General features: G+C 73.2%; 172 protein-coding genes, 3 tRNA genes, 1 pseudogene and 1 riboswitch (1 of these 177 running past the window's edge). Of the genes and pseudogenes, 71 read left to right on the plus strand and 105 right to left on the minus strand.

All coding sequences use genetic code 11. The features are described 5' to 3' along the window. The 3 genes from ACF08D_RS12135 to ACF08D_RS12145 all read left to right on the plus strand — a co-directional run. Positions 1-368, plus strand: the final stretch of a protein-coding gene (locus ACF08D_RS12135; RefSeq protein WP_392222502.1) for a sensor histidine kinase. 913 nt of this gene lie to the left of the window's left edge; only the last 368 of its 1,281 coding nucleotides appear in the window; its start codon lies beyond the left edge, outside the window; its stop codon occupies positions 366-368. Beyond that, positions 365-1,030, plus strand: a complete 666-nt coding sequence (locus ACF08D_RS12140) for a response regulator (protein WP_392222503.1) — start codon at positions 365-367, stop codon at positions 1,028-1,030. Before ACF08D_RS12135 ends, ACF08D_RS12140 begins: the two co-directional genes overlap by 4 nt. Positions 1,031-1,178: 148 nt before the next feature. Then, positions 1,179-3,038, plus strand: a complete 1,860-nt coding sequence (locus ACF08D_RS12145; protein ID WP_392222504.1) for a glycosyl hydrolase family 18 protein — start codon at positions 1,179-1,181, stop codon at positions 3,036-3,038. A 3-nt stretch (positions 3,039-3,041) separates the two neighbouring features. Here the strand turns inward: ACF08D_RS12145 and ACF08D_RS12150 are convergent, their stop codons facing one another. From ACF08D_RS12150 to ACF08D_RS12275, 26 genes are all read right to left on the minus strand, one after another. After that, positions 3,042-3,803 carry a 4'-phosphopantetheinyl transferase family protein gene (locus ACF08D_RS12150; RefSeq protein WP_392222505.1) on the minus strand — a complete coding sequence of 254 codons (762 nt, stop codon included), beginning with the start codon at positions 3,801-3,803 and terminating at the stop codon, positions 3,042-3,044. Continuing rightward, positions 3,800-4,246 carry a DUF2550 domain-containing protein gene (locus tag ACF08D_RS12155; protein WP_392222506.1) on the minus strand — a complete coding sequence of 149 codons (447 nt, stop codon included), beginning with the start codon at positions 4,244-4,246 and terminating at the stop codon, positions 3,800-3,802. The genes ACF08D_RS12150 and ACF08D_RS12155 overlap by 4 nt, the downstream gene beginning before the upstream one ends. Positions 4,247-4,373: 127 nt before the next feature. Further along, a complete protein-coding gene (locus ACF08D_RS12160; protein ID WP_392222507.1) occupies positions 4,374-4,748 on the minus strand; it encodes a F0F1 ATP synthase subunit epsilon in 375 nt (124 codons plus the stop codon). Between the two features lie 153 nt (positions 4,749-4,901). Next, a complete protein-coding gene (gene atpD, locus ACF08D_RS12165; RefSeq protein ID WP_392222508.1) occupies positions 4,902-6,356 on the minus strand; it encodes a F0F1 ATP synthase subunit beta in 1,455 nt (484 codons plus the stop codon). After that, entirely contained in the window at positions 6,356-7,273 is a 918-nt protein-coding gene (locus tag ACF08D_RS12170) for a F0F1 ATP synthase subunit gamma (protein ID WP_392222509.1), read from the minus strand. The genes atpD and ACF08D_RS12170 overlap by 1 nt, the downstream gene beginning before the upstream one ends. A 20-nt stretch (positions 7,274-7,293) precedes the next feature. Beyond that, positions 7,294-8,892: a F0F1 ATP synthase subunit alpha gene (atpA, locus tag ACF08D_RS12175; protein ID WP_392222510.1), complete on the minus strand. Its 1,599-nt coding sequence runs from the start codon at positions 8,890-8,892 to the stop codon at positions 7,294-7,296. Between the two features lie 157 nt (positions 8,893-9,049). Beyond that, positions 9,050-9,865, minus strand: coding sequence for a F0F1 ATP synthase subunit delta (locus ACF08D_RS12180; RefSeq protein ID WP_392222511.1), 816 nt, complete (start codon positions 9,863-9,865; stop codon positions 9,050-9,052). Continuing rightward, the gene (locus ACF08D_RS12185) at positions 9,862-10,404 is read right to left on the minus strand and encodes a F0F1 ATP synthase subunit B (RefSeq protein ID WP_392222512.1); all 543 of its coding nucleotides are present in this window, start codon (positions 10,402-10,404) and stop codon (positions 9,862-9,864) included. Before ACF08D_RS12185 ends, ACF08D_RS12180 begins: the two co-directional genes overlap by 4 nt. Positions 10,405-10,445: 41 nt before the next feature. After that, complete coding sequence (gene atpE / locus ACF08D_RS12190; RefSeq protein ID WP_392222513.1) at positions 10,446-10,688, minus strand: ATP synthase F0 subunit C; 243 nt, start codon at positions 10,686-10,688, stop codon at positions 10,446-10,448. A 79-nt stretch (positions 10,689-10,767) separates the two neighbouring features. Continuing rightward, positions 10,768-11,580: a F0F1 ATP synthase subunit A gene (atpB, locus tag ACF08D_RS12195; RefSeq protein WP_392222514.1), complete on the minus strand. Its 813-nt coding sequence runs from the start codon at positions 11,578-11,580 to the stop codon at positions 10,768-10,770. Positions 11,581-11,805: 225 nt separating this feature from the next. Next, on the minus strand, positions 11,806-12,243 hold the full coding sequence (locus ACF08D_RS12200) for a hypothetical protein (protein ID WP_392222515.1): 438 nt from the start codon (positions 12,241-12,243) through the stop codon (positions 11,806-11,808). A gap of 263 nt (positions 12,244-12,506) precedes the next feature. Next, positions 12,507-13,850 (minus strand): MraY family glycosyltransferase, encoded by a 1,344-nt coding sequence (locus ACF08D_RS12205; RefSeq protein ID WP_392222516.1) that lies wholly within the window; start codon positions 13,848-13,850, stop codon positions 12,507-12,509. 212 nt (positions 13,851-14,062) lie between these two features. Then, positions 14,063-14,701, minus strand: coding sequence for a protein-tyrosine-phosphatase (locus ACF08D_RS12210; protein ID WP_392222517.1), 639 nt, complete (start codon positions 14,699-14,701; stop codon positions 14,063-14,065). Then, positions 14,698-15,345: an L-threonylcarbamoyladenylate synthase gene (locus ACF08D_RS12215; RefSeq protein ID WP_392222518.1), complete on the minus strand. Its 648-nt coding sequence runs from the start codon at positions 15,343-15,345 to the stop codon at positions 14,698-14,700. Before ACF08D_RS12215 ends, ACF08D_RS12210 begins: the two co-directional genes overlap by 4 nt. 28 nt (positions 15,346-15,373) lie before the next feature. Next, positions 15,374-16,255, minus strand: coding sequence for a peptide chain release factor N(5)-glutamine methyltransferase (prmC, locus tag ACF08D_RS12220; protein ID WP_392222519.1), 882 nt, complete (start codon positions 16,253-16,255; stop codon positions 15,374-15,376). Between the two features lie 33 nt (positions 16,256-16,288). Beyond that, positions 16,289-17,368, minus strand: a complete 1,080-nt coding sequence (gene prfA, locus ACF08D_RS12225; protein ID WP_392222520.1) for a peptide chain release factor 1 — start codon at positions 17,366-17,368, stop codon at positions 16,289-16,291. A 103-nt stretch (positions 17,369-17,471) separates the two neighbouring features. Continuing rightward, positions 17,472-17,696, minus strand: coding sequence for a 50S ribosomal protein L31 (rpmE, locus tag ACF08D_RS12230; protein ID WP_392222521.1), 225 nt, complete (start codon positions 17,694-17,696; stop codon positions 17,472-17,474). 142 nt (positions 17,697-17,838) lie between these two features. Then, complete coding sequence (locus ACF08D_RS12235) at positions 17,839-18,936, minus strand: LCP family protein (RefSeq protein ID WP_392222522.1); 1,098 nt, start codon at positions 18,934-18,936, stop codon at positions 17,839-17,841. A gap of 266 nt (positions 18,937-19,202) precedes the next feature. Continuing rightward, a complete protein-coding gene (locus ACF08D_RS12240) occupies positions 19,203-20,921 on the minus strand; it encodes a trypsin-like serine protease (protein ID WP_392222523.1) in 1,719 nt (572 codons plus the stop codon). Between the two features lie 310 nt (positions 20,922-21,231). Then, positions 21,232-23,325, minus strand: a complete 2,094-nt coding sequence (rho, locus tag ACF08D_RS12245) for a transcription termination factor Rho (RefSeq protein WP_392222524.1) — start codon at positions 23,323-23,325, stop codon at positions 21,232-21,234. A gap of 419 nt (positions 23,326-23,744) precedes the next feature. After that, entirely contained in the window at positions 23,745-24,662 is a 918-nt protein-coding gene (gene thrB / locus ACF08D_RS12250) for a homoserine kinase (protein WP_392222525.1), read from the minus strand. Positions 24,663-25,077: 415 nt separating this feature from the next. Further along, a complete protein-coding gene (gene thrC, locus ACF08D_RS12255; protein ID WP_392222526.1) occupies positions 25,078-26,136 on the minus strand; it encodes a threonine synthase in 1,059 nt (352 codons plus the stop codon). Positions 26,137-26,142: 6 nt separating this feature from the next. Further along, positions 26,143-27,435, minus strand: coding sequence for a homoserine dehydrogenase (locus tag ACF08D_RS12260; RefSeq protein WP_392222527.1), 1,293 nt, complete (start codon positions 27,433-27,435; stop codon positions 26,143-26,145). 95 nt (positions 27,436-27,530) lie between these two features. Next, complete coding sequence (gene lysA, locus ACF08D_RS12265) at positions 27,531-28,922, minus strand: diaminopimelate decarboxylase (protein WP_392222528.1); 1,392 nt, start codon at positions 28,920-28,922, stop codon at positions 27,531-27,533. A gap of 7 nt (positions 28,923-28,929) precedes the next feature. Further along, positions 28,930-29,910, minus strand: a complete 981-nt coding sequence (nrtL, locus tag ACF08D_RS12270; RefSeq protein WP_392222529.1) for an ArgS-related anticodon-binding protein NrtL — start codon at positions 29,908-29,910, stop codon at positions 28,930-28,932. 77 nt (positions 29,911-29,987) lie between these two features. Further along, on the minus strand, positions 29,988-30,467 hold the full coding sequence (locus tag ACF08D_RS12275) for a PleD family two-component system response regulator (RefSeq protein WP_392222530.1): 480 nt from the start codon (positions 30,465-30,467) through the stop codon (positions 29,988-29,990). A 120-nt stretch (positions 30,468-30,587) separates the two neighbouring features. Here ACF08D_RS12275 and ACF08D_RS12280 point away from each other — a divergent pair. The 5 genes and pseudogenes from ACF08D_RS12280 (at position 30,588) to ACF08D_RS12300 (ending at position 33,969) form a co-directional block, all read left to right on the plus strand. Further along, positions 30,588-30,659: transfer RNA gene (locus ACF08D_RS12280), tRNA-Arg, on the plus strand. 177 nt (positions 30,660-30,836) lie between these two features. Next, a pseudogene (locus ACF08D_RS12285) lies at positions 30,837-30,952 on the plus strand (IS5/IS1182 family transposase); the annotation flags it as partial. Between the two features lie 422 nt (positions 30,953-31,374). Further along, a complete protein-coding gene (locus ACF08D_RS12290) occupies positions 31,375-31,803 on the plus strand; it encodes a hypothetical protein (protein ID WP_392222531.1) in 429 nt (142 codons plus the stop codon). Beyond that, complete coding sequence (locus ACF08D_RS12295; protein ID WP_392222532.1) at positions 31,803-33,155, plus strand: hypothetical protein; 1,353 nt, start codon at positions 31,803-31,805, stop codon at positions 33,153-33,155. Before ACF08D_RS12290 ends, ACF08D_RS12295 begins: the two co-directional genes overlap by 1 nt. A 4-nt stretch (positions 33,156-33,159) precedes the next feature. Further along, complete coding sequence (locus tag ACF08D_RS12300) at positions 33,160-33,969, plus strand: lipoprotein (protein ID WP_392222533.1); 810 nt, start codon at positions 33,160-33,162, stop codon at positions 33,967-33,969. Positions 33,970-34,087: 118 nt separating this feature from the next. Here ACF08D_RS12300 and metC read toward each other — a convergent pair whose 3' ends face one another. The 7 genes from metC to ACF08D_RS12335 all read right to left on the minus strand — a co-directional run bounded on the left by metC (position 34,088) and on the right by ACF08D_RS12335 (position 42,804). Further along, entirely contained in the window at positions 34,088-35,269 is a 1,182-nt protein-coding gene (gene metC / locus ACF08D_RS12305; RefSeq protein WP_392222534.1) for a cystathionine beta-lyase, read from the minus strand. Then, positions 35,266-36,570 carry an MFS transporter gene (locus tag ACF08D_RS12310; protein WP_392222535.1) on the minus strand — a complete coding sequence of 435 codons (1,305 nt, stop codon included), beginning with the start codon at positions 36,568-36,570 and terminating at the stop codon, positions 35,266-35,268. The genes metC and ACF08D_RS12310 overlap by 4 nt, the downstream gene beginning before the upstream one ends. Next, positions 36,567-37,457, minus strand: a complete 891-nt coding sequence (locus tag ACF08D_RS12315) for a sulfurtransferase (RefSeq protein WP_392222536.1) — start codon at positions 37,455-37,457, stop codon at positions 36,567-36,569. Before ACF08D_RS12315 ends, ACF08D_RS12310 begins: the two co-directional genes overlap by 4 nt. Beyond that, positions 37,454-38,674, minus strand: coding sequence for an acetyl-CoA carboxylase biotin carboxylase subunit family protein (locus ACF08D_RS12320; RefSeq protein ID WP_392222537.1), 1,221 nt, complete (start codon positions 38,672-38,674; stop codon positions 37,454-37,456). Before ACF08D_RS12320 ends, ACF08D_RS12315 begins: the two co-directional genes overlap by 4 nt. 55 nt (positions 38,675-38,729) lie before the next feature. After that, complete coding sequence (locus tag ACF08D_RS12325; RefSeq protein WP_392222538.1) at positions 38,730-39,986, minus strand: radical SAM protein; 1,257 nt, start codon at positions 39,984-39,986, stop codon at positions 38,730-38,732. Between the two features lie 203 nt (positions 39,987-40,189). Beyond that, the gene (locus ACF08D_RS12330) at positions 40,190-41,356 is read right to left on the minus strand and encodes an ATP-grasp domain-containing protein (protein ID WP_392222539.1); all 1,167 of its coding nucleotides are present in this window, start codon (positions 41,354-41,356) and stop codon (positions 40,190-40,192) included. A gap of 317 nt (positions 41,357-41,673) precedes the next feature. Further along, positions 41,674-42,804 carry a Ku protein gene (locus ACF08D_RS12335; protein ID WP_392222540.1) on the minus strand — a complete coding sequence of 377 codons (1,131 nt, stop codon included), beginning with the start codon at positions 42,802-42,804 and terminating at the stop codon, positions 41,674-41,676. A 40-nt stretch (positions 42,805-42,844) separates the two neighbouring features. Here ACF08D_RS12335 and ligD point away from each other — a divergent pair, with 40 nt between their 5' ends. Both ligD and ACF08D_RS12345 read left to right on the plus strand, forming a co-directional pair. Next, positions 42,845-43,729 (plus strand): non-homologous end-joining DNA ligase, encoded by an 885-nt coding sequence (gene ligD / locus ACF08D_RS12340; protein WP_392222541.1) that lies wholly within the window; start codon positions 42,845-42,847, stop codon positions 43,727-43,729. Continuing rightward, a complete protein-coding gene (locus ACF08D_RS12345) occupies positions 43,729-44,619 on the plus strand; it encodes an RNA ligase family protein (RefSeq protein ID WP_392222542.1) in 891 nt (296 codons plus the stop codon). The genes ligD and ACF08D_RS12345 overlap by 1 nt, the downstream gene beginning before the upstream one ends. Before the next feature lie 7 nt (positions 44,620-44,626). Here the strand turns inward: ACF08D_RS12345 and ACF08D_RS12350 are convergent, their stop codons facing one another. Next, entirely contained in the window at positions 44,627-45,439 is an 813-nt protein-coding gene (locus tag ACF08D_RS12350) for a nuclease-related domain-containing protein (protein WP_392222543.1), read from the minus strand. 156 nt (positions 45,440-45,595) lie between these two features. Between ACF08D_RS12350 and ACF08D_RS12355 the strand changes: the two genes are divergently transcribed. The 6 genes from ACF08D_RS12355 (at position 45,596) to ACF08D_RS12380 (ending at position 53,410) form a co-directional block, all read left to right on the plus strand. Next, complete coding sequence (locus ACF08D_RS12355) at positions 45,596-47,785, plus strand: PBS lyase (RefSeq protein ID WP_392222544.1); 2,190 nt, start codon at positions 45,596-45,598, stop codon at positions 47,783-47,785. Continuing rightward, the gene (locus ACF08D_RS12360; protein ID WP_392222545.1) at positions 47,782-48,027 is read left to right on the plus strand and encodes a zinc-ribbon domain-containing protein; all 246 of its coding nucleotides are present in this window, start codon (positions 47,782-47,784) and stop codon (positions 48,025-48,027) included. The genes ACF08D_RS12355 and ACF08D_RS12360 overlap by 4 nt, the downstream gene beginning before the upstream one ends. 91 nt (positions 48,028-48,118) lie before the next feature. Continuing rightward, positions 48,119-48,823, plus strand: a complete 705-nt coding sequence (locus ACF08D_RS12365) for a hypothetical protein (protein WP_392222546.1) — start codon at positions 48,119-48,121, stop codon at positions 48,821-48,823. Then, the gene (locus ACF08D_RS12370) at positions 48,823-50,082 is read left to right on the plus strand and encodes an ATP-binding protein (RefSeq protein ID WP_392222547.1); all 1,260 of its coding nucleotides are present in this window, start codon (positions 48,823-48,825) and stop codon (positions 50,080-50,082) included. The genes ACF08D_RS12365 and ACF08D_RS12370 overlap by 1 nt, the downstream gene beginning before the upstream one ends. Before the next feature lie 488 nt (positions 50,083-50,570). Further along, the gene (locus ACF08D_RS12375; protein WP_392222548.1) at positions 50,571-51,923 is read left to right on the plus strand and encodes an FtsW/RodA/SpoVE family cell cycle protein; all 1,353 of its coding nucleotides are present in this window, start codon (positions 50,571-50,573) and stop codon (positions 51,921-51,923) included. Further along, positions 51,920-53,410 (plus strand): penicillin-binding transpeptidase domain-containing protein, encoded by a 1,491-nt coding sequence (locus ACF08D_RS12380; protein ID WP_392222549.1) that lies wholly within the window; start codon positions 51,920-51,922, stop codon positions 53,408-53,410. The genes ACF08D_RS12375 and ACF08D_RS12380 overlap by 4 nt, the downstream gene beginning before the upstream one ends. Positions 53,411-53,455: 45 nt before the next feature. Here ACF08D_RS12380 and ACF08D_RS12385 read toward each other — a convergent pair whose 3' ends face one another. After that, a complete protein-coding gene (locus ACF08D_RS12385) occupies positions 53,456-54,361 on the minus strand; it encodes a hypothetical protein (RefSeq protein ID WP_392222550.1) in 906 nt (301 codons plus the stop codon). An 80-nt stretch (positions 54,362-54,441) separates the two neighbouring features. Continuing rightward, positions 54,442-55,596, minus strand: a complete 1,155-nt coding sequence (locus tag ACF08D_RS12390; protein WP_392222551.1) for a ferritin-like domain-containing protein — start codon at positions 55,594-55,596, stop codon at positions 54,442-54,444. Positions 55,597-55,756: 160 nt separating this feature from the next. On the opposite strand from ACF08D_RS12390, the gene ACF08D_RS12395 reads away from it, so the two are divergent. The 5 genes from ACF08D_RS12395 to ACF08D_RS12415 all read left to right on the plus strand — a co-directional run bounded on the left by ACF08D_RS12395 (position 55,757) and on the right by ACF08D_RS12415 (position 61,666). Continuing rightward, on the plus strand, positions 55,757-56,698 hold the full coding sequence (locus ACF08D_RS12395) for a diiron oxygenase (RefSeq protein ID WP_392222552.1): 942 nt from the start codon (positions 55,757-55,759) through the stop codon (positions 56,696-56,698). A 42-nt stretch (positions 56,699-56,740) separates the two neighbouring features. Beyond that, positions 56,741-57,469, plus strand: coding sequence for a TetR/AcrR family transcriptional regulator (locus ACF08D_RS12400; protein ID WP_392222553.1), 729 nt, complete (start codon positions 56,741-56,743; stop codon positions 57,467-57,469). 10 nt (positions 57,470-57,479) lie between these two features. Beyond that, positions 57,480-57,746 carry a hypothetical protein gene (locus ACF08D_RS12405; RefSeq protein WP_392222554.1) on the plus strand — a complete coding sequence of 89 codons (267 nt, stop codon included), beginning with the start codon at positions 57,480-57,482 and terminating at the stop codon, positions 57,744-57,746. A gap of 42 nt (positions 57,747-57,788) precedes the next feature. Beyond that, entirely contained in the window at positions 57,789-60,266 is a 2,478-nt protein-coding gene (locus ACF08D_RS12410; protein WP_392222555.1) for a PQQ-binding-like beta-propeller repeat protein, read from the plus strand. A 137-nt stretch (positions 60,267-60,403) separates the two neighbouring features. Then, positions 60,404-61,666: an NlpC/P60 family protein gene (locus tag ACF08D_RS12415; RefSeq protein ID WP_392222556.1), complete on the plus strand. Its 1,263-nt coding sequence runs from the start codon at positions 60,404-60,406 to the stop codon at positions 61,664-61,666. Between the two features lie 12 nt (positions 61,667-61,678). Here ACF08D_RS12415 and ACF08D_RS12420 read toward each other — a convergent pair whose 3' ends face one another. Further along, positions 61,679-63,097 (minus strand): PLP-dependent aminotransferase family protein, encoded by a 1,419-nt coding sequence (locus tag ACF08D_RS12420; protein WP_392222557.1) that lies wholly within the window; start codon positions 63,095-63,097, stop codon positions 61,679-61,681. Positions 63,098-63,134: 37 nt separating this feature from the next. Here ACF08D_RS12420 and ACF08D_RS12425 point away from each other — a divergent pair, with 37 nt between their 5' ends. Continuing rightward, positions 63,135-64,151, plus strand: coding sequence for a DMT family transporter (locus ACF08D_RS12425; RefSeq protein WP_392222558.1), 1,017 nt, complete (start codon positions 63,135-63,137; stop codon positions 64,149-64,151). Here the strand turns inward: ACF08D_RS12425 and ACF08D_RS12430 are convergent. The 5 genes from ACF08D_RS12430 to ACF08D_RS12450 are packed head-to-tail and all read right to left on the minus strand — an operon-like array spanning position 64,124 to position 69,757. Next, complete coding sequence (locus tag ACF08D_RS12430) at positions 64,124-65,359, minus strand: styrene monooxygenase/indole monooxygenase family protein (RefSeq protein ID WP_392222559.1); 1,236 nt, start codon at positions 65,357-65,359, stop codon at positions 64,124-64,126. The two genes, ACF08D_RS12425 and ACF08D_RS12430, sit on opposite strands and share 28 nt — an antisense overlap. A gap of 16 nt (positions 65,360-65,375) precedes the next feature. Continuing rightward, positions 65,376-65,978: an ATP/GTP-binding protein gene (locus tag ACF08D_RS12435; protein ID WP_392222560.1), complete on the minus strand. Its 603-nt coding sequence runs from the start codon at positions 65,976-65,978 to the stop codon at positions 65,376-65,378. 1 nt (position 65,979) lies between these two features. Next, positions 65,980-66,390, minus strand: coding sequence for a DUF742 domain-containing protein (locus tag ACF08D_RS12440; protein WP_392222561.1), 411 nt, complete (start codon positions 66,388-66,390; stop codon positions 65,980-65,982). Then, complete coding sequence (locus ACF08D_RS12445; RefSeq protein WP_392222562.1) at positions 66,387-66,896, minus strand: roadblock/LC7 domain-containing protein; 510 nt, start codon at positions 66,894-66,896, stop codon at positions 66,387-66,389. The genes ACF08D_RS12440 and ACF08D_RS12445 overlap by 4 nt, the downstream gene beginning before the upstream one ends. Then, positions 66,893-69,757: a nitrate- and nitrite sensing domain-containing protein gene (locus ACF08D_RS12450; protein WP_392222563.1), complete on the minus strand. Its 2,865-nt coding sequence runs from the start codon at positions 69,755-69,757 to the stop codon at positions 66,893-66,895. The genes ACF08D_RS12445 and ACF08D_RS12450 overlap by 4 nt, the downstream gene beginning before the upstream one ends. Before the next feature lie 368 nt (positions 69,758-70,125). Here ACF08D_RS12450 and ACF08D_RS12455 point away from each other — a divergent pair, with 368 nt between their 5' ends. Further along, a complete protein-coding gene (locus ACF08D_RS12455; protein WP_392222564.1) occupies positions 70,126-70,902 on the plus strand; it encodes a hypothetical protein in 777 nt (258 codons plus the stop codon). A 64-nt stretch (positions 70,903-70,966) separates the two neighbouring features. Here the strand turns inward: ACF08D_RS12455 and ACF08D_RS12460 are convergent, their stop codons facing one another. The 3 genes from ACF08D_RS12460 to ACF08D_RS12470 form a co-directional block, all read right to left on the minus strand. After that, entirely contained in the window at positions 70,967-71,878 is a 912-nt protein-coding gene (locus ACF08D_RS12460) for a hypothetical protein (protein WP_392222565.1), read from the minus strand. Between the two features lie 105 nt (positions 71,879-71,983). Further along, on the minus strand, positions 71,984-72,478 hold the full coding sequence (locus ACF08D_RS12465; protein ID WP_392222566.1) for a MarR family winged helix-turn-helix transcriptional regulator: 495 nt from the start codon (positions 72,476-72,478) through the stop codon (positions 71,984-71,986). Positions 72,479-72,606: 128 nt separating this feature from the next. Beyond that, entirely contained in the window at positions 72,607-75,393 is a 2,787-nt protein-coding gene (locus ACF08D_RS12470) for a M4 family metallopeptidase (protein WP_392222567.1), read from the minus strand. Positions 75,394-75,575: 182 nt separating this feature from the next. Here ACF08D_RS12470 and ACF08D_RS12475 point away from each other — a divergent pair, with 182 nt between their 5' ends. After that, complete coding sequence (locus ACF08D_RS12475; protein ID WP_392222568.1) at positions 75,576-76,571, plus strand: helix-turn-helix domain-containing protein; 996 nt, start codon at positions 75,576-75,578, stop codon at positions 76,569-76,571. 46 nt (positions 76,572-76,617) lie between these two features. Next, positions 76,618-77,412 carry a trypsin-like serine peptidase gene (locus ACF08D_RS12480; protein ID WP_392222569.1) on the plus strand — a complete coding sequence of 265 codons (795 nt, stop codon included), beginning with the start codon at positions 76,618-76,620 and terminating at the stop codon, positions 77,410-77,412. An 88-nt stretch (positions 77,413-77,500) separates the two neighbouring features. On the opposite strand, the gene lon is transcribed toward ACF08D_RS12480, so the two are convergent. Beyond that, a complete protein-coding gene (gene lon, locus ACF08D_RS12485; protein WP_392222570.1) occupies positions 77,501-79,909 on the minus strand; it encodes an endopeptidase La in 2,409 nt (802 codons plus the stop codon). Positions 79,910-80,034: 125 nt separating this feature from the next. Between lon and ACF08D_RS12490 the strand changes: the two genes are divergently transcribed. Continuing rightward, positions 80,035-80,832 carry a nucleotidyltransferase gene (locus ACF08D_RS12490; RefSeq protein ID WP_392222571.1) on the plus strand — a complete coding sequence of 266 codons (798 nt, stop codon included), beginning with the start codon at positions 80,035-80,037 and terminating at the stop codon, positions 80,830-80,832. A gap of 138 nt (positions 80,833-80,970) precedes the next feature. Here the strand turns inward: ACF08D_RS12490 and ACF08D_RS12495 are convergent, their stop codons facing one another. Together ACF08D_RS12495 and ACF08D_RS12500 are read right to left on the minus strand one after the other, a co-directional pair. Beyond that, the gene (locus tag ACF08D_RS12495) at positions 80,971-81,510 is read right to left on the minus strand and encodes a hypothetical protein (RefSeq protein ID WP_392222572.1); all 540 of its coding nucleotides are present in this window, start codon (positions 81,508-81,510) and stop codon (positions 80,971-80,973) included. Between the two features lie 202 nt (positions 81,511-81,712). Next, positions 81,713-82,456: a rhomboid-like protein gene (locus ACF08D_RS12500; protein WP_392222573.1), complete on the minus strand. Its 744-nt coding sequence runs from the start codon at positions 82,454-82,456 to the stop codon at positions 81,713-81,715. Between the two features lie 184 nt (positions 82,457-82,640). On the opposite strand from ACF08D_RS12500, the gene ACF08D_RS12505 reads away from it, so the two are divergent. The 5 genes from ACF08D_RS12505 (at position 82,641) to ACF08D_RS12525 (ending at position 89,754) form a co-directional block, all read left to right on the plus strand. After that, positions 82,641-83,390, plus strand: a complete 750-nt coding sequence (locus ACF08D_RS12505) for a spermidine synthase (protein WP_392222574.1) — start codon at positions 82,641-82,643, stop codon at positions 83,388-83,390. 82 nt (positions 83,391-83,472) lie between these two features. After that, positions 83,473-84,210 carry a response regulator transcription factor gene (locus ACF08D_RS12510; protein WP_392222575.1) on the plus strand — a complete coding sequence of 246 codons (738 nt, stop codon included), beginning with the start codon at positions 83,473-83,475 and terminating at the stop codon, positions 84,208-84,210. After that, positions 84,207-85,295, plus strand: a complete 1,089-nt coding sequence (locus ACF08D_RS12515; RefSeq protein ID WP_392222576.1) for an ATP-binding protein — start codon at positions 84,207-84,209, stop codon at positions 85,293-85,295. The genes ACF08D_RS12510 and ACF08D_RS12515 overlap by 4 nt, the downstream gene beginning before the upstream one ends. Positions 85,296-85,607: 312 nt before the next feature. Continuing rightward, a complete protein-coding gene (locus ACF08D_RS12520) occupies positions 85,608-89,459 on the plus strand; it encodes a multifunctional oxoglutarate decarboxylase/oxoglutarate dehydrogenase thiamine pyrophosphate-binding subunit/dihydrolipoyllysine-residue succinyltransferase subunit (RefSeq protein ID WP_392222577.1) in 3,852 nt (1,283 codons plus the stop codon). A gap of 112 nt (positions 89,460-89,571) precedes the next feature. Then, positions 89,572-89,754, plus strand: coding sequence for a DUF6104 family protein (locus ACF08D_RS12525; RefSeq protein WP_003961784.1), 183 nt, complete (start codon positions 89,572-89,574; stop codon positions 89,752-89,754). Here the strand turns inward: ACF08D_RS12525 and ACF08D_RS12530 are convergent, their stop codons facing one another. Continuing rightward, positions 89,755-90,564, minus strand: coding sequence for a hypothetical protein (locus ACF08D_RS12530; protein WP_392222578.1), 810 nt, complete (start codon positions 90,562-90,564; stop codon positions 89,755-89,757). Positions 90,565-90,698: 134 nt separating this feature from the next. On the opposite strand from ACF08D_RS12530, the gene ACF08D_RS12535 reads away from it, so the two are divergent. Then, the gene (locus ACF08D_RS12535) at positions 90,699-91,535 is read left to right on the plus strand and encodes a DUF4097 domain-containing protein (RefSeq protein WP_392222579.1); all 837 of its coding nucleotides are present in this window, start codon (positions 90,699-90,701) and stop codon (positions 91,533-91,535) included. Position 91,536: 1 nt separating this feature from the next. Further along, the gene (locus tag ACF08D_RS12540) at positions 91,537-92,481 is read left to right on the plus strand and encodes a PadR family transcriptional regulator (protein WP_392222580.1); all 945 of its coding nucleotides are present in this window, start codon (positions 91,537-91,539) and stop codon (positions 92,479-92,481) included. Between the two features lie 45 nt (positions 92,482-92,526). On the opposite strand, the gene ACF08D_RS12545 is transcribed toward ACF08D_RS12540, so the two are convergent. The 6 genes from ACF08D_RS12545 to ACF08D_RS12570 form a co-directional block, all read right to left on the minus strand. Continuing rightward, positions 92,527-93,102 carry a Clp protease N-terminal domain-containing protein gene (locus ACF08D_RS12545; RefSeq protein WP_392222581.1) on the minus strand — a complete coding sequence of 192 codons (576 nt, stop codon included), beginning with the start codon at positions 93,100-93,102 and terminating at the stop codon, positions 92,527-92,529. Continuing rightward, the gene (locus tag ACF08D_RS12550; RefSeq protein WP_056794174.1) at positions 93,102-93,311 is read right to left on the minus strand and encodes a helix-turn-helix domain-containing protein; all 210 of its coding nucleotides are present in this window, start codon (positions 93,309-93,311) and stop codon (positions 93,102-93,104) included. Before ACF08D_RS12550 ends, ACF08D_RS12545 begins: the two co-directional genes overlap by 1 nt. Before the next feature lie 31 nt (positions 93,312-93,342). Beyond that, entirely contained in the window at positions 93,343-94,743 is a 1,401-nt protein-coding gene (locus ACF08D_RS12555) for a glycoside hydrolase family 5 protein (protein ID WP_392222582.1), read from the minus strand. A gap of 149 nt (positions 94,744-94,892) precedes the next feature. Beyond that, the gene (locus tag ACF08D_RS12560; RefSeq protein ID WP_392222583.1) at positions 94,893-96,446 is read right to left on the minus strand and encodes an alkaline phosphatase D family protein; all 1,554 of its coding nucleotides are present in this window, start codon (positions 96,444-96,446) and stop codon (positions 94,893-94,895) included. Beyond that, positions 96,443-97,015 (minus strand): phosphoesterase, encoded by a 573-nt coding sequence (locus tag ACF08D_RS12565; protein ID WP_392222584.1) that lies wholly within the window; start codon positions 97,013-97,015, stop codon positions 96,443-96,445. The genes ACF08D_RS12560 and ACF08D_RS12565 overlap by 4 nt, the downstream gene beginning before the upstream one ends. A 295-nt stretch (positions 97,016-97,310) precedes the next feature. Next, on the minus strand, positions 97,311-98,525 hold the full coding sequence (locus ACF08D_RS12570; RefSeq protein WP_392222585.1) for an NADP-dependent malic enzyme: 1,215 nt from the start codon (positions 98,523-98,525) through the stop codon (positions 97,311-97,313). Between the two features lie 561 nt (positions 98,526-99,086). Here ACF08D_RS12570 and ACF08D_RS12575 point away from each other — a divergent pair. The 3 genes from ACF08D_RS12575 to ACF08D_RS12585 all read left to right on the plus strand — a co-directional run bounded on the left by ACF08D_RS12575 (position 99,087) and on the right by ACF08D_RS12585 (position 102,350). Continuing rightward, on the plus strand, positions 99,087-100,061 hold the full coding sequence (locus ACF08D_RS12575) for an ABC transporter substrate-binding protein (protein ID WP_392222586.1): 975 nt from the start codon (positions 99,087-99,089) through the stop codon (positions 100,059-100,061). A gap of 655 nt (positions 100,062-100,716) precedes the next feature. Continuing rightward, positions 100,717-101,589 (plus strand): amino acid ABC transporter permease, encoded by an 873-nt coding sequence (locus ACF08D_RS12580; protein WP_392223178.1) that lies wholly within the window; start codon positions 100,717-100,719, stop codon positions 101,587-101,589. Continuing rightward, positions 101,586-102,350 carry an amino acid ABC transporter ATP-binding protein gene (locus ACF08D_RS12585; protein ID WP_392222587.1) on the plus strand — a complete coding sequence of 255 codons (765 nt, stop codon included), beginning with the start codon at positions 101,586-101,588 and terminating at the stop codon, positions 102,348-102,350. Before ACF08D_RS12580 ends, ACF08D_RS12585 begins: the two co-directional genes overlap by 4 nt. 56 nt (positions 102,351-102,406) lie before the next feature. Here ACF08D_RS12585 and ACF08D_RS12590 read toward each other — a convergent pair whose 3' ends face one another. Next, positions 102,407-103,174 (minus strand): class I SAM-dependent methyltransferase, encoded by a 768-nt coding sequence (locus ACF08D_RS12590; protein ID WP_392222588.1) that lies wholly within the window; start codon positions 103,172-103,174, stop codon positions 102,407-102,409. A gap of 87 nt (positions 103,175-103,261) precedes the next feature. Between ACF08D_RS12590 and ACF08D_RS12595 the strand changes: the two genes are divergently transcribed. After that, positions 103,262-103,891: a CGNR zinc finger domain-containing protein gene (locus tag ACF08D_RS12595; protein WP_392222589.1), complete on the plus strand. Its 630-nt coding sequence runs from the start codon at positions 103,262-103,264 to the stop codon at positions 103,889-103,891. On the opposite strand, the gene sodX is transcribed toward ACF08D_RS12595, so the two are convergent. Further along, a complete protein-coding gene (gene sodX / locus ACF08D_RS12600) occupies positions 103,795-104,235 on the minus strand; it encodes a nickel-type superoxide dismutase maturation protease (protein ID WP_392222590.1) in 441 nt (146 codons plus the stop codon). The two genes, ACF08D_RS12595 and sodX, sit on opposite strands and share 97 nt — an antisense overlap. A 177-nt stretch (positions 104,236-104,412) precedes the next feature. Between sodX and sodN the strand changes: the two genes are divergently transcribed. Continuing rightward, positions 104,413-104,808: a superoxide dismutase, Ni gene (gene sodN / locus ACF08D_RS12605; RefSeq protein WP_392222591.1), complete on the plus strand. Its 396-nt coding sequence runs from the start codon at positions 104,413-104,415 to the stop codon at positions 104,806-104,808. Positions 104,809-104,990: 182 nt separating this feature from the next. After that, positions 104,991-105,791 carry a hypothetical protein gene (locus tag ACF08D_RS12610; RefSeq protein ID WP_392222592.1) on the plus strand — a complete coding sequence of 267 codons (801 nt, stop codon included), beginning with the start codon at positions 104,991-104,993 and terminating at the stop codon, positions 105,789-105,791. 33 nt (positions 105,792-105,824) lie between these two features. On the opposite strand, the gene ACF08D_RS12615 is transcribed toward ACF08D_RS12610, so the two are convergent. Further along, positions 105,825-106,790: a LysR family transcriptional regulator gene (locus tag ACF08D_RS12615; RefSeq protein ID WP_392222593.1), complete on the minus strand. Its 966-nt coding sequence runs from the start codon at positions 106,788-106,790 to the stop codon at positions 105,825-105,827. Positions 106,791-106,963: 173 nt separating this feature from the next. On the opposite strand from ACF08D_RS12615, the gene snpA reads away from it, so the two are divergent. After that, positions 106,964-107,617, plus strand: coding sequence for a snapalysin (gene snpA, locus ACF08D_RS12620; RefSeq protein ID WP_392222594.1), 654 nt, complete (start codon positions 106,964-106,966; stop codon positions 107,615-107,617). Positions 107,618-107,708: 91 nt separating this feature from the next. On the opposite strand, the gene ACF08D_RS12625 is transcribed toward snpA, so the two are convergent. After that, entirely contained in the window at positions 107,709-108,170 is a 462-nt protein-coding gene (locus tag ACF08D_RS12625; RefSeq protein ID WP_392222595.1) for a DUF6304 family protein, read from the minus strand. Between the two features lie 101 nt (positions 108,171-108,271). Next, positions 108,272-108,856 (minus strand): dihydrofolate reductase family protein, encoded by a 585-nt coding sequence (locus ACF08D_RS12630; RefSeq protein WP_392222596.1) that lies wholly within the window; start codon positions 108,854-108,856, stop codon positions 108,272-108,274. 125 nt (positions 108,857-108,981) lie between these two features. On the opposite strand from ACF08D_RS12630, the gene ACF08D_RS12635 reads away from it, so the two are divergent. After that, the gene (locus ACF08D_RS12635; RefSeq protein ID WP_392222597.1) at positions 108,982-109,557 is read left to right on the plus strand and encodes a TetR/AcrR family transcriptional regulator; all 576 of its coding nucleotides are present in this window, start codon (positions 108,982-108,984) and stop codon (positions 109,555-109,557) included. A 79-nt stretch (positions 109,558-109,636) separates the two neighbouring features. On the opposite strand, the gene ACF08D_RS12640 is transcribed toward ACF08D_RS12635, so the two are convergent. Next, a complete protein-coding gene (locus ACF08D_RS12640) occupies positions 109,637-110,686 on the minus strand; it encodes a family 2 encapsulin nanocompartment cargo protein polyprenyl transferase (protein WP_392222598.1) in 1,050 nt (349 codons plus the stop codon). Positions 110,687-110,845: 159 nt separating this feature from the next. After that, the gene (locus ACF08D_RS12645) at positions 110,846-112,264 is read right to left on the minus strand and encodes a family 2B encapsulin nanocompartment shell protein (protein ID WP_392222599.1); all 1,419 of its coding nucleotides are present in this window, start codon (positions 112,262-112,264) and stop codon (positions 110,846-110,848) included. A 272-nt stretch (positions 112,265-112,536) separates the two neighbouring features. On the opposite strand from ACF08D_RS12645, the gene ACF08D_RS12650 reads away from it, so the two are divergent. Both ACF08D_RS12650 and ACF08D_RS12655 read left to right on the plus strand, forming a co-directional pair. After that, positions 112,537-113,127, plus strand: a complete 591-nt coding sequence (locus tag ACF08D_RS12650; RefSeq protein WP_392222600.1) for an N-acetylmuramoyl-L-alanine amidase — start codon at positions 112,537-112,539, stop codon at positions 113,125-113,127. 11 nt (positions 113,128-113,138) lie between these two features. Then, positions 113,139-114,053: a 1-aminocyclopropane-1-carboxylate deaminase/D-cysteine desulfhydrase gene (locus ACF08D_RS12655; RefSeq protein ID WP_392222601.1), complete on the plus strand. Its 915-nt coding sequence runs from the start codon at positions 113,139-113,141 to the stop codon at positions 114,051-114,053. Between the two features lie 59 nt (positions 114,054-114,112). Here the strand turns inward: ACF08D_RS12655 and ACF08D_RS12660 are convergent, their stop codons facing one another. Beyond that, positions 114,113-115,711 (minus strand): Na+/H+ antiporter, encoded by a 1,599-nt coding sequence (locus ACF08D_RS12660; protein ID WP_392222602.1) that lies wholly within the window; start codon positions 115,709-115,711, stop codon positions 114,113-114,115. Between the two features lie 45 nt (positions 115,712-115,756). On the opposite strand from ACF08D_RS12660, the gene ACF08D_RS12665 reads away from it, so the two are divergent. The 3 genes from ACF08D_RS12665 (at position 115,757) to ACF08D_RS12675 (ending at position 117,575) form a co-directional block, all read left to right on the plus strand. Further along, positions 115,757-116,017, plus strand: a complete 261-nt coding sequence (locus tag ACF08D_RS12665) for a UBP-type zinc finger domain-containing protein (RefSeq protein WP_392222603.1) — start codon at positions 115,757-115,759, stop codon at positions 116,015-116,017. A 239-nt stretch (positions 116,018-116,256) separates the two neighbouring features. Next, positions 116,257-116,670, plus strand: coding sequence for a hypothetical protein (locus ACF08D_RS12670; RefSeq protein WP_064068524.1), 414 nt, complete (start codon positions 116,257-116,259; stop codon positions 116,668-116,670). Beyond that, entirely contained in the window at positions 116,667-117,575 is a 909-nt protein-coding gene (locus tag ACF08D_RS12675; protein WP_392222604.1) for an RNA polymerase sigma factor SigF, read from the plus strand. Before ACF08D_RS12670 ends, ACF08D_RS12675 begins: the two co-directional genes overlap by 4 nt. Positions 117,576-117,756: 181 nt before the next feature. Here ACF08D_RS12675 and ACF08D_RS12680 read toward each other — a convergent pair whose 3' ends face one another. Further along, a complete protein-coding gene (locus ACF08D_RS12680; RefSeq protein ID WP_392222605.1) occupies positions 117,757-118,188 on the minus strand; it encodes a hypothetical protein in 432 nt (143 codons plus the stop codon). 91 nt (positions 118,189-118,279) lie between these two features. Here ACF08D_RS12680 and ACF08D_RS12685 point away from each other — a divergent pair, with 91 nt between their 5' ends. Beyond that, positions 118,280-119,248: a diacylglycerol/lipid kinase family protein gene (locus ACF08D_RS12685; protein WP_392222606.1), complete on the plus strand. Its 969-nt coding sequence runs from the start codon at positions 118,280-118,282 to the stop codon at positions 119,246-119,248. A 318-nt stretch (positions 119,249-119,566) separates the two neighbouring features. Beyond that, a complete protein-coding gene (locus tag ACF08D_RS12690) occupies positions 119,567-119,824 on the plus strand; it encodes a WhiB family transcriptional regulator (RefSeq protein ID WP_003953983.1) in 258 nt (85 codons plus the stop codon). Positions 119,825-119,994: 170 nt separating this feature from the next. Here the strand turns inward: ACF08D_RS12690 and ACF08D_RS12695 are convergent, their stop codons facing one another. Then, entirely contained in the window at positions 119,995-121,464 is a 1,470-nt protein-coding gene (locus tag ACF08D_RS12695; RefSeq protein ID WP_392222607.1) for a sensor histidine kinase, read from the minus strand. A gap of 528 nt (positions 121,465-121,992) precedes the next feature. Between ACF08D_RS12695 and nagB the strand changes: the two genes are divergently transcribed. Further along, entirely contained in the window at positions 121,993-122,778 is a 786-nt protein-coding gene (nagB, locus tag ACF08D_RS12700; protein ID WP_392222608.1) for a glucosamine-6-phosphate deaminase, read from the plus strand. Positions 122,779-122,864: 86 nt separating this feature from the next. Here nagB and ACF08D_RS12705 read toward each other — a convergent pair whose 3' ends face one another. The 4 genes from ACF08D_RS12705 to ACF08D_RS12720 form a co-directional block, all read right to left on the minus strand. Next, complete coding sequence (locus tag ACF08D_RS12705) at positions 122,865-124,379, minus strand: glycoside hydrolase family 3 protein (RefSeq protein WP_392222609.1); 1,515 nt, start codon at positions 124,377-124,379, stop codon at positions 122,865-122,867. A 9-nt stretch (positions 124,380-124,388) separates the two neighbouring features. Continuing rightward, positions 124,389-125,225, minus strand: coding sequence for a carbohydrate ABC transporter permease (locus ACF08D_RS12710; protein WP_392223179.1), 837 nt, complete (start codon positions 125,223-125,225; stop codon positions 124,389-124,391). 86 nt (positions 125,226-125,311) lie between these two features. After that, on the minus strand, positions 125,312-126,334 hold the full coding sequence (locus ACF08D_RS12715) for a carbohydrate ABC transporter permease (RefSeq protein ID WP_392222610.1): 1,023 nt from the start codon (positions 126,332-126,334) through the stop codon (positions 125,312-125,314). 139 nt (positions 126,335-126,473) lie between these two features. Next, positions 126,474-127,760, minus strand: a complete 1,287-nt coding sequence (locus ACF08D_RS12720) for an extracellular solute-binding protein (RefSeq protein ID WP_392222611.1) — start codon at positions 127,758-127,760, stop codon at positions 126,474-126,476. Between the two features lie 295 nt (positions 127,761-128,055). Between ACF08D_RS12720 and ACF08D_RS12725 the strand changes: the two genes are divergently transcribed. The 6 genes from ACF08D_RS12725 to ACF08D_RS12750 all read left to right on the plus strand — a co-directional run bounded on the left by ACF08D_RS12725 (position 128,056) and on the right by ACF08D_RS12750 (position 135,790). After that, positions 128,056-128,820 carry a GntR family transcriptional regulator gene (locus ACF08D_RS12725; RefSeq protein ID WP_064068516.1) on the plus strand — a complete coding sequence of 255 codons (765 nt, stop codon included), beginning with the start codon at positions 128,056-128,058 and terminating at the stop codon, positions 128,818-128,820. Positions 128,821-128,949: 129 nt separating this feature from the next. Continuing rightward, the gene (locus tag ACF08D_RS12730; RefSeq protein ID WP_392222612.1) at positions 128,950-131,196 is read left to right on the plus strand and encodes a carbon starvation CstA family protein; all 2,247 of its coding nucleotides are present in this window, start codon (positions 128,950-128,952) and stop codon (positions 131,194-131,196) included. Further along, a complete protein-coding gene (locus ACF08D_RS12735) occupies positions 131,193-131,420 on the plus strand; it encodes a YbdD/YjiX family protein (protein WP_392222613.1) in 228 nt (75 codons plus the stop codon). Before ACF08D_RS12730 ends, ACF08D_RS12735 begins: the two co-directional genes overlap by 4 nt. Before the next feature lie 127 nt (positions 131,421-131,547). Beyond that, a complete protein-coding gene (locus ACF08D_RS12740) occupies positions 131,548-132,108 on the plus strand; it encodes a GNAT family N-acetyltransferase (RefSeq protein ID WP_392222614.1) in 561 nt (186 codons plus the stop codon). A 79-nt stretch (positions 132,109-132,187) separates the two neighbouring features. After that, a riboswitch (cobalamin riboswitch) is annotated at positions 132,188-132,265 on the plus strand. A 160-nt stretch (positions 132,266-132,425) separates the two neighbouring features. After that, entirely contained in the window at positions 132,426-134,777 is a 2,352-nt protein-coding gene (locus tag ACF08D_RS12745; RefSeq protein WP_392222615.1) for a ribonucleoside-diphosphate reductase subunit alpha, read from the plus strand. After that, a complete protein-coding gene (locus ACF08D_RS12750) occupies positions 134,768-135,790 on the plus strand; it encodes a ribonucleotide-diphosphate reductase subunit beta (protein ID WP_392222616.1) in 1,023 nt (340 codons plus the stop codon). The genes ACF08D_RS12745 and ACF08D_RS12750 overlap by 10 nt, the downstream gene beginning before the upstream one ends. A 77-nt stretch (positions 135,791-135,867) precedes the next feature. Here the strand turns inward: ACF08D_RS12750 and ACF08D_RS12755 are convergent, their stop codons facing one another. From ACF08D_RS12755 to ACF08D_RS12785, 7 genes are all read right to left on the minus strand, one after another. Next, entirely contained in the window at positions 135,868-136,605 is a 738-nt protein-coding gene (locus ACF08D_RS12755; protein ID WP_392222617.1) for a D-Ala-D-Ala carboxypeptidase family metallohydrolase, read from the minus strand. 155 nt (positions 136,606-136,760) lie between these two features. Next, entirely contained in the window at positions 136,761-137,393 is a 633-nt protein-coding gene (gene def, locus ACF08D_RS12760) for a peptide deformylase (protein ID WP_392222618.1), read from the minus strand. A gap of 88 nt (positions 137,394-137,481) precedes the next feature. Further along, complete coding sequence (locus tag ACF08D_RS12765; RefSeq protein WP_392222619.1) at positions 137,482-138,462, minus strand: tetratricopeptide repeat protein; 981 nt, start codon at positions 138,460-138,462, stop codon at positions 137,482-137,484. 386 nt (positions 138,463-138,848) lie between these two features. Beyond that, positions 138,849-139,148, minus strand: a complete 300-nt coding sequence (gene rsrA / locus ACF08D_RS12770) for a mycothiol system anti-sigma-R factor (RefSeq protein WP_392222620.1) — start codon at positions 139,146-139,148, stop codon at positions 138,849-138,851. Then, entirely contained in the window at positions 139,145-139,801 is a 657-nt protein-coding gene (locus ACF08D_RS12775; RefSeq protein ID WP_392223180.1) for a sigma-70 family RNA polymerase sigma factor, read from the minus strand. Before ACF08D_RS12775 ends, rsrA begins: the two co-directional genes overlap by 4 nt. 317 nt (positions 139,802-140,118) lie before the next feature. Beyond that, entirely contained in the window at positions 140,119-140,760 is a 642-nt protein-coding gene (locus tag ACF08D_RS12780) for an alpha/beta family hydrolase (protein WP_392222621.1), read from the minus strand. A 25-nt stretch (positions 140,761-140,785) separates the two neighbouring features. Continuing rightward, positions 140,786-141,607 (minus strand): SOS response-associated peptidase, encoded by an 822-nt coding sequence (locus ACF08D_RS12785; RefSeq protein WP_392222622.1) that lies wholly within the window; start codon positions 141,605-141,607, stop codon positions 140,786-140,788. A 51-nt stretch (positions 141,608-141,658) separates the two neighbouring features. Between ACF08D_RS12785 and ACF08D_RS12790 the strand changes: the two genes are divergently transcribed. The 4 genes from ACF08D_RS12790 (at position 141,659) to ACF08D_RS12805 (ending at position 145,224) form a co-directional block, all read left to right on the plus strand. Beyond that, positions 141,659-142,351, plus strand: a complete 693-nt coding sequence (locus ACF08D_RS12790) for a M50 family metallopeptidase (RefSeq protein WP_392222623.1) — start codon at positions 141,659-141,661, stop codon at positions 142,349-142,351. 37 nt (positions 142,352-142,388) lie between these two features. After that, positions 142,389-143,705 (plus strand): 3-phosphoshikimate 1-carboxyvinyltransferase, encoded by a 1,317-nt coding sequence (gene aroA / locus ACF08D_RS12795; RefSeq protein ID WP_392222624.1) that lies wholly within the window; start codon positions 142,389-142,391, stop codon positions 143,703-143,705. 4 nt (positions 143,706-143,709) lie between these two features. Further along, on the plus strand, positions 143,710-144,723 hold the full coding sequence (gene rsgA / locus ACF08D_RS12800) for a ribosome small subunit-dependent GTPase A (RefSeq protein ID WP_392222625.1): 1,014 nt from the start codon (positions 143,710-143,712) through the stop codon (positions 144,721-144,723). Positions 144,724-144,900: 177 nt separating this feature from the next. Continuing rightward, positions 144,901-145,224: a DMT family transporter gene (locus tag ACF08D_RS12805; RefSeq protein ID WP_392222626.1), complete on the plus strand. Its 324-nt coding sequence runs from the start codon at positions 144,901-144,903 to the stop codon at positions 145,222-145,224. Here ACF08D_RS12805 and ACF08D_RS12810 read toward each other — a convergent pair. Then, a complete protein-coding gene (locus tag ACF08D_RS12810; protein WP_392222627.1) occupies positions 145,190-145,822 on the minus strand; it encodes a TetR/AcrR family transcriptional regulator in 633 nt (210 codons plus the stop codon). The two genes, ACF08D_RS12805 and ACF08D_RS12810, sit on opposite strands and share 35 nt — an antisense overlap. Before the next feature lie 110 nt (positions 145,823-145,932). Here ACF08D_RS12810 and hisN point away from each other — a divergent pair, with 110 nt between their 5' ends. Next, positions 145,933-146,730, plus strand: coding sequence for a histidinol-phosphatase (hisN, locus tag ACF08D_RS12815; RefSeq protein WP_392222628.1), 798 nt, complete (start codon positions 145,933-145,935; stop codon positions 146,728-146,730). Positions 146,731-146,870: 140 nt separating this feature from the next. Continuing rightward, positions 146,871-147,275, plus strand: coding sequence for a cyclic nucleotide-binding/CBS domain-containing protein (locus ACF08D_RS12820; protein ID WP_392222629.1), 405 nt, complete (start codon positions 146,871-146,873; stop codon positions 147,273-147,275). Between the two features lie 133 nt (positions 147,276-147,408). Here ACF08D_RS12820 and ACF08D_RS12825 read toward each other — a convergent pair whose 3' ends face one another. Further along, complete coding sequence (locus tag ACF08D_RS12825; RefSeq protein WP_392222630.1) at positions 147,409-148,860, minus strand: catalase; 1,452 nt, start codon at positions 148,858-148,860, stop codon at positions 147,409-147,411. A gap of 153 nt (positions 148,861-149,013) precedes the next feature. Here ACF08D_RS12825 and ACF08D_RS12830 point away from each other — a divergent pair, with 153 nt between their 5' ends. Continuing rightward, positions 149,014-149,430, plus strand: coding sequence for a Fur family transcriptional regulator (locus ACF08D_RS12830; protein ID WP_392222631.1), 417 nt, complete (start codon positions 149,014-149,016; stop codon positions 149,428-149,430). 122 nt (positions 149,431-149,552) lie between these two features. Here the strand turns inward: ACF08D_RS12830 and ACF08D_RS12835 are convergent. The 4 genes from ACF08D_RS12835 to ACF08D_RS12850 form a co-directional block, all read right to left on the minus strand. Then, positions 149,553-149,626 (minus strand) — tRNA-Met (locus ACF08D_RS12835). 129 nt (positions 149,627-149,755) lie between these two features. Continuing rightward, positions 149,756-151,717, minus strand: coding sequence for a tetratricopeptide repeat protein (locus ACF08D_RS12840; protein WP_392222632.1), 1,962 nt, complete (start codon positions 151,715-151,717; stop codon positions 149,756-149,758). 219 nt (positions 151,718-151,936) lie between these two features. After that, positions 151,937-152,010 (minus strand) — tRNA-Met (locus ACF08D_RS12845). A gap of 76 nt (positions 152,011-152,086) precedes the next feature. After that, positions 152,087-155,041, minus strand: a complete 2,955-nt coding sequence (locus tag ACF08D_RS12850) for a UPF0182 family protein (protein WP_392223181.1) — start codon at positions 155,039-155,041, stop codon at positions 152,087-152,089. Between the two features lie 138 nt (positions 155,042-155,179). Here ACF08D_RS12850 and ACF08D_RS12855 point away from each other — a divergent pair, with 138 nt between their 5' ends. Next, positions 155,180-155,737: a PPA1309 family protein gene (locus ACF08D_RS12855; protein WP_392222633.1), complete on the plus strand. Its 558-nt coding sequence runs from the start codon at positions 155,180-155,182 to the stop codon at positions 155,735-155,737. 33 nt (positions 155,738-155,770) lie between these two features. On the opposite strand, the gene ACF08D_RS12860 is transcribed toward ACF08D_RS12855, so the two are convergent. From ACF08D_RS12860 to ACF08D_RS12875, 4 genes are all read right to left on the minus strand, one after another. Continuing rightward, positions 155,771-156,862 (minus strand): PDZ domain-containing protein, encoded by a 1,092-nt coding sequence (locus ACF08D_RS12860; RefSeq protein WP_392222634.1) that lies wholly within the window; start codon positions 156,860-156,862, stop codon positions 155,771-155,773. A 67-nt stretch (positions 156,863-156,929) separates the two neighbouring features. Further along, entirely contained in the window at positions 156,930-157,100 is a 171-nt protein-coding gene (locus ACF08D_RS12865; protein WP_392222635.1) for a hypothetical protein, read from the minus strand. 145 nt (positions 157,101-157,245) lie between these two features. Next, entirely contained in the window at positions 157,246-157,707 is a 462-nt protein-coding gene (locus tag ACF08D_RS12870; RefSeq protein WP_392222636.1) for a molybdenum cofactor biosynthesis protein MoaE, read from the minus strand. Between the two features lie 93 nt (positions 157,708-157,800). Continuing rightward, positions 157,801-158,934 carry an SDR family oxidoreductase gene (locus ACF08D_RS12875; RefSeq protein ID WP_392222637.1) on the minus strand — a complete coding sequence of 378 codons (1,134 nt, stop codon included), beginning with the start codon at positions 158,932-158,934 and terminating at the stop codon, positions 157,801-157,803. 190 nt (positions 158,935-159,124) lie between these two features. On the opposite strand from ACF08D_RS12875, the gene ACF08D_RS12880 reads away from it, so the two are divergent. Further along, positions 159,125-160,591, plus strand: a complete 1,467-nt coding sequence (locus tag ACF08D_RS12880; RefSeq protein WP_392222638.1) for a zinc-dependent metalloprotease — start codon at positions 159,125-159,127, stop codon at positions 160,589-160,591. Then, positions 160,588-161,118 (plus strand): NUDIX hydrolase, encoded by a 531-nt coding sequence (locus ACF08D_RS12885; protein ID WP_392222639.1) that lies wholly within the window; start codon positions 160,588-160,590, stop codon positions 161,116-161,118. Before ACF08D_RS12880 ends, ACF08D_RS12885 begins: the two co-directional genes overlap by 4 nt. A gap of 75 nt (positions 161,119-161,193) precedes the next feature. Here the strand turns inward: ACF08D_RS12885 and ACF08D_RS12890 are convergent, their stop codons facing one another. The 4 genes from ACF08D_RS12890 to ACF08D_RS12905 form a co-directional block, all read right to left on the minus strand. Continuing rightward, entirely contained in the window at positions 161,194-161,949 is a 756-nt protein-coding gene (locus ACF08D_RS12890; protein ID WP_392222640.1) for an AIM24 family protein, read from the minus strand. Positions 161,950-161,968: 19 nt separating this feature from the next. After that, entirely contained in the window at positions 161,969-162,649 is a 681-nt protein-coding gene (locus tag ACF08D_RS12895; RefSeq protein ID WP_392222641.1) for an AIM24 family protein, read from the minus strand. Between the two features lie 13 nt (positions 162,650-162,662). Then, complete coding sequence (locus ACF08D_RS12900) at positions 162,663-164,342, minus strand: TerD family protein (protein WP_392222642.1); 1,680 nt, start codon at positions 164,340-164,342, stop codon at positions 162,663-162,665. A gap of 171 nt (positions 164,343-164,513) precedes the next feature. Beyond that, positions 164,514-165,089 (minus strand): M48 family metallopeptidase, encoded by a 576-nt coding sequence (locus ACF08D_RS12905; RefSeq protein WP_392222643.1) that lies wholly within the window; start codon positions 165,087-165,089, stop codon positions 164,514-164,516. 369 nt (positions 165,090-165,458) lie between these two features. On the opposite strand from ACF08D_RS12905, the gene ACF08D_RS12910 reads away from it, so the two are divergent. Beyond that, positions 165,459-166,607 (plus strand): ThiF family adenylyltransferase, encoded by a 1,149-nt coding sequence (locus ACF08D_RS12910; protein WP_392222644.1) that lies wholly within the window; start codon positions 165,459-165,461, stop codon positions 166,605-166,607. Between the two features lie 64 nt (positions 166,608-166,671). Next, positions 166,672-168,087 carry an ABC1 kinase family protein gene (locus ACF08D_RS12915; protein WP_392222645.1) on the plus strand — a complete coding sequence of 472 codons (1,416 nt, stop codon included), beginning with the start codon at positions 166,672-166,674 and terminating at the stop codon, positions 168,085-168,087. Between the two features lie 57 nt (positions 168,088-168,144). Here the strand turns inward: ACF08D_RS12915 and ACF08D_RS12920 are convergent, their stop codons facing one another. From ACF08D_RS12920 to ACF08D_RS12940, 5 genes are all read right to left on the minus strand, one after another. Beyond that, a complete protein-coding gene (locus tag ACF08D_RS12920; RefSeq protein ID WP_392222646.1) occupies positions 168,145-168,342 on the minus strand; it encodes a hypothetical protein in 198 nt (65 codons plus the stop codon). Positions 168,343-168,448: 106 nt separating this feature from the next. Beyond that, positions 168,449-168,775, minus strand: a complete 327-nt coding sequence (locus tag ACF08D_RS12925; RefSeq protein ID WP_392222647.1) for a hypothetical protein — start codon at positions 168,773-168,775, stop codon at positions 168,449-168,451. Further along, positions 168,772-169,140, minus strand: coding sequence for a WhiB family transcriptional regulator (locus ACF08D_RS12930; protein ID WP_392222648.1), 369 nt, complete (start codon positions 169,138-169,140; stop codon positions 168,772-168,774). The genes ACF08D_RS12925 and ACF08D_RS12930 overlap by 4 nt, the downstream gene beginning before the upstream one ends. A gap of 171 nt (positions 169,141-169,311) precedes the next feature. Then, complete coding sequence (locus ACF08D_RS12935) at positions 169,312-169,644, minus strand: hypothetical protein (protein WP_392222649.1); 333 nt, start codon at positions 169,642-169,644, stop codon at positions 169,312-169,314. A gap of 172 nt (positions 169,645-169,816) precedes the next feature. Beyond that, complete coding sequence (locus ACF08D_RS12940) at positions 169,817-172,039, minus strand: ATP-dependent DNA helicase UvrD2 (RefSeq protein WP_392222650.1); 2,223 nt, start codon at positions 172,037-172,039, stop codon at positions 169,817-169,819. Positions 172,040-172,224: 185 nt separating this feature from the next. On the opposite strand from ACF08D_RS12940, the gene ACF08D_RS12945 reads away from it, so the two are divergent. Then, positions 172,225-172,467, plus strand: a complete 243-nt coding sequence (locus tag ACF08D_RS12945; protein ID WP_156692484.1) for a mycoredoxin — start codon at positions 172,225-172,227, stop codon at positions 172,465-172,467. A 15-nt stretch (positions 172,468-172,482) separates the two neighbouring features. On the opposite strand, the gene nudC is transcribed toward ACF08D_RS12945, so the two are convergent. From nudC to ACF08D_RS12970, 5 genes are all read right to left on the minus strand, one after another. After that, entirely contained in the window at positions 172,483-173,394 is a 912-nt protein-coding gene (gene nudC, locus ACF08D_RS12950) for an NAD(+) diphosphatase (protein ID WP_392223182.1), read from the minus strand. 196 nt (positions 173,395-173,590) lie between these two features. Further along, entirely contained in the window at positions 173,591-174,997 is a 1,407-nt protein-coding gene (locus tag ACF08D_RS12955; protein ID WP_392222651.1) for a dipeptidase, read from the minus strand. A gap of 10 nt (positions 174,998-175,007) precedes the next feature. Continuing rightward, positions 175,008-178,520, minus strand: coding sequence for a UvrD-helicase domain-containing protein (locus ACF08D_RS12960; RefSeq protein ID WP_392222652.1), 3,513 nt, complete (start codon positions 178,518-178,520; stop codon positions 175,008-175,010). Between the two features lie 96 nt (positions 178,521-178,616). Beyond that, on the minus strand, positions 178,617-181,988 hold the full coding sequence (locus tag ACF08D_RS12965; RefSeq protein ID WP_392222653.1) for an ATP-dependent helicase: 3,372 nt from the start codon (positions 181,986-181,988) through the stop codon (positions 178,617-178,619). A gap of 164 nt (positions 181,989-182,152) precedes the next feature. Beyond that, positions 182,153-182,551 carry an MGMT family protein gene (locus ACF08D_RS12970; protein WP_392222654.1) on the minus strand — a complete coding sequence of 133 codons (399 nt, stop codon included), beginning with the start codon at positions 182,549-182,551 and terminating at the stop codon, positions 182,153-182,155. 188 nt (positions 182,552-182,739) lie between these two features. Here ACF08D_RS12970 and ACF08D_RS12975 point away from each other — a divergent pair, with 188 nt between their 5' ends. The 3 genes from ACF08D_RS12975 (at position 182,740) to ACF08D_RS12985 (ending at position 188,760) form a co-directional block, all read left to right on the plus strand. Further along, positions 182,740-185,391 (plus strand): lysylphosphatidylglycerol synthase domain-containing protein, encoded by a 2,652-nt coding sequence (locus tag ACF08D_RS12975; RefSeq protein WP_392222655.1) that lies wholly within the window; start codon positions 182,740-182,742, stop codon positions 185,389-185,391. A gap of 98 nt (positions 185,392-185,489) precedes the next feature. Then, a complete protein-coding gene (locus ACF08D_RS12980; RefSeq protein ID WP_392222656.1) occupies positions 185,490-187,127 on the plus strand; it encodes an alpha/beta hydrolase in 1,638 nt (545 codons plus the stop codon). Between the two features lie 82 nt (positions 187,128-187,209). Next, positions 187,210-188,760, plus strand: coding sequence for an alpha/beta hydrolase (locus ACF08D_RS12985; RefSeq protein ID WP_392222657.1), 1,551 nt, complete (start codon positions 187,210-187,212; stop codon positions 188,758-188,760). Positions 188,761-188,835: 75 nt separating this feature from the next. Here the strand turns inward: ACF08D_RS12985 and moeZ are convergent, their stop codons facing one another. From moeZ to ACF08D_RS13010, 5 genes are all read right to left on the minus strand, one after another. After that, positions 188,836-190,014, minus strand: a complete 1,179-nt coding sequence (gene moeZ, locus ACF08D_RS12990) for an adenylyltransferase/sulfurtransferase MoeZ (RefSeq protein WP_392222658.1) — start codon at positions 190,012-190,014, stop codon at positions 188,836-188,838. A gap of 70 nt (positions 190,015-190,084) precedes the next feature. After that, positions 190,085-190,849 carry a spherulation-specific family 4 protein gene (locus tag ACF08D_RS12995; protein ID WP_392222659.1) on the minus strand — a complete coding sequence of 255 codons (765 nt, stop codon included), beginning with the start codon at positions 190,847-190,849 and terminating at the stop codon, positions 190,085-190,087. Next, entirely contained in the window at positions 190,837-191,820 is a 984-nt protein-coding gene (locus tag ACF08D_RS13000; RefSeq protein ID WP_392222660.1) for an NAD-dependent epimerase/dehydratase family protein, read from the minus strand. The genes ACF08D_RS12995 and ACF08D_RS13000 overlap by 13 nt, the downstream gene beginning before the upstream one ends. A 151-nt stretch (positions 191,821-191,971) precedes the next feature. Continuing rightward, positions 191,972-193,042: a hypothetical protein gene (locus ACF08D_RS13005; RefSeq protein ID WP_392222661.1), complete on the minus strand. Its 1,071-nt coding sequence runs from the start codon at positions 193,040-193,042 to the stop codon at positions 191,972-191,974. Between the two features lie 241 nt (positions 193,043-193,283). Beyond that, positions 193,284-195,065, minus strand: coding sequence for a DUF3492 domain-containing protein (locus ACF08D_RS13010; RefSeq protein WP_392222662.1), 1,782 nt, complete (start codon positions 195,063-195,065; stop codon positions 193,284-193,286). Positions 195,066-195,274: the final 209 nt, after the last annotated feature.

The raw sequence follows: 195,274 nt of genomic DNA on the forward strand, positions 1-195,274 counted from the left end.
CCGGGCCCGCCGCGGTTCCGGCGCCGGTGGAGCTGGCCGCGTACCGGATCGTGCAGGAGTCGCTGACGAACACGCTGAAGCACGCGGACCCGGGCGAGGTCACCGTGGTGCTGCGGTCGGCCGGGGGCGAGGGCGGGAACAAGAGCATGGGCCTCACCGTGGAGGTGACCAGCCCGTTCGGGGAGCGGCCGGGACCGCGGGCGCCGGGCTCGGGGGCGGGGCTGGTGGGGATGCGGGAGCGGGTGGCGCTGCTGGGCGGGGTGTTCGAGGCGGGTCCGGTCCCGGGGCCGCCGGGCGGGCCGGGGAAGATCTGGCGGGTACGGGCGGAGCTGCCCGTGGCGGAGGACGACAAGGAGCCGTCGGCATGACTGAGAACCTCCCCGTGCGCGTGCTCGTGGCCGAGGACCAGGCCGCGGTCCGGGCCGGGCTGGTGCTGATCCTGCGCAGCGCGCCCGGCGTCGAGGTGGTGGGCGAGGCGGCGGACGGCGAGGAGGCGGTGCGGCTGGCCCGGGACCTGCGGCCGGACGTGGTGCTGATGGATGTGCAGATGCCGCGGCTGGACGGGGTGTCGGCGACCCGGCAGGTGGTCGGGGAGGGGCTCGCCGACGTCCTGGTGCTGACGACGTTCGATCTGGACGAGTACGTGTTCGGGTCGCTGCGCGCCGGGGCGGCGGGGTTCCTGCTGAAGAACACGGACGCCCGGGACCTGGTCGAGGCGGTGCGGACGGTGGCGCGCGGTGAGGGGCTGATCGCCCCGGCCGTGACGCGCCGGCTGATCGCGGAGTTCGCGTCGCCCGCGCGGCCGGTGCGCGCGGCGGACGCGCCCGATCCCTCGGTGCTGGAGGTGCTGACCCGGCGGGAGCGCGAGGTGCTGTCGTGCCTGGGGCAGGGGTTGTCGAACGCGGAGGTCGCGGTACGGCTCGACATGGCGGAGGCGACGGTGAAGACGCACGTCAGCCGTCTGCTGGGGAAGCTGGAGCTGCGCAGCAGGGTGCAAGCGGCGGTGCTGGCGCAGGAGTTGGGCGTCTGAACGAACCGCCCCACCTATGGTCTGGACCTATTGACGATTGGTCCAGACCTTCTTACGCTCTCGGCGCGCACCTTTTCTCGGAATACGCGATTCACGGACTCACGGACGACGACCCCCACTTCCTCCGTCCGCAACACGAGGAGCACCGTTGAGCACACACGCACTCCCGCGCAGAACCAGGTTCAGGGCCAGAGCCACGGCCGGACTGACCGCCCTTCTGCTGCCGCTGGCCGCCATGGTCGGCCTCGCCTCCCCCGCCCAGGCCGCGACCTCGGCGACCGCCACCTTCACCAAGACCTCCGACTGGGGCTCCGGCTTCGGCGGCTCCTGGACGGTCAAGAACACCGGCACCACCGCGCTGTCCTCCTGGACCGTCGAGTGGGACTTCCCCGCCGGTACCAAGGTCACCTCCGCCTGGGACGCCACCGTCACCAACAACGGCGACCACTGGACCGCCAAGAACGTCGGCTGGAACGGGACCATAGCCCCCGGCGCCTCCGTCTCCTTCGGCTTCAACGGCTCCGGGCCCGGCAGCCCGAGCGGGTGCAAGCTCAACGGCGGCTCCTGCGACGGCGGCAGCGTCCCCGGGGACACCCCGCCCACCGCTCCCGGCAAACCGGCCGCCTCGGGCATCACCGACACCTCGGTGAAGCTGACCTGGACGGCCGCAACCGACGACAAGGGCGTCAAGAACTACGACGTGCTGCGCGACGGGGCGAAGGTCGCCACGGTCACCGGCCTGACGTACACGGACTCCCAGCTGACCGCCGGGACCGACTACTCGTACAGCGTGCAGGCGCGCGACACCGCCGACCAGACCGGCCCGGCCAGCGGCTCCGTCGCCGTCCGCACCACCGGCGGCGGCACCGACCCCGGCCCGGGCCCCGGCCCCGGCAGCAAGGTCAACCTGGGTTACTTCACCAACTGGGGCGTCTACGGGCGCAACTACCACGTCAAGAACCTGGTGACCTCCGGCTCCGCGCAGAAGATCACGCACATCAACTACGCCTTCGGCAACGTCCAGAACGGCAAGTGCACCATCGGTGACGCCTACGCCGACTACGACAAGGCGTACACCGCCGACCAGTCCGTCGACGGCAAGGCCGACACCTGGGACCAGCCGCTGCGCGGCAACTTCAACCAGCTGCGCAAGCTGAAGGCGCAGTACCCGCACATCAAGGTGCTGTGGTCGTTCGGCGGCTGGACCTGGTCCGGCGGCTTCGGGCAGGCCGTGCAGAACCCGGCCGCCTTCGCCCAGTCCTGCTACGACCTGGTCGAGGACCCGCGCTGGGCCGACGTCTTCGACGGCATCGACCTGGACTGGGAGTACCCCAACGCCTGCGGTCTCACCTGCGACACCAGCGGCCCGGCGTCCTTCAAGACCATGATGCAGGCCATGCGGGCCAAGTTCGGCGCCAACAACCTGGTCACCGCGGCCGTCACGGCCGACGCCTCCGCCGGCGGCAAGATCGACGCCGCCGACTACGCGGGCGCCGCGCCGTACTACGACTGGCTGAACGTGATGACGTACGACTTCTTCGGCGCCTGGGCGGCGAAGGGTCCGACGGCCCCGCACTCCCCGCTGACCTCGTACCCGGGCATCCCGCAGGCGGGCTTCAACTCCGCCGAGGCGATCGCCAAGTTCAAGGCGAAGGGCGTCCCGGCCGAGAAGCTGCTCCTCGGCATCGGCTTCTACGGCCGCGGCTGGACCGGCGTCACGCAGAAGGAGCCGGGCGGCACCGCCACGGGTCCGGCGCAGGGCACCTACGAGCAGGGCATCGAGGACTACAAGGTCCTGAAGAACTCCTGCCCCGCCAACGGCACGATCGCCGGCACGGCGTACGCGCACTGCGGCACCAACTGGTGGAGCTACGACACCCCGGCGACGGTCACGTCCAAGATGGCCTGGGCGAAGAATCAGGGCCTGGGCGGCGCGTTCTTCTGGGAGTTCAGCGGTGACACCGCGAACGGCGAGCTGGTCGGCGCGATCAGCAACGGCCTGAAGTAACGGTCACCGAGGGCGGGGGCGGTACAGCGTGCCGTCCCCGTCGTACCCCACCTCGTGCCGCACCACGCGGCACGCGTCACCGAGTACGGCGACCGCTGCCCGGTAGCCGGCACCCGCGTCGACGTCCTGGAGCCGCACCGGAAGGTGCGGCTCCTCCCGCTTCTCCCAGGCCAGCAGCGCCGCCGGGGCGTCCGGGGCGCTCACCGTCAGCCGGGCGGGCTCCACCATCAGCCCGTCCCCGGTGGCCTTCAGCACCGCTTCCTTCCGCGCCCAGTAGCGGGTGAACCCGGCCGCCCGCTCCCCCACCGGCAGCGCCTCCAGCGCGGTGCGCTCCGCCGCGGACAGCACCACCGGCGCCAGCTCCGCCGCCCGGCCGTCGCCGGCGGCCTCCTCCAGGTCCACGCCCACCGGCCCGGCGAGCGACACCGCGACCGCCACCCGGTCGCCCGAGTGCGACAGCGAGACCTCCAGGGCCGACCCGGCGACCGCGGGCTTCCCGTGCGGCTCCGGCCGGTCGCAGTGCCGGCACTCCAGGGTGAACCGCACCTCGCCCGCACCGGTCCCGAGCTGCGCGGCGACGGCCTGGCGCAGCAGTGCGTGCGCGGTCAGATACAGGGCACGGTCCCGGTCCCGTACGAAGGCGTCGTGCCGGGCCCGCTCACGGTCGTCGAGCAGCGCCGACAGCGCCGGCACGGGTACGCGTACGGCGTCGGCGAACCAGACGTGGCACTCCCCCTCCCCCACCCGGGGTATGGCGACGCTCACGCCACGTTGACCCTCTGCCCGGGAGGCGCGGCCTCCAGCCAGGCGAGGAAGCCGGTGAGCGCGTCCTCGCTCATGGCCAGCTCCACCCGGCGGCCGTGGTGCAGGCAGCCCAGCACCACCGAGTCGGAGAGCAGCGCCAGCTCCTCCTCGCCCTCGGGCATCCGGCGGGCCAGCACCTCGATGCCGGCGCGCTCCAGGACGCGGCGCGGGCGGGGGGCGTAGGAGAAGACGCGGAACCAGCCGACGCGGTCACCGCTGTAGCGGGCGACGCCGTACACCCAGCCCTTGCCGGAGACGTCGCCGTCGTCGGGGACGTTCCAGCGGAGGCTGCAGTCGAAGGTGCCGCCGGAGCGCTGGATCAGCCGCCGGCGCAGTCCGAACACGAACAGCCCGATCACCACCAGTGCGACGACCAGTGCGCTGACAAGCAGAGCGAGGAACATCTCCACCGACCTCCTCGCATCGTTCGTTCAACCGAATACCACGTGCACCTGCATCGACCTCAGCCGCGGCACGGTCTGGATGATTCCAGACCGGCCGCGGCTGAGGGCACATCTGTCGATGGCAGTGCTAGCGCACCGCCACCGCGCGCAGCCGGACACCGGCGCGCCGCTCGGCGGCGGCGTCCGACTCGGCCTTCGCGCGCTCCAGCGCACGCTCGGCGCGCTGGGGGTCGATCTCGTCGGCGAGCTCGGCGATCTCGGCGAGCAGCGACAGCTTGTTGTCCGCGAAGGTGATGAAACCGCCGTGGACGGCGGCGACGACGGTCCCGCCCTCACTCGTACGGATGGTCACCGGGCCCGACTCCAGCACACCGAGCAGCGGCTGGTGGCCGGGCATGACGCCGATGTCGCCGGACGTGGTGCGCGCGATGACCAGGGTGGCCTCGCCGGACCAGACACTCCGGTCCGCGGCGACCAGCTCGACGTGCAGCTCAGCAGCCAAGGGTGGCTCCTCGGGTCACCACCCGGCGTGTGCCGGGTGTTGGGTCATAAGTCTAGTGGGGTGCCCGGCGCCGGAACGCCGGGCCCCTGGGTAGAACGGAGGCGTACGAAAGGGGGCGGGACGCGACCCGCCCCCTTTCACGAGTCCTGGGACTCAGGAGACGCCGAGCTCCTTGGCGTTGTTCTTGAGGTCCTCAAGACCACCGCACATGAAGAACGCCTGCTCGGGGAAGTGGTCGTACTCACCGTCGCAGATCGCGTTGAACGCGGCGATCGACTCGTCGAGCGGCACGTCCGAGCCGTCCACGCCGGTGAACTGCTTGGCGGCGTGGGTGTTCTGGGACAGGAAGCGCTCGACGCGACGGGCACGGTGGACAACGAGCTTGTCCTCCTCGCCCAGCTCGTCGATACCGAGGATCGCGATGATGTCCTGGAGGTCCTTGTACTTCTGGAGGATCCCCTTGACGCGGGTCGCCGCGGCGTAGTGGTCCTCGGAGATGTAGCGCGGGTCCAGGATCCGGGACGTGGAGTCCAGCGGGTCCACGGCCGGGTAGATGCCCTTCTCCGAGATCGGACGGGAGAGAACCGTCGTCGCGTCGAGGTGGGCGAAGGTGGTGGCCGGGGCCGGGTCGGTCAGGTCGTCCGCGGGGACGTAGATCGCCTGCATCGAGGTGATCGAGTGACCGCGGGTCGAGGTGATGCGCTCCTGGAGGAGACCCATCTCGTCCGCCAGGTTCGGCTGGTAACCCACCGCGGACGGCATACGGCCGAGCAGGGTGGACACCTCGGAGCCGGCCTGGGTGAACCGGAAGATGTTGTCGATGAAGAAGAGCACGTCCTGCTTCTGCACATCGCGGAAGTACTCCGCCATGGTCAGACCGGCCAGGGCGACGCGCAGACGGGTGCCCGGGGGCTCGTCCATCTGGCCGAAGACCAGGGCGGTCTTGTCCAGAACGCCGGACTCTTCCATCTCCGCGATGAGGTCGTTGCCCTCACGGGTGCGCTCGCCGACGCCCGCGAAGACGGAGACGCCCTCGTGGAGGTTGGCGACACGCATGATCATTTCCTGGATCAGCACGGTCTTGCCGACACCGGCACCACCGAACAGACCGATCTTTCCACCCTTGACGTACGGGGTGAGAAGGTCGACGACCTTCAGGCCGGTCTCGAACATCTCGGTCTTGGACTCGAGCTGGTCGAAGTCGGGGGCCTTGCGGTGGATCGGCCAGCGCTCACCGACGTTGGCGTTCTCCTCGGGGACGTTCAGCACCTCACCGAGGGTGTTGAACACCTTGCCCTTGGTGAAGTCGCCGACCGGGACGGTGATGCCGTTGCCCGTGTCGGTCACCGGGGCCTGGCGGACCAGGCCGTCGGTGGGCTGCATCGAGATGGTGCGGACCAGGCCGTCACCCAGGTGCTGGGCGACCTCCAGGGTCAGCGTCTTCTTCTTGCCGTCCTCGGCCGGGTCGGCGACCTCGACGTGCAGCGCGTTGTAGATCTCCGGCATCGCGTCGACGGGGAACTCCACGTCGACGACCGGGCCGATGACCCGCGCGACGCGGCCAGTGGCCACGCCAGCAGGAGCGGTCGGCTCAACAGTGGTGGTCATTACTTGTCACTCCCCGCGGTCGCGTCGGCGAGGGCGCTCGCGCCACCGACGATCTCGCTGATTTCCTGGGTGATTTCGGCCTGGCGGGCCGCGTTGGCAAGCCGGGAGAGGCTGTTGATCAGGTCTCCGGCGTTGTCGGTCGCCGACTTCATCGCACGGCGCCGGGCGGCGTGCTCGGAAGCGGCGGCCTGAAGCAGCGCGTTGTAGACACGGCTCTCGACGTACCGCGGCAGCAGGGCGTCGAGGACGTCCTCGGCCGACGGCTCGAAGTCGAACAGCGGAAGGATCTCGCCCTTCGTCCCCGTCTCCTCCGCCGCCTTCTCCAGGCTGAGCGGGAGCATCCGGTTCTGCGTGGGCGTCTGCGTCATCATCGACACGAACTCCGTGAAGACGATGTGCAGCTCGTCGACCCCGCCCTCGGCCGTCTCCGTGGTGACGGCCTCGATGAGCGGAGCGGCGACCCTCTTGGCGTCCGCGTAGCTCGGGCTGTCGGTGAAGCCGGTCCACGACTCCGCGACCTTGCGCTCGCGGAAGCCGTAGTAGGCGACACCCTTGCGGCCGACGATGTACGTGTCGACCTCCTTGCCCTCGCCGCGCAGCCGCTCGGTGAGCTGGTCCGCGGCCTTGATGGCGTTGGACGAGTAGCCGCCGGCCAGACCGCGGTCGCTCGTGATGAGCAGGACGGCGGCCCGGGTCGGGTTGTCCGTCTCGGTGGTCAGCGGGTGCTTGGTGTTCGACCCGGTGGCCACCGCGGTGACCGCGCGGGTGAGCTCGGTCGCGTACGGCGTGGAGGCCGCCACCTTGCGCTGCGCCTTGACGATGCGCGAGGCGGCGATCATCTCCATCGCCTTGGTGATCTTCTTGGTCGCCGTGACGGATTTGATGCGACGCTTGTAGACCCGGAGCTGCGCTCCCATGAGTCAGGTCCCTTCCGTCGTCACTTCGAGACGTTGGCGGCGGCCGGGGCGTCCTCGGCCAGCAGCTTCCCGTCCGAGGTCTCGAACTGCTTCTTGAACGCGGCGATGGCGTCGGCGACGGCGGTGAGAGTGTCGTCCGACATCTTCGCGCCCTCGCGGATCGAGGTCATCAGCGGCTTGTGCTCCCGGTGCAGGAAGTCCAGCAGCTCGGTCTCGAAGCGGCGGATGTCGCCGACCGGGACGTCGTCCATCTTGCCGGTGGTGCCGGCCCAGACGGAGACGACCTGGTTCTCGGTGGCCATCGGCTGGTACTGCGGCTGCTTCAGCAGCTCGACCATGCGCTTGCCGCGCTCCAGCGACGCCTTCGACGCGGCGTCCAGGTCGGAACCGAAGGCGGCGAACGCCTCCAGCTCACGGAACTGGGCGAGGTCCACGCGGAGACGGCCGGAGACCTGGCGCATCGCCTTGTGCTGGGCGGAGCCACCGACTCGGGAGACCGAGATACCGACGTTCAGGGCCGGACGCTGGCCGGCGTTGAACAGGTCGGACTCCAGGAAGCACTGGCCGTCGGTGATGGAGATGACGTTGGTCGGGATGAACGCCGAGACGTCGTTGGCCTTGGTCTCGACGATCGGCAGACCGGTCATCGAACCGGCACCCATGTCGTCGGAGAGCTTGGCGCAGCGCTCCAGCAGGCGGGAGTGCAGGTAGAAGACGTCACCCGGGTAGGCCTCGCGGCCCGGCGGGCGGCGCAGCAGCAGGGAGACGGCACGGTAGGCGTCGGCCTGCTTCGACAGGTCGTCGAAGATGATCAGGACGTGCTTGCCCTGGTACATCCAGTGCTGGCCGATGGCGGAGCCGGTGTAGGGCGCCAGGTACTTGAAGCCGGCCGGGTCGGACGCCGGGGCGGCGACGATGGTCGTGTACTCCAGGGCACCGGCCTCCTCCAGCGCGCCGCGCACGGACGCGATGGTGGAGCCCTTCTGGCCGATGGCGACGTAGATGCAGCGGACCTGCTTGTTCACGTCGCCCGAGCGCCAGTTGTCGCGCTGGTTGATGATCGTGTCGACGGCCAGGGCGGTCTTGCCGGTCTGGCGGTCGCCGATGATCAGCTGACGCTGGCCGCGGCCGATCGGGGTCATGGCGTCGACGGCCTTGTAGCCGGTCTCCATCGGCTCGTGCACCGACTTGCGCTGCATGACCGTGGGTGCCTGCAGTTCGAGGGCGCGGCGGCCCTCGGTCGCGATCTCGCCGAGACCGTCGATCGGGTTGCCGAGCGGGTCGACGACCCGGCCCAGGTAGCCCTCACCGACCGCGACGGACAGGACCTCGCCGGTGCGGGTGACCGGCTGGCCCTCCTCGATGCCGCTGAACTCACCGAGGACAATGGCACCGATCTCGCGCTCCTCGAGGTTGAGGGCGAGACCGAGGGTGCCGTCCTCGAACTTCAGCAGCTCGTTCGCCATGGTCGAGGGCAGACCCTCGACCTTCGCGATGCCGTCGCCGGCGAGGCTGACCGTACCGACCTCCTCGCGCGAGGCCGCGTCCGGCTTGTACGACTGGACAAAGTTCTCCAGCGCGTCCCGGATCTCCTCCGGCCGGATCGTGAGCTCCGCCATCTGGGTTCCCTGCTCTCCTTGTTGGGCCCGAAGTTTCTTTGGGGGATCTGGGGCTGTGCTGCCCGGTGCGGCGTGTGCCGCGGGCCCCCAGAACTTCTGCATTCTCTGCACGGCCCAACCGGGCCGTAGGTGACGCTTGTTGTTGTGGTGCTGCTGGTCAGCCGGCCAGTCGCCGGGCCGCCTCGTCGAGACGGCTGGCAACGGTGCCGTTGACGACCTCGTCGCCGACCCGCACCGAGATCCCGCCGAGGACCGTGGGGTCCACGTCCAGGTTCAGGTGCATCTGGCGGCCGTAGAGCCTGGCCAGCACACCGCCGAGGCGCTGCTTCTGCTGGTCGCTCAGCGGTACCGCCGAGGTGACGACCGCGACCATCCGGTCCCGGCGCGCCGCGGCGAGCTTGGACAGGGACTCGAGTCCCGCTTCCAGGCTACGTCCCCGCGGCTGGGTGACCAGCCGGGTGATCAGCCGCTCGGTGGCCGGGGCGGCCCTGCCGCCGAGCAGGCTGCGCAGCAGCTCGCCCTTGGCGGACGCGGTGGCGCCCTTGTCGGTCAGCGCGGCCCGCAGCTCGGTGCTCGACGTGACGATGCGGCCGAAGCGGAACAGCTCGTCCTCGACGTCGTCCAGCGCGCCGGACTGCTGCGCCGCGGTGAGGTCCGCGGTGTTCGCCAGCTCCTCCAGGGAGTCGACGAGGTCACGCGAGGCCGACCAGCGGGACCGGACCATGCCGGAGACCAGGTCGACGGCTTCCCCGCCCACCTGACCGCTCAGCAGTCGCGCGGCCAGCTCGGCCTTGGCCTCGCCGGCCTGCGCCGGGTCGGTCAGGACCCGACGCAGCGACACCTCGCGGTCGAGCAGCGCGGTGACGGCGGCCAGGTCGCCCGCGAGCTTCGTCACGTCGACCGACGTGTTGTCGGTCAGCGTGTCGAGACGCTCGCGCGCGGCGGCCAGTGCCTCGCGGCTCGCTCCGTTCATCGGGCGGCCTCGGCCTTCTCCTCGAGCTCGTCGAGGAAGCGGTCGATGGTGCGGCTCTGGCGGGCGTGGTCCTCGAGGGACTCGCCGACCAGCTTGCCGGCCAGGTCGGTGGCGAGCTTGCCCACGTCCTGGCGCAGCGCGGTCGCCGCGGCCTTGCGGTCGGCCTCGATCTGGGCGTGGCCGGCCGCGATGATCTCCTCGCGCTGGCGCTGGCCTTCCGCCTTCATCTCCTGGATGATCGCGGTGCCCTGCTCCTGCGCCTCCTGACGCAGCCGCGCGGCCTCGTGGCGGGCCTCGGCGAGCTGGGCCTTGTACTGCTCCAGCACACTCTGGGCTTCGATCTTGGCCGCCTCGGCCTCCTCGATACCGCCCTCGATGGCCTCGCGGCGCTGCTCCAGAACCTTGTTGATGTTCGGGAGGAGCTTCTTGGCGAGGAAGCCGAAGACGATGGCGAAGGCGATCAGGCCGATGACCAGCTCGTCGAGATGCGGGACGATAGGAGGCTGCTCCTCCGCCGCCGCAAGAAGCAGAGCGTTCACATCAGTGCCTTCCGTGAAAGGGGTTGGGCTGTCGGTCCGGCTTACTGGAAGACGAAGCCCATGACGATGCCGATGAGGGCGAGCGCCTCACAGAAGGCGAAACCCATGATCTGGTTGGTACGGATCAGACCGGCCGCCTCGGGCTGGCGGGCGAGGGCCTGGGTGCCGTTACCGAAGATGATGCCGACGCCGATGCCGGGGCCGATGGCCGCGAGACCGTAGGCGACAGCGTTGACGTTGCCGGAGACGGTGTTCTCGGCGGCGAGGGTCTGGAGAGCGGACATGCCGGATCTTCCTTCTCTTTCAATGACCCGGTGGGGGTTGGCCACCGGATGACTGGGGGTCTTGAGGGGAGGGGCTGGCTCAGTGGTGCTCGGAGAGCGCGCCCTGTACGTAGCTGCAGGCCAGGAGGACGAAGACGTACGCCTGGACGGCCTGGATGAAGAGCTCGAAGGCGGTCATCACGAGGACCATCACGAAGGACGCGCCGGCGTAGACGAAGCCGAGGCCGTTCATGAGGTACCAGGTGGCCAGCGTGAACATCACGAGCAGCATGTGGCCGGCGAACATGTTCGCGAAGAGCCGGACCGCGTGCGTGAAGGGCCGGATGATCAGGTTGGAGAGGGCCTCCAGCACCATGACCATCGGCAGGATCGGGCCGAGGCTCTTGTCGTAGCCGAGGATGTTCTTCCAGCCGCCCACGAAGCCGTGCTTCTTGAAGGTCAGGCCGACCCACAGGACGTAGACGATCAGGGCGAGACCGGCCGGGAAGGCGATCAGCGAGGTGACCGGGAACTGGGCGAGCGGGATGATCGACCAGAGGTTCATGATCCACACGAAGAAGAACAGCGACACCATGAAGGGGACGTACTTCTCGCCGTCCTTCTTGCCGATGATCTCGTAGACGATGCCGCGGCGGACGAAGTCGTACCCCGCCTCACCGACCATCTGGACCTTCCCGGGGACCAGCTTCGGCTTGGCGAAGGCGGCCCAGAAGAAGGCAACGATCAGGATCGAGCCCAGGAACGCCAACAGCATCGGCTTCGTGACCTCGAGGCCGGCCACGGTGGCGATCGGCTCGAACATGAACGAGTGGAGGCCCGGTGCCGGGAAGCCACATCCCTCGATGAAGAGGTGACAGCTCGGGTCGAAGGCAAGCGTCTGGTCAGCACTCACCGCGGGCTCCTTCAGCGTGGCGCATAGGTACGGCAACCTCGTTGTGTCGGCGCGGCACGCAGCCGCGGGTCGGCACTGGACTGGTCTTACGGATGGGGGGGCGGCGGTTCGGCGTCGAGCCTCGCGCTGGGACGGGCGCCGGCTCGGAGGGCCGCGCCCGCAGTGCCGCAGTTGGCACCGGACGATAGCAGCAACGAGAACGCGCGTTTATCCCGGCCCTACTCCTCATGCCGACGGCCCCGTCTTCTCGGGCTTCGAGCCCTTTTCGGAAGCGGGGTCCACGTAGAGGATCCTGGCCTTCATGTAGGCGCGGGCCTGGGCCGCGACCCAGACGATGGTCGCCGCGAGCAGCGTGAAGGCGAAGGCCTTGAAGTCGAACAGCGTGGTGTTCTTCAACATGGCCATGAACATGAACAGCACCAGCAGCTGGGCCATGTAGAGCATCAGCCCCATGGCCTGGAACAGCTGGGGCAGTGACTTGGCGGTCCGCTGGAGCACCACGAGCCCGATCCCCATGAAGAGGACGACCACCAGGGTGCCGACGACGGCGCCGACCGCCCCCGCCCCGCCTGCGACCACGCCGCTCACCACGGTGGCGACAGCGCCGGTGGCGAGGGTGGGTACGGCGGCGTACAGGAGGGTGCGTGCGTCGTTGGACGGCATGGCGGCATCTCCGCTTGCTGGTGGGGGCAGTGGTGTCGTCATGGACGAGCGTAGGCCCGGTCCGAGGCGTGCTCTCGGTGTCCGGAAAACCGTCGCACTACGGCTCTCCGGCTCTGTCGCCGGGTCTCGTGAACCGTATCACAAACTATTTGATGAGGTCTTTACCCGAACGTGTGCTGACTCTCACACATGAGAGTGACCCCGCGCGTGTGTGCAGGACAGCGCGTCGGTTTGTCTGCTAAGGGCCGCGCCTGAGGCTTTCGTCAACCTCGCGTTCCGGCCTTCCGCCGGTCGTGGAGCTCGGGAAGGGCACTGAGCGCGGTCGCCCCGTTGACCCCCGCCGGGACGGGGACGCGCTCCCCGGCGCCGTCCTCCCCGTCCTCCCCGGGCGCCGCGGACGGCGCCCCCGGTGTCGGCTCCGCGGCCGCCGGCCGGGCCGCCCGGCGGCGGTAGCGGGGCGGCACGAAGGACTCCGCCCAGCGCGGGGCGCGCGGGGTGAAGCGCGGCAGCAGCAGGAGCACCAGCCCGATGGCGCTCAGCGCCACGATCACCAGCACGATCCACATGGACGCCGAGTGCACCGAGTACGCCAGGGTGCCGAACGCGATGAGCGCCGACCAGAAGTACATGATCAGCACCGCCCGGCTGTGCGAGTGGCCGATCTCCAGCAGCCGGTGGTGCAGGTGCCCGCGGTCGGCCGCGAACGGCGACTGGCCGTTCCAGGTGCGGCGGACGATCGCCAGCACCAGGTCCGCCACCGGGATCGCGATGATGGTCAGCGGCAGCAGCAGCGGGATGAAGACCGGCAGCGCCGCGTGCGTGGCCTGACGGGTCGACCCCTCGAAGATCCTCAGCGCGTCCGGGTCGACCTGGCCGGTGATGGAGATCGCGGAGGCGGCCAGCACCAGGCCGATCAGCATCGAGCCGGAGTCCCCCATGAAGATCCGCGCCGGGTGCATGTTGTGCGGCAGGAAGCCCAGGCACATGCCCATCAGGATCACCGCGAACAGCGTCGCCGGGGCGGCGGCCTCGATGGCGTAGCCGTACCAGATGCGGTACGCGTACAGGAAGAACGCGGCGGCGGCGATGCACACCATGCCCGCCGCCAGCCCGTCCAGACCGTCGACGAAGTTCACCGCGTTGATGGTGATGACCACCAGGGCCACCGTCAGCAGGGTGCCCTGCCACTGGGTGAGCGCGACCGTGCCGACACCGGGGATCGGCAGCCACAGGATCGTCAGACCCTGCATGACCATCACGCCCGCGGCGATCATCTGGCCGCCCAGCTTGATAAGGGCGTCGATCTCGAACTTGTCGTCCAGCACCCCGATCAGCCAGATCAGGGCCGCGCCGGACAGCAGCGCGCGGGGCTCGTTGGACAGCTCGAAGACGCTGTTGAGGTTGGCCAGGTGGTCCGCGACCAGCAGCCCCGCGCACAGCCCGAAGAACATGGCGATGCCGCCGAGCCGCGGCGTCGGTTCTCGGTGCACGTCCCGGGCGCGGATCTCCGGCATCGCGCCGGCCGCGATGGCGAACTTCCGCACCGGACCGGTCAGCAGATAGGTCACCGCGGCCGTGACACAGAGCGTCAGCAGGTAATCACGCACGGGCTGCCCCACAGGAATCGCTGGCCATCTCAGCCCCACACCCTAGTCGCGCCGCCCCCATGGTTGAGGACACCAGGGGCGCGCGGACGGTTGCACGGGGCTCTTTCTCCCCTCGATACGGTGGAAATCGGTCGGCCGGTTCACGTACCCCAGCCCGAACCTTCCCGCCCCGGGGCGGCAGCCGGTCAGCGCCGGGTCGGGACGCCCGTTGCTCAGCGCCGGGTCGGGACGCCCGTCAGGGCCGTGACCACCGGGTCCAGCGCCTGCTGGATCTCGTCGCCGATGGAGCGGAAGAACGTGATCGGCGCGCCGTACGGGTCGTTGACCTCGTCCGCCTCCGCGCTGGGGGCCAGCAGCCAGCCGCGCAGGGCGGCGGCGGCGCGGACCAGGGCGCGGGCGCGTTCGACCATGCCGTCGCTGAGGGGGTCCGGCAGCGTGGCCGGATCTATCGCCCGTACGAGCCGGGTGAACTCCTTCAGCGTGAAGGTGCGCAGCCCCGCCGAGTGGCCCATCGAGATGACCTGGGCCCGGTGGTCGCGGGTCGCCGTCAGCACCAGGTCGGCCCGGATGACGTGCTCGTCGAGCAGCTCGCGGCCGACGAAGCCGGTCGCGTCCGCGCCGAAGTCGGCGAGCACGATCTCGGCGTTGGCCTCCATGGGGGCGCCCTCGTGCCCCCAGGTGCCGGCGCTCTCCACGATCAGGCCGCCGCCCATCGGGTCGCCCAGGCGGTCGCACAGGGCATGCCGCGTCAGCCGCTCGGTGATGGGCGAGCGGCAGACGTTGCCGGTGCTGACGTGGAGGATGCGGAACGAGTGGTCCGTGCCTATGCCACGCCCCTCAGGGGCGGTCAATTGGCCACCTCGAGGTCGGGTACCACCTTGCGCAGCTCCTCGACCGACAGGGCACCCGCGCGCAGCAGCACCGGGACCTCGCCGGTGACGTCGACGATCGACGACGGGACGATGCCCGGCGTCGGCCCACCGTCCAGGTACACGGACACCGAGTCGCCGAGCATGCCCTGGGCGGCGTCGCAGTCCTCGGGCGACGGGTGGCCGGTGAGGTTCGCCGATGACACGGCCATCGGGCCGACCTCGGTGAGCAGCTCGATGGCGACCGGGTGCAGCGGCATCCGGATGGCGACGGTGCCGCGGGTGTCGCCGAGGTCCCACTGGAGGGACGGCTGGTGCCGGGCGACCAGCGTCAGGGCGCCGGGCCAGAAGGCGTCGACCAGCTCCCACGCCTGCTCGGAGAAGTCCGTGACGAGCCCGTGCAGGGTGTTCGGGGAGCCGATCAGGACGGGCGTGGGCATGTTGCGGCCGCGCCCCTTGGCCTCCAGCAGGTCCGCGACGGCCTCCGCGCTGAAGGCGTCCGCGCCGATGCCGTACACCGTGTCGGTGGGCAGCACGACGAGTTCGCCGCGGCGGACGGCGGACGCTGCCTCGCGCAGGCCGGTCGTGCGGTCGGTCGCGTCGTTGCAGTCGTATCGCCGAGCCATTAGCGGGCCTCCTCGTACACGTGCTTCGTCACGGCATCGCCTTGCGCGCGGTCGCGAAGCGGGGGCGGTTGTTCAGGTCGGGGTGGTCGGCGGCGTCCGCCCAGCCGGCCTCCTCGTTGAAGATCCACGGCACCTGGCCGCCCTGGGTGTCGGCGTGCTCGACGACGACGAGGCCGCCGGGGCGCAGCAGCCGGTGGGCGGTGCGTTCGATGCCGCGGATGGTGTCGAGGCCGTCCTCGCCGGAGAAGAGCGCCATCTCCGGGTCGTGGTCGCGGGCCTCGGGCGCGACGTACTCCCACTCGGTGAGCGGGATGTACGGGGGGTTGGAGATCACCAGGTCGACCTGGCCGTCGAGCTCGGGGAGGGCCGTCAGGGCGTCGCCCCGGTGGACGGTGACCCTCGACCCCTCGGCGTTCTTCCGCGTCCACACCAGGGCGTCCTCGGACAGCTCCACGGCGTGCACACGGGAGCGCGGCACCTCCTGGGCCATGGCGAGCGCGATGGCGCCGGAGCCGGAGCACAGGTCGACGATGAGCGGCTCGACGACGTCCATGGCGCGTACGGCGTCTATGGCCCAGCCGACGACCGACTCGGTCTCGGGGCGGGGCACGAAGACACCGGGGCCGACCTGGAGCTCCAGGTAGCGGAAGAACGCCCGGCCGGTGATGTGCTGGAGCGGCTCGCGGGCCTCGCGGCGGGCGACGGCCTCCCAGTAGCGGGCGTCGAAGTCCGCGTCCTTGACGTGGTGCAGCTCTCCCCGCTTGCAGCCGTGCACGTACGCGGCGAGCTCCTCGGCGTCGAAGCGCGGGGAGGGCACGCCGGCGTCGGCCAGCCGCTGGGTGGCCTGAGCCACCTCGGCAAGCAGCACACTGCGGGGGCTTGGGGGTCGCCCCCCAAAATGTTGCTGCACGCTGGTCCTCCGGGATGGGCTGGTGGCGGGTGGTTACTGGGCGGCGGCGAGCTTGGCGGCGGAGTCGGCGTCGACACACGCCTGGATCACCGCGTCGAGCTCCCCGTCGAGCACCTGGTCCAGGTTGTACGCCTTGAAGCCGACGCGGTGGTCCGAGATGCGGTTCTCCGGGAAGTTGTACGTCCGGATCTTCTCGGACCGGTCGACGGTGCGCACCTGGCTGCGGCGCGCGTCGGCGGCGTTCTTCTCCGCCTCCTCCTGCGCGGCGGCCAGCAGCCGGGAGCGCAGGATGCGCAGGGCCTGCTCCTTGTTCTGGAGCTGGCTCTTCTCGTTCTGGCAGGAGGCGACGATGCCGGTCGGCAGGTGGGTGATGCGCACGGCGGAGTCGGTGGTGTTGACCGACTGGCCGCCGGGGCCGGAGGACCGGTAGACGTCCACGCGCAGGTCGTTGGCGTGGATCTCGACGTCGATCTCCTCGGCCTCGGGCGTCACCAGGACGCCGGCGGCGGAGGTGTGGATACGGCCCTGGGACTCGGTGGCGGGCACGCGCTGCACCCGGTGCACACCGCCCTCGTACTTGAGCCGGGCCCAGACGCCCTGGCCGGGCTCGGTGGCGCCCTGGCCGCCCTTGGTCTTCACGGCGACCTGGACGTCCTTGTAGCCGCCCAGCTCGGACTCGGTGGCGTCGATGATCTCGGTCTTCCAGCCGATGCGCTCGGCGTAGCGCAGGTACATCCGCAGCAGGTCGCCGGCGAACAGGGCGGACTCGTCGCCGCCCGCGCCCGCCTTGATCTCCAGGATGACGTCCTTGTCGTCGCTGGGGTCGCGGGGGACGAGCAGCAGCCGCAGCCTGTCGGTCAGCTCCTCGCGCTGCTTCTCCAGCTCCTTGACCTCGGCGGCGAAGTCGGGGTCGGAGGCGGCGAACTCGCGGGCCGTCTCGATGTCGTCGCCGGTCTGCTTCCAGGAGCGGTACGTGGCGACGATCGGGGTCAGCTCGGCGTAGCGCTTGTTCAGCTTGCGGGCGTTGGCCTGGTCGCTGTGGACCGACGGGTCGGCAAGCTTCTTCTCGAGATCGGCGTGCTCGCCGATCAGTTCCTCGACCGCCTCGAACATCTCCGGGCTCCTGGGTTCGCGAAAGGGCTGCTGTGGAAGACGGCAAAGCGCCGGTCCCGGCCATCCCGCGGACGGGACGGCCGGAGACCGGCGCAGTGGCTCGCTACTTGGCGGAGCCGGCAGCCTTCTTGCCGAAGCGGGCCTCGAAGCGGGCCACGCGGCCACCGGTGTCGAGGATCTTCTGCTTGCCCGTGTAGAACGGGTGGCACTCGGAGCAGACCTCGGCACGGATGGCGCCGCCGTCGATCGTGCTGCGGGTGGTGAACGACGCGCCACAGGTGCAGCTGACCTGCGTCTCGACGTACTGGGGGTGGATGTCGCGCTTCAAGGGATTCTCCTAGGTTCCGGGAGGGCGCCGGGTCGCACGGGCGGGATACGCGTGCGTGAACCGGGGCCGACGTACCAGTCTGCCAGGACCGGCCGTATCTCCCAAAACCGGGGGGTGGCTGAATCTATTCCGGGCGCCCGGACTACTTCACGACTCCGCCGGCCCGGCCCTCGGCGGTGTCCTTGGTCGCGGAGGCGGGGATGGGCCGGTCGGCCTTGAGCGCGGCCCACACCTGGCGGCCCTGGGCCTCCAGCGGGACGACGCGGTTGAGGTCGGCGGGGTCGTACTGGACCGGCAGCGTGATCATGTGGACGTCGTCGGCGCCGAGCTGCTTCAGGCCGCCGGCGAAGTCGGACAGCTCCTTGACGGAGTCCAGCTCGGAGTCGGGCCGGATGGCCTTGGTGGCGGTGTCGGCGAGGTTCCAGAGCTTCTTGGGGCTGGAGAAGACCCCGACACTCTTGGCCTGCTCGATGAACGCCTTCATGAACGCCTGCTGGAGCTGGATGCGCCCGAGGTCGCTGCCGTCCCCGACGCCCTTGCGGGTGCGGACGAGGCCGAGGGCCTGCTCGCCGCCGAGGGTGTGGGTGCCGGCCGCCAGGTCGAGGTGGCTGCTCTTGTCCTTGATCGGCTCGGTGGTGGTGATCTCCACGCCGCCGAGTTCGTCGATGAGCTTCTTGAAGCCGGTGAAGTCGACCTCGATGTAGTGGTCCATGCGGATGCCGGACATCTTCTCGACGGTCTTCACCGCGCAGGCCGGGCCGCCGACCTCGTACGCGGTGTTGAACATCGCCTTGCGCTGCCCGGGCACGGCCGCTCCGGCCCGGTCGGTGCAGTCGGGCCGCTCGACGATCGTGTCGCGCGGTACGGAGACGACGCTGGCCTTCTTGTGGCCCTCGTACACGTGCAGGACCATCGCGGTGTCGGAGCGGGCGGCGCCCTCGTCCCTGCCGTACTCGCCGTTGGCGCCGGACCGGGTGTCGGAGCCGAGGACCAGGATGTCCATGGAGCCGTTGTCGACGTTCTGCGGCCGCTCGTCGTCGCGGAGCTGGCTGTTGATGTCGACGCTGTCGATGTTGCCGTTGAGCGTGTAGTAGACGTAGCCGAACCCGCACCCGCCGACCAGGACCAGCCCTGCGGCGGACCAGGCCGCGACGGTGAGCGCCTTGCGGCCCTTGCCCGCCGGCCGGCGGCGGCGTCCGGTGGCGCGTATTCGGCTGGTTTTGCTGCCCTGCTCGGCCATGTTCTCCTCAGTCCTCGCTGGTTCCGCTACCCCCAGCTGTGGTGATCAGGCGCTTCCGGCCTGTCAGACGGGGAAGCGGCCCACAGGGTTGCACGGCCCGTTAAGAGGTCCCTAAGAACGCACCGTGCCCACCACGCCGGGGCGCGATGGGCACACAGGGCGTCTCACCTGCGGTTTTCCACGGGGTACGAAACCGGGGCGGCTCCTTGCGGAACCGCCCCGGACGTGGCGAACATCGCATGCGCGCCGGGTGCGGCGCGGGGCTGTCAGCCGAGGAGGTTGTACGCCTGCCAGCCGGAACCGAAGTCCTTGCGGGCGAGGAAGCCGCCCTTGCCGTTGCCCGGGTACAGCCACATCTTGCCGGCGGTGTCGCGGGCCAGGACGTCGGCGACGCCGTCGCTGTTGACGTCACCGGTGGTGGCCAGGGCGTTCATCGAACCGAAGGCGGCGACCAGGACGGGCGCGGACCACGGCTTGGCGGCGACGCCGGTGCCCTTGTAGAGGTAGGTCTTGCCCGCGGTGTCACGGGCGAAGATGTCGGCCTTGCCGTCGTTGGTGAAGTCGCCGTGGCCGCGGACCATCGTGAACTTGCTCCAGCCGGAACCGGCGGAGACGGGGGCGGAGAAGCCGCCGTTGCCCTTGCCCGGGTAGACGCGCATCACGCCGGCGGAGTCGACCGCGACGATGTCGGGCAGCTCGTCGCCGGTGACGTCACCGGGGGTGAGGATCGCCTTGTGCTTGCCCCAGCCCTTGGCGACGAGCTTCGACTGCCACTCGCCGGCCGCGATCGAGTAGTGGTCCCAGTAGACGTCACCGTTGTAGCGGTTCACCAGGTCGGGGATGGAGTCCCGGTCGAGGTCCGTCTGGAGCGCGAGGGTGTAGCCGCCGAAGTAGCCGAGGTTCTCGGTGCGGCTCAGCGAGGTGACCTTGGAGGTCCAGCCGAACAGCGTGGAGTCCGAGGTGCGGCGGGCCAGCAGGTCGGCGGTGTGGTCGCCGTTCCAGTTGGTGTCGTCGACCCGGGACTGGATGGGCGCGGAGTACGTGGAGACCTTCGCGTACACGCCGTACTTGCCGGCCGCGGAGCAGTCCTCGTCGCCCCACGAGACGACACCGACGAGCTTGCCGCCGACGACCAGCGGGCCGCCCGAGTCGCCGTTGCAGGTGGTCTCGCTGGTCTCGTCGCTGCCCGTCGGGGCGGCGCCGGCGCACAGCATGTGCCCCTTGACGAAGCCTCCGGGGTACGCGGCGGCGCAGGAGGTGTCCGACACGGTGTCCGCGTCGGCGACCTTCAGCGTCTGGGAGCCGCTGTTGGGCTCGGTGGAGCTGGTGCGGCCCCAGCCGTAGACCTTGCCGTCGAGCCCGGCCCCGTACAGCGCGGAGTCCGTCGGCTGCGCCAGCGGCAGCGGCTTGGCGGTGGTGGGCGCGGCCAGCGTCAGCACGGCCACGTCATTGTCGAGGGTGTAGTCGTTGTACTGCGGGTGGTGCCACTGGCGGTCGACGGCGAACGCATCGCCCTCGTCGCCGGTGGTGGGGATCTGGTCGGTGCCGGTGACGACCACGCCGTCGGTCGCCCACTTGATGCCCTTGACGCAGTGGGCGGCGGTGAGGACCTTCGTCGGGGCGATCACGGCGCCGCCGCAGAAGTAGCCGGCGCCGGTGCTGTCCCAGAAGTGGAGCTGCGCCATCCAGGGGGCGGCGGAGATGGTCGTCTCCTTGCCCCCGATGATGCGGGCGCTGGGAGCGCTGCTCGGGCTGCTGCTCGCCTCCGGCTCCTTGCCGAGGGTGCGGGCGCTCTTGGCGTCCGCCTTCACGGCCCTGGCCACCCGCTGGTACAGCTCGTCCTGCGAGACCGTCTGCTTCGCCTGGGCGGGCTCGGCGCTGATGCGGGGCAGTTCGCCGGCCTCGGCGGAGTCCGATCCGGAGACCGCGATGCCCGCCCCCACCAGGGCGACGACCGCCGCGGCGGCGGGCAGCGCCAGTGTCATACGGCGCCGGTGACGGCCGCCGCGCGTGCGTATCTGCACTGAGTTAACCCCTTGGGTCGACCCGGCGAGGCGCGACCGCCACACCGGAAGAGTCCATGACGGTGGCGGGTAACGGCCGGTCAAACGGGCAGCGAGCCGGAAAACCCCCCTGGCCTCGGCTCTGGCTGCGCGGCGGAATCCCCCCACGTCGATGTGCAGATGTTACGCCTGTCAAGTACCGGTTGACCAGCGGATGGTGAGGAAACCGTGAAAACGAGACCACCCCGTCACCGGAGTGACGGGGTGGCCTGTGCTGCCTGGTGAGACGACGTCAGTCGTTGCCGTTGCCGGCCGACGGGGTCGTCTTCTGGATCTGCAGCAGGAACTCGGCGTTCGACTTCGTCTGCTTCATCTTGTCGAGCAGCAGCTCGATCGCCTGCTGCTGGTCGAGCGCGTGCAGCACCCGGCGCAGCTTCCAGACGATGGCGAGCTCGTCGCTGCCGAGCAGGATCTCCTCCTTGCGGGTGCCGGACGCGTCGACGTCCACCGCCGGGAAGATGCGCTTGTCGGCGAGCTTCCGGTCGAGCTTGAGCTCCATGTTGCCGGTGCCCTTGAACTCCTCGAAGATCACCTCGTCCATGCGCGAGCCGGTGTCGACCAGCGCGGTGGCCAGGATGGTCAGCGAGCCGCCGTCCTCGATGTTGCGCGCGGCGCCGAAGAAGCGCTTCGGCGGGTACAGCGCGGTCGAGTCGACACCACCGGACAGGATGCGGCCGGAGGCGGGCGCCGCGAGGTTGTACGCGCGGCCCAGGCGGGTGATGGAGTCCAGCAGGACGACCACGTCGTGACCCAGCTCCACCAGGCGCTTGGCGCGCTCGATGGCCAGCTCGGCGACGGTGGTGTGGTCCTCGGCCGGGCGGTCGAAGGTCGAGGAGATGACCTCGCCCTTGACCGACCGCTGCATGTCGGTGACCTCTTCCGGACGCTCGTCGACCAGGACGACCATCAGGTGGCACTCGGGGTTGTTGGTGGTGATCGCGTTGGCGATCGCCTGCATGATCATGGTCTTGCCGGTCTTCGGCGGGGCCACGATCAGACCGCGCTGGCCCTTGCCGATCGGCGACACCAGGTCGATGATCCGCGTGGTCAGCACACCCGGGTCGCTCTCCAGGCGGAGGCGGTCCTGCGGGTAGAGCGGGGTCAGCTTGTTGAACTCGGGACGGCCCCGGCCGGAGTCGGCGGCCATGCCGTTGGCGGAGTCCAGACGGACCAGCGCGTTGAACTTCTCGCGGCGCTCGCCCTCCTTCGGCTGGCGTACGGCGCCGGTGATGTGGTCGCCCTTGCGCAGGCCGTTCTTGCGGACCTGGGCGAGGGAGACGTACACGTCGTTGGGGCCGGGCAGGTAGCCGGAGGTCCGGATGAACGCGTAGTTGTCGAGGATGTCCAGGATGCCCGCGACGGGGATCAGGACGTCGTCCTCGGAGACCTGCGGCTCGCCGCCGCCGGCGAAGTCGTCACGGCCACGGCGGCCCCGGCGGTCGCGGTAGCGCCCGCGGCGGCCGCGGCGGCCGCCCGCCTCGTCGTCGAAGTCGTCCTGCGGGCCGGACTGGCCGCCCTGCTGGCCGCCCTGGCGCTGCTGGCGCTGGCCGCCACCGCCCTGCTGGTCGTCGCCGCCCTTGCCACCGCGGTCGCGGCGGCCGTCCCGCTGGCGGTCCCGGCGGTCGCCGCGGTCGCCGCGGTCGCGCTGGCGGTCCCGGCGGCTGCCCTCGGCGCCGTCACCGGCCGCGTCGCCCTTGGTCTCGGGCTGGGCGTCGGTCCTGGTGTCCGTACGGGCCTCCGTGCGGACGTCCGCGCGGACATCGGTCCGGACGTCGCCCTCGGGGCTGCCGGCGGGCGCGGTGGCACGGCGGCGGCGGCGCTCGCCGGCCGGCTGGTCGTCGCCGGCGCCCTGCTGCTCGGTCGGAGCGAGCTTGGGGGAAGGCTGGCCGGGAATCTCGATCTGCTGCTGCGCGACGGCCTTCTCGGCCTTCTCCGCGGGCTTGTCGGCGGCCTTCGCGGCCCTGTCCCCGGCGGGGGCGCCGGCCTTGTCGGCGGCGTCCTCGCCCGTACGGGCCTTGGAGGTGGCGCGGCGCTTCGGCTTGGTCTCGGCGGAGCCGGCCGTGTCGGCGGCCTTGGGGGCGGAGGAGCCGCCTCCGGCCTGCGCCTCCTTGATGACCTCGATCAGCTGGCTCTTGCGCATCCGCGCGGTGCCCCTGATGCCGAGGCCGGACGCGACCTGCTGAAGCTCGGCCAGGACCATGCCCTCGAGGCCGGTGCCGGAGCGGCGGCGCCGTGACGTGGTGCCAGTGGCAGCACCTGCGGCGGGCGCGGCGGTGTCGACACTGTTGTCGGCAGTCACGCCCATCAGATCGGTGGTGTCGCTCACGAAGGGTCCTTCCCTGGAGCGGACGTCGGCCTTCTGGCTCGGCGACCGGTTGTGCTGTCCGACGGCGGTCCTTGATCGGTGGACCGGGTCGGGGCGGTGGTCCCGCCGGGTACGGCGGAGAGAAAAGACGTGCTTGGGTCCGGCCCGAGGCCCCCTGCTCGGCCCGCTCCTGGGAAAAGCGAGGGGTGTCGCGCGCCGGTTCCGGAGCGTGCTCGAAACTGCTCAGGCAGGCTGCTCAGGCAGTGGAGGAGGCTCCCGGAAGAATGGTGGTCCCGGAAGGGGACACTCAGCACCGCGCCACAAAGACGTCGGGTGCAGATTCGAGGTTAACACTACCGGCTCCAACAAACATTCCCCCTCTCCCACACCGGCAACCGTGTTCCGCGGAGCGTTCGGGGCGCCCCGCGCGTCCGTCGGGCCTACGGCGCGAGCGGCAGGACGCTCGCGCCGGGGACGTCGAGGGCCAGCCGGTTGGCCGCCCACCCGTCGCCCGCCAGTCGCGCGACCTTCTCCGCCGTACCGTCGTCGGCCAGGGCGAGCACCGTGGGGCCCGCGCCGGAGATGACCGCGGGGACGCCGTCCGCGCGCAGCCGGTTCACCAGGGCGACGCTCTCCGGCATCGCGGGGGCCCGGTACTCCTGGTGGAGCCGGTCCTCGGTGGCGGCCAGCAGCAGCTCGGGGCGCCTGGTCAGGGCCTCGACGAGCAGCGCGGCACGGCCCGCGTTGACCGCGGCGTCCACGTGGGGCACGGTGCGCGGGAGCAGTCCCCGCGCGGTCTCGGTGAGGACGGGCTTCCCGGGGACGAAAACCACCGGAACGATGGAATCGGCGGGGTCCATCCTGATCGCCCGGGCGGCGCCGCCCTCGGTCCAGGCGAGCGTGAAGCCGCCGAGCAGGCAGGCCGCGACGTTGTCGGGGTGGCCCTCGATCTCGGTGGCGAGTTCCAGCAGCGCGGCGTCGTCGAGGCGGGCGTCGCCGCCTATGGTCACCGCGCGGGCGGCGACGATGCCGGCGCAGATGGCCGCGGAGGAGGAGCCGAGGCCCCGGCCGTGCGGGATGCGGTTGGCACAGACGACCTCCAGGCCGCGCGGCTGTCCGCCGAGCAGGTCGAAGGCCGTGCGCAGGGAGCGTACGAGCAGGTGGCTCTCGTCGCGCGGGAGGCTGTCGGCGCCCTCTCCCGCGATGTCGATGTGCAGCCCGGAGTCGGCGACCCGGACGACGACGTCGTCGTACAGCCCCAGCGACAGGCCGAGGGCGTCGAAGCCCGGGCCGAGGTTGGCGCTGGTGGCGGGAACGCGCACCCGGACGGCGGCGGCGCGGAACGCGGGACCGGCCATCGCTCGATGACTCTCCTTGGATCTGTCGTCCCCGGGGGCGGGCGACGGGGTGTTCGGGGGATCCGCACCCTGGGCCGCATGGCGTCAACGGCAACAGCACCGCGGCATATGCGGCGGGGTGGGTTGGGTACAGCCTATCGAAGGAAGGTTCTGTGGCGACACAGGGCGCACGGGAGGCGCACGGTGCGTGTCGCCGGCCCGTCCGTGTGCCCTTCCGTGCTTCCGGGCGGTGCCGTACGGCCTGCGTTTTCCGGCCATTTTTCGCCGCGGCGGAGCGCTCGGGCGGGCGGGTGCTCCGGCTACGCGGCCGGAGCGGCCGTGCGGCTTTCCGGTACGCGGCCGTCGGCGCACCCTGGCAGGCGGCCGGTACCGGCCGGGGCCGCCCCGCGTGGGGACGCCCCGGCCGGGTCGCGGGTCAGACCAGGCCGAGCCGCTCGGCGGCGGTGGCCGCGTCGACCGGCACCGTGACGGGCTGGGGCGCTCCGGCGACCGCCCAGTCGGGGTCCTTCAGGCCGTTTCCGGTCACGGTGCACACGATGCGCTGCCCGGGGTCGACCTTGCCCTGCTCGGCGGCCTTCAGCAGGCCGGCCACCGACGCCGCGGAGGCGGGCTCCACGAAGACGCCCTCCTGGGAGGCCAACAGCCGGTAGGCGCGCAGGATCTCACGGTCCGTCACCTCGTCGATGAAGCCGCCCGACTCGTCCCGCGCGGCCAGCGCGTTGTCCCACGAGGCCGGGTTGCCGATCCGGATGGCGGTGGCGATGGTCGACGGGTCCTTGACCACCTCGCCGCGCACCAGGGGCGCGGAGCCGGACGCCTGGAAGCCCCACATGCGCGGCGTACGGGTGGACACGCCGTCCGCCGCGTACTCCTTGTAGCCCTTCCAGTAGGCGGTGATGTTGCCGGCGTTGCCGACGGGGAGGACGTGGAGGTCGGGGGCGTCGCCCAGCATGTCCACGATCTCGAAGGCGGCGGTCTTCTGGCCCTCGATGCGGACCGGGTTGACCGAATTGACCAGCGCCACCGGGTAGTTGTCGGACAGGGCGCGGGCCAGCGTCAGGCAGTCGTCGAAGTTGCCGTCGACCTGGAGGATCTTCGCGCCGTGCACCAGGGCCTGGCCCATCTTGCCGAGCGCGATCTTGCCCTGGGGCACCAGGACGGCGGACACCATGCCCGCCCGGACGGCGTAGGCCGCGGCCGAGGCGGAGGTGTTGCCGGTGGAGGCGCAGATGACGGCCTGCGCGCCCTCCTCCTTGGCCCGGGTGATGGCCATGGTCATGCCGCGGTCCTTGAAGGAGCCGGTGGGGTTGGCGCCCTCGACCTTCAGGTGGACCTCGCACCCCGTGCGCTCGGAGAGCACCTGCGCGGGCACGAGCGGCGTGCCACCCTCGCGGAGGGTGACGACCGGGGTCGTGTCCGTGACCGGCAGCCGGTCGCGGTATTCCTCGATGATTCCGCGCCACTGGTGAGTCATTGCTGGTTACTCTCCTTCGACCCGCATGATGCTGGCGACACCACGCACGGTGTCGAGCTTGCGCAGCGCCTCGACGGTCCCGGAGAGGGCGGCGTCGGGCGCGCTGTGGGTGACGACGACGAGGTCGGCCTCGCCGTCCTTGCCCTGCTGGCGCACCGTATCGATGGATACGCCGTGCTCGGCGAAGACCGTCGCCACCTGGGCGAGGACGCCCGGCTTGTCGGCCACGTCGAGACTGATGTGGTACCGCGTCACCACGTCGCCCATGGGGCTGACGGGGAGCTGGGTGTACGCGGACTCGCCGGGGCCCGTCGCGTCATTAAGGCGGTTGCGGCAGACGGCGACCAGGTCGCCGAGGACGGCGGACGCGGTCGGCGAGCCGCCGGCGCCCGGCCCGTAGAACATGAGCTGCCCGGCGGCGTCGGCCTCGACGAACACGGCGTTGTACGCGCCGCGCACCGAGGCCAGCGGGTGGCTGAGCGGGATCATCGCGGGGTGCACGCGCGCGGTGACGGACCCGCCGTCGGCGGCGCGCTCGCAGATGGCGAGCAGCTTGATGGTGCAGCCCATGCGCTTGGCGGAGGCGAAGTCGGCGGCGGTGACCTCGGTCATGCCCTCGCGGTACACGTCGTCGAGGCGTACGCGCGTGTGGAAGGCGATTCCGGCGAGGATGGCGGCCTTGGCGGCGGCGTCGAAGCCCTCGACGTCGGCGGTCGGGTCGGCCTCGGCGTACCCGAGGGCGGTGGCCTCGTCGAGCGCCTCGGAGTAGCCGGCGCCGGAGGTGTCCATCTTGTCGAGGATGAAGTTGGTGGTGCCGTTGACGATGCCGAGCACCCGGTTGACCTTGTCGCCGGCGAGGGACTCGCGCAGCGGGCGGATCAGCGGGATGGCGCCGGCGACGGCCGCCTCGTAGTAGAGGTCCTGGCCGTGCCGCTCGGCGGCGGCGTACAGGCTCTGGCCCTCCTGGGCGAGCAGCGCCTTGTTCGCGGACACCACGGAGGCGCCGTGCTCGAAGGCCGTGGTGATGAGCGTGCGCGCGGGCTCGATGCCCCCGATGACCTCGACGACGACGTCGATGTCCCCGCGTTTGACGAGGGCGGTCGCGTCGGTGGTGATGAGCTCCTGGGGGATGCCCTCGCGCACCTTGGAGGGCCGGCGGACGGCGACACCGGCGAGCTCGACCGGGGCGCCGATGCGCGCGGCGAGGTCGCCGGCGTGCGTCGTCATGATGCGCGCCACCTCTGAGCCGACCACTCCACAGCCCAGCAGCGCCACCTTCAGCGGACGCGTACGCATCATCCGACCTCGTTTCTCATACTTCTACGGTGTGGACCAGTCTCACTCACCGGACGGAAGTTTCTCCCTTCCGTCCGGATTATGAGATATCTATTTCATCAGCCGACATCGAGACGCAGAAGATCTTCCTCCGTCTCGCGCCGGACGATCACCCGTGCCTCTCCGTCCCTCACCGCGATCACGGGAGGCCGGAGGACGTGGTTGTAGTTGCTGGCCATGGAGCGGCAGTACGCCCCGGTGGCCGGTACGGCGATCAGGTCGCCCGGCGCCAGGTCGGCCGGCAGGAACGCGTCCTTGACCACGATGTCGCCGCTCTCGCAGTGCTTGCCGACGACCCGGCTGAGCATGGGCGCGGCGTCGCTGGTGCGCGACACCAGCGCGACCGAGTACGCGGCGTCGTAGAGCGCGGTACGGATGTTGTCGGACATGCCGCCGTCGACACTGACGTACGTCCGCAGCCCCGCGAGCGGCTTCACGGTGCCGACCTCGTACAGCGTGAACGCGGTGGGACCGACGACGGCGCGGCCGGGCTCCACGGAGATCCGCGGCGTGCGCAGCCCCGCGGCCTCGCACTCCCTCGTCACGATGTCGCGCAGCGCCTTGGCGATCTCGTGCGGCTCGCGGGGGTCGTCGTCGGAGGTGTACGCGATGCCGAGGCCGCCGCCCAGGTCGATCTCCGGCAGCTCGACGCCGTGCTCGTCGCGGACCTGCTTCAGCAGCCCGACGACCCGGTGCGCGGCCACCTCGAAGCCGGAGGTGTCGAAGATCTGCGAGCCGATGTGCGAGTGGATGCCGATGAGCTCCAGCCCGTCGAGCTTCAGCGCCCGCCGTACGGCCTCGGCGGCCTCTCCCCCGGCCAGCGCGATGCCGAACTTCTGGTCCTCGTGGGCGGTGGCGATGAACTCGTGGGTGTGCGCCTCGACGCCGACCGTCACCCGGATCTGCACCTTCTGGCGGGTGCCGAGCGACTGGGCGATGTGCGCGACGCGCACGATCTCCTGGAAGGAGTCGAGCACGATCCGGCCGACGCCGGCCCGCACCGCCCGCTCGATCTCCTGGGGGCTCTTGTTGTTGCCGTGGAAGGCGATGCGCTCGGCGGGCATGCCCGCGTCGAGGGCGGTGGCCAGCTCCCCGCCGGAGCAGACGTCGAGGTTGAGCCCCTCCTCCGTCAGCCAGCGGACGACGGCCTTGGACAGGAACGCCTTGCCGGCGTAGAAGACGTCGGCCTCGGTGCCGAAGGCGTCGGCCCAGGCGCGGCAGCGGGCGCGGAAGTCGTCCTCGTCGAGGATGTACGCGGGGGTGCCGAACTCCTCGGCGAGCGTGGTGACCGGGATGCCGGCGACGGTGACGACCCCGTCCTCGCCGCGGGTGACGGTACGCGACCAGACCTTGGCGTCGAGCCGGTTGAGGTCGGCGGGCGGCGCGGAGTAGTGCCCCTCGGGCAGGACGTCGGCGTGGCGGGGCCCGGCGGGGTGGGCGGAACGGCTCATGTCTCTCTCACAAGTAGTCAGGGGCGCTGATGCCGAGCAGGGCCAGGCCGCCGGCGAGCACCGTCCCGGCGGCCTCGGCGAGGGCGAGCCGGGAGCGGTGGGCGGCCGAGGGTTTCTCGTCGCCGAGGGGCAGCACGGTGTGCTGGAACCCCAGGAACGCGTCGGCGGTGGCCTCCAGGTGCCGGGCGACCCGGTCGGGGGCGCGGTGGCGGGCGGCTGCCTCCAGGACGGCGGGGTGGTCGCCGAGGGCGGGCAGCAGGCGCGGCGCGTCGACGTCCTCGTCGTACGAGGGCGCGAAGCCGAGCGCGGCGGCGTTGCGCAGCAGGGCGCGGACGCGGGAGTGGGCGTAGCGCACGGTGAACAGCGGGTTGGCCTCGCCCTGCACCAGCAGCGCGGCGGGGTCGAGGACCCGGTCGTGCCCGGCGGGCCGGAGCATGGCCCACCGGACGGCGTCGTCCCCGAAGACGCGGGGGTCGCAGGAGGGCGGCGCGGGGAGGGGCCGGAGCGTGAGGGTGTCGGTCTCGGCACCGTGGAGGGCGGCGCCCTGGGCGGCGAGGAGGCGCCGGAGGACGTCGGCGAGGACGGTGGCGCGCGGCTCGCCGGGGTGGTCCAGCCGGAAGACGCGGCCCGCGAGGGCGGTGCCGTGGCCGTAGCGCGGGCCCTCGGTGAGGACGCGGCGGACGAGGGTGCGGCCACCGTGGTCGGCCAGCGTGATGTTGAGGAACCCGGGGCCGGTGATCTCGACGTGCGCGACGCCCTCGGCCTCGGCGATGCGGGGCCTCAGCACCTCGGCGACCCCGAGCGGCGGCATCCCGGCCCCGCGGGCGAGCTGGAGCGCGGCGTTGGTGGCCCAGTCCCCGCGCCCGCCGGGCCGCGGGCGCTCGACCGTGACCCGTTCGGGCAGGCCCGCGGGGGCCCGCAGGGCACCTTCGCCGACCGCGCGGCGCACGGCGCGCAGCACGGTGAGGGAGAGGTCCGCGGGGGTCACGGCACAAGCCTAGGGGAGGAGGCGCACTGGGGCGGAACCGGTTTCGCCATGCGGGCAGCGGCGCGCCGCCGGGCGGCTCAGCAGGGACTTCCGGCCTGGCCCACCCCACGCCGCCCGTCGAGGGGCGGCCGCTCCTCCCGGCACCGGAGCTGCCGCACGAGCCGCACGAGGTCGGCCGGCTCGAAGGGCTTGGCCAGGTACGCGTCGGCCCCGGCGGCGAACCCGCGCTCCACCTCGTACGCCGAGCAGGCGCTGACGATCGCGACAGGCAGGTGCCGGGTGGCGGGGTCCTCCCGCAACCGCTCGACGGTCAGCAACCCGTCGAGCCGGGGCATGACCACATCCAGGGTGACGACGTCGGGCCGGACGCTGTGCACGACGTCCAGACACTCGGCACCGTCGGCCGCGGTCACGACCTCGAAGCCCTCCAGCTCGAGGTTGACCCTGATCAACTGCCGGATGACCCTGTTGTCGTCGACGACGAGCACCCGGCCGGACACGCCTGACACAACTCGAGAGTAGGTCGCCCCGGGCCCCTGCGTCCGGGTTTTCCCCACTTCCGCCCCACACGAGGGACAGCGCTTGCTCCGCCTCCCGGAAATACCTGTTCACGGGCACCGCCCGGGAGCTGGTAGTGTTCTACCCGTCGCCGCGAGCAACACCACCGCGACCGACACGCCCCCGTAGCTCAGGGGATAGAGCAACGGCCTCCGGAGCCGTGTGCGCAGGTTCGAATCCTGCCGGGGGCACTTCCGGAAAGAGGGTCTGAACCGCAGAGATGCGGGTCAGGCCCTTTCTCGTGCATGCCAAGAAGCAACCGGCCTTCGGGGCGTTGCTCTTCAGGGTGGCTGCGCCGTCCGCATCTGCCACCTCTGATGGCCGGGGTGGGGGTGGAACGACCACCGGGTCGCGGTTCACGGAAGACCGTCCTCAGCGGCGACAAGGCTGACCGCTCCCGCCGAACCGCCGCTGGCTGCGAAGGCGCCACATCCGGCGCCGCATGATCCCGGAACCGGAGGACCCGCAGGCCAACCGCCGCCGCACAGGCATCATCAGCCGGTTCGAAAACTCCCGCTCTTCCACGGCACCGTCACCGCCGCAGCGATCCGACCCCGGCTCCGCCAGTGATCCGCCGGGCACGCCGGGGTCTGCAGCGGAAAAGGCCGACCGGCCCTCGGAGTTGCCGTCGGTACGCATACACCGAGCCATGAACCGGCCCCGCACACGAACGGCCCTCAGATAGGAGGCGCGATTTCACTTTCAACCCGCGTAGAGGTCTGATCAGCCATATTCGTACGGGAGACGGCGGCGAAGCGTGTGGAAAATGGTCTTGGCCTCCCACTGCGAGGCGGTTGTCACTCGTGGAACCAGCGAGAACAAGCCGCAGCTACGGATGATCGTCGATATGCCACTTGTATGCTCGGCGCACGTCGTTGACCACGGCGCACGTGCAAAGGGGGATGCATGTCCACGTTCGAAGAGGAATGGGGCCAGCTCAAGGCGGACGCGCTCCGCAGGCGGGCCGCGAGTACGGAGCTCGCCTCGGTGGGGGCCGGCGGGGGTCCGGCTCTCGGGCTGGAGAACGCGAACCTTGGTCTGCGTGACGCGCCCATACGCGCCAAGGCCCCGGGTTTACGGACCGCGAACGGTGAAGCTCGTAAGAAGGCCAAGCTCGATGTCGTAGTGGCGGCCGGGAAGACCCATGCGGGATGGGACGCGGGCGCCGCGAGCACCGACTGTGTGAGTGCCTGGCAGAAACGCCTCCGCACGCTTGGTGATCTGGTTGAGGACGCCGCCGACGCGCTCACCAAGGGCATGGACCAGCAGATCAGCGAAGACATCTCCATCGCGGCACAGCTCAGGGCCTCGGGCAACTGGCTGGAAGGTGCCTGATGGTCTCCGTGCCCGAACTCGACAAGGCACGGCCCCAGCAGTGGCGGGATGCTGCGGATGACGCCATCGGTGCCGCGAAGCAGTGCGAGGCGCTGGCCGGGTACGCGCGTGACGAGATCGCCGCGACTCTCCGCCAGTGCTGGGTGGGCGATGCCGGCCGCACGGCCCGGACCACCTTCGTCAAGCACGCGGGCGACTACGAGGCAGCCGCCATCGCCCTCCGCGCGATGGCACGGACGTACGACGATCTCGCCGACGACATCACATCCGCTCAGCGCGACCTCCACAGCGCACTCGACTACGCGCACCGCAACGGCCTCAAGGTGGACGACAGTGGTCGGGTCGATTTCGCCAGACCTACCGCCGAAGCACCGGACGGCGAAGGGGTCGAGAAGATCAAGCACGCTCATGAGATCATTTCCGATGCCCTCGCCAAGGCAAGCCGGGCCGATACCGACGCGGCCCGTTCCCTGCGTACCGTCGAAGCTCTGACTGACATCAGCGATCCGGACCTCGCCAAGAAGGCACTCGACAAGAACAGCCCGCTGGGCATTGCCCTGCGCCTGTCCGGCGGACTGGACGGCCTTCACCCCGTCAACGTCCCGATGGACGTCCTTAAGTCCGTCAACCTGGCCTCCGCCGAAACGGGTATCAGCCGGAAACTGCTCCTGGCCATCCTCTGGCAGGAACAGCAGTGGTACCAGAACCACAACCCGAGCCTCCGCGGGCCACTGGCCGAATTCGGCCGCTTCTTCGGCTGGAGCCTCACGCTCGGTCCGAAGCCGGACAAGTCCCTGGGCATCACCCACATGAAGACCGACACCGCCAGAAGCGTCGTCGAGAAGAACCGCGAGGCGTTCCGGCTGGAAGACGGCAGGTACCTGGCCGACCTGAGCGATGTCGAACTCGCGGCGCTCATCGAGCACAACCCGGACCTGGATGTACGGCTGAGCGCCCACCACTTGGCCGATCTCCGCGACCAGCCATACGGCGCCCGCACGGACAAGCAATTGTTCACGCTCTACGCCGCCGAGACCCCGGATGTGCGCGAGAAGAACGAGCAGTACGGTGACGAATCCGATCAGCGTGGCGGCGACATCAAGACGCGGGGCCGGAACTGGGACAAGATCGAGCCGCATCTCGACGACGCGATGGCCTGGGACGCCCTCAGCGACAAGGAGCAAGCGGAAGCACTAAGGCAGTTGGAGGCGCAGACCCCCGCAGGACATCACGTATCTCTCGACCCTCTGTACCGCGCGGGCCAGGCCACGGGCACCGGTACCGGCGAACCGGAGCCCGGAACGCCGTCGCCCAGCCCCGGTCCCTCTCCCGTACCGCCAGGAACCCACTGACCTGATGAAAAGGACCGTGTCCCTCCTGACCACGCTCTTCGCGCTGGTCGCGCTCACCGGGTGCGACCGGTTCGAGCCGCGCGGTGGAAAACCCCTCGACCCCATGCCGGCCCATGTGCCCACGACACCGCAGTACACGACACCCGACGAGGTCGTGGCCGCCCTGGCACGGGCGGGCTTGCCCTGCAAAGTACTGCGGCGCAGGACCGGCGCCCTGGACTGTGAAGCCCGGATCTCGGAAACGACAGTGGAGAATCAGATCCAGGTCCTGAACCCTGAGGAGTTCAGCCGTGACGAGGTCGGCGACTCCATCGCCGCCTGGCGCAACAGCGGTACCACCATCGTCGCGGCGGGCAACTGGTTCGTCCGCGTCCTGCCCAACGACATCCCGGCCTACTCGATCAAGGTCGCCCACGCGATCGACGGCGTCGTCCTCCCTCCCCCCTACCCTCTCCCCGACATCCCGGGCACACCCGCGTACGCGACCACCGAAGCGCTGGCCGACGCACTGGACAAGGCTGACGCCTGCTCCGACCGGGAACGACGGTCGGCGCGGGAACTGCTGTGCGGATCACGCTCCCCGGAGAAGACATCCTGCGACGCGTCATGGGCGAACCACCACGCTCTGTTGTCCCTGCACAAGGATCGCGCGACCCGCGACGACTACGTCCGTCTCCTCCTCAGCAACGACCACGCACCCGCCGCCATCCTCACCGCCGCGAACTGGACCATCCAGTTCTGCGACCCCGCCAAAGCGCGCGCAACAGCTGACGCTGTGGGAGGAGTCCTGATCCAGCACAAACCCACCACGTAGGACGCAAGGCGTGGACGGGGCCTTGAAGCATCGCCCAGGGTGCAGCCCTCCAGCATTCCCCCGCAGATCGTCGGCATCCGCGGCTCGGTGAGACCGATCGAACGACCGGACATGAGGGCTAGGTGGCTCGTGATCCGCCTCCGACACCCGCCCCAGCAGCGGTTCCCGGGGCCGGGGGCAGCGTGGAGAGGGCTGTGGTGAGGTCTGCCTTCAGGGTCTCGATGTCCTCGAAGCCGACATGGACGCGGAGCAGCGGGCCCCTGTGGGGCCAGGTTTCCGGGAGGCGGTGCGTGACCGGGTCCGTGGGGACGATCAGGCTTTCGTAGCCGCCGTAGCTGTGGCCCAGGCCGAAGACGCGGAGGCGGTCCAGCAGGGTCGTCACCTCCTCCGGCGTGACGTGCGGGTGGAGTTCCAGGCCGAAGGGGCCCGCCGCGCCCGTGAAGTCGCGGCGCCAGAGGGCGTGGCCGGGGTCCTCGGGGAGGGCCGGGTGGAGGACGCGGGCGACGGCGGGGTGGCGGGTGGCCCAGCGGGCGAGGGCCAGGGCCTGGCGCTGGTGCTCGCGCATGCGGACGTGCAGGGTGCGCAGGCCCCGCAGGGCCAGGTAGGCGTCGTCGGCGCCCGCGCACTGGCCGAGGCGGATCGCTGCCTGGCGTACCGGGGTGTAGCTGTCCTCGGTGCACACCACCGCGCCCAGGATGCTGTCGGCGTGGCCGGTCAGGTACTTGGTGGCGGAGTGCACCACTACGTCGGCGCCGAGGGCCAGCGGGCGGTGGAAGGCGGGCGTGGCCCAGGTGTTGTCGATGAGCGTGACCACGCCCCGGGCCCGGCACGCCGCGGTGACGGCGGGGACGTCCTGCACCTCGAAGGTCGTGGAGCCCGGGGACTCCAGCAGGGCCAGGCGGGTACGGGGACGGATCAGGCCGGCGAGGGCGGCGCCGCTCACCCGGGGGTCGTAGTACTCGGTCTCCACGCCCAGCGCGGCCAGCGAGTCGCAGAACCTGCGGGTGGGGAGGTAGACGGAGTCGCTGACCAGCAGGTGGTCGCCGGCCCGGGCGTACGCGAGGACCGCCGTGGTGATCGCCGCCAGGCCCGAACAGGTGGTGACGGCGGCGTACCCGCCCTCCAGCGCGGCGAGGGCCTCCTCGAAGGCGCGGGTGGTGGGCGTGCCGAAGCGGCCGTACACCGGGCCCGAGCGCTTGAGGGGGTCGGCCTGGGAGGCGTCCATCTCGGCGACGTCCTCGTAGAGCACGGTCGACGCCCGGTGGACGGGCGGGTTGACGTAGCCGCTCTGCCGCTTCACCGTACGGCCTCCTTCTCGGGCTCCCGGGTACGGGCGGGGCCGCCGAGCACCGCGGCGGCGAGCGCGGCGAGCGCGCACTGGGCGGCCACGACCAGCCAGAAGGTCCCGGGGCTGCCGCCCTCCTCGTAGTGGGCGAACACGAAACCGCCGACGACGCCCGCGAGGAGCCCCCCGACGCCGGCGGTGAGCCGCTGGACCCCGAAGGCGAACGCCGGGTTGCCGGGGACGCGGTCGACCAGCTCCAGGTCGCAGCGCAGGAACAGGAACACCTCGCCCAGGGTGAACAGGACCGTGCCGAGCAGCAGGGCCGGCAGGTCGCCCCCGTACATCACGGCCATGCCGGCGGCCATCAGCGCGAACGAGACGACCAGCAGCGGCCGGAACGCGGCCCGGGCGATCCGGTCGGCGAGCGGCGGCTGGAGGAGGACGACCAGGGCGCAGTTGGTGAGCATGATCCAGCCGAGCGCGTGGATGCCGGACACCGACGCGGCGTACAGGCCGACGAAGCTCTGGAAGAAGAAGTACAGGTAGAACGCGAGGGCGGTGAAGAGCACCGGGCGCAGGGCGCCGCGCAGCGCCTGCCGCCGGCCGGTGCCGTCCCGGCCCGCGAGGGCGCCGGCGGCACTGGTCGCGGGGACCGCCGGGGCGCCGGTGACGGGCTTCAGGGCGATCTGGTGGGCCGCGGTGATCAGGGCGAACAGCCCGGCGGCGCTCAGCAGCAGGACGACCGGGTCGGCGTCCATCAGCAGCGCGGCGAGCAGGGGCCCGAGTCCCATGCCGGCGTTGAGCGCGGCGCTGCTGACGGCGAGGAACAGCGGGCGCAGGTCCGCGGAGACGCTGGTGACGATGTACGCCTTGTTCGCCGGGAGGTACAGCGCGGGGCCGGCGGCGACGAGCACGACCGCCGGGTAGGCGACCCACGGGACGCGGACGGCCACCCCGAGGAGGAGCAGTCCGGCGGTGCGCAGGGCGAGGGAGGCGACCATCGTCCGCTTGAGCCCGAGCCGGTCGACGGCGAAGCCGCCGAGGATGCTGCCGCCGAACTGGATGAAGGTGGCCACCGCGACCAGGACGCCGGCCAGGCGGATGTCCAGGCCGACGCCCTCGACCATGAGCACCCCGATGAACGGGGTGACCATGTAGCTGCCGAGGGCGACGACGAAGGACAGGACGATCAGGGCCTTCAGGCTGGGCGTCAGCCCCTGGAAGGTCCGCCACTTCGCGGACAGGGAGCCGGGCGCCTTTGTGGCCCGGGGCTCACTCGGCGCCGGGGACCCCTGCACGGGCGGGGACGCCGTCACGGCCGTGGGCTCCCGTCCGGGCGGGGTTCCGGGCCGGTGACGACCGGGAGCGGGGACGGCAGGCCCCACTCGCTCCACGACCCGTCGTACACGGCCGTCTCCTCGTACCCGGCCAGCGCGGCGCCGAGCGCCAGGACGCAGGCGGTGACGCCGGAGCCGCAGCTGAGGACCAGCCGCCGCCGGTCGCCCGCGACCGCCCCGATCCGCTCGCGCAGGTCGGCGGGCGGGCGCATCAGGCCGTGGTCCTGGAGGTCGCCGAAGGGCAGGTTCACCGCGCCGGGCATGTGGCCGCCGCGCAGGCCGGGGCGGGGCTCGGGGGCCTCGCCGGCGTACCGTTCCCGGGTGCGGGCGTCGAGGACGGCGGCGCCCGGGTCGGCGAGGGCGGCCGTCACCTCGGCGCTGCCGACCAGCAGGCCGGGCCGGGGCCGGGCGGTGAAGTCGCCGGGCGGGCCGGTGAAGGCGGCCGGGGCGGGCCGGACGTCCAGTCCGGCGGCGGCCCAGGCGGGGAGCCCGCCGTCCAGGACGGCGGCCCGGTCGAAGCCCATGGCCCGCAGCATCCACCAGGCGCGCGCGCTGGAGTAGACGCCCGCGCCGTCGTAGACGACGACCGTGCTGGTGTCGTCGACGCCGAGGGCGCGTACCTCCCGGGTGAGGGTGCCGGCGTCCGGCATGGTGTGCGGCAGCGGCCCGGTGTGGTCGGACAGCGCCCCGTCGATGTCGAAGGGCCGGGCGCCCGGGATGCTCCGGGGGGCCGCCCGGTGGGCGCCGACGGAGGCGTCGAGGACGACCAGGCCGGGAGCGCCGAGCCGCCGGGCGAGCCAGTCGGCCGGCACCAGGGGGCCGGGCAGGTCGAGGGAGGGGGGTGCGGGGGGCTGGACGGGGTTCACCGTGCGTTCTCCTCGGGTGCGGTCGGGCGCCACCGGACGTGGGCGGAGTACCAGTCGGCCACGGTCCGCATCCGCCGCTCCACCTCGTCCTCCGTGTCACCGTCGATGACGTAACCGACCAGGTAGAGGCCGGACTTGACGCCTCCTTGGTACTCCCGCCCGACGGCTCCGGTGAAGGACATCTCCCGGACGCCGTCCGGTTCCCCGCCGGTGGGCAGGTGCTCGAGAACGCCCTTGCCCGGGGGGATGTTGAGGCATCCGGCGGGCCGGTAGACGGGGTCGCCGAGGGTGGAGGGCAGGCCGCACTCGGCGTACAGCCACTCCTTGTCCAGGTCGACCCCGAAGGCGTGCCGGACCATGGCGCTGATCATGCCGCCGCCGGTGCGGCTGGCGATCTCGCAGAACACGACCCGGTCGTCCGGGGTGATCCACAGCTCGGCGTGGAAGGCGGTCTGCGGGGGCGTCGGCAGCTCGGCGAGCACCGCCCCGGCGGCCTTGACCAGCCGGTCGTACGCCGGGTCGCCGGGAGAGAGCGGGAGGCAGCCGACCCAGTCGTCGTCCCGGAAGGACAGGCAGTCGTTGACGTACCGGAAGGGGTGGACGAACACCACCTCGCCGCCCGCCACCAGCCCGTCGACGTGGTACATCTGCCCCTCGACGAACGTCTCGACCTGGCTGGTCCCCCGCCACGGGCGGGCGAGGTAGGCGTCCAGGTCGGCCTCGTCGCGGATGACGCGGGCGCCCAGCGAGCCGGACTCGGACACCGGCTTGACGACGACCGGGTAACCGTGTTCGGCGGTGAACTCCACAAGGGCGTAGGCGGAGTCGGCCCGGCGGTAGACCGGGGTGTCGACGGGCCCGCCGGCGAGGTGGTCCTTCATGACCACCTTGTCGCGGAACGCGAGGGCGCTCGCGGTGTGCTGCCCGGGCAGGCCCAGCAGCTCCCGCAGCTGGGCCGCCCGGACCACGTCCGCCTCCGCGCGGGCGAAGACGGCCTCGACGGCGTACTCGCGGGCGAGCCGCAGGGCCGTCTTCTCGACGAGCTGGTTGGTGTCGTAGTCGTCGAACGCGTGCACCCGGCCCGGGGGCAGATGGGCGTACCCCGGGGCGAACTCGGTGGTGGTCAGGACGACCGGCTCGATGCCGGACCCGGCGAGCCACCGGTCGTACGGGGTCTTGGTGTACGGCGTCTTGGCGAAGATCAGGACGTGGCGCATGGCAGGACTCTTTCAGGCGGTACGGAGCGGGACGCCCCCTCCCGGGGGCCCGGGCTCAGGCTTCCGAGGTGACGAGCAGGGGCAGCCGGCGGCGCTGGGGCACCCGGGAGACCAGGCCCATCTCCTCGGAGAGTTCGGTGGCGAAGCACCCGTCCTTGTAGGCGCCGGAGAGCCGCTTGGCGGTGAACGCCTCGATCGCCTCGTGGTCGAACTCCACGTCGTACGCGCTCGGTTCGCCCTCGCGCACGGTGCGGACGAGGATGCCGAGGTGGGGCTCGAAGGTGTTGACGCACCCGACGATGTCGCCGATCTTCTCGCGCCGGGCGCCGTCGTCCTCCGAGAGGACGGCCTCCTCGGCCGGGATCGCGGCGAAGAGCTGGCGGCCGGCCCGGCACCAGCCGACGTGGCCGGGGAAGCCCATGGCCTTGATGCCGAAGGTGCCGAAGTCCTCGCTGACGCCGAGCTGGAAGTCCAGCGGGACGGTGTCGTGCAGCCACTTGAAGTCGCGGTACTGCTGCTCGACCTCCTCGCGGCTGAGGCGCAGCTCGGGGTGTCTGCCGCCGTGGTCGGTGAAGTTGTTGAACCGTACGGTGTCGACGCCGAGCTTGTTGAAGTAGTGGGCGTACCGCTCCAGGGCCTCGCGGCCGTGGTTGTGGCGGCCGATGGTGACACCGATGTTGACCCGGAAGGCGACCGCGTCGCTGCCGCCGGCGCGGTGCTTGTCGTTGTACGCGTCGATCCGCCGCAGCACCTCCTCGGTCTCGGCGCCGCTGAAGACGCCCTTGATCGGGTAGTCGCGGTGGTCGGTGACGGTGAGGTCCTCGCCGATCAGGCCGTGGTACGTGATGGAGATGGTGCCGTAGCCGTTCTCGACGGCCAGGTCGAGGAGTTCCTCGTAGTTGTCGGCGAGCAGGGGGCGGCCGCTGGTCCAGGCGTCGCCCTTCTCCATGGTCTCGGTGGGCTTGTGGTCGGACTCCTGGCGGAACTCGCGGTTGTTGGCGGGCCCGTAGACGCGCATGAAGGCGCCGTCGTAGGCGAAGCTGTCGACGTAGCGCGGATAGACGTGGTAGCCGTGCGACTGGAGGCCGGCCAGGATCAGCGGTCCCTCCTCCATCGCGAAGGACTTGTCGTACACCTTCTCGTAGTTGACGAACCAGCAGTGGGTGCACTTCTGTCCGCAGGTGTTCTTGCCGACCTTGGTGTCCAGGTCGAGGTAGATGTGGATGTCCTCGGGCCTGATCTCCCGGAACGGCGTGCTGAACGGCTCGTCGCCGTGGAAGTCGTACGAGATGGGCGCGTTCGTGACAGACATGGGTCCCCCCGGGGTCATGAGTGGTCTTCCGGCGTGTGGCGCTCGTGTGGTGCTCGGGATGGATGCGGCGGTGGATCCGTGGTGGTCGTGGTGGTGCGCGGAGCCCGGTGCGGGCGCGCACGGGTCCCCGTGCGGGCGCGCGGGGTCGGTGCGGGGCGCGCTCGCGCGGGTGGTACGGGTGGGTCGGGTGGCCGCGCGGGGTGTCAGCCGGCGGGCGTGGTGGTGACGATCGGCAGGGCGGTCAGTTCGGCGACGGCCGCCACGCAGGCGTCGGGCCCGGCGGCGGTGAGGACGGCCATGCCCAGCCGGTCGTGCGAGGAGCGCAGGGGCGCCACCTCGTCGCCGGGGCGTACGGACACGTCCCAGTCGGTGACGGTTCCGTGGGTCAGGCGGGGCCGGTCGGCGATGTGGGTGACCCGGCCGGGCGGGGCGGTGAGGAACACGGTGGCGGCGGCGGGCGCGGTGGCCTCCCCGGCGCCGAGGCCCGCGCCGACGGGCCAGCCGAGGGCGGCGCGGCGCCAGTCGACGCCGGTGGTGAGCCGCACCAGGTCGGCGATGCCGTCGCCGCCCAGCCGGTTGTGGGACTCGATGACGGTGACCTTGTCCCCGTCGACCTTGACCTCGGTGTGGCTGGGGCCGTCGCCGAGGCCGAGCGCGTCGAGCATCTCGCCGACCGCGCGTTCCACCAGCCGCCGCCCGGCCTCGTCGAGGGACGGGGGCGGCATCATGTGGCTGACCTCGACGAAGCCCCCGGTGGTGCCCTTCTCGGCGATGCCGACGACCGTGTGCCGCCCGTCCGAGGACAGCGCCTCCACGCTGAACTCGCGCCCCTCCGCGTACTGTTCGAGCAGGGTGGCGCGGGTGGCGAGCTCCGCGGGCAGCCCGGCGGCGGTGTCCAGCAGCCGTACGGCCATGCTGCCGAACCCGTCGACCGGCTTGGCGACGACCCGTTCGTGCCGGGCGAACAGGCGGGCCACCGCCTCGGGGTCGTCGCCCGGCGCGAACGCCGGGTTCAGGTGCGGGGCCTCGCGCTCCAGTACGCGGCGCATCTCCAGCTTGTCCCGGGTGGCCCGGACCACCGCGGGCGCCACGCCCGTGACGCCCAGCCGCTCGGCCGCGGCGGCGGCCGGTTCCAGGCCCGGTTCGGTGAGCGAGACGACGGCGGCGGGCCGCAGCGGGGCGAGCACCTCGTCGGTGAACGCCCGGAAGGCGGCCGGCTCGCGGAAGTCGGTGGTGAACACCCGGCGCTTGTCGGTGACGTCCGGGTCCAGGGCGGGTGCGCCGGGGAGCTGGACGTGCACCAGGTCGCCGGGCAGGGTCTCGGCCGCGCGTGCGACCGTCGGGTTCGCCCCGATGATCACAAGTGTCACGGCAGCGTCCTCGCAGACATCCGGTTCCGCCCTCCCCTAGGCCGATCGCGCGCGTGCCGGAGACATCGGCGCGCGTGCGGAGACGAGGAATCAGGACACCGGTCCTCGTGCGGACCGGGCCCCTCCCTGGTTCCTCGCTCGTGCGACGGTCAACAAACCACCGGCAACCGCTCGCTGTCAACGATTCTCCGCCAGGGGCGTGCCGGGCGGCCCGGGGTGCTTCCCGGAGGCGTACGGCGGCAAACCGGCAGCGTGTTGACGGTGCGTCACCGATTCCGGGCCGTCGGCGGGGCGGCGTGTCCCGGCCGCCGGAGGGGTCAGGAGGCCCGCTTGCGGGGCTGGCTCTTCTTGGCGGCGGTCTTCTTCGCCGCCGTCTTCGAGGTGCTCTTGGCCGTGCTCTTCGAGGCGCTCTTGGCGGTGGTCTTCTTCGCCGCCGCCTTCCGGGCGCCGCCCTTGCCGTCGTCCTTGCCCCCGGACCCGCCAGACCCTGCGGATCCGGCGGATGCGGTGGCCTTGGACGTCGATTTGCGGGCCGGGGCGGCCGTCTTCCCGGCGGCCGTCCTCGCCGTGGACTTCTTGGCGCCGCTCTCCTTGGGCGAGGCGGGCGCGGAGCGCGCGGGGGCCTTCTTGCGGGCGGGCAGCTCGTGGACGGAGGCGTCCTGCTCGTCCTCGCCGCGGGCCTCGCGGGCCGCCCGTACGCTGCTCTCCAGCGCGGCCATCAGGTCGATGACCTGGCCGCCGGGCTTCTCCTCCCGGGGCGCGGGGGCCTCGGCGCCCTCCGCCTTGGCGGCGATCAGCTCCTCGACGGCCGCCCGGTAGTCGTCGTGGAGCGACTCGATGTCGACCTCGCCCAGGGTGTCCATCAGGGCGTCCGCCAGGTCGAGTTCGGCGTCACGGACGGTCACCGAGGTGTCCGGGGCGACGCCCTCGGGGCGGCGGATCTCGTCGGGCCACAGCAGCCCGTGCATGGCGATGACGTCGTCGACGACGCGCAGCATGCCCAGCCGCTCGCGTCCGCGCAGCGCGAACTTGGCGATGGCGACGCGCTCGCTGCGCTTGAGGGCCTCGCGCAGCAGGGTGTAGGGCTTGGCGGCCGGCACGCCGTTGGCGGACAGGTAGTAGGCCGCGTCGATCTGGAGGGGGTCGATCTGGGACGCCGGGACGAAGGCGACGATCTCGATCGTCTTGGCGGTCGGCAGCGGCAGCGCGGCGAGGTCCTCGTCGGTGATCGGGATCATGGTCCCGTCGGCCTCTTCGTACGCCTTGCCGATCTCGTCGCCGGTCACCTCCTCGCCGTCCAGCTCGCACACCTTGCGGTAGCGGATCCGGCCGCCGTCCTCGGTGTGGATCTGGCGGAAGGAGATGGACCGGTTCTCGGTCGCGTTCACCAGCTTGATGGGGATGCTGACCAGACCGAACGAGATGGCGCCATTCCAGATGGATCGCACGATTCATCCCTTTCGTCCAGAATCATGGGATTCTCATGGTATGACGCCGATCACGGAGGTGGAGGGGCGGCGACTGCCGCTCAGCAACCTGGAGAAGGTCATCCATCCCGCCACCGGGACCACCAAGGGCGAGATCCTGCACTACTACGCCACCGTCGCCCCCCACCTCCTCCCCCACCTCCGGGGCCGCCCGCTGTCCTTCCTGCGCTACCCCGACGGGCCCGACGGCCAGCTGTTCTTCACCAAGAACCCCCCGCCCGGCACGCCCTCCTGGGTGAAAGCCGCCCCCGTCCCCCGCTCGGACGACAAGAACGCCCACCAGGTGATGGTCCAGGACCTCCCCTCCCTGATGTGGGCCGCCAACCTGGTCGTGGAGTTCCACACCCCGCAGTGGCTCGCCGACGCGCCCGCCCGGGCCGACCGGCTGGTCCTCGACCTCGACCCCGGCGCGCCCGCCACCGTCGTCGAGTGCTGCCGGGTCGCCCGCTGGCTGCGGGACCGGCTCGCCGCCGACGGCCTGGAGGCGTACGCCAAGACCTCCGGCGCCAAGGGCCTCCACCTGTACGTACCGCTGCGGCCGGCACCCTCCGAACGGGTCCAGTCCTACGCGAGGCAGCTCGCCGTCGAGGCCGAGGAGGAACTGCCCGAGCTGGTGGTGCACCGGATGGCCAAGGCGCTGCGGCCCGGCAAGGTCTTCGTCGACCACAGCCAGAACAACGCCGCCAAGACCACCGCCGCCCCCTACACCCTGCGCGCCCGCCGCGAGCCGTCCGTGTCGGCGCCCGTGACCTGGGAGGAGGTCGAGTCCTGCGGCGAACCGGCCCGGCTCGCCTTCCTCCTCGCCGACATGGCCCCCCGCCTCGCCGCGCACGGGGACCTGCTGGCGCCGCTGCTGGACCCGGACCGGGCGGGACCGCTGCCGTGATGCCCCGCCCGCCCGTGAAGGTGGCCCTCGCACGGACGGTGGCCGCGCTGCCGCGCGAGGCGGGACTGGCGTACGAGCCCAAGTTCGACGGCCACCGGATGGTGATCTTCCGGGAGCCCGGCGGGGTGGTCCTCCAGGCCCGCTCGGGGCGGATCGTCACCACCGCCTTCCCGGACCTCGCGGAGGCGGCACGGGCGCTGCCCGGCGGCACGGTCCTCGACGGGGAGGTGGTCGTCTGGCGCGAGGGGCGGATCGACTTCGCCGCCGTCCAGGGCCGGGCCGCCGCCACCCCCGGCCGGGCGCCCGGTCTGGCGCGCCGGCTCCCCGCCTCGTACGCCGCCTTCGACCTGCTCGCGGCGGACGGCGCCGACCTGCGGCCCCGGCGGTACGCGGTGCGCCGCGAACGGCTGGTCGAGCTGCTGGCGGGGCTCGGCCCGCCGATCCAGCCCGTCCCCATGACCACCGACCCCGAGCTGGCCGCCACCTGGTACGAGACGCTGCCCGCGATCGGGGTGGAGGGGCTGGTCGTCAAGCGCCTGGACCAGCCCTACAAGGCGGGCACGCGCGCGTGGAGCAAGCTGCGGCACACCGACACCCGGGACGCCGTGGTCGTCGGCTTCACCGGCGCCCGGGAGCGGCCGGCGTCCCTGGTGCTGGTCCTCCCCGACGACGACACCCCGGTGGTCTCCAGCCCCCTGCCGCCCGCCCTGCGCGCCCGCGCGGGCGGCGCCCTCGCCGCCCTGCCCCCCGGCGAGGAGGGCACCGCCGTCGCGGTCGGGCTCGGCGAGGTGACCTACCGGTCCGTGCCGCCGGACCTCACCGCGGAGGTCGCCACCGGCTCCACCCGCCACACCGTGACGACCGTGCTGCGGCTGAAGGACATCCCCTAGACGGCCGTCAGACGGCCGTCCAGGTGCGGCGGTCCCGGGCCAGGGCGTACAGGGTCTCCACGTCCGCCGGTTTCAGGACACCTCCGAGCCGCCCCAGGGACGGGATCTCGCCTTCCCGCAGCACCCGGAGCCCGGCGGTGCCGGAGCGCACCTCCAGGCGGCCCGGCCCGGCGACGGCGAGGACCGGGCGCACCGCCGCGGCCAGGGCGTGCGCCGCCCGGTCGGCGTCCCGCAGCACCGCGCGCACCCCGGGGCGGGGCTCCGCGCGGCCGACGGCGACCGACGGGCCGGCGACCCGGACCCGGCGGCCCCGCGCGGCCAGGGTGCGCACCGCGAACACCCCGCCGGGGCCGATCGCCACATGGTCGATCAGGGCCGCCCCCGGCAGCGGCACGCAGTGCAGGACCCGCCAGCCCGCCGCCGCCAGCGCGTCGAGCGCGTCGCCGACCCGCTGCTGGGCGGACAGCTCGGCCAGGCGCGGGTCCGGCAGGCCGAACCGGCGCGGCGGCCGGTCCCCGCGGCCGTCGCCGAGCGCCCCGAGCAGGGCCTCGCCGGGGCGGTTGGGAGCCAGGTCGTCGTCGGGGTGGAGGGCCAGGCGGGCCAGGTCGGAGGCGGTGGGAACGGGCGGCGGCCCGACGGTGACCCGTCCGGTGACGTACGGCGCGAGCGCGGCGAGGACGGCGTCCTCGTACTCCCCGTACAGCAGGCTGATCCGGCCGGCACCGGGGTCGTACCAGGCGACGTCCCGGCCGTCCGGCAGGCTGACGCGCAGCCGGCCGCGCCCGCCCGGGCGCACCGGTACGACCTTCAGTGCGGGCATGCCCCATCACCCCCACGCCCATGGGAACAGCCGTGCCCCGGCGGGGCAAGAGACCGGGGAGAGGGGTCCGCGGGGGTGTCCGATTGCCGGGGCACGGCCACCGCACCTGTGGTGCACTATTGCCCCCAAGTGCAGTGGTCTGCGGGGAGGGACGGCATGTTCACGGGGATCGACGAGGTGGACTGGGCCTCGCTGGGCCATGCCTACGGACCGGCGGACGACGTGCCCGGGCTGCTGCGCGGGCTCGCCTCTCCCGACCCGGTGGAGCGGGAGGTGGCGCTGGACGGCATGTATGGCGCGGTGCACCACCAGGGCGACGTGTACGACTCGACGCTCGCCTGCATCCCCTTCCTGCTGGAGCTGGTGGCCGCGCCCGAGGTGCAGGACCGCGGCTGCCTCGTCGAGCTGCTGACCAGCATCGGCGGCATCGACCTCGGCGGCGACGAGGGGCTGGACGAACTGGACCCGGAGGACGAGGACTTCGAGGACGCGGCGAACTACGCCATGGCCGCCGCCGCCGTCGCGGCCGGCGCCGACGTCTTCCTCGGCCTCGTCGCCGACCGCGACCGGGAGGTGCGGCTCGCCGCCCCGGGCGCGCTCGCCTCGCTGCACGGCGACCCCGCGCGCGTGCTGGTGCTGCTGCGGGAGCGGCTGACCGTCGAGACGGACACGGAGGTGCGGCTGGCGCTGGTGGAGGCGGTGGGCCGGATCGCGCTGCGGTACGAGTCGCTGCGCGACGAGATCACCGACTGGCTCGGCTGGCTGATGGGCGCCGCCCAGGACCCGGCGCTGCGCCTCGCGGCGCTGACCCAGCTCGCCCGGTGCGCCCCCGCCCGGCTGCCCTCGGACGTCGTGGTGACCGTCACCGGCCTGCTGGCCGAGCTGCGGGAGGCCGCCCCGACGGCGGGCGCCCGCCAGGGCTTCCCCGGCGTGGACCGGCTGCCCGACCTGACCGACCTCGGGGTCCTCGCGGAGCTGACCGAGCTTCCCGAACCGCCGCCCGGCATGCCCGACCTCCCCGACTTCCTCGACCCGCGCCCCGGCGCGCCCGCCCTGCTGGGCCGGGTGCGGGAGCTGCGCGAGGAGCAGCGCGCCGGGCGCGGCGCGGCGTGGGCCGACGACCTGCTGCGCACCCTGCACGGCGCGCTGGACGACCGGGTCGAGGACCGGATCGCGCTGATCTGCGCCCAGTTGCGCAGCCCCGACCGGGACCAGCGGGCGGACGCGGTGTGGATGTGCGGCGGCCTGGTGCGGACCTGGCGGGGGGCGTACGACGAGGTGGTCCGGCTGGCCGGGGAGCAGCTCGCCGAGCCCGAGCCGCGGCTGCGGGAGGCCGCGGTGGCCTGGCTGGAGGGCCTGTTCGAGGTGGCCCGTCCGGCGGCGGACGCGCTGGCCGCCCGGGTGGCGGCCGACCCGGCCCCGTGGGCGCCGGTGCGGTCGGACGGCCGGTTCGGGATGGGCAACGCGCTGCTGGCGCTCACCCGTACCGGTGACGCCCGGGCCGTGCCGGCGCTGGCGCACGCCCTGGAGCAGCCCGGGCTGGACGGCCGCCTGGGGTACGCCGTCGGGCACCTGGGCCCGGCCGCCCGCCCGCTGGTGCCGGCGCTGCGCCGCCGGCTGGCCGGGCTGCCGCTGGACGAGGAGCTGGGTGAGGAGGCCGGGCCGCTGCTGCGGGCGCTGGCGCACCTGGAGGCGGTGGAGGCGCTGCCGGAGGTGCTGCGGGTGCTGCGCGGGGCGCCGGCGTTCCGGCGGGAGTGGCTGGTGGAGTCGTCGCTGCGGGCGCTGGCCGCCTTCGGCCCGGCGGCGCGCGGGGCGGCGGAGGAGGTGCGGGCGCTGCTGGGCGACGCTTCGGCGGTGGTGGCGGCGTCGGCGGCGCGGGCGCTGTGGGCGGTGGAGGGCGACGCCGGGGCCGTGCTGCCGGGGCTGCGGGCCCGGCTGCGGTCGCCGGACGCGGCCCAGCGGCGGGAGGCGGCGCGGGCGGCGGGCGCGATGGGGCGGGCGGCGTCGGCGGCGGAGCCGGAGCTGCGGGCGTGCCTGGCGGCGCCCGCGCTGTGGCTGCGGGTGGACGCGGCGGTGGCGCTGTGCCGGACGACGGGCGACGCCGGGGCGGCCCTGCCGGTGCTGGTGGGAGCCTGGAGGGAGAACCGGCACACGCGCGTGGAGATCGCCGGGTGCGTGGCGGAGCTGGCGTCCCCGCCGGACGGGATGGCCGCGCTGCTGCGCGCGGAGCTGGCCCGCGCGCGGCGCCACAACGCCTCGGAGGGCGCCGTGGGGGACCACGACGTCCACCAGGACGAGAAGCTGCTGGCCCTGTGCAGGCGGGCACTGACGGAGGACACGCGATGATCATCTTCGGGACGAAGGGGTACCTCCGGCAGCTCGCGGTGCTGACGCTGGTGTGCGGCCGGTGCGGCAACCCGGCCGCGCACGCGCTGCGGAGGCGGACGACGAAGTTCACGCTGTTCTTCGTGCCGCTGTTCCCGGTCTCCACGTCGTACGTCACCCAGTGCGCGTTCTGCGGCGCCGAGGAGCGGATCGGCCGGGACCAGGCGGACCGGATGCTCGCCGAGGCGCCCCGGGTGCGGTGACCCGGCTCGACAAAAGGGACTTCCGTCCGAATAGGGTGGGTGCGTCCGTCCCGACCCCGGCCGCCGCGCCGGCTGGAGCACCAGGAGCACCGTGAGTCCGCACCGCCCGGCCGTCCGCGCGGCGCTGCTGCCCGCGACGGCGGTGGCCGCGCTGCTGCTGGCGGGCTGCGGCGAGGCGGGCGAGCTGACCAGCGCGGGCCCCACCCCCACGGCCGTCGGACCGGTCCGGCTCTGGCCCGACCTGCCGCCGGTGACCTCGCCCCCGTACGACTACGGCGAGAGCGACACCGAGCGGGTGCCCGGCGTGGCGGTGCCCGGCGGTGACGTCCACCGGGTCGACCCGGTCGCGGTGGTCGCCGCCGAGGTGGCGGCGCACCCCGACGAGTACAGCGGCCCGGACGGGATGTACGCGGAGACGGCGGCGAAGATCCGCGCGTGCGCCCGGACGCCCCGGGAGTGCCCGGTGATGACGCCGTACTACCGGGACCTCACCGGCGACGGCAAGGACGAGCTGATCGTGGGCATCAAGATGCCCGACCAGCAGATCGGGCTGCGGGTGTACATGCCGGAGAAGGGCGGCCTGACCCGGATCATGTCGACCGTGGACCAGGTCGTCGGGGTGCAGCTCGCCGGGCGGGACCTGATGGTCCGGGTCGTCTCCGCGGGCATCCCCGGCTACGAGTACCGCACGGTGTGGTCCTGGGACGGGCAGCAGCGGACCATGCTGCCGGCGCGGGACGAGATCGTCCGGGTGAAGCCCGTACCGCCGGAGCCCTCCCCCTCGGGCGGTGGGTGATGCGGCGCGTCCGGCTGCCCGCCTGGACGGCGACCCTCACCTGGAAGGCCGGGCTCTTCATCACGGTGATGTGCTGCGCCCTGGCCGCCCTGCTGGGCGCCCTGGTGCATGTGTCGGTGACCCGGCAGACCGTGGACACCGCCCGGGAGAAGGCCCTCGACCGGCTGGAGGAGGTGACCACCGCGTACGAGGCGGGCGAGCCGCTGCCGCCGTACGCGGGCGTCGACCCGGCCGGCATCCCGCCGGCCCTGCGCGCCCTGGCGGTACGGGGCGAGCGCGGCACCGTCGTGGCCGACTCCGGCGGCCGGGCCACCATGTGGGCGGCCGGCCCGGCGGACGGGCGGGCGCTGGCCGTGCGGGTCGACTACTCGCTGAGCGCGTCTACGATCAGCGGGCTGGACAAGGCGATCCTCGGGTCCTCGGTGCTGGCGATCGGGGCGACCCTGCTGGTCGGCTCGCTGGCGGTGACCCGGGTGACGCGGCGGCTGCACCTGACGGCGCAGGTGGCGCGGCGGATCAGCGCCGGCGACCTGGACGCCCGGGTCAACGACCCGCGCACCCGGGACCCGGCGCACCCCGAGGACGAGGTCGCCACGGTGTCGGGCGCGCTGGACACGATGGCGTCCAGCCTCCAGGGCAAGCTGCTGAGCGAGCAGCGGTTCACCGCGGACGTGGCGCACGAGCTGCGCACCCCGCTGACCGGGCTGACCGCCGCGGCGGAGCTGCTGCCGCCGGGCCGGCCCGCGGAGATGGTCCGCGACCGGGTGCGGGCGATGCGGGCGCTGACCGAGGACCTGCTGGAGATCTCCCGGCTGGACGCGCGCACCGAGGAGGTGGACCTCGACGTGTACGAGCTGGGCCCGCTGGCCGAGCGGGTGGTGCGGGCGTCGGGCACGGACACGGAGGTACGGATCGTCCGGGACGCGCGCGTGGAGACCGACCGGCGGCGGCTGGAACGGGTGCTGGGCAATCTGGTGGCCAACGCCCACAAGCACGGCCGACCGCCGGTGGCGCTGGTGGTGGACGGCCCGGTGGTGACGGTCCGCGACCACGGGCCGGGGTTCCCGGCGTACCTGCTGGAGCACGGGCCGCAGCGGTTCCGTACGGAGAGCGGCAGCAAGGGCCACGGGCTGGGCCTGACGATCGCGGTGGGCCAGGCGGAGGTGCTGGGGGCGGAGCTGCGGTTCGTCAACGCCCCGGAGGGCGGCGCGGAGGCACGGCTCACGCTGCGTGAGGGACCCCCCACCGGCCCGCAGTAGGCGACGCACCGGCATAGGGCCGCGCCCCTCCCACCACCGTCCCGCAGTCGGCGACGCGCCGGGGTGGGGCCGTGCAGGGTCGCCCCCGCAGCGGATCGGCGGCGTCGCACGGTCACCGGACCGGTCGGGCAACCCGCCGACCGCGAGGAGGCGAGCCCGGAGGGGCCCCGCCCCACCCCCACCGGGGTGCACCGCCCGGGGGCGCACCCTGGAACGGGCACCGCCCCGGTCCGTTGTGCCCACCCGTCCCGCCCTGCGGGACGAATGCCCACAACGGAACGGGTAGGGCGCCGCCCCGGGTGCGTTGTGCCCACCCTCCCCCAAGCTCTCGGCTTCGCTCGAGCAGGGGGGACCCCCATCGCCCTGCGGGACGATTGCCCACAACGGGGGACCGGCGGGGGCGCCGCCCCGCGCCCGGGGGCGTCGTGCCAGCGGGGCGAAACGTGTCAGATCCGACATCACGGACAGTGCTTGCTACGTTGCGGGGCATGACCGCGACGAGGACGACCAGGCGACGGGGCGTCGAGTTCTGCCTCCTCCTCGGTGCCGTCCTCATCTCCGTGCTCGGCTACATCGACGTCGGCCTCGCCCGCGCCGGCGCCGTGCCGCCCGACGCCGCCGCGTACGGCGCGGGGCTCGGGCTGCTGGCCCTCCTCGCGCACCTCGCGGTCCGGCTGCGCGCCCCGTACGCCGACCCGCTGCTGCTGCCCATCGCGGTCCTGCTCAACGGCCTCGGGCTGGTCCTGATCTACCGCCTCGACCTGGAGACCCCCGCCGACCACGCGGCCCCGACCCAGCTGGTGTGGTCCACGCTGGGCGTGGCGCTCTTCATCGCGGTGGTCGTGCTGCTGCGCGACCACCGGACGCTCCAGGGGTACGCGTACGTCTCGGTCACCGCCGCGCTGCTCCTGCTGCTGGTGCCGATCTTCTTCCCGGCCGTCAACGGGGCGAAGATCTGGATCCGGATCGGCGGACTGTCGTTCCAGCCCGGGGAGTTCGCCAAGATCCTGCTGGCCGTGTTCTTCGCGGCGTACCTCGCCGCCAACCGCCACGCCCTGGCGTACGCGGGGCGCCGGGTGTGGCGGGTGCAGCTGCCCACCGGGCGGGTCCTGGGTCCGGTCGTGGCGATCTGGCTGGTGAGCGTGGGGGTGCTGGTCCTGGAGCGGGACCTCGGCACCTCGCTGCTGTTCTTCGGGCTGTTCGTCATCCTGCTGTACGTCGCCACCGGCCGCACCGGCTGGGTGGCCGTGGGGCTGCTGCTCGCCGCCGCCGGGGCGTTCGTGGTCGGGAGCCTGGAGCCGCACGTCAACAACCGGGTCGAGGACTGGCTGCACCCCTTCGCGTCGATCGAGGCGGGCCGGGGCCCCGGTCAGCTCGCCCAGTCGCTGTTCGCGTTCGCGGCCGGCGGGGTGATGGGGACGGGGCTGGGGCTCGGGGACTCGGTGCTGATCGGCTTCGCCGCGAAGTCCGACTTCATCCTGGCGACGGCGGGCGAGGAGCTGGGGCTGGCCGGGCTGACGGCGGTGTTCCTGCTGTACGCGCTGCTGGTGGCGCGCGGCTTCGGGGCGGGGCTGGCGCTGCGCGACCCGTTCGGCCGGCTGCTGGCGACCGGGCTCTCGTCGATCCCGGCCCTGCAGGTGTTCGTCATCGCGGGCGGGGTGATGGGGCTGATCCCGCTGACCGGGATGGCCATGCCGTTCCTGGCCCAGGGCGGCTCGTCGGTCGTCACCAACTGGATCATCGTGGCGCTGCTGATCCGGCTGAGCGACCGGGCCCGCGCCCCCGAGCCCGGCGGCGCCGGCCCCGGGGCGACCGCCCCGGCCCTGGAGGAGGTGCGGTGATCCCCTGCATCCGGCACGCCGCCGCGCTGTGCCTGCTGCTGCTGGCCGCGCTGCTGGTGAACGCGGTGCGCGTCCAGCTGGTCCAGGCGCCCGAGCTGGACGCGAACCCGGCGAACCGGCGCCCGGTGCTGGCCCGTTACGCCGAGCCTCGCGGCGACATCCTGGTGGACGGGGCGCCGGTCACCGGGTCCCGGGACACCGGGGAGCAGCTGCGCCATGAACGCACGTACGCCGAGGGGCCGCTGTACGCCCCGGTGACCGGGCACTCCTCGCAGACGTACGGCACGACGCTGCTGGAGCACGCCGAGGACCCCGTGCTGTCGGGCTCCAGCCCGATGCTGGTGCCCTTCCCGTTCCTGCACGACGCGGGCCGGGCCCGGCCGCCGGGGGGTGACGTCGTCACCACGGTGCGGGAGCCGCTGCAGCGGGTGGCGTACGAGGGGCTGGCCGGGCGGCGCGGCGCGGTGGCGGCGGTGGAGCCGTCCAGCGGGCGCATCCTGGCGCTGGTGAGCAGCCCCTCGTACGACCCGGGCCTGCTGTCGGGGACCGGGCGCGAGGTGGCGGCGGCGTGGCGGCGGCTGAACGCGGCGCCGGACCAGCCGATGCTCAACCGGGCGCTGCGGCAGACGTATCCGCCGGGGTCGACGTTCAAGATCGTGACGGCGGCGGCGGCGATGGACGCCGGGGTCGTCACGGATGTGAACGCCCCGACGGACGCCCCCGAGCCGTATCTGCTGCCGGGCACGCGCACGGTGCTGCCCAACGAGGCGAAGGGGTGCGGCAGGGCTTCGCTGGCGTACGCGATCCGCTGGTCGTGCAACACGGTGATGGCCCACCTGGGGGTGAGGGTGGGGGCGGCGGGGATGGCGGAGGCGGTGGGGCGGTTCGGCTTCAACGACGCTGCGCTGAGGGTGCCGTCGCCGGTGGCCCGGTCCAACTTCGACACGGAGCTGACCACGGACCGGCTGGCGCTGTCGGCCATCGGCCAGTACGACACCCGGGCCACTCCGCTCCAGATGGCGATGGTGGCGGCGGCGGTGGCCAACGGCGGTGAGATCGCCCATCCGTACCTGGTGGAGCGGACGACGACGGCGGGCGGCGGCACGGTGGCGCAGCATGTGCGGCGCACCTACCGGCAGGCGATGCTGCCGCCGACGGCGCTGCGGCTCCAGCAGCTGATGGTGGACGCCGTGGAGGGCGGCTCGGGCGGCAACGCGGCGATCCCGGGGGCGCGGGTGGGCGGCAAGACCGGCACGGCGCAGCACGGGGTGAGCAACATCGGCACGCCCTACGCGTGGTTCATCGGCTGGGCGCAGGCGGCGGACGCGGGGCGGCCGGCGGTGGCCGTGGCGGTGGTGGTGGAGGACGCCTCGGCGGTACGGCGGGACATCAGCGGCGGCGACAGCGCGGCGCCGGTCGCCCGGGCGGTGATGGCGGCGGCCCTGCGCGAGGAGGCCCGCCGCGAGGCGGAGCGCCTGAACCCGTGAGCCCCGCGCGCACCCGCGCCCCCCGCATCCAATGCCGCCCCGGCGTCAGCCGATCGCCTCGCGCATCTCCGAGCGGACCTTCAGGGTCAGCGCGGCCGCCGCGTCGAGGTCGGTGTTCCCGGAGCCGCCGGTGACCGGCGTCGCGTCGACGACGGCGACCGAGAGGATGGTGTTGCCGTCGCCCACGGCGCACATGGGGAAGGTCACCGCCTGGCCGGCCTCGGTGTTGCTGAGCACCTGGCACTCGACGGTGACGTCCGACCCGGCGGGCGTCACGTCCTTCGCCGGGGTCTCGATCCTGGCGTTCTTCGCGGTGCCCGCGCCCCGGAGCATCGCCTTCCGCTGCTGGTCCGGCTCCTTGACCTGGCCGTAGAGGCCGGAGACGACCATCACCTTGACCTCGCCGTCCTTCTGGGCGGTGTACTGGGCGACGGCGGCGCCGTCGGTGCGGATGTCGGAGCTGTCGCTCTGGTCCAGCACCTTCTTGCCCTCGGTGCCGGACATGTCCTGGGCGAGGGTGTACTCGCCGCCGACGAGGGTCTCGGGGACGACGAGCTTGTGCGTGGCCGCCGGGAAGGGCGCGTCGCTCCCGCCGAGCATCGAGACGCCGTAGGCGAGGCAGCCGAGCAGCACGAGCCCCCCGGCGCTCAGGCCGATGATCAGCCCGGTGCGCCTGGGGCGCGGCGGCGGGGCGCCGTAGGGGGCGGGGCCGGGACCGGGGTACTGCTGCGGGACGCCGGGCTGCTGCCCGTACGGATGCGGCTGCCCGTACCCGCCGGGTTGCCCGTACGGGCCGGGCTGCCCGTACCCGCCCGGCTGCCCGTACCCGCCGGGCTGCCCGCCCTGGTACGGACCCTGACCCGGGTTCGGCCCCTGGTACGGGCCGGGGTTCGGGCCCGGGTAGGGGCCCTGGGGGCCGGGTTGCTGCGGGGGCGGAGGCGGCATGCTCATGGCGGTCAGGCTACGTCACGGCGACCGGCCCCCGACCCGGCCACCCCACCACCCCGCCTCACGACTGCGACCGGTCCGCCTCACGACCGCGACGCCTCCGCCTCCGCATCCGCCCCCGCCTCCGCGCCCTTCTCCGTCTCCCCCTCGGCGATCGCCTCCGTCACCTCGGCGACGCGTTCGGCCTCCTCGGCCGCGAAGCGCTCGCGGTCGAGCCGCTCGGCGATCTCCTCGTCCTGGGTCATCAGCAGGTCGAGGCTGGAGTCGCCCAGCTCGAAGACGCCCATGTCGACGTACGCCTTCTGGAGCCGTTCGCCCCAGAGGCCGATGTCCTTGACGCAGGGGACGATCCGGCTGAAGAGCAGCTTGCGGAAGAGCCGCAGGAACTCGGACTCCTCGGTGAACTCGGCGGCCTCCTTCTTCGAGATGCCGAAGTTCTCCAGCACCTCCACGCCGCGCAGCCGGTCGCGCATCAGGTAGCAGCCCTCGATGACGAACTCCTCGCGCTCGCGCAGTTCGGCGTCGGTGAGCTGCCGGTAGTAGTCGCGCAGCGCCATGCGGCCGAAGGCGACGTGCCGGGCCTCGTCCTGCATCACATACGCGAGGATCTGCTTGGGCAGCGGCTTGTCGGTGGTGTCGCGGATCATGCCGAACGCGGCGAGCGCGAGGCCCTCGATGAGGACCTGCATGCCGAGGTAGGGCATGTCCCAGCGGGAGTCGCGGAGGGTGTCGCCCAGCAGGCCCTGGAGGTTGTCGTTGATCGGGTAGAGCATCCCGATCTTCTCGTGCAGGAAGCGGCCGTAGATCTCGGCGTGCCGCGCCTCGTCCATGGTCTGGGTGGCGGAGTAGAACTTGGCGTCCATGTCGGGGACGGACTCCACGATGCGGGCGGCGCAGATCATCGCGCCCTGCTCGCCGTGGAGGAACTGGCTGAACTGCCAGGAGGCGTAGTGCCGGCGCAGGTCGGCCTTGTCCTTGTCGGTCATCCTCGCCCAGTGCCGCGTCCCGTACAGGGTGAGCACCTCGTCGGGGGTGCCGAGGGGGTCGTACGGGTCGACCTCCAGGTCCCAGTCGATGCGCCGGGCGCCGTCCCACTGCTTGTCCTTGCCCTTCTGGTAGAGGGCGAGCAGCCGGTCGCGGCCGTCGTCGTACTCCCAGCTGAAGCGGGCCGATCCGGAGGCGGGCACCTGCCAGGTAGGGTCTCCCGGATCCTTGCTGTAGAGAGGGTGCGTCGACACGTGAGGCTCCTTCGCCTGTGCGCGGACGGATGGTTGGCAGGCTCACACGTTGGTAGACGCCGGGTCAACAAGTCGGGCACAGGGGATTGACGCTCTTGCTGACACGCAGTCTTATAAGGGATGACCCCCAGTAACGCCAACAGCGTGAGGTGCTCCGCAGATGACGACCGTGCCCGAACGCGAACGCGACATCCGTCTGCTCCGTGACGCGCTCGGCCCGCTCCGGGACCGCGAGCAGGTCGCCGCCCGCCTGCTGGAGTCGTCCGCCAAGCACTCCTTCGACCCCGACAAGGAGCTGGACTGGGACGCGCCGCTGGAGGACGGCAAGTGGTTCTGGCCGCCGGAGCTGGTCTCGCTCTACGACACCCCGCTGTGGCGGCGGATGTCCGAGGAGCAGCGGATGGACCTGGCCCGGCACGAGGCCGCGTCGCTCGCCTCGCTGGGCATCTGGTTCGAGATCATCCTGATGCAGCTGCTGGTGCGGCACATCTACGACAAGTCGGTCACCAGCAACCATGTCCGGTACGCGCTCACGGAGATAGCCGACGAGTGCCGGCACTCGATGATGTTCGCCAGGATGATCCAGCGGGGCGGCGCCCCGGCGTACCGGGTGCCGCGCGTCTACCACAACCTGGCGCGGGTCCTGAAGACCGTGTCCACCACGCCCGGTTCGTTCGCGGCGACGCTGCTGGGCGAGGAGATCCTCGACTGGATGCAGCGGCTGACCTTCCCCGACGAGCGGGTCCAGTCGCTGGTGCGCGGCGTCACCCGTATCCATGTGGTGGAGGAGGCCCGGCACGTCCGGTACGCGCGCGAGGAGCTGCGCCGCCAGATGGTCACCGCCCCGCGCTGGGAGCAGGAGCTGACCCGGGTGAGCTGCGGCGAGGCGGCGCGGGTCTTCTCCGTCTGCTTCGTCAACCCCCAGGTGTACGAGAACGTCGGCCTCGACCGGCGGGAGGCCGTGGCCCAGGTCCGGGCCAGCGGCCACCGCCGGGAGGTGATGCAGTCCGGCGCCCGCCGGCTGACCGACTTCCTGGACGAGATCGGGGTGCTGCGGGGCGTGGGGCGCAGGCTCTGGAAGAGTTCCGGCCTCCTCGCCTGAAGCCCCGCACCGCGCACGGTGGCACGGAGTTACGCTGCGGGCATGACCAGTGCCGCGACGCCCGCACCCGCGTACCGACGGCTCAGCGTCGAGGAGCGCCGCACGCAGCTCCTCGGCGTCGCCCTCTCGCTCTTCGCGCACCGGGCCCCGGAGGACGTGTCGCTCGACGACGTCGCCGAGGCGGCCGGTGTCTCGCGCCCGCTCGTCTACCGCTACTTCGCGGGCGGCAAACAGGAGTTGTACGAGGCCGCGCTGCGGTCCGCCGCCGACGCGCTGGAGCTGTGCTTCGCGGAGCCCGCCGTGGGCCCGCCCACCGAGCGGCTCACCCGGGTCCTCGACCGCTACCTGGCGTTCGTGGACGGGCACGACGCCGGCTTCAGCGCGCTGCTCCAGGGCGGCAGCGTCGCGGAGACCTCCCGGACGGGCGCGATCGTGGACGAGGTGCGCCGGGCGGCGGCCGAACAGGTCCTGCTGCACCTGGGCGTGGCGCACCCCGGGCCCCGGCTGCGGATGATGGTGCGCACCTGGATCGCGGCGGTGGAGGCGGCGTCCCTCATCTGGCTGGACGAGGGCAAGCAGCCGCCCGCCGCCGAGCTGCGCTCCTGGCTGGTGGACCACCTGGTCGCGCTGCTGACGGCGACCGCCGCGACCGACGAGCAGACGGCGGGCGCGGTGGCCGCCCTGCTGTCCCGCGAGACGCCCGAGGGCCCGGTGGGCACCCTGGCGCGCCGGGTCCTGCCCGTGGTGGGCGACGGCGCGCACCTGCTGTGACACTGGGCGGGTGCGAAGCGAGAACACCCCCTTCTACGGCGGCCCCCTGGACGGGCGGGTCCTGCCGGTCCTGACCGGCCCCACCGGCCATCCGCCCAAGTGGTACACCGTCCCGGTGCCGGCCGAGGACGGCGGCCCGCCGGCCGTCCACGCCTACCGCCGCGTCCCCGCCGGCCACACCAGGCGCCTGGGGCTCCAGCGCGGCTGGAAGTACGAGTACGCCCCCGAGGGCCGCGAGCGGCGCGAGCTGAAGTGGCCGTGGTCACCGAGGTCGTAGGATCACGGGCATTCGCGCCGCCGCCCGAGGGGGAACCGCCGTATGGAACCGTCGCCGCCGCTCCAGCCGATCGCCCCGCTGCGGGACGGCGACCCCCGTGCCTGCGGGCCGTACACCGTGCTGGCGCGGCTGCGGGAGTCGGCCGGCGCGGTGCGGTACCTGGGCCGGGACGGTGAGGGCACGCCGGTGGTGGTGACCGTCGCCCCGGCGGGGCTGGCGGAACTGCCCGCGTACCGGCGCCGGTTCGCCGCCGAGGCGCTCACGGCGGAGCGGCTGGCGGGCGGCTGGGTCCCGGAGGTGCTGGGGTCGGCGGTGGAGCGCCCGCCGCTGTGGACGGCGACGCCCTGGGTCCCGGCGCTGTCCCTGGGCGAGGCGGTCGCGCTGGCCGGGCCGCTGCCGGAGCGGGCGCTGCGGGTGCTGGGCGCCGGGGTGGCGGAGACGCTGTCGCGGGTCCACGCGACCGGCGCGGTGCTGCACGGGCTGGCCCCGGGGACGGTGCTGCTGGCGGGCGACGGGCCGCGGCTGACCGCCTTCGGGGCGCTGGGCGCCGCCGAGGCGGCCGAGGCGCGGGCGGGCGGCCAGGTGTCGGTACGGCTCGGCTACCTCACCCCCGAGCAGGCCGCCGGGCACGAACCCGGCCCGCCCGCCGATGTGTTCGTCCTGGGGCTGCTGCTGGCGTACGCCGCGACGGGCACCCCGCCGCTGGCGGACGCGGCGGCCATCGCGGACGCCGAACCGGCCCTGGGCGCCGTCCCGGAGGGCGTCCGCCCGCTGATCGCCCGCTGCCTGGCCAAGTCGCCGGAGGACCGCCCCGGGGCCGGGGAGGTCGCCGCCGCCCTGGCCCTGGAGGGCGCGGCGGCCCTCGCGCGCGGCGGCTGGCTCCCGGACCGGCTGCGCGCCGCGCTCGACGAGCGGGCGGAGCGGGTGGCGGAGCTGGCCGCACGGGACGGCGGGGGCGACGGCGCCCCCGGACCCGTAGCCGTACCCGACGGGCACGAGCCCGAGGACGAGCCGCACCAGGACGAGCCCGCCAACAGCGACGATGACGGCGACGGGCGCACCGTGCGCGTGGGGCGGCAGACGCGGCGGGAGCCGGCCACCGCGCGGCTGGTCGCGCCGCGCCGGCCCGAGGTGCTCCTGCCGCCCGTCCCGCCGGTCGGCGAGCAGCCCCCGGCGCCCGCGCTGCCGGTGCCCGCGCACGCCCCCGCTCTCCCCGTCCCGGTCGCGGCGCCCGCGCTGCCGGTGCCCGCCCGGGCCGCCCGGGTGCCCGCGCCGAGAGCGGCGGGGGTGTCGCGGCGCGGCCTGTTCACCGGGCTGGCCGCCGGTGTCACCGGCGCGGTCCTCGGGGCCGGCGGGGTCCTGGCGTTCGCGTCCGGCGAGGCGGAGGAGCGGCGGCCGGACGCCAAGCCCGCCGCCCGTCCGCGCCCGGCCGTCGCGGGGGTGCCGCCCCGGCCGCACTGGGCGTACAGCCATCCGGCGACCGCCCGCGCCTCGCTGCACGCGACGGTCTGGCGGGACCGCGCCCTGGTGCTCACCACCGACGCCCACACCACGGCCGTCGACCTGGCGACCGGCCGGCGGCTCTGGCAGCGCGCCGACGCCGCCTCGGCGCGGCCGGCCGTGGCGATGGACGGCGACCGGCTGCTGGTGCTCGGCGCGGACGGGCTGCGGCTGCTGGACCCGGACGACGGCACCACCCGGGCGCGGCTGCCGCTGGCCGGCGGGCTCCGCCCGGCGTCGGTCGCCGGACAGGCGGGCCCGGTCGTCTGGTTCACCGGGACGCTCGCCACCCGCACCTACCTGGTCGCGTACGACGTCGGGCGGGCCCGGGAGCTGTGGCGGGTCCAGGTCCCCAACGGGCGCCCGCCGTACGTGCCCGCCCTCGAGGTGCTGGCGCTGCGGCCGGACATGCTCGTCGTGCGCCAGGACCCCCGGTCGCTGACGGGCGCTCAGGTCAAGGCGGCGAAGGGACTGGCGATCTTCTACGCGCACGACCGGGCGACCGGCGCGCGCCGGTGGTTCCGCCCCTTCGGCGCGGCACGGCCGGGCGGCGCGGTGGCCGGGGACGGGTCGGGGCGGCTGTTCACGGCGGCCCCGGGCGGACTGCACGCCTTCGACACCGCCACGCGCAGGCCGTTGTGGCGGCTGGCGGGCGGGGCGGACTTCGGGCGGGCGCGGGTGGAGGGCGGGGCGCTGTTCGTCGCCGACCGCTCCCAGACGGTGTACGCGGTCGATCCGGCGACCGGCCGGGCGCGCTGGCGGCGCGGCACCGAGGCGGCGGGCGGTGACGTGCCGGAGGTGACCCCGGGGGCGGGCGGCCGGGTGGTGCTGGCGGCGGACGGGGCGCAGGTCACCGCGTTCGCGGCGGCCGACGGGCGGCGGCTGTGGAAGTTCCAGGACGCCGGGGCCCGGGCGCCGGGCGGCGGGGAGACGGCGGCGGGGTACGGCGTCCTGGCGGCGGGGCCGGGCGCGGTGGTCGTCCGCCGGGGCCGGACGTTCTACGCGCTGCCGGTGGAATAACCAGGCGTCGGTGGAGCAACTCGGCCGCCGGTGGAGTAGCCAGGACGGGTGACCGTTCCCGGACGTACCACCGCATCAGGCACGTCATACGCTTGTCATACCATTTCCGGCCGCACCATGGGGGCGGAGGTGATGGCATGTCAGGAAGACTGCTGCGGGCCGTCTGTGCGTCCGCCCTGCTGGCCACCCTGCCCGCCGCGCCCGCGACGGCCGTCCCCGAGCCGCCCGTACCGCCCGGCACCCAGGCACCGGAGTCCTGGGAGGAGCCGGAGACGGAGCCGGAAACGGAGACGGAGCCCTGGGAGCCCGCCCCGGAAGAGGGCGGGGGCGCCGGAGACAGCGGGGACACCGGGGACACCGAGGGCGCCCCGGCGCCGGAGGCGGCCACCGTACCGGCGATGCTCGGCCGGCTCCGGACGCTGTACCGGCAGGCGGAGGAGGCGACCGAGACGTACAACGCCACCGAGGAGCAGCTCAAGGCGCTCACCGCCGAGACCAGGCGGCTCACCGGCGACCTCACCCGCACCCGGGACGACCTCGCCCGCAGCAGGCTGGAGGCCGGGCGGCTGGCTCGCGCGCAGTACCAGGGGCGCACCGACTTCTCCTCCGCCCTGCGCCTGCTGCTCGCCCGCGACCCCGAACACGCCCTCGACCAGCACCAAGTGCTCCGGCGCGCGGTGCGCGAGCAGGCCGCGACGGTGGCCCGGCTGCAGCGGGGCGAGAAGCAGGCGGACCGGCTGGCGACGGCGTCCCGCAGGGCGCTGGACCGCGAACAGACGCTCGCCGCCCGGCAGAAGCAGGCCCGCGACGACGTCACGGCCCGGCTGAAGGAGGTGGAGGCGACCCTCGCCGGGCTGTCCGACGAGGAGGCCGGGGAGATCACCGCGCTGGAGGAGGCCGAGACCGCGCGGGCGCAGCGGGACCTGCTCGCCACCGGTGAGCTGGAGGGCGCCCGGGCGCCGTCCGGGGAGGGCATGGAGGCCCTGGAGTACGCCGCCGACCAGATCGGCAAGCCGTACGCGTGGGGCGCCGAGGGCCCGGAGTCCTTCGACTGCTCGGGGCTGACCTCCCGGGCGTGGGAGCGGGCGGGGCGCGCCGTGCCCCGTACCAGCCAGGAGCAGTGGCGCACCCTGCCGAAGGTGCCGCTGCGCTCCCTGCGCCCCGGTGACCTGGTGCTCTACTTCCCGAAGGCCACCCATGTGGCGATCTACCTGGGGGACGGCCTGGTGATCCAGGCGCCGCGTCCCGGCGCCCGGGTCAAGGTCTCCCCCATCGCCGCCAATCCGCTCCTGGGCGCCGTCCGGCCCGACCCCGGGGCCCGGCCGCTGCCCGCGTACACCCCGCCGGCGCTCCCGCCGCACGCGGCGGACGGCCCGGACGGGGGCAATGACGCGGGGTGAGGCCCGGGGCGGCTACGCCCGGTCCTGCCGGGCGAGCGCCTCGCCGAGGGCGCGCGCGCCGTCCGGGAAGGCGCCGGGGTTGGGCCCGGAGTAGTTGAGCCGGAGGTAGGCGCCGGCCGGTTCGGCGGGGAACCACTCGGTGCCGGGGGCGACGATCACCCCGGCGTCCTCGCAGTCCCGGACGAGGCGCGGCACGTCGGTGGTGTCGGGCAGCCGCACCCAGAGGTTGAGCCCGCCCCTCGGGACGGCCTCGACGCGGGCGGCGGGGGCGTGCTCGTGGAGGGCGGCGACGAGGAGGTCGCGGCGGGCGGCGAGCTGCCGGCGCAGGCCGCGCAGGTGGGTGCGCCAGGCGGGCTGGGTGACGACGTCGAGCGCGACGGCCTGGAGCATGCCGCTGACGTACATGGCCTCGGCCCGGGCGTCGGCGAGGATGCGCTCCCGGGCGGGGCCGCGCGCGGTGATGGCGGCGATGCGGACGGCCGGGGCGACGCTCTTGGTGAGGGACCGGAGGTGGACGACGTGCCCGCCGTCGTCGCGGACGGCGAGCGGTACGGGGTCGGTGTCGATGCCGAAGTCGCGTGCCCAGTCGTCCTCGATGAGGAAGGCGCCGTGGTCGCGCACGGTGTCGAGGACCCGGCCGGCGAGGTCGGGGGACCACTGGGCACCGGTGGGGTTGGCGTAGTTGGGCTGGGCGTAGAAGGCCCGCGCGCCGGTCAGCCGGAACGCCCGGGCCAGCTCGGCGGGGTCGGGGCCGTCCGGTCCGCTGGGGACGGGGACGAGCCGGACACCGGTGAGCCCGGCGGCGAGGAGGGCGCCCCAGTAGGTGGGCGACTCCACCAGCAGCGGCCGGCCCGCGCCGACGAGGGCGCGGAAGGCGGTGCTCAGTCCGCTCTGGCTGCCGGGGAAGACGACGACGTCGGCCGGTGACGGCGGGGTGAGCCCGGCGGGCGTCGCGGCGCCCAGCTCGCCGGCGAACCAGGACTGCAGCTCGGGGAGCCCGGCGGCGGGGGGACGGTTGACGGCGGCGTCGCCCCGGGCCGCGCGGGTGAAGGCGGCGCGGACCAGGCGTTCGGGCAGCAGCTCCCGGTCGGGGTAGCCGGAGTGCAGGGCGATCACGTCGTTGGGGAAGGTCCGCAGCGCGGTGGAGGTCCCGGGCAGCCGGTGGGGCGGCGATCCGAGTGCGGCGGTCTGCCATCCGTAGTCGTGCGGGCGGGCCGTGCGGACGGCGGCCCGGACGAAGGTCCCCACCCCGGGCCGGCTCTCGACGAGCCCCCGGGCCGCCAGGGTGCGCAGCGCCTTCTGCACGGTGACCGGACCGGCCCCGTACCGGGCGACCAGGGCCCGGGTGGACGGCAGCCGCGTGCCCGGGGCGGCGGTGGCGGCCCACTCCCCCAGTTCGGTGGCGATCCGCGCACTGCTATCGTTGTTCATGACGATACAGAGTAGCGCTACCGTTCCGGATGCTCCAGTGCTATCGCCGCCGTCCCGGCCCTCCGGTGCGGCGGGCCGGCCGGCCGCGTCGCGCGCCTCGCGCGCCGGCCTCGGCTGGGGTCTGCTGGGGGTCGCCGCGTTCTCCTTCACCGTGCCCTTCACCAAGGCGGCCGTGGCGGGCGGCGGGATGTCCCCGCTTTTCGTGGGCGCCGGCCGGGCGGTGATCGCCGCCGTGCTGGCCGCCCTGGCGCTGGCCGCCACCCGGCAGCGGCTGCCCCGGGGAGCGCAGTGGGCCCGGCTCGCGGTGGTGGCGGGCGGGGTGGTCGCCGGCTTCCCGCTCCTGACCTCGTACGCCCTCTCCACCGCGTCGGCCGGTCACAGCGCCGTGGTGATCGCGCTGCTGCCCGCCGCCACCGCGGTCCTGGCCGTGCTCCGCGGCCGGGAGCGCCCGCCGGTCCCGTTCTGGGTCGCCGCGGGCGTGGGCGCGGTGGCCGCGGTCTGCTTCGCCTCCGTGCGGGGCGGCGGCCTCGGCGCCCCGGGGTGGCCGGACCTGCTCCTGATCGCCGCCGTCCTCGCGGCCGGGTTGGGGTACGCCGAGGGCGGCCTGCTCGCCCGGGAGCTGGGCGCCTGGCAGACGATCTCCTGGGCGCTGGTGCTCTCGGCCCCGGTGATGGCCGCGCTCGCGGGTCTCGCCGTGTGGCAGAGTCCCCCCACCGGCACCCCGGTCCAGTGGGCGGCGTTCGGCTACCTCGGGGTGGTCAGCATGTTCCTCGGCTTTTTCGCCTGGTACCGGGGCCTCGCCATCGGCCCCATGGCGCGGGTGAGCCAGATCCAGCTGGTCCAGCCGGTCCTCACCATCGGCTGGGCGGCGCTCTTCCTGGGCGAGCGGATCACCTGGCCCACGCTCCTCGGCGGCCTCGCGGTCATCGCCTCGGCGGGCCTCGCGGTCCGCGCCCGTACGGGCGGGACGGCGGCACCCCGGAGGGCGGCCCCCCGGGGGAACCGCCCTCCGGCGCAGGGGCGTTCTCAGGCCCCGGAGACCGAGGCCAGGTAGGCGGCGGTCTTCTCCGGGTCGTAGAAGAAGTTCTCGAAGTCGGCCGGGTCGTTGAAGCCGTTGGCGAACCGGTCGGCGACGGGCTGGAGGCCGCCGGCGGCGCCGATGAGGTTCAGCACGTGCTCCGGCGGGACGCCCAGCATCGCGTTGGTCCACTTGGTGACGTGCTGGGCGGTGTCCCAGTAGCGGTCGAAGGTCCCCCGCATCCAGGTCTCGTCGAACGGCCGGTCGCCGTGCTCCACGATGGACGACAGGTACGACGCCGCGCACTTGGACGCCGAGTTGGATCCCTGGCCGGTGATCGGGTCGTTGGCCACCACGACGTCGGCGACACCGAGGACCAGGCCGCCGCCGGGGAGCCGGCCGACCGGGTTGCGGACGGTGGGGGCGTAGCGGCCGGCGAGGGTGCCGCCCGCGTCCGTCAGCTCGACCTTGGTGGCCCGCGCGTACTCCCAGGGCGTGTACCGCTCCATCAGCTCCAGCGTCAGCGCCAGGTGCTCGCGGGGGTCCTTGACGCCCTGGAAGACGTCCAGCGGGCCGCCGGGGATGCCCTCCCAGAAAAGGATGTCGGCCCGGCCGCTGGTGGTGAGGGTCGGCATCACGAACAGCTCGCCCACGCCCGGCACCAGGTTGCAGCGGACCGCGTCGAAGTCCGGGTGCTCGGGGCGCGGGCCGAGCCCGTGGACGTACGCGACGGCCAGCGCGCGCTGCGGCTCGCGGTACGGGGAGCGGGCGGCGTCCCGGCCGAACATCGACACCAGCTCGCCCTTGCCGGCGGAGACCAGCACCAGGTCGTAGGTGCGGGAGAAGTAGTCCAGGTCGGAGACGGCCGCCCCGTGGATCACCAGCTGGCCGCCGCGCTGGGCGAAGGTCTCCATCCAGCCGGCCATCTTCACGCGCTGGTCGACGGACTGGGCGTACCCGTCGAGCCTGCCGACCCAGTCGACGGGGCGCGAGCCGTCGGGCGCGCCGACCGAGACGCCGAGGCCCTCGATGCGGGGCGCCTGGGACTCCCAGAAGTTGATGCCGAGGTCCCGCTCGTGCTGGAGCGCCGTGTGGAACATGCACTGCGTGGACATCACCCGGCCGGCCCGGATCTCGTCCGCCGTGCGGTTGGACATCAGGGTGACCTCGTACCCCCGGGACTGGAGTCCGAGGGCGAGCTGGAGTCCGGACTGCCCGGCTCCGACGACGAGTATCTTCCGCATCGAGGGGTCTCTTTCTTCACTCGGGGGTGGTTTCGAGGGCGCGGGCGACGAGCGCCAGCAGGGAGTCGACCACCGTGATCCGCTTCCGGGCGTCCATGATCACGATCGGTACGTCCTTGGGCACGGTGAGCGCCTCGCGCACGTCCTCGGCCTCGAACAGCTCGGTCCCCTCGAAGTGGTTGACCGCCACGATGTAGGGCAGTCCGCAGCTCTCGAAGTAGTCGAGCGCCGGGAAGCAGTCGGTCAGCCGCCGGGTGTCGGCCATGACGATCGCGCCGATCGCGCCGCGCACCAGGTCGTCCCACATGAACCAGAAGCGCTTCTGGCCCGGCGTACCGAAGAGGTACAGCACGAGGTCGTCGTCGAGCGTGATGCGCCCGAAGTCCATGGCGACGGTGGTGGTCAGCTTGTCGGGCGTGGCGGAGAGGTCGTCGGTGTCCTCGCTGGCGCTGGTCATCAGCGCCTCGGTGCGCAGCGGGGTGATCTCGGAGACCGAGCCGACGAAGGTGGTCTTGCCGACGCCGAAGCCGCCCGCGACCACCACCTTGGTGGCGATGGGGGCGCGGGTGTGGTCGAGCTGCCACGCCTGCGCCTCGGCCTCGTCCCGCGGTATGGACATCTCAGAGACGGCGGAGGCCACTCAGCACCCTTTCGAGCAGTGCGCGGTCGGGCTGGCCGGTGCCGTGACCGGTGCCGTACACGCGGATCCTCCCCTGGTCGGCCAGGTCGCTGAGCAGCACCCGGACCACGCCCAGCGGCATCTTCAGCAGGGCGGAGATCTCGGCGACCGTCCGCATGCGGCGGCAGATCTCCACGATGGCCCGCATCTCCGGCATGACGCGGGGCCCGGCGCCGCCGTTCGCCAGCTCCTTGCGCTCCTCGGGGGCCTCCAGCGCCGCGACGAACGTCTCGACGAGCAGGACGTGGCCGAAGCGGGTGCGCCCGCCGGTGAGCGAGTAGGGCCGGACGCGGGCGGGACGGCGCCCGCCACCCCGGACCGGCAGCCGGCCGGCGGCGGACACGGACGTCATACGGCACTCTCCATCGACTTGCGCAGCTCGCTGCGGAGTTCGGGCGTGAGCACGTGTCCGGCGCGGCCGACGAAGAGCGCCATGTGGTACGCGACGACGCTCATGTCGCAGTCCGGCGTGGCGTGCACGCCGAGGAGGGAGCCGTCGCTGATGGACATGACGAAGACGCTGCCCTCCTCCATGGCGACCATGGTCTGCTTGACGCCGCCGCCGTCCATGAGCTTGGCGGCGCCGATGGTGAGGCTGCCGATGCCGGAGACGATCGTGGCGAGGTCGGCCGCGGCGCCACGCGGTCCGTCGGACCGGGCCGGCCCGGCCGGCTCGCCGCTCCCCCGGCCGGCCGGGTCGGAGGAGAGCAGCAGCAGTCCGTCGGACGAGACGACCGCGACGGACCGGACTCCTGGCACCTCCTCGACCAGGTTGCCGAGCAGCCAGTGCAGGTTCTTCGCCTCGCTGCTCAGGCCGAACGCCGCCGTGCCGGTGGTACTGCCGGTCCTCGCACTCAACTCCGTGCCTCCTCGACTGTGTCCCCCGTCTCTTCGGTGCGTACGTCCTCGGTCCGTGCCGTGCCGTCCCCCGCGCCGGTCCGCGCGGTGCCCTCCGCGTCCCCTGCCCCGATCTCGGCCTCGGCGTCGCGGCGGCCGTCCTTGGCGCCCTGGTGGAAGCCGCCGAGCCGGCGCCGCAGCGCCTCGGCGTCGATGCCGCCGGTGCGCTCGGCGCGCGGGGCGGAGGGCTCCACGACCTTGGGCGTCCGCTTGGGCAGCCCCTTGTCGGTCACCCGCTCCCACTTGGGCTCCCGGTCGCGGGGCTCGGCGGGCTCGGCCGCGGTCTCGTCGGCGCGGGTGTGCGCCTCCGGCTCGGGCTCGGGGGCGCGGGGGGCGCGGACCTGGAGGGTGGTCTCGGGTCCGGCGGGCGCGCCGGTGTCCCCGCCCGCCCCGGGGCCGCTCTCCGCGTCGGGCGCGGTCTCGGCGTCGGGCGCGGTCTCGGCGTCCGGGGCGGCCGTCTCCGGAGCCGTCTCCGGGTCCGGGGCCGTCTCGGCGTCCGGGGCCGTCTCGGGCTGCTGTACGGACTCCTGTACAGGCTCCTGTCCGGACTCCTGTACAGGCTCCTGTACGGGCTCCGCCGGGGCGGCCCGCAGGGCGGCCTCCGCCGCGGCCACCAGGGGGTCGGCGGCGGTCCTGGCACCCGGCAGGGTGTTGGAGTTGGCCTCGGCGACCGACCCGGGCAGGGTCAGCGCCGGGGCCGTACCGGCGAGGTCCACGGACGGCGGCGCGGAGACGGGCGGGGCCTTGGGCAGCAGGCTCGGCGGGAGCACGGCGACCGCCGTCACCCCGCCCTGCTTCTGGTCCCGCAGCTGGACCCGCACCCCGTGCCGCGCCGCGAGCAGCGCGGTCACGCGCAGGCCGAGGCCCTCGCCGTCGGTGTCCGCGGCGGTGTCCGGGTCCGGGTCGGCGTCCGCCAGGCGGGCGTTCAGCTCGTCGAGCCGGCCCTCGGTCATCCCTATGCCCTCGTCCTCGACGGAGAGCATCACCTCGCCGCTCTCCAGCGTCCAGCCGGACAGCCGGACCTTGGCGTCCGGCGGCGAGAACGACGTGGCGTTCTCCAGCAGTTCGGCGAGGAGGTGGCTCAGGTCGTCGGCGGCGAACCCGGCGACGTAGGCGTGCGGCGGCAGCGACTGGATGGTGACCCGCTCGTAGCGCTCGATCTCGCTGACGGCGGCGCGCGCCACGTCGACCAGCGGGACCGGGCCCTGGTGGGTGTGGCCGTGCTCGTGGCCGGCGAGCACCAGGAGGTTCTCGCTGTGCCGGCGCATGACGGTGGCCATGTGGTCGAGCTTGAACAGGGTGGCGAGCCGCTCCGGGTCCTGCTCCCGCTCCTCCAGCTTCTCGATGACGGCGAGCTGCCGTTCGACGAGGCCCAGGGTGCGCAGGGAGAGGTTGACGAAGGTGTGGGTGACGCTGCCCCGCAGGGCCTCCAGCTGGGCGACGGTCTCGGCGGTCCGGTCGCGCAGCTCGGCGCGGCGGGCGGCGAGTTCGGCGGTGAGGGCCTCGCGGTCGGCGGTGGCGCCGGTCTTCTCGGCCTCCAGCCGGGCAGCGCGGGCGCCGAGGTCGCGCACCGTGCCGTGCAGGGTGTTGAGGGAGCGTACGACCTGGGCGAACTCGTCGTTGCGGCCGGTGAAGCGGACCGGCTCCTCGGTCTCGGGGGCCTCCGCGAGCCGGGCGGCGCCGATGCGCAGGACGGCGAGCGGGCGGGTGAGGGTGCGGGCGACGGCGGTGGAGACGGCGATCGCGACGATGAGGCAGCCGCCGAGGACGGCGATGCTCAGTTCGAGCGCGGTGACGTCGTCGTCGCGCAGCCGCTCCATGCGGCGCACCTCGGCGGTGGCGAGGGAGGACTCGACGCCCCGCATCTGCTCGACGCGGGCGGTGAGGGCCGCGCGGAGCCTGGCCGGGTCGGTCTCCCGTTCGGCCTCGGACAGTTCGGGCCGGTCGGTGAGGCGGGCGAGGGAGGTCTCGGCGCTCTTGACCTCGGGGCCGGTGACCGTGGCGGCGAGGGAGTCGCGGGCGTCGGGCGGGGCGGCCTGGTCGAAGTCGGCGAGGGCGGCCTGTTCGCGGACGCGGGACACCTGGGCGGCGGCGCTCAGCGCGTCGCGGGTGCGGTCGGCGGCGTCGCCGGCCGGGTCCTCGGGGGTGACGTAGCGGCCGGTGAGCGGGTCGTAGACCGGTTCGGCGTCCTTGGAGGCGGGGACGGCGAGCGCCCCGAGCAGCAGGCCGCGGGTGGCGGACGCCTGGTCGACGGCGTGGCCCAGTTCGGTGAGGGCCCGGGTGCCGGCGCCCGCCTCGGCGGCGCGGGCGGGGGTCTTGTCGGCCAGTTCGGCGGACAGGGCCTGGAGGGCGGTGATGATCTCGGTGTAGGCCCGGTGGGCCTCCAGGGCGGTGCCCTTGCCGGTGAGGGCGGAGCGCCGGACGGCGGAGAGGCCGGCCAGGTCGCGGCGGAGGTCGGCGGGGGCGTCGGCGCGGATCTCGTCGATCTGCCGGTCGACGCGGGCCCGGTGGGCGGCGCCGATGCCGGGGCCGGCCTTCCGGTCGCGGCCGGCGGCGATGTAGGTGGTGGCCTCGTCGCGCTCGTCGGCGAGGGAGTGGGCGAGGGTGACGGCCTGCCGGTTCAGCTCGGCGAGGGTGACCAGCCGCTGGGAGTCGTTGAGTTCGCCGGAGGCGGTGAGGACGGCCGGGGCGCCCGCCCCGAGGACGGTGATACCGACCAGGGCGACGCCGATGACGAGCCGGCTGCGTACGCGTACGCGGCGGCCGCCCGGTGCCTGGGGGTCGCCGGGAGTCTCACTGCGCTTCTGCACCGGTGCTCGCATTCTTGAACTCGTCCGCCCATGAGACAGAGGTGACGACCGGTCACGTCTGCGATCAGCCCCTCAACCCCTGGTACGGCTCTCGACCTTCCCAGGCTGCTGTTGAGGGGGACGTACGTCGGCCACTCCGCCACCCGAACGAGTGAACAACACTCCGGAGTTGGCGAACAACTCGTGCGGTCCCCCGTCCGGCGGGCGCGCGGGGGGACGGGTTGAAAGATCGACCGCCGCTTTGGCAGGATGCCCGCCCGCACCGGCGCGGAGGGTCCGCTTCCGGCGCTCGCCCGGGCGCCGGCCCGCCCGTGACCTGCCCGTACAGGGGTGTTCCCGCCATTCGTTGGCGCGGTGAAGAAGTCATGCAGACTGGGCGCATGCAGACCGAGATCTCCTCCGTCCCCGGTGCGCCGGAACGCCCCAACGAGGACTGGGCGTCGGTGGTCGTTCCCGCGTCCGGCCAGGGCGGGGCGCTGGTGGTGCTGGACGGGGTCACCCCGCCGGTCGACGACGACGGTTGTGTGCACTCGGTGCCCTGGTTCACCGCCCGACTGGGCGGCGCGCTGACCGAACTGTCCGCTTCTCGCCCGGATCTGACGCTGGCCGGGATCCTGGCGGACGCAATCCGGCGCACCGCGGATGTTCACCGCGACAGCTGTGACCTTTCTCACATCCGTACGCCGCAGGCGACGGTGGTCATGGCGCGCTGGGACGCCGTGGACGTCGAGTACCTGGTGCTGGCCGACTCGGTGCTGCTGCTCCGGTCGCCGGAGGGGGCGGTACGGGCGGTGGTGGACGACCGGCTCGACCGGCTGCCGCCCGGTTCGCTGGCGTCGCACGAGATCGCCGACACCACCGTGCGGAACAAGGAGGGCGGCTTCTTCACCGCGGCGGCCGACCCGTCGGTGGCCGCGCGGGCGGTCACCGGCCGGGTCCCGGCGGCCGAGGTGCGCGCGCTGGTCGCCCTGACGGACGGGGCGACCCGCTGGACGGAGGTCTTCGGCAGGGGCGACTGGGCGGACTGCTGCGCGGTGGTGGCCAAGGAGGGCCCGCGCGGGCTGATCGCCCGGGTCCGGGAGCTGGAGGCGTCGCCCTCGTACGCGTACCGCTGGAAGCGGCACGACGACGCGACGGTGGTCCACGTCGAGCTGTGAGGGCGCCGCCCTCGGCCCCCGGGCCGCACCCGGCCGACCGGGGAACCCCCCGGCCCGCACCCGGTCAGGGGCGGCAGGCGTCCGTGGCGGCGAGCGAGCCGCCCGCGTTCTCGTCATCCGTGCCGACGACACCCGCGCGGGAGCCGGGCAGGCACGCCAGGGCCTCGATCTTGTGGCCGGGGAAGGTGGCGAGCCGGCGTGGGGCGCGGCCGGCGGTCAGCCGGACCCGGTCGCCGGGGCCGGCCGCCACCCGGCCCGCGTCGTAGAGGGCCGAGTCGTAGGGGCCGTCGTCGCCCGGGTCGGACGCCGAGGAGACGGTCACCCGGCCGGACGGGGAGACCTCCACGTCGGAGACGTGCCGGACGTCCGCAGCCGGGTAGGGCACGCGGAACTCCGCGGAGGTGCGCGGGCCGAAGGTGTTGTCGCGCGGGTCCCAGGCGGCGGCGGACAGGGTCGCCGGGCGGTCGTCCTGGCCCCGGTCGGCCCACACCGCGAGGAGCCTCCCGCCCCGCGCGGGGGCCAGGGCGAAGCCCTCGTAGTTGTCGCCGGCCGCGATGCCGGGGACCGGGAAGGCGGCCAGCACGCGCGCGTGGTCCCCGTCCCAGTGGAGGCGGTACGCGGTCCCCGCGCTGGACAGGGCGACGTACTCGTGGGGGCGGCCGGGGACGGCGTCGATCGCCTCCAGGTCCACCGGCTGCGCCCCGGCCCAGGCCACCGGCCGCTGCCAGGTGCGGTCGCCGGGCCGGTGGCGCAGGGCCACCAGCCGGTTCTCGCCGGGCTTCTTGTTGTCGCGTACGGCGAGCAGGTCGGCCGTCCCGTGGCGGACCCCGGCGACGGCGAGGCCGCTGATGCCGGAGGTGATGCCGTCGCCCACCCGCTCCCACCGCGCCTCCGGGGCGGCGCCCGGGGCGGCGGGGGTGGCTGTGGCGAGGAGGGCGGCGCCCGCGAGGACGGCGCCGAGTGCGTTTTTGATCATCGGTCGATGATGAAGGGGAAGGGGCACTTCCGGCCACCGGCGGGCCGTTGTGGAGTTCGCAAAGAACTCCTGTGGGCCACGCAAAGAGCCCGCCCGCGCGCGGTGTCAGCCCTCGTCGGAGGTGTTGAGCCGGTGCAGCAGCCGGGCCAGCTCGGCCACTTCGGCGCGGTCCCAGCCGGCCATCTTGCGCACATAGCGGGCGCGGCGGGCGTCGCGCACCCGCCGGAACCGGCCGCGGCCCTCGTCGGTGAGCCGCACCAGGGAGGCACGCCCGTCCGCGGGGTCGGGGGCGCGGGCCACCAGTCCGAGGTCCTCCAGGGCGCGCAGCTGGCGGCTCATGGTGGCCTTGCCGACGCCGAAGTACCCGGCCAGTTCGGTGGCGCGCTGGGTGCCGGCCTCCTCCAGGCGGACGAGCAGGCCGTAGGCGGCGGGCTCCAGCTCGGGGTGGACCTGGCGGGCCATCTCCCCGGACGAGGCGCGGGCGCGGCGCAGGAAGACCGCCAGTTCCCGTTCCAGGGCGAGGAACTCGTGGTCCCCGGCCGGGTCTCCGCCCCGGCCCTCGTCGGTCGGCGCGTCACCGCCCGTACGGCTTTCCTGCACCTCAGCACCCCTCGTACGCGTGTCCCGGCTCGGCGGGTCCAGTATTTCGCACGTGACGGGCGCGGCCGGCCGCGCCGCGTGGAGCCCCCCGGCGCCGGGGCGCCGGGGGGCTGGTGCCGCGAGGGGTGTCAGGCGCAGCGGCCGGCGGGGCGGGTGCGGGTGACGAGGTTCGTCCAGCCCGTGGTGCCGTCGATCCAGACGACCTGGGTGCCCGAGACGGCCGCCGGGGAGAGCTGCTCGCCGCGGTTGCAGGAGACCCGCTCCTGGCGGGAGCCGTCGGTGGTGAACTGCCAGTTCTTCGGCAGCGTCTCGTTGCGGTACGCGGTGTCCGGCAGGGTCGCGTTGACCGTGACGGCGGTCTCCGAGACGGTCAGGTCGGAGGCGATCAGCGCGCCCGGCTTGTGCTCGGGGCTGATGTCGTACGCGCCGGTGCCGTCGAGGTTGGCGCGGCGGATGCCCATCTGGCCGTCGTCGGTGGCGTCCTGCTCGGTGAGCCAGAAGACGTGGCTGCCGTTGATGCCGGTCTGCCCGAGGGTCTGCGGCTCGTCGAGCCGCTCGGTCAGGGTCTTCTTCCCGGTCTTCAGGTCGAGGATCTCCACTCCGAGCCGGTAGTCGCCGCCCTCCGGGTAGAGCTTGGCGTAGGCGATCCTGCCGTGGGCGATGGACGGGAGCGCGGTGAGGACCTCGTCGCTGTTGCCGTCCACGTAGGTGGGCGCGGTGTCGCCCGGGCGCAGGTGGACGACGTGGCGGGTGAAGAAGCCGAGCGTCTCGAAGACGGTGACGCCGTTCTCGACGCGCAGCCCGGCGACGTCGTCACTGGTGGACGAGTGCAGCTTCTTGATGGGCCCGCCCGCGAGCGGCCGGGACAGCACGTCCACGCTGGCCGGCCCGTAGGCCGCCCAGACGACGGTCTTGCCGTCGGTGGCCGGGTTGACGTGGTAGCGGCCGTCGTTGGGGCTGATGAGCTTGGGGGCGCCCTTGCCGTCCGCGCGGCCGGCGTAGACGGAGTACGGCTCGGTGCCGTCGTCGTTGGACTTGGCGGCCGTCCACCAGCCGCCGCCCGCCTGCACCGAGGTGCCGGTCACGTTCAGCTTCCCGAACAGCTCGTCGGAGTCGACGCCGAGGGCCTGCTCCCAGCCGGGGACCACGCCGTGGGCGTTGAAGGAGCGCTTGACGGTGGCGAGCCGCTGCCCGGTGACGCCCAGGTCCTTCGCCGCGGCGAGGACCGCGTTGCGGCCGTCGGTGAAGCCGTCCAGCGGGGTCATGTACTCGGTCAGCGCCTTGTAGACGATCCGGTCGGCCGTCTCGGCTCCGAGGTCCTGGCGCATGTCCCACAGGGCGCCGGAGAAGATGGTGGAGTTGAGGTGGACGCCGCCGTTGTCGGTGGCGAAGGTGGCGCCGAGGAAGCTCCGGGAGGTGGTGGCGCCGTCGTTGAGGTCGCGCAGCGCGCAGACGCGGGGCGCCGAGGTGCGGCAGAGGTCCTCGCCGATCAGGCCCGCGTCCGGGTGGTCCATCGCGATGCCGGACTCGGTGACGTCGATGGCGTTGCCGAAGTAGTCGGCGACGGCCTCGTTGAGGGCGCCGGACTGGCCCGCGTACACCAGGTTGGCGCTGTTCTCGACGACGCCGTGCGTCATCTCGTGGCCGACGACGTCGAGGTCGGCCGAGAGCGGCTTGTAGTCGGAGTCGCCGGAGCCGTACACCATCTTGGTGCCGTCCCAGAAGGCGTTGACGTACGGCATGCCGAACTGGGTGACGCCGACCAGGGAGTTCACCGCCGAGCCGCGGCCGTCGAGGCCGTCCCGGCCGTGGCGCTCCTTGTAGTAGTCGTAGACCTGGCCGGCCGCCCAGTGGGCGTCGACGGCGCCGGAGTCGGTGGCGTCCTGGCCGAACCGGGCGGTCGGCGAGGAGAACTCCTTCAGGCCGGCGGGCCAGCCGCCGAGCACCTCGTAGACGTCCTTGTCGCGGGCGTCCCAGGTGGTGAGGGCGTTCTTGCTGCTCGCGGCCATCCGGGCGTGGTCGGCCAGCACGTACCGGTCGTCGGCCGCCTTGCGCACCCCCAGGTCGACCGTGGTGCCGTCGAGGAGGGTGCCGCTGCCGGTGGTGCCGGGGTGCGGGGCGGGGTCGCCGTCCGCCGCGGCCTTCGGCGGGGTGCCGGTGGCGTCCTGGTCCGGGGCGATCGTCTTGATGCCGCTGTACTGGAGCACCGGGAACCCGGCCCGGGCGTCGACGTACACGTGCTGGAGCACGGGGGCGCCGGTCGCCGGGTGGGTGCCGCGCACGGTGATGTGGTGGGTCAGCACGCCCTCGCCGCGCGGGACGACCACCAGGCCGCCGGCGGTGCCGCGCAGCGGCTGCTCGCGCTCGGCGGCGCGCCGCGCGTCGGTGAGCGCCAGCCGGTGCCCGCCGAGCCGCGCCTGGGTCGCGGCGACGGCGCGCCGGACGGCGGTCGCCTCGGAGACGGCCGGGGTCACGCCGGTGGTGAGGCCGGTGAAGTACTTGCCCGAGGTGCCGGTGACGACCCGTTCGCCGCCCTTGTGCTCCATGCGCACCACGTACTGCCCGCCGAGGACCGGCACGCCCTTGTGCTTCTGCTGGAGCCGTACGGTCTCCTCGGTGCCGCGCTTCAGGGTCTGTACGGGGGCGAGATCGCGCCCCGGTTCGGCGATCTTGTACCGGCTCTCCTTGGCGGCCAGGTGTCCCCGCGCCGCGTCCGCCGGGCTCGCCTTCGCGTCCGCCGCCTCCCGGATGCCGTCGACGAGCGCGGGGGTCGCGGTGCGCGCCCCCGGGATGACGTCGGCGGGCGGTTCCGCGGCCGGCGGGGTCGCCGCCGAGGCCGGAACCGCGGTGATGAGGAGCCCGGCGGCGGCGAGCAGGGCCGCCGCGCGGGCCGTGGCCCGTATGCCGGATCTCACCGATTGCGTGTCGGGCGTGCTGGGTTCGCGCACAGTCCGTATCCCTCCCACGTGCTGGTCAGCCGTTCAGGTGGTCATGGCCATGCAATAGCTGGGGCTGCGGTGCGGCAATGGACCGGGAGCGTTGAGAAGTGGACACGCACACTTGTGTGTCCTGTGAAGGCGGAGTGAGAATCCCACGCATGATCCAGGGAGAACTGACCACTCTCGGCCTGGGCAGGACCGAGGAGCGCGCCTATGAGGCGCTGCTGAAGGAACAGGCGGACGGGGCGGACGAGTTGGCGCGACTGCTGGACCTGCCGCGCGAGCGGCTGGACGCGGCGCTGGACCGGCTCGTCGAGCACGGTTTCGCCCGGCCGCCCGACCCTCGCGGTGAACGTGACGCCCTTCCGCACCCTGCCGCACCCGCCGCCGCCATCCGTACGCTCATCCACCGCCGCCAGGCCGAACTGCACCTGCGCTCGGCCGAGTTGGCCCGGCTGCGGCTGGCGGCGGACCGGCTGGCGGAGGACACCGCCGCGCCCGGCGGCGAGGGGGGCCGCGTCGAGGTGGTGACCGGCCCCCGGGACATCGCCGAGCGGGCCGCGCGGCTCCTCGACGGCGCGGAGCGGGAGGTGGTGGTGCTCGACCGGCCGCCCTTCACCGCGCTGGACGTCGAGTCGCTGCTGGCCCGGGGCGTACGGGTGCGGGCGGTGCTGGACCGGGCCGGGCTCGCCGACCCCGGGCGGGTCCGCGCGCTGACCGGCCTGGTGGGGCGCGGGCTGCTGCTGCGCGTCGCCCCGGACGTCCCGGCCCGGCTCGTCGCGGTGGACCGGCGCGTCACGCTGCTGCCCCCGGCGGACGCGGCCGGGCCCCGGGCGGCCGCGCTGGTGATCGGGGACGCGCTGCTGTGCGGGGCGCTGCTCCCGCTGTTCGAGGCGGTGTGGGAGCGGGCCGCGCCGCTGGGCGAGGGGGACGGCGGGGACGGCGCGCCGGGTGGGGGCGGCCTGCCGGGGGCGCAGCGGGAGCTGCTGGAGCTGCTCGCGGCGGGCCACAAGGACGAGGCGATAGCCCGCCGGCTGGGCGTCCATGTGCACACCGCCCGGCGGCGGATCAGCCTGCTGCTGGAGTCGCTGGGCGCGCGGACCCGGTTCCAGGCGGGGGCGCGGGCGTCGTCGCGCGGCTGGCTGGACGGGTGACGGGGCGGCCCGCGGCGCCCCGGGGCGAGGGGTGAGGATGGGCGGTATGCGCAGGAGGACACTGCCGGCCGTCGCCGTCGTCACCGCCCTGGCGGCCCTCACCGGCTGCGGGGGCGCGCCCCGGGCCGCCCCCGGCCGGGACGCCGGGGCGAGCGGGCCGCCCCCGGCGCGCCCGGCGCCGCAGCGGTCGGCGGTGCCGTCCGCCGGGCTGCCGTGGGTCGGGGTGCTCCTCGGCGAGGACGGCCACTGGTGCACCGCGAGCGTGGTCGACAGCCCGCGCGGCAACGTCGTCGCCACGGCCGCGCACTGCGTGTACGGGGACGGCTCGGCCGCCACCGGGTTCTCGTTCGCGCCCGGGTACCGGGGCCGGGCGGCCCGGCCCGCCCCGTACGGCACGTGGAAGGTCCGCGCGGTGCGGGTGGACGACGCCTGGCGGGCGGCCGGGGACGACGCGGACGCCCATGACGTCGCGTTCCTGGTGGTGGAGCCGGACGCCCGGGGGCGGGCGGTGCAGGACGTGGTGGGCGCGGCGCGGCCGGAGTGGACGTCGGGGCCGCGGCGGCGCGTGACGGTGACCGGCTACCCCAACCGGGACCGCAACCCGTCCGACGGGCCCGTCGCGTGCACCACGGACACCCGCGAGGACCCGGACCTGGCCGGCTCCGTGGTGATGGAGTGCGACGGCTTCTTCGACGGCACCAGCGGCAGCCCGTGGCTGGCCGGCGGCCGGCTGATCGGCGTCCTGAGCGGCGGGGAGACCGACCGGGAGTCCACGGCGGTCCTCTTCGGCGCCACGGCCCGGGCGCTGTACGACGAGGCGGTACGCGCCTCCGGCAGCTGAAGCCGCGGCCCCGCCGCCCGCCCCGCCGCCCGTCCCGGATCGGAACGGGCGGCGGGAACGGGCGGACGGGCGGGCGGGGCGGCGGGGGTCAGGCGGCCAGCGGGACCTCCGTGGTCGCCGGGGCGAGCGCCAGCTCCAGCACCTGGCGGACGTCGGTGACCGCGTGGACCTCCAGCCCGTCGAGGATCTCGGCGGGGACGTCGTCCAGGTCCGCCTCGTTCCGCTTGGGGATGACCACCGTGGTGATCCCCGCCCGGTGCGCGGCCAGCAGCTTCTGCTTGACGCCGCCGATCGGCAGCACCCGCCCGGTCAGCGACACCTCGCCGGTCATCGCGACGTCCGTACGGACCAGGCGGCCCGACAGCAGGGAGGCGAGCGCCGTCGTCATGGTGATGCCCGCGCTGGGGCCGTCCTTGGGCACCGCGCCGGCCGGGAAGTGGATGTGCACGCCCCGGTCCTTGAGGCCGGTGACGGGCAGCTCCAGCTCGGCGCCGTGCGACCGCAGGAAGCTCAGCGCGATCTGCGCGGACTCCTTCATCACGTCACCAAGCTGGCCGGTGAGCGTCAGCCCCGCCGCGCCGGTCTCCGGGTCGGCCAGCGACGCCTCCACGAACAGCACGTCGCCGCCCGCGCCGGTGACCGCGAGCCCGGTGGCGACGCCGGGCACCGAGGTGCGGCGCTCGGCCGGGTCCTGGGCGGACTCGGGCACATGGTGGGGCCGGCCGATCAGGGCGCGCAGGTCGTCGCCGCCGACGGTGAACGGCAGCTCCCGCTCGCCCAGTTCGCTCTGGGCGGCGACCTTGCGCAGCAGCCGGGCGACCGAACGCTCCAGGTTCCGTACGCCCGCCTCGCGGGTGTACTCGCCGGCGAGCCTGCGCAGCGCCGACTCGTCGAGCGTCACCTCGCCCTCCGCCAGGCCGGCCCGCTCCAGCTGGCGCGGGACCAGGTGGTCGCGGGCGATGACCACCTTCTCGTCCTCGGTGTAGCCGTCGAGGCGCACCAGCTCCATCCGGTCGAGCAGGGCCTCGGGGATGGCCTCCAGGACGTTGGCGGTGGCCAGGAACACCACGTCGGACAGGTCGAGTTCGACCTCCAGGTAGTGGTCGCGGAAGGTGTGGTTCTGCGCCGGGTCGAGGACCTCCAGCAGCGCCGCCGCCGGGTCGCCCCGGAAGTCGGAGCCGACCTTGTCGATCTCGTCGAGCAGCACCACCGGGTTCATGGACCCGGCCTCCTTGATGGCCCGCACGATGCGGCCCGGCATGGCGCCCACGTACGTCCGCCGGTGGCCGCGGATCTCCGCCTCGTCGCGTACGCCGCCGAGGGCGACCCGGACGAACTTCCGGCCCATGGCGTGGGCGACCGAGGTGCCCAGCGACGTCTTGCCGACCCCGGGCGGGCCGACCAGCGCGAGCACCGCGCCGCCGCGCCGCCCGCCGACGACGCCCAGGCCCCGGTCGGCGCGCCGCTTGCGCACCGCGAGGTACTCGGTGATGCGCTCCTTGACGTCCTCCAGGCCCGCGTGCTCGGCGTCGAGGATCTCCTTGGCGGCACGGATGTCGTACCCGTCCTCGTCGCGGGTGTTCCACGGCATGTCGAGGACCGTGTCGAGCCAGGTGCGGATCCAGGCGGTCTCCGGGTTCTGGTCGCTGGAGCGCTCCAGCTTGTCGACCTCCTTGAGCGCGGCCTCGCGCACCTTCTCCGGGAGATCGGCGGCCTCGACGCGGGCGCGGTAGTCGTCGGACTCCTCGCCCTCGCCCTCGCCGTTGAGCTCGCGCAGCTCCTTGCGCACGGCGTCGAGCTGGCGGCGCAGCAGGAACTCCCGCTGCTGCTTGTCGACGCCCTCCTGGACGTCCTTGGCGATGGACTCGGCGACGTCCTGCTCGGCGAGGTGCTCGCGCAGCTGCTCGGTGGCGAGCCGCAGCCGGGCGACCGGGTCCTCGGTCTCCAGCAGCTCCACCTTCTGGGTCACCGTCAGGAAGGGCGAGTAGCCGCTGTTGTCGGCGAGCGCGGACACCCCGTCGATCTGCTGGACCCGGTCCACGACCTGCCAGGCGCCGCGCTTCTTGAGCCAGCTGGTGGCCAGCGCCTTGTACTCCTTGACCAGTTCGGCGACCGCGCCGGGCAGCGGGTCGGGCACCGACTCCTCGACGGCGGTCCCCTCGACCCAGAGCGCGGCACCGGGCCCGGTGGTCCCGGCGCCGATCCTCACCCGGCCGCGGCCCCGGATCAGCGCGCCGGGGTCGCCGTCGGAGAGCCGCCCGACCTGCTCGACGGTGCCGAGCACGCCGGTGCCCGCGTATGTCCCGTCGACGCGCGGCACCAGCAGCACCTGGGGCTTGCCCTGCGCCCCCGAGGACCGCGCGGCGGCCTGGGCGGCCTCCACGGCGGCGCGCACCTCGGTGTCGGACAGGTCCAGCGGCACCACCATCCCGGGCAGCACGACCTCGTCGTCGAGCGGCAGCACGGGCAGGGTGAGCGGTGAGGACGTCGAAGCCATGATCTCCCCTTCGGCAGTCAAGTTGAGCTGTACTGACTCAATGCTCATGACTGCCCGGGTGTTCCCCGCGCACTGTTCGCTCTGAGCGATCATCACCGGGCCCTGTGGCGGGGCACAGTGGGCGCATGCCGAACGAGGACGGAACCCTGGCCCGCGAGGGTGCGCTCGACCGCGTACCGGAGGCGTTCGCGCCGGTGGTGGCCGCGGCGCGGGAGCTGACCGGCGGGGCGTTCGCGCCCGGCCGTCTGCACAGCGCCTGTCTGTACGGGAGCATTCCGCGCGGCACCGCGGTGCCCGGGGTCTCCGACCTGGACCTGCTGATCGCGCTGTGCGAGGAGCCGGCGGAGGAGGACCGGGCGGCCGCCGCCGCCCTGGAGGCCGAGCTGGACGGGCGCTTCGACGTGATCGACGGGGCGAGCGCGCTCCTGTTCGGCGTGCCCACGCTGCTGAGCGAGCGGGAGCGGTACGACCTGGGCTTCTTCGTGGCCTGCCTGTGCACCCCGCTGCTGGGCGAGGATCTCGCCGGGCGGCTGCCCCGGTACCGGCCCACCTCGCTGCTCGCCCGCGAGACCAACGGCGACCTCCACCTCCGCCTGCCGCGCTGGCGCCGCCGGCTGGCCGCGGCCGGGACGGACGCCGAACTGGCCCGGCTGGCGCGCGGGGTGGGGCGGCACCTGGTGCGGACCGGTTTCACGCTGGTGATGCCGCGCTTCGGGGACTGGGCGGGCGAGCTGGAGGAGATGGCGGAGGTGTTCGCCGCGTACCACCCGGAGCGGGCGGAGCAGATGCGTACGGCCGTGGCGGTGGGCCGCCGGCCCGGGGACGCGGACCGGGCGGTGCTGGCCGCGCTGATCGACGGCCTGGGGCCGTGGCTGGCGGAGGAGTACCGGGTGGCGCACGGCGTGAAGGCGCCACGCCCCTGACCCGCGCCCCTGACCCGCGCCCGCGCGTGTCCCGCCGCACGCGGCCCCTGCGCAAACGCTCCGGCCCGGGAGCGGCCCTGTGCGGGCGCCCTCCCGGGCCGGAGCGGCGGGCTCGGCGCGTACCGGCGCCGGGGACGCCTACCCGAAGAAGCGGTTCTCGCAGGTCATCGGGATGACGTCGGCGGCGTCGGCGAAGAACGTGTCGTTGGTGCCGCCACCGCAGGTCTCCACGCGGTCGCCGCCCTCGCCGTCACGGACGTTGATGGTGTCGTTGGCCGCGCCGGTCTGGACGAGGTCCCGGCCGTTGCCCGCGTCGATGACGCTGGCCTCGGCCACGCCGACCCGCACCACGTCGTTGCGGTCCCGGAGCATCGCCCGGACCTGGGTGACGGCGGAGAGCGAGCCGCAGACGGCGGAGGTGCCGTCGGTCCCGACGCGGCGGCAGCCGGGGCCGACCTTCAGGCCGGAGGTGTCGCGCACCACCAGCTCGCGGGCCGCGTTGGCGGTGTAGGTGACCCTGTTCTCCACACCGGTACGGGCGTTGAGGGTGACGACCCCGCTGTAGCGGGTCACCGTGGCACCCGGCTCGGCGGACGTCGCCGGCGACGCGAGGACGACGGGGAGGGCCAGGCCCGCGACCAGGGCCGGGACGGCCAGTCGCCTCAGGGTGCTGCTCATGGTCTTCATGCTGCGTGTGTCTCCTTCGATCCACTGGTCCGCTCGACGGGCGCCGGCACCCGGCAGCCACGGCGTCGGTGAACAAGGCGTGAGCAAATATGCACGCTTTGTCCTTATATGGGGTGGAGAAACCCCCGCAGACCGCCTCGTGGCGCGCGAAGTAGTAGACCAATGGCCGAATCCGGACCGGCCGGCGCCCGCCTCAGCCGCGCCGGACCGTCCGGCGGCGCAGCAGCGGCCCGCAGGCGACACCGACGAGCAGCGCCAGCGGGTGGCCCCAATTGGTGAGCGGGTCCTCGAAGGCGAGCAGGTCCTGAAGGAGCATCACCGACACCCAGGCCAGCACCAGGGCGCGCGGCACCGGGCTCAGCAGCCCGGCCAGGGCGCCGACCGACGCCAGCAGCCCGAAGCTGATCCCGTAGTCCAGCCGGTGCAGGGAGGTGTCCGGCAGGTGCCCGGCCAGCACCGCGAGCCCGACGGGTATCTCGGTGGCGAGCGTGGCGACCACGTGCCCCAGCAGGAACACCCCCGCCGTCCGCCACGCCCCGATCCGGCGCTCCAGCGCGGTGAGGACGAAGACGAAGCCGATCGCGTACGGCGAGAAGAGGCCGCCCGCCACCCACAGCGCGCTCGCCACCAGCACCAGCAGCGGGGTGCGCGACAGGTTGTCCACGTCCGTGCTGGAGGCGTGCAGCAGCGAGGTGACGGTCGCGGGGTCGCCGTACTCGGCGTACAGCGAGGTGGCGAGCAGCACCAGGGCGTAACCGAACGTGAAGGGCGTCCCGCCGGGGGTGGGCAGCAGCCGCTCCGGCCGCCATCGCCGCCCCGGCGCCCGCCCGGCGGGCGCGGCGGGGCGCACGCCCGCGCACCGCGGGGCGCGCTGACGGGGGATGCCGTCCAGCGGCCCGGCGCCGTTCCCGGTACCGCGCGTCCGGAGCTGGTGCACGCGAGGCCGCCCTTCCCTGTCGCCGACGAACCCCCGTACCCGCCCCCGGTCCATGCCTGCCCCAGCCAACGCGATCATGCCCGCGCACGTCCATGACCTGCGTCACAGTGGTCAACCCGGGCCCGCCGTCCCGCGTCCCGGAACTCCCGCGCCCCGCTCCCGGGCCCTCGCTACGCTGAGCGCCATGGCTGTGACGACACCGGGGACCCCACCGCCCTTCGACCCGCCCGTGGCGCCCGTGGCGCCCGCGCCGGGGACGCCCGGGACACCGGATGCGCCCGAGACGCTCGACCGCCGGGAGGGGCCCCACGGCGAGGTGGTGCTGAGGCGCCGGGGCGAGGACTTCGAGATCATCGCCAACGGCACCTTCCTGATGGACACCTCCGACGGCCGGTCCGAGCGGCTGCTGATCGACGCGGCGCTCCGGGCGCTCGGCGCCCGGCCGCACCCGGCCGTGCTCGTCGGCGGGCTCGGGGTGGGATTCTCGCTGGCGCACGCCGCCGCCGAGCCTGCCTGGGGGCGGATCGCGGTGGTCGAGCGCGAGGAGGCCGTCATCGACTGGCACCGCTCCGGGCCGCTCGCCCGGATCTCCGGCGAGGCGCTGGCCGACCCGCGCACCGTGCTGGTCCACGGCGACCTGGTCGAGTACGTCCGCAGCTCCCCCGACACCTTCGACGCGCTCTGCCTCGACATCGACAACGGGCCCGGCTGGACGGTCACGGAGGACAACGACAGCCTCTACTCGCCGGCCGGTCTGGCCGCCTGCGCGGCGCGGCTCAACCCCGGCGGTGTGCTCGCCGTCTGGTCCGCCCAGCCCTCCACCGATTTCGAAGAGTCATTGCGGAATGCCGGGTTCAGCGGGGTAAGAACCGAAGAAGTCCCGGTTGCCCGGGGCGTACCGGACGTGGTTCACCTCGCCGTTCGCCCTGCGTAGCCGGGACGCGGTCGGTGCCTTTACGCTGCTGACCGAACACACGGATCTACACGCTCGCGCAGGACGCGACAGGGGCGGGGCGATGGAGCAGACACACACCAGCCACAACGGCACGGCGGTCGCGCCGGGCACACAGCGCCGCGTGCTGGTCGTCGAGGACGACACCACCATCGTCGAGGCCATCTCCGCCCGGTTGCGGGCCGAGGGCTTCCTGGTGCAGACGGCCACCGACGGCCCGTCGGCGGTGGACGCCGCCGAGGCGTGGCAGCCCGACCTCATGGTGCTCGACATCATGCTGCCGGGCTTCGACGGCCTGGAGGTGTGCCGCCGGGTGCAGGCCCAGCGGCCGGTGCCGGTGCTGATGCTGACGGCCCGCGACGACGAGACCGACATGCTGGTCGGCCTCGGGGTCGGCGCCGACGACTACATGACCAAGCCGTTCTCGATGCGGGAGCTGGCGGCCCGGGTGCACGTCCTGCTGCGGCGGGTGGAGCGGGCCACACTGGCCGCCGTCACGCCCCGCAGCGGCATCCTGCGCCTCGGCGAGCTGGAGATCGACCACGCGCAGCGGCGGGTCCGGGTCAAGGGCGAGGACGTCCACCTGACGCCCACCGAGTTCGACCTGCTGGTCTGCCTGGCGAACACGCCCCGCGCGGTGCTCTCCCGCGAGCAGCTGCTGGCGGAGGTCTGGGACTGGGCGGACGCGTCGGGCACCCGGACCGTCGACAGCCACATCAAGGCGCTGCGCCGGAAGATCGGCGCCGAGCGGATCCGGACCGTCCACGGCGTCGGGTACGCGCTGGAGACGCCCGCGCCATGAGAAGGCTCCGGTCCCGGCTGCGCAGGATCTCGATCTCCGTCTCGATCAAGACCAAACTGGGCACGCTCGTCGTCGTCTCGGTCTTCATCACGACCGGCCTGCTGATGGTGGCCCTGCGCACGGAGACCGAGCTGCGGTTCATCACCGTCTTCTCGGTGATCGCCACGCTGCTGATCACCCAGTTCGTGGCGCACGGCCTGACCGCGCCGCTGGACGAGATGAACACGGTGGCGAAGGCCATCTCGCACGGCGACTACACCCGCCGGGTGCGCGGCGCGGGCCGGCGGGACGAGCTGGGCGACCTGGCCTCCACGATCAACCGCATGGCGGACGATCTGGAGGCGGTGGACCGGCACCGCAAGGAGCTGGTGGCGAATGTCTCGCACGAGCTGCGCACCCCGATCGCCGCGCTGCGGGCGGTGCTGGAGAACGTGGTGGACGGGGTGTCCGCCGCCGATCCCGAGACGATGCGCACGGCGCTGAAGCAGATCGAGCGGCTGGGCCGGCTGGTGGAGACGCTGCTGGACCTGTCCCGGCTGGACAACGGTGTCGTGCCGCTCCGGTCGCGGCGCTTCGAGGTGTGGCCGTACCTGTCGGGGGTGCTGAAGGAGGCGAACCTGGCCGCCTCGCAGCGCGGGCTCAGCTCGGGCTCCGGCAACCACACCCGTACCGATGTGCACCTGCACCTCGATGTGTCGCCGCCGGAGCTGACCGCTCACGCCGACAGCGAACGGCTGCACCAGGTGGTGGCCAATCTGATCGACAACGCGGTGAAGCACTCCCCGCCGCACGGCCGGGTCACGGTGCGCGCGCGGCGCGGGCGGCAGCCGGAGTCGCTGGACCTGGAGGTCGTGGACGAGGGGCCGGGCATTCCGGAGTCGGAGCGGCACAAGGTGTTCGAGCGGTTCAACCGGGGCGGGGTCGCCTCGCCGCACGGCCCGGGCGGTGACGGCGGTACGGGCCTGGGCCTGGCGATCGCCCGCTGGGCGGTCGATCTGCACGGCGGGCGCATCGGCGTGGCCGAATCCGCACGCGGCTGCCGGATCCAGGTCACTCTTCCAGGGATCCCCCAGCCGCGGGGTTGACGTAGGGTTCGAACCGGAAGCGCACGTTCTGCGTATCTCCGGGTGGGCCCGCCGGCCCGCCCGTGGGCACAGCTGAGCGAAGGCGACCGGTGACCCGCGCCACCTGCGCGGATGCCCGGGCCACCGCGGGCTGCCGTGTACCCATTCTCAAGGCAACCACGCTTGTTTCCCGCCATTTCCAGCGCCGAAACACGTCCCCGGATGTGATCTACGCGACGATGGCATGCCCGGCCTGCACGTCCCGGCCGGGGAGGCGTAGCCTTTATTTCCGCTGTCCATCACCTTGTGAAGCGGAAGAGGGCGGTTGCCGCCGTGTCGTCTCAGTCCCCCAGTAACTCACGTCTCTCGACCGACCGGGACGGGCAGGGTCCTTCGGACCCCGCCTCCGCGTTCGGTGCCAATGAGTGGCTCGTCGACGAGATCTACCAGCAGTACCTCCAGGACCCGAATTCGGTCGACCGTGCCTGGTGGGACTTCTTCGCCGACTACAAGCCGGGCTCCGCGTCCGGCTCGGCGGACAAGCCCGCGGGCGAGGGTTCCGTGGCCGCGGGGGCCGCGGGCACCGCGCCCGCCGCCCCGGCCCAGGCCCCGTCCCCGGCGCAGCCGGCAGCAGCGGCACCCGCACAGGCCGCTGCTCCCGCCCAGGCCGCCCCGGCCCCCGCCGCCAAGGCGCCCGCGCAGGACCGGGCCGCCGCGCCCGCCCCGGCGAAGCCCGCCGCCGCGCAGGCCGCCGCCCCGGCGAAGCCGGCCGCCGCGAAGCCCGCCGCCAAGGCCGCCCCCTCGGGCGAGGCCCCGGCCGGCCCCGAGTACGTGCCGCTGCGCGGCCCGGCCGCCGCGGTCGCCAAGAACATGAACGCCTCGCTGGAGCTGCCGACCGCCACCTCGGTCCGCGCCGTCCCGGTGAAGCTGCTGTTCGACAACCGGATCGTCATCAACAACCACCTCAAGCGCGCCCGCGGCGGGAAGATCTCCTTCACGCACCTGATCGGGTACGCGATGGTGCAGGCCATCAAGGCCATGCCGTCGATGAACCACTCGTACGGCGAGAAGGACGGCAAGCCGGTCCTGGTCAAGCCGGAGCACGTGAACTTCGGCCTGGCGATCGACCTGGTCAAGCCGAACGGTGAGCGCCAGCTGGTCGTCGCCGGCATCAAGAAGGCCGAGACGCTCGGCTTCTTCGAGTTCTGGCAGGCGTACGAGGACATCGTCCGCCGCGCCCGGAACAACAAGCTGACGATGGACGACTTCACCGGCGTCACCGTCTCGCTGACCAACCCCGGCGGCCTCGGCACCGTCCACTCCGTGCCGCGTCTGATGCCCGGGCAGTCGGTCATCATGGGCGTCGGCTCGATGGACTACCCGGCCGAGTTCCAGGGCACCTCGCAGGACACCCTGAACAAGCTGGGCATCTCCAAGGTGATGACCCTCACCTCGACGTACGACCACCGGGTCATCCAGGGCGCCGCGTCCGGCGAGTTCCTCCGGATCGTGTCGAACCTCCTCCTCGGCGAGGACGGCTTCTACGACGACATCTTCGAGTCGCTGCGCATCCCCTACGAGCCGGTCCGCTGGTTCAAGGACATCGACGCCTCGCACGACGACGACGTCACCAAGGCCGCGCGGGTCTTCGAGCTGATCCACTCCTACCGGGTCCGCGGCCACGTCATGGCCGACACCGACCCGCTGGAGTACCGCCAGCGCAAGCACCCTGACCTGGACATCACCGAGCACGGCCTGACGCTCTGGGACCTGGAGCGGGAGTTCGCCGTCGGCGGCTTCGGCGGCAAGTCCATGATGAAGCTGCGCGACATCCTGGGCGTGCTGCGCGACTCGTACTGCCGCACCACCGGCATCGAGTTCATGCACATCCAGGACCCCAAGCAGCGCAAGTGGATCCAGGACCGCGTCGAGCGCCCGCACTCCAAGCCGGAGCGCGAGGAGCAGCTGCGCATCCTGCGCCGGCTGAACGCCGCGGAGGCGTTCGAGACGTTCCTGCAGACCAAGTACGTCGGCCAGAAGCGGTTCTCGCTGGAGGGCGGCGAGTCCGTCATCCCGCTGCTGGACGCGGTCATCGACTCGGCGGCCGAGTCGCGCCTGGACGAGGTCGTCATCGGTATGGCCCACCGCGGCCGGCTCAACGTCCTGGCGAACATCGTCGGCAAGTCGTACGCGCAGATCTTCCGCGAGTTCGAGGGCAACCTCGACCCGAAGTCGATGCACGGCTCCGGCGACGTGAAGTACCACCTGGGCGCCGAGGGCACCTTCACCGGCCTGGACGGCGAGCAGATCAAGGTCTCGCTGGTCGCCAACCCCTCGCACCTGGAGGCGGTCGACCCGGTCGTCGAGGGTGTCGTCCGCGCCAAGCAGGACGTCATCAACAAGGGCGGCACGGACTTCACCGTCCTGCCCGTCGCCCTGCACGGCGACGCGGCCTTCGCGGGCCAGGGCGTCGTCGCCGAGACGCTCAACATGTCGCAGCTGCGCGGCTACCGCACCGGCGGCACGGTCCACATCGTCATCAACAACCAGGTCGGCTTCACCGCCGCCCCGGAGTCGTCGCGCTCCTCGATGTACGCGACCGACGTGGCCCGCATGATCGAGGCGCCGATCTTCCATGTGAACGGCGACGACCCCGAGGCCGTGGTGCGGGTGGCGCGCCTGGCCTTCGAGTTCCGCCAGACGTTCAACAAGGACGTCGTGATCGACCTCATCTGCTACCGCCGCCGCGGGCACAACGAGGGCGACAACCCGCAGTTCACCAACCCGCAGATGTACAACCTGATCGACAAGAAGCGCTCGGTGCGCAAGCTGTACACCGAGTCGCTGATCGGTCGCGGCGACATCACGCTGGAGGAGGCGGAGCAGGCGCTCCAGGACTTCCAGGGGCAGCTGGAGAAGGTGTTCGCGGAGGTCCGCGAGGCCACCTCGCAGCCCGGCCCGGCGAGCAGCCCGGAGGCGCAGGCCGAGTTCCCGGTCTCCGTCACCACCGGGATCTCCCAGGAGGTCGTGAAGCGGATCGCCGAGTCGCAGGTCAACATCCCCGACCGCGTCAAGGTGCACCCGCGCCTGATGCCGCAGCTCCAGCGCCGCGCCGCCTCCGTCGATGACGGCACCATCGACTGGGGCATGGGCGAGACCCTCGCCATCGGCTCGCTGCTGATGGAGGGCACCCCGGTCCGGCTCGCCGGCCAGGACACCCGCCGCGGCACCTTCGGCCAGCGCCACGCGGTGCTGGTGGACCAGGAGACCGGCGAGGACTACACCCCGCTGCAGTACCTCTCCGAGGACCAGGCCCGCTACAACGTCTACGACTCGCTGCTCAGCGAGTACGCGGCGATGGGCTTCGAGTACGGCTACTCGCTGGCGCGGCCCGAGTCGCTGGTGATGTGGGAGGCCCAGTTCGGCGACTTCGTCAACGGCGCGCAGACGGTGGTGGACGAGTTCATCTCCTCGGCCGAGCAGAAGTGGGGCCAGACCTCCGGCGTCACGCTGCTGCTGCCGCACGGCTACGAGGGCCAGGGCCCGGACCACTCCTCGGCCCGCCCGGAGCGCTTCCTCCAGCTGTGCGCGCAGAACAACATGACGGTTGCCATGCCGACCCTGCCGTCGAACTACTTCCACCTCCTGCGGTGGCAGGTGCACAACCCGCACCACAAGCCGCTGGTCGTCTTCACCCCGAAGTCGATGCTGCGGCTGAAGGCCGCCGCGTCGAAGGCGGAGGAGTTCACCACCGGCGGGTTCCGCCCGGTGATCGGTGACGACTCGGTGGACGCGAACGCGGTCCGCAAGGTCGTCTTCTGCTCCGGCAAGGTCTACTACGACCTGGAGGCCGAGCGGGTCAAGCGCGGTGTCACGGACACGGCGATCATCCGGCTGGAGCGCCTGTACCCGCTGCCGGGTGCGGAGCTGCAGGCCGAGATCTCCAAGTACCCGAACGCCGAGAAGTACCTGTGGGCCCAGGAGGAGCCGGCGAACCAGGGTGCCTGGCCGTTCATCGCGCTCAACCTGATCGACCACCTCGACCTGGCGGTCGGCGCCGACATCCCGCACGGCGAGCGCCTGCGCCGTATCTCGCGGCCGCACGGCTCGTCGCCGGCGGTCGGCTCGGCCAAGCGCCACCAGGCCGAGCAGGTCCAGCTGGTCAACGAGGTCTTCGACGCCTGACCGCACGACCCACGGGGGCCCGGTTCCGCACCGCGCGGGGCCGGGCCCGCGGCGTGTCCGCAGTGCCTATCCTGGCGGGTGCACCGTCCTGACTTCACCCATGGAGCACGTCTTGTACTTCACCGATCGTGGCATCGAGGAGCTGGAGAAGCGGCGCGGCGAGGAGGAGGTCACCTTCGAGTGGCTCGCCGAGCAGCTGCGCACGTTCGTCGACCTCAACCCCGACTTCGAGGTTCCCGTCGAGCGGCTGGCCACCTGGCTGGCGCGGCTGGACGACGAGGACGAGGACGAGTAGTCAGCCCCGGGCCCGGGTGCGCAGGCGGTCGTAGGTGAGGCCGAGCGCGCCCTGGGCGATCAGCAGCGCGGCGGCCGTCGCCCAGCCGGCGCTGCGGCGGGCCAGGGCCCAGGCGAGCAGCGGGACGCCGGCCGCGAGCTGGGCGGTGGCGGCGGCGCGGGCGCGGGGGCCGCGCATCCAGGGGCCGAGGGGGCCGTCCTCGACGGCGTCCAGTTCGGCGCGTACGGCGTCGAGGCGGCCGTGGCGGGGGAGTTCCTGTGCCGCCCGGGTCTCGGCGGCGGCCCACAGCAGGGCGGCCGGCTCCCCGGGGGCGAGGCCCGGCGGCAGGGTGAGGCCGTGCCGGGCGAGCACCGCCGCGAGGCCCCGGAGGCGGGCCGCGGCGTCGGCCTCGGGGTCGGGGCGTGTGAGGGGCTCCAGGTCGCGGACGTCGAGGACGGGGTCGAGCCCCAGCCGGGTGGCGAGGGTGTGCATGGCCTCGTCCACGCCGACGGGCGTGCCGTCCGCGAGCCAGGTGTAGCCCACGGGGCGGCGGAAGCCGGTGGCGAGGACGCAGCCGGCCCGGTCGGCGTCCCACCACAGGGCGAGGGCCGGCCACGGCACGCCGACGGCCAGGGCGGCGGCCCATCCCGCGACGACGCGGTCGACCGGTTCGTACCCCTCCTGCCACGGTCTGCCCTCGGGGACGAGCGCGCTCCAGTCGGGCCCCGCCGGGGTGAGCAGCATCCGCTCGCGCAGCAGCAGTGCCGGGGGCCGTACGGCGGTGGTGTCGGCCCGGCAGAGGAGCAGCGCACCGGGGAGAGTCGCGTTCATGCGCCATACGCTAGGGCAATTCGCTCATTCCGGACGGATGTGACGCCCTGCTTGACGCGAGGTAGCCGCGATATATCGTGTCTCTCATGGAGACGCGATATGTTGCGTGTCGCGCCATGTCCCAGGGAGGCCCCATGCCCGAGTGGTCCGTCACCGAGCCGACGAAGCTGACCTTCGACGACGACCCCCTCACGGCCGTCCACGTCCGCCTCGTCGGCGGCACCGTGAACGTCGTGGGCACCGACGACCCCGGCCCCGCCCGTCTGGAGATCACCGAGGTGGAGGGCCCGCCGCTGGTGGTCACCCGGCAGGGCTCCGACCTCACCGTCGGGTACGAGGACCTGCCCTGGCAGGGCTTCCTCGACTGGCTCGACGCCAAGGGCCGGCGCCGCAGCGCGGTCGTGTCGCTCGTCGTCCCGGCCGGCGCGCGGGTGGAGGTCGGCGTGGTGGGCGCCGGGGCCGTCGTGTCGGGCGTCCGGGGGCGTACGGAGGTGCGCGGCGTCACCGGCGACACCACGCTCGTCGGCCTGTCCGGCGAGGTCCGCGCCGAGACGGTCTCCGGGAACGTGGAGGCCCAGGCCGTCACCGGCCCGCTGCGCTTCACCTCCGTCTCGGGCGACCTCACGGTGGTCGACGGGACCGGCACCTCGGTGCGGGCCGAGACGGTCAGCGGCGACATGCTCCTCGACCTCGACCCCGCCGGGGAGCCGGCCGACGTCCGGCTCACCACCGTGTCGGGCGAGGTCGCCGTCCGGCTGCCGCACCCCGCGCACGCCCAGGTCGAGGCCAACACCATGGGCGGCGCCGTCTCCAGCGCCTTCGACGGCCTGCGGGTGAGCGGACAGTGGGGCGCCAAGAAGATCACGGGGACGCTCGGCGACGGCAGGGGCACCCTGCGGGCCGCGACCGTCTCCGGCTCCATCGCGCTGCTCCGCAGGCCGGCGGAAGCCCCCACCGGAAAGGTGCTCTGACATGCCCCCCGTCTTCGCGCACGGCCGCCTCCGCCTGTACCTGCTGAAGCTCCTCGACGAGGCGCCGCGCCACGGCTACGAGGTGATCCGCCTCCTGGAGGAGCGCTTCCAGGGCCTGTACGCGCCCTCGGCCGGCACCGTCTACCCCCGCCTGGCCAAGCTGGAGGCCGAGGGCCTGGTCACCCACGCCACCGAGGGCGGGCGGAAGGTGTACTCGATCACCGACGCCGGGCGCGCCGAACTGGCCGACCGCAGCGGTGAACTGGCCGACCTGGAGCTGGAGATCCGCGACTCGGTCTCCGAGCTGGCCGCCGAGATCCGCGACGACGTCCGCGGCGCGGCCGGTAACCTGCGCAGCGAGATGCGGGCGGCGGCGGGCGAGTCCCGCCGGACGCCGCCGGAGGACGAGGACTGGGCCGCCTGGCGGCGGGCCAAGGACGAATGGAAGGACCAGGCGCGCCGGGCCAGGGACGAGTCCCGGCGCGCCCGCGAGGACGCCCGGGCGGCGCGCCGGCAGGCCAAGGAGGCCCAGGAGAAGGCGCGGCTGGAGGTGCAGCGGCTGATGCAGCAGGTCCAGGCGCAGGTGCTGGGGGCCGACGGCCTGTCCGACCTCGCCGGCCGGCTCGGCGGACTGGGCGGGCTGGGCGGCCTGTTCGGCGGCGGCGTGGGCGGCGGTGGGGCCGCCGGGAACGGTACGGCGCCGTCGGCGCCCCGGCCGCCGTTCGTGAAGCCCGGGCCGGCGGAGGCCCCCGAGTGGGCCACCGCCGAGGGGACGTCCACGGACCCGGCCCGCGACCTGGAGCGCCTGCTGGACCGGTTCCGGGACGATGTGCGCGACGCGGCCCGCGACCACGGCGTCACCGGCGCCCAGCTCGGGGAGGCCCGGGACCACCTCGCCACCGCGGCGGCCCGCATCACGGCCCTGCTCCGGGGCCCCCGGGACTGAACCGGGAGCTGAACCGGGGCGGTACGGGGCGGGGCCCGGGGTGCGTCAGCCGGCCGCCGCCGCCCCGCCCGTACCGGTGCCGCCCGGGAGCGCGCGCTCCAGGGCCGTGTACGTCGCCCCGTGGTCGGCCAGGACGTCCGCGACCACGCCGGGGCGGGCCGCCAGGGCGAGCAGGAGGTGCTGGTCGCCGATGTGGCGGTCGCCGCGCCCGAGGGCGACCCGGAGCGACCGCTCCAGCACGTCCTTCGCCGGCCGGGTGAAGGGGCGGTGGCCCGACCACCACCGCTTCGCCCTCCGGTCGCCCGCGAGGGCGCCCGCCCCGTGCACGGCCTCGACCCGGGAGACGACCTCCGTCACGTCGATGCCCAGGTCCGCCAGCGCGTCCGCGTCCGCCCGGGTCATGCCGCCGCGCCGCCGGGCGTCCGCGAGGGCCGCCTCCACGGAGGCGCGCCGGGCGGTGACCCCCAGCGCGGCGAGGGCCGCCGCCGAGGGGGTGCCCTCCAGGTCCAGCAGGGCGAGCAGGAGGTGCTCCTCGGTGACGGAGCCGGCGTCCGCCCGCTCGGCGTGGCCGACCGCCCCCTTGACCACGTCCCGGGCCCCGGTGGTGAACCGCTCGAACATCAATGCCTCCCGTACTTCTTGTGCACGGCCTGCCGGCTGACACCCAGCTCGGCGGCGATCTCCTGCCAGGACCAGCCCTGGGCCCGGGCGCTGCGGACTTGTACGGCTTCCAGCTGCTCCAGCAGCCGGCGCAGCGCGGCGACGGCCCGCAGCCCCACCCGGGGGTCGCGGTCGCCGGCGCGCGCGGCGAGATCGGTCGCTTCGGTCATGGTGTCAACTTACGTTGACAGGCGTCCGATGTCAACGGAGGTTGACAGCCCGGGCCACCGTCACCGTGACCCGGGCGCCCGGCACCGCGACGACCCTGGCCCGGCCGGGCGTGCCCGGGAGCAGCCGGGCACGGCCTTCGAGCGTGACGCGCCAGCCGCCGGGGACGCGCGGGAGGGCGATGTCGGTCGTCCCGCCGCGCCCGGCGACGTACACGAGCCGGTACGGGCTCTGCTCGACCACCCGCCCCGCGACCGCCTCCGCGTACGGGGCGGCCGTCTGCTCCTTGTTGGTGCGCCAGGCGCCGGTGGCGTCCACCGCGCAGTAGCCGCCGCCGTAGCACCACACATAGCCGGCCCAGCCGGAGCTGTAGCGGTTCAGCGAGGCGAGCGCCTCGCGGTAGAAGCGGCCCATGTGAGGGAGGGAGTTGTTCAGCGGGCCCCACTCCCCCACCACGACCGGCACCCGGTACCGCGCCGGGTAGACCGTCACCGCCGCCTCGTACGCCTCGATCCAGCCCGCCGACGGGTCGTAGTCCGCGCCGGCCTCCATGGCCGTGTTGTAGAAGTGCGGGGCGTAGACGACCTTCGGGTCCTCGATCCGGCCCAGGCCGGTCGGGACACCCTCCCCCACGATCGGGGTCGGCTCGACGAAGAGCCAGCTGTCGTCGTCGACCGAACGCACCGCGTCCGCGAGCCGGTTGTACATCGGGGTGAGGTGCTCGCGCTCGATCCGCCGGGCGGCCGCGGGCAGGTCCTCGCCCGGGCGCAGCTCCCCCATGGGCTCGTTGACGAGGTCGTAGCCGAACACCGCCGGGTGGTCCCCCAGCCGGGCGGCGAGCACCCGCCACATGCGGGCCTGGGCGCGGCGGAGGTCCTCGTCCTCGTACAGGTGGGTGAAAGCGCGCTGCACGGCGGGCTCGAAGTACTCGGCGAACCAGTCGTCCGGGTGCGGGGTGAAGGGCAGCCCGTCGGTCCGGGTGGCCCACGCGGGGATGCCCCGGTGGCCGAAGGCGGGCCCGAAGACGTCCTGGTGGGCGTCGATCAGCACCCGGACGCGGTGCCGCGCGGCCCAGTCGAGGATCCGTTCGATCTTGCGGAGGTACGCCTCGCTGTACCGGCCGCGCACCGGCTCCAGGTCGTCCCAGAAGACCAGCAGCCGGGCGAAGTTGAAGCCCTGGGCGCGCAGGTCGCGGAAGTGCCGCTCGGTGATGGCGGAGAGCGCCGCGTCGCCGCGGTGGGTCTTGTCCTCCACGTTCCAGCCGCGCAGGGTGAGGACCCGGCCGCGGTCGTCGGTGAGGCGGGGGATGCCGGGCGCCGCGGCGGCGGACCCGGCGGGCGCGGGCACCGGGGGCGCGGGCGCCGCCCCGGCCGCGGGCGGGGCGGCCGTGAGCGCGGCGAGGACGAGAGCGAGGGCGGGGGCGAGGGCACGCATGGGGACCTCCGGCTCGGCGGGTGGTGTGCGGTGCCGGAGGAGCCCATCAGAGGAGCTGACGGTCCATCAAGGGGCGGGCGTGACAATCCTGGTGCGCGTCCCGGTGCGCGGGCGTACCGCGCACCGGGACGACGGGCACCGGCGGGGTGTCAGTCCCGGCGCCACTGGGCGGGGCTGTTCCTGGTGGCCGGGTCCTCGTACGACCCGGCCTTCCCCCGGTCCACGTGGAACGTGGTCAGGGTGGTGACCGGCGAGACCGGGTCGCGGCGGTCGGCGATCACCCGCATGTGGGCGCTGAACCGCTCCGGGGTGACCTCGTAGACGTCGTAGCCGTACCGGTTGCCCTCGAAGTACTTCAGGTGCGGGTTCGCCCGGCCCATGACGGGGCCGTTGGCCGCGTTCCAGTCGGCGGAGTACGCGCCCGAGGTCACCGAGTGGGCCGTGAACTCCGTACCGACCAGCGGCGAGGAGGTGTCGTCGAAGTCCACCCGGACGTCGTCGACGAACGCCGAGTGCCAGTCGCCGGTGATGACCACGAGGTCCTCCAGCCCGGCGGCGTGGACGTGCCCCAGCACCTCCTTGCGCTCGGCGAGGAAGCCGTCCCACTGGTCGGTGAACATGTACGGGCCGCCCGGCCGGGCCCGGAGCTGGCTCAGCATGATCGAGTTGGCCCACACGTGCCAGGAGTCGGGCGCCCGGTCGATGCCGGTCCGCAGCCAGGACTTCTGCTCCGCGCCCAGGATGGTCCCGTGGGCGAGGTTCTGCGCCGAGCGGTACGAGCGCAGGTCGAGGACGGTCAGCTCCAGCAGGTCGCCCCAGCGGCGGGTGCGGTGGATGACGGGGTCCGGCAGCGCGGACTCGCCGCCGTCGCGGTGCGGCATGTTCTCGTACCACGCCTGGTACGCCGCGGCCCGCCGCTGCAGGAACGGCGCCCCGCCGCCCGTACCGCTGTAGTCGTTGGCGACCTCGTGGTCGTCCCAGGTGAGGAACCAGGGGTGGGCGGCGTGGGCCTCGCGCAGGGAGGCGTCGCCCTTGTAGAGGGCGTGGCGGCGGCGGTAGTCGGCGAGGGTGAGCACCGCGGGCCCCTCGTGGTCGCGGACGTGGTCGCCGCCGACCGGGCCGTGCTCGTAGATGTAGTCGCCGAGGTGGACGACGAAGTCGACGTTCTCGCGGGCGATGCCCCGGTGGGCGGCGTAGAAGCCGTCGTGGAACGCCTGGCAGTTGGCGGCGGCGAAGCGGACGCGCGGCACGCTGCCGGCCGGGGCGGTCCTCGTCCGGCCGGTGCGGCTGGTTTTCCCCAGGGCGGTGAAGGCGTACCAGTAGGGGCGCCCTGCGCTCAGCCCGCCGACGGGTACGTGGACGCTGTGCCCGAGCGTCGCGGAGGCGGGCGCCGTGCCCCGGGCCACGACCCGGCTCAGCGCCTGGTCCTCGGCGACCACCCAGCCGACCTCGACGACCTCGGGCAGCGCCTGCTCGGCCGCGAGGGGCTCGGGGGCGAGGCGCGTCCACAGCACCACGCTCGTGGGCTGCGGGTCGCCGGAGGCCACGCCGAGCGTGAAGGGGGCCGGGTCGTACGCGGCGCCCAGCGCCTCGGCGGCCTCGCGGGCGCGGGCCGGGGAGAGCCCCGCGCTGAGCGGCCACACCACGTTGAGCGCCCCGGCGGCGCCGGCGGCCTTGAGCAGGTTGCGTCGGTCGAGCGTCACTGCGGTACCCCCGTGAGCGTGAGCGAGATGCCGTCCGCGTAGCCGTCGTTCGACGTGCCGGTGCCGGTACGGGTGAGGACGAGCAGCAGGCGCGCGGTGCGGGCGCCGGGCGGTACGAGTGCCCCGGCGGTGCGCTCCAGCAGCCCCGTACGCCCCTTGCGCTCCGCCGCCGTCACCGGCCCGAGCACGCTGAGGGCGACGGGGGTCCCGCGTCCGTCGCGGAACTCCACCGACAGCCGGGCGCCGTCGTCCTGCGTCGCGTAGCCGCCGAGCCAGGCGCTCAGCGCGTACCGCACCCGGCCCGCGTCGACGGCCGCGTGGCCGGTGGCCCCGCCGGAGGGCAGGGCGACGTCCTGGAGGAGGGCGGTGCGCGGCGCGTTCCCGCCGGAGAAGAAGCGGCTCCCGCGCCGTGCGGGGCCGGGGTCGGAGGTGGTGGGGTAGCCCCCGCCGAGGGTGTACGCGACGAGGGCGGGCGCGCCCTGCACGACCCGCCAGCCGGTGACGGTCCCGACGGGCTCGGCGGTACCTCCGGGACCGCTCTCGGCGTCTCCGTTGACGACCAGGTTCACACGCGCCTCCTGTGGCTGTGGGCGGCTGCCGCGCGGTGGACGCGGCTCGGCGCGGTGCATCACAGCAGGCCCGTGTGAACCTCCGGAAGAGCGGCGGCGAACATCCGGCGGGCGGTCCAAGGCCCCGGGGGGAAAGTCCAAGGGCCCCGTCCCGCTCCCCGGGCGGGGGAGGCGGGACGGGGCCCTCGGCGGAGCCTTGACCGGCCGTACCGGCACCGACCGCACCGGCACCGGACGGCCCGACCGCACCGGGGCCGCCGGCCGCCGGCCGGGCCGGCGGCGGCGGGCGCCCGGGTCAGCGGCGGGCGACGCCCTCGGCGCGCGCGGCGGCGGCCACGGCGGCGGTGACCGCCGGGGCGACCCGCTCGTCGAACGGCGAGGGGATCACGTAGTCGGCGGCGAGCTGGTCGCCGACGACGTCCGCGAGCGCGTTGGCGGCGGCGATCTTCATGCCCTCGGTGATCCGGGACGCCCGGACCTGGAGGGCACCGGCGAAGATGCCGGGGAACGCGAGCACGTTGTTGATCTGGTTCGGGTAGTCCGACCGGCCGGTGGCCACGACCGACGCGTACTTGTGCGCGACGTCGGGGTGGACCTCCGGGTTGGGGTTGGCCATCGCGAAGACGAAGGCGTTCGGCGCCATCGACGCGACCGCCGGCTCCGGCACCGTACCGCCGGAGACGCCGATAAAGACGTCCGCGCCGGCCAGCGCGCTCTCCAGGGAGCCGGAGAGGCCCGCGCGGTTGGTCAGCTCGGCCAGCTCGCGCTTGACCGGGGTGAGGTCCTCGCGGTCGCGGCTGACGATGCCCTTGCGGTCCGCGACCGCCACGTCGCCGAGGCCGGCCTCCAGCAGGAACTTGGCGATGGCCACACCGGCGGCACCCGCGCCGGAGATCACGGCGCGCAGGTCGCCGAGGCCGCGGCCGGTGAGCTTGGCGGCGTTGCGCAGGGCGGCCAGGGTGACCACGGCGGTGCCGTGCTGGTCGTCGTGGAAGACCGGGATGTCCAGCCGCTCCTGGAGCTTGCGCTCGATCTCGAAGCACCGGGGGGCCGAGATGTCCTCCAGGTTCACGCCGCCGAAGGAGGGGGCGAGGCGGACGACGGTGTCGACGATCTCGTCGGTGTCGGTAGTGGCGAGCGCGATCGGCACCGCGTCCACGCCGCCGAACTGCTTGAAGAGGATCGCCTTCCCCTCCATGACCGGGAGGGACGCCTCCGGGCCGATGTCACCGAGTCCCAGCACGGCCGTACCGTCCGTCACGACGGCGACGACCTGGGACTTCCAGGTGTAGTCGTGCACGAGCTCGGGCTGCTCGGCGATGGCGCTGCACACCTTGGCGACGCCGGGGGTGTACGCGAGGGACAGGTCGTCCTTGTCCCGGATGGGAACCGTCGCCTGGACGGCCATCTTGCCGCCCCGATGCAGCGCGAACGCCGGATCGAAGGGCTCGTCGGCACCGTCGGTGCCGTTCTCACTGTCGCTGCGAGGATTGACGATCTCCGCTGCCATTTGTTGACCCCTTAAGTCATTTCGTTCGAGGGTGGCCACTCCTGGTTGAGGAGGGGTGGGCGGGCACCGCGTCCGTGCCTGCGCCGGGTGGTTGGCCCGCCCGTGCAGGGGAGGTACGCACGCGTCGGGCGCGCCGCACACGCGCCCTGAGCCCCGGATGAGGGGTGTAAGGATCCTTCTTACCGGACGGACCGCTCCGACGACGAGTCGGTATCTCATATGAGCCTCGACCCCCGCCGGGGCGTGGGTCCGGTCACACGACTCATCGCGGAATTTCGGGACAAGTCAGCACGCGGTCCGTTTCGCGGCCGCAATCGCGTCCGAATGACGAGATCAACCGGAGATTTTCCGGCGGTCAGAAGGCAACCCCGCAAGAGGTCCGGCCCTGATGTACCGGCCTGTTGGGGTTCGGGGGTCTCCCGTTATCCGATTTTGACATGCGAGGCCCCCTATTCGGGCTAGTCCGAATGGCAAGATGCCGCTAATCACACGCAGTCGCGACACCCGATGGTGCGTGCGCGACCGCTTGGCAACTCCCTCACCCGCCGGAGGAACCCGACCATGACCGCAAGCACCACCCGCTGTACGACCGCCGCGCGGACGCTCCGGACGTCCCGGACAGCCGCGGTCGCCGCGATCGCGGTCGCCGGCTCCATGCTGCTGACCGCCTGCGGTGACCAGACCGAGGCCGGCAAGGCCAAGGACTCGGGCGCCGTCTCCCAGGGCAGCAAGGCCCCGCTCTTCGCGAAGCTGCCGGAGAAGTACCAGAAGTCCGGTGTCGTCAAGGTCGGCACGGACGCCGCCTACGCCCCCATGGAGTCCATGGACGGCAACAAGATCGTCGGCATAGACCCGGAGATCGGTGAGGCGCTCGGCAAGAAGCTGGGTGTGACGTTCCAGTTCGAGAACGGCAAGTTCGACGGCCTGGTCGGTTCGCTCTACTCGGGCCGCGTCGACCTCGTGATGTCCGGCATGACCGACAACAAGGACCGCCAGCAGGGCCTGGACGAGGGCAAGAAGACCGGCAAGGGCGTCGACTTCGTCGACTACTTCCAGTCCGGCACCGCGATCCTGGTCAAGAAGGGCAACCCGAAGGGCATCAAGACCCTCGACGACCTGTGCGGCAAGAAGGTCGCGGTCCAGCTCGGCACGACGTACGCGGACGCCGCCAAGGCGCAGTCCGCGAAGTGCGAGAAGGACGGCAAGGCCAAGATCGCCATCGAGACCCCGGACACCGACGCCGAGGCGCAGGTGCGGGTGAAGTCGGGTGGTGCGGACGCCGACCTGAACGACTACCCGGTCGCCGTGCACGTGGCCAAGACCGCGGACGCGGGCAAGGCGTTCGAGGTCGCCGGCGAGCCGGTCGACGCGGGCCCCTTCGGCATCGCCGTGGACAAGGGCAACACGCAGCTGCGCGACGCCGTCAAGGAGGCGATGGACGCGATCATCGCCGACGGTACGTACCAGAAGATCCTGGACAAGTGGGGCGCCTCGCAGAGCGCGATCGACAAGGCCGTCATCAACGGCGGCAAGTGATCCACCCGCTCTGTGAAAGGCAGTCATCGTGACTGAGAAGCACACCCCGGAATCCTCCGGCTCACCGTCCGGGGAGTCCGGCACCGGCACCCCCGCGGGGGCCGGCAGCGGCAACGGCAAGCCGGCCGCGAAGAAGTCCTCGACCCCGAGGAAGGCGGCGGCCAAGAAGGCGGCCACCCCCCGCAAGACGGCGGCCGCCAAGAAGACCGCCGCCACCCCGCGCAAGGCGGCGTCCGGCACGGCGGCCACCGCCAAGAAGGCCCCGGCCGGACGGAAGACGGCCACCACCAAGGCGGCCGAGGCCAAGGCGGCCGAGGCCACCGACGCCACCGCCACGGCCGCCGCCGCGGCCGAGGCCGTCGAGGCGGTCACCGCTCCGCAGGACGCCGAGCCGGCGACCGTACCGGCGCAGACGGACCCGCAGGACGCTGTGCCGGCGGCCGTACCGGCGCAGGCGGGCCCGCAGGACGCCGTGCCCGCCACGGCCAAGACCGCCGACGGCGGCACCGGAGCCGGAGCCGCCACGGCCAAGGCGGCCGAGCCCGCCGGCGCCGCCCCCGCGGCCACCCTCACCAAGAAGGCGGACGCCGGGGACGCCGGCGGCAGCGGCGGCACGCCCCGCGTCGCCAAGGAGGGCGGCGGCGCCGCCGAGCCGATCCGGGCGATACCCGTCCGGCACTACGGGCGCTACCTCAGCGGCGCGCTCGTCCTCGCGGTCCTGGTCTGGCTGGTCTCCGCCTTCGCGGGCGGCAACGTCCGCTGGGCGACGGTCGGCGACTACATCACCGACGGCAACATCCTCGCGGGCGCGGGCCGGACGCTGATGATCAGCGTGATCTCGATGGTCATCGGCCTGGTGCTCGGTGTCGTGCTCGCCGTGATGCGGATGTCGAAGAACCCGGTGACCGGCGGTGTCTCCTGGCTGTTCATCTGGTTCTTCCGGGGCACCCCGGTCTACGTCCAGCTGCTGCTCTGGTACAGCCTGTCGCTGATCTTCCCGATCTTCGAGATCCCGTTCATCTACAAGGACGAGATGACGGACGTCATGACCCCGCTGGTCGTGGCGCTGCTCGGACTGGGCCTCAACGAGGGCGCCTACATGGCGGAGATCGTCCGCGCCGGCATCCAGTCGGTCGACCAGGGCCAGACCGAGGCCGCGCACGCGCTGGGCATGACCCAGACGCAGACCATGCGCCGGGTCGTGCTCCCGCAGGCGATGCGGGTGATCATCCCGCCGACGGGCAACGAGTTCATCAACCTGCTGAAGACCTCGTCGCTGGTGGCCGTGGTCTCGTACCCCGACCTGCTCCGCAGCGCGCAGATCATCTCCGGCCGCACGTACGCGGTGATGGAGATGCTCTTCGTGGCCTCCTTCTGGTACCTGACGCTGACCAGCATCTTCAGCGTCGGCCAGTACTACCTGGAGCGCCGCTACGCCCGAGGCTCGCTGCGCGACCTCCCCCAGACCCCATGGCAGAAGGTCAAGGCCAATCTGTCGACCCTGCGACGCCCGGAGGTGGCGCGATGACGACCGCCATGGTGAAGGCCGAGGGCGTCCACAAGTCCTACGGCGCGGCCCACATCCTCAAGGGGATCGACCTGGAGGTGGCGCCCGGCGAGGTGTTCTGCCTCATCGGTCCCTCCGGTTCCGGCAAGTCGACCTTCCTGCGGTGCATCAACCACCTGGAGAAGGTCAACGCCGGACGGCTGTACGTCGACGGCGAGCTGGTGGGCTACCGCCAGAAGGGCGACAAGCTCTACGAGCTGAAGGACAGCGAGGTCGCGCTCAAGCGCCGTGACATCGGCATGGTCTTCCAGCGCTTCAACCTGTTCCCGCACATGACGGCCGTCGAGAACGTCATGGAGGCCCCGGTCCAGGTCAAGGGCGAGTCCAGGGCGGTGGCCCGCGAGCGGGCGCTGAAGCTGCTGGACCGGGTGGGGCTGGGCGACAAGTCCGGCAACTACCCCTCCCAGCTCTCCGGCGGCCAGCAGCAGCGCGTGGCGATCGCCCGCGCGCTGGCGATGGAGCCGAAGCTGATGCTCTTCGACGAGCCGACGTCGGCGCTCGACCCGGAGCTGGTGGGCGACGTGCTGGACGTGATGCGGGACCTGGCCGAGTCGGGCATGACCATGGTCGTGGTCACGCACGAGATGGGCTTCGCCCGTGGGGTCGGCGACTCGCTGGTGTTCATGGACGGCGGTGTGGTGGTCGAGTCGGGCCACCCGCGTGACGTCCTGACCAACCCGCAGCAGGACCGGACGAAGGCGTTCCTGTCCAAGGTGCTGTAGAACGCGCGGAAGGGGCGGTACGGGATTCCCCGTACCGCCCCTTCCTTCGTACGCGGCTACTTCACCGCCAGCACCAGCGCGTCCGACGGCGACGACCACACCGTCCTCGCCTCGGCGAAGCCCGCCGCGCGCAGGGTGCTCGCGTGCCACTCGGGCGGCGGGGTGTCGCCGTCCGCGTGCTCGCCGTAGATGGCGAACCGCTCGGCGGTCGGCGCGGCCAGCACCGGGTCCTGGGCGGCCAGCTCCAACCAGGCGGCCCAGTCGAGGGCGCCGGCGGCCCTGGCGCGGTCCATCACGGCGTGCCGGTGGGCGCGCTCGGCGGCGTTGATCCGGGGCGTGGCCGGGTCGGGCATGTGGTCGGCGTTCATCAGGACGCCGCCCTCCCGGACGAGCCCGCCGAGCTGCCCGTACAGCGTGGCCAGCGGTTCGGTGTGCAGCCAGTGCAGGGCGGTGGCGGTGAGCACGGCGTCGTACGTGTCGTACGGCAGCGCGCTCGTCCAGTGCGGGTCGGTGAGGTCGGCCCGGACGAAGGTCACCCGCCGGTCGCCGGCGAAGTACCCCTCGGCGATGGCGAGGAGCGCGGGGTCGAGGTCGACCCCGGTGCTGACGGCGTCCGGGAACCGGTCGAAGAGCCGCTTCGTGATACTTCCCGTACCGCACGCGAGGTCGAGGACCCTCGGCGCGGGCCCGGTGAACGCCTCGACCATGTCGAGCATCACCCGGAACCGCTCCTCGCGGTCGGGCATGTACCACTCCTGCTGCCGGTCCCAGCTCTCCTGCCAGGCCCGCCAGTCGGTGCCCGTGCTCGTCGTCTCCGTCCCCACGACCCAGCCCTCCGTAATACCCTCGTATGAGACTCGTCTCTTACCAGTCAGTGCTCTGACCCTAGACCGTCGCCGTAAGGACTACAAGTGGAACTGGCCTCTTACTCGGATTACGCCGTACGTCTGGTGAACACCGAGGAGCCGGCACGCAACAAGGACACGCTGACCTCGGTGGAGGCGGTGCGCGACCTCTTCGGCGAGGCGTCCCAGATGGCGCGCCGGGCCGCCGACGCGGACGTCACCCGCTTCCGCGCGGTACGGGCGCGGCTGCGCGCCGTCTTCACGGCGGCCGACGCGGGCGACCACACCGGGGCCGTGGACCTGCTCAACTCGCTGCTGCTGGAGTTCCCCGTCAGCCCGCAGATCTCCGGCCATGACTTCCTGGACGACGAGGGCCGGCCGCGCTGGCACATGCACCTCGCCGACCACCCGTCCAACGCCACCGCCGGGTACGCCGCGATCGCGGCGATGGGCCTCGCCTTCCACCTCACCTCGTTCGGCGCCGACCGGCTCGGGCTGTGCCAGGCCGCCCCCTGCCGCAACGCCTACCTCGACACCTCCACCAACCGCTCCCGCCGCTACTGCTCCGACCGCTGCGCGACCCGGGCGAACGTCGCCGCCTACCGGGCCCGGAAGCGCCTGGAGAGCGAGCGGTCCGCGAGCACCGGCCGCACCGCCGACACCAGCCAGGAGAGCACCACCCCGACCGACCGCTGACGCCCGGGCCGTATCCCCCGGTACCGCGCCCGCACCCGTCCCAGGACCATGTCGGGCGGTACGGGCCCGAAGGCGCGGCTGTCCACGGCCTCGGCGGACCGGTTGTCGCCGAGCACCCACCAGCCGCCGTCCCGCAGCTCGACCAGCCGCTTCACGATCAGCAGGTCCTGCTGCAGCGGATGGCGCAGCACGGCGACGTCCCCCGGCCGCAGCGGCGCGCCGTAGTGCACCAGCAGCTGGTCCCCGTGGTGCAGCGTGGGCACCATCGACGGGCCCGTCACCTCGGCGATCCCGAACGGCACCCGCGGCCCGCGCTCGTGCCCGAGCGGCCCCTGCTCCGTCATCCGGCCCACACCTCCCGGCCCCTCGCTGGGCCCTCACCGTCCCGTGCCGGACCTTCCTCCACGAGCCCCATGGTCACCCCGGACTTTTGTCCTAAGCCCACGGGGGCACCCGCGAAAAGCCGTCCGTCAGGGAGTAATGTCCCACCTGAGAAGACGATCACGAGGAAGGACGGCTCAATGCTCTCCCGCCTGTTTGCCCCGAAGGTGAAGGTCAGCGCGCACTGCGACCTCCCCTGCGGTGTCTACGACCCGGCCCAGGCCCGTATCGAGGCCGAGTCGGTCAAGGCCATCCAGGAGAAGATGGCGGCCAACGACGACGCCCACTTCCAGGCCCGTGCGACCACGATCAAGGAGGAGCGCGCGGAGCTCGCCAAGCACCACGTCTCCGTCCTGTGGAGCGACTACTTCAAGCCGCCGCACTTCGAGAAGTACCCGGAGCTGCACCAGCTCATCAACGACACGCTGAAGTCGCTGTCGGCCGCGAAGGGCTCGAAGGACCCGGCGACGGGCCAGAAGGCGCTGGACTACATCGCGCAGGTCGACAAGATCTTCTGGGAGACCAAGAAGGCGTGACGCCCCGCCAGGGGGCCTGACCCGCACACCACGGCCGGCGCCCCCACCCGGACCGCACCCGCCCCCGGGCCGCCGATCACTGCGGCCCCGGGGGACCGGGTGCGGTTCTTCGTGTGGCCGCACTCGCGCGTGGGCCCTGGCCTGCGGGGAGTTGGGCGCGCGGGCGGCGGTAGATTGCCGGTATGTCGACACCCGGTCCGTATCAGCAGAGTCCCTCCCCGTACATACCGCCCCAGCAGCCCAATCCGTACGCCCAGCCGGTGCCTCCGCCGCCGGTGCAGCAGCCGCCCGTCGCGGGGGGCGGCGGCGGGGGGCGCAGGGGCGTGCCCGGGTGGGTGTGGGGGCTCGGGGGCGTCGTGGTGGCGTCCGCGGTGTGGGCGGGGGCGCTGTTCGCCACCGGCACGCTCGGCGGCGCCCGGGCCGAGTTCGGGGGGCACCGGTACCAGGAGGCGCTGTGCGAGAAGACCTCGCTGGACGCCTTCGGCAAGCGGTACCGCGTGGTGAAGGAGGACGCCGGCGCGGACAACGGCTTCGCCTCGCAGCAGAAGGCCATCGACCAGAGCTACTGCAACACCGACCTGGAGGACCCCAGGGCCGGTGAGGACTCGTACCTCAGCCTCTACGTCACCACACGAGCCGAGTGGCACAAGACCACCGACCCGGCGGGCGAGTTCGCCTCGCTCCAGCTCTCCAACGAGGACCGGTCGGACAAGAACTACACCTACGAGACGGAGAAGGTCGACGGGTTCGGCGACGAGGCGTACCTGGTCACCGAGCGCCGCGGCGGGGACAAGGGCGCGCTGGGCGGAACGACGCTCGCGGGCATGACGCTGGCGGTGCGGGACGGCTGGTTCACCTTCGAGATGAGCTGGAACTGGTACGGCGGTAGCCCCGAGGAGAAGGTGACGCCCCCGGCCCCGCAGGAGGTCAGGGCGATGCTGGAGGCGGACACCCGGGACACGCTGGACGCGCTCAAGGGGTAGCGAAGGGCGCCGGGGGCAGCGGGGGCGGCGGGGTCAGGCCGCGCGGGCGGCCAGCGGGCTGCCGTGGCGCAGCAGCCACTGCCGGTACGCCGTGGTGCGCAGCGCCGCCTCGCGGTACGCGGCGGCGAGGTCGGTGTACGCCGCTTCCGTGTACGCCGCGTCGGCGCCCGTCCCGGGGCGGCTGTAGAGCAGCAGCCGCACCGCCAGCGGGTCGCCCCGTAACGGCCGGATGGCCATGTCGTCCCGCGGGCCGGACGTCGGCTGGCACGGCGCCACCACCTCGCCGGCCACGATGAGCGAGGCGGCGGTGTGGTAGTCGCCGTGCAGGACCGGCGGGTCGATCCCGGCCGCCCCGAGCATCCGGCGCAGCCCGTCCCACTCGCCGTCCACGTTGGGGTCGACGATCCAGCGGTCCCGCGCCAGGTCGGCGAGCTCCACCACGGGCGCGCCGGCCGCCGGGTGGTCCCGCGCCATGGAGATGAACTGCGGCTCCCGCTCCACCAGCACGCGCCGCTCCAGCCCCTCGGGCACGCGCAGGGGGCAGCCCTCCACCTCGTGCACGAACGCCACGTCGAGCTGCCCGGCGGCCAGTGCCCGCAGCAGGGCGCCCGCCGAGACGTCCATGTGGAGCGTGATGTCGGTGCCGGGCAGCCGGTCCCGCAGCCGGCGCAGCCAGCCGGCGAGCGCGCGGCTGGCGGTGGAGCCGAGGCGCAGCCGGGCACCGTCGGCGCGGGCGGCGGCGGCCCGGGTCTCGGTGACGAGCACGGCCATCTGGGCGACCAGCGGGCGGGCGCGGCTGAGGACGGCGTGCCCCAGCGGGGTGGGCCGGCAGCCGGTCCGTTCCCGGGCGAACAGCTCGGCGCCCAGGGCGTGTTCGATCCGCCGCAGCTGGGTCGTCAGGGACGGCTGGCTGACGCCGAGCTGACGGGCGGCCTTGTGGAGGCTGCCCGTGTCGGCGATGGCGCACAGCGCCCGCAGGTGTCTCACCTCCAGCTCCATGAGCCGAGAGTAGGACGGTTGACCGTCGTACCACCAGAGACGGCAGGGGAGTTGAGTAACGTGATGCACCGGTTCTATCGCCCCTTGGCATCATCCGTACCGGTGGCCGGCTCCCCCACACTCTCCCCAACCGAACGGCCCACCCAGCCGTTCCGGATCACGAGGAGCCCCCCATGAGACACCCCAAGTCCGTGCTGGCCGCCGCCCTGGGCATCGCCGCCGCCCTCGCCGCCGTGCCGGCCACCAGCGCCGTCGCCGCCCCGGCCGCCGCGCCCGCGCCGGCACCCGCCGCCTACTCGGCGTACGCCGGTTCCGCCGAGAACGCCCAGGCCAACCGGGCCTTCTTCGAGGCCGTCATGGAGTCGGTCGCCGAGAAGCGCGCGGCCAACCCCGGCGCGCAGGCCGTCACGGTCGTCTACTCGGCCGCGAGCGCGCCGAGCTTCCGCACCCAGATAGCCCGCTCCACCCAGATCTGGAACAGCTCGGTCAGCAATGTGAAGCTCCAGGAGGGCAGCAACCCGGACTTCCGGTACTACGAGGGCAATGACTCGCGGGGCTCGTACGCCAGCACCGACGGTCACGGCCGGGGCTACATCTTCCTGGACTACCGGCAGAACCAGACGTACAACTCCACCCGGGTCACCGCCCACGAGACCGGCCATGTGCTCGGACTGCCCGACCGCTACTCCGGGCCGTGCAGCGAGCTGATGTCGGGCGGCGGCCCCGGCCCGTCCTGCCAGAACGCCCAGCCGAACGCGCAGGAGCGCGCCCGGGTGGACGCGCTGTGGCGCTACGGCCTGGCGGCGGCCACGGCCAAGGTCTCCTAGCCGGGAGGACGACGACCGTACGAGACCGTACGACCGTACGGGACGGGGGGCCGGGGGGCCGGACGTGAGCCGCGTCCGGCCCCCCGGGCCGTCAGGCGGTGGTCGCCCCGGCCCCCTCCAGCACCGTGCGGCCCAGCCGGCTGCCGGGCGGGAGCTGGCGCCGGATGCGGTCGAGGGCCTGGCCGAAGTCGCCGCCGGCCAGGCCCGACTCGTACGCCGCACCGCACCAGTGCAGGGTGAGCTGAAGATCCACTCGGTCGGGTGAGCCGTCGGACAGGGCTTCACCCAGCGCCAACAGGCAACTGAGCGTGGCCTGTTGGGTGCCGTCGTCGGTGTGGACCGGCAGCGGCAGGTCCCACTCCATGACGCACCCGGCCGGCGGCAGGCCGCCGTTCTCCTCGGCCGCGCGCAGCGCGTCCAGGCGGGCGCCCGCGTACTCCACGCCCCTGACGCGGGTGGCGATCCGCCGCCCGTCCGCCGTGATCACGATCGCTTCCGCACCGCGGCGGTCCCGGTACCAGCCGGTCCAGACTTCCGTCGACTCCGATGACATGGCGCGGACTGTAGCGGTAGGACCGCCTCCGACGTGCGGCAGGTCACCGTGGAGCGGACCCGGCCCGGGCGCGACGGGTGGCGGCCGGCCCGCGGCCCGTGTCAGCGCTTCCGGCTGTACCAGCGCACGACCACGCCGTTGTCGAAGGCGCGGACGGCGTCGAGGCCGTAGTCGTGGATCGCGAAACCGGAGCCGAACATCGGCATGCCGGAGCCGTAGACCTGCGGGTACGTCTTGATCACCAGCTCGTCGACCTCGTCGGCCAGCTGTCCCGCGATCTCCGAGCCGCCGCACAGCCAGATGTCGTACGCGCTGTCCTCGGCCTTGAGTGCGCGGATCCGGCCGACGAGGTCCTCGGCGATGATCTCCACGTTGGGGTGCGGGGACTTCTCGATGCTGCGGGAGGCGACGAACTCGCGCAGGTGGCCGTACGGGCTCGGCATGCCGGCGTCCAGTCCGAGCTGGTAGCTGCCGCGCCCCTGGACGACCGCGTCGAACCGCTTGTTCGGCGCGTCGGCGATGCCCAGGATCCTGCGGCCCTCCTGCGAGATCGTGTCCGGGTACTCGGTGGTGAGGAACTCCAGGAAGTCGCCGGACACCAGCGACATGAAGGAGTTGGCGTCGCCGGCCGGGTCGCCGATGAAACCGTCGAGCGAACAGGCGACGAAGTAGGTGAGCTTGCGCATGCGTTTCCCCCGGAAGTCGGTGTGTCGTGGGTGCGGTGGGCGCCTCTACTGACGCCCGCCAACCAGGACAGCTATAGTGCTCCAGGTGTAGTGGTTGTGCAAGCCCTTATCGAGGAGGCCGCCGGATGGCGAGGAATCCGGAACGCAGAACGACGCTGCTGGACGCCGCGATCGACGTCCTGGCGAGCGAGGGGGCCCGGGGGCTGACCTTCCGGGCCGTGGACGCCCGGGCCGGCGTCCCGGCGGGCACCGCGTCCAACTACTTCGCCAACCGCGACGACCTGCTCACCCAGTCCGGCTCGCGCATCACCGCGCGGATGGTCCCGGCACCCGAGTCGGTGGACGCGGCGATGCGCCCCGCACCCAGCCGTGAGCTGGTCCGCTCGCTGATGGTGTGGCTGGTGCAGCGCATCGAGGCGGAGCGCACCGGGTATCTCGCCATGCTGGAACTGCGCCTCGAAGCCACCCGGCGACCCGCGCTCCGGGACCGGCTGACCCGCGCGGTGCGCGAGCAGCTGGACGAGAACGTCCGCTTCCACCTGGAGGCGGGCCTGCCGGGCGACACGGACACCGTGCTGGTGCTGTACCTCGCCATGACCGGCGTACTGCTGGAGCACGTCACCCTGCCCGGAGTGCTCCCCGAGGCGGAGCTGGACCGGATCGTGGAGACCGTGGTGGACCGGATCGTCCCCGAGGGCTGAGGCCGGGGCCGGTGGGCGGGCGGGGATGAGCCGGAGCGCCCGCCCGGTCGGCCCCGCCGCGCCCCTCCGCGCCCCAGGGTTACGTCGTACGCCGCGTCACGAACTCCGCCAGCGCGAGCAAGTCCCCGGCCGCCGCCAGGTCAGGGACCGCCCGGGAGAGCTGCTGCACCGCCCGCGCCATCCGGTCCGCCGCCTCCGCCTGCGCCCAGTCGCGCGCCCCGGCCCGCTCGACCGCGTCCGCCGCGCGCCGCACGGCGTCACCGTCCAGCAGGGGCTGTTCGTACAGCTTCGCCAGCTCCTCACCGGCGTCCGTGCCCGAGCCGAGCGCGGCGACCACCGGCAGCGACTTCTTGTGGGCGACCAGGTCGGCCCCGGCGGGCTTGCCGGTACGGCGCGGATCGCCCCAGATGCCGATCAGGTCGTCGATGAGCTGGAACGCCAGCCCCGCCTCCCTGCCGAACGCGTCCAGCGCCGCGACCTCGGCCTCACCGGCTCCCGCGTACAGCGCGCCCAGCGCGCAGGAACAGCCCAGCAGCGCCCCGGTCTTGGCGGTCGCCATCGCGAGGCACTCGTCCAGCGACACCTCCCGGGGCGGCCGTCCCTCCAGGGCGCAGTCCGCCTGCTGGCCCGCGCACAGCTCGATCACGCAGGCGGACAGCCGGGCCACGGCGGCGGCCGACGCCGGGTGGCCGTCCTCGGCCAGCAGGCGCACCGCGAGGGCGAGCATGGCGTCGCCGGCCATCAGGGCGTCCGGGATGCCGAAGACCGTCCAGGCGGTGGGCCGGCTGCGGCGCGTGGGGTCCTCGTCGACGATGTCGTCGTGGAGCAGGGTGAAGTTGTGGGCGAGCTCGACCGCCGCCGCCGCGCGGACGGCGGTGCGCGGGTCGCCACCGAGGGCCCGCGCCGCGGCGAGCACGAGCGCGGGCCGGATCGCCTTGCCCGGCTGCCCGGTGGCGGGCGTGCCGTCGGGGTGCTCCCAGCCGAAGTGGTACATGGCGACCCGGCGTATGGTGCCGGGCAGGGTCTCCACGGTGGAGCGCAGCTGGGGTGTGACGACGGTCCGGGTGCGGTCGAGGAGCACCGAGGCCCCCGGGCCGCCGGCCGTCGTGGTGCGGGTGGTGGTGGTCACATCGCTTCCCTGGGTGACGTACGGCGGAGCGCCTCGGGCGGGTGGCGGCCGGCGGGGCGCCGCGCGGCCCGGAGGGAGCCGTACCGCGAGGAGCGGTACCGGCAGGAGCCGCACCGGAATGACCGCCCCCCGCCCCGCCGTCCGCCACCTGCCGGGGCGTCAGCGCCAGCGGCTGACTTCCACGTTCTCCAGGACGCCGAGGGCGTCCGGGACGAGGATCGCCGCCGAGTAGTAGGCGGTGACCAGGTAGGAGATGATCGCCTGCTCGTCGATGCCCATGAAGCGGACCGACAGGCTGGGCTCGATCTCGTCCGGCAGGCCGGTCTGGTGGAGGCCGATGACGCCCTGCTCGTCCTCGCCGGTGCGCATGCAGAGGATGGAGGTCGTGCGGGCCTCGGTGACCGGGATCTTGCTGCACGGGAAGATCGGCACCCCGCGCCAGGCGGGGATCTGGTGGCCGCCGACGTCGACCGAGCCGGGGACGATGCCCCGCCTGTTGCACTCGCGGCCGAACGCGGCGATGGCGCGCGGGTGGGCGAGGAACATCTTGTTGCCCCGGCGGCGCGAGAGCAGCTCGTCCATGTCGTCGGGGCTGGGCACGCCGTCGTGCGGCTGGAGCCGCTGCCCGTAGTCGCAGTTGGCGAGGAGGCCGAACTCCCGGTTGTTGATGAGCTCGTGCTCCTGGCGCTCGCGCAGCGCCTCGACCGTGAGCCGCAACTGCTGCTCGGTCTGGTTCATCGGCTGGTTGTAGAGGTCGGCGACCCGGCTGTGCACCTTCAGCACGGTCTGCGCGACGCTCAGTTCGTACTCGCGCGGGGCGGCCTCGTAGTCGACGTAGGTATGCGGGACGACGGCCTCGCCGACATGGCCGGCCGACAGGTCGATGGCCTTCTCGCCGTGCGCGTTGGTGCGCTGGTGCGGCAGGGACGCCAGCGCGGACAGGTGCTCCGCGAGCGACTCGGCGCGGTCCGCGAGGTTCGTCACGTCGGCCCGGGTCAGCTCCAGCACGGTGCAGGCGGTGGCGGCGCGGGCCGTCCACTCCCAGGTGGCGTCCCGGTCGGCCAGGCAGGCGTCGCCGAAGTACGCCCCGTCGGCGAGGACCCCGAGCACCGCCTCGTCGCCGTACGGGCCGGTGCCGACCTGCTCGACCCGGCCGTGCGCCAGGAGGAACACGCGGTCGGTCGCGGTGCCCGCCTCGACGATGACCTCACCGGCGGCGAACTCCCGCTGCGCGCACCGGTCGGCGAGCTCGGCGAGCGCCGTGTCGTCCTCGTACGAGCGCAGGGCGGGCAGCTCCCGCAGCTCGTTGGGGATCACGGCGACCCGCGCCCCGGTCTGGACGAACGTCACACGCCCGTCGCCCACCGAGTAGCTGAGCCGCCGGTTGACCCGGTAGGTACCGCCCTGCACCTGCACCCACGGAAGCATCCGCAGCAGCCACCGGGAGGTGATCTCCTGCATCTGCGGAACCGACTTGGTGGTGGTCGCCAGGTTCCGCGCGGCGGCGGTACCGAGACTCTGCTGCGGTGACGCCTGCTGCTCCGTGCGGGTTTCCTCGCCAACCGAACCGACCGACATGAACATCCCTCTCGATCATGGTCTGACCTTCGGAGGAAAAGCCTTTCAGCACGTTGCGTGTTCCCGCCATTACACAAACGAGCGAGAATGGATCATCACCGGGCGGGGCATGCCCTGGGGTTCGCCACCGGTTCGCCGGCTCACGATGCGCCCGGTGCCCCGGGCGGCGGTTGTCCGGATCGGCTCGCACGCCGTCCGAACATGAGCCGACCGCGCCGCCGCCGCGTACTCCCTGGGTAGAACGGGCTCAGGCACAACCAGAAGGAGGCGGCGTGGCCCCACCCATGTCCGCGAACGGCCTTCTCGACGCGCTGCGCGACGAGGGCCTCACCGTCGTCGGGGTCGGCGACTGGCGCACCCACAACCGCAACCACAAGGGCCCCTGGGGGCCGGTCCACGGGGTGATGATCCACCACACCGTGACCGAGGGCAGCGACCACACGGTCCGGCTCTGCCGGGAGGGCCGGCCCGGCCTCCCCGGCCCCCTCTGCCACGGCGTGATCACCAAGGACGGCACCGTCCACCTCGTCGGGTACGGCAGGGCCAACCACGCCGGGAAGGGCGACCGCGACGTCCTGCGCGCCGTGATCGCCGAGAAGGCGCTCCCCCACGACAACCAGGCCAACGTCGACGGCAACACCCACTTCTACGGCTTCGAGTGCGAGAACCTCGGCGACGGCAGGGACCCGTGGCCCGAGGCGCAGCTGCTGGCCATCGAGAAGGCGGCGGCGGCGATCTGCCGGAGGCACGGCTGGACCGCCCGCTCCGTCATCGGCCACCTGGAGTGGCAGCCGGGCAAGGTCGACCCGCGCGGCTTCTCCATGGCGTCGATGCGGGCACGCGTCGCGGAGCGGCTGAAGTAGACAATGGCCGGGTGAACGCGCTCGACCTGTCCCGCCTCCGGCCCCGGCTCCCCTCCCCCCTGGAGCCGGCCGAGGACGAGCGCTTCACCCGGCACGGCGTACGGCTGCTACTCAAGCGCGACGACCTGATCCACCCGGACCTGCCGGGCAACAAGTGGCGCAAGCTGGCGCCCAGCCTCGCCGCCGCGGCCGGGCGGCCGGTGCTCACCTTCGGCGGCGCGTACTCCAACCACCTCCGCGCCACGGCCGCCGCCGGCCGGCTGCTGGGCTTCCCCACCACCGGGGTGGTGCGCGGCGAGGAGCTGGCCGGCCGGCCGCCGAACCCGTCGCTGGCGGCCTGCGCGGCGGACGGGATGCGGCTGCTGTACGTGGACCGCGCCACGTACCGGGCGAAGGACGACCCGGCGGTGCTGGAGCGGCTGCTGCGGCAGGCCCCGCCGGACAGCTTCGTGGTGCCCGAGGGCGGCAGCAACGCCCTGGCGGTACGCGGCTGCGCCGGGCTGGGGCGGGAGCTGCGCGCGCAGGGCGCGGACGTGGCGGCGGTCGCCTGCGGTACGGGCGGCACCCTGGCCGGTCTGGCGGCGGGCCTGGGCGCGGGCCGCCGGGCGCTGGGCGTGCCCGTGCTGAGGGGCGGCTTCCTGGGCGGTGCCGTACGGGACCTCCAGGAGGCGGCCTTCGGCGGGCCGGCGGGCGACTGGAGTCTGGACGAGCGGTTCCACTTCGGGGGCTACGCGCGCGTGCCGCCGGAGCTGGAGGCGTTCGCCCAGGACTTCGAGGCGCGGCACGGACTCGCCATCGAGCGCATATATGTCGCCAAGTTGCTGTACGGACTCGTCGCCCCGGCCCGCGAGGGCGCCTTCCCGCCCGGCACGGCCCTCGCCGCCGTGATCACCGGCCGCCCGGAGCCGGGCCGCGCCGGGGCCTGAGAGCCGGGCCGGGGCCCAGGAGCCGGGTGACACCACGTACCGACGGCAGCCCCCGGGGGTCAGCCGTCCGCCGCCTCCCGGTAGGCGGCGGCCTCCTCCAGGTCCAGCCGGCGCAGCAGGGTGCGCATCATCTCGTCGTCGATGCGCCGCTCGTCCCGCAGCCGGACGAACACCTCGCGCTCGGCCTCGATCATCTCCCGCGCCAGCCTCCGGTAGGTGTCGTCCGCCGACTCCCCGGTGACCGGGTTGGCGGCGCCCAGCCGCTCCCACACCGCGTTGCGGCGCCGCTCCAGCACGGTCCGCAGCCGGTCGGCGAGGGGCCCGGGCAGGGTGTTCCGCTCGTCCGCGAGCAGCTCCTCCAGGCGCTGCTCGGCCGCCCGGGACGCCTCGCTCTGCGCCTGCGCCTCGGCCAGGGTCTCGGCGCGGGCGTCCCGCCCGGGCAGCTTCAGGGCCCGGATCAGCGGCGGCAGGGTGAGGCCCTGCACCACCAGGGTGCCGATCACGGTGGTGAAGGTCAGGAACAGCACCAGGTTCCGCGCCGGGAACGCCTCCCCCGCGGTGGCCACCGGGATGGAGAAGGCGATCGCCAGCGACACCACGCCCCGCATGCCGGCCCAGCCGACGATCACCGGCGAGGTCCAGGTGACGCCCGGTTCCCGCTCCCGCACCCGCCGGGACAGGGCGCGCGGCAGGTAGGTGGCCGGGAAGACCCAGACGAACCGCACCACCACGACCGCGGCGAAGACCCCGGCCGCGTACAGGGCGGCCTCCCCGGTGCCGTAGTCCCCCAGCTCGCGCACCACATGGGGCAGCTGGAGCCCGATCAGCGCGAAGACGGAGGTCTCCAGCAGGAAGGCGACCATCTTCCAGACGGCCTCCTCCTGGAGGCGGGTGGCGAAGTCGACCTGCCAGGAGCGGTGGCCCAGGTACAGCGCCACCACGACGACGGCGAGGACCCCGGAGGCGTGGACGTGCTCGGCGGCCGCGTAGGCGACGAACGGGATGAGCAGCGAGAGGGTGTTCTGGAGCATCGGCTCGCGCAGGGTCCGGCGCAGCCAGTGGATCGGGACCATGAGGACCAGGCCGACGCCGATCCCGCCGAGCGCGGCGACGGCGAACTCGGTGATCCCGCCCGCCCAGCTGACCCCCTCGCCGACGGCCGCGGCGAGCGCCACCTTGTACGCGGTGATCGCGGTGGCGTCGTTCACCAGGGACTCGCCCTGCAGGATGGTGGTGATCCGGCCGGGCAGCCCGAGCCGGCGGGCGATGGCGGTGGCGGCCACCGCGTCCGGCGGCGCGACCACGGCGCCCAGGACGAGGGCGGCGGTCAGGGGCAGGTCCGGCACCATCAGGTGGGCGAGCCAGCCGACGGCGAGCGTCGCGAAGAGCACATAGCCCACCGACAGCAGCGCGACGGGCCGGATGTTGGCGCGCAGGTCGAGGTAGGACGACTCCAGCGCGGCGGTGTGCAGCAGTGGCGGCAGCACCAGCGGCAGCACGATGTGCGGGTCCAGCGTGTAGTCGGGCACGCCCGGGACGTACGAGGCGGCCAGACCGGCCGCCACCAGCAGCAGGGGCGCCGGCACCGGCGTCCTGCGGGCCAGCCCCGCGATCGCGGCACTCGCCGCGACCAGCGCCACCAGCGACAGTGTGTCCATCGTCTCCCCGCTCTCACCCGCGCAGCGCCCGTTAACCTGGCCATCATGCGCGAGTGTCCGCACGTGATCGAACTGCCCCGGCCCGAGCCCGCCCCGCTGTCGGCGACCTGCCCGGAGTGCGCGGCCGACGGGACGCACCCGGTCCAGCTCCGGCTGTGCCTGGAGTGCGGCCATGTCGGCTGCTGCGACTCCTCGGCGGGCCGGCACGCCACGCGGCACTTCGAGGACACCGGGCACCCGGTGATCCGGACCCACGAGCGGGGGGAGAATTGGCGTTGGTGCTTCGTCGACGGTTCGATCGTGTGACGTCTGGGTACGTCAACCCTCCGCCGGTTTCTCGCGATTGGGCCCCGCAGACCTCTAGCCACTGAGCGTACTCATGTGCTTACCATGAGTGACAGTCGTGGGCCGGGGGTCCTGGCGACACGGCACCATGGATCGCGATAGCGTCACCGCGGACCACGCATACCTGCGTACCACACGGCTCCGGGGAGGACAGCCCCTTCCGGAGCCCCGAAAGAGCTTGTGCCACCTTGGAGGTGAGGGTGTCCCAGATCGCAGGCGAGCCCGGGACCCAGGACTTCGTGGAAGTCCGGCTGCCCGCTGCGGGTGCCTACCTGTCCGTGCTGCGTACGGCCACGGCCGGTCTCGCGGCGCGTTTGGACTTCACCCTCGACGAGATCGAGGACTTGCGCATCGCGGTCGACGAGGCGTGCGCCATCCTGCTCCAGCAGGCGGTGCCCGGCTCGGTGCTGAGCTGTGTGTTCCGCCTCGTCGACGACTCCCTGGACGTCACGGTCTCGGCGCCCACCACGGACGGCAGGGCGCCGGAGCGGGACACGTTCGCCTGGACGGTGCTCTCGGCACTGGCCGGCAAGGTCGACTCGTCCGTCGCCGACGACCGGACGGTCTCCATCAGCCTGTACAAACAGCGCGGCGCGGGACCCGGGCCGGCGTGAGGAACGGGGACGGTCCGGTGCGAGACGAGGAGCGCGGCCCGCGGGCACTGAGCTCGATCCCGGAACAGCAGGCGCGGCCGCACCCGGTGGACGGTCTTTTGGAAGAGCGGGCGGACCGGATGAACGAGCAGCAGCGAAACCACCACGATCCGAACGACCGCAGTGGCGCGAAGGCGCTGTTCGTCGAGTTGCGGGCGCTGCCGGACGGCTCTCCGGAGCGGGCCGAGCTGCGCAACCGGCTCGTGCGGATGCACCTGCCGCTGGTGGAGCACCTCGCACGCCGCTTCCGCAACCGCGGGGAGCCGCTGGACGACCTGACGCAGGTCGCCACCATCGGCCTGATCAAGTCGGTGGACCGCTTCGACCCGGACCGCGGGGTGGAGTTCTCGACCTACGCCACCCCCACGGTGGTGGGCGAGATCAAGCGCCACTTCCGGGACAAGGGGTGGGCGGTGCGGGTGCCGCGCCGGCTCCAGGAGCTGCGCCTGTCGCTGACGACGGCCACCGCCGAGCTGTCCCAGACGCACGGCCGCTCGCCGACGGTGCACGAGCTGGCCGAGCGGCTCGGCATCTCGGAGGAGGAGGTCCTGGAGGGCCTGGAGTCGGCGAACGCGTACTCCACGCTCTCGCTGGACGTGCCCGACACCGACGACGAGTCCCCGGCCGTCGCGGACACCCTGGGGGCCGAGGACGAGGCCCTGGAGGGCGTGGAGTACCGCGAGTCCCTCAAGCCGCTGCTGGAGGACCTCCCGCCGCGCGAGAAGCGGATCCTGCTGCTGCGGTTCTTCGGGAACATGACCCAGTCGCAGATCGCGCAGGAGGTCGGCATCTCGCAGATGCACGTCTCCCGGCTGCTGGCCCGTACGCTCGCGCAGCTGCGCGAGAAGCTCCTCGTCGAGGAGTGACCCGGCCGCTCCCGGTGAGCCAGGGCCTGTCGTTCGGATCTTGCTGGGCTCGCGTGCCCTGGCACGCACATCTGCGGCGTTGTCGTCGGTCGCCAATGCTCCGCAGTGGCTCCCTCCTCCGCCTTGCATCTGCACGCACCAGACCCCGCTCACTGATCCAGCCTGATCCGAACGAAAGGCCCTAGCCCCGGCCGCGGATGCCGAGGGCGCTCGTCGTCACCGGGTGCAGCAGCAGCACCAGCCCGGCCACCGCCGCGGCGGCCAGGGCGATGCCGGCCGGGATGGCGGCGCTCGACGCCTGGAGCAGCGTCCAGGCGACCGGCAGGGCCATCAGGTGCGTGATGATCGCCGGGCCCCGGCTCCAGCCGCGGCAGCGCAGCAGGCCCCGCGCGGCCACCAGCGGGATCAGGCCGAGGGCGAGGAGCGTGGCGCCGCCGGTGAGGGCCTGGGTCAGGTCGTCGGGCCGGCCCGTGAGACTCGTCACGAGCACATAGACCCCTCCGGCGAGCAGCGCGAGCGCCTCCAGGCCGGTGACCGCCGCGGCGGCGGTGACCCGGGCGGGGCGCGGGGCGGGCGGGGTGGTGCCGGCGGGGGTCTGGTCCGTACTGCTCACCCCCGCAGGGTAACCGGCGGGCCCGTCCAGCCCGTGGACGGGGACGGGCATCCGCTTCGCCGGGTACCGCGCGGTAGGTAACCTGGCGGGCATGCGCGCACTCCTCGTGGTCAATCCGGCAGCCACCACCACCAGTGCCCGCACCCGCGACGTGCTGATCCACGCGCTGGCCAGCGAGATGAAGCTGGAGGCGGTGACGACCGCCCACCGGGGCCACGCCCGGGACCTGGCGCGCCGGGCGGCCGAGTCGCGGGACATCGAGCTGGTCGTCGCCCTCGGCGGGGACGGCACCGTCAACGAGGTCGTCAACGGGCTGCTGCACCACGGGCCAGATCCGGACCGGCTGCCGCACCTGGCGGTCGTGCCGGGCGGCTCCACCAATGTGTTCGCCCGTGCCCTGGGCCTGCCGAACGACGCCGTGGAGGCGACCGGTGCCCTGCTGGACGCGCTGCGGGAGCGCCGCGACCGCACCGTGGGCCTCGGGCTGGCGGCGGGCACGCCCGGCACCGAGGACGAGGCCGTACCGTCCCGGTGGTTCACGTTCTGTGCCGGTTTCGGGTTCGATGCGGGGGTGATCGGCCGGGTCGAGCAGCAGCGGGAGCGCGGCAAGCGGTCGACGCACGCGCTCTACATCCGGCAGGCGGTGCGCCAGTTCCTGGACGAGCCGCGCCGCAGACACGGGGTGATCACCCTGGAGCGGCCGGGGCACGACCCGGTGCACGACCTGTCGCTGTCCATAGTCTGCAACACCGCTCCCTGGACCTACCTGGGCAATCGCCCGGTGTACGCGTCGCCGGACGCGTCCTTCGACACCGCGCTGGACGTGCTCGCGCTGGACCGGCTGTCGACCGTGTCGGTGGCGCGCGTCGCCACCCAGCTGCTGACCTCCAGCCCCGAGCGCGGACCCCAGGGCAAGCACGCCCTCGCCCTGCACGACCTGACCGACTTCACCTTGCATTCGAAGGCGCCGCTGCCCTTCCAGATGGACGGCGACCACCTGGGTCTGCGCAGCAGCGTGACGTTCACAGGCGTTCGCCGTGCACTGCGTGTGATTGTGTGAGTGGAAGGGCCTTCAGTCCTTTATCTCGAACGTATGGGCCAGGGTCCACCCCATAGAAGTACGGCTGTGACCTACCCGACACCGAGGAATCAAAAAAAACTTTCCGGAAGGGGTTGTATCCGCCGCCGAGGTTTGCGAATCTCTACATGGCGATCGGGACGGCCCGCAAGACCGGCCTCCAGTGAGAGCCAGAACCCCTCCTCAAATCCAGGACCACACCAGTTCTTCTGGCGGTCGGCCCTTCACTTGTTGAGGGATTCGTGAAAGCGTTCACATTCACAAGCAACCTGCATGCAACACCAAGGAGAGGTAGCAGCCATGGACTGGCGTCACAACGCCGTTTGTCGTGAGGAAGACCCCGAGCTGTTCTTCCCCATCGGCAACACCGGTCCTGCGCTGCTGCAGATCGAGGAAGCCAAGGCTGTCTGCCGTCGCTGCCCCGTCATGGAGCAGTGCCTGCAGTGGGCGCTCGAGTCCGGTCAGGACTCCGGCGTCTGGGGTGGCCTCAGCGAGGACGAGCGTCGCGCCATGAAGCGCCGCGCCGCCCGCAACCGGGCGCGCAACGCCAGCGCCTGAGCGACGCCACCGCTACGAGCCTGAGCCAGGCGGCGCGTACAGCGTGTACGCACCCACCCGCCTCCCGAGCCGCAGCGCGCAGCAGTAACCCATAGCGTTCGAGCCCCGGACCGTCTTCCACGGTCCGGGGCTCGCTGCTGTGCGCGGGGCCGCGCGCCCGGGGGCCGGCGCTACTTCCGGGCGGGTACGGGGATGTCGAGGACCACCCGGGTGCCCCGTTCTGCGGCGGGCTGCATGTCGAAGGTGCCGCCCAACTCCCCCTCCACCAGGGTCCGTACGATCTGCAGGCCGAGGTTGCCGGCGCGCTGGGCGTCGAAGCCCTCGGGCAGTCCCCGGCCGTCGTCCTGGACGGTGATCAGCAGCCGGGCGTCCCGGGCGCGGGCGTCGCCGCGCACGGCGGAGACCTCGACGGTGCCCTGCTCGCCGGGGGCGAAGGCGTGTTCCAGGGCGTTCTGGAGGATCTCGGTGAGGACCATCGAGAGCGGGGTGGCGACCTCGGCGTCGAGGATGCCGAAGCGGCCGTTGCGGCGGCAGGTGACCTTGCCGGGCGAGATCTCCGCGACCATGGAGATCACCCGGTCGGCGATCTCGTCGAACTCGACGCGCTCGTCCAGGTTCTGGGAGAGCGTCTCATGGACGATGGCGATGGAGCCGACGCGCCGGACCGCCTCGTTGAGCGCCTCCCGGCCCCGGTCGGAGTCCATCCGGCGGGCCTGGAGGCGCAGCAGCGCGGCGACGGTCTGGAGGTTGTTCTTCACCCGGTGGTGGATCTCCCGGATGGTGGCGTCCTTGGTGATCAACTCGCGTTCGCGCCGCCGCAGTTCGGTGACGTCGCGGAGCAGGACCAGGGAGCCGATCCGGGGGCCCTTGGGCTTGAGCGGGATGGCGCGCAGCTGGATGACGCCGCCGTTGCCCTCGACCTCCGCCTCGCGCGGGGCGTAGCCGCTGGCCAGTTTGACCAGGGCCTCGTCCACCGGGCCCCGGGAGGGGGCGAGTTCGGCGGTGATCTGGCCGAGGTGCTGGCCGACCAGGTCGGCGGCGAGGCCGAGGCGGTGGTAGGCGGAGAGGGCGTTGGGCGAGGCGTACTGGACGACGCCGTCCGCGTCGAGCCGGATCAGTCCGTCGCCGGCGCGCGGCGAGGCGTCCATGTCGACCTGCTGGCCGGGGAAGGGGAAGGTGCCGGCCGCGATCATCTGGGCCAGGTCGGAGGCGGACTGGAGGTAGGTCAGCTCCAGCCGGCTGGGGGTGCGGACGGTGAGCAGGTTGGTGTTGCGGGCGATGACGCCGAGGACGCGCCCTTCCCGGCGTACGGGGATGGACTCGACCCGTACCGGGACCTCCTCGCGCCACTCCGGGTCGCCCTCGCGCACGATCCGGCCCTCGTCGAGCGCCGCGTCCAGCAGCGGGCGCCGGCCGCGCGGGACCAGGTGGCCGACCATGTCGTCCTGGTAGGAGGTGGGCCCGGTGTTGGGCCGCATCTGCGCGACGGAGACGTAACGCGTACCGTCGAGGGTGGGCACCCAGAGCACCAGGTCGGCGAAGGACAGGTCGGAGAGCAGCTGCCACTCCGAGACCAGCAGGTGGAGCCACTCGAGGTCGGACTCGCTGAGGGCGGTGTGCTGGCGTACGAGATCGTTCATGGAGGGCACATGTGCGAGCGTACCCGCGTGCCTGAATCTGGTGTTCTTCCGGTGGGTGAGAGAGGATGGGTACGGACGATGGATCATCGATCGCCCGCCGTCCCCTCCGGACGGTGCCGCCGGCCCCCGTGGCGGCGGCATGGACAGACCAGATTGGTCTAGTCCACAATGACCGACAGAAACAGAAGACCTCCGCCCTCCCCGCACAGGAGGACGGATCGAGGTACCCGGCGCTCTCTGCCCTGACTGCGCCGAGTCCTCCCCACGGCCGCGGGACCGCACACCCGCCGGCCGGGCAGCTCCGGGCTGCGGTGCCGGACGGGCTGAGGGTCCCGTCCCGGCGCCGCGGCCCGCGGGTTTTTCCGGGGCCGCCCCGCCCCCTCCTCTCCCCCGCGCACACCGCCGGACCGCGCCCGTTCACGGGCGATTCACCCGCCCGCGGGGGTACCCGGGAAGCCTCCGCAGGGCAGGCTCATTCTGCTAGATTGGTCTATACCACATACGTTCTCTGAGATCGGCAGGCCCTCCGTGGAAGTTGTCATCGTCCAGGACGCCCAGGCAGGCGGCGAGCTGATCGCCGAGGCCGTCGCCGGCCTGCTGCGCCGCAAGCCCGGCGCGCTGCTCGGCGTGGCCACCGGGTCCACCCCGGTGCCCATCTACGAGGCGCTGACCGCGAAGGTGCGGGCGGGCGCCGTGGACGTCTCCCGCGCCCGGGTGGCCCAGCTCGACGAGTACGTGGGGCTGCCGGCCGGGCACCCCGAGTCGTACCGGTCCGTGGTGCTGCGCCAGGTCGTCGAGCCGCTGGGGCTGGACCCCGACGCCTTCCTGGGCCCCGACGGCGCGGCCGAGGACGTGCAGGCGGCGTGCAAGGCGTACGACAGGGCGCTGGCCGAGGCGGGCGGGGTGGACCTCCAGATCCTCGGCATCGGCACCGACGGGCACATCGGGTTCAACGAGCCGTGCTCCTCGCTCGCCTCCCGCACCCGGATCAAGACGCTCACCGAGCAGACCCGCGTGGACAACGCGCGCTTCTTCGGGGGCGACATCGAGCAGGTGCCCCACCATGTGATCACCCAGGGCATCGGCACCATCCTGGAGGCCCGGCACCTGGTCCTGCTGGCCACCGGCGAGGGCAAGGCCGAGGCGGTGGCGCAGACCGTCGAGGGCCCGGTCGCCGCCCTCGTACCGGCCTCGGCGCTCCAGCTGCACCCGCACGCCACGGTCGTGGTGGACGAGGCGGCGGCGTCCAAGCTGAAGCTGGCGGACTACTTCCGCCACACCTACGCCAACAAGCCGCACTGGCAGGGCCTGTAGCTCTCGCACAGCCGGTCGCGGGTACGAGAAAGGGGGGCCGGGTCCTGGTGGACCCGGCCCCCCTCGTCGTACCGCTGTGCGCCGGGTCACGCCCCGGTGAGCACCTCCGCCGCCGCGACCCCGCAGACCCGCGCGGCCCCGTGCGTGGCGATGTGCAGCGCGCCCCGGGCGGGCGCCTGGCTCACGCCCATCTCGACGACCACCGTGTCCGGGCGGGCCGCCAGCAGCGCGTCCAGCGCGGCCGCCATCCACGGGTGGCGGTGGGCGTCCCGGACGACGGCCACGACCGTCCGCTCCCCCGCGTCCCGCAGCACCCGCTCCACGGCCGCGTCGGAGGCGTAGGAGCCGGTGGTGGTGCCCGGCAGGCGACGCGCCAGTTCCGGGCCGAGGCCCCAGGGGGTCTCGTCGCCGACCGCGATGTTGGCGACCGGGGTGAAGGCGGCGACATGGGCGGGGCCGGTCAGCGGCCCGGGCGCGCCGGTGACGGTCAGCGCCCGCCGGGCGGCCACCAGGCCGATGCCGGTGCCGGGCGCGGTCCCCTCCTCTGAAGCCGCGCCCGGCCCCGTCCGGTCCCCCCCGGCCCGGTGCGACCGGGTCCACGACGCCAGGGCGCGCACACGCGCCGCCGCGTCGGCCAGCCGCTCCTCGGGCAGTTCACCGGTCCGTACCGCGTCGACCAGCGCGTCGCGCAGCCGCAGTACGGTCTCCTCGTCCGCCAGGCCGCCGCCGACGCAGATGGCGTCGGCGCCCGCCGCGAGCGCGAGGACGGAGCCGCGCTCGATCCCGTACGTCGAGGCGATGGCCTGCATCTCCATGCCGTCGGTGACGATCAGGCCCTCGTAGCCCAGCTCCCGGCGCAGCAGACCGGTGAGGATCCGCGGGCTCAGGGTCGCCGGAAGGTCCGGGTCGAGCGCAGGGAGAAGGATATGCGCGCTCATCACCGATTTGGAACCCGCGGCGATGGCGGCGCGGAAAGGCACCAGCTCACGGCTGTGCAGTGTGGCGAGGTCCACATCGACGCGCGGCATCGCGTGGTGGGAGTCGACGTTGGTGTCGCCGTGCCCGGGGAAGTGCTTGGTGCAGGCGGCGACCCCGGCGGACTGGAGCCCCTCGACGTAGGCCACGGTGTGGCGGGCGGCCAGGTCGGGGTCGGCGCCGAAGGACCGTACGCCGATGACGGGGTTGTCCGGGTCGGAGTTGACGTCCGCGGACGGCGCCCAGTTGAAGTCGACCCCGCAGGCGGCCAGCCGGCGCCCCAGCTCGGCGGCCACGGCCCGGGTGAGGGCGGGGTCGTCGACGGTGCCCAGCGCCAGGTTGCCGGGGAAGGAGGACCCGGTGCGCACTTCCAGCCGGGTGACGTCGCCGCCCTCCTCGTCGATGGCGACGAGGACGTCGTCCCGCTCGGCGCGCAGCCGGGCGGTGAGCGCGGTCAGCTGCTCGTCGGAGGTGATGTTGCGCCCGAACAGGCCCACCGAGGTGAGGCCCTCGCCGATGCGCCGCAGCAGCCAGCCGGGCGCGGTGGTGCCGGTGAAGCCCGGCTGGAGGACGGTGAGCGCGTCCCTGACCAGGGTCGGGGAGGCGCCGCGTACGAGAGTCGTCATGGGGTGCCGTTATCCCTTCACTGCGCCGGCGGTCATGCCGCCGACGGCCCGGCGCTGGAGGAAGAGGAAGACGATGAGGACCGGCAGCGCGAACAGCGAGGAGGCGGCCATGGTGGCGCCCCAGTCGCTGCCGAACGCGGTCTGGAACTGCGTCAGCCACAGGGGCAGGGTCTGCGCGCTCTTCTCCTTGTTGAGGATCAGCACCATCGCGAACTCGTTCCAGGCGGTGATGAAGCCGAAGAGCGAGGTCGACATCAGGCCGGGCGCCAGCAGCGGGAAGATCACCTTGCGGAACGCCTGGCCGCGGGTGCAGCCGTCGATCTGGGCGGCCTCCTCCAGCTCGACCGGGACGGCGGCGATGAAGCCGCGCAGGGTCCAGATGGTGAAGGGCAGCACCATGACGAAGTAGATCGCGGTGAGCAGCGGGACGCTGTTCAGCATGTCGCCGTCCCGGGCGATCATGTACATCACGATGACCATGACCTCCCAGGGGGCCATCTGCGCCATCATCACGCCCAGCACCAGCCCCTTGCGCCCGCGGAACTTCATCCGGGCGATGGCGAAGCTCGCCGCGAGGGCGACGACCAGGGCGAGGAGCACGGCGCCGATCGTGACGGTGAGGCTGTTGGCCACGTACGTCCAGAACAGGTCGACGCCGGTGGCCGTCGGGTAGTTCTCGAACGTCGGGACGAAGAGGAAGACCGGGTCCTTGCTGAGGATCTCGGACTGCGGCTTCAGCGACGAGCTGATCATCCAGTAGACCGGGAAGACGAACAGCACGGCGAGGACGAGCGCGGTGAGGTTCTTGGCGACCGCGGCGGCCGTCAGCGGCTTCCTCCGGCGCAGAACCTGCGGCGGCCGGGCGCCGCCGGGGGCGGCGGTGGCGGTGGCCGGGGGCGCGGTGGTGGTCGCGGTGGGGGCGGGGACGGTGCTCACTGCTCCTCCTCCTGCTTCAGGATCAGGCGGAAGTAGAAGGACATGGCCGCGATCAGCATCACGATGGTCAGTACGGAGATGGCGGCGGCGACCCCGTAGTGGAACTGGCCCTGGCCCTCGATGTAGGCGAAGACGGGCAGGGTCTCGGAGCCCCGGTCGGGGCCGCCCATGTTCATCGCGTACACCTGGGCGAACGCCTTGAAGATCCAGATGATCTCCAGGAACGTGGTGATCAGGAAGAACGGCTTGAGGTTGGGGAAGACCACCGACCAGAAGGTGCGCCAGCCGCTCGCGCCGTCCATCTTGGCGGCCTCGTACAGCTCGGTGCCGACGGTGGTGAGGGCGGCGTACATGTTGAGCGCGACGAACGGGATGGAGCCCCACACCAGCAGGATCATCACGATCACGAGGGTGGAGAAGCCGGTCTCGAACCAGTTGTGCTGCTCGTAGCCGGAGAAGCCGAGCGTGCGCAGCAGCCAGTTGACGACGCCGAACTGCTCGTCGAACAGCCACCGGAAGACGGTGACGGAGGCGACGATCGGCATGGCCCAGGCGAGCATCAGCGACAGCGACAGGACGAGCCGCATACGGGTGCCGAGCCGGTTCAGCAGCAGGCCGATCAGGGTGCCGATCGTCATGATCAGGAGCACGTTGACGGCGGTGAACACGACGCTGCGGACCACCACGGTCCAGAACGCCGAGTCGCTCAGCAGCTCGGTGTAGTTCTCGGCGCCGATCCACTCCGGCTTGCGGGTGATCAGCTCCCGGCGGCCCACCTGCTGGAAGGAGAGGATCACATTGCGGATCAGCGGATAGAGCAGCAGCACGGCCATCGACAGGACGGCGGGGCCGATCAGCAGGTAGGGCAGCACCCCGCGGGGCAGGGAGCGTCTGCCGCGAGGAGGGGGGAGGACGTTCTTCGTGCCGGACGGGGGCGGCGGGGTCTTCGACGCCCCCACCGCGCTCCCGGGCGCGTCCGCGGGAGCGGTGCTCACCGCTCCCTGGGAGTCCACGGTCATGGTCTTCTTCCTCGCGGTTCTCTGCTGACCGGGTGATGGGCCCCGGTGGTGCGGCCGGCGCGGGGTCTCGGCCGCACCACCGGGTGGCTCGTGCGCGTGCCGCGGGCCGCACCCCTGGGGCGGCCCGCGGCGGCGGCGACTACTGCTGGTTGACGCGCTCGGTGATCACCTTGTCGGCGGCCTCGCCGGCCGACTTCGGGTCCCCGCCCTTGAGCACCTTGGTCATGTAGTCCTTGATCGGGTTGGGCGCGGTCTCGACGTTCGCCCAGCCCGGGGTGACCGGGGTGATCCGGCCGACGGACGCGGCCTTGGCCATCGCCTCGGCGAACGAACCGGCGGCCGGGGTGAACTGGGCCGCGTCGTTGTTCGGGAGCAGCGCGCCCTGGGTGGCCTCGGCGTACTTGGCCATGTGCGTCTTGCCGGCGGCCAGCGCCAGCCACTCCTTGGCCAGGTCCTTGTTCTGCGAGCGCTCGGACACCGCGAGGTTCGAGCCGCCGAAGAAGACCGAGCCGGGCTTGTCGGCGGTCTTGCCGGGGACGGGGAAGTAGCCGAAGTCGGCGGTCTTGCCGGCCTTCTTCATGGCCTCGATCGCGCCGCCGGCCTCCCAGCCGAGGCCGATCCAGGACGCGACGCCGCCCTTGGGGACGATGTCGGTGGACTGCTGCGGGGTCGCCTCGTCCTTGTCCTTGGGAGCGGTCGAGTACGACTGCAGCTCCTTGTAGAAGTTCATGGCGGCCGCGGCCTCGGGGGAGGACAGGTTGCCCTTCCACTTGTCGCCGTCCTTGACCGCGAGGTCGCCGCCCTCGTCCCAGACGAAGCCGGCGTAGACGTACCAGCTCTGGCCCGGCAGGTAGATGGGCTGGGTCTTGGCGTCGGACGCCTTGAGCTTCTTCAGTCCGGCGATCCACTCGGCGCGGGTCTTCGGCGGGGTCACCCCCGCCTTCTTGAAGGCGGCCTTGTCGTAGATGACGACGCGGTTGGCGGCGTACCAGGGGGCGGAGTAGAGCTTGCCGTCCAGCTCGTTGGAGGCGAGCATGCCCTTGTTCCAGCCGTCGGCGCCGAGCTTGGCCTTGTCCTCGGTGAGGTCGGCGAGCCCGCCCGTGGCGGCGTAACCGGCGGTCTGGGTGTTGCCCAGCTCGATGACGTCCGGCGGGGTGTCCTCGGAGAGGGCCGTGGTGACCTTCTCCTGGATGCCGTTCCACTGCTGGATCTCGACCTTGACCTTGACGCCCTTGTGCTTGGCCTCGAACTCCTTGTTGACGTTCTTGATCCAGGCGTCGGGAGCCGAACCGTCCATGACCCAGACGGTGAGCGTCTTGTTGCCGCCCGCGTCGGAGCCGCCCCCCTTGCCGTCGTCCGAGCCACACGCGGCGGTACCGACCATCATGCCCGCGACACCGATCGCCGCGATGAGCCTGCGCTTCACGCCACCCTCCTCAGGGATGCCTGCAAACCCTGCCCCCACCGCGAAGCCATGCCGGTGTAACTGCCCGTGCTGCCCGTGGGACTGGGACCTGGTCTTTAGTGGTTTAGACCAGTAACCCGGAGCTTGGCCTAGACCTTTAGGGGTGTCAAGGGTGTATAAGAAGGGCAGTCGGGTCCGTTACCGGACCGACACCTGAGGGAGGGCGACGACCCGTGACCGGTCCGTGCCACCATGTGAGCCGCAAGGGACGGAGGAGCCGGTGACGGCAACAGCACAGGAGTCGGGAAGGCGGGCCATGGCCACGGACGGGGGCGGCACCGAGACCGAGGGCGGGGCAGCCACCCGCACCGCGCGCGTGCCCAAGTACTACCGCCTCAAGCGGCACCTGCTGGACATGACCGAGACGATGCCCCCCGGCACCCCGGTCCCGCCGGAGCGCACGCTCGCCGCCGAGTTCGACACCTCCCGCACCACCGTGCGCCAGGCCCTCCAGGAACTGGTCGTCGAAGGGCGGCTGGAGCGCATCCAGGGCAAGGGCACCTTCGTCGCCAAGCCCAAGGTCTCGCAGGCCCTCCAGCTCACCTCGTACACCGAGGACATGCGCGCCCAGGGCCTGGAGCCCACCTCGCAGCTGCTGGACATCGGGTACGTGACGGCCGACGACACCCTCGCCGGGCTGCTCGACATCTCGCCCGGCGGCCGGGTGCTGCGCATCGAGCGGCTCCGGCTGGCCAGCGGCGAGCCGATGGCCATCGAGACCACCCACCTGTCGGCCAAGCGCTTCCCGGCGCTGCGCCGTTCCCTGGTCAAGTACACCTCCCTCTACACCGCGCTCGCCGAGGTGTACGACGTCCACCTCGCCGAGGCCGAGGAGACCATCGAGACCTCGCTGGCCACCCCCCGGGAGGCCGGGCTGCTCGGTACGGACGTGGGCCTGCCGATGCTGATGCTCTCCCGCCACTCGCTGGACGGGAACGGCGAGCCGGTGGAGTGGGTGCGGTCGGTCTACCGGGGCGACCGCTACAAGTTCGTGGCCCGCCTGAAGCGCCCCAACGGCTGAGCCCGCGGCCCGGCGGGCCCTCGTCGCGAAAGCGTTGCCGTACCGATATGCGGACGGGGGGTGACGCTGCGCGAGGCACTCCCCTAGATTTCCTGCGCATTACAGGTGATCAGCGAGGGGACGTGCACCATGCCAGAGCCGTCGGCACCACCCAACCCACCGCGCACGGGGCTCGCCCCGCGGTCGATCGTCCTCTGGTCGCTCGTGGCGCTGGCCGGGGCGGCCGGCTGGGCCGTGCTCGCCCTCTCCCGGGGCGAGGAGATCTCCGCCGCCTGGATGCTCGCGGCGGCGCTGGGCTCGTACGCCATCGCGTACCGCTTCTACTCCCGCTTCATCGCCCACCGGGTGCTCAAGGTCGACAAGACCCGGGCGACCCCGGCCGAACGGCTCGACAACGGTGTCGACTTCCACCCCACCGACCGCCGGGTGCTCTTCGGACACCACTTCGCCGCGGTCGCCGGCGCCGGGCCGCTCGTCGGACCCGTGCTCGCCGCGCAGATGGGCTATCTGCCGGGCACGATCTGGATCATCGTCGGCGTCATCTTCGCCGGCGCCGTCCAGGACATGGTGACGCTGTTCTTCTCCACCCGCCGCGACGGCCGTTCGCTCGGCCAGATGGCACGGGACGAGATCGGCCCCTTCGGCGGCGCCGCCGCGCTGGTCGCGGTCTTCGCCATCATGATCATCCTGCTGGCGGTGCTGGCGCTGGTCATCGTCAACGCCCTGGCGCACTCGCCGTGGGGCGTCTTCTCCATCGGCATGACCATCCCCATCGCCCTCTTCATGGGCGTCTACCTGCGGGTGCTGCGCCCCGGCCGGGTCACCGAGGTGTCGGTCATCGGCGTCGCCCTGCTGCTCCTCGCCATCGTGGCGGGCGGCTGGGTCGCCGAGTCCTCGCTCGCCGACACCTTCACCCTGGAGCCGGGCACCCTGGTCATCTGGATGGTCGGGTACGGCTTCCTCGCCTCCGTGCTGCCGGTGTGGCTGCTGCTGGCGCCGCGCGACTACCTCTCCACCTTCATGAAGGTCGGGACGATCGCGCTGCTCGCCCTGGGCGTCTTCCTCGCCCTGCCGACGCTGAAGATGCCGGCCGTCACCGAGTTCGCCAGCCGCGGCGACGGCCCGGTCTTCGCCGGGTCGATGTTCCCGTTCGTCTTCATCACCATCGCGTGCGGCGCCCTGTCCGGCTTCCACGCCCTGGTCTCCTCGGGCACCACCCCGAAGATGGTCCAGAAGGAGACCCAGATCCGGATGATCGGGTACGGGTCCATGCTCACCGAGTCGTTCGTCGCCGTGATGGCGATGATCGCGGCCTGCATCATCGACCCCGGTCTGTTCTTCGCCGTCAACTCGCCGCCCGGTGTGGTCGGCACCACCGTGCAGTCCGCCGCCGAGGCCGTCTCCAACTTCGGCTTCACCATCTCCCCCGACCAGCTCGCCCAGGCGGCGGCCGACGTCGAGGAGGCGTCGCTGCTCTCCCGCACCGGCGGCGCGCCGACCTTCGCGCTCGGCATGTCGGAGATCTTCTCGGCGGTGTTCGGCGGCGCCACGATGAAGGCGTTCTGGTACCACTTCGCCATCATGTTCGAGGCGCTGTTCATCCTGACGACGCTGGACGCCGGCACCCGCGTGGGCCGCTTCATGCTCCAGGACACCCTCGGCAACGTCTACAAGCCCTTCAAGCAGGTGAGCTGGAAGCCGGGCGTCTGGTTCGCCAGCGCGGTCGTCGTCGGCGGCTGGGGCTACTTCCTCTGGGTCGGTGTGCACGACCCGCTGGGCGGGATCAACCAGCTCTTCCCGCTGTTCGGCATCGCCAACCAGCTGCTGGCCGCCGTGGCGCTGGCGGTCTGCACCACCCTGCTCGTCAAGTCCGGGCGGCTGAAGTGGGCCTGGGTGACGGCCGTGCCGCTGGCCTGGGACGTGGCGGTCACGCTCACCGCGAGCTGGCAGAAGATCTTCTCGGCCGATCCCCGGGTCGGCTTCTTCGCCCAGCGGGACAAGTACCAGGAGGGCATCGACGCCGGCCAGGTGCTCGCCCCCGCCAAGTCGATGGACGACATGCACACCGTCGTCACCAACTCCACGGTCGACGGCGTCCTGTCGGCGCTGTTCGCCCTGCTGATCGTGGTGGTGATCGCCGACGCGGGCCGGGTCTGCTACCGGGCCGTCTCCCGGCCCGGAGAGGTGCGGCTGTCGGAGACCCCGTACACCGAGTCCCGGCTCGTCGCCCCCGCCGGGCTGTTCCCGACGGCCGAGGAGAAGGCCGAGCTGGCCGCCGCCGGGGTCGGCCCCGAGGGCGGCGTGCCGGCGGGTGCCGGCCGGGACCGGGACGGCGGGAGCGGCGGGGGGACGCCCGCCGGGACCGGCGCGCGATGAGCGCCGCGGTGCCCGCCACCGGTCCGGGCGGCCGGCTGCGGCGTGCCGCCCGCTGGGTGCGCTGGTACGTCCGCGAGGTGTCCGGCGAGGCCACGTACGACCGGTACGTCGCCCACGCCCGCGCGCACGACCCGGGCTGCGAGGTGCTGACCCGGCGCGAGTTCGAGCGCCGGCGCACCGACGCGCGGGAGGCGGACCCCCGCGACGGGTTCCGCTGCTGCTGAGCGGGCGCTGCTGAACGGGCGCCGCTGAGCGGACACCGCTGCTGAGCGGGTGACCGTGGGACGGGCCGCCGTGTTTCCGGGGACGGAAATACGGCGGCCCGTCGCCGTGCCGCACCACACTCGCACCATGGACATCACCATCAGGCCGGTACGGCCGGAGGAACACGGGGCGCTCGCCGAGGTCACGGCCGGGGCGTACCTCGACGACGGGCTGCTGGCCTTCGGGGAGAGCGACGAGCACCTGATCGGGCTGCGGGACGTGGCCGGCCGGGCAGCCGCGGCGGAGGTGCTGGTCGCGGTGGGCGAGGACGGGCGGGTCCTGGGCGGGGTGACCTTCGTCGCGGACGGCACCGCCCGGGGCGCGGAGCCGGACGGCACCGCCCGGGGCGCGGGGGGCGGCGCCGGGTGGGCCGGCGAGGCCGGTCTGGCCGGCGCCGGGGAGGCCGAGCTGCGGATGCTGGCGGTGGCCCGGGAGGCGCGGGGACGGGGCGCGGGAGAGGCGCTCGTACGTGCATGTGTCGAGCGGGCGCGGGCACAGGAGGGGTGCCGGCGGCTGGTGCTGTCGTCGCGGCAGTCCATGCGGGCGGCCCACCGCGTCGTGGAGCGGCTGGGGTTCGTCCGTACCCCGGAACGGGACTGGGAGCCCGCTCCGGGGGTGACGCTCCGCACGTACGGCCTGTCCCTCTGACACGTCGACCGACACAACATGTGGGGGGTGCCTCAACGGGCGCCCCCCACATGTATGCTCGTCCTCGCTGTCGCCGCAGGGGAATCCGGTGGAAATCCGGAACTGTCCCGCAACGGTGTGTTGGCGTGCCTTCGTACACGTTACGAGTCCGATGACCTGCCGACAGCGCGCCCGGACCGTCCGGCCCGGGTGCCCAGACGTCCGGGCCTCGCGGAGCAGGCCGGTGGACGCGGTGCTTCGCGCCCCCGTGCCCGGGCGCGCCCGCTTCCCCGCCCCCGCTCGCGATGGCCCCGAGCCGAGCGAGGGAGAGCCTCCACGTGACCATCGCGCCAGCCGATCCGGTTTCAGCGATCGAGAGCGACGGCCCCGGGACCGCACTGCTGCGGACCCTGACCGACCTCACGGCCGATCTTCCCGACACCGACCCCGGCCGGGTCGCCGCCGCCGCGCTGCGCGGCCGGCACGCCGGTTCGGACGAGGCCGAGCTGCGCGAGCTCGCCACCGAGGCGGCCGCGGGTCTCATCTCGGAGGACCCCGCCTACTCCCGGCTCGCGGCGCGGCTGCTGACCCGGACCATCGCCGAAGAGGCGGCGAGCCAGGGCTCGGTGTCGTTCTCGGCGTCGGTGGCCGTGGGGCACCGCGAGGGCCTGATCGCGGACCGCACAGCCGCATTCGTCGAGCTGCACGCGGACCGCATGGACGCCACCATCGACCTCGACGGGGACGACCGGTTCGGTTACTTCGGCCTGCGGACGCTCTACTCGCGCTACCTGCTGCGCCACCCCATCACCCGCAAGGTGATCGAGACCCCCCAGCACTTCATGCTGCGCGTGGCCGCAGGTCTGGCCGAGGACGACTCGGTGCGGGCGCTGGACGAGGTCGAGGCGCTGTACCGGCTGATGAGCCGGCTGGACTACCTGCCCTCCTCCCCCACCCTGTTCAACTCCGGCACCCGGCACCCGCAGATGTCGTCGTGCTACCTGCTGGACTCCCCGCTGGACGAGCTGGACTCCATCTACGACCGCTACCACCAGGTGGCGCGGCTGTCGAAGCACGCGGGCGGCATCGGCCTGTCGTACTCCCGCATCCGGGCGCGCGGTTCGCTGATCCGGGGCACCAACGGGCACTCCAACGGCATCGTGCCGTTCCTCAAGACGCTGGACGCCTCCGTCGCGGCCGTGAACCAGGGCGGCCGGCGCAAGGGCGCCGCGGCCGTCTACCTGGAGACGTGGCACGCCGACATCGAGGAGTTCCTGGAGCTGCGCGACAACACCGGTGAGGACGCGCGGCGTACGCACAACCTCAACCTGGCGCACTGGATCCCGGACGAGTTCATGCGCCGGGTGAACGCCGACGCCACGTGGTCGCTGTTCTCGCCGTCCGACGTGCCGGAGCTGGTGGACCTGTGGGGCGAGGAGTTCGACGCCGCCTACCGGGCCGCCGAGGCCAGGGGCCTGGCCCGCAAGACGATGCCGGCGCGTGAGCTGTACGGCCGGATGATGCGCACCCTGGCGCAGACCGGCAACGGCTGGATGACCTTCAAGGACGCCTCCAACCGCACGGCCAACCAGACCGCCGAGAAGGGCCACACGGTCCACTCCTCGAACCTGTGCACCGAGATCCTGGAGGTCACGGACGACGGGGAGACGGCCGTCTGCAACCTGGGGTCGGTGAACCTGGGCGCGTTCGTGGCCGGCGATTCGATCGACTGGGAGCGGCTGGACGCCACGGTCCGTACGGCCGTCACGTTCCTGGACCGGGTCGTCGACATCAACTTCTACCCGACCGAGCAGGCCGGGCGCTCCAACTCCAACTGGCGGCCGGTGGGCCTGGGCGCGATGGGCCTCCAGGACGTCTTCTTCCAGCTGAAGCTGCCGTTCGACTCCCCCGAGGCGCGTGCGCTGTCGACGCGGATCGCCGAGCGGATCATGCTCGCGGCGTACGAGGCGTCCGCCGACCTCGCCGAGCGGCACGGTCCGCTGCCCGCGTGGGAGAAGACCCGGGCGGCCCGCGGGGTGCTGCACCCCGACCACTACGACGTGGAGCTGACCTGGCCGGAGCGCTGGGACGCGCTGCGCGCCCGGATCGCCTCCGTGGGCATGCGCAACTCGCTGCTGCTGGCGATCGCCCCGACCGCGACGATCGCCTCGATCGCGGGCGTGTACGAGTGCATCGAGCCGCAGGTGTCCAACCTCTTCAAGCGCGAGACGCTGTCGGGCGAGTTCCTCCAGGTCAACTCCTACCTGGTGGACGAGCTGAAGCGGCTCGGCGTGTGGGACGCCCAGACCCGTGAGGCGCTGCGCGAGAACAGCGGCTCGGTGCAGGGCTTCACCTGGATCCCGGCCGAGGTGCGCGAGCTGTACCGCACGGCGTGGGAGATCCCGCAGCGCGGCCTGATCGACATGGCCGCCGCCCGGACGCCGTTCCTGGACCAGTCGCAGTCGCTGAACCTGTTCCTGGAGACGCCCACCATCGGCAAGCTGTCGTCGATGTACGCGTACGCCTGGAAGCAGGGTCTGAAGACGACGTACTACCTGCGGTCGCGCCCGGCGACCCGGATCGCCCGTGCCGCCGCCCGGGCGACCGCCCCCGTACCCGCGCAGGTGACCACGGAGGACGCGGTCGCCTGCTCCCTGGAAAACCCCGAGTCCTGCGAGGCATGCCAGTAATGAGCTCCACCGAGAAGAACCTGCTCGACCCGGGCTTCGAGCTGACCCTGCGCCCGATGCGCTACCCGGACTTCTACGAGCGCTACCGGGACGCCATCAAGAACACCTGGACGGTGGAGGAGGTCGACCTCCACTCGGACGTCGCGGACCTGGCCAAGCTGACGCCGGGCGAGCAGCACCTGATCGGCCGTCTGGTGGCGTTCTTCGCCACCGGCGACTCGATCGTGGCGAACAACCTGGTGCTGACGCTGTACAAGCACATCAACTCCCCCGAGGCGCGGCTCTACCTGAGCCGGCAGCTGTTCGAGGAGGCCGTGCACGTCCAGTTCTATCTGACGCTGCTGGACACCTACCTGCCCGACCCGGAGGACCGCGCTGCGGCCTTCGCGGCGGTGGAGAACATCCCCTCCATCCGTGAGAAGGCGCAGTTCTGCTTCCGCTGGATGGACTCGGTCGAGAAGATCGACCGGCTGGAGACGAAGGCCGACCGCCGCCGCTTCCTGCTGAACCTGATCTGCTTCGCCGCGTGCATCGAGGGCCTGTTCTTCTACGGGGCGTTCGCCTATGTGTACTGGTTCCGGTCCCGGGGCCTGCTGCACGGCCTGGCGACCGGCACCAACTGGGTGTTCCGCGACGAGACGATGCACATGAACTTCGCGTTCGAGGTCGTGGACACCGTCCGCAAGGAGGAGCCGGAGCTGTTCGACGACGCGCTCCAGCAGCAGGTCACCGACATGCTGAAGGAGGCCGTCGAGGCGGAGCTGCAGTTCGGCCGCGACCTGTGCGGTGACGGCCTGCCGGGCATGAACACCGAGTCGATGCGCCAGTACCTGGAGTGCGTCGCGGACCAGCGCCTGACCCGCCTGGGCTTCGCGCCGGTGTACGGCTCGGAGAACCCGTTCTCGTTCATGGAGCTGCAGGGCGTCCAGGAGCTGACGAACTTCTTCGAGCGCCGTCCGTCCGCCTACCAGGTGGCCGTGGAGGGCTCGGTCGACTTCGACGAGGAGTTCTGAGCCGTCCCGTGTGACGGTTGGTGTGCCGTGGGCCCCGTACCTCCCCTTCCCGGGGGGGGTGCGGGGCCCCCGGCGTCTCAGATGCCGCAGCCGGACGCGGACCAGAAGCGGCTCGCCCGGTGGTCGAGGTGGGTGTGGTCGCCGTGTCCGGGGTAGCCCGGGCCGAGGATGCCGTTGAAGCCGTGGTCGCGGGCCTGCTGGGCGAGGCGGCACAGCGAGTGCGGCCCGGCGCCCAGGTCGGCGGCGTCCCCGTACAGATGGCGGCTGCCGGACGCCCCGCCGACCGCGTCGTTGCAGGCGTGGGAGCGGAAGCCGCTGGTGACGGTGATGGGCCGGTCGCCGAGCGCGTGGCGCAGGGCCTCCAGCTTCCACATGGTGCGCAGGGCGTTGGACTTGGCGGCGGCGGCGCTGACGGCCCCGCCGGCCCAGGTGGTGTTGCAGTCGTTGAGTTCGGCGTAGGAGAAGTGGACGGGTGTGCAGTCGTCGTCCTGGAGGGCGTAGATCCTGGCGAAGGTCGCCGGCCCGGCCACGCCGTCGGCGGGGAGCCCGTACGCGGCCTGGAAGCGCTTGACCGCCGCGGTGGTGGCGGGGCCGTACTGCCCGTCCACGGCGAGGACGCCGCCGGTTCCGGGGTAGCCGGCGACCCGGATCTGGAGCTGGGTGACGTCGGCGCCGGACGCGCCCTGGGAGAGGGTGCGCGACCAGGTGTGGCAGCCGTCGGCGTGGGCGGTGCCGGCGGTGGCGACCACCCCCACCACGGCGGTAGACGTGAGCATGACAAGCGAGAGCAGGAGTCGTGCGATCCGTCCCGACATCGGGCCTCCATCCGGTGGGCGACTGCCCCCGAGCCTGGCCGGATCCGTCGACGCGCGTCAACAGGGCGGCGGGGAACGTCATTCGTCCGCCCAATGGCGGCCACGCGAAGGCCCCGTCCCGGTCACCGGAACGGGGCCTTCGGCGGGCCGGGCGCTCAGTCGTTGGGCACGACCGGGTAGCGCGGGGTGCCCTCGGCCATCTGCTTCAGCGCGTCCTTGCGCTCCCGCTTGGAGAGCCGGTCGATGTAGAGGTACCCGTACAGGTGGTCCGTCTCGTGCTGGAGGCAGCGGGCGAAGTACCCGGTGCCACGCACCTTGATGGGGTTGCCCTGCGCGTCCTGGCCGCGCACCACCGCGTAGTCGGGCCGGGCCAGCGAGGCGTACGCCGTCGGGACGGACAGGCAGCCCTCGTTGGAGTCGTCGAGCACCCGCCGGTCGGCCGGCAGGTCTTCCAGCACCGGGTTGCACACGACGCCGGTGTGCCGCACGCCCTCGTCGTCCGGGCAGTCGTAGACGAAGACCTTCAGGTCGACACCGATCTGGTTGGCGGCCAGGCCGACGCCCTCGGCGGTGCGCTGGCTGGCGAACATGTCGTCGATCAGCCGGGCCAGTTCACCGTCGAACTCGGTGACGTCCTTGCACTCCTTGTGCAGCACCGGGTTGCCGACCACCGTGATGGGGCGCGAGGTGCCGCGCTCGCGGTACGCGCGCTCGCGCTCCTCGCAGTCCTCCGTGTCGACGACGAAACCCTCGTCGTCGACCTGCTGAGCCGTCTCCTGCTGCGCCATGTCCGCCTCTGCGCCTTTCCCTGGTACCTGATGCCGCCCCGTGCCGTTCCGCACGCGCGCGTTGTGCCCGTACAGCCTACGGCCAGGCTCAGCAGACTTCCTCGAGATCCCGCCACTCACGGCTGTCCGGGCTGTCCGCCACCCAGCCGTCCAGCAGGCCCCGCACCAGCCCGGCGGGCGCGGCGATGCCGCACTCCCGCTCCGGCACCCACAGCTCGCCGGGCGACCGGTGCCCCAGCGGCCCGGGGTGGCCCGGCTCGCTGTGGTCGTGCGGGTCCAGGTGCTCGCCCTCGCCCTCGGCGCTGGGCATCCGCGACTCCGAGCAAGCCCGGCACAGCAGCCGCACCGACGACGACCAGTCCTCCGCCGCGAAGCCCGCCTCGGCCGCCAGCCGTTCCAGCGCGTCCCGGTCGTCCTCGGTGGCCGCCTCCAGCAGCACCACCCAGGTCGGCACCGGCGACGGCGCCCACAGCTCGATCTCGTCGAACACCGGGAAGCTGTGCCCCGCCGAGGTCGTCCGCTCGCCGTTGGGCACCCCGTCGTGCAGCACGACCTCGCCCCAGCGCCGCCCCGAGGACGGCAGCGGGATGGACAGCACCTCGATCCGCGCGGGGTCCAGCCGGCGGCCCCACACCACCTCGGCCTCGCCCTCCGGCGACAGCCGTACGGCGGCGCTGCCCAGCTCCATCCCGGTCGGCTCACCGCCCGCGGCGGCCGCCCCGGGCACCTTCAGCCCGTACGCCTGCCAGGCGCGGCGGGCCAGCGGCCAGTCCTGGAGCGCGGTGGCGGCGATCCCGACGTTCCACCAGTCGGGGGCCCCGGTCTCCTTGTCGAGCAGCGCGACCGCCCGCAGGCCCGCGGTGCGCGCCTGCTCCCAGTCGTGCCGGAACTTGTGCAGCAGGGCCAGGTTGAACCAGGACTCGGAGAGCCAGGGCTCCAGGTCCGCCGCACGGGTCAGCAGCGCGCCCGCGTCCTCGTACCGCCCGTCCCCGATCAGCGTGAACGCGCGGTCGGTGGCCTGCCGCCACGAGGCGGAGGGCCGATGCCGTACCTTCCCGAAGATCCTCACGTTTCCCGCCTGCCGGTCTGCCGGTCGCTGAAGGTCTCTGCCCCCGGACACCCTCTTGTTCGCATCCAACCATGCCGGGTCGCACGCCCGCTCATTACCCATGGGTTACCCAGGGGCCGACCCGGCGACGCGGCCCGGGGCGAGGACGATGGCGCGCGGCCCCGCCCCGTTCGGGTGAGGGAGCCGCCCGCCGTCCGGGCTCGCCCGGTCCGGAGCGCGAGGGCGCCCCGTCCGCGTGGACCGCGCCTTCCCCGGCAGATCCGTCGTACGCGTGCGCGGTACGGGATGATCCGCAGGCACCGGCCCGGGGCAGCCGCGGGGGCGGCCCGCCGGGGGCCTGCGGGGGCGTGGAAAGGGGCCGCCGGGGCCTCGGGGCCCCGGCGGGTTCACTCCTGGGTGGCGGCGGTGATGTCGTGGTCCGGCACGGCCTCGCCCGACCGGATCAGCTCGATCCGGCCCATGACCTTGGCCCGCAGGTCGGAGGGGACGTCATCGTGTCCGCAGCACCGCTTGACCAGCTTCTTCACGGCCTGCTCCAGCCCGTACTTCTCCAGGCACGGGGAGCACTCCTCGAAGTGCACCTCGAACTTGGTGCAGTCGCTGTCGGGCATCTCGTGGTCGAGGAACTCGTAGAGGTGGTCCAGGACCTCCGAGCAATCCGTCTCGTGCGGCTCTCCGCAGCTCATGAGCCCGAGCCTTTCCCGTTGTTCGACGACTCTCCGGCGCCCGCGGGAACGAGCCCGCGTTCGCGGGCGTAGTCCTCGAGCATGCCGCGCAACTGGCGACGGCCACGGTGCAGTCGGGACATCACCGTACCGATGGGTGTACCCATGATGTCCGCGATCTCCTTGTACGCAAAGCCCTCGACATCCGCCAGGTAGACCGCGATGCGGAACTCCTCCGGGATCGCCTGGAGGGCCTCCTTCACATCGGAGTCGGGCAGGTGGTCCAGCGCCTGGGACTCGGCGGACCGCAGGCCGGTGGACATGTGGGACTCGGCGCGGGCGAGCTGCCAGTCCTCGATCTCCTCGGCCGCGCTGCGCTGGGGCTCGCGCTGCTTCTTGCGGTACGAGTTGATGAAGGTGTTGGTGAGGATCCGGTACAGCCAGGCCTTGAGGTTGGTGCCCTCGCGGAACTGGTGGAAGGACCCGTACGCCTTGGCGTAGGTCTCCTGCACCAGGTCCTCGGCGTCGGCGGGGTTGCGCGTCATGCGCAGGGCGGCCGAGTACATCTGGTCGAGGAACTCCAGCGCGTCCCGCTCGAAGCGCGCGTTGCGCTCGGCGGTCGTCTCCTCGTGGCCGTCGTCGGTCCCTGTGTCGGTCCCAGTGACCGGACCCACCTCCTCCAGCGCTTCGGCGGCGAGACCGAGTGCGGACCCGCTCGAATCGGAGAATAGTCGACCTTCCGGGGACAGGTCCTTCCGATTCTTTCCACCCGGGGTGCGGCTGGTCAGGCCGGGCGCGGTCCTGGCCGCGGGCAGCACGGTCCAGGCCTGCTCGGCGGCTGCCTGCGACCGGCTCGGGCAGATGGTCGAACCCATGCGACGGACTCCCTCTCCTGGCTCTGTTTCTCACCGACGCCCCTACAACACCGGACGGGCCGCCCGGCATTCCCGCCGGGGCGCGCGAGGCGCGGGGCGGGCGCGCGGTGGCCGCGTCAGCCGGTGAGGGTGTCCGCCCAGGCGGCGACCGCGTCGGTGATCACCTTCAGCGCGTCCTCCTGGGTGAGCGGCGCCCGTCCGGGCACGGCGAACCCGTGGTCGCCGAAGGGCACCTCCACCAGCTCGTGGCCGCCCGGGGGGAACTCGGCCGGGGCGCCGAACGGGTCGCTGCCGCCCTGGACGACCAGCGTGGGCACCCCGGCGCCGAGCAGCTCGTCCGCCCGGGACTTCTCCGGCCGGCCCGGCGGGTGGAGCGGGAACGACAGCGCGAGCACGGCGCGGGCGCCCAGCTCCGCCGCGGTGCGGCAGGCCACCCGGGCGCCGGCGCTGCGGCCGCCGGCCACCACCGGCGGGCCGGCGGCGCGGAGCGCGGGCCACAGGTCGCGCCAGCCCTCGTCCAGCCGCTTGGGCGCGGGGGCCAGCTTCTTGCCGGCCACCCGCCAGGGCTGCTCGACGAGGGCCACGGTCACCCCGGTGGCGGGGAGGGCGGCGGCGATTGCGCGGAGGTCGCGGGCCTCGACGCCGCCGCCCGCGCCGTGGCCGAGGGCCAGCACGAGCCGGGCGGCGCCGCCCCCGGGCTCGTACCAGGTGATGCGGGCGTCCCCGAGGCCGGTCGGGACGGTGTCGGTGGTGGTCACCGGGCCATCCTGCCCTGTGCGGGGGTCAGAAGAGCGTTCCCTCCTCGGGGGCGGCGATCTCCTCCAGCAGCTCGGGGCCGTTGTTGCGGACGTTGCTGACGGAGGTGGCCACCGGGTAGGCGCGCATCAGGCCCGCGGGCGGCGGGGTCAGCAGGGAGCGGAGGTCGTCGGGGTCGGTGCGGGAGGGGTCCAGCCAGGCGTCCCACCGGTCGGGGGTCAGCATCAGCGGCATCCGGGGGTGGATGTCGGCCAGTGAGTGCGGGCCCTCCTCGGGGGCGACCCCCAGCGGCTCCTTGTCGGCCTCCGTGGTGATCACCGAGCAGGTGGCCCACCAGGCCCCCGGGTGCTCGGGCGGCAGGGTGGGGTCGCGCCAGAACTCGTACAGCCCGGCCATGGCGAAGACGGAACCGTCGGCGGGGGTGACGAAGTACGGCTGCTTGCGGGCGCGCTTCTTCTTGCCCTGCTCCTCCAGCTGCCGCTCGGCGGCGCCGGTCACCCACTCGTAATAGCCGTCGGCGGGCAGGATGCAGCGGCGCTGGGCGAAGGCGCGGCGGAAGGCGGGCTTGTCGGGGACGGTCTCCGCGCGGGCGTTGATCATCCGGGCGGCGCCCTCCGGCGTCTTCGCCCAGGACGGCACCAGGCCCCACTTGAGGACGCGCAGCTGCCGAACCGGACGGTCGGGATCCGCGTCCTTGTCCTTGAGAGGGCGTTCGAGGACCGCGTGGACCTCCTTGGTGGGGGCCACGTTCCAGTCGGGGGCCAGGGTCTCCTCCGGCTCCCACTTCTCGATCTGGAAGAGTCCGGTCAGATCCTCGGGCCTACGGCTCGCCGCATATCGTCCGCACATACTTGCCCAGCCTGCCACGCGCCACCGACACCACGAGGAGCCGTCCGAGAAATGGCCAGCACCGATCTGCTCGGTACCCAGCCCGCCCCGGACCTGTGGCTCGTCGTCGTCACCGCCGTCGCCGCACTGGCGGTGACCGTCCCGCACCGGGTGTGGCGGCTCGCGCGCAACGCGGTGACCATCGCCCACGAGGGCGGCCACGGGCTGGTCGCCCTGCTCACCGGCCGCCGCCTCGACGGCATCCGGCTCCACTCGGACACCAGCGGCCTCACCGTCAGCCGGGGCAGGCCCACCGGACTGGGCATGATCCTGACCGCCGCCGCCGGCTACACCGCGCCCTCGCTGCTCGGCCTGGGCGGCGCCTGGCTGCTGGCCGCCCACCGGGTCACCCTGCTGCTGTGGATCGCCACCGCGCTGCTGCTGGCGATGCTGGTGATGATCCGCAACGCCTACGGGGCGCTCACGGTGATCCTGACGGGCGCCGCGTTCGTGCTGGTGTCGTGGCTGACGGAGCCGGACGTGCAGTCGGCGTTCGCGTACAGCGCGGTGTGGTTCCTGCTGCTCGGCGGGGTACGGCCGGTGTTCGAGCTCCAGGCGAAGCGCCGCCACGGGGGTGCGCCGGACTCGGACGCGGACCAGCTCTCCCGGCTCACGCACGTCCCGGCGGCACTGTGGCTGTTCTTCTTCCACGCCGTCACCCTCTGCTCGCTGATCGGCGGGGGGCGCTGGCTGCTCGGGCTGTGATCGGCCGTGACCATCCGCCCCTATTAAAGTGAGGGGCATGACCGAAACCCCCGCACAGCTCGATCTCTGGCCGGCCCCGTACGCGACGGGAGCCGTGGACGCGACCGTCACCGTGCCCGGGTCCAAGTCGGTCACCAACCGGGCCCTGGTGCTCGCCGCGCTCGCCTCGGAGCCCGGCTGGCTGCGCCACCCGCTGCGCTCGCGCGACACCCTGCTGATGGCGGAGGCCCTGCGCACCCTGGGTGTCGGCATCGAGGAGGGCGTGGGCCCGGACGGCACCGGCGAGCGGTGGCGGGTCATCCCGGCGGGCCTCCACGGCCCCGCCACGGTGGACGTGGGCAACGCGGGCACGGTCATGCGCTTCCTGCCGCCGGTCGCGGCGCTCGCCACCGGACCGGTCCGCTTCGACGGCGACCCGCGCTCCTACGAGCGGCCGCTGCACGGGGTGATCGACGCCCTGCGCGTGCTGGGCGCCCGGATCGACGACGACGCGCGGGGCGCGCTGCCGATGACGGTGCACGGGGCGGGGGCGCTGGAGGGCGGCCCGGTCGAGATCGACGCCTCGTCGTCCTCGCAGTTCGTCAGCGCCCTGCTGCTGTCGGCGCCGCGCTTCAACCAGGGCGTGGAGGTGCGGCACACCGGCGCCCGGCTGCCGTCGATGCCGCACATCCGGATGACGGTCGACATGCTGCGGGCGGTCGGCGCCCAGGTCGACGAGCCGGAGACGGGCGGCGAGCCCAACGTGTGGCGGGTCTCCCCGTCGGCGCTGCTGGGCCGCGACCTGACCATCGAGCCCGACCTGTCCAACGCGCAGCCGTTCCTGGCCGCGGCGCTGGTCACCGGCGGCCGGGTCACCGTCCCGGACTGGCCCGCGCGGACCACCCAGCCCGGTGACGCGCTGCGGGAGATCTTCACCGAGATGGGTGGCTCCTGCGGGCTGACCGAGGAGGGCCTCACCTTCACCGGCACGGGCCGGATCCACGGCATCGACGTGGACCTCGGCGAGGTCGGCGAGCTGACCCCCGGCATCGCGGCCGTCGCCGCGCTCGCCGACTCCCCCTCGACGCTGCGCGGTGTGGCCCACCTGCGGCTGCACGAGACGGACCGGCTGGCGGCGCTCACCAAGGAGATCAACGAGCTGGGCGGTGACGTCACGGAGACCGCGGACGGGCTGCACATCCGCCCCCGCCCGCTGCACGGCGGCGTCTTCCACACGTACGACGACCACCGGATGGCGACGGCCGGGTCGGTGATCGGCCTGGCCGTACCGGGTGTCGAGATCGAGAACGTCGCCACCACGGCCAAGACCCTGCCGGGCTTCCCGCAGATGTGGACCGGAATGCTCGAGGCCTGACGACATGCGCCGCTACGGCAAGCACACCGACGAGGACGACATCCGCTCCCGGCCCAACCGCAAGGGCAACCGGCCGCGCACCAACATCCGCCCCAAGCACGAGGACGCCGCGGAGGGCATGGTCCTGACCGTGGACCGCGGCCGGCTGACCTGTCTGGTGGAGGAGCGGGTGGTCCTGGCGATGAAGGCCCGCGAGCTGGGCCGCAAGGCGGCGGTGGTCGGCGACCGGGTGTCCCTGGTGGGCGACCTGTCCGGCCGGAAGGACACGCTGGCGCGGATCGTCCGCATCGAGCAGCGCGGTTCGGTGCTGCGGCGCACCGCCGACGACGACGATCCGTACGAACGGGTGGTCGTCGCCAACGCCGACCAGCTCGCCATCGTCACCGCCCTCGCCGACCCCGAGCCGCGCCCCCGGCTGATCGACCGCTGCCTGGTCGCGGCCTTCGACGGCGGCCTGGAGCCGCTGCTGGTGCTCACCAAGTCGGACCTCGCCCCGCCGGAGAAGCTGCTGGAGCTGTACGGCGCGCTCGACATCCCGTACGTGGTGACGACCAAGGACGAGCTGTACGACGGGCACACCGCCGCCGACCGGGTGCGCGAGCACCTGGCGGGCCGCACCACCGCGTTCGTGGGCCACTCGGGCGTCGGCAAGACGACGCTGGTCAACGCGCTGGTGCCGGAGGAGAGGCGGCGGCTCACCGGTGACGTCAACGCGGTGACCGGCCGGGGCCGGCACACCACCACCTCGGCGCTGGCGCTGCCGCTGGACCGCGCGGAGGGGTGGGTGATCGACACTCCGGGCGTCCGGTCCTTCGGGCTGCACCATGTGGACCCCTCGCGGGTCATCCACGCCTTCCCGGACCTGGAGCCGGGTACGGAGGCGTGTCCGCGCGCGTGCAGCCACGACGAGCCGGACTGCGGGCTGGACGCCTGGGTGGCCGAGGGGCACGCCGACCCGGCCCGGTTGTTCTCGCTGCGGCGGCTGCTGGCCACCCGGGAGCGACGCGAGGGCGACTGAGGCGGCCCCCGCCCCGGGCGCACGCGGGGTGCGGCCGGGGCGACGCGTGGCGCTCGTTCGCGGATGCTTCCGACCGGTAAGTGCATAATCGCACCGAGTGACATCCCGCGGTCACCGGCATCACTCACCGCGCCGTCACCGAGGTCACCGAGGTCACCGACGCGGGAGGCACTGACGATGGCGTGGCTGCTGGTGATTGTCGCCGGGTTCCTGGAGACCGGGTTCGCGGTCTGCCTCAAGCTCTCGCACGGTTTCACGCGCCTGTGGCCGACGGTCGCGTTCGCGTGCTTCGCGCTCGGCAGCTTCGGCCTGCTGACCCTGTCGCTGCGGAAGCTGGACATCGGCCCGGCGTACGCGGTGTGGACCGGGATCGGCGCGGCGGGGACGGCGATCTACGGGATGGTCTTCCTCGGCGACCTGGTGTCCGTCCTGAAGATCATCTCGATCACGCTGGTGATCGTGGGCGTCATCGGTCTCCAGCTGTCGGGCTCGTCGCACTGAGGGCGGCCAGGGCCCCGAGGGCGTCGCGCAGCGCCGCGCCCGCTCCGCACGGGCCGGGGGCGACGACGTACGAGAGGACCAGCCGCACCGCCAAGTCGCACACCTCCCGGCCGGGGTCGTCCCCGCTCCGCGCGAGCGCGGCGCGCACCCGGTCCCGTACCGCCGCCAGCAGGTCCCCGGGGGCGGGCGGCGGCCCGGTGCCGGCGCGGCGCCGCGCCGCCGCCGGGCCGGCCGGGGCCCGGGTGCGGGAGGGGGCGCGGCGCGGGGCGGGCAGCCGGTCGTCCCAGCAGCCGGTGAGCAGCGCGCGCAGCAGGGGGCGGGCGGCGGCCCGCGCGACGGTCCACTCGGCGAGGGCGGCGAGGCGCGCGGGGGCGTCCGCCGGGGCGCGCAGGACCCGGTCCACGCCGCGCAGATAGGCGTCCGCCTCCCGGTGCGCCAGGGCGCGGGCGAGCCCCTCCTTGCCGCCGAACTCGTGGTAGAGCGTCTGCCGCGAGACGCCCGCCGCCGAGGCCACGTCGACCATCCGGACCGCCGGCCAGGGCAGCTCCCCGAGCGCGGTGGCGGCGGCGTCCAGCAGTGCGTCCCGCGCGGTGGGCATCGTCGCCTCCCAGGCCGTCGCTCCGGCTCCGCGCTCAGGGTCGACAGGGGGCCGGGGGCTGTCAAGAGGCGCCGCAGGACCCCTTGCCGGACCGGGATAGAGTCGGGCGCATGGCCGACTACCACGATGATCTGCGTCTTGCCCATGTCCTCGCGGACGCCGCCGACGCCGCCACCATGGACCGGTTCCGCGCCCTGGACCTGAAGGTCGAGACGAAGCCGGACATGACGCCGGTGAGCGAGGCGGACAAATCCGCCGAGGAGCTGATCCGGGGCCAGTTGCAGCGGGCACGCCCGCGTGACGCGATCCTCGGCGAGGAGTACGGGGTCGAGGGCACCGGTCCGCGCCGCTGGGTGATCGACCCGATCGACGGCACCAAGAACTATGTGCGTGGTGTGCCGGTGTGGGCGACCCTGATCGCGCTGATGGAGGCGGGTCCGGGCGGCTTCCAGCCGGTGGTGGGCGTGGTGTCGGCGCCCGCGCTGGGCCGCCGCTGGTGGGCGGCGAAGGGGGCGGGCGCGTACACGGGCCGCAGCCTGACGTCGGCGACGCGGATCCAGGTGTCGCGGGTGTCGCGGCTGGCGGACGCCTCGTTCGCGTACTCCTCGCTGAGCGGCTGGGAGGAGCAGGGGCGGCTGGACGGCTTCCTCGACCTCACGCGCGCGTGCTGGCGGACCCGCGCCTATGGCGACTTCTGGCCGTACATGATGGTGGCGGAGGGGTCGGTCGACATCTGCGCCGAGCCGGAGCTGTCGCTGTGGGACATGGCCGCACCGGCGATCGTGGTCCAGGAGGCGGGTGGCACGTACACCGCCCTCGACGGGACGCCCGGGCCGCACGGCGGCAACGCGGCGGCGTCCAACGGGGTGCTGCACGACGAGCTGCTGGAGCACCTGAACCGGGGCTGACCCCGCGTAGTGGCGCGTGCGCGCCAGGTGATGCACACCCCTTGTCGCCGGTCGGGCGGGCTGCCACTCTGACAGTCCCCCCATTTGTGCACTTGTGAATCCCTTCTCATGGAGGGGTTCGCCAAGGAGGTGGTCCGTCCATGCTCGTTCGTGACGCCATGAGCACCGTCGTCCTCACCATCGGCCCGGCCCATACGCTTCGCCAGGCGGCGGCGCTGATGGCGGCGCGCCGCGTCGGCGCGGCCGTCGTCCTCGACCACGACACCAGCGGCGTCGGCATCCTCACCGAGCGGGACATCCTCGTCTCGGTGGGGTCCGGCCAGAACCCGGACCTGGAGACGGCCGGCGCGCACACCACCACCGACGTCGTCTTCGCCGCGCCCGACTGGACGCTGGCCGAGGCCGCCCAGGCCATGGCGCACGGCGGCTTCCGGCATCTGATCGTCCTGGAGGGCGACGGGCCGGTGGGCATCGTCTCGGTGCGCGACATCATCCGCTGCTGGGCACCGGTGCGGCTGCGGGAGGCCACCCTGGCGGCGGGCTAGGCCCTCCTGTCCGGATCGGGCCGGCCCCGGGAGCGGACAGGCCGGAAGGCCGGCCCGGGGAGCGGACGTGCCGGAAGGCCGGCCCCCGCGACGGGAGCCGGCCTTCCTCTTACGACAAGCGATCCAGTGCTGTTCAGCCGCGCAGGGCCTGGACCGCGGCCTCCAGCCGCTTGCCGTAGTCCTCGTCCGCCTGGCGGAAGTTGTTGATCGCGCGCTCGGCGATGTCGTCGCGCGAGACCTTGGCGATGAAGCCGGACAGGTTGGCGATCAGGCGCTCCTTCTCCTCCTCCGTCATCAGGCGGTAGAGGTTCCCCGCCTGGACGAAGTCGTTGTCCTCGGCGTGGACGGGCGCCTCGTGGTCACCGGTCAGACCGGTGACCGCGACCGGCTGCCACAGCGGGCGGCCGGTCTGGTTCGGGCCGCCGAAGCTGTTGGGCTCGTAGTTCTTGGCGCCCGCGTGGCGGCCGTCGTAGAGGAAGCCGTCCCGGCTGTTGGTCCGCGCCTCGGTGGCGTGCGGGCGGTTCACCGGCAGGTGGTCGGCGTTGATGCCGACGCGGTAGCGGTGGGCGTCGCCGTACGCGAAGAGACGGCCCTGGAGCATCTTGTCGGGCGAGGGGCCGATGCCCGGCACGAAGTGCGCCGGGGAGAAGATCGACTGCTCGACCTCCGCGAAGACGTTCTGCGGGTTGCGGTTCAGCTCCAGCTTGCCGATCTCGATGACCGGGTAGTCCGCGTGCGGCCACACCTTGGTGAGGTCGAACGGGTTGAAGCGGTACGTCGCGGCCTCGGCGGCGGGCATGATCTGCACGCCGACGGTCCACGTCGGGAAGTCGCCGCGCTCGATGGCCTCGCGCAGGTCGCGCTGGTGGGAGTCGGGGTCCTCACCGGCGAGCCGGTTGGCCTCGTCCTGGGTGAGGCACTTGATGCCCTGGTCGGTCTTGAAGTGGTACTTGACCCAGAAGACCTCGCCGGCCTCGTTGTTCCACTGGAAGGTGTGGGAACCGAAGCCGTCCATGTGGCGGTAGCTCGCCGGGATGCCGCGGTCACCGAACAGCCAGGTCACCTGGTGGGTCGACTCGGGCGACAGGCCCCAGAAGTCCCAGACGTTGTCCGCCTCCTGGGAGCCGGTGTACGGGTCGCGCTTCTGGGTGTGGATGAAGTCGGGGAACTTGATGGCGTCCTTGATGAAGAACACCGGGGTGTTGTTGCCGACGAGGTCGTAGTTGCCCTCTTCGGTGTAGAACTTCAGCGCGAAGCCGCGCGGGTCGCGGACGGCGTCCGCCGCGCCGAGGTTGCCCGCCACGGTCGAGAAGCGCAGGAACGTTTCCGTCTGCTTGCCGACCTCGGAGAGGAAGTTCGCCCGGGTGTACCGGGTGACGTCCGCGGTCACCGTGAAGGTGCCGTACGCACCGGCGCCGCGCGCGTGGACCACTCGCTCCGGGATGCGCTCGCGGTTGAAGTGCGCGAGCTTCTCCATCAGCAGCTGGTCCTGGACCAGAACGGGACCACCGGCACCCGCGGTCTCGCTGTTCTGGTTGTCGGCGACCGGCGCGCCGGCCTCCGTGGTGAGCGGTCCCTGCGTCACGTGCGCCTCCTGCGTGTGTCCTGCCATGTCCAGCACGTCCTGTCCCTTGGCTTCTGCCGTAGCCGATCCTACAATGGACATTGTCTAAGTCAAGCCTGCTTCCAGAGTCACACCGATTCGGGACTTGGGTCCCCTGCTGTTAGGCTGGTTCTCATGAGTGACCTGTTGGAACGACTGCGTGGACGCGGCTGGCGGATGACCGCCCAGCGACGTGTCGTGGCCGAGGTCCTCGACGGGGACCACGTACACCTGACCGCCGACGAGGTGCACGCGCGCGCCGTGGAGCGGCTCCCCGAGATCTCCCGGGCGACCGTCTACAACACGCTGGGTGAGCTGGTGACGCTGGGCGAGGTCCTGGAGGTCTCCACGGACCGCCGCGCCAAGCGGTACGACCCCAACGCCCACCGCCCGCACCACCACCTGGTGTGCGCCCGGTGCGGAGCCATCCGCGACGTGCACCCGACGGGCGACCCGCTCGCGGACCTGCCGTCCGCCGAGCGCTTCGGCTTCACCGTCTCGGACGTCGAGGTCACCTACCGGGGCGTGTGCCCCGCCTGCGCCTCCGCCTGAGCCGGCACCCGACGTCACTGTGCCCCCGCCGCGATCGCGGCGGGGGCACAGTCGTGTGTGACGCAAAAGGTATGGGTACGCCGAAGGCCCGGATCCTGCTGGATCCGGGCCTTCGGTTTCAGTAGCGGGGACAGGATTTGAACCTGCGACCTCTGGGTTATGAGCCCAGCGAGCTACCGAGCTGCTCCACCCCGCGTCGGTGAACACCACCTTACGGGACGGTTCCGACGGGCGCAAATTCGTTGCAGCAACCACCTGACACGCGCGCGTGCGCGCCCCCGGCCCCGGCCCCGTGACACGGTTCAGCGGTTACGCGGTTACGCGGTTACGCGGTGAGCTCCTGGTGCAGCGCCTCGCTGAGCCGGGCGGCCCGCTCGGCGACCTCGGCGGGGCCCAGCTCCACGGCGCGCGCGCACCAGCGGCGCCCCTCGGACAGCTCGCCCCGGCGGGCGGCCAGCAGCGCCAGCCGGAGGGCGGCCCGGCCGTGGCCCGCCCGCGCGGCGCGGGTCCACCACAGCGACGCCTCCCGCTCGTTGCCGTCCCGGGCGAGCAGCAGGCCCAGGTTGAAGGCGCCGTTGCGGCTGCCCGCCTCGGCGGCCTCGCGGTACCAGCGGGCCGCCTCGGCGCTGTCCCCGCGGGCGGCGGCCAGCATGCCGACCCGGACCTGCGCCCGGCGGTGCCCCTGCTCGGCGGCCCGCTCGTACCACTCCTCGCACTCGCTCTTGGGGGCCTGCGGCTCGCCGAGCGCCGGCGGCCCGGCCGGCGCCTGGCGGGCGTCGAGCACGGTGGCGAGGCGGAAGGCGGCCTCGGCGCTGCCGCCGCCCGCCGCGCACCGCAGATGGCGCTCGGCCTCCTGCTCGTCGCCGTCCCGGAGGCGGGCGATGCCCACCTGGAGCGCCGCCTCGGTGTGCCCGGCCGCCGCCGCCCGCTCGTACCAGCTCAGCGCCGTCGCGTCGTCGTCCCGGCCCGCGTGCAGGATGCCCAGGTTGAAGGCGGCGTCCACGCTGCCCGCCTCGGCCGCCTTGGAGAACCACGGCTCGGCGCCCTTGGGGTCGCCGCTCTGGAGGAGCAGGATCGCCAGCGCGTTGGCGGCCTCGCGGTGCCCCGCGTAGGCGGCGCGGCGGTACCACTGCTCGGCCTGGGCGATCCGGTTCTGGGCGGCGAACAGCAGGCCCAGGTTGTACGCGCCGTTGACGTCGCCCGCGTCGGTGGCCGCGCGGTACCAGCGCTCGGCCGTCTGGTGCTCGCCGCGGGCGGCGTGCAGGGCGCCCAGCGCGTTGGCGGCGTTGCCGTCGCCGTCCTGCGCGGCGCGCAGCCACCACACGGCGGCGCTGTCCTCGTCGCCCGCGTCACGGAGCAGGAAGCCCAGCGCGCAGGCGGCGCGGGACTCGCCGTCCTTGGCGGACGTCAGGTACCAGCGGCCGGCCTCCTTCAGCTCGCCGCGCCGTTCGAGGATGGCCCCGAGGTGCAGTGCGGCGCGGCGGTGGCCGCGGGCGGCGGCCTGCCGGTACCACTGCTCGGCCGTCTCGCCGGAGGGGGCGGCGCCGGTCGCCGGGCCGGTGGTGCCGGCCGGGTGGCGGGTCCCGGTGGAGGGGCCGGGGACGATGGCGTGGCGGGTTCCGCTGGCCGGGCCGGGGACGGTGGTCTCCTCGGCGGCAGGGGTACGGGCGCGCTCGGCGCGCTCCAGGGCGCGGGCCAGCCGGTACGCGGCCTCCCGGTGCCCCTGCTCGGCGGCGGCGCGCAGCCACCGCTCGGCGCCGACGTCGCTGCGGTGCTCCAGCAGGTCGGCGAGGGCGTACGCGCCGAGGGCGTGGCCCTGCTCGGCGGACTGGCGCAGCCAGTACTCGGCCGCCGGCTCGTCGCCGCGCTCGCGGTAGTGGCGGCCCAAAGCGTGGGCGGCGGCGGCCGAACCGGCGACGGCGGCGATCCGCCACCAGCCGGCGGCCTCGTCGGTGTATCCGCGCTGGTGCAGCAGGACGCCCAGGTTGTTGGCGGCGGCGCGGTCGCCCTCCGCGGTGGCGGCACGGAGGTAGGGCTCGGCGGCGTCCAGGTCGCCCCGGCGCAGCAGCAGCGCGCCGAGGACGCTCATGGCGGCGGTGTCACCGCTCTCGGCGGCGCGGCGGTGACGCTCCTCGATCTCCACGATCTCGACGGCGTCACCGGTACCGGCGCTGTCCATGGCGGTGGACTCCATGGCAGCGCTCATCACATCTGCGGCGCTATCGGCGTGCCGCTGCACAAACCGCCCTGTCTCCAACAGAGTTGCCCTGTCCCCCATAATTTTCATCGTCGCACCACCTGCTACCCGCGTACACCTGGTATACCGCAGCCAGTGAGGTCACTTCAGCGTTTTGTCGACATGCCCACAGGGAGACAAGTCAAACACGTTGCACCTCAACTGCCCCCGTCAGGGCCGTTCTTCACACCGGCCCCGCCCCTTCTTCCGCCGCCCCCCGACGGCATGACAAAAGCCCGGATCCTGAGGGATCCGGGCTTTTGCTTTTCGTAGCGGGGACAGGATTTGAACCTGCGACCTCTGGGTTATGAGCCCAGCGAGCTACCGAGCTGCTCCACCCCGCGTCGTTGTGTCACCACCGTATCACGGCGCGGGGGTGCCTCCCGCCCGCCCGGTGAGGGGCGGGCGGGAGGACCGGAGTCAGCCTGCCGGGGCGGGCTCGGCCTCACCGGCCGGGGGCTTCTCCGCACCGGCCGCGGGCTTGTCGGCGTTCTTCCCGCCGTCGGCCTTGCGCTGGGCGTCCGCGTCGGCGACCCGCTGCAGGGCCGCCGCCAGTTCGTCCTGCGCCTTGCCGTAGGCCGTCCAGTCGCCCTTCTTCAGCGCCGCCTCACTGTCCGCGAACGCCTTCTGCGCGTCGGCGATGGCGGCCGCGAGCGCGGCCTCGCCGGTGGGCGGCGGCTTGGTCGGGTCGCTCGGCGGCGGTGTGGTGGGCGTCTCGCCGTCCACGCCGAACACCGTGTTCAGCGCCTGGGCGAGGGTGTCCTCGAACACCGTGGTGTCCTTGGTGGTGTCGCCCGCCGGCTGGTCCGCGTCCACGTACGACACGGCGACCTTCCGCAGCAGCGGATAGAGCGCGTTGCGGCCCTGTGCGTAGATCGGCTCCACGTACAGGAAGCCGCCGTCCAGCGGCACCGTCAGCAGGTTGCCGTACTGGATGTCGGAGTCGGCGCCCTTGAGGTCGCGGACGAACTGGGCGACGGAGGGCAGGCTGTTGAGCTTGTTCTGCACCTGCGCCGGTCCCGGCACGTCCGAAGTGACCCTCAGGAGTCTGATCTTGCCGTAGTCCTTGCTGTTGGCGTCGGCGTCGACCGCCATGAAGGCACCCAGGTTGGGCCGGCCGTTGGGGGTGAAGGTCGTCGTCAGCGAGAACTGCTGCTGCGTCTCCCCCGGCATCTTCAGGCTCAGGTAGTACGGCGGAACCGCGTTGCCGTTCTTGTTGGTCGGGTCGTCCGGCACCTGCCAGGCGTCACTGCCGCTGTAGAACTGGGCGGCGTTCTGCACGTGGTAGCGGGTCAGCAGCTCGCGCTGGACCTTGAACATGTCCTGCGGGTAGCGCAGGTGCTCGCGCAGGTCGGCCTTGATGGCGCTCTTGGGCTCGACCGTGCCGGGGAACGCCTTCATCCAGGTCTTGAGGACCGGGTCCTCGGTGTCCCACTGGTACAGCTTGACCGTGCCGTCGTACGCGTCGACGGTGGCCTTCACCGAGTTGCGGATGTAGTTGACCTGGTTCTGCTGGGCGACCACCGCACGCGTCTGGTTGTTGGCCGTGAGCGAGTCCGTGGTGGTGTCCCCCAGCGTCGTACGGGACGCGTACGGGTAGCCGTTGGTGGTGGTGTAGGCGTCCACGATCCACTGGATGCGGCCGTCGATCACCGCCGGGTAGGCGTCGCCGTCGATGGTCAGCCAGGGCGCGACCGCCTCCACCCGCTGCTTGGGCGTGCGGTTGTAGAGGATCCGGGAACCGTCACCGATGGCGCCGGAGTACAGGATCTGCGGCTCGCTGAACGCCACCGCGTACGCGGCCCGGTTGAAGGTGTTGGAGAGGTTGACCCCGCTCTTGCCCTTGTAGCTGGTGGTCTTCTCGCCGTTCTCCTCGTAGTCGAGCTCCTTCTGCGGCCCGCCGACGATCGAGTACTGCTCGGTCTTCTCGCCGTAGTAGATCCGCTGCTCGTACTTGGGGGTCTGGCCGGTGGTCGGCAGCCCGGACTCGGTGAAGATCGGGGAGCCGTTGGCGTCCGTCGCCGTGCCCGTGGCCATGATCGCGCCATAACCGTGGGTGTACGTGAAGTGGTCGTTGATCCAGTTCCGCTTCGGGATGCCCTTGATGTTCAGCTCACGCAGACCGATGACCGTGTCCTTGCCCTGGTACCGGTCGACGTCGAGCGTGGTCGGGAACTGGTAGTACTTCCGCCGCTGCTCCAGCTGCTGGAAGGTCGGCGACACGATGTTGGGGTCGACGAGCCGGTAGCTGGCGGCCGCGTCGGAGTCCGCCCGCAGCTTGTCCTTCGCCTTGACCGTGGACTTGCCGGAGTAGTTCTCCGCCTTCGTCCGGTCGATGTCGTACGCCTTGCGGGTCGCCTCGATGTTCTTCTCGATGTACGGCGCTTCCTTGGCCTGCTCGTTCGGCTGGACCTGGAACTTCTGCACGATCGCCGGGTAGAGCCCGCCGATCAGGATCGCCGACAGGACCATCAGGCCGAAGCCGATCACCGGGAGCTGCCAGGTGCGGCGCCAGAGCGTCGCGAAGAACAGCACGGCGCAGATCGCGGCGATGCAGAAGAGGATGGTCTTCGCCGGCAGGTAGGCGTTGGCGTCCACGTACCGCAGGCCCGTCCAGTTGCCCGTCGCCTTGAAGTCGCTGGACTTGACCGCCAGGCCGTACCGGTCGAGCCAGTACGCGACGGCCTTCAGCGAGACGAAGACGCCGAGCAGGACGGACAGGTGCCCGGTCGCCGCGGCGGTCGCACGCGCGCCGGGGCTGGTGACCCGCAGCCCGCCGTACAGGTAGTGCGTCAGGGCGGCGGCGATCAGGGACAGCACGGTCGCGGCGAAGCCGAAGCCGAGCAGGAACCGGTACCACGGCAGGTCGAACGCGAAGAACGACACGTCGAGGCCGAACTGCGGGTCCTTCTGCCCGAAGGGCACGCCGTTGACCCACATCAGCCAGGTGCGCCACTGGCCGGAGGCCGAGGCACCGGCGATCAGGCCGACCAGGGCCGTGATCGCCAGCAGCACCCACTTCTTGTACGGGGCCAGGCCCATCCGGTAGCGGTCCAGGCTCTGCTGCTCCAGCGACATGGCGCTGAGCGGCGGGCGCAGCCGGTGCGCGAGCCAGATGTTCAGTCCTACCGCCAGGGCCATCAGCAGGCCGAAGACGGCGAACAGTCCGATCTTGGTCCACAGGGTCGTGGTGAAGACGGACGAGTAGTCGACGGACCGGTACCAGAGCCAGTCCGTCCAGAACCCGGCGAACATGACGAAGAGCATGGCCAGCACGGCCAGCACGCCCAGTGTCATGAGCAGGGTGCGGGCCCGCCGGGAGGGCCGGCCGACTCTGATCCGTGGCCCGGTCGGGCCTCCGCCGCGGTCCGGCATCTGGAAAGCCAACGTGCGCCCCTCGAGTTCGCGGTCGTGTGGTGAAACAGGCCCAGTGATGGCAGAGCCCACTGGTAGAACTTACTGAGGCTTTACCCAGTTCCCGTCTCCGGGTCGAAAGGAGGCAGGATATTGCCCATGTCCAACGTTTCCCCCTCGGGGCCCCCGATGGCCGCCGGCCCGCTGACCCGCGCGGTGCTCGAGATCGACGAGTACGCCTCCGGCCTGGGCTGGGACCAGCCGGCCCGGCTCTTCGCCCTCGTCGACACCGCGCGGCTGCGCACGCAGGAGCCGGGGCTCGCCGCCCAGCTCGGGCTCGACGACGGCGAGGCCGCCGCACCGCTCACCCCGATCGAGCAGGACGAGATCCCGGCCGGCCGGCCGCTCGACGAGTTCCTCGGCACCATCGCCTGGCCGGACGCCGTGGCGGGCTGCGCCATGACGGTGGAGCGGCTGATGCTCCCGCCGTCCGCCGAGGCGTCCGTCCCGGAGGGCCTGGACGAGGCGGGCCTGGCCTCCTGGGTCGCCGCCCACCCGGACCGGCAGGAGGTGCGCATGACGGTGGCGGTGCTGCGCGACGGCGCCCGTGAGTCGGCGCTGCGGCTGCGGGAGAAGGACTCCCCCACCGAGGTCCTCACCGGCTCGGACCTCGTCCCGGGCCTGGCCGAGGCACTGGCGGCCACATTCGAGTCCTGACGCGGCAGTCCGGCCGGCGCTGCGCTCCGCGGGTCAGCGGCCCGCGGAGCAGCTCGGCAGGCCGGTGGTGACGCCCTTGCGGATCTTCTCCAGCGAGGACACCGCGTCCTTGATCGTGTCCACCCTGACCAGGGTGAGCCCGTCGGGGGTGTCCGACGCGGCGGCGGCGCAGTTGTCGGCGGGGGTCAGGAAGTAGCGGGCACCGGCGTTGCGGGCGCCCACCAGCTTCATGTCGATGCCGCCGATGGGGCCGACCTTGCCCTTGTCGTCGATGGTGCCGGTGCCGGCGACGAACGAGCCGCCGGTCAGGTCGCCCGGGGTCAGCTTGTCGACGATGCCCAGCGAGAACATCAGCCCGGCGCTGGGCCCGCCGACGTCGGCGAGCTTGATGTCGATGTGGAACGGGAAGGTGTGGTCGGTCCCGGCCTGGATGCCGACGATCGCCCGGTCGCCCTCGTCGGACGTCCGGGTGGTGAGGGTGATCCGCTCGGTCGTGGCGGGCGCCCGGCCGGCCTTCTCGGCCGCGGCGGCCTCCTTGGCGGGGACGATGGTGAAGACGACCTTCTCGGTGGGCTTGTGCCGGGTGACCAGCTTCGCCACGTCCTCGGGCGCCTTGACCGCCGTACCGTCCACGGCCTTGATGACGTCGCCCGCGTGCAGGGTGCCCTCGGCGGGGCTGTCCTTCTGGACGGACGAGACGACCACACGGGAGGCGACGGGGATGCCCAGCTGGGTCAGGGCGGCGGTCTTGGCGCTCTCCTGGGACTGGCTGAACTCCTCGGCGTTCTCCTGGGTCGACTCCTCCTCGGTCTTGCCGTTCGGATAGAGCGTGTCGTGCGGCACCACGACGCTGTCGTGGGAGAGCCATCCGTAGACCGCCTCGACCAGGTTCATCCTGTAGTCCGCACCGGTGACCCTGACCGTGGTCATGTTGAGGTGCCCGGAGGCGGGGTAGGTCTTGTGGCCGGAGATCTGGAGCACCGGTTCGCCGTCGGCCTCGCCGAGCGTGTTGACCGTCGGTCCCGGGCTCATCTCCGCGTAGGGCACCCGGAAGAAGACTCCCGCGCAGAGCAGCGCGATGAGGACGAGGGTCGAGGCGAGCATCGTCGCGGTGCGGCGTGGCATGGAACGACAGTACGGGACGCGCCCGTCCGTGCACTCCCGGGGCCGGGCCGTCCGGGGCCCGGGGGCGTCAGGCGGTACCGCCACCGGAGTGGGACTTCTCCATCACCTCGCGGAAGCGCGCATAGCCCGCCAGCTCGGCCACGTCGCCGGTCGTACGGTCCCGAGAGGCCCAGCCGCCCCATATCGCCGCACCGATGGCGGCGAAGAGCGGAATCATCAACCAGGCGAGAACGGCCATCGCGACCTCCCATCCCCATGAGCTCGACGCACTGACTGATCAGCAGATTAACCATCCGCCGTATCAACGCTCGTGCCCGGGGTCCGGTTACGCAAATCGGACGCCTGCCCACCGTACGGAACGGTCCGGGCCGGGATGGGCGCGCTCAGCAGGCGCCCACCCACTCCTCGGTGCCGTCGGAGAAGCGCTGGTGCTTCCAGATCGGCACCTCGTGCTTGAGGTCGTCGATCAGCTTCCGGCACGCGGCGAAGGCTTCCGCGCGGTGCGGGCAGGACACGGCGACGACCACCGCGAGATCGCCGACGGCCAGGTCGCCCACCCGGTGGACGGCGGCGAGGGCGCGGACCGGGTGGTCGGCGACGACCTTCTCGGCGACCCGGCGCAGCTCCGCCTCGGCCGTGGGGTGGCTGGAGTACCCGAGGGCGTCGACGTCGGCGCCCCCGTCGTGGTTGCGCACGGTGCCCACGAAGAGGGCCGTGCCGCCGGCGGCGTCGTCGCCGACCGCCCGGAAGACCTCGTCGAGGGAGAGCGGTGTGTCACGGATCGCCAGCAGCCGGATCGGGTCCGCCGCGGCCCGCTCGCCGGGGTGGTCGTACGTGGGTGCCATGCAGCCATCGTGCCGCACGCCGCGGACATCCCGGAATAGCGTTTTCGACCGGCCCGGCCACGCGCGCGTTGGAGCCTCCTACGACGCCGGCCGCTACAGGCCCCGGCGCTTGCGGGCGCGGCGGACCAGCGCGGCCGTGCCGAGGAGGGCGACCGTCGCGCCCGCGGCGCCCGCGGCGGTGGCGTCCTTGCGGCCCAGACGGCGGCCGGCGACCGTGTGGCGGCCCTCGACCTCCTCCAGCAGCGCGGCGAGGACCTCCTCGTTGGTCCACTCCGGCCGCCAGCCCGCGTCGTGCAGCCGCCCGACGCTGACCACCCACGGGTGCATCGTGTAGGCGAGGTCCCCGGCCGGTGACGGGGTGAGCCCGATCCTGTGGAGCCGGGCCGCCGCGCCGAGGGCCACCGCGGAGGGCAGCTCCATGCGGCGGATCCCGCTGAGCTCCTCGACCTCCTCCTGCTCCAGCCAGCCGTCGCAGCCGACCGCGAACTCGCCCTCGACCTTCTCCAGGGCCGCGTACTCCAGCGCGCTGACCAGGTCCTCGACGTGGCAGAACTGCCAGGCGGGCCGGGATCCGGCGACCACCAGCAGCCGGGGCGACTCGAAGTAGCGCGTCAGCGCGGTGTCCGTGCCGCCCACCAGCAGGGCGGGGCGCACGACGGTGACGTTCAGGCCGGGGTGCGCGCGGGGCGCCCGGCGCGCGAGCCGTTCGATCTCCAGCAGGTCGCCCACGCCGGTGGCCTCGGCGGTGGCCCGCAGCTCGGCGTCCTCCGAGAGCGGGATGTCGTTGTCGGGGAGTGCTCCGTACACCATGGCGGAGGTGCACAGCACCACCCGGTGCACGCCCGCGGCGGCCGCCGCGGTGAGCACGGTCTGCGTCCCGCGGACGTTGTAGGCGGTACGGGCGGCCGCGTCGGTCTCCAGGTCGAGATCGAGCGCGAGGTGCACCACGACGTCGGCGCCGCGCAGCTTCTCGGCGATGGCCGGGTCCCGTACGTCGAGGATGTGCCACTGCGCCTCGGAGACCTCGCCCCTGCGCTCGTCGATGGCGATGAGCTGCTTGACCTCCTCCGACGCGGCCAGGCGCCGGACGAGCAGGTCTCCGATGCCGGACGCGGCACCGGTGACCGCGACGACGGGGCCGCGGCCTGCGGACGGGGGCGGGCTGTTTCGCCCCTGGCGAACTTCGGTGCTCTGCGTCGGGCGAACCTGCGGATCTGGGGAACTCACCGGGCGTCTCCAGCGGTTGTCTTCAGTACGTACGTGTATGACGCGTACGTACCAGGTGGCGTCCATCCTGCCGCAGGCCATGAGCCGGTGGAGCACCGAGCCCGTATCCGGTTCGGATGTCTACGCTGGTGGTGTTGTCGGGCAGCCGCCGCCGGCAGGAAGCCGGCGGCCCTACGAGCCGAGGAACCCCGTGAGTGACACCCCATTCGGATTCGGCCTTCCGCCGGAGGAGCCGGAGGACGGCGACGAGGGCAAGAAGAAGGGACCTGCCGAAGGTGGCAAGGGTGCCGGTGGCGACCCGTTCGGGTTCGGCGGCATGCCGGGCATGCCGGGGGGCGCCGACAATCCGTTCGCCGCGATGTTCGGGTCCCTGAACCCCACGGACCTGGGGGCGGCCTTCCAGCAGCTCGGCCAGATGCTGAGCTACGAGGGCGGTCCCGTCAACTGGGACATGGCCAAGCAGATCGCCCGCCAGACGGTCGCGCAGGGCACGTCCGACGGCACCAAGGACGCCAGCGTCGGCCCGGCCGAGCGGGCCGCGGTCGAGGAGGCCGTGCGCCTGGCCGACCTGTGGCTGGACGGCGTGACGTCGCTGCCCTCGGGCGCGAGCACGGCGGTGGCGTGGAGCCGCGCGGAGTGGGTCGAGGCGACGCTGCCGGCCTGGCAGCAGCTGGTCGACCCGGTCGCCGAGCAGGTCGGCGCGGCGATGGGCGACGTCCTGCCCGAGGAGATGCAGGCCATGGCGGGCCCGCTGATCGGCATGATGCGCTCCATGGGCGGCGCCATGTTCGGCCAGCAGATCGGGCAGGCCGTGGGCGTCCTGGCCGGTGAGGTGGTCGGCTCGACCGATGTCGGTCTGCCGCTGGGCCCGGCGGGGAAGGCCGCGCTGCTCCCGCTGAACATGGCGGCCTTCGGCAAGGACCTGGGCGTGGCGCAGGACGAGGTGCGGCTGTACCTGGCCCTGCGGGAGGCCGCCCACCAGCGGCTCTTCGCGCATGTGCCGTGGCTGCGCTCGCACCTGTTCGGCGCGGTCGAGGGGTATGCGCGCGGGATCAAGGTCGACACCAGCAAGCTGGAGGACGCGGTCGGCGGGCTCGACCCGTCCAACCCGGAGCAGCTGCAGGAGGCCCTTCAGCAGGGCATGTTCCAGCCGGAGGACACGCCGGAGCAGAAGGCCGCGCTGGCCCGCCTGGAGACGGCGCTGGCGCTGGTCGAGGGCTGGGTGGACGCGGTGGTGCACGAGGCCGCCAAGACCCGGCTGACCTCGGCCGACGCGCTGCGTGAGACGCTGCGCCGGCGGCGCGCCTCGGGCGGCCCGGCCGAGCAGACCTTCGCCACGCTGATCGGGCTGGAGCTGCGGCCGCGCCGGCTGCGGGACGCCTCGCGGCTGTGGGCGTCGCTCACGGACGCGCGCGGGGTGGACGGCCGCGACGGTCTGTGGGAGCACCCGGACATGCTGCCGACCGCGTCCGACCTGGACGACCCGGACGGCTTCGTCCACCGCGAGCACCTGGACTTCTCCGAGCTGGACAAGATGCTGGGCGAGGCCGCCGGCGGCAAGCGCGGCCAGGGCGGCGAGCGGACCGGGAGCGACGAGCCGGACGACCGGCGCGGCGAGCAGGACAAGGGCGAGGGTCAGGACGAGTCCGACCGGTGAGCCTGCACGACGACGCCACCCTCGTCCTGAAGGGGTACGAAGGGTCCGGGGACCAGGCGGAGCTGCGCCGGGTCTACCTCGACCACCTGGCCGCCCACCCGGACGGCATGTGGAAGGCGTGCGGGTCCGGGCACCTGACGGCCAGCGCCCTGGTGGTCGACCCGGGCCGCGGCCGGGTGCTGCTGACCCTGCACCGGAAGCTGAACATGTGGCTGCAGATGGGCGGCCACTGCGAGCCGGGTGACGAGACGGTCGCCGGGGCGGCGCTGCGCGAGGCGACGGAGGAGTCCGGGATCGGCGGCCTGACGCTCCTGGCGGGCGGCCCTGCCCGGCTGGACCGGCACCCCATCCCGGCGCCCTGCCACTGGCACCTGGACGTGCAGTACGTGGCGGTCGCGCCGCCGGACGCGGTGGCGGCGATCAGCGACGAGTCGCTGGACCTGCGCTGGTTCGGGTACGACGAGGTGCCGGCCGTGGCCGACGCGTCGGTGGTACGGCTGGTGGAAGCGGCTCGCGCGTCGCTCTGACGCACGGGTGCGCGGCCCACGGGCCCACGGGTAAGGGGCGGTCGCCATGGCGACCGCCCCTTACCCGTACCCGGATCAGTTCCAGGCGTTGTTCTGGTTCTGGGCGCGCGCGCCCTGCTGGCCGACGCCGAACTGCGCGCCGACGCCCTGGCCGATCTGCGCGTTCTGCGGGGGCATGACCTCGCTGGGCTGGACCAGCGCGAAGCCCTCGCCGAGGAAGCTCAGCTCCCAGCCCTCGCCGGTGCTGCCCCGGCGGCGGCGGACGTTGGACGAGTGCGTCTGGGCCTGCATCTGGACGCGCAGCGCCGTGGACCAGGCGACGATCGCGTCGGCGTCCACATTGACGTACTTGTCGGGCGTGATGTGCATCATCAGCGGCTGGCCGGACGTCATCAGGGCCACCTTGCCCCGGCCGGAGATGTTCAGCTGGTACTTGCCGGAGCCGGAGATACCGTACTGGCTGTCCACGGCGATCACCTCGGTGTGCAGGGTGGAGTCCAGCGCCAGGACATAGGCGCTGTCCACGGTGAGGCCCTCCTGGTCCACGTCCACGACGTGGATGTACTGCGCCAGGTTGGCGAAGTACACGGTCCCCTGCCCGGAGCAGCGCATCAGGTCCAGGCCCTCACCGGTGTTGGCGCGGGCGCGGCGCTGGCTGTTGTTCTGGTACTCGCCGTCGAAGTCGATGAGCCCCTGGTACGCGACCATGGCGCCCTTGCGGGCGAGGACGTCGTCGTGGCCGGTGAGGGCGACCCGCAGGAGCTGCGGGTTCTGCACGGCGTACCGCTCCTGGCTCTGCTGTTCGGTGTGGCTGAAAAGCGGGCTCTGCATGGTGTGTTCTCGCTCCCCCTCAGCCCCGGATCCGCAGGCGGTCCGTGCTGTCCTCGCTCGGCTGTACGACGACGATGCCCTGTCCCGAGAAGGCCATCTGGTACGCCTCTCCGCTGCCCCGCCCGATCAGGGAGGAGGCCTTGAAGCTGCGCTTGCCCTTGATCTTGAGCGCGGGCGACCAGGCGACGAGCGCGTCGGGGTCGACGTACGTCTCGTCCTCGCCCCGGCCGCAGTCGACGACGATCGGCGTGCCGCGCGAGGTCAGGGCGACCCAGCCGGCGCCGGCGAACTGGACGTTCCACAGGCCCTGTCCGGCGAACTTGGCCATGCCCTTGACCCGTTCGGCACCCCACTGGAGGTGGGCGTCGAAGGCCAGCACATTGGTGCCGTTCACGGACAGCGCGTCGTTGTCGAGGTTGATCACCACGACGTCGGCGCCGTAGTCCGCGAGGTACAGCAGGCCGTCCCCGGAGCACTTCATGACGGGGGCGCCCTCGCCGGTCACCCACTGGGAGGCGATCTGGCGGACGGCGGGCGGGTTGGGCTCGTACTGGACGAAGCCCTCGTAGGACACGACGGAGCCGGTCCGGGCGTAGAGGTCCTGGCCGGAGGCCATGGCCACCTTGAGCATGTGGCGGCCGTGGTTCTCCATCCTGGCCGCGACGGGGGTCGGGGCGAAGCCCGCGAGTTGCTGGGTCATGGTTCGGGCTCCCTCAGACCTCGTAGGGCTGGACGACGATGAAGTTGCCGGGGGCGCCCCGGAACTGGAGGTTCACGGTCTCCCCGCTGTGGCCGGGGTAGGCGTTGCGGCGCAGCCGGACCTGGCTGGAGAGGATCACCTGGGAGGCGGACGACCAGGCGACGACGGCGTTGCAGTCGGCAAAGGTCGTCGGCGTGACGGGCAGCACGACCGGGACGCCGTGGGTCTTCACGACGACCGTGCCGGTGCCCTGGAACTGCATGGTGAACAGCGCGCCGCCGGGGATGCCGTGGCCCTCGATCCGGCGCACCTCGTGCTGGAGCGACTCGTCGAAGGCGAGGACGTTCTCCGCGGAGACGCAGATGCCGTCGCCCTGGAGCTCGATGGGGTGCAGATGGGCGCCGTTCTCGGCGAGGAACACCTGGCCGCGTCCGGTGCAGCGCATCAGCTGCATCTCCTGGCCGGTGGCATTGCCGACGACCCGGCCGGAGAATCCGGCGCCCTTGTAGCCGAAGTCGACCTTGCCCTGGTACATGACCATGCTGCCCTGGCGGGCCAGCACGGGGGTGCCGCCCATCGCCAGGTCGACCCGCATGAGTTGCTGGTTCTGCGGGGTCCAGCGCTGGCCGGTGGCGGTCTCGCGGTACTTCTGGAGCGCGGCCGTGAGCCCGGCGCCGCCCTGGGGCGCCCCCTGGGGCACGCCGTGCGGCATCCCGCCCTGGGGCACGCCCGGCTGCTGTCCGTACGGCTGGCCGTACTGCGGCTGCCCGTACGGGCCGGGGGCCGGGGGCTGCTGGCCGTAGGGCGGGGTGCCCGGCGGCGGTGTCTGCCCGGGGACCTGCCCGTACTGCGGCTGGTGGGGCTGGTGCGGGTGCGGCGGCTGGTGCGGCGGCTGCTGGCTGTACGGGGACGGGGCGGCCGGCGCCGGCGGAACCGGCGTCGGGGCGGGCGGCGTCGGCGCGACCGGGGTGAGCGGCGCGGCGAGCGTCGGCGCGGTGTGCACGGGCGGCGCGGGCGCGGGCGCGGGCGGGGCACCGAACGAGGGCGCGGGCTGGGGCGCCTGGGGGGCCGCGGGCGCGGGCTCGGGAGCCTGCGGGGCGGCGAACGGGGGCGGGGCGAAGGCCGGTGCCGCCGCCTGCGGCGGCTGCGGTGCGGCCTGCTCCTCCTCGGCGACCTCGCCGCCGAAGTTCTTCAGCAGCGCCTCAAGGCCGCCGTCGAAGCCCTGGCCCACGGCGGCGAACCGCCAGACGTCCTTGAGGTAGAAGTCGCCGAGCATCACCGCGCGCTCGGTGCTGAACTCCGAGCCGTCGAAGGCGTACCGGGCCACTTCCTCGCCGCCCGCGACGATCCGGAGGTAGCCGGGTCCCACCTGGGACATCTGCCCCGCGCCGTCGATCGTCGCGGTGAAGGACAGCTTGTGGATGTGCGGCGGGACGCGGTCGAGCGTGACGCGGAAGGACTCGGTGTCACCGGCCTGCGCGCCGAGGAGCTGGATCGACTCCTCGGGCGACTTCGGCTGGTTGAAGAAGATGAAGTAGCGGTCGTCCGAGAGCTGTTCGTTGGCGTCGAGGCCGAAGCAGCTGATGTCGAAGGTCAGCCCGGGCGCGGCGATCTGCACGCCCACGTACAGATCGGTTCCGGGTGTGAGATCGCTGATCTTGGCCTTGTGGCCCCGTTGGAATTCCCTGGCCATGCGTAACGACCGTCCCCCATCCCGAATTTTCGATTACGTCGCGCCAGGCTAACGGCTGGCGATGACAATGAGCCAAGCCGGGACGGTTTCGGTACAGGATCGGTGAATCCCACGGTTGCCGGCGGCCGCCGGCGGGTGCTGCCGGCTTCCGGCGTCACCCGGGGGCGGTCGTCACTGTCCGCGACCGGTCGGCGGGTGGGGCAGCCGGCCGGCCGCGACGACACCCTCGAGGTAGCCGCGGGCCCGCTCGGTGCGCGGGTAGGCCTCCAGCAGCCGCCAGAACCGGGGGCCGTGTCCGGGGACGAGAAGGTGGGCCAGCTCGTGGACGAGGACGTAGTCCACGACGTACTCGGGCATGCCCTGAAGGCGGTGGGAGAGGCGGATGCTGCCCTCCGCGGGCGTGCACGAGCCCCACCGGGTGTTCTGGTTGGTCACCCATCGCACGGACGTGGGCCGGGCGTGGCCCTCGAAATACTGGGCGGACAGCCGCTCCGCCCGCTCCGCCAGCTCGGTGTCGCCGAGGGTGCGCCTGCTCTCCTGGGCGGCGAGCTTGTCCAGCATCATGGTCACCCAGCGCCGCTCCTCCGCCTCGGACATCCGGGCGGGGATGAGGACGACGGTCCGGTCGCCCTCGCGGTAGGCGGAGACGGTCCGGCTGCGCCGGGCACTTCTGCGGACCTCGACCTCCCGCGTCCCCGCGCCACGGGGCGGGTCGCTCGCGGGTCTGCGCTGTGGGTCGGCGGGCACGCCCCGACGTTACCCGCTGTCAGCGGGGGAAGTCCCGCCTCCGGAACGCCTGGCGTGTGATCCGTCCACAGCCTGCACCATTTGAACGATTAATGCGCCGCCCTGTGGACAACTTTCCGCCGCTCGTCGCGGGACCGGGCATTCTGACGCAGGAGATCACGAGAGATCGCGGGAGACCGCTGAAGATCGCGGGAATCGGCGCGGGATCGAGGATCGACGATCGAGGGCCCCGGAGATCGGGGGCTCGGGGTTCTGGGGCTCGGGGTTCTGGGGCTCGGGGTTCTGGGGCTCGGGGCTCCGGGGCTCGGGGCTCCGGGGCTCGGGGCTCGGGGATCGAAGGCCGGGGATCGAGGGTTCGGGGAGGCGGAGATGCATCCGATGGTGAAGCCCGCGCTGCGCCGCGCCTGGAGGAGTCTCCAGACGGTGCAGTTCGGGGCGGCTCCGGCGCACGCGGTGGTGCTCGGGCCGGTGGACACGGTGACGGGGGCGCTGCTCGGGCTGTTCGACGGCACCCGGGGGCTGGAGCTGCTGCGGGAGGAGGCGAGGGCGCTCGGGTTGCCCGACGGGCGGCTGGAGGCGCTGCTGGACCGGCTGGCCGGGGCGGGGCTGCTGGAGGACGCGACGGCCGGTGACCCGCCCGGCGGGCCGGGGCCGCCGGGGTGGCGGGAGGAGGACGGCGCGCGGGAGCGGCTGCTCGCCGACCGGGCGTCGCTGTCGGTGGTCCACCGCGAGCCGGGCGGGGCGGCGCGGCGGCTGGCCGCGCGGCGGGCGACGCGGGTGCAGGTGCGGGGCGCGGGGCGGGTCGGGGCGGGTGTCGCGGCGCTGCTGTCGTCGTCGGGGGTGGGCCGGGTGGAGGTGCTGGACGGTGATCGGGTGGAGCCGTGGGACGTGGCGCCCGGCGGGTTGCCGGCGGAGGCGGTGGGTGAGCGGCGGGACACGGCGGCCCGGCGGCTGGTGGGGCGGTCGGCGCCGGGCGGGCGGGTGCCCCGGACGGCCCGGGCGGCGGGCTCGGAGCCGGGGCTGTCCCTGGTGGTCGTGGCTCCGCGGGACGGGCTGGGGGCCTTCGCCCCCGATCCGGTGCCCGCCGAGGGCTGGGTGGCCACGGGCACCCCTCATCTGTACGCGGGGGTGATCGAGGCGACCGGTGTGGTGGGCCCGCTGGTGCTGCCGGGCGGCACGGCGTGCGCCGGGTGCGTCGAGCTGGAGCGGTCCGACCGGGACCCGGCGTGGCCCCGGATGCTGGCGCAGTGGCGGTCGGGGCGGCGGAGCGCGGTGCCGCCGTGCGACCAGGGGCTGGCGGCGGCGGTGGCGGGGCTCGCGGCGGCGCACGCGCTCGCGTTCCTGGACGGTGATCTGCCGACGAGCACGGGGGCCCGCTGGGAGGTGTCGCTGCCGTTGCTGGAGTGGCGCACGGAGCGGATGCCGCCGCATGCGGACTGCCCCTGCGGGGCGAGCGGGCGCGGGGAGGGGGCGCGCGCCTCGGTGCCGGCGGGCGGGCAGGACACAATGGCTGGGTAACCGCGGCCGACGAGGCGACGCCCTTGGCAGACGCGGCACGGCAGTCTGGGATTTGGAGGGGCGCATGTCTGATCTTCCCCGGAAGGCGGTCACCCGTACCGTCAAGTTGGCCTCGTTGCCTCTGGGCTTCGCCGGCCGCGCCACATGGGGTCTCGGCAAGCGGATCGGGGGCAAGTCCGCGGAGATCGTCGCCAAGGAGCTGCAGCAGCGCACGGCGGACCAGTTGTTCCGCGTGCTGGGAGAGCTGAAGGGGGGTGCGATGAAGCTCGGGCAGGCGATGTCGGTCTTCGAGTCGGCGCTCCCCGAGGAGATAGCGGGGCCCTACCGGGCGGCGCTGACCAAGCTCCAGGAGGCCGCCCCGCCCATGCCGGTGCGCACGGTGCACGCGGTGCTGGAGGAGCGGCTCGGCGAGGAGTGGCGCGAGCTGTTCCTGGAGTTCGACGAGAAGCCCTCGGCGGCCGCGTCGATCGGCCAGGTGCACCGGGCGGTGTGGCACGACGGGCGGCAGGTCGCGGTGAAGCTGCAGTATCCGGGTGCGGGCGAGGCGCTGCTGTCGGACCTGGCGCAGCTGAGCCGGTTCACCCGGCTGCTGGGGCCGCTGATGCCGGGCATGGACATCAAGCCGCTGATCGCGGAGCTGCGGGACCGGGTGGCCGAGGAGCTGGACTACGAGCTGGAGGCGGAGGCGCAGCGGGCGCACGCCGAGGAGTTCGCCGGCGATCCGGACGTGGTGGTGCCGGACGTGGTGCACCAGTCCGACCAGGTGCTGGTGACGGAGTGGATCGACGGGACGCCGCTGTCGGAGGTCATCGCGGACGGTACGGAGGAGGAGCGGGACCGCGCCGGTCAGCTGCTGGCCCGGTTCCTCTTCTCGGGGCCGGCCCGGACGGGGCTGCTGCACGCCGATCCGCACCCCGGGAACTTCCGTCTGCTGCCCGCTCCGGACGGCCGGGACGGCCAGGACGGCGAGAGCGGCGAGAGCGGCGAGGACCGTGCCGCGGGCCTGCGGCTGGGGGTGCTGGACTTCGGGACGGTGGACCGGCTGCCCGGTGGTCTGCCGGACACCATCGGCGCGGCACTGAGGACGACCCTGGACGGCGACGCGGACGGGGTCTACGACATGCTCCGCGAGGAGGGCTTCGTCAAGGAGACGATCGAGCTCGATCCGGACGCGGTGCTGGAGTACCTGCTGCCGATCATCGAGCCGGCGCGGGCCGGGGAGTTCACCTTCACCCGGGAGTGGATACGGGGCCAGGCGGCCCGGATCGCCGATCCGCGTTCCCCGGCGCACCAGTTGGGCAAGCAGCTCAACCTTCCGCCGTCGTACCTGCTGATCCACCGGGTGACGCTGAGCACCATCGGGGTGCTGTGCCAGCTGAACGCCACGGTGCGGCTGCGGGAGGAGCTGGAGGAGTGGCTGCCCGGCTTCCTGCCGGAGGAGGGCGACGCCGATCCCGCTCCGGCGGCGGCGCGGGTCTGACCCGGCGGGTGCCGCGCGCCCGGCTCCGGGCGCGTGGCGTTCCGGGGCCGGCCCGGGTCACCACCAGGAGGAGTCGAGTCTGCTCTCGATGGCGCGGAGGTGGGCACGGGCGCAGTCGTCGCAGAAGTAGAGGCGGCTGCCGTTCTCCACGGAGCAGGTCCAGGTCACCGGGAGGCTGTCGGCGGTCGCGCCGCACCGGGAGCACACCACGCTCGGCGCGTCCGGCCGCGAGGGGGGAGAAGTCCGCTCGTTCACCACGAGACGATAACTCCGCCGGGAGGCCCGGGCGGTGCGCCACGCACCGCGGGGACCGGCCCATGAGGACCGGTCCCCGCGCATCGTCAGTGCCGGACGTGCGGCACTAGTTCATGACGGCCATGGCCAGCGCGCGGCGGGCACGCAGCGAGACGCGCTCGGCGCGGCGCTGCATGCGCCGGGCGGCCACCAGGCGCATGGCCTGGCGCTCCGCGTCGGCTTCCCGCATGCGGTCGTGCATATGGGCACGAGCCAGGGCTTCTTGGATGAGTTGCATCTCACGGTTCCTGTTCTGACGCGAGGCGGTCGCGCCGATGGTGGTGACGGCTGGGGTCGCGGAGCCGGACGGCTCGCTGGCGGAAGAGGTCATCGGGGCCTGCTTCTGGGGATCGTGCGTGAGGGGGCGGTCGATGGTTCCGGTCCGGAGGTTCATGCCGTGACCGGGTTCTTGCGCGGGCGGCCACGGGGCCGCTTGCGGGCGACGACCACGCCCTGGACGAAGAGCTCACCGCCCCAGACGCCCCACGGCTCACGCCGCTCCTTGGCGCCGGCGAGGCACGCCTCGACGAGGGGGCAGGTGCGGCAGAGGGACTTGGCGTACTCGACGTCGGCCGGCGACTCGGCGAAGAAGACCTCGGGGTCGTAGGAACGGCACGGTACGGGTACGCCGAGGTTCTCGATGGCGTCGTCGAGCGCGGTGAGCGCGGTGAGGGGGGTCAAGGTCGGGTCCTCCGTGGGGACGGGCGGGGGGATCGTTTCGGAAGGCGGTACGGACGGGGCGTGCGCTTCGAGTTGCACGGTGTCTTTTTCCTCGTCTGGTCGGTCCGGCCGGTCGGCCGGTGGGCTGGTACCGGGTACTGCGTCGTCCCGAGGCTCCTTCGGGCCGTTCCGCCCGTTCGGGCAAAACAGAAGGGCCGCGGATCCCGGGTGGGGTTCCGCGGCCCTGAAGGCGCCGGCCTGATCACTGGATCAGGCTGGATCACTCCAGGGTTCGAGCCCACGGAAGGCCCACATCGTGTGGTGCTGCTGCTTCTGCGTCTTCGTCTCGGCACCGGTCGCCGCCGCAAAGCCATAGGCGATGGCCTTGCCTGCTGCTACTCCTGCTTCCAGTGCCTCGGTCGGTCGCTCGGCGCGCTCCCGGACGGCCGGAGCCGCCAGGAGGGTGGCAGGACGCACGGCGGCGAAGCCGGGCATGCCGGAGCTGAGGAGCGACGAACCGGAGAGGCCGAGGGTGCAGGCGGAGACGACCGCGCGATCGGTCATTTTGGCGGTGCTGACGAAGCTGCTGTTGATGCTGATCACTGGAATCGCCTCCTCTCGGCGTCTCGGGTGGGGATCGGTCGGAACCGGTCCCGCGCGCTATTCGGACAAGTACAGCACGAAGACGGGGCTTCGGAGAAGCCGCCGTTTCCGTGGTTAAGAACCTATGGGGCTTGACGGGGCGGGCGCAAACTATTTTTTCGACGAGTTCGGATCAGTCCTCGCCGGCCCCTCCGCCCGGCTCCTGGCCTGCGCAGATGGCGAGGACATCGGCGCCGTGGCGGCCGAGCTTGCGGACGCCGACGCCCGGGATGCGGGCCAGCTCCCCGTCGTGGGACGGGGCGGCCTCGGCGATCGCCATCAGGGTCTTGTCGGTGAAGACGCACCACGCGGGCTGGCCGAGCCTGCGGGCCTGCTCGGAGCGCCAGTCCACCAGCCGCTCGTAGAGCGCCTCGTCCATGTCGGAGGGGCAGTCCTCGCAGCGCATCAGCTTCATCTCGCCGGCGTCCGTGAGGGTGGCGCCGCAGACCCGGCACCGCGCCGGGCCCCGGCGCCCGCGCCGCGCGGAGGCGGTCCCCGCCGGGCCGCCCGCGCTGCGCTCGATGCCGCCGCCCGCGGCCGCGGCCCGCCCCCCGGGCGCCGCCGAGCCGGGGCGCAGGCCGGACAGGAAGCGGGAGGGCCGGCGCGAGGGGCGGCCGCCCGGGGATCGGGAGAGGGACCAGGACAGCGAGAGGTGCAGCCGGGCGCGGGTGACCCCCACGTACAGCAGGCGGCGCTCCTCCTCGATCTGCTCCTCGGTCTTGGCGTAGGTGATCGGCATCGTGCCCTCGCTCAGGCCGACCAGGAACACCGCGTCCCACTCCAGGCCCTTCGCCGAGTGCAGCGAGGCGAGGGTGACGCCCTGGACGGTCGGCGCGTGCTGGGCGGCGGCCCGCTCGTCCAGCTCGGCGACCAGGTCGCCGAGGCCGGCGCCCGGCCGGGCGCGGGCGAAGTCCTCGGCGAGCCGCACCAGGGCCGCCAGGGACTCCCAGCGGTCGCGGACGGCTCCGGAACCGGTGGGCGGCTCGGTCGTCCACCCCTTGGTGGACAGCACGGCGCGCACCTGCGCCGGCAGGTCCTCGGCGTCGTCGAGCAGGGAGTCGTTGCCCCCGGCCCGGGCGGCGCCACGCAGGGCGACGCCCGCCTCCCGCACCTCGGCGCGCTCGAAGAACCGCTCGGCGCCGCGCAGCTGGTAGGGCACGCCCGCGTCGGCGAGGGCCTGCTCGTAGACCTCCGACTGGGCGTTGATCCGGTAGAGCACGGCGATCTCACCGGCGGGCACGCCCGCGGCGATCAGGTCCCGGATGCGGCGGGCGGTGCCCTCCGCCTCGGCCGGCTCGTCGCCGTACTCGGTGAAGACGGGCGGGGGGCCGGGGTCGCGCTGGGAGACCAGCTCCAGGCGGTGCTCGGCGGCACGGCCGCGGGCCTGGGCGAGCAGCCCGTTGGCCAGGTGGACGACCTGGGGCGTGGAGCGGTAGTCGCGGACCAGCTTCACCACGGTGGCGCCGGGGTGGCGGGTGCGGAAGTTCAGCAGGTGGTCGGGGGTGGCGCCGGTGAAGGAGTAGATGGTCTGGCTGGCGTCGCCGACCACGCAGAGGCTGTCGCGGTCCCCGAGCCACAGGTCGAGCAGCCGCTGCTGGAGCGGCGAGACGTCCTGGTACTCGTCCACCACGAAGTGCTGGTACTGGGAGCGGATGCGCTCGGCGATGTCGTGCCGGTCCTGGAGGATGCCGACGGTCAGCAGCAGGACGTCCTCGAAGTCGATCGTCCCCCGGTCCCGCTTGAGCTGCTCGTACATGGCATAGATCTGGCCAATCTCGGCGGGGTCGCGCGGGGCGTCGCGCTGGGCCTTGGCGACCGCGGCCGGATAGTCGGCGGGGACGGTCTGGGTGACCTTGGCCCACTCGATCTCGCTCGTGACGTCGCGCAGCTCGTTCCGGTCGAGGCGGATCCGGCAGCGGGCGCCGGCGTCGGCGACCAGCTGGACCTTGCGATCCAGCAGCCGGGGGAGGTCGCCACCGACGACTTTCGGCCAGAAGAACTGGAGCTGGCGCAGCGCCGCCGAGTGGAAGGTGCGCGCCTGGACGCCGCCCGCGCCGAGCTGGCGCAGCCGCCCGCGCATCTCGCCGGCGGCCCGGTTGGTGAAGGTGACGGCCAGCACGCTGGCGGGCTGGAGGATGCCCGCGCGGACGCCGTACGCGATCCGGTGGGTGATCGCGCGCGTCTTGCCCGTGCCGGCGCCCGCCAGCACGCACACCGGACCGTGCAGGGCGGTCGCCACCTCGCGCTGCTCCGGGTCCAGCCCGTCGAGCACCGCGTCGGCGTCCGCGGGCGGGGCCATGATCTGGCTCACGCCCGGGGTCCCCGGGAAGAGAGTGGAGTGCGTTGCTGATGTCACCCTGCCATGCTGCCAGGTCGCCGGAGGCCCCCGTGACGGTTGTCCACAGGGCCGGCAGCGCGGTCGTACTAATGCCGTCGAGCGCGGTCGCGTCGGTGCCGCGGGAATGGTCGCGCCGCGCCGGACGTTCTGCCTGCTGGTGCCCGCAGGCACCGACCCCCGATCCCTCCCGAGGAGCGCGAACGATGCAGGGCAGCCTGACGATGTACAGCACGACCTGGTGCGGCTACTGCCGGCGGCTGAAGAGCCAGATGGACCGCGAGGGCATCGCGTACACCGAGATCAACATCGAGCAGGACCCGGAGTCGGCCGCGTTCGTGGAGAAGGCCAACGGGGGCAACCAGACCGTCCCGACCGTCCTCTTCGCGGACGGGACGACCCTGACGAACCCCTCGCTGGCCCAGGTCAAGCAGAAGATCGGCGCCTGACCGGCGCGACCGGCGCTACGCCACGTTCCCGGGCTTCGGCAGCGGCTTGCCGTACCAGAGCTCGATCAGGCGGGCCGCGATCGAGATCCCGTACGGAGGCAGGACCTCCCCGGACTCGAACGCGGCCCGCAGCTCGTCCCGGGAGAACCAGCGGGCCTCCTCGATCTCGTCCCCGTCGACCTCGATCTCCGAGGACGTGGCCCGTGCCATGAAGCCCAGCATCAGGCTCGACGGGAACGGCCACGGCTGGCTGGCGACGTACTCCACCTCGCCGACCGTCACCCCGGCCTCCTCGAAGACCTCCCGGGCCACCGACTGCTCGATGGACTCGCCGGGCTCCACGAAGCCCGCGAGCGTCGAGAAGCGGCCCTCCGGCCAGTGGACCTGCCGGCCCAGCAGCGCCCGGTCCTGCTCGTCCGTCACCAGCATGATCACCGCCGGGTCGGTGCGCGGGTAGTGCTCGGCCCCGCAGGCGGGGCAGCGGCGGATGTGGCCGGCCGCGGCGATCACCGTGCGCTCGCCGCAGCGCGAGCAGAAGCGGTGGAGCCGCTGCCAGTTCTCCAGGGCCACCGCGTGCACCAGCAGCCCGGCGTCCCTGGGGGACAGCAGCAGGCCGGCCTCGCGCAGCCCGGCCGGGCGCGCCGACTGGTCCATGCGCCCCGGCAGGGAGTCCTTCTGGAGCGCGAAGTAGCGGACGCCGTCCGCGTCCGTCCCCAGGAAGTACCGGTGGGTCTCGGTGACGGGCGCCTCGAAGGCGGGCGTCATCACCAGTTCCGTACGGCCGTCGGGGGTGTCGTCGATCAGGGCCTGGCCGCCGGAGACCACGAAGACCCGGGTCGTCGGGTGGCTCCAGGCCGCGGCCAGCCACGCCTCGTCGAGGCGGTGGTGGGCGGCGCGGTCGATGCCGCTCGGCGCGGTGAGCCCGATCGGGCGCGACGGGTCGAGCGACCGGGAGGCGCCGGCCGGCGAGGACGTGGCGACGGGCCGGGACGGGCCGACGGGCCGGGGCGCGGCCTCGGACCGGTGCCCGGACTCGTTACTGATGATGCTCACTGATGCTTCCAACTCCCCCGGTGGGCGGATTCTCCTGGGTGTCTGTGCGGCGTGTACGGCTCGTACGGCTTCAGCGCAGCGCGCCCGCCAGGTCGCCCCACAGGTGGGCGGTCGCCTCCACGCCCTTGAACAGCAGGTCCAGCTCGACCTTCTCGTTCGGCGCGTGCCAGCCGTCGGACGGTACGGAGATGCCGAGGAACAGCACCGGGGCGGCCAGCACGTCCTGGAGGTCGGCGGCCGGTCCGGAGCCGCCCTCGCGCGTGAAGCGGATCTTCGCGCCGTCGAAGGCCCGGCTCATCGAGCGTACGACCGACTGGAGGGCCGGATGGTCGAGCGGCGTCAGACAGGGGCGGGTGGGCGCCCCGAAGGTCACCTTGTGCCGGATGCCGTCCGGGACGCGGGCGGCCACCCAGTCGCGCACGGCCGCCTCGAGCGCGTACGGGTCCTGGCCCGCCACCAGCCGGAACGACAGCTTCAGCATCGCGGAGGACGGGACGATCGTCTTGCCGCCGGGGCCCTGGTAGCCGCCGCCGATGCCGTTGACCTCGGCGGTCGGGCGGGCCCAGACGCGCTCCAGCGTGGAGTACCCGGCTTCGCCGAGCGTCCCGTGGGACTTGGCGGTGGCCAGCCAGGAGCCCTCGTCGAAGGGCAGCTCCCCGATCAGCTCGCGCTCGGCGTCGGTGAGCGCGGCGACACCGTCGTAGAAGCCGGGGATGGTGACGTGCTCGTCCGCGTCGTGCAGCGCGGCGACCAGGCGGCCGGCGACGGTGGCCGGGTTCGGCACGGCGCCGCCGAAGGATCCGGAGTGGATGTCCTGGTCCGGCCCGTACAGCTCGATCTCGCAGTCGGCGACGCCCCGCATGCCGGTGCACACGGTGGGCGTGTCCGGTGACCACATGCCGGTGTCGGACACGACCACGGCGTCGGCGGCGAGCCGCTCGCGGTGGCGCTCCAGCAGGGCCCGGAAGTGCGGGGAGCCGGACTCCTCCTCGCCCTCGACGAGGAGCTTGAGGTTCACGGCGGGGGCGGTGCGCCCGGTCAGCGCGAGGTGCGCCCGGACACCCAGGGTGTGGAAGAAGACCTGGCCCTTGTCGTCGGCCGCCCCGCGCGCGTGGAGCCGGTTTCCGCGGATCACCGGCTCGAAGGGCTCGGTGTCCCAGCCGTCCTCGCGGGCCGCCGGCTGGACGTCGTGGTGGCCGTAGACCAGGACCGTGGGCGCTCCCTCGTCCCCGGAGGGCCACTCGGCGAAGACCGCCGGGGCGCCGTCCGTCTCCCAGACCTCGGCGACCGGGAAGCCGGTCGCGGCGAGCTTGGCCGCCAGCCACTCGGCGCTGCGCCGTACGTCGGGGGCGTGCTCGGGCTGCGCCGACACGGACGGGATGCGCAGCCACTCGACCAGGTCGTCGAGGAAGGCGGCGCGGTGCCGATCTATGTACGTGCGTACGGTCTGGACGGCGCTGTCCGGGGTGTCGCTCATGCCCCCGAGCCTATCCGGCGTCCGGGGCGTCCCCGGAGGCCGTCCCAAGGAGCAGGACGCGCTCCAGCCCGTCCCGTCCCGGCAGTCCCTCCGGGCGCTCGACCTCCCCCGTGCGTACGTGCACGAAGGCGGCCGCCACCGCGTCGGGCGGCAGCCCGTGCCGCTCGGCCCAGGCGAGCCGGTAGACGGCGAGCTGGAGCGGATCGGCGGTGCCCGAGCGGCTGGTCTTCCAGTCGACGATCTCGTACGTGCCGCTGTCGGGGTCGTGGTAGACGGCGTCGATCCGGCCCCGGACGACGCGGCCCGCCAGGACGATCTGGAACGGCTCCTCCACCCGGTACGGGGTGCGGTGGGCGTACGCGGTCCGCTCGAACGCCTCCTTGAGCGCGGCGAGGTCCCGCTCGTCGGCGATCTCCGGCTCGCCGGCGAACACCTCCCCGCCGGGCAGCTCGTCCGGGCCCAGCATCGGCAGCGGCAGCGCCTCGAAACGGGCCTCCACCCACGCGTGGAACCGCGTCCCGCGGCGGGCGGCGGGCTGCGGCGGGCGCGGCATGGGGCGGGCCAGCTCCTGGGCGAACCCGTCGGGGTCGGCGGCCAGGCGCAGCAGCTGCGAGGCCGACAGGGACGGCGGCAGCAGGACGTCCCGGGTGGTGGCGCGGGCGCGCAGCAGCTCACCGGTGAGGGCGTCCAGGTCACGGTCCCAGGACGCGGCGGCGCGGGCCTCCTCGGGCGTCAGCCGCTCCCGCGCCCCGGCGGGAGGCTCCTCGTGGCGCGGGCCGGGCACGCGCGCGTGCCCCTCCCCCCGGGCGCCGTGGCCCGCGCGGTCTTCGTGACCCTCGCCCTCGGCGCGCCCGGGGTCCTCGGCGTGCCCGGGGTCCTCATGCCACGGCTCGTCGTCCGGCCACGGCTCGTCCCCGGCCCACGGCTCGTCCCCGTCAGCCCAGGGCTCTACGTCCGGCCACGGCTCCTCGTCCGGGCCCGGCGCGTCCGGGCGCGGCACGTCCGGCCGGGACGGCGCCGGGGCCTGCTCGGGCAGCGAGGCGAGGTACTCCATGACCTTGTCGGCGGCGGCGCGGCGGCGCGCCAGCGAGTCGGCGTCCAGCGGGAGCGGCCAGGCCAGGTCCTCGCCGGTCTCCCGGAGCGCCGGGTTCTCGGCGCCCTCCTCCGGCGCGTCCGCCCATGCCTCGATCTCGCCGGAGCCCGCCGCGCAGTGGTCGTACAGCGCGTGCAGGAACGGGGACGGGCCGCGCGGGCGCTTCTGCGAGGGGCCCCACCAGTGCCCCGACCCCAGCAGGAGGCTGCGGGGCCGGGTGAAGGTCACATAGCCGAGGCGCAGCTCCTCGGTGTGCTGGTGGTCGCGCATGGCGTCCTTGAAGGACTTCAGTCCCTTCGCGTCCCACTCCCCGACCTCGGGCAGGGTCGGGGCGTCCCCGCGCAGCGGGTGCGGGAGGACCTGGGGCTGGGCGGTCCACGACTCGCGGGCCCTGGTGCTGGGGAACTGGGACGCGACCAGGCCGGGGACGGCGACCACGTCCCACTCCAGGCCCTTGGACTTGTGGGCGGTGAGGACCTTGACGGTGTTCTCGCCGCCGGGCAGCGCATTGTCCAGGCCCTTCTCGTACTGCGCGGCGGTCCGCAGGAAGCCCAGGAACGCCAGCAGTGTCGCCTCCCCGTCCAGGGAGGCGAAACCGGCCGCCGTGTCGAGGAAGAGGGAGAGGGTCTCGCGGCGGCGGGCGGCCAGGGCGTGCGGCGAGGCGGACAGCTCCACCTCCAGCCCGGTGGCGGCCAGCACGCGGTGCAGGACGTCCATCAGCGGGTCGGCCAGGGAGCGGCGCAGGTCGCGCAGCTCGGTGGCGAGGCGGGCGAACCGCACGCGTGCCTCACCGGAGAAGGGCAGCCCGTCGTCGGCCCCGGCCGGTTCGAGGAAGGTGTCCAGGGCGTCGGCCAGGGACACCACCTCGGCCGGGTCGACGCCCTCGACCGCCGCCGCCAGGCGCGCGTCGGCGTCCGCGTCGCCGTCGTCCCGCGAGCGGTGGACCAGCAGCCGGGCGCGGCGGCCCAGCAGGGCCAGGTCGCGGGCGCCGATCCGCCAGCGCGGGCCGGTCAGCAGCCGTACCAGGGAGGCGTTGGCCCCCGGGTCCTGGAGGACCTCGCAGACGGCGACCAGGTCGGCGACCTCCGGGAGGTGGAGCAGCCCGGACAGGCCCACGACCTCGACGGGCACCTCCCGGGCGACCAGGGCGGCCTGGATCTGTGCGAAGTCGGTCGCGGTGCGGCACAGGACGGCGATGTCGCCGGGCTCCTTGCCGGTGCGGACGAGATGGGCGAGGGAGTCGGCGAGCCAGGCGATCTCCTCCGCCTGGGTCGGCAGCAGGGCGATCCGGACGGTGCCGTCGCGCTCGGCCCCGGGCGCCGGGCGCAGCGCCTCCACGCCCGCGTGCATGGCGCGCAGCGGCTCCGCCAGCCCGTTGGCGAGGTCCAGCAGCCGGCCGCCGCTGCGGCGGTTCTCGCTGAGCGAGAAGCGGGTGGCGGGGGTGCCGTCCGCGTACGGGAAGTGCTCGGGGAAGTCGTCCAGGTTGGCCACGGAGGCGCCGCGCCAGCCGTAGATCGCCTGGCAGGGGTCGCCCACGGCGGTCACGGGGTGGCCGGAGCCGCCGCCGAAGAGGCCGGACAGCAGCAGCCGCTGGGCGACGGAGGTGTCCTGGTACTCGTCGAGGAGGACGACCCGGTACTCGTCCCGGAGGATCGCGCCGACCTCGGGGCGGGTGAGCGCCAGCTCGGCGGAGAGGGCGATCTGGTCGCCGAAGTCGAGCAGGTCCCGCTCCCGCTTGGCCGTGCGGTACCGGACGACGAGGTCGGTCAGCTCGCGGCGGGCGGCGGCGGTCTCGGGGATCTTGCGCAGGTCGGCGTTGCTGAGGCGGGCGCCGGCGAGGGTGTCGAGCAGCCCGGTGTCGTGGCGGAGGAGGTCGGCGGGGCGCACGAGGTGCTCGGCCAGCTCCGCGTCCAGCGCGAGGAGGTCGCCGACGAGGGTGGGGAACGACTTGGTCAGCGCCGGGTACGGTCCGGGCGCCTCGCGCAGCACGCGCGCGGCGAGCTGGTAGCGGGTGGCGTCGGCGAGGAGGCGGGCGGTGGGCTCCAGGCCGATGCGCAGGCCGTGGTCGGTGAGGAGCTGTCCGGCGAAGGCGTGGTACGTGGAGATGCGGGGCTCGCCGGGCGGGTCGTCCGGGTCGATGGCGTCGGGGTCGGTGACGCCCGCGCGGACCAGGGCCTTGCGGACGCGCTCGGCCAGCTCGCCGGCGGCCTTGTTGGTGAACGTCAGGCCGAGGACCTGCTCGGGGGCGACCTGGCCGGTGCCGACCAGCCAGACCACGCGGGCGGCCATCACCGTCGTCTTGCCGGAGCCGGCTCCGGCCACGATCACCTGCGGAGCGGGCGGCGCGGTGATGCAGGCCGTCTGCTCCGGGGTGAACGGGATCCCGAGGAGCTCCTTGAGCTGCTCGGGATCGGTGAGGCGAGTGGTCACGGTCAACGAGGCTAACCGGCCCCACTGACAGTTCTCGCCGCGCGTCGCGGCGGCCCCCGGTACGAGGGGGCGGGCGGGCTGCTCCACGGTGTGGCGCTACTCCACGATGTGGCGGCCCTCGGGCCGGGCGCTGCACGAGGCGCGGAACGCGCAGTGGTCGCAGTGCTTCCCGGCCGACGGGGTGAAGCGCTCGTCCAGGACGCGGCCGGCGGCGGTGGCCAGCAGGTCGCCGACCCACTCCCCGTCGAGGGGCGCCTGGGCCTGCACCCGGGGGAGCTGTTCGCCGCCCTCCCGCTGGGGCGCCGCCTGCCGCAGGTGGACCAGTTCGGCGCCGCCCGGCTCCGGGCGCCGCCCGTCGAAGGCGTCGTCCACGGCCCCCTCGCGCACCGCGAGCTGGTAGACGGCGAGCTGCGGGTGGTGGGCGACCTCGTCCCCGGTGGGGGAAGACTTCCCGGTCTTGAAGTCGACGACGTACGCCCTGCCGTGCTCGTCGGCCTCGACCCGGTCCATGGAGCCCCGGATCCGTACCTGGTACTCCCCCGCCTCCAGCGTCACGTCGAAGTCGTGCTCGGTGGCGGCGGGGGTCCGGCCGCTCCGGTCCATGACGTGCCAGCGCAGGAACCTCTCCAGCGCCACGCGCGCGTGCTCCTTCTCCTGGGCGGACTTCCAGGGCGCGTCGAAGGCCAGCGCGTCCCAGACGGAGTCGAGCCGTTCCATCAGGACGGCGAGGTCGGCGGGCGTCCGGCCGGAGGCCACCTCGTCGGCGAGGACGTGGACGACGTTGCCGAAGCCCTGGGCGGCGGTGGCGGGCGCGTCCGCCTTCACCTCGCGTCCCAGGAACCACTGCAGGGCGCAGGTGTTGGCGAGCTGGTCCAGCGCGCTGCCGGACAGCGTCACGGGGCGGTCCCGGTCGCGCAGCGGCTCGGTGGAGTGCGTCGGTTCGTACAGCCCCCACCACCGGTAGGGGTGGGCGGCCGGGACGAGGGGCTGCCCCTCGTCGTCGGTGAGGGCCGCGAGCCGGGCCAGCCGGCGGGCGGCGGCGTCGCGCAGCGCCGGGGAGGCGTCCGGGTCGACGGTGGTGGCGCGCAGCTCGGCGACGAGCGCGGCGACCGCCAGGGGGCGGCGGGGGCGGCCGGTGACGTCCTTCGGCTCGGCCCCCAGCTCGGTGAGGAAGCGGGACGGCTGGTCGCCGTCGTCGGCGGGCGCCTTGACGGCGGTGACGACCAGCCGGTCGCGGGCGCGCGTGGCGGCGACGTAGAAGAGGCGGCGTTCCTCGGCGAGCAGGGCGCCGGGAGCGAGGGGTTCGGCGATGCCGTCACGGCCGATGCGGTCGGCCTCCAGCAGGGAGCCCCGGCGCCGCAGGTCGGGCCAGAGCCCCTCCTGTACGCCGGCCACGACGACCAGGCCCCATTCGAGGCCCTTGGCGCGGTGGGCGGTCATCAGGCGCACCGCCTCGGGGCGGACGACCCGCTTGGAGAGGGTGTCGGCGGCGATGTCCTGGGCGTCCAGCTCCTCCAGGAAGTTGAGGGCGCCCCGGCCGCCGGTGCGCTCCTCGGCGCGGGCGGCGGTGTCGAAGAGGGCGCACACGGCGTCCAGGTCGCGGTCGGCGTTGCGGCCGGCCGCGCCGCCCCGGAGCGCGGCCCGCTGGAGGCGGGCGGGCCAGGGCGTGCCGTTCCACAGCAGCCACAGGGCCTCCTCGGCGGTCCCGCCGCCCGCCAGCAGCTCGCGGGCGCGCCGCAGCAGGGCGCCGAGGCGCTGCGCCCCGCGCGCGTGCGCCGGGTCGTGGGCGACGAGGCGCTCGGGCTCGGCGAGGGCGCGGGCGAGCAGGACGTCGGAGGGCGGCGGGACCCGGTTGCCGCCCGCCCGCTCCTCGTCCCGCAGCGCCCGCCCGAGGCGGCGCAGGTCGGCGGCGTCCATGCCGCCGAGGGGCGAGGTGAGCAGGCCGATGGCGGTCTCGGTGTCGAGCCACGAGGAGACCGCGTCCGCGTCCGCCGCGGACCCGGCCTCAGCGTCCGCCGGGGACCCACCGTCCCCACCGTCCGCCGGGGACCCACCGTCCCCACCGTCCGCGCCGGCGCCGTCCGCCACACCCCCGTCCGCCGGGGCCGCCACCGCACGCAGGGCGGACAGCAGCGGGACCACCGCCGGCTCGTGGCGCAGTGCCACGTCGGCGCCGTCGACCTCCACGGGCACGCCCGCCGAGGTCAGGGCCCGCCGCAGGGTGGGCAGGGTGCGCCCGCCCGCGCGGACCAGGACCGCCATGTCGTTCCAGGGGACGCCGTCCTCCAGGTGGGCGCGGCGCAGGATGTCCGCGATGTTGTCCAGCTCCGTGGAGGGGGTCGGGTAGGTGTACGCCTCGACCCGGCCGCCGTCCCGCACGGCCGACAGGTCCCGGTGCGCACGGGCCTTGCCGGCGGGCAGGCGCGGCAGCGGCATCCGGTTGGTCAGCAGCCGGGTGGCGGCGAGCAGGGCGGCGCCGGAGCGGCGGGAGGTGGTCAGCACGGCGACAGGCGCGGGGGTGCCGTCGGCGCGGCGGAAGGTGTCGGGGAAGTCCAGGATGCCGTTGACGTCGGCGCCCCGGAAGGCGTAGATCGACTGGTCGGGGTCGCCGAACGCGTACAGCGTCCGCCCGCCGCCCGCCAGCGCCCGCAGCAGCCGGACCTGCGCCGGGTCGGTGTCCTGGTACTCGTCGACGAACACGGCGTCGTACTCCGGGAGCGCCGCCGTCCCCGCCAGCAGCACTGCCCGGTGCACCAGCTCGGCGTAGTCGAGCACGCCCTGCATGTCGAGGACGTCCAGGTACTCGGCGAGGAACGCGGCCGCCGCCGACCAGTCGCGCCGCCCGGCGCGGGCCGCGAAGCCGGCCAGGGCGCGCGGGCCGAGGCCCAGCTCCCGGGAGCGGGCGAGCACGGCGCGCACCTCGTCGGCGAAGCCGCGCGTGGTCAGGCAGGCCCGCAGCTCGTCGGGCCAGTGGACGCGGGCGAGGCCGTCCCGTTCCAGGTCGAGCTGGCCGGCCAGCAGCTCCCGCACGGCGAGGTCCTGCTCGGGGCCGGACAGCAGCCGCAGCGGCTCGGAGAAGAGGTCGGCGTCTTGGTGGGCGCGGACCAGGGCGTAGCAGAGCGAGTGGAACGTGGTGGCCTGCGGGGCGCGCTCGCCGCCGATGCGGGCGGCCATCCGGTCGCGCAGCTCCACGGCGGCGGCGCGGCTGAAGGTGAGGACGAGGATCCGCCCGGGGTCGGCGCCGGCGGCGATCCGGGCGGCGACCGCCTCGACCAGGGTGGTGGTCTTGCCGGTGCCCGGCCCGGCCAGGACCAGCAGCGGTCCGCCGCCGTGGTCAACCACGGCACGCTGGGATGCGTCCAGGAGAGGGGGGCTCACGGGAACCGGCGGGGTACGCACCAGTCGGTACGCGCCCGGGGTGCGCCCGCGAGATGGCGTACGCCCGGTGGTAGTCGAGGAGGAGCTCACGTGGATCGCCGGTCCTGGTGGGTGTGCTGGTGCTGAGGATGCTGGGTGGGTGCGCCGGGCCTACCCGCGCCGGGCACGCCGTGCGGGTCGACGTTACGCGTACTCCGTACGGTCGTGCCGACGGTGCCCGTCCCGCCCGGCCGGGCGCCGCATGGCGGAAGCTGTCACCTGTGAGCCATCGCACGCGCGCCGGGGCCTCCGCCGCCGGAGCCGCCACCGGAGCCATCGCCGCCGTCCCAGCGGGCCCGCCGCATGTCGATCCGCGGCAGGTGGTCGCCGGCCGCGCGGGCCGCGTCGCGCAGCGGGGTGCCCTCCTCGCGGTAGTGGCCGAGGGCGCGCTGCTCGGCGCCCGGCAGGAGCCGTCCGTCGGCCCGGACGACGCGCCACCACGGCACCGCGCCGCCGTAGAGCGCCATCGCGCGCCCCACCTGGCGGGGGCCGCCCTCGCCGAGCCACTCGGCGACGTCCCCGTACGTCATCACCCGCCCGGCGGGGATCAGCTCGGCGACTTCCAGCACCCTCTCCGCGTACTCCGGGTACTCCGGGCACTCCTCGATACTCATCCGGACCATCCTGCACCACACCACCGACAACGGGGGCAATGCACCCTGATGGCCCCCGGTGGCGCCCGGTCATGCCACCATCTTCCGGGCGGTGACCGGTGATACGAGATCAACAGGACACAGAGACGGCGAAGGGGCGGGATGTGCGGCCGGCCGAGGTGGAGACCACTTCGGGGCCTCCTGAGACGATGGAGAAGAATGAGACGAAGGAGACGGTATGCGTGAACGCGGAGAGGCACATCGACCGCGTCTCCGGTGACGAGCCGCTGCTCGCCGCACGCGTGCACCGGCCGTCCGACCTGCTGCGCCTGCTCATCGGCATCCTGGCGATCGGCGTCGTCATCGCCATCGCCGCCTTCGCCCACGCCACCACCACCGGGCTGGAGGAGGACATCAGCAAGGGGACGGGGCAGGCTCCCGACGTCTTCGTCAAGGTCGCCGGACTCGTCTCCAGCATCGCCGTCCTGCTCGTCCCGGTGGCCTTCGCGATCGAACGGCTGGTCAAGAGGGACGGGCTGCGCATCGCGGACGGCGTCCTCGCCGCCGTACTGGCGCACGGCGTCACCCTGGCTACCGACCTGTGGGTCGCCAGGGCGGCCCCGGGCACCATCCAGGAGGCGCTGACGCAGCCCCAGGCGGACGGCGGGCTGTCCGACCCGGTCCACGGCTACCTCGCCCCCGTCATCGCCTATATGACCGCGGTGGGGATGGCACGCCGGCCGCGCTGGCGGGTGTCGCTGTGGGTGGTGCTGCTGCTCGACGCGTTCGCGATGCTCGTCGCCAACTACACGACGCCGTTCTCCATCATCCTGACCGTGCTGATCGGCTGGACCGTCGCCTACGGGACGCTGTACGCGGTCGGCTCCCCCAATGTGCGGCCGACCGGTCAGACGCTCCTGGCGGGGCTGCGGCACGTCGGCTTCCGCCCGGTGTCGGCGATGCGCGCCGAGGACTTCCCGGAGTCCGCCGAGCACGGCGACCGGGGCCGCCGCTATCTGGTGAGCCTGGAGGAGGGCCCGCCGCTCGACGTCACCGTCGTCGACCGCGAGCAGCAGGCGCAGGGGTTCTTCTACCGGGTGTGGCGCCGGCTGACGCTGCGCGGGATCACCACCCGGCGCTCCCTCCAGTCGCTGCGCCAGGCCCTGGAGCAGGAGGCGCTGCTGGCGTACGCGGCGATCGCCGCCGGCGCCAACGCCCCGAAGCTGATCGCCACCTCCGAGCTGGGCCCGGACGCCGTGATGCTGGTGTACGAGCACCTGGGCGGCCGTTCGCTGGACGCGCTGGACGACGGGGAGATCACCGACCAGGTGGTCAGGGGCTCCTGGCAGCAGGTGAAGGCGCTCCAGTCGCGGCGGATCGCGCACCGCAGGCTGACCGGCGACGCCCTCCTGGTGGATCGTTCCGGCAAAGTGATCATCACAGATCTCCGGGGCGGGGAGATCGCCGCCGGGGACCTGGTGCTGCGGATGGACATCGCGCAGCTGCTCACCACCCTGGGCCTGCGGGTGGGCGCGGAGCGCGCGGTGGCCGCGGCGGTGGAGGTGCTCGGCCCGGACGCGGTCGCCGACTGCCTGCCGCTGCTCCAGCCGATCGCGCTGAGCCGCTCCACGCGCGCGACGCTCCGCCGGCTCGCCCGGGAGCGCTCGCAGCGCGAGCGGGAGGCGGTGCTGGCCGCGTCGGAGGCGGCCAAGCAGGCGCGCCTGGAGGGCCACGCCGACGACGCCGGCAAGAGCGAGAAGGAGAAGCGGGCCGACCGCAAGGCGGTACGGGCCGAGAAGCAGGCCGAGAAGCGGGCCCTGGACGAGGCGATGGACGAGGCCCGGGAGGAGGACCTGCTGGCCCTGATCCGGCAGCAGGTGCTGCTGATCCGGCCGCAGGCGCCGGTGGAGCCGGTACGGCTGGAGCGCATCCGTCCGCGGACGCTGATCAGCCTGATCGCGGGCGCCATCGCGATCTACTTCCTGCTCTCGCAGATCGCCCAGGCGCCGCTGTCGGTGTCCACGATCGCCGACGCCGACTGGGCCTGGATCGCGGCGGCGCTGTTCTTCTCCGCGCTCAGCTACGTCGCCGCCGCGATGAGCCTGCTCGGCTTCGTACCGGAACGGGTCTCCTTCGGGCGCACGGTGGTCGCCCAGGTCGCCGGGTCGTTCGTCAAGATCGTCGCCCCGGCGGCGGTCGGGGGCGTGGCGCTGAACACCCGGTTCCTCCAGCGCTCGGGCGTCCGGCCGGGCCTGGCGGTGGCCAGCGTGGGTGCCTCGCAGCTGTTCGGACTGGGCGCGCACATCCTGCTGCTGCTGTCCTTCGGCTATCTGACGGGCACCGAGAAGACCCAGGACTTCACCCCGTCCAGGACCGTGATCGCCGGCCTGCTGACCGTGGCGGTCCTGGTGCTGGTGGTCACGGCGGTGCCGGCCATGCGCAAGTTCGTCTCCACCCGGCTGCGGTCGCTGTTCGCCGGTGTGGTGCCGCGCATGCTGGACGTGCTCCAGCGGCCGGTGAAGCTGCTGACCGGCATCGGCGGCATGCTGCTGCTGACCGGTGCGTTCGTGCTCTGCCTGGACGCGTCGATCCGGGCGTTCTCGCACGGGGCCCAGCCGCTCAGCTACGCCAGCCTCGCCGTGGTGTTCCTGGCGGGCAACGCCCTGGGGTCGGCGGCGCCCACCCCGGGCGGCGTCGGGGCCGTCGAGGGCGCGCTGATCGCCGGCCTGGTCGGTGTGGGCGGGATGACGCTGGAGGTGGCGACGCCGGCGGTGCTGCTCTACCGCCTGATGACGCTGTGGCTGCCGGTGCTGCCGGGGTGGTTCTCCTTCAACTTCCTGACCCGCAAGGAAGCGCTCTAGAAGACCAGGGGCGCCGGGCCCGTACGGCGCCCCTGCCCCGGCCACCCGCATGGACCTGGGCGCGGGCGCCCGGCGGACGGCGGGCGCACCATGGACGCATGACCCACCGCGCCGCCCGGTCCGCCGTCCTCCGCACTCCACGGCGAGCCGCCGCGCGCGCCTCCCGCCCCGGCGGGCGCCGCCCGGTCACCCGGTCCGCCGCCGCGCTGGCCGCCGCGACCGCCACCGTGCTGCTGGCCGCCGGCTGCTCGGGCGGCGGCGACGCCGGGCAGGACCCGGACCGCCCGGACAACCTCGCCACCCAGAAGCTGACCTGGGAGCCGTGCGAGGCGCCCACCCTCCAGGAGGGCGGCGGCACCGCGCCCTCCCCGCTGCCGGGCGGCACCAAGTGGGAGTGCACCTTCATGCAGGCGCCGCTGGACTACGCCGACCCGGACGGCGAGACCATCGAGCTGGCGCTCATCCGGGCCAAGGCGTCCGACCCGGCGAAGCGGATCGGCTCGCTCATCTTCAACTTCGGCGGCCCCGGCGGCTCCGGCATCACCGCCCTGCCCTCCTTCGCCGGCGACTACGAGACCCTGCGCACCCGCTACGACCTGGTCAGCTTCGACCCGCGCGGCGTCGGCCGCAGCGCGGGCGTGGAGTGCGAGGACGACCGCGCCCTGGACGCCTTCTTCGCCCTCGACTCGACCCCCGACGACGCGCGCGAGGAGCAGGCGTACGAGAACGGCCTGAAGAAGTTCGCCGAGGCGTGCGAGGAGAACTCGGGCGACGAACTCCGGTACGTCGGCACCCAGAACGCCGCCCGCGACCTCGACCTGATGCGCCAGGTGCTCGGCGACCCCGAGCTGTACTACTTCGGCATCTCCTACGGCACCGAACTGGGCGGCGTGTACGCCCACTTGTTCCCCAAGACCGTCGGCCGGGCCGTCTTCGACGCGGTCGTCGACCCCAATGGAACCGCCGAGCAGGGGGCGCTCGGCCAGGCGAAGGGCTTCCAGCTGGCGCTGGACAACTTCGCCGCCGACTGCGTCCGCCGCGGCGACGCCTGCAAGCTGCCCGGGAGCACACCGGCGGAGATCGAGCGGTTCGTCACCGACCTGCTCGCCCGGCTCGACAAGAAGCCCATCAACGGCATCGGGGACCGCAAGCTCACCCAGACGCAGGCCACCAACGGCATCGCCCAGGCGCTGTACTCCAAGGAGTACTGGCCGTATCTGGAGCAGGGCCTCGACGAGGCGGACGGCGGTGACGGCGGGCTGCTGCTCGCCCTGTCGGACTCCATGAACGGCCGCGACCAGAACGGCTCCTACAGCAACCTCCAGGCGGCCAACGCGGCCATCAACTGCGTGGACGACAAGGCCCGGTTCTCCGTGGCGGAGACCAAGGCGAAGCTCCCCCGGTTCCGCGAGGCGTCCCCGGTCTTCGGCTCCTTCCTCGGCTGGGGCCTGATCAGCTGCAACCAGTGGCCCGTCCCCGGCACCTGGGAGCACCCGGACGTCAGCGCCCCCGGCTCGGCGCCGATCCTGGTCATCGGCAACACCGGCGACCCGGCCACGCCGTACGCGGGCGCCAAGGCCATGGCGGCGGCCCTGGGGAAGGGCGTGGGCGTGGAGCTGACGTACGAGGGCGAGGGCCACGGCGCGTACAACAGCGGCAGCGCGTGCGTGAAGCGGGCCGTGGACGCCTACCTGCTGAACGGCACCGTGCCGAAGTCCGGGACGGTGTGCCGGTGATCCGGTGACACCGTGTGCTCGTCACACTGTCGGTGGCCGCCCCTAGGATGACTGTTCGGCCACCACAGTTGGGGGGACACAGATGTCCATGCGGGTACGGGCCGGCGCCGCGGCGCTCTCGGCGGTGCTGGTGGCCGGGGTGGCCGCCGGATGCGACAGCGGCACCGGTGACGGCGGCGGGAGCGCGGGCGCCGGAGGCGGGTCCTCCAAGGGCGCCGCGATGGCCTCGCTGCCGGCGGCGCTCACCGGCCAGAAGCCGGACTGGGGCGCCTGCGAGGCGCCCGAGGGCGGCGAGCGGCCCGGCCCGGAGTGGCGCTGCGCGAGCGTGAAGGTGCCGCTCGACTACGCGAAGCCGGACGGCGCGACGATCCCCGTGGCGCTGATCCGCAAGGAGGCCCGCGACAAGGACCGCAGGATCGGCTCGCTGCTGTTCAACTTCGGCGGCCCGGGGGCCTCCGGAGTGACCGGCCTGCCGGAGACGGCCGAGCAGTTCGGGACGCTGGGCGCGCGGTACGACCTGGTGGGCTTCGACCCGCGCGGGGTCGGGCGCAGCGCCGGGGTGGTCTGCCGGAGCAGCGCGGAGCAGGCCGCGTCGCTGGCGCGGACCGACATGACGCCCGACACGCCCGCCGAGGAGGCCGCCTTCCTCAAGGACGGCGCCGACTTCGGCGCGGGCTGCGCCAAGCGGTCCGGGGCGGTCATCCCCCATGTCACGACGACCAACGCCGCCCGGGACCTGGACCTGGTCCGGCACGTCCTGGACGACGCCAGACTCAACTACCTGGGCTTCTCCTACGGGACGCAGCTCGGCGCGACGTACGCCCATCTCTTCCCGCGCCATGTCGGCCGGACCGTGCTGGACGCGGTGGTCGACCCGACGGCCGACACCGCCGGGCACGCCCGCAACCAGGCCACCGGCTTCCAGCGGGCGCTGAACAACTACTTCGCGTCCACCGGGGAGGACGCCGGGGCGGGCACCGCGCGCGTGGCGGCGCTGCTGAAGCGGCTCGACACCGCGCCGCTGCCGACCGCCGACGGCCGCGAGCTCACCCAGAGCCTCGCGCTCACCGGCATCGCGCAGACGCTGTACGCCGAGAGCATGTGGCCGTACCTCACCAAGGGCCTGGAGGAGGCCGCGGCCGGCAAGGGCGACGCCCTGCTGCGGCTCGCCGACGTCTACAACGACCGCCGCCCGGACGGGACGTACGGCACCCAGGCGCACTCCCAGCGGGCGATCTCCTGCGCGGACAGCAGCACCCGGCCCACCGCGGCGGACGCCAGGGCGCTGCTGCCGGAGTTCCGCCGGATATCCCCGGCGTTCGCGGAGTTCATGGCCTGGGACACGGCGGGCTGGTGCGCCGGCTGGCCGGTGAAGGGCGAGAGCGCCGAGCCCGAGGTGAGCGCCCCGGGAGCCGGGCCGATCCTGGTCGTCGGCACCACCGGGGACTCGGCCACACCCTATGAGGGGGCCAAGAGGATGGCGGACGAGCTGGGTGAGGGCGTGGGCGTCCTGCTCACCAACAAGGGTGAGGGGCACGGGGCCTACACCGGGGGCAACGCGTGCGTGCGGGAGACCGTGGACGCCTACCTGCTGGACGGCAAGGTCCCGGCGGACGGGACGACCTGCTCCTGAGTGCCTCTTCAGGAACTGCGGCGCAGACAGAAGGGGCCGGACCCGCACCGGGCCCGGCCCCCTTCCGTCACCGTCCTAGTAGACCGGCTTCTCCGGCTCGATCTGGTTGACCCAGCCGATGACGCCGCCGCCCACGTGCACCGCGTCGGCGAAGCCCGCCGACTTCAGCACCGCCAGGACTTCCGCACTGCGGACACCCGTCTTGCAATGCAAGACGATCTTCCGGTCCTGCGGGAGGTCCTGGAGGGCGTTGCCCATGAGGAACTCGTTCTTGGGGATCAGGCGGGCGCCGGGGATCGCCACGATCTCGTACTCGTTCTGCTCCCGGACGTCGATGATGTCGATCTTCTCGCCGCCGTCGATCCACTCCTTGAGCTGCCTGGGAGTGATGGTCGAACCGAGCGCGGCCTCCTGGGCCTCCTCGGACACCACACCGCAGAACGCCTCGTAGTCGATCAGCTCGGTGACGGTCGGGTTCTCGCCGCAGACCGCGCAGTCGGGGTCCTTGCGGACCTTCACCTGGCGGTACTGCATCTCCAGGGCGTCGTAGATCATCAGCCGGCCGACCAGCGGGTCGCCCACCCCGGCCAGGACCTTGATCGCCTCGGTGACCTGGATCGAGCCGATGGACGCGCACAGCACGCCCAGCACGCCGCCCTCGGCGCAGGAGGGGACCATGCCCGGCGGCGGGGGCTCGGGGTAGAGGCAGCGGTAGCAGGGGCCGTACTCGGACCAGAAGACCGACGCCTGGCCGTCGAAGCGGTAGATCGAGCCCCAGACGTACGGCTTGTTCAGCAGCACGCACGCGTCGTTGACCAGGTAGCGCGTGGCGAAGTTGTCCGTGCCGTCGACGATCAGGTCGTACTGGCCGAAGATCTCCATCACGTTCTCGGCCTCGAGCCGCTCCTCGTGAAGGATCACGTTCACATACGGGTTGATGCCCAGCACGCTGTCCCGGGCGGACTCGGCCTTGGAGCGGCCGATGTCGGACTGGCTGTGGATGATCTGGCGCTGGAGGTTCGACTCGTCGACCTCGTCGAACTCCACGATGCCGAGGGTGCCCACCCCGGCCGCGGCCAGGTACATCAGGGCGGGCGAACCGAGGCCGCCGGCGCCCACACAGAGCACCTTGGCGTTCTTGAGCCGCTTCTGCCCGTCCATCCCGACGTCCGGGATGATCAGGTGGCGGGAGTACCTGCGGACCTCGTCTACGGTGAGCTCGGCAGCCGGCTCGACCAGGGGTGGCAGCGACACGGAGACCTCATCAATACTGCTGGTCGGTAGTCAGTACGGTTGTTCTTCCGTAACACTGCCACGGCCCTCCTCATTCCGAGACACCCGGTCCGATCCGCGAGACGATTTCGTCCCAGTAGCCGGGCAGGGCCGCGAATGGGTTGTTCTGTCCGGTGCCGTCCCCGGGCCGGTCGGTGAAGAAGATCGTCCCCGCGCCCTGCCAGCGGGCGATGCGCATCGCCTCGTCGAGATGGGTGCGCGGCACCCCGTGGACGAGGTGGACGAACCGCTCCGGAGGATGTCCGGCGGTCCACTCCGGCGCCTGCGACCAGCGGTACTCGCTCCACGGACCGGAGAAGGTCACCAGCTGGTCGGCGGCCTCCGCGTACCCGGGGGACGGGTGCGTGCCGTGGCCCAGCACCAGGTGCCCGCCGTCGGCGCGCTCCAGGACCACCTCCAGCGTGGCCGTGATCCTCCGTACGGCGGCGAGGTCGGCCCGGTCGGTGGGGCAGCGGTCCAGCAGGTAGCCGTCCACCAGGTACCAGTCGAGGAAGCGGTGCGCGTCGGAGACGATCTCCGCGAACGGGCGGGAGCCGTGGCGCAGGTCGAGGTGGCCCAGCACCCGCACGCCCGCGTTGCGCAGCCTGCCGGCCGCCTCCAGGCAGTGCGGGTCGGGCCGCGAGCCCGGGCCGTCGGCAACATTGAGGACGGCCCAGTGCAGCGGCGCCCCGGGGCGGGTCAGCTCCGCCCACTCGACCGGGGCGAGCAGCGGGTGCGCGTAGCCGGGGACACCGAACCCGAGCCGCTCCGCCCCGGTCGCGGAGAGGCTCGTGTCCGGACGGGTCAGATGCGGCACGCCGCCTCCATCCAGATGTCCGCCAGGGACTCCTCCAGGTTGATCCGCGGCCGCCAGCCGAGCCGGTCGCGGGCGGTGCGCACGTCCGCCTGCTGCCAGCTGCCGCAGCCGTCGGGGTAGGGGTGGACCGGCGGCACCGCCTGGTCGGGGGCGCTCTCGCCGCGCTGGGCGACGATCGACGCCATGCCGCCCGCCGCGGGCAGCGGCGGCCGGGAGGGCGCGTCCAGCTCGTGCAGCGAGCCCGCGTACCCGGCGACCCTGGCGAGGACGGCCGCCGCGTCCCGGAGGCGTACGGCCCGGCCCGTACCGATGTTGACGATGCCCTGCGCGGCGGAGAGGGAGGCGGCGTGCACGGCCCGCGCCACGTCGCGCACGTCGACGAAGTCGCGCTGCACGCCCAGGCCGCCGAGCTTCAGCTCGCCGTCCCCGGTCTGCATGGCGCGCCGCATGGCCTCCGCGAGGCGGCCGAGCGGCGACCCGGCGGGGGTGCCGGGGCCGACCGGTGAGAAGACCCGCAGGACGACTGCGTCGAGGCCGGAGCCCAGCACCAGTTCGGTGGCGGCCAGTTTGGACACGCCGTACGGCCCGCCGGGGCGCGGCACCGCGTCCTCGGCGGTGGACGAGCCGGGCTGCGCGGGCCCGTACTCGGAGGCGCAGCCGACCTGGACCAGGCGGGCCCCGCAGCCGCTGCGGCGCAGCGCCTCGCAGACGGTGGCGACGGAGACGGTGTTGTGCCGGGTCAGCTCGCGGGCCCCGCCCCGGGTGGTCCCGGCGCAGTTGATGACGACACCGGGGTGGACGGCGTCCAGGAACCGGGTGAGCGCCCCGGGGCTGCCGCCGGCGAGGTCGAAGCGGACGTCGGCGTCGTCGCCGCGCCCGAGGGCGGTCAGGTGGACGGCCGGGTCGGCGAGCAGCCGGTCGGCGACGAAGCGCCCGAGGAATCCATTGGCGCCGAGCAGCAGCACCCTCATCGCGCGCCCCCTTCGCGCGAGGCGGCGGGTGCGGGGGTTCGGAGGGTCATGGTCGTTGTCTCCTTGCGGGTGGTGAGGGTGGTGGGACTGGTGAGGTGGTGACGGACGGTCAGGGCGGGAGGGGTGTACGGCGGGGAGGGCGGCCGGGCCGTCAGCGACCGCCGGGCCCGGCGTGGGCCGAGGCCCGGGTGAGGACGGCACCGGCGTGGACCAGCAGGCCGAGCGCGGCGGCGCCGCACGCCAGCGTGGGGACCGCCCCGGCGCCCCAGCCGGTGACGAGGGCCTCGGCGGGGCGGGCCAGGACGCCGAGGCCGGGGAGCCGCCCGGCCGGGACGGTCGCCAGGGCGAGGCCCTCCGTGGCGCACGCGGCGAGGAGCCCGGCCGCGGCGGCACCCCCGAAGCCGTGCAGCGTCAGCAGGCGGGCGAGGAACAGCAGCAGGCCGAGGGCCAGGACGCCCCCGCCGGGCGGGCCGTGGTCCAGGGCGGCCCCCACCAGCGTGAGCAGGGCGGTCAGGGCGGTGGCGTACAGGGCGGTGACACCGAGGAGCAGGGGCCGGGTCCGGGCCGCGAAGTCCGCGAGGCCGCGGCTGCCGTCGAGCCTTCCCGCCGCCCGGGCGGCGAACAGCCGGGCGCACCAGGCGGCGGGCGCGGCGGCGAGGGCCAGGCCGAGGAGCGCCGGCGCCTCGGGGGGCCAGGTCCCGTCCGGGCCGCCGGCGAGCAGCCGCTCCAGCAGCCCGTCGCCGAACAGGGCGTACAGCAGCAGGAAGGCGGTGCACACGCGCGTGCCGGTCGCCGGGCGCCCGCCGGAGGGCCGGCCGGCGGTGAGCGCCACGGCCACGGCGAGCGCGCCGCCCGCCCCGGCGGCGGCCCGCGGCACCCCGTCCGTCACGGTGACGGCGACCAGGGCGAGCGCGGCCAGGGCGCCCGGCAGCAGGGCGAGGAGCACGGCGCGGGCGTTCCACGCCGGGGCCCGCCCGGCGGCGGCCGGGGCGGTGGCGGTCCGGGACCGGGCGGTGTCGTCCTCGCGCGGCACGCGCGCGTACAGCTCCTCGGCGAGCGAGAAGACGTCACGGTGCCGGAAGCGGGCGGCCGTCCGGTCGGTGACCCCGTGCGCCTCCAGTCCGGCGGCGATCTCCAGTGGGTCGACCGCCCGTTCGCACAGCTCCCGGTGCCGGTGCAGCAGCGCCTTCACGGGATCGGCGGGCCCGCGCCGGACGGTCACCGGAGGAGCGGCGCTTCCAGCACGTCCGTCGCTTGCGGTGCTTGCGGCGCTTGCGGCGCGTCCGGCGCTTCCGATGCGTCCGTCGCTTGCGGTGCTTGTGGTGCTTCCGGCGCTTGCGCTTTCAGCGCGTCCGGGCCCGGGTCCGGGTACGGCGCCGAGCGCGGGCTCCGCGAGGAGCGCCTCCGCGCGGGTGGCCGGGAGGCTCCGGGCGGGGCCGGACGCGGGGGTGGGTGCGGGTCCGTCAGACATGGCCGTCCGTCCTCCCCGCGACCGCGGACACGGCGGCGGGCGCGGGCGCCGCGGCCGGGGGCGGCACCGCGGGCGCACCCACCGCGACCGGCACGTCCGCCGCGTCCCCGTCCGGGGCCCCGCCGTCCGCCCAGGCCGGGGTGGTCGCCCCGGAGCCGCGGACCGTCCAGTGGCCGGGCACGTACGCCTCGGCCGGGTGGGCGAACGGCAGCGGCGCACCGTCGGCGCCGACGCCCTCCGCGTCCCGGTGGACCGGGGCCCGGGAGAGGACCTCCAGGTAGAGGCCGTGGAACGCCGCGACGTTCTGCTCCACCGTGAACAGCTCCAGTGCGCGGGCGCGTGCGGCGGCGCCCAGCCGCTCGCGCCGCGCCGGGTCGCGCAACAGCGCCAGGCAGGCGTCCGCGAGCGCCCGCGGATTGCGCGGGGGCACGACCAGCCCCGTACCGCCGACGACCTCCACGACCGCCCCCACGTCCGTCGACACGGTGGCCCGGCCGCACAGCATCGCCTCGACCAGCTGGAGCGGGAAGCCCTCGACCACGCTGGAGAGGACCACCAGCCCGGCCCCGGCGTAGGTGTCGGCGAGGCTGGGCGCGCCGGGGCCGCCGAGGTCCTCGAAGGAGACCGGGTTGTCGCCGACGGCGTGCGCGTGGGCGGCCTCGTCGGGGAAGAGCTGGGCGGCCAGCGCCTCGCAGTGCACGCGGTACGCGGCGGCCTCGGCGTCCCGGGCGGGCGCCGCGGACACGATCCGCAGCCGGGCCTCCGGCCACTGCCCGCGCACCTCGGCGAAGGCGTGCAGCAGGCCCACCAGGTCCTTGGCCGGCTCGATCCGGCCCAGCCACACCAGGGTGCCCGGGTCGCCGCCGTCGGTGCCCTCGCCGACCGCGGCGAAGCGGCCCGCGTCCATGCCGGGGTGGACCGTGCGCAGCTTGGCGCGGTCGGCGCCGCACCGCTCCTGCCAGCGGCGGGCGTGGGCGTTGCCCGGTGTGATCAGCGCGGCCTGCCGGTAGACCTCGCCGGCGAGGCGGCCGTGGAAGGCGGCGAGCAGCGCGCGCACCGGCCCGCTCAGCGGTGCGCCGGCGGCGGCGAGGTAGTGCGCCCGCAGCTGGACGCCGTACTCGGTGACCAGCAGCGGGACGCCGAAGAAGCGTTTGGCCAGCAGTCCGGGCAGGGCGGCAGGCCCGCCGGAGGCGGCGTGGCAGAGGTCGGCCGCGCCGAGGCCCTCCTCGCCGTACCAGTCGAGGGAGAGGGGGCGCAGGGCGCGCTCCACCTGGTCGGCGAAGGCGAGGTGGTCGGGGACGGTGGCGCCGTGCACGCCCCGGCGCGCACCACCGGCGCGGCAGGCGGACTCCAGGACGCGCACGGCGGACTCGGAGCGGAGGGCGGCGGAGAGGCCGCCGTGCTCGCGGGCGAGGTCGGCGAGCCCGTACAGGCCCTGGGCGAAGGTGTCGGGGCCGTCCTCCGGCGAGCCGCAGACGGCGGCGGCCAGCTCCGCGAAGCAGGTGGTGAAGCGCCGGCGCTCGCGCCGTCCGTACGTGCGCCCGCCGCGCCGGTCGGGCCGGTCGCCCTCGGGGCCCCAGAGTGGGGCCGTGCGCACGCGCTGCACCTGGGGCGGGAGCGGTACCCAGCCGGCGTCCTCCTGGCGGGCGCTGCGGCTCAGCGCGTAGACGTCGAACGTGTGCCGCGCGAGCCCGCGCACGAGCCGGTCGCACCAGTGCCGGGACTCTCCGGTCGTGTACGGGTATCCGCCCTCCGTGAGCAGTCCGATCCGCACGAGTACACCTCCGATCTCCCTTGTGCACGGCCACCGTTGGTCGGGTGGCTCACAGCGGGAAGAACGTAAGCGGACATGCCGGTGGCGGGGGGGGCCGGGGGGGGGGCGCCCCCCCCCCGGGGGGGGGGGGCGGCCCCCGCCCGGCCCCCGCGGGGGGTGGCGCGCCCCCCCCCCCGGGGGGCCCCCCGGGGCGCGGGGGGGCGCCGCCC

The organism is Streptomyces sp. NPDC015131 (assembly GCF_043079975.1).
Classification (GTDB): domain Bacteria; phylum Actinomycetota; class Actinomycetes; order Streptomycetales; family Streptomycetaceae; genus Streptomyces.

What these genes read in the sequence shown, in the direction of transcription:
- ACF08D_RS12140 (WP_392222503.1), top strand. Translation starts at nt 365, where the DNA reads ATGACTGAGAACCTCCCCGTGCGCGTGCTCGTGGCCGAGGACCAGGCC.
- ACF08D_RS12155 (WP_392222506.1), bottom strand. Translation starts at nt 4,246, where the DNA reads ATGTTCCTCGCTCTGCTTGTCAGCGCACTGGTCGTCGCACTGGTGGTG.
- atpD (WP_392222508.1), bottom strand. Translation starts at nt 6,356, where the DNA reads ATGACCACCACTGTTGAGCCGACCGCTCCTGCTGGCGTGGCCACTGGC.
- ACF08D_RS12170 (WP_392222509.1), bottom strand. Translation starts at nt 7,273, where the DNA reads ATGGGAGCGCAGCTCCGGGTCTACAAGCGTCGCATCAAATCCGTCACG.
- atpA (WP_392222510.1), bottom strand. Translation starts at nt 8,892, where the DNA reads ATGGCGGAGCTCACGATCCGGCCGGAGGAGATCCGGGACGCGCTGGAG.
- ACF08D_RS12180 (WP_392222511.1), bottom strand. Translation starts at nt 9,865, where the DNA reads ATGAACGGAGCGAGCCGCGAGGCACTGGCCGCCGCGCGCGAGCGTCTC.
- atpE (WP_392222513.1), bottom strand. Translation starts at nt 10,688, where the DNA reads ATGTCCGCTCTCCAGACCCTCGCCGCCGAGAACACCGTCTCCGGCAAC.
- ACF08D_RS12200 (WP_392222515.1), bottom strand. Translation starts at nt 12,243, where the DNA reads ATGCCGTCCAACGACGCACGCACCCTCCTGTACGCCGCCGTACCCACC.
- ACF08D_RS12215 (WP_392222518.1), bottom strand. Translation starts at nt 15,345, where the DNA reads ATGGCTCGGCGATACGACTGCAACGACGCGACCGACCGCACGACCGGC.
- prfA (WP_392222520.1), bottom strand. Translation starts at nt 17,368, where the DNA reads ATGTTCGAGGCGGTCGAGGAACTGATCGGCGAGCACGCCGATCTCGAG.
- ACF08D_RS12235 (WP_392222522.1), bottom strand. Translation starts at nt 18,936, where the DNA reads ATGGCCGAGCAGGGCAGCAAAACCAGCCGAATACGCGCCACCGGACGC.
- ACF08D_RS12240 (WP_392222523.1), bottom strand. Translation starts at nt 20,921, where the DNA reads ATGACACTGGCGCTGCCCGCCGCCGCGGCGGTCGTCGCCCTGGTGGGG.
- thrB (WP_392222525.1), bottom strand. Translation starts at nt 24,662, where the DNA reads ATGGCCGGTCCCGCGTTCCGCGCCGCCGCCGTCCGGGTGCGCGTTCCC.
- thrC (WP_392222526.1), bottom strand. Translation starts at nt 26,136, where the DNA reads ATGACTCACCAGTGGCGCGGAATCATCGAGGAATACCGCGACCGGCTG.
- ACF08D_RS12260 (WP_392222527.1), bottom strand. Translation starts at nt 27,435, where the DNA reads ATGATGCGTACGCGTCCGCTGAAGGTGGCGCTGCTGGGCTGTGGAGTG.
- lysA (WP_392222528.1), bottom strand. Translation starts at nt 28,922, where the DNA reads ATGAGCCGTTCCGCCCACCCCGCCGGGCCCCGCCACGCCGACGTCCTG.
- ACF08D_RS12290 (WP_392222531.1), top strand. Translation starts at nt 31,375, where the DNA reads ATGTCCACGTTCGAAGAGGAATGGGGCCAGCTCAAGGCGGACGCGCTC.
- ACF08D_RS12295 (WP_392222532.1), top strand. Translation starts at nt 31,803, where the DNA reads ATGGTCTCCGTGCCCGAACTCGACAAGGCACGGCCCCAGCAGTGGCGG.
- ACF08D_RS12300 (WP_392222533.1), top strand. Translation starts at nt 33,160, where the DNA reads ATGAAAAGGACCGTGTCCCTCCTGACCACGCTCTTCGCGCTGGTCGCG.
- ACF08D_RS12320 (WP_392222537.1), bottom strand. Translation starts at nt 38,674, where the DNA reads ATGCGCCACGTCCTGATCTTCGCCAAGACGCCGTACACCAAGACCCCG.
- ACF08D_RS12325 (WP_392222538.1), bottom strand. Translation starts at nt 39,986, where the DNA reads ATGTCTGTCACGAACGCGCCCATCTCGTACGACTTCCACGGCGACGAG.
- ligD (WP_392222541.1), top strand. Translation starts at nt 42,845, where the DNA reads ATGACGCCGATCACGGAGGTGGAGGGGCGGCGACTGCCGCTCAGCAAC.
- ACF08D_RS12345 (WP_392222542.1), top strand. Translation starts at nt 43,729, where the DNA reads ATGCCCCGCCCGCCCGTGAAGGTGGCCCTCGCACGGACGGTGGCCGCG.
- ACF08D_RS12350 (WP_392222543.1), bottom strand. Translation starts at nt 45,439, where the DNA reads ATGCCCGCACTGAAGGTCGTACCGGTGCGCCCGGGCGGGCGCGGCCGG.
- ACF08D_RS12355 (WP_392222544.1), top strand. Translation starts at nt 45,596, where the DNA reads ATGTTCACGGGGATCGACGAGGTGGACTGGGCCTCGCTGGGCCATGCC.
- ACF08D_RS12360 (WP_392222545.1), top strand. Translation starts at nt 47,782, where the DNA reads ATGATCATCTTCGGGACGAAGGGGTACCTCCGGCAGCTCGCGGTGCTG.
- ACF08D_RS12370 (WP_392222547.1), top strand. Translation starts at nt 48,823, where the DNA reads ATGCGGCGCGTCCGGCTGCCCGCCTGGACGGCGACCCTCACCTGGAAG.
- ACF08D_RS12375 (WP_392222548.1), top strand. Translation starts at nt 50,571, where the DNA reads ATGACCGCGACGAGGACGACCAGGCGACGGGGCGTCGAGTTCTGCCTC.
- ACF08D_RS12385 (WP_392222550.1), bottom strand. Translation starts at nt 54,361, where the DNA reads ATGAGCATGCCGCCTCCGCCCCCGCAGCAACCCGGCCCCCAGGGCCCC.
- ACF08D_RS12395 (WP_392222552.1), top strand. Translation starts at nt 55,757, where the DNA reads ATGACGACCGTGCCCGAACGCGAACGCGACATCCGTCTGCTCCGTGAC.
- ACF08D_RS12400 (WP_392222553.1), top strand. Translation starts at nt 56,741, where the DNA reads ATGACCAGTGCCGCGACGCCCGCACCCGCGTACCGACGGCTCAGCGTC.
- ACF08D_RS12410 (WP_392222555.1), top strand. Translation starts at nt 57,789, where the DNA reads ATGGAACCGTCGCCGCCGCTCCAGCCGATCGCCCCGCTGCGGGACGGC.
- ACF08D_RS12415 (WP_392222556.1), top strand. Translation starts at nt 60,404, where the DNA reads ATGTCAGGAAGACTGCTGCGGGCCGTCTGTGCGTCCGCCCTGCTGGCC.
- ACF08D_RS12420 (WP_392222557.1), bottom strand. Translation starts at nt 63,097, where the DNA reads ATGAACAACGATAGCAGTGCGCGGATCGCCACCGAACTGGGGGAGTGG.
- ACF08D_RS12430 (WP_392222559.1), bottom strand. Translation starts at nt 65,359, where the DNA reads ATGCGGAAGATACTCGTCGTCGGAGCCGGGCAGTCCGGACTCCAGCTC.
- ACF08D_RS12435 (WP_392222560.1), bottom strand. Translation starts at nt 65,978, where the DNA reads ATGTCCATACCGCGGGACGAGGCCGAGGCGCAGGCGTGGCAGCTCGAC.
- ACF08D_RS12440 (WP_392222561.1), bottom strand. Translation starts at nt 66,390, where the DNA reads ATGACGTCCGTGTCCGCCGCCGGCCGGCTGCCGGTCCGGGGTGGCGGG.
- ACF08D_RS12450 (WP_392222563.1), bottom strand. Translation starts at nt 69,757, where the DNA reads ATGCGAGCACCGGTGCAGAAGCGCAGTGAGACTCCCGGCGACCCCCAG.
- ACF08D_RS12455 (WP_392222564.1), top strand. Translation starts at nt 70,126, where the DNA reads ATGCAGACCGAGATCTCCTCCGTCCCCGGTGCGCCGGAACGCCCCAAC.
- ACF08D_RS12460 (WP_392222565.1), bottom strand. Translation starts at nt 71,878, where the DNA reads ATGATCAAAAACGCACTCGGCGCCGTCCTCGCGGGCGCCGCCCTCCTC.
- ACF08D_RS12475 (WP_392222568.1), top strand. Translation starts at nt 75,576, where the DNA reads ATGATCCAGGGAGAACTGACCACTCTCGGCCTGGGCAGGACCGAGGAG.
- ACF08D_RS12480 (WP_392222569.1), top strand. Translation starts at nt 76,618, where the DNA reads ATGCGCAGGAGGACACTGCCGGCCGTCGCCGTCGTCACCGCCCTGGCG.
- lon (WP_392222570.1), bottom strand. Translation starts at nt 79,909, where the DNA reads ATGGCTTCGACGTCCTCACCGCTCACCCTGCCCGTGCTGCCGCTCGAC.
- ACF08D_RS12490 (WP_392222571.1), top strand. Translation starts at nt 80,035, where the DNA reads ATGCCGAACGAGGACGGAACCCTGGCCCGCGAGGGTGCGCTCGACCGC.
- ACF08D_RS12495 (WP_392222572.1), bottom strand. Translation starts at nt 81,510, where the DNA reads ATGAGCAGCACCCTGAGGCGACTGGCCGTCCCGGCCCTGGTCGCGGGC.
- ACF08D_RS12505 (WP_392222574.1), top strand. Translation starts at nt 82,641, where the DNA reads ATGGCTGTGACGACACCGGGGACCCCACCGCCCTTCGACCCGCCCGTG.
- ACF08D_RS12510 (WP_392222575.1), top strand. Translation starts at nt 83,473, where the DNA reads ATGGAGCAGACACACACCAGCCACAACGGCACGGCGGTCGCGCCGGGC.
- ACF08D_RS12515 (WP_392222576.1), top strand. Translation starts at nt 84,207, where the DNA reads ATGAGAAGGCTCCGGTCCCGGCTGCGCAGGATCTCGATCTCCGTCTCG.
- ACF08D_RS12530 (WP_392222578.1), bottom strand. Translation starts at nt 90,564, where the DNA reads ATGAACGCGACTCTCCCCGGTGCGCTGCTCCTCTGCCGGGCCGACACC.
- ACF08D_RS12535 (WP_392222579.1), top strand. Translation starts at nt 90,699, where the DNA reads ATGCCCGAGTGGTCCGTCACCGAGCCGACGAAGCTGACCTTCGACGAC.
- ACF08D_RS12540 (WP_392222580.1), top strand. Translation starts at nt 91,537, where the DNA reads ATGCCCCCCGTCTTCGCGCACGGCCGCCTCCGCCTGTACCTGCTGAAG.
- ACF08D_RS12545 (WP_392222581.1), bottom strand. Translation starts at nt 93,102, where the DNA reads ATGTTCGAGCGGTTCACCACCGGGGCCCGGGACGTGGTCAAGGGGGCG.
- ACF08D_RS12550 (WP_056794174.1), bottom strand. Translation starts at nt 93,311, where the DNA reads ATGACCGAAGCGACCGATCTCGCCGCGCGCGCCGGCGACCGCGACCCC.
- ACF08D_RS12555 (WP_392222582.1), bottom strand. Translation starts at nt 94,743, where the DNA reads ATGCGTGCCCTCGCCCCCGCCCTCGCTCTCGTCCTCGCCGCGCTCACG.
- ACF08D_RS12570 (WP_392222585.1), bottom strand. Translation starts at nt 98,525, where the DNA reads ATGGCAGCGGAGATCGTCAATCCTCGCAGCGACAGTGAGAACGGCACC.
- ACF08D_RS12575 (WP_392222586.1), top strand. Translation starts at nt 99,087, where the DNA reads ATGACCGCAAGCACCACCCGCTGTACGACCGCCGCGCGGACGCTCCGG.
- ACF08D_RS12585 (WP_392222587.1), top strand. Translation starts at nt 101,586, where the DNA reads ATGACGACCGCCATGGTGAAGGCCGAGGGCGTCCACAAGTCCTACGGC.
- sodX (WP_392222590.1), bottom strand. Translation starts at nt 104,235, where the DNA reads ATGACGGAGCAGGGGCCGCTCGGGCACGAGCGCGGGCCGCGGGTGCCG.
- sodN (WP_392222591.1), top strand. Translation starts at nt 104,413, where the DNA reads ATGCTCTCCCGCCTGTTTGCCCCGAAGGTGAAGGTCAGCGCGCACTGC.
- ACF08D_RS12610 (WP_392222592.1), top strand. Translation starts at nt 104,991, where the DNA reads ATGTCGACACCCGGTCCGTATCAGCAGAGTCCCTCCCCGTACATACCG.
- ACF08D_RS12615 (WP_392222593.1), bottom strand. Translation starts at nt 106,790, where the DNA reads ATGGAGCTGGAGGTGAGACACCTGCGGGCGCTGTGCGCCATCGCCGAC.
- snpA (WP_392222594.1), top strand. Translation starts at nt 106,964, where the DNA reads ATGAGACACCCCAAGTCCGTGCTGGCCGCCGCCCTGGGCATCGCCGCC.
- ACF08D_RS12625 (WP_392222595.1), bottom strand. Translation starts at nt 108,170, where the DNA reads ATGTCATCGGAGTCGACGGAAGTCTGGACCGGCTGGTACCGGGACCGC.
- ACF08D_RS12630 (WP_392222596.1), bottom strand. Translation starts at nt 108,856, where the DNA reads ATGCGCAAGCTCACCTACTTCGTCGCCTGTTCGCTCGACGGTTTCATC.
- ACF08D_RS12635 (WP_392222597.1), top strand. Translation starts at nt 108,982, where the DNA reads ATGGCGAGGAATCCGGAACGCAGAACGACGCTGCTGGACGCCGCGATC.
- ACF08D_RS12645 (WP_392222599.1), bottom strand. Translation starts at nt 112,264, where the DNA reads ATGTCGGTCGGTTCGGTTGGCGAGGAAACCCGCACGGAGCAGCAGGCG.
- ACF08D_RS12660 (WP_392222602.1), bottom strand. Translation starts at nt 115,711, where the DNA reads ATGGACACACTGTCGCTGGTGGCGCTGGTCGCGGCGAGTGCCGCGATC.
- ACF08D_RS12665 (WP_392222603.1), top strand. Translation starts at nt 115,757, where the DNA reads ATGCGCGAGTGTCCGCACGTGATCGAACTGCCCCGGCCCGAGCCCGCC.
- ACF08D_RS12685 (WP_392222606.1), top strand. Translation starts at nt 118,280, where the DNA reads ATGCGCGCACTCCTCGTGGTCAATCCGGCAGCCACCACCACCAGTGCC.
- ACF08D_RS12690 (WP_003953983.1), top strand. Translation starts at nt 119,567, where the DNA reads ATGGACTGGCGTCACAACGCCGTTTGTCGTGAGGAAGACCCCGAGCTG.
- ACF08D_RS12695 (WP_392222607.1), bottom strand. Translation starts at nt 121,464, where the DNA reads ATGAACGATCTCGTACGCCAGCACACCGCCCTCAGCGAGTCCGACCTC.
- ACF08D_RS12705 (WP_392222609.1), bottom strand. Translation starts at nt 124,379, where the DNA reads ATGACGACTCTCGTACGCGGCGCCTCCCCGACCCTGGTCAGGGACGCG.
- ACF08D_RS12715 (WP_392222610.1), bottom strand. Translation starts at nt 126,334, where the DNA reads ATGACCGTGGACTCCCAGGGAGCGGTGAGCACCGCTCCCGCGGACGCG.
- ACF08D_RS12725 (WP_064068516.1), top strand. Translation starts at nt 128,056, where the DNA reads ATGGCCACGGACGGGGGCGGCACCGAGACCGAGGGCGGGGCAGCCACC.
- ACF08D_RS12730 (WP_392222612.1), top strand. Translation starts at nt 128,950, where the DNA reads ATGCCAGAGCCGTCGGCACCACCCAACCCACCGCGCACGGGGCTCGCC.
- ACF08D_RS12735 (WP_392222613.1), top strand. Translation starts at nt 131,193, where the DNA reads ATGAGCGCCGCGGTGCCCGCCACCGGTCCGGGCGGCCGGCTGCGGCGT.
- ACF08D_RS12740 (WP_392222614.1), top strand. Translation starts at nt 131,548, where the DNA reads ATGGACATCACCATCAGGCCGGTACGGCCGGAGGAACACGGGGCGCTC.
- ACF08D_RS12750 (WP_392222616.1), top strand. Translation starts at nt 134,768, where the DNA reads ATGCCAGTAATGAGCTCCACCGAGAAGAACCTGCTCGACCCGGGCTTC.
- ACF08D_RS12755 (WP_392222617.1), bottom strand. Translation starts at nt 136,605, where the DNA reads ATGTCGGGACGGATCGCACGACTCCTGCTCTCGCTTGTCATGCTCACG.
- def (WP_392222618.1), bottom strand. Translation starts at nt 137,393, where the DNA reads ATGGCGCAGCAGGAGACGGCTCAGCAGGTCGACGACGAGGGTTTCGTC.
- rsrA (WP_392222620.1), bottom strand. Translation starts at nt 139,148, where the DNA reads ATGAGCTGCGGAGAGCCGCACGAGACGGATTGCTCGGAGGTCCTGGAC.
- ACF08D_RS12785 (WP_392222622.1), bottom strand. Translation starts at nt 141,607, where the DNA reads ATGTGCGGACGATATGCGGCGAGCCGTAGGCCCGAGGATCTGACCGGA.
- ACF08D_RS12790 (WP_392222623.1), top strand. Translation starts at nt 141,659, where the DNA reads ATGGCCAGCACCGATCTGCTCGGTACCCAGCCCGCCCCGGACCTGTGG.
- aroA (WP_392222624.1), top strand. Translation starts at nt 142,389, where the DNA reads ATGACCGAAACCCCCGCACAGCTCGATCTCTGGCCGGCCCCGTACGCG.
- rsgA (WP_392222625.1), top strand. Translation starts at nt 143,710, where the DNA reads ATGCGCCGCTACGGCAAGCACACCGACGAGGACGACATCCGCTCCCGG.
- ACF08D_RS12805 (WP_392222626.1), top strand. Translation starts at nt 144,901, where the DNA reads ATGGCGTGGCTGCTGGTGATTGTCGCCGGGTTCCTGGAGACCGGGTTC.
- ACF08D_RS12810 (WP_392222627.1), bottom strand. Translation starts at nt 145,822, where the DNA reads ATGCCCACCGCGCGGGACGCACTGCTGGACGCCGCCGCCACCGCGCTC.
- hisN (WP_392222628.1), top strand. Translation starts at nt 145,933, where the DNA reads ATGGCCGACTACCACGATGATCTGCGTCTTGCCCATGTCCTCGCGGAC.
- ACF08D_RS12820 (WP_392222629.1), top strand. Translation starts at nt 146,871, where the DNA reads ATGCTCGTTCGTGACGCCATGAGCACCGTCGTCCTCACCATCGGCCCG.
- ACF08D_RS12830 (WP_392222631.1), top strand. Translation starts at nt 149,014, where the DNA reads ATGAGTGACCTGTTGGAACGACTGCGTGGACGCGGCTGGCGGATGACC.
- ACF08D_RS12840 (WP_392222632.1), bottom strand. Translation starts at nt 151,717, where the DNA reads ATGAAAATTATGGGGGACAGGGCAACTCTGTTGGAGACAGGGCGGTTT.
- ACF08D_RS12850 (WP_392223181.1), bottom strand. Translation starts at nt 155,041, where the DNA reads ATGCCGGACCGCGGCGGAGGCCCGACCGGGCCACGGATCAGAGTCGGC.
- ACF08D_RS12855 (WP_392222633.1), top strand. Translation starts at nt 155,180, where the DNA reads ATGTCCAACGTTTCCCCCTCGGGGCCCCCGATGGCCGCCGGCCCGCTG.
- ACF08D_RS12860 (WP_392222634.1), bottom strand. Translation starts at nt 156,862, where the DNA reads ATGCCACGCCGCACCGCGACGATGCTCGCCTCGACCCTCGTCCTCATC.
- ACF08D_RS12865 (WP_392222635.1), bottom strand. Translation starts at nt 157,100, where the DNA reads ATGGCCGTTCTCGCCTGGTTGATGATTCCGCTCTTCGCCGCCATCGGT.
- ACF08D_RS12870 (WP_392222636.1), bottom strand. Translation starts at nt 157,707, where the DNA reads ATGGCACCCACGTACGACCACCCCGGCGAGCGGGCCGCGGCGGACCCG.
- ACF08D_RS12890 (WP_392222640.1), bottom strand. Translation starts at nt 161,949, where the DNA reads ATGCAGAGCCCGCTTTTCAGCCACACCGAACAGCAGAGCCAGGAGCGG.
- ACF08D_RS12895 (WP_392222641.1), bottom strand. Translation starts at nt 162,649, where the DNA reads ATGACCCAGCAACTCGCGGGCTTCGCCCCGACCCCCGTCGCGGCCAGG.
- ACF08D_RS12900 (WP_392222642.1), bottom strand. Translation starts at nt 164,342, where the DNA reads ATGGCCAGGGAATTCCAACGGGGCCACAAGGCCAAGATCAGCGATCTC.
- ACF08D_RS12910 (WP_392222644.1), top strand. Translation starts at nt 165,459, where the DNA reads ATGCATCCGATGGTGAAGCCCGCGCTGCGCCGCGCCTGGAGGAGTCTC.
- ACF08D_RS12915 (WP_392222645.1), top strand. Translation starts at nt 166,672, where the DNA reads ATGTCTGATCTTCCCCGGAAGGCGGTCACCCGTACCGTCAAGTTGGCC.
- ACF08D_RS12925 (WP_392222647.1), bottom strand. Translation starts at nt 168,775, where the DNA reads ATGAACCTCCGGACCGGAACCATCGACCGCCCCCTCACGCACGATCCC.
- ACF08D_RS12945 (WP_156692484.1), top strand. Translation starts at nt 172,225, where the DNA reads ATGCAGGGCAGCCTGACGATGTACAGCACGACCTGGTGCGGCTACTGC.
- ACF08D_RS12955 (WP_392222651.1), bottom strand. Translation starts at nt 174,997, where the DNA reads ATGAGCGACACCCCGGACAGCGCCGTCCAGACCGTACGCACGTACATA.
- ACF08D_RS12970 (WP_392222654.1), bottom strand. Translation starts at nt 182,551, where the DNA reads ATGAGTATCGAGGAGTGCCCGGAGTACCCGGAGTACGCGGAGAGGGTG.
- ACF08D_RS12975 (WP_392222655.1), top strand. Translation starts at nt 182,740, where the DNA reads ATGGAGAAGAATGAGACGAAGGAGACGGTATGCGTGAACGCGGAGAGG.
- ACF08D_RS12980 (WP_392222656.1), top strand. Translation starts at nt 185,490, where the DNA reads ATGACCCACCGCGCCGCCCGGTCCGCCGTCCTCCGCACTCCACGGCGA.
- ACF08D_RS12985 (WP_392222657.1), top strand. Translation starts at nt 187,210, where the DNA reads ATGTCCATGCGGGTACGGGCCGGCGCCGCGGCGCTCTCGGCGGTGCTG.
- ACF08D_RS13000 (WP_392222660.1), bottom strand. Translation starts at nt 191,820, where the DNA reads ATGAGGGTGCTGCTGCTCGGCGCCAATGGATTCCTCGGGCGCTTCGTC.